The sequence below is a fragment of the Pseudomonas sp. KH_046_1 genome (assembly GCF_057839025.1).
In genome coordinates, this window is record NZ_CM174481.1 from 4,923,299 (window position 1) to 5,153,984 (window position 230,686).

Sequence of the window (230,686 nt, forward strand, 5' to 3'; positions counted from 1 at the left end):
GAAGCGGCGGTTGTTCAGGCGTTCGGTGATTTGGGAGTGGGGTTTTGCATGGGGGGCAGTTCCTTTATTTGAAATGTTCCATTTTGGTCTCCAATGACTTGCGTGTGACTGATGAAGCATCTGTCACCCATAAGGCTCGCGTCAGGCTTGGGATATTGCGTTGTTTTTTGGGAATCGCGGGCAGGCTCGCCCCCACACATATAGACCTCTGCGAGCAGCGAAAAAGGCAATTTGCTACTATAGTAGTCTGATTCTAAGTGGCAGATGCCACATTCGAGGGCAATCGACAACGGCCGAATTTCAGATCCGCTCGGGCTGGTCGAAGACAAAAAATCTTTAAGCAGGGGCTTTTCCCCAGCGTCTTGTGGCGAATTGAGTGGGGGGATATATGAAGCATGTAAATAATCCTCCTGACGCGTCTGCGCTGATGATGTCGGCGCGTAGCTTTGGGAATTACGACCTGTCGAGTGCTCTTGCCGATCTTCTCGACAATAGCATCAAGGCGAGAGCCCACAGCATCGATATCAAATGCATCCGGAAGGATGATGGGCCCGAGGTCAGGATTCTGGACGATGGATCCGGAATGACGGCGGTCGAACTTCATCGGGCGATGAGACCCGCCAGCACCAATCCCAATGAGGAACGGGCTCCTGATGACCTCGGCCGTTTCGGGTGGGGCATGAAGTCGGCATCACTTTCACAATGCAGGCACTTGACCGTCGTCACGAGACAGAATGGCGTTCTGTCCGGGGCGTCTTGGAATCTGGATGATATCGCCGACTGGAAGATGGGGATTTTTGAGCCCGATGAGATCGAAGCTCTGGCCGATCAGCTGCTGCTTGAGCGCGACGGGACGGAGATCATCTGGCGCATGTGCGATCGCCTGTCCGAATATGGTCAAGTTGGCGGCAAGGGCTTCAATGATCTAGTCGCGCATGCCCAAAAGCAGCTGTCACTCATCTTCCATCGCTATCTGGGAGGCGAAGAAGGCCTTCGGAAACTCAGAATCAGTTTCAATGGTAGCGCGCTGAAGCCGACAGATCCTTTCCTGCGCCACCATGATGCGACGCAAGCCCAGCCGAAGGAAACGCTTAACCTCGGCGGCCAGCCTATTGAGGTGCAGGCCTTCATCCTACCGCACTATTCGAAGTTAACGGCGGGCGAGCACGATCAGCTCAGCGGTGAAGAAGGTTTCGTTCGCAATCAAGGCTTCTATGTCTATAGGCAGCACCGGCTCATCATACACGGGACCTGGTTTCGACTGGTGAGGCACGGTGAGTTGTCGCAACTTGTCCGGATCGCCGTCAACATCCCCAACTCCCTCGATGCGATATGGAAGATCACGCTCGACAAGGCAGACGCACAGCTTCCCTCGGGGCTCAAGAGCCGTTTGAAGGACATCGTCGGCGGACTCAAGAGCAGATCGGGAAAGGTATTTCAGTCCCGCGGCGGGCGAATCCGCGAAGGAGCTGGAAAAACGTCGGTCTGGGCGAAATACGTGCGAAACGGTGAGGTTCGCTATTATGTCAACCGCGAGCACCCGCTGATCGCCGGTATGCTAGAGGACGAGGATAGAGACAGAGCCAAAGCCTTTGCAGCAGCGCTCGCAATCATCGAGGACTGCTTCCCAATTGTAAGCATCGGCGAAGATTATTCGTCTCGCCCGGAAATGATGAATCAGGGCGTACTAGACAAGGACAGATTTCTCGACAAGCTCGACACAGCCCTCCCCTCACTGCTGCTTCACTCAGGCGGCGACATGAAAGCGCTGCGTGAACTTCTTGCATCAACCGAACCGTGGGCTAGTCAAGCCGACCTCGTCGTAAAACACCTCAAGGACAAAAGGTGGTAGTAAATGTTTGATAGCGAACTTGCGTATTTCCGCTCGATCATCACCAAGCAATATGGCGAAGACATTTCCCAAGGACAAGGATTGCCCGAAGGTGCGATCACTTCAATCGTTCGCGATGGGCCGTTTAAGAACCTTGATGAACCAGCCATCAATGCGGTTATCCGCGAACTGGAAGCGAGTTTTACGGTTACCCAGAAGCGGGGGGCGGTTATTACAAAGGGCCACCGGCCTTGGCTGGCAACAATACGGCCGGAGCTTGATTTCTATTACTGGAACCGCCTACGCAAATACTATCTCGAGACGGGTATTCTCCCGTCGCCCGTGCTTGCTACCCTCGACTCCGACACGGATGAGATTCTCGACCAATGCGGCAATCCGAAAGACGAACTCTACGGCGCAGTTCGCGGCATGGTCATGGGAAATGTCCAGTCGGGCAAGACTACCAACTACTCTGCTCTGATCTGCAAGGCAGCCGACGCGGGCTACCGTGTCATTATCCTGCTCGCAGGGATCACCAACTCGCTGCGTGCCCAGACGCAGGAACGAATTGACGAGACATTTATTGGCAAGGTCTCGATGTTTGGCGCGGCTGCACAGCAGTCGCTGCCGATCCAGAATTATGCAGCGACGCGACGAATCCCCTCCTACGGCACAACTCGGGTAGCCGATTTCTCGAGCGGTAAGGATGGAATCTATTTCGGCATCTCAGGTCATCAAGAGCCGATGATCTTCATAACCAAAAAAAACAAATCCATCCTTGAACGTCTCGCACACTGGATCGAGAAACAGGGAGAGACAGGCGGCTATGAGCTGCCACTTCTGCTGGTCGACGATGAAGCCGACAATGCGTCTATCAACACGGCCAGTGACCCCAAGCGAACTACCGCCATCAACGGCGTCATCCGACAGATTCTGTCGCGTTTTCCGCGCTCGGCATATATCGGTTATACCGCTACACCGTTTGCCAACATTTTCATCGACCCGGAAACGACGGAGGAAATGGAGACGGATGACCTTTTTCCCGGAAACTTTATCAAGGCGCTTGATCCGCCTACCAATTATGCAGGTTCACATCGAATTTTCCGCGAGGGTGGTGACTTACGCCCGAGCATGGTCAAGGTCATCGATGACTATCGAGCGCTGCTGCCGCTGAAACACAAAAGCGGAGATAATGTTACCGACATACCGGACAGTCTGCGCCACGCGATCCGTGTATTTTGCATAACCAGGGCCATAAGGGTATTCCAAGATAAGGGCAAAACCCACTGTTCGATGATGATCAACGTCAGCCGATTCAATGCCATCCAGGACAAAATTCTCGGACTCGTTTACGAATATCTTACGGAGATCAAGGACGCGGTCTCGGTCCATGCATCGCTGCCGCTTGATCAGATCAACGATGACATCATGGATGATCTCGAAAACAGCTTCACCGTCGAGTTCGATAACACTGAGCTCAACTGGCCCGATCTGCTTAAAGTCCTCAATGAAGGTGTCCAGTCCATCGAAGTCCGTACTGTCAATATGCGGGGTGGCAAGCTCGATTATTCACTGCGTAAATCAGAAGGTCTTCATGTCATCGCCATCGGCGGGCTGGCGCTTTCACGCGGCCTAACGCTCGAAGGTCTCACGGTCTCCTATCTCCTGCGGAACGCTACTGCGAGCGACACCCTTATGCAGATGGCGCGCTGGTTCGGTTACCGACCGGGATATGAGGAATATTGCCGCCTCTATCTGCCGCAGGTGTCCTTCGACCATTACGAATTTGTAGACGAGGCGACCGAAGAATTGAGAAGCGAGATTAAACGCATGCAGGCCGCCCGCCGCACGCCGCGCGATTTCGGCCTCAAAGTCCGGCAGAGCCCGCTCGCCATCCGGGTAACTGCGGCAAACAAGATGCGGACGGCCGAGAAGCTCAAAATCGCTCAGGACTATTCCGCGCGTCACATCGAGGGTTTCGCGCTCCCAAACGATCCTGTCATCGGAAAGGCACATCGCAAGGCGGTCGAACAATTTCTCATCGCGCTCGGAAGCCCCGCTGAAATACAGAAGGGCTACATTCGCTGGGTCGCAGGCGGTCGCGACGTACTCGGTCTCATGCGCGAATTCCAGTTCGTGGATCATCCCGATCTCTCGGTGATTTCCGACACATCCCTTCTAGGGGACTATGTTCAGGACCGCGTCACTGATGAACTCGCAAAATGGGATGTGGTACTTCCCATGCGCCAGTCGGGCGACCCTATTCCATTTGCTGGCCAGAAGGTCAATCTGAGGTCTCGGGATCAAGGAACAATTCAGAAGGGCACCTATCGAGTATATGGCAGCAAGAACCGTGTCGCCGACCCCGGGGATACGCAAATCGGCCTGTCCGACATACAGAAGGCGGCGGCGGATGCAGCCTATCGGGATGAAATTTATAAGAAGGAACGCGCCGCCTGCTCTGTGCGCGAACGGCCAATGATGTTGGTGCATGTCTTCAGCGCGAAGCTGCGCGACGATCGAGACGAGTGCGACGACGATCTCAAACTTGACGATAACATCGTCACGCTGTCCTTCTGCATGCCCGAGACCGGTAAACCGGCCAAGGAGAGAACCTACCAAGTAAATGCGGTCTATCGGCAGCAACTTGAGCACTTTGCCGCAGAAGCAGACGATGACTCCGAGGCGATGATGGAGGCCCAGGATGCTGAGTGAATGGAAGGCGATCGTCGCGCCGACTGACCCAGGTTTCTACAACATTCGACTTGCTGACAGTAGCCATCCGCTCGATTTCAGGATCGGCCGCGACTTTCACGGATGTTTTGTCTTCCAGCTAGATGTCGAGTGCGCGGAGCCAGGGATGCTTGATCTGCCGAAGATGTCGGCAGTGACCTGCGAGGTCCATCCGGTGGCCTCTGGGCGTTCAAGATTAGTGCTGAGCCTGAGTGATGCTTCCAATTTCCAAAACTTCGCCCTTATGTGCAAGAGCCTCATGCTTGCGACCGACAAGCTTGCACCGACACAGTCCGGAAAGGGGCTGCTGCAAGCCATAAAGGAGGTCCACCGTTGGCAGGAGATGCTGCGCCATAGGGCCGACCGCCTACTGTCAAAAGGTGAGCGAGTTGGCCTGGTCGGCGAACTGCTGTTTCTGCGAGATGTTCTTGGTGACCGCATCGGCTGGAGTGCCGCAATCAAATGCTGGAATGGCCCTAGCGGTCATGAGCAGGATTTCGTGGTCGCCGGCACCATCTTTGAGGTCAAGACGCAGGTGGTGACTGCCGACCGGCGAATCCGGATTTCTTCCGAAGATCAACTCGATCCGGTTCAGGGACGCATCCTGCTCTGCAATCAGGGCATCGCCCCACTGCCATCCGCCGCCCCAGGGGCTCGGACTCTAAATACTCTTGTTTCGGAGATTCGAGACGCTTTTGCCGAGGCTGGCACAGGCGCGCTGGAACACTTTGAGATCGCTCTGCTGGAAGCGGGATATCAGGAGCAGCCGGAATATAACGAGGAAAGCTGGGTTCTCGTTGATCGCATTTTCTATGAGGTGTCCAGTGAATTTCCTCGTATCGAGCGCAGTGATCTCCGCCCCGGCGTAGAGATGGTTAACTACAGCATTCGCGTGAGCGACTGCGCTCCCTTCATCATCAGCCATGATGATGCCTTCGAGGGAGTCGAAGTATGAGCGAGTTGCAGCAAACATTCGAAGTCCTACGAGAGGATATTCTTCTAGAAGCAGAGGCACGGGGCATCTTCCAGCAAGAGGCCTTTTTCGAGCTCTATGCTGCAGCGGCGTCAGACAACGGTGACACCATCGACTTGGAATACACCTACAGTCACAAAGAAGGTGGACGGCGGCCATACCGAATCGACGGCTACGGGCTGGATACCGATCGCGGAACGCTTTATCTCGCCGTCTGCGATTTCCGAAACGGAACGGAACTGGAACCTCTACATATTGACCGCCTGACCTCAGCGTTAAAGCAAGCCACTGCCTTCTTCGAGAATGCCTGCTCATCGGTGTTTATCAATTCAATTGAAGAAACAAGCCCAGCGTTTGCCGCGGCCTATCCCATCTACTTAGCACGCGATCTCATCAAAAGAGTTCGCATCATCCTTTTTTCCAACGCCCGACTGGCGACCAAACGGCCGCCGCAACTGGGCGAGCAAGTAGGCGGTGTGCCGATTGTTTATAGCGTCCTTGACGCGATTCGCTATTTCGAAATCCAGAAAAGCTTTCGAATTCCAGAGTCTATCGAAGTCAATATCGCAGGCATTGCCGGAGCGCCTGTTGCCTGTCTCAAGGCCTCGACAAACACCGAGGAACATCAATCCTACCTTCTTGCTATTCCTGGCCCAGTGCTTGCTGAAATCTACGGTCTATACGGGGCGCGACTGCTCGAACAGAACGTCCGGACCTATCTCCAGGCTAAGACGAAGGTGAACAAGGGTATTCTGGAAACGATCAAGAAGACGCCGGAGATGTTCTTTGCTTACAACAACGGCCTAACCGCGACCGCATCGGCGGTTACGCTCGAAACACTCGAAGACGGGCAACTAGGAATTGCAGCTATTCATAACCTTCAGATCGTGAATGGCGGCCAGACGACGGCGTCTATCCTATACGCAAAGGATGTCGCAAATTCACCGCTTGAACGTGTTCACGTGCAAATGAAACTCTCAGTAGTTCCACCTGCCCATATCGAGCAGGTCGTACCAAAAATTTCGCGGTACGCCAACACTCAGAATCGTATATCAGAGGCAGACTTCTTCTCGAGCCATCCGTTCCATCTGCAAATGGAGCGTTACTCCCGGATAATGACCGCACCGCCTCAGAACGGTGCGATGACGGGCGACAAATGGTTTTATGAGCGCGCGCGCGGGCAGTACCGTGACGGCATGGCGTATGCGTCCGTTGCAGGAAAGAGAAAATATCAGCTGGAGTATCCGAGAGATAAACTTATCGAAAAGACCGACCTTGCGAAATATGTCCTGAGTTTTGAAAGAAAACCTTACGTTGTATCCAGAGGGGCGCAAAAAGCGTTCATGGCCTTCGCTGATCAAACCGCGAAGGACTGGAAGTCCGCGCCTACCCAATTTAACGAAGTTTGGTATAGAAATGCTTGCGCGATGGGGCTGATATTCCGCTGGACCGACAAGCATGTTGCTGGCTCCGACTGGTACAAAGATGACCGCGGCTACAAATCCCAGACAGTTGCCTATACACTTTCCTGGATCGCCGAGGAGATCGATCGCCGAGGGAAGGCAAGCCTAAACTGGGGGCAAATCTGGAATACTCAATCCGTCCCGGACGAGCTTCAAGAGCTGATCGCCTCTCTTGCCCCGCAGGTCGTTGCCGCTTTCAGAAATACTTCTGCAAATGTTCGGGACGTCGGCGAGTACTGCAAACTGGAACTTTGCTGGCAAAATATCAAGGCTTCAAAATTCAACGTTCCGGCCGTACCTGAGCATCTGGTGCTCGACGCAAATGAGATGACGCAAGAGAAAAAGGAAGCGAAGTCGTCTGCAAGGATCGATCTTGAAATCGACTTCGACTTGCTCCTTCACATGCTCGTGCCCAAGGCCGAAATTATCCGTCGGACTGCCGAGCAGCGTAGATTTCTGTCGCCAAAGGCCGACAGGGCCCTTCAGAAGCTCGGGTCAGGAAACATCAACTTGACGAGGCCGGATAAGAATGCAGTTAAGCTGCTTGTGAAGCGAATGGCGGAGGAAGGGATGCCAGTTGAAGATATGTAGGACAGTCAAAGCTAAAGTTTCCTGCCGAGCAGGAGGCAGGGCTTCTGCACTCGTTGAACAATGGTCGTATTCACTCCAGCAATGCTTGCTAACGCCCCTCCCGCAAGCTCACTGTTGGGTATGAACGGGTGGAATGAGGGAACACATTGCCTTCCGGCAGCACCGCGCCCGCTTTCAACTTCAAAACTCCTGACAGGTCTTACAATTAATGCACTAATGTACCTATGAGATGAAAGGTCGACCAGCCAGTCTCTCCGTATAACGAGTAGCTACGATGGAGATGTCTGAGTACTAACAGCGAATGCTGTGAGCCTGCATTTCGTTGACAAGTGCTGAATGCAGGCGCCAAGGGCAGAGAATGCTTTAGCCTTTTTCACCCAGACTAGCTCCACCCCCCCTTCCGAGACCTGATCGCAAGCTCACGCCGATGATATTGGGGCACCCCACTCTTTCGGTCGGATGCCCAGTCCCAAAGCGCGTCTGTTGCGAATCGGGATCCCGAACGTAAACTGATCTGACTGCGCCCGACCGGCATGCACTGCTTACGGGTACCTAGAGGCTGAACATGGTATTGCTCAATCGAGGAAAATCTCTGACCCTTTGGAGCAGTGTTACGCTCTAAAGCAGCACCCTGCGGCATGAGTATTCACCGAAAGGATCAAGCGATGCGAGCAGCCCTCAAACTCTCGTCCCGGCACTGGTGTTCCATGCTGCCGTCTAGCAGCTGCGCGATGCCACAAGCGACTGCGTCCGGATCAGCCAGATTCGACAGCAGGGCGAAATCGCTTGCGGTCAGGGGCTTGTAGTTCAGCTTTCCGTCTCCGGTTATGGTGGTATGTCCGGGAGAACTGGCGGTTGCAGATCCTATTATTTGTTCGATTCCGGCCTTATCTACCGTTCGGCCAACAACGATTGCACTCTGCCTGGCGTTGTAGTTGCTTATCAGGTACGAAGAGCCGACATTCATGTCCCAGTATGGCTTCACCACGATGCTGTGGATGACGTTTATCCCGCAGCTGACCAAGTCCCGAATGAGGTAGGCCTCGCCGTTGTTGAGTCCGAACTGCAATCTTCCCGAATGCTCGTAGGGAAACTTGTGCTTTGCTTCCAGCACCCAGAGCGATTCGCCTACCAGCAAGACCCGGTCAATATTCCAGACGGAGCGAAACCATGGCTGTATACCCCAGTTGACCAGCAGCCGCGGAACTGCAACTTTCTCCGCCAAGCGATCGCCGTAGGTCTCGCGAAGATAGCCCCAGAAGGAGGCCAGTTGGCGGTCCTGCTTGCGAATCCGACTGTCAACCGTATAGCCCTTGGCGCTTCTGACCGACAGCGTTCCCAACAGGACTTCCAGTACCGCCCAGTTGCTTGCAGGTCTGCCCTCCCTCACAAGTCTCGCCCTGAACCCCGCCCCGTCTATGTACTCAACCTGATAGGTAGTAAAGACCTTGCCGAGCGCTATCAGATATCGCTTCAGACCAGTCTGCTTCCGTCCCTTCCACGACAGAACGAAGGCGTAGCCCTGCGTGAACGCCCTCGGATTACGCACAACGAATGTATCCACGTCCAGAATGTGCACTTCCTCGCCTCCCACCGCGGCAGGAATGCGCTCGATTATCTGGTCGAACAGACTTTCGACGACCATGCCTTCGGCAACCTGATGCTTGTCGTGGGAGAGAATATCGAAGCAGGTCTTGGGGTCTGTCAGGTCAAGCGACTCCAGCGCTCCAAGCGGCGTCATCATTCAAGGCACTCCACGAAATTTGCGCTGGACAAGTTCAATATAGGAGCAGAGATCCGCAAGCTAGGACCTCTGGGCATTGGTGTATGTATTGTGGAGCTGCGCAGGCACGACCAGCCGAAGCCCACAGGATTCCATCTCGATGGTTTGATGAATGCTGATTGCAGGCTCCAGCGTGAAGAGATACATCCTCCCGCCCGGGTTACCCAAGATCTGCACGAAGGCGTTTGAGCCTATCTCGTGCTGATTGGACCGAGGGGTTGCATCAACTGCCGACAAAGACCTGGCCGCAACGCCTGTAAAGTGCTGGCGAAGGCCCATGCTAATAAACGTCCTATTGCCTGATGAAAGGAGCCGAGAGAATAGCCATAAGCTGTCGGCATAGACAAGTGGCACATTGCCATTTACGCTATGACCTACTTTAAACCGGGATGAGGCAGCAATGGCCACTGTCGACTGGAATCTAATTTTCGACAACTGGGGCATCAAGAGCGTAGCCCCGACCGACAAGAGCAAGCAGGCTTATGTCCTTTCGGCGGAACAGCATGCAGCGATTATGGATGCAGGTATTGCTCCCTCGCTGGAGCGGCCGGCCACGCCCTTCGCAGTGGTGACACCACTGAACCCTTACGAGCAGTCCGTCAAGAGCTCTTTCTACTACGCTAAACGTTCAGCCGAGGCGGACAGGGATCCGGAACCACGAATGGGCCGCGAACTCATCAGAGTTTGGCTACAGCTGAATGAGGAAGTGCTTATCGGCAACATCGGGCAGACTCTCTACGCAATCAAGCTCGACTCCGTCGCAGAAATGACAACCGAGGAAGTCACGCAGGAGATCGCTCGCAGATCACCACGCTCGATGGTCTTGGCGCTAGCCATAAAGGCTACAGCAAGGCCCGCAAGGATGGTCGTTAAAAGAAGTGAGTTTGCACGTAACCCCTACGTTGTTGCGGCAGCCATCCATAGGGCCCAGAACACCTGTGAAATGCCTGGCTGCATCGCAAAGCTGTTCGAGAGAGACGACGGAAGTTCTTATCTTGAAGTGCACCATATTGTCCCTCTGAGCGAAAAAGGCCTGGACGGCCTCGATAACGTTGCAGCTCTTTGCCCCCATTGTCACCGCCAGCAACATCACAGCAAGGATCGTGTCGCATTACGCAGGAAGCTGAAAAAGCATATCAAGTCTATTTGCGTGCCCTGGATCAGGCTGCAAGCTACTAAAACGTGACTTTCATGGCTCGGCCAAAAACGAGTGTTGTCGGCAATACAAATTACCGGTGGTGGGTTTTGGAATCTCGGTGGCCGAACGTAACTACTCGTATTCCGTATCGATAAATAATCCCGTCTGCAGCCTAAGCCTCGAATCCTTCAATGACGTCCTCTTGGGGGTTAGCAAAACCCGCAGACATCCGAATTTTTCCCTTCAATCGTATTCGAAGGTGAAACGGCTGAAGGAGGAGAAATAGCAGCCTATTGCGAGGCTTCATTCCGTCAGCTGGATTTGAGGTTGGCAGAACTGACGCCATCGCGAGCAAGCTCGCTCCCACAGAGGATCTGCGTCGGTTTGGGAAACATCAATTCAGCAAGCACCTCATAGACGGTCCTCAAATCCATCGATTAGATCATCGAGAGTCTTGTCGAAATCCGCAGACATCCGAATGGCCCCCTTCAACCGTCCAGGCCTTCGCGCCCGAGGTGTATCGACATGGGGCAGCAGATCCAGGTAAGGCTTACCGTTTTTGGTAATCACCACTTTGTCACCATTCCATGCACGCTCAGCAAGTTGAGAAAGCTGTGATTTGGCTTCGCGCATGTTTACTTTTACCCGCTCAGTCATTTGGCACCTCCATGGAGTTAGCCAAACTAGCCGAAGCCATAGCTTTTCGATAGGCCAGCCCCCTCACCTCCCCAACCCACTAATCCGCCACGGACACACCGCCGCCCTAACCCCACTCGGCCCAACAATCTCCGGCGTCTGCCCAAGCGACCTCGCACTCAACACACTCCCCACCCGCTCAATCAACTGATCAAACCCCAACGTCGCATCCTCCTGATGCAACTTGCGCAGTTGCTCAACCAAGGCATAAGTGAACGCGCCGTAGCTGTTCGACCCCACCTCATACTCATTGGCCTTTTCGTTTTCCCGCGCGGCGTAGAGCATCAAAGGCATGTAGGGCCCATGGTGGCCGTAGAGTTTGCCTTGACGCAGCAGTTGGGCTTTTTTCTCGGGGCGAAGGCCCGTGGCGGCGCCTTGGGTGGTGCGGGTGCGGGTGAGGCCGCGGGTTTTGTTGTCTTGTTCGCTGAAGTCGCGGCGGTCGGTGTCGACGGCGTAGACACGGCGGTCCCAGTCGCCGGCGTAGGGGTCCCAGCGCAGCATGCGGTGGCGGATGTCGCTGGGTTGGGTGATGCCGCGCACACGGCCGTTGCCGCGGGTCATGCCGCCGGCGTAGCAGCAGTCGAACATGACGGTGAGTTTGGCGCCGTGGCCGTCCGGGTCGAAGGGCAGGTGGCTGTAGAACTGGCGGAAGAGTTTGTCGGTGAAGTGGGTGCTTTCGTCGTCCCAGTCGAAATCGTGGAGCACCAGGGTTTCGTCCATGCAGTCGGCTTCACCGCTGCTGCTGTAGACCGGTAGCTGGGTGCCGTGGCCGGAGTAGAACAGCACTCGCTCGTCCCCGGCGCGGGCACCTTCCACCAGCCATTCGAGGCGCTCGACGAAGTTGGCCCGGGTCGCTCGGGCGTCGTGCAGCAATCGGATGTCGCCGGCGTCGTAGCCGCTTTCCTGGAGCATGCGGCTGATCAGGTAGGTATCGTTGATGCAGCCGTCGAGGCGTGCGCTCGGGTCGAGGTAATCGTTGATGCCGACCACCAGAGCGCGGCGTTTGCGTTGGCCGCTGCGGGACAGGAACGCCGGCACTTCCAGCGCCCGCGCCGCCACCACATCGCGGGCCAATTGTGGCCACAGGCCGGTCTGGCTGTTGGGTGACGACAAGTAGGCCTGGGCGGCGTGATTGAGGTCGAGCAGGTCATCGCGCAATGGCAAGGTGAATTCGGTTTGCAGGTCGACTCGCGCGGAGTCCGGCGAGGTGATTGGCCGGGTCAGCAAGCCGTCGTTGGGGTTATGGAGGTGGAACCAGCGGCGGATGCCTCGGCCGTTTTCGCTCAGGCGCAGGACCCGCCCACCCCACACTTCGCGCATCACCAGCGGCAGTGAGATCGGAGAGCCGAAACTGACGAACACTCGGCCATCGATGCGCTTGAGTGCCGAACCTTTTTTTGCAACCGACCGGCGCAGGGCGTCGTAGCCGATCAGGCTGCCCAAGCCTTGGGCGAAGATGATCTGCGGATTGAATGCGTCGATCTTCGCCAGCAGATGTTGAGTCAACTGCGTGCGCAAATCGGCGTCTTCGATCCATTGCACGAGGGCGCCCACCGTGGTGCGCAACATCTGGTTGACCGGCAGGCCCCAGCTGCCGAAATTCTCATCGGCCTTGCCCCTGGCGTCGGCCCTCAGCATCGCCAGGCCTCGGGTGATCTGGGCGAAGTCAGGCCCCTCCTTGAGCTGGTCATCGAAAGTCAGAAAGTCGATGTCCTGGTCATCGATGAGGCGACCGTTCTGTGCCAATTGAGTGCGGATCAAGGTGCGCCATTGTTCCTGCCAGTTCCCATCGATGCCGCCCTGCCCGCCTGCTGCCCGACTGAATCCCACACCGGGCAGGCACAGGACGCGCAGCCGCGTTGGCGCAACCTCCGCTCCTGGCTCGACCAAGGCTTTGCTGGCCGGCGCCGCCACCGGAGGAGCCGTTTGCCCTTGAGCGGCGACCATCAAATCCTGCAGGCGTCGCAGTTTCGCCTCCAGGCTGTCCGCACTGGGCGCGGCCGGCGTGAGCGCGGCCTGACCGGGATCGGCCAAGGCACGGCTGCGGTTGCCGAGAAAACCGCTGACCCATTGGGCGCTGCTCTTCCAGATCTGCTCGGGATCGAGGCCGTCGAGGTAACCGGTGGCGCTGTCCACCACTTGTCGACTTTGGGTCGCCAGTTCGGACTCGATCAATGGCAACCCGGCGCGACTCGGCACCACGGTGGCCGCCAGTTTTGGCGCAGTCGATACGCTCGGTGCAGCGCGCCAGATGGGTGCATTGCCGAAATGCTGCGCGACGACCACCCGTGGGCCAAGGGCACTGCGGGGCAATTTGAAGTGATCGCAAAGAAAGGCCAGCAAACTGGTGTGATCGTAGTGCTGCGCCTGGACATCCCCCGTCCAGGGGATCAAACCCGGCTTGAGCCACGGTGAAGCCAGGATCGCCGGTACACGCACACCGAGGCGGGTGAAGGGATTTTTCCAGGGCACATCGACCGTTGAACCGGTCGCCACGCAAGTCGGCGGCACCACGTGGTCATGGAAACCGCCATGTTCGTCGTACAGCAGCACGAACAAGGTTTTGTTCCAGACGGCGGTATTGGCCGACAAGGCATTGAACAGTTCACCGACGAACTGATCGCCAAAGCGCAAGTCTTCAGGCGGATGATGGGACACGTTTGGCCCGAGCTTACCGTTGAGCAGGCCATAGCTCGGCTCGATCCACGACAGTTCGGGGAGTTTGTTGCCGGCGACGTCCGACTTGAAATCCTCGATGTTCAGGTGCTGTAAACCACCCTTGACCAGCGCCGCCAGCGGGACGGCGCCGTCGGAATAAATGCGTGCGTCACGGCCGTTGTTGCGCAGCAGTGAAAAAATACTCTCGCCGCCGAACTGCGCGATCAGGCTTTTGATGCCGGCCAGCACCGTGCCGGTGGACGGCATCAGCAGATGACCATTGCAACTGCCAAGCATGGCAAAAAAACGGTTCGGCCAGGTCGGGCCTGGCACCGAGGAAAACCAGCGGTCGCACACGGTGAAGTTACGCGCCAGCCCGTGGATGGCCGGCAGCGTGTCCTTCGCTGGCGTAGCGCCGAACGGGATGTAGTTCATCGCCCGTTGGGCCATGGATTGCGACCAGGTTTTGTAGACTTTCAGGTCGGTGCGGGCCTTGTCGTAGGCGTCTTGGGCAAAACCGTTGAGCGTGGGATTGGTCGGGCTGGCCTTGAAGGAGACGCCCAGTTGTTTCTCTACGTTGACAAACTCGTGACCAAGGTCGAAACCCTCGCTGTTGCTCGGCGGCAGCGCCGGAGGCAGAGGGGGCGGCGGCGCCCACAGGCTGTAGTTCTCCGGGAACTCCGAGGCCTGGGTGATCACCGTCGAATTGCCATTGGCCAGCTTCAGCGGGTTGGTGCTGGGCGCCTTGCGGTTGATACCGTCACACGCGGGATTGATGCTTGTGTAATCCCCCAGCAAATGGTCGAACGAACGGTTTTCCATCATCAACACAACAACGTGCTCAATCCCGGCGGGCCAGTTGTTCGGCATGGTTCGCTCCTTGATGTGAAGTCTCTGTTTCGATCTCGCGGGTTTCACGGCAATCAGTTCCCTTCATCTTCCCGCTCCCTGTCATCCACCTGATAGTTCGCCACATAACTATCCACCGCCGTCCCAATCGTTGGAAAAAACGCCGTCTCCCCCAACCGCGCAAACAACCCGAACCGCTTGAGTTTGTCCTTGACCGGGTCTTTCATCTCGGCAATGCACAACTCGATACCCGCCGCGTGCAGGGTGTCGTCCAGTTCGGCCAACATATCGGCAGACGTCACATCGACACTGGTGACCGGTTCTGCGGCGACCACCAGCCAGCGCACGGGCGTGGGTGATGCCGCCACGGCGTCCAGCACGCGGTCGCTGAACAGTTCGGCGTTGGCGAAAAACAGAGGTGCATCCCAGCGAAACAGGACCAGGCCGGGGATCAGGCGCGCGTCGGGGTAGCGTTTGATGTCGTGGTAGCCCTTGACCCCATCGGCGCGGCCCAATACCGCGGAGTACGGGCGCCAGCCATCCCAAAGGAACTCAATGACGGCAATCACGATGGCCAGGCCGATGCCCTCGATCGCGCCGAACACGGCCACGCCGACGGTACAGACAATCGACAGCCAGCATTCCCAGCGCTGGATGCGATAGATCCGGCGCAGGTCGGTGATCTCTATCAGGCCGATGGCCGAGGCGATCACGACTGCCGCCAGCGCGCTGGACGGTAAATGTTGCAGCAGGTCCGGTGCCACCACCAGCAGCAAGGCAACCGCCAGTGCGCCGACGACGCCGGTCAGTTGGGTTTTGGCTCCGGCGGCCTCGGCCACGGGCGTACGTGACGAGCTGCTGCTGATCGGGAAGCCCTGAAAAAAACCGGCCGCCAGGTTGGCGATGCCGAGGCCCACCATTTCCTGGTTCGGGTTGACATACGTACGGGTCCGCGCCGCGTAGACACGGGATAGCACGCTTGTGTCGGCGAACGAGACGAGTGCGACGGCGCACCCGCCGATCAACACCGGGACGATGTCGGCGCTGGTGATCCAGGGGATGGCGAATCCGGGCAAGCCTTGGGGGAGCGAACCGAGGACCGACACACCGGCGCGTGTCGCAAGGTCGAGTACACCCACGGCGACTGTCGCGCCTACCACGGCGATCAGGATGCCCGGCAATCGCGGCCATCTTTTGAGCAGCAGGATCGCCGCCAGGGTGAGCCCGCCCACCGTGAAAGTGGTCCAGTTGACCTTTCCCTCCATCACCGCCGAGGCGATGGCCCCTATGTTTCTCAATGGGCCCTCGGACTCAATCGAAAAACCGAACAGTTTGGGCAACTGGCTGATCAATACGGTCAGTGCGATGCCGTTCATGTAGCCGTAGCGGATCGGTTTGGACAGCAGCTCGGTGATAAAACCCAGACGCGCCATGCCGGCCAGGATACACACGGCTCCCGAGACGATCGCCATCATCCCCGCCAGGGCGACGGCACGCTGCGGGTCGCCGCCGGAGAGTGGAATGATCACGGCAAGGATGACGGCCACCAGGGAGGAATCCGGCCCCATCACCAGAATTCGGCTGGGGCCGAACAGGGCATAGAACAGCAGCGGAACGATGGTCGCGTAGAGGCCATAGATGCCCGGCACGCCCGAAGCCACCGCATAGGCGATACCGACGGGCACCAGCATCGTGGTCAACACCAGGCCGGCCACAATGTCGTAACGCAACCATGCCGGTTGGTATTCGCGCAGCATGCCCAGCCCCGGTAGCCAGCGGCGCCAACCGGTCTGTTCATCGCGGCGGGCTATCCGGCCCGGCTCCGGGAGAGGGGGCGAAGCATCTGAATGGCTCATGAACCGCCCTCGTTGATGGACTGTGCAGGCTCGGCGATATCGAAGTGATCTGAGTGTAGCTATTGCTTCGAATGCGCCATCACTGGAAGCTGTTCATCTAAAGGACTTGGAACCCGACATGAAATTCGACCTCGCCTACTGCCTAAGCCTCAACGACAAGTTGTCGATCTACGACGTGCGGGATCTGAATTTCGACGAGACGATGGATTTCGACTCCGCCAAGGAGCATTTCCAATGCCCCAACGATGCCTGTCGCCTGGCGTTCGATACGGCCAATGAACTGGGCACGTTCAACGCGAAAAATGTGAACTACGTGCGCACGCCGCACTTCAAGAACTTGCCGAGTACGCGGCATATCGAGGGCTGCCCTTATGTCAGCTTGAAGACGCCGGCGTCAGGTGTGGATGAGGCGGAAACGGATGACAGTCGCGAGGAAAATTTCCCGTCGGAATTGTTACTGACTCGGCGTGAGTATGTGCGTAAGCCGTCCAGCCCGGTGCTGATTGCCGATGTGGTTCGGGATGAGCCATTGACGCCTAAGGCGGTTAGTAATGTCGAACAACCGAGCAGGGAATCGGCCCCGGACAAGACCAGTGTCTTCGCCCATCCGGTGGAATGCTTCGTTTCAAACTTCGACGATAAGGATTTGCTCAAGCGAGTGCCGCTGAAGATTGGCGAGCACACCGCGCCTTACGGGTCGTTTTTCAAGAAGATCGAGTATCTGCAAGACAACAAGGGGCTGATTTACTGGGGCAAGGTCAAAGAGATCAAGGACTACACCCAGAGCTTTCGCATCGATTTCGAGAAGAAGGTCTGGTTCGAGAAGAAGCCTTACTCGGTCAATGTCTACCTGAGCAAAAAACTGATCGACAGCTACCGCAAGCGCAAGGCGTTCCTGGAGGAGATCAAGCACGCTATCGAGAGCGGGCGGGAGTTGTACTGCTTCTTTTATGGGGTAACGCCCGAGCTGAAGCAGGTGCCAAGCAAGAAAAACCCCGAGCAGACGTTCGGGGTGTTCAGCGCCAACATTGAAAACCTGGATCACTTTATTGTGCGCGAAGCGCCGGGGTTGGCGGGCAAATAAGCACAGCGCCGTTCGTCTGGCTGAAAAGACAAATCAAAAAATGCGTTTGATCCGGGCTCAAAACAACTGTACAAAAACACAGTATATTTTGACCAACACTCTCGAGCCCGGAGAACACCATGGCCTCTCAAGCGATGAAAATCACCCTGGAACGTATCGCCCTCTTCCAATTCACCCCGGCCCACTGCGCCCAGGCCCGAGCGATGCTGGGCTGGAGTGTGCAAGAGCTGTCGCGGGAGTCCCGAGTCTCGGTGGATGCCATTCAACGCTTCGAGGCACGCCAGGAGGTGCTGGACGTCACGCGCCTGGCGCTGGCCTATCGGTTCGAATCGGAAGGGTTGGTGTTTTTCCCCGGGTTTGCGCCGGGTCGAGGGATGAATGTGAAGGGTTCGACGCCGAATCCGGTTGGGCGGGCGGATTTTGCGATGGTGGAGTGAGGGATATATGAGGGCCACTTCATGGCAAGTGGCCCTGCCTCAGCAGCTTACGCGTTCTGCACCACCACCCGCTCACTCTCCCCTTCCACCGCCAGCCACCACGCCCCACCACGCTGCGGATGCATCAAGTTGAACGCCTCGCCCATCTGCGGTGTGGTGATCGATACGTTGCGTTCCCAGGCCAGGGCCAGGATGCGGTCGAAGGGTTCGTACCAGGCGTGCATCGACAGGTCGAAGGTGCCGTTGTGGATCGGCAGTAGCCAGCGGCCCTTGAGGTCGAGGTGGGCTTGCAGGGTTTGTTCAGGTTGCATGTGCACGTGCGGCCAGTCGACGTTGTAGGCACCGGTTTCCATCAGGGTCAGGTCGAATGGGCCGTACTGTTCGCCGATGCGTTTGAAACCGTCGAAGTAGCCGCTGTCGCCGCTGAAGAAGAGGCGTGTGTCGCCGTCGATCATCACCCACGAAGCCCAGAGGGTGCTGTTGCTATCGAACAGACCACGGCCGGAAAAGTGCTGCGACGGGGTGGCGATGAACTGGATGCCATCGACTTCCGTGCCTTGCCACCAATCCAGTTGGCGGACTTTGCTGGCGTCGATGCCCCACTTGATCAGGGTGTCGCCTACGCCCAGCGGGGTAAGGAAGTGTTTGGTCTTGTCCGCGAGCTTCAGCACGGCCGCATGATCCAGGTGGTCATAGTGGTCGTGGGACAGGATCACCGCTTCAATCGGTGGCAACTCTTCCAGGCTGATCGGTGGCTGGTGGAAACGCTTGGGGCCGGCCCATTGCACGGGCGAGGCACGCTCGGCGAAGACCGGGTCGGTGATCCAGAATTTGTCGCGCAGCTTGAGCAACACCGTGGAGTGCCCCAGGCGATAGACGCTGTGGTTCGGCGCGGCAATCAGCGCGGCTTGAGTCAGGGCTTGCACCGGGACGGGCGCACTCGGGCGGGTGTTTTGCGGCTTGTGGAACAGCACGTTCCACAGGATGCCCATGGTTTTGCCAAAGCTTAAACGTTGAACCGGCGTGAAGTTTTGATACTGCCCTTGAGCCTGTCGGGACGCTTCAGGAGTGGAGGCGTTGTCCGCCGGGGAGTTTGAATTGGCCATGACTGAATGACTCCAGAAAAACCGCGCATGACGCGATTTTCCGCTTTGGGACGATAAATGGCCAAGGCACGCACGCATCAGCCGGACTTTCTATTTTTGCTGGGCAGGATTAACAAAATATTACACTGCACAGTGTAGTTTCTAGGTTGCATCAAAGTCGATGACAAGTAAACTGCTGAGTGTAATTCCCCCCTTCTCCCTGCCGAAGCGTACTTATGACAGCTCCACAGCGCCTCACCGACCGAAAACGCCAAGCGATCATTCAAGCCGCGATCAACGAATTCCGTGACAACGGTTTCGAGATCACCAGCATGGACAAGATTGCTGCCACTGCCGGTGTGTCGAAGCGCACGGTGTACAACCACTTTCCGAGCAAGGAAGAGTTGTTCGCCGAAATCCTCAATCAATTATGGATCCGGGTAACGGAAGAACAGGAAACGGCTTACCGCCCCGACCTGCCGTTGCGCGATCAATTGCGCGTATTGCTGAAGGCCAAGCTGCAAATGTTGGGCGATGACAATTTTCTCGACCTGGCGCGGGTGGCGATAGCGGCGACGATTCATTCCCCGGAGCGGGCGCAGGATATGGTGGCGCGAATGGGCGAACGCGAAGAAGGGCTGACGGTATGGATTCGCGCCGCTCAGGCCGATGGTCGGTTGAAAGCCACTGCCCCTGATTTTGCCGCACAACAGGTGCAGGGGCTGCTCAAGTCGTTTGCCTTCTGGCCGCAGATTTCCATGGGCAAGCCAGGCTTGTCACCCGAAGAACAACACCAAGTCGCCGAGTCCGCGCTGGACATGTTTCTGGCCTGCTATCAGTTGCAATAAATGACAAGTTCGGACGGAGGGTCGAAGGATTGATGGCTCTGATTTGAATGGCACATGTGTTTCAGAATGAAACCGATACTGAGGCTATAGTGAGCCTCAACCAAGAACTTGAACGGTTTCACGGTAGTTTCAGCGCCCGCCCCAACTCATCGAACAAGGTGACCACCGAGCGCAAGGCACGGCAGTCGGGACGGGTCAGCAGCCACAGCGCGGTGTCGTATCCGTGCAGTGGTTCGCTCAGCGGCTGTAATCCGTCGCCGATCAAGAAGTCCGGTAACGCCGCTACACCCAGCCCCGCCCTGACCAACTCGGTCACCGACAGCATGCTGTTGCAGCGATAGCCTGGTGTTACGCCCGGCAAGGCCTGGCGACGCCAGGTAACGGTCGGGTGATCAGGCAGGAAGTCATCCGGGGCGATCCAGGTCAATGCGGCCAGGTCAGTGGAATTGACCGATTGCAGGTATCGCTCGCTAGCGCACACGCGGTAGGCAATGTCCGCCAGCCGCCGTCCCACCAGATGCTCCGGTGGTGTGCGGGTCAGGCGCAGGGCGATATCGGCATCCCGACGGCTGAGGTTGGCAAAATCATTGGACGTACTGAGTTCGAGGGTCAGCGCCGGATAGTTCGGCATGAACTGCGCCAGCGCCGGCAACAGCAAACCTTGCAGGACCGAATCGGTACAGGTCAGGCGCACGATGCCGCTGATCACTTCACCGCCCTGCTCCACACCGATGCGCGCCGCCTCCAGCGCCTGCTCAGCGCGCTCGGCCTGTTCCGCCAGGGACTGCGCCAGGGTGGTGGGCAGGTAACCGGCGCGGCTTTTTTCGAACAGTTGCTGGCCCAGCGCAGCCTCCAACCGGCGCACCGCTCGAAACACCGTCGAGACATCCACCTTGAGCAGTTGCGCGGCCCGAGCCAGAGAGCCGCCGCGCACCAGCGCGAGGATCAGGGCCAGGTCCGGGTAGTCCAGTCGATAGTGCGTCGCTGCATTGATCACTTGAGAAAACGCCAATATTGAGTGCGTGAACGCCAATCTATAGTGGGCACCAGCAATCAACAAGTGCAGAGGCCCCACATGGAAACCCGCCCGATTCGCATCGCCCTGATCGGCGACCACGACCCGCAAGTCACCGCCCACCAGGCCATTCCCGTCGCCCTCGAAAAAGCCGCTGAACACAGTGGCCTGAACGTGCAATGGCAATGGCTGGCCACCGATGAAATCCACGCCGAGACACCGCTGCACACATTCGACGGGGTCTGGTGTGTGCCGGCCAGCCCGTATCGCAACATGGACGGTGCATTGCTGGCGATTCGCTTTGCCCGCGAACAACAGCGACCTTTTCTCGGCACCTGCGGTGGTTTTCAACACGCGGTGCTGGAATATGCGCGCAATGTGCTGGGCTGGTCGGATGCCGAACACGGCGAGACAAATCCCGATGCCGCACGGGCGCTGTTGACGCCGCTGTCGTGCGCGCTGGTGGAAGCGGTCGATACCATTCATTTACGTGAAGGCTCGTTGATCGCCGAGGCCTACGAAAGCGCCGAGATTCGTGAAGGCTATCGCTGTCGTTATGGGGTGAATCCGCAGTTCCAGGGGGAGTTGCTCAAGCGCGAACTTCAGGCCGTCGGCCACGATTCGGAACACGAACTGCGGGCAGTCGAACTCAGCGGTCATCCGTTCTTTGTCGCGACCTTGTTCCAACCCGAGCGGGCGGCGCTCAAGGGCGTCTTGCCGCCGTTGATTGGCGCCTTTGTCGAAGCCTGTGCGGGGCGCTCGTCATGATCGCCGATACGCCAGCCGCGCCTTATTACGCGGTGATCTTCACCTCACTGCGCACCGAGGGTGACCAGGGTTACGCCGAAGCGGCCGCACGGATGCTGGAACTGGTCCGTGAACAGCCGGGGTTTCTCGGCGTGGAATCGGCGCGGGGTGAGGATGGGCTTGGGATTACGGTGTCGTACTGGGCCAGTGAAGCGGCGATTCTGGCGTGGAAGCATCATCCTGAGCATACGGCCATTCGCGAGCGTGGGCGCTCGACCTGGTATGCGCGGTGTCATACGCGGGTGTGCCGGGTTGAGCGGGCCTACGGGTTCAGCCTGTAATTGATGCGGTGTTATTTAGGCAGCCTTCGCGAGCAGGCTCGCTCCCACAGTGGATTTTCTGTGAACACAAAATTTGTGACCGGCAGTGATCAAATGTGGGAGCGAGCCTGCTCGCGATGGGGCCAGTCAATTCACCGCAAATACTCAACCCCGAACCAGACTGCGAACCGCCGAAATCTCCGGCACTTCCCGCCGGTTCATGTACACCCGCAACGGCTCGGTGATGTTGATCCGGTCATCGATGTTCTGGTCCAGCAGCAACTGAATCAACTCACGCTTGAGCATCATGGTCTGCTCGGGTCCCGCGGCCCAGACGAATTCGCTGGTAGGGATAATGCCGTCGTCCGCCACGTCCATGCCAAACGAGTCTTCGCTGAAGCGCACGATGTAGTGGCCGGTCTTGCGGTTGAGGCCGACGAAGCCTTTGAGTTGGTCGGCAGCCTGGCAGATGAGCTGGGAAGTGATGCGCATGATAAACCCCGCAATGGTGATCGTTGGTATGCACACAGGGCCTGCGTTTCCCTCTGCCGGGGAAATTGCAGGGCGCCAGCGTACTGCAAACGGGCGCACAAAAGCCCTGACGAAAATCAGCTTTAGACAGTTTTATGTCGGTCTGGCGATAGCGCCTGCAACGATGAGTTGTTAAAAGGGACCGCTCACTTATTGCGAAAGGATCTCGACCATGCCCGCAACCTTTACTAAAAGCGCCCTGTTACTGAGCCTGTTGCTCGGCCTCGGCCACGCACAGGCCGCCAGCGAACCTGGCCCCTCGGCACTGGCGACCCGTTTGGGCATTCCGCATCCAGCGGTGATCGCCCACCGCGGCGCGTCGTTCGATGCGCCGGAATCCACCGCCGCCGCCTACAAGACTGCCCGCGACCTGGGCGCCGACTACCTGGAGCTGGATCTGCAGCGCAGCAAGGATGGCGTGCTGTTTGCCCTGCACGACAACAATCTGCAACGCACCACCGACGTCGCCAGCAAATTCCCCGAGCGCAAGGACAGCCCCGCCAATGCGTTCACCATGGCCGAGCTGAAAACCCTGGACGCGGGCAGCTGGTTCAATGCCGCGTACCCGGATCGCGCGCGTCCTGCCTTCGCGGGCCTGAAGATTCTGACCCTCGATGAAATCATCGACATCGCCGAGGGCAACAGCCTGCACAAGCCCGGCCTGTACATCGAGACCAAGGAGCCCAAGCAGTTTCCCGGCATCGAACACGACCTCAAGGAACAACTTCAGGGCCGCGGCTGGCTGAGCCCGACCGCTTCGAAACTGGCAAAAAGCGAGCTGGCGGTCGGCCAGGGTAAAGGCAAGGTGGTCCTGCAGACCTTCGAGAAGAGCAGCCTCGAACTGCTGCAAAAGGAGATGCCGAAGGTGCCGAAGATCCTGCTGTTGTGGGTCGGTGAAGGCAGTATCGAGCCCAAGTCCAAGGTGACATTTGCCGAGTCCGGCGAAAAGGACAAAGCCGCTTACTACGCCAAACAGCAACCGAAGGACAAGGCCGAGTTCCAGCAATGGGTCGACTACGCCAAGGCCCAGGGCGCAATCGGCACCGGCCCGTCCGCCGCACTGACCCAGGGTGGCGACCAGAGTTACTCGGATCTGGTGCAACCCTGGATGAACCAGTACACCCACGACCAGGGCCTGCTGGTGCACGTCTACACCATCGACGATGCAGTGGACTACCAGAAAGTCATGGACGCCGGAGTCGACGGTATCTTCACCAATCGCGCCAGTGAGTTGTTGAAGTTCTATAAACGACCGGCGGCGAGTGTCGATCAAGTGTTGAAGAACAACGGCTATTGAGCCGTGCCTGGCATGACACCGAGGTGCCTGCATCGCGAGCAGGCTCGCTCCTACAGGGATTGATGCAGGACATGTCGAGGGATTTAAGGGTGGATTAAGTTACACAGGCTAACCTGATCTCACTTGAACGGATCACCCAAGGAAAGAAGCCCATGAAGACCCTGACTGCTTTGTTGACCGCTGCAACCCTGACCCTCAGCGCCGGCCTGGCCCAGGCCGATGTGCGGGTCGATCAGATCCCGCAACTGGTCAAGGACGGCAAGATCAAGCCACTGGAAGACCTGAACAAGATCGCCCTGGATCTGCACCCGGGTGCAACGATTACCAAGACCGAGCTGGACAACCACTTCAACGGTTACGAGTACGAAGTCGAACTGCGTGACGCCAAGAACGTCGAGTGGGATGTGGACATCGATGCCTCCAACGGCAAGGTCCTGGAAAACAAACAGGACACGTAATCGCGAAACAGACAAAAGCCGCACGATGGGAACATCGTGCGGCTTTTGCGTTTTCGGGATTCAAGCGCTCAGGCGCGCCGTCACCTCGTTTAACCGCCCCGACAAACCGTGCAGGTTGGTGCTGGCCGCTTCAGTGCGCTGCACGTTGTCCAGGTTGGTGCTGGCGATGCTGGTGATCTCGGTGAGGTTGCGCGAGATGTCTTCGGCCACCGAGGTCTGCTCTTCGGCGGCAGTGGCGATCTGGCGGTTCATGTCGCGGATGGCTTCCACGGCCAGGGTGATGCGTTCGAGCATGGCGCCGGCCTCCGTCACTTGCTGCACGCTTTGTTCGCTGCGTGACTGACCGCTTTCAATCGCCTGGGCCGCTTCGATTGCACCGGTCTGCACGGTCTGGATGATCTGGTTGATCTCGATGATCGACGCCGCCGTGCGCTGGGCCAGGCTGCGCACTTCATCGGCCACCACCGCAAATCCGCGTCCGGCCTCACCGGCGCGGGCCGCCTCGATGGCCGCGTTGAGCGCCAGCAGGTTGGTCTGTTCGGCGATGCCGCGAATCACTTCCAGGACCTTGCCAATGCGCCCGCTGTCGGTTTCCAGTTGGCGGATGACCGTGGCGGTGTTGGCAATTTCACCGCGCATCTGGGTGATCGTATGGATGGTGCCCTGCATGACTTTTTCGCCCTGCTGGGCGGACTGGTCGGCATCGTCGGCGGCCCGCGCCGCTTCGGCGGCATGACGGGCGACTTCCTGTGCCGTAGCGGACATTTCGTTCATCGCCGTGGCCACCTGATCGGTGCGGTTGAACTGCTCGTTGGTACCGCCGGCCATCACGGTGGCGATCGAATTCAACTCACCGCTGGCGCTGTCCAGGTCCGACGCACTGCACTGCAAACGGCTGAAGGTTTCAGCGAGGAAATCGCGCAGGGTGTTGGCGGCCATCGCCAGTTTGCCCAACTCGTCCTGACGGGTGCTGGCCACGCGCTCGGCAATACGCCCCTGGCTGAGTTGCGCCACGTATTCGATCAATTTGCGGATCGGTTCGACCAGGTTGCGGTTGACCAGCCACAGGCTCAGCAGGCCGATCAGCAACCCCGAAACCAACATCACAATGATCCCCAGCATCACCGTGCGATCGGCAGCGGCGCTGATCAGTGTCGATTGCTCGGCGCCCTGCTTGCGCAACTCGCTGACCAGTTCACTCATCTGATCGCTGGCGGCGCGGTCCACACCCTTGACCGCCGCGTCGCCCGCCGCAGGATCACCACCGGCGGCCACGAACGCGTCCCGGCCCTTCTGATAGGCCGCGCCCAACTGGCGATGTTCGTCACGCAAGCGCTCGATGCGGCTCTTGAGTTGCGGTTCGATACCCTTCTGCGCGGCCAGTTCGCCGAGGATGTTTTGCACATCACGCTGACGGTCTTCGAACTGCCCCCAGTACTTGCTCAGGTCCGCCGGTTGCTTGCCGCGCAACAGGACGTTTTTCCACTCCTGCACCTGCACCTTGAATTGCAGGTTGGCTTCATCGATCAATTGCGAGGTATGCAGTGGGCCTTCGATCAGATTGGCGTAGTTCTGCACGCCGCTGGAAAGGAAGTGAAAGCACGCCAGGGCGATCAACAGCATCGCCAGCAGGCTGCCGCTCAGCAGGGCGAGAATTTGTGCTCTCAGGGACTTTTGCAAAAGCATCAGATGGTACTCATGACAGGAATGAGGCACGCCCCGTTAAGGCGTGAAAAGTGTCCGGACTTCCCTGTCTGCGCTCCCGGCCTAGGCCTGCGGCGCGCAACTCAACCCAAGCGTGATCGGCTAGCCAGAGCGATTCTTGAGAATATCCCGACCGCCGGTAGAGCAATCGTTTGCGTTATTTTCCCGTCACCAAAACGTCATCCCCGCTTGCGATGATGCCGCTCAAGTGAACCTGCGAAACCTGCGACAGGCGTCTCCCCTTGCGAGCCCTCATGAACCACAGCATCGATCACAGTCATCGCGACACGGATCTGTTCGGCCTGCTTTACGGTTTCAGCTTTCGCCCCGGTGAGGCCGGTCGGGAAATCAATTCCGCCGAGGCCTTGCAGTACCTGCAACAACCGGAAAGCGACGAGCAATTTCTCTGGCTGCACTTGAACCTCGCCCACGCCGCGTGCGAACGCTGGATGAAAAGTCATCTGGAGTTACCCGAGGAATTTTTCGAGGCGCTGCACGAAGGCTCGCGCTCGACGCGCATCGAACATGTCGACTCCGCGTTGCTGGCAGTGGTCAACGATGTAGTGTTCAACCTCAGCAACATGGTCTCGTCGGATGTCTCGACCCTGTGGGTGTGCGCCCGCAGCCAATTGATCATCAGCGCACGCCTGCAACCGCTGCACTCGGTGGACAAATTACGCTCGTCGGTGAAGGCCCGGGAGTGCTTTCGCTCCCCTCTGGAGCTGCTTGTGCATCTGCTGCGCGACCAGGGTGAAGTGCTGACCCAGATCGTGCGCAAGACCAGCCAGAGCGTGGACCAGATCGAAGACGAATTGCTGTCCTCACGGCTGTCGACCAACCGCGCTGAACTGGGCGCCAATCGCCGGGTGCTGGTGCGCTTGCAACGGCTGCTGGCGCTGGAGCCAGGCTCATTGTTGCGCCTGCTCAACCGGCCGCCGCAATGGCTGCAAAAAGAAGACGTGAAAGAACTGCGCAAATCCACCGAGGAATTCGCGCTGATCATCAACGACCTCACGGCGCTGGGTGAGCGGATCAAGCTGTTGCAGGAAGAGATCGCCGCCAACATCAACGAACAGACCAACCGCACGCTGTTCACCCTGACGGTGGTGACGGTGCTGGCGCTGCCGATCAACATCATCGCCGGTTTCTTCGGCATGAACGTCGGCGGCATTCCGCTGGCCGGTGATCCGGAGGGTTTCTGGGTGCTGGTGGCGCTGGTCGCGACCTTTACCGTGATTGCCGGGCGCTGGGCGTTTCGTAAGCAGCAGGATTATTGACCGCAGCTGGAATCTTGTGGGAGCGGGCTTGCTCGCTCCCACAGGAGTGCAAATCCCAGGGTCGCAGCCTGGGTTCGAAGCACATCATCCCGGCGGGTTTTCCCGTCGGGATTTTTTTCGTCCAGCGGCACGGCATTTGCTCGCATGCTCAAAGGCTTGCGCTTTATTGACGCACCACACGTCCGCCAGCCCTTCAGTTTGTCAGCCTGTTGCCGACTCTTATGAGAGCCAAAGTATTCCTGGGTGAGAACCGTGAACTTATTCATCAATCAGTTGCACAAGCACGCTGATTTCAGAAGTGCGATCTACGCTGGCGACATCTTCCTCAACACCGAACTGAAAGCGGCAAAGGAACTCTGTGCCTTTGCCCAGGAAAGCATCACCGCCGCCTTCGATGGCGAGACCAATCACCAGGCGCTGCACACGCTGATGCCGGTGGAAGAGTTCGTGGTGCTGGTGACCCGCCTCAAGGGCCAGTTCACCAACAGCCTGCGTGCCAAGGAGCTGATCCGCAGCTTCACCGACGAAATCGGTGCCGCTCCCGAGGAGTTCATTTTCGACGTACCGCGCATCCGTGTCGTGCCCAACTACGACTACCTGCACGCCGGCGTCAGTTATGCCTACAAGCCCCATCGCGATACCTGGTATGGCGGTGTCGATTGCCAGATCAATACCTGGATGCCGGTCTACACGATCCAGCCTGAGCAGACCATGATGATCAACCCGGCCTACTTCGACGTCCCGGTGAAAAACACCTCGGCGCAGTGGAGCCTGTCCGACTGGATCGGCGTGCAACGCCAGCGCGCCAAGGACAACGTCAAGGAAGAGGCGCGCCAGCACCCGGTACCCACCGAAGCGATCAACAGCGCCTCTGAACTGCGCATTGCCGGCAACACCGCCGAGATGCTGGTGTTCTCGGGTTCGCACCTGCACGGCACCGTGCCCAATTACACGCAACACACCCGCTTCAGTGTGGACTTTCGCCTGATGCACCTCGACGACCTCAAGCAGCAGCGCGGCGCGATCAACGTCGACAGCGCCTGCCCGGATGTCGGCGCCGGTTTCAAAGACTACTTCCACGTCCACGACTTTTCGAATTTCCGAGGAATCCCGCAATGACCAAGCGTCGCATCACGCCCGCTGAGGCCCAGTACAACGAAACCCGTACCAACGTCCTGAAACGGGTCGATGCCGAATACGTGGCTGACGCGCCGTTCGTCTTCGCCAACCGCATTGGCGTGACCGCCGCATTGTCGCGCATGGAGCTGTTCAAGAAGGTCGCCGAAGTGCCGGGCGCGATCATTGAGTGCGGCGTGTACAAGGGCAACTCGTTGATGCTCTACATGCACTTGTCGATGATTCTCGAGCCGTATGCGATCAACCGCTCGATCGTGGGTTTCGACACCTTCGAAGGCTTCCAGAGCATCGACAAGAAAGAAGACCCGGCCGACGTCAACGAGACCATGTTCGCCGACACCGACCAGTCGCTGATCCAGGACATGATCGACGCCAACGACCTGTTGCGCCCAGTCAACCGCATTCCGCGCTGCGAGCTGGTCAAGGGCGACATCGTCAAGACCGTACCGGAGTGGGTCAAGACCCGTCCGGACCTGGTCGTGGCCATGCTGATCCTCGACACCGACCTGTACGAGTCGACCAAAGTCGCGCTGGAAACCTTCCTGCCGTACATGCCCAAAGGCGCGATCGTGGTGCTCGACGAAGTCGCCTACCGCAACTTCCCGGGCGAAACCAAGGCCCTGCGTGAAGTGCTCGACCTGAACAAGATCGAACTCAAGCGCCTGCCGTTCGATTCGTGCGTGGGTTACTTCCACGTCTGATCCAATGACCTGGAAACGGGCGCAAAACCTGTAGGAGCGAGCCTGCTCGCGAAAGCGGTCTGACATTCAACATTGATATTGACTGTCATGCCGTCATCGCGAGCAGGCTCGCTCCTACAAGGACCGGTTTCAGATTACTGACCCGCCCCCTCGCCACAAAAACACGACTCAGCAAGCCTCGCGAGTCACCAGCATCCGCTCCCGAACCACGTCATACATCCAGTGGTAGACGTAGGTGTACGGCAGGAAGAACAGCAACACACCGATATCCAGCAGGAACGCCTGCCACAGGCTGACATTCAGCCACCAGGCGATCAGCGGTACGCCGAGGGCGACCAGTCCGCCTTCGAACAACAGCGCATGCACCACGCGAACCCAGGCGTTGTGTGCGATGGCGAGACGCTTGAGCAGCCGATCGAACATACCGTTAAAGACCACGTTCCAGGCCAGGGCCAGGCCGGCGATGAGGACGGTGACCATGCCCATTTCCAGCATCGGTTTCTTCATGATCCAGGCCAGCAACGGGGTACAGATCAGAATGGCCAGCAGTTCGAAGCCGATGGCTTGAAAAATACGTTCAGTAATGGATTTGTTGGCGCTCATGGCCGAACTCCCTTGAGTGACTGTGGTTGCCATGATCCGTCACCACGTCGATACTTCATAACCAATAACCATCGATCAAGGCGATAGTTCATGGCCTCTCACGAAGTGTTGCTGGCATTTGTCGAAGCCGCGACCCAAGGCTCGTTTTCCGCCGCGGCACGCAAGTTGGGCCGCAGTCAGTCGACCATCAGCGCGGCGGTGGCCAGCCTGGAAATCGACCTGAACCTGACGCTGTTCGACCGCAGCAGCCGCAAGCCCGGGCTGACCCCGGCCGGGCACGTCATGCTGCAACGGGCCGAAGACATCCTGGCCGCCACCAGTCGCCTGGAAATAGCCGCCAGTCAACTGTCCCAAGGGGTGGAAGCGAAGCTGACGGTGGCGCTGTCCGATACCTATCAGTCGGACCGCTTCGAAGCCGCCCTGAGTGCCTTCGAGCAGCGTTACCCGGACCTGGAGCTCGAGTGCCTGATCGCCGAATGCGATGACCTGATGTCGCTGGTGCAAAGCGGCCGGGCGCAGATTGCCTTCGCCGAAATGCAGGACAGCTACCCACCGGACCTGGTCAGCTCGACAGTGGACGAGCGCACGGAAATCGCCTTGTTCGTGTCCCGGGCACACCCGTTGGCGACGCTGGACTGCGTCGATCGGGACGTACTGCAGCAACACCGCGAACTGCGCTTGGCCACCATCATCAATCCCTATGAAAGTCGGGCGAAGGGCCGCGTCTGGTCGGCGCCGAGTTATCTGATGCTGCTGGAAATGGCCCAGGGCGGATTCGGCTGGGCGCCGTTGCCGCGCTGGCTGGTCGAGCGGTTCGGGCCCGGCACGTTGCAGGAACTGGTGGTGCGCGGCTGGCCGAAAACGGTGTCGGTGGATGCGGTGTGGTCGCGGTTGAATCCGCCGGGGCCGGCGGGGAGCTGGTTGTTGGGCAAGATGCTGGAATAGCGGCGCGGCCATTCGCGAGCAGGCTCGCTCCCACAGGTGACCGAAGTGTTCAGGCGAATGAGGTCTGAATGTGGGAGCGAGCCTGCTCGCGAAGAGGCCAGCAAGGACACTTCAATCCAACGCCTTGAGCCGCTCTTCGATAAACCGCCGCTCCGGCTCTTGCCGGGTCAACGCCAGCGCCCGTTCCCACGCTGCCCGAGCCTCTTGTTTGCGGCCCAGTTGCCGACAGAACTCCGCCCGCGCCGAATGTGCCAGGTGGTAGTCGAGCAGTTCTCCCCGCTCCAGAATCGCGTCGACCAACGTCAGCCCCGCCAGCGGTCCATCGCGTTGCGAAATAGCCGCTGCACGATTCAACTCGATCACCGGTGACGGCACAGCCCGCAGCAGGACGTCATACAGCCCGACAATCTGCGGCCAATCGGTTTCCCCCGCCGTCGGGGCTTCGGCGTGCACCGCCGCGATCGCCGCTTGCAGGCAATAGGGTCCGAATCGTCCCATGGTCAGCGCCCGCTCGACCAGCGTGCAACCTTCGCTGATCAACCCGGCGTCCCACAGTGAACGGTCCTGCTCGTCCAGCACGATCAACTCGCCGCTCGCCGAGGTCCTGGCCGGGCGGCGCGACTCGTGCAGCAGCATCAATGCCAGCAAGCCCATTACCTCTGGCTCCGGCAGCAGTTCCACCAGCAACCGGCCGAGGCGCATCGCTTCGCGGGTCAAATCCTCACGTATCAGTTCGGCCCCGATGGACGCCGAGTAGCCCTCGTTGAACACCAGGTAAATCACCCGCAATACGCTGTCCAGGCGCTCGGGCAACTCAGCGAGCGTCGGCACTTGATAAGGGATTTTCGCATCGCGGATCTTCGCCTTGGCGCGCACGATGCGCTGCGCGATGGTGGCCGGGGCCGAGAGAAAGGCCCGGGCGATTTCTTCCGTGGTCAGGTCGCAGACCTCCCGCAGCGTCAGCGGCACTTGTGCGTCCGCCGCCAGGGCCGGGTGGCAGCAAGTGAAGATCAGCCGCAGGCGATCGTCTTCCACGTCTTCATCACTCCAGTCGGCCTGTTCCAGCGCCTCCAGTTGCGCGATCAGCAAAGGCCGCGACGCGGCAAAACGCGCGCGCCGGCGCAAGGCATCGATGGCCTTGAAGCGCCCGGTGGACACCAGCCAGGCCCGCGGCTTGTCCGGCACGCCATCACGCTGCCAGCGTTCGACCGCGATGAAAAACGCCTCATGCAAGGCCTCTTCGGCGAGGTCGAAATCCCCCAGCAAGCGAATCAGGGTCGCAAGAATGCGCCGCGACTCTTCGCGATAGACCCGCTCGACCTGCGCCTGAACCGGCAGCCCTGGCATCTTAAGGATTCAACTGCCGAACGGGGCGCACTTCGACACTGCCGACCCGGGCCGCCGGAATGTTCCCGGCGACCTGGATGGCTTCGTTGAGGTCCTTGGCATCGATCAGGTAGAAGCCGGCCAGCTGCTCCTTGGTTTCAGCGAACGGGCCGTCGGTGATAGATATCTTGCCGTTGCGCATGCGCACCGTGGTGGCAGTCTGTACCGACTCCAGCGCCTCGGCGGCGACCATCCGGCCACTGCCCTGGATCGACTCGGCATAGACCATGCACTCTTCGTCCTTCGGGCTTTCCGGCAGCGAATGCAGCAGGCGCTCATCGCTGTAGACCAGGCATAAATACTTCATCACGCTCTCCTTATCGAACGATCAACTATGGCCGCTGATTGGCATTCTGGCTCGGCTTCCCGACGATCAGGGTTTGAGATCGAACAGCGTCGCGCCGCTGGTCATGTCGAACGGTGCCGACCAATGTTCGTGGACGATCTGCCACAGCCCGGCTTCTTGCCGATAGCAGGCGGTGACGCGCATCCAGCAAGACTGGGTTTCGCCCTTGTCGTTGGTGCCACCGCAATGGGCCAGCCAGTGAGCGAACGCAATTTCCTGGGACGGCTCGATGGTGATTTCGTGGAATTCGAAGATGTGAGGGCCGGGGCACATTTCCATACAGGCCTGCCAATGCGCGCGATACGCCGGCTTACCTTTGAATTGCAGGGCCTTGACCGCGTCGAAGGAGACGATGTCATCGGCATAAAGAGCCATGACTTTTTCAATGTCCTTGGCCATGACCGCCTGACGATAGTTCTCGATGAGGTTCTGGATTTGGGTTTGCGAGTTCATGGTGGTTCTCCGTGGTTTTTATAGTGAAGACACCCTTAGTCGTCCGGCGATCCGGCAAATCGACAGACGAAATAAAAATAAACCATAAAGCCAAACTCGCTAGAATCCGAGGTTCATTTCCGTTGGAAAAAGGACACTCCAGTGACAGCCCGACTCGTGCCTTATGAAAGCCTGAATGCGCTGCAGCGCCAACAGGTCGAGGCCATTGAAGTACATTCGCAACAGATCAGATTCTCGGGTGACATCCACGGCGCCTTGCACACGTTGTTGTCCAAGCCCGGACCCGGCGTCAAGGGATTTGCCCTGCTGGCCGAGGATGTGCCTGTCGCGTTCCTGCTGCTCAAGCGCCCGCCAGTGTTGCCGGCCTGGGCCGATGAACACAGCGCCACCCTGCATGCGCTACAGGTCGATCAGCACGCCCAGGGCAAGGGCTACGGCAAGGCCTGCCTGCAAGCGCTGCCCGAAGCGGCGCGCCTGGCCTGGCCGGAAATCAGGGGGCTGGAGTTGTCGGTGGATGCCGACAACGAAGCCGCCATCGCCCTGTATGCCAGGTTTGGCTTTGTCGACAGCGGCGAGGCGTACAAGGGCCGGATCGGTTATGAGCGGCGGATGGGGTTGGTGTTCTAGGCACGGCCCCCACCAACACCACAAAACTACTGTGGGAGCGAGCCTGCTCGCGAAAGCGGACTATCAGCCGAAATCTCTGTTGAATGTTGTACCGCAATCGCGAGCAGGCTCGCTCCCACAGGGGATCTCCAACAGTCTTACAGCGTCAAAATCATCTCATGCCACGCCATGCCGCCATGGTCGGACGCCGAGGGTTTGATATAGGCAAAGCCAAAACCGGCATACAACGGAATATGCCGCTCCTTGCACATCAAGTTGATACTGACCTTGCCCATCCCACGCATGCGCTCGATGAACTCGCCCATCAGGCGCTTGGCCAGGCCTTGCCCCTGATAATCCGGGTGCACCACCACCGACATGATCACCACGTGCGGCCCGGCCGGGTCGTGTCCGATCAGTTCCTTGAACGCCTCGTCCGACATTTCCACCTGAAACGCCGCACCGGAATTGATGAAACCGGCAACAACTCCATCCACTTCCGCAACGATAAAACCCTCGGGCCAGGTGGCGATGCGGGTGGCGATCTTCTCGCGGGTCGCGGCTTCGTCACCTTCATAGGCAAGGGTTTCGATGGCAAAGCAGCGGTCCAGATCGGCGGGGGTGACGTTGCGGATGACGGTGTTCATGGCAGCTCGGAATCAGCGTGGGAAAGGCTGGGGATGATAAATCAGCCGCCGTGGGACATCGAGAGACGAATCGGCTGATCCGTCTCTCGATACACGTGTCACGCCTTGATCGGCAGCCAGATTTCCAGTTTGCCGGTGTTGAGCTTGGGGTTGAAGTCTTCGCTGTAGCGTTCGAACTCCGGGGCGTCCAGCGCCTGGTGTCCGGACTGTGGCAGCCAGGTGTCGAAGATGTAGCGAAAGGTCTGCGACAAGGTATCCAGCGCCCCCTTGTGCTCGAACACCGCGTAATACTGCGGCTGCACTTCAACCCAGCGGTAGGTTTCCGGCAAATCGTCGAGCTTGCTGATCTCGACCCCTGCGATGTAATCGAAACCGCCCTTGCCGTCGAAATTGCAGCAGACGCCGTAAGTGACTTCGCCTTTTTGACCCGGAATTTGGCCCAGATGCGGGTTGAACTTCTCCCAGAGTTCGGGAATACCTTGAACGGTTTGTTGGGTAAATGTTCCGCCCAGTCCTGCAATCAGCAGGAAGTGCCCGTGTTCGAAGCGTGGTTGCGTCAGTTCGACGCGTGCTAACTCATCCATGACTCGACTCCTGACGCATAAAAATGGGTTCGGCTGGGAGTATAGAAGCCAAACCCGATTCGCCCAATTACAGTGCGTGCAATTGCTCGACGGCAGCGACGCCAACGAATTCGTTGTAACCCGATAGGATCACGTAGACCGCGAAATAGCAGAAGATCGCTGCCGATGCCATATAGGAATAACGCAGCAATTTGTCGCCCAGCAACTTGCCGCCATGGCTCGCGGCGAAGCACAAGCCTGCCGACCAGAGCAACCCGGCACAGAGGAAGCCGCCGAGAAACAGTGCCGAACTGAGCGGGCCACCGCCACCGGAACGAGCGATCAGGGTGCCGCCCACTGCCGCGAACCAGAGAATCGCACTGGGCGAAGACATGGCGAGAAAGATCCCGCGCAAGAACTCCTTGCGGTGGGAGTTGTTCCCGACCTCCGCCGTTTCGGCCAGCAGCGCCTCGTGGTGAATCGCCGAATAGATCATCTTCGCCGCGAAGTACACCAGCAGCGCCGAGCCACCGATCCACAACACCCAGCGCACGCTTTCGTACTGCAGCAACACGGTCATGCCGGCCAGCGCCAGTACCGCGTAGATCAGGTCGCCGACACAGGTCCCGAGGCCCAGGGCAAAGCCCTGGAAATAGCCGCGTTGCATGGCCAGGGTGATCATCGCGATATTGGCCACGCCGATATCCAGGCACAGCGAGAGGCTCAGCAAGAAGCCGCTGGTAAATTCCATCGAACCCTATCCTTCGGACAAATTTGTTTACATTGAGGCTGGACAGTCTGCCACAGCAGCCCTTACATTCCGCCACAGGTCACCGCTGACCTGCGTCGCTCGGACGGTTCCGGGCGCTTACGTTATCCGAGGCAACAATGGCCGAACAAGGTTCGCCGCGCCGCTTTGCGCGCATAGATCGACTCCCCCCTTACGTTTTCAACATCACCGCCGAGCTGAAGATGGCCGCCCGTCGTCGTGGCGAAGACATCATCGACTTGAGCATGGGCAACCCCGACGGCGCCACGCCGCCGCACATCGTCGAAAAACTTGTGCAGGTCGCTCAGCGTGAAGACACCCACGGCTACTCCACCTCCAAGGGCATTCCACGCCTGCGCCGGGCGATTTCCAACTGGTACAAGGACCGCTACGAGGTCGACATCGACCCGGAAAGCGAAGCCATTGTCACCATCGGCTCCAAGGAAGGCCTGGCGCACTTGATGCTGGCGACCCTGGATCAGGGCGACACCGTACTGGTGCCGAACCCGAGCTACCCGATTCACATCTACGGCGCGGTGATTGCCGGCGCCCAGGTGCGCTCGGTGCCGCTGGTGCCGGGCGTGGATTTCTTCGCTGAACTGGAGCGGGCGATTCGCGGCTCGATCCCCAAGCCGAAGATGATGATCCTCGGTTTCCCGTCCAACCCCACCGCCCAATGTGTGGAGCTGGATTTCTTCGAGCGTGTCATTGCCCTCGCCAAGCAGTACGACGTGCTGGTGGTGCACGACCTGGCCTACGCCGACATCGTCTACGACGGCTGGAAAGCCCCGTCGATCATGCAGGTACCGGGGGCCAAGGACATTGCGGTGGAGTTTTTCACCCTGTCCAAGAGCTACAACATGGCCGGCTGGCGCATTGGCTTCATGGTCGGCAACCCGGAACTGGTCAACGCCCTGGCACGGATCAAGAGCTACCACGACTACGGCACCTTCACCCCGCTGCAAGTGGCGGCCATCGCTGCGCTTGAAGGCGACCAGCAATGCGTGCGCGACATCGCCGAGCAGTATCGGCAGCGACGCAACGTGCTGGTCAAGGGCCTGCATGAACTGGGCTGGATGGTGGAAAACCCGAAAGCCTCGATGTACGTCTGGGCCAAGATTCCCGAGGCTTATGCGCACCTGGGCTCGCTGGAGTTTGCCAAAAAACTGCTGGCAGAGGCCAAGGTGTGTGTCTCGCCGGGCGTCGGGTTTGGCGAGTACGGCGATGATCACGTGCGCTTTGCCCTGATCGAAAACCAGGACCGGATTCGTCAGGCCGTGCGCGGGATTCGCGGGATGTTCCGGGCGGATGGGTTAGTCAACAAATCCAACGCCTGACACCTATCCCCTGTGGGAGCGGGCTTGCTCGCGAATGCGGTGTATCAGTCAATAGAGATGTTGAATGTACCGGCCTCTTCGCGAGCAAGCCCGCTCCCACATTTGTTCTATGTTCAGCCCTGAATTCGATCACCCACAAAAAAACCGCATCGCTGCGGTTTTTTTGTGTCTGTCGAATCGCTTAGACGAACAGCGACAACAACAAGATAAAGCCCAGGCCAACCACGGAGAGGATGGTTTCCATCGCGGTCCAGGTCTTGAAGGTTTCAGCCACGGTCATGTTGAAGTACTGCTTGACCAGCCAGAAACCGGCGTCGTTGACGTGGGACAGGATCAGGGAACCTGCACCGGTGGCCAGCACCAGCAACTCACGGTTCACCCCAGGAATCATCCCCACCACCGGCACCACGATGCCGGCACCAGTGATGGTCGCCACGGTCGCCGAACCGGTCGCGATACGGATCACCGCCGCCACCAGCCAGGCCAGCAGGATCGGCGAGATCTGTGCATTGACCGCCATGTGGCCGATCACGTCACCCACGCCGCTGGTCACCAGCATCTGCTTGAAGCCGCCACCGGCACCGATGATCAGGATGATCGCAGCGGTCGGCGCAAGGCTCGCGTCCAGCCATTTCATCATTTGGCTGGAACCGATGCCCTGCTTGTAGCCGAAGGTATACAGCGACAGCAGCAATGCCAGCAGCAACGCTGAAATCGGGTGACCGATCAAGTCCATGAAAGCGCGGAAGATGTTGCCATCGGGCAGCACCACGTCGGCAAACGTCTTGAGCAGCATCAGGAACACCGGCAGCAGCACGGTCACCAGCGTGATGCCGAAGCTCGGCAGTTCGGCCGAATCCGCTTCGCGGGACAATTGATCCACCAACTCCTGGTTCGGATGACCGGGAATGTGCTTGGCAATGAACGTACCGAAGATCGGGCCAGCGATGATGGCGGTTGGCAACGCTACGATCAGGCCGTACAGAATGGTTTTGCCGATGTCGGCACCGAATACGCCGATGGCCAGCAGTGGACCCGGGTGCGGTGGCACCAGGCCGTGTACCGCGGACAGACCGGCCAGCAGCGGGATACCGATCTTGATGATCGACACGCCGGTGCGGCGGGCCACGATGAACACCAATGGAATCAGCAACACGAAGCCGATTTCGAAGAACAGCGGAATGCCGACCAGGAACGCAGCGAACATCATCGCCCACTGCACCTTGTCCTTGCCGAAGGCGCGGATCAACGTCTGGGCAATCTGATCCGCCCCGCCTGACTCGGCCATCATTTTGCCGAGCATGGTGCCCAGCGCCAAGATGATGCCGACAAAGCCAAGCACGCCACCGAAGCCGTCCTGGAACGCTTTGATGATGGTGCCGATCGGCATGCCGGAGGTCAGCCCGAGGAAGGCTGCGGCGATGATCAGTGCGAGAAATGGGTGCAACTTGAACTTGGTGATCAGGACGATAAGCCCGATCACCGTGACCACTGCATCGAGCAGCAGGAACGTCTCGTGGGACATGCCAAACATTAGGGGTGTCTCCTGGTTGTTGTTGTTATTTAAAGCGGGTTAGTCAGAAGCCGTGAGGACAGCGCTGTCTTTGCAAACACAGTCATACCGCCTGCTTCAGGCCGTTCGCCTGCCACCAGACATGAGCCTGCGCCGCCAGTTGCTCGACGCTATGGGTCGAAGCATCCAGCGCCAGGGTCAACGGCTCGCCGACGGGCGATTCGAGGGTGGCGAACTGGCTGTCGATCAGGGTCGACGGCATGAAGTGGCCTGGCCGATGGGACACACGGTCGGCGGCGACTTCGGGGGTCAATTCAAGGAACACGAAGCCCAGGCCCGGCAAGGCACTGCGCAGACGTTCGCGATAGACGTGCTTGAGCGCCGAACAGGTCAGCACCGGGCGCTGGCCCATGGCGTCGACACGGCGCAGTTCATCGCACAGGCTGTCGAGCCAGCCGGCACGGTCTTCATCGTTCAGGGGAATACCCGCGCTCATCTTTTCGATATTGGCGGCAGGGTGAAAAGAGTCGCCTTCAATGGCCGTGGCGCCGCTCAAATGGCACAGGGCCTCGCTGACGCACGTCTTGCCGCAACCGGCAACGCCCATGATGACCAGGGCGGTGATGGGATGATTCATGTAACACCTCAGCGCGCAGACAGCGCTACCTTTGCCAGTTATGACACTAGATCAAAAGCAGATGTTGCCGACGCCTTTCTTGTCATTTTGTGGGTTGCAGCAGGTTAGGTCTCAACGCCAAAAAGAGAGGATCAGGCGAACCCTCGCTCACGCATTTGCAGCTGCATCGAGACAGCGCTACCTTAGTGCCTTGAATTTTGTTTGGCAAGCCGTCGATGAATCCAACTAAAAACGATAAAAATACCCGCACCACTGGCCGCCCTACCCTGAACGAAGTGGCCCGACTGGCCGGCGTCAGCCCGATCACCGCCTCCCGCGCCTTGCGCGGGGTCAGCACCGTGGCCACCGAGCTGGTGGAAAAGGTGCAAAAAGCGGCGCTGGAACTCAACTATGTGGTCAACCCCGCCGCCCGCGCCCTGGCCTCGGCCCAGAGCCAATCGGTGGTGGTGTTGGTGCCGTCGTTGTCCAACCTTTTGTTCATCGACACCCTGGAAGCCATTCATCAGGTTTTGCGCCCCAAGGGCTTCGAAGTGCTGATCGGCAACTTCCATTATTCGCGCGATGAAGAAGAAAACCTGCTGCGCAACTACATGGCCTATCAGCCGCGCGGCTTGTTGCTGACCGGTTTCGACCGCACCGAAAGTTCGCGGCGGATGATCGAAGCCAGCAACATTCCCTGCGTGTACATGATGGAGCTGGACAGCGCCGCCGGGCTCAATTGCGTCGGCTTCTCGCAACTGGCGGCTGGTGAAACGGCTGCCGAACACTTGCTGTCTCGCGGCCGCAAACGTCTGGCCTACATCGGCGCACAACTGGACCAGCGCACCTTGCTGCGCGGCGAAGGTTTCCGCAAAGCCCTGCAAAAAGCCGGTTTGTATGACCCGGACCTGGAAGTGCTGACGCCCCGCTCGTCTTCGGTCGGCCTGGGCGGCGAATTGTTCTTGCAGATGATCGCCAGCCACCCGGATGTCGATGCGATCTTCTTCGGCAACGACGACCTGGCCCAGGGCGCGCTGCTCGAAGCGATGCGACACGGAATCAAGATCCCCGAGCAAGTGGCGATCCTCGGCTTCAACGACTTGCCCATGTCCGAACACATGGTCCCGCGCCTGAGCAGCATCAACACCCCGCGCGAAGCCATCGGCCGACGCGCAGCGGAGCAGATGCTGACGCTGATGGCCGGCAATACTGTGGCCAAGCCGGTGCAGGACATGGGGTTTGAGTTGAAGGTTCGGGAGAGTACATAAGCGCGACACATACCCATTGTGGCGAGGGAGCTTGCTCCCGTTGGGTTGCGAAGCAGCCCCCAAAACCTGCGCTCCCCGCTGGATCTGGCACACCGAATGTCATGGTTTACGACGGCTACGCCGCCGAACGGGAGCAAGCTCCCTCGCCACAGGTTCCGCGATTAATCCTGCGGATCGAGGTTATCCAGCACCCGGTTCACCGCCAGTTCAGCCAGCATGATGATCTGTGCAATCGCCAGCGCCGTATTGCGCTGGCTACCTTCCAGAAAAGCAGCAAAGTCATTGGTCATGACGCTCGCCGAGGCCAACGATTCACAGGCGTGCGCCAACAGAGTTTCGTTATTGATGCCGGGTGAGATGGAGAACATTGGGCTGGGATTGCGTGGGGGGGGGTCGGCGTGGGTTTGAACATGGTGATGCTCCTAGAGTGATGGAGCTGCCACGATTCGCTGCTAGACGAAAATAAGGTGGCAGCCGTGCGCGGGCTAGCAGACCAGGACTCTAGAACCCGGTAGACCCGAAGATCTTCCCGCGCACAGCCGCCATAACATGAACTGACAGGCATAAAAAACACCTGTTCACGAGTGGTGGACGCTATGCGCCTAAAGTATCCAGGCTGCTAGACCCGATCGCTGATTTTGCAGCGACGCGGAACGATAGAGTCCGGATACCAGGCGCACAAGCCGGCGGATTCTGGCGTAGTTGTAGGCAATGACGCAATAAATCGTAGGCAGCGGAAACCTGCCGAAACGCCTTTCCTACAGACCACTCCTACAATTACACCTACGCCTTTCGCGATGGAGTAGCTCAAATGGAACACACACTGAAGATTCTCGGCAAAGCCTCGTCCATCAACGTCCGAAAAGTCCTGTGGACCTGCGAAGAATTGGGTATTGCCTACGAACGCGAGGACTGGGGCAGTGGCTTTGCGTCCACCCACAGCCCCGAGTTCCTGCGCTTCAATCCCAACGCACAAGTGCCGGTGATCATCGATGAAGCTGGCGTGTTGTGGGAATCCAATACGATCTGCCGCTATCTGGCCGGCAAACACCAACACCACCACGAGCTGCTGCCTGGCGAACCGGCCGCACGCGCCCGGGTGGAACAGTGGATGGACTGGCAAGCCACCGAGCTCAATCCGTCGTGGAGTTATGCGTTCATGGCGCTGGTGCGCAAGGACCCGGAGTTCCAGGACGCGCATCGCCTCGAAGTCGGCATCCGCGGCTGGAACCAGAAGATGGGCATCCTCGAACATCAACTCGCGACCACCAAGGCGTATGTCGCCGGACCACAGTTTACTTTGGCCGACGTTGTCATCGGTTTGTCGGTCAATCGCTGGCTGATGACGCCGATCGACCGTCCTGACTACCCCGCCGTCGATGAATATTTCAAACGCCTGGCGCAACACCCCGGTTTCCTGAAGCATTGTTGCAATGGCTTGCCTTGAATGGCCGCAGGTTGCCGCCTGGATCGCCACACAGCAAGGCAACCTCGGGCTTGCAAGGCCACTAGTCTGCCAGCGTTGAGGACAAAATCGGTTCAGCGGCTTGTCGGGGGTTACCGTCCGTCGAGCATGTCCAGCAGCGCCTGCACCGCCGCCGACGGTGGTTTGTTCGCCGCGACCACCAAGGCAAACTCGCGCTCGATCCGCGGCAACACCGGTACCACGCGCAAACCTTGCCGATTGCCCGGCAGCGTCATCTCCGGCACCAGGCTCACGCCGATGTTTTCCCGCACCAGGGTGAACGCACTGCTCCACTCACGGACCTCGACACGCACATCCTGCAGTTGCAGCCCCGCATCGGCAGCCAGGCTTCGCGCATTGGTCGAACAACCGCCCGTGGCCAGTACAAAAGGTTGCGTCACCAACTCTTCGAGGCAGACGCCTTCTTCATGGGAACGCCGCGCCAGCGGATGGCCCCCGGGCAATACCGCCATCCAGGCATCGCGTCCCAAAGGACTGGCCTTGCGCTCGGCAGACGGATTGAGCACCACGCCGACATCCACCAGTCCCGCGCCGAGCAAAGTTTCCACTTCGTCATCGCTGACCTCCAGGGCGACCACCTCAATGCCGGGGTAAAGCCGGTTGAACTGGCGCAGCAAAGGCGGCAGAACGGTCGCCAGGACCATGGGAAAACTGGCCAGGCGAATCGTCCCGCGTTCAACACCTTTTGCGGCCTCGACAGTGCTGCGAATGGCTTGCAGCGCACCGAGCATGGTCCGTGCCTGCTCGATGACCGGCAGGCCGATGGCTGTCGGCAATGTCTGGCGGTTTTCCCGGGTGAACAATTGAACGCCCAGGGTTTCCTCGATCAAGGCCAGGGCCTGGCTGGCCCCTGACTGGGTCATGCCGACCCGTTCGGCGGCCCGGGTGATGTTGCCGGTATCCGCCACGGCCACCACCATTCGCCAGTGCATCAGGTTCATCATGGCAGTAGCTTTCCTTGTGGCAGTTTTCTGAAAGATTAATTTTACCGTTGGCGCCGCGCACTATGACACTGGCGTAAATCCACAACCAGAGCCCGCCCCATGAAGCTGTATTACGCCCCCGAAGCCTGCTCGCTGGCGCCACACATTGTGTTGCGCGAACTGGAACTGCCTTTCCAATTGATCCGCGTCGACAACATCAGCAAAACCACTGCCGACGGCGACGACTTTCTCGCCATCAACCCCAAAGGCTACGTGGCCGCCTTGCAACTGGATAACGGCGAAGTGCTGACCGAAGGCCCGGCGATCCTGCAATACCTGGCTGATCTACATCCAGACGCGAAACTGGCCGCAGCCCAGGGGACATTTGAGCGGGTGCGATTGCAGGAATACCTGAACTTCATCTCGACGGAGATTCACGGCGGGCTCGGTTGGCTGTTCAACGCTCGATTTTCCGAAGAGGTGAAAGCGCTGATCAAGGAGAAACTGTTCAAGCGTTTTGCCGTGTTGAACCAGACGTTGGAGCGGCAGGATTACTTGATGGCGGGCGGGTTCAGCATTGCTGATGCGTATTTGTTTACGGTGCTGCGTTGGGCTCGGTTGTTCGACATTCAATTGAATGAGTGGCCGGCGTTGGCAAGGTTTCAAGCCAGGGTGGATCAGCGGCCGGCGGTGAAAGCGGCGTTGGCCGCCGAGTTGGCGTAGGACGTTAGATCAATCGCGAGCAGGCTCGCTCCCACAGGGGATCTTTGTTGACCACGGGATGAGTGGGCGCAACAGATCCAATGTGGGAGCGAGCTTGCTCGCGATGGCTACCTTCCAGACACTACAAAACTACAAGTTGGCACTCACCTTGGTAGCCACCTCCCCCGGCACCCAGCCCTTCCACACCTGCGGCTGTTCACGCAAAAACGCTTCGGCGACTTCGCGGGGTTTCTGCCGCTTTTCACTCATCTGGCCCAAGGTCTGGTTCAGCAGATCGATCGGCAAATCGACCTTTTCAAAGAACGTCACCAGGTCCGGGTATTGCGCCTTGAACGGTGCCGATACGCCGATGGCCAGGCTGGCCGGCATCGAGCGCGTGCCTTTGGGGTTCGGGTTGTTGGCGTCGGCCAGGGTTTTCCAGGCCTCGGCGTCGAACGGCGGTTCGTCGAGTTTCACCAGTTTGAAACGCCCCAACAGCGGTGTCGGCGACCAGTAGTAGAACAGCACCGGTTTGCCACGGCGGATCGACGACGCGACTTCTGCGTCCAGAGCTGCGCCGGAACCGGTGCGGAAATTGACGTAGCTGGTGGTCAGGTCATAGGCCTTGAGTTTCTGGCTGTTGACGATTTCCGAGGTCCAGCCAGTCGGGCTGTTGAGGAAGCGTCCGCGGCTCGGGTCCTCGGGGTCGCGGAACACGTCCTTGTATTTCGCCAGATCAGCAACGGATTTCAGCTCCGGGGCCAACGGCTTGATGCCGCGCTCGGGATCGCCCTTGATCACGTACTCCGGCACCCACCAGCCTTCAGTGGCGCCCTTGACCGTATCGCCGAGGCCGAACACCTTGCCCTCCGCCGCCGCCTTGACCCAGGCGGGACTGCGTCCGGCCCACTCTTCACCGATGACCTGGATATCGTTTTTGGCCAGCGCCGCTTCAAGGCTGACGGTGCTGCCCGGCAGCGTGTCGGTCGGATAGCCGTAACCTTTTTCAACGATCAGCCGCAGGATTTCGGTGATGAGGCTGCCGCTTTCCCAAGTGATGTCGCCAAAGTGAATAGGTGCCGTTTTTTCCGTGGCCGATGCCGGGTGGGACAACAGGCTCAGGGCCAGCAGCGAACTGCCGAGCAGAGTTTTGATCGATCTCATGCGGACCTCTTGTTCTGGAGTGGGCTGTTCAGGAATTGATTGGCGCTGTGCCGGTCGCACAGGGCTTGGGAACGGGTCATGTAGTCGCTGACTGAGCGCAGCGAGATGCCCAGCACAGCGGCGATTTGCGGATAGGTCAGGCCGTCGATCCGCGACAGCAGGAAGGTCGAGCGGACTTTGCCGGGCAGCCGCTGAAGACTGCGATCCACACGGGTCAGGGTCTGGGACAACTGAGCCAGTTCCTCCGGCGATTCGGCGTGGATCGGCTCGGCCTGTTGCAGTTGCTGAAGGTACTGGCGCTCCAGGTCACCTCGACGCCAACGCTGATAGAGCAGGCGCTGGGCGATGGTGGTGAGCAAGGCACGGGGTTCGCGGATTGCCGTCAGGCCAGGGGCCTGCAGCAGTTGCACGAAGGTTTCGCAGGCAATGTCTTCGACAGCGGCGGCATCGTTCAGGGACTGACGCAGGCGTGTGCAGAGCCAGTGGTAGTGAGCGCGGAACAGGCCGTCCACGTGTTTGCGATGAAGAATATCGGCGCCGGACATAGGGGCTCCTGGGTTAGGGGTCGCTGAATGTCCGGTGGTCCGGTGAGGCGAATCCTAGCAAGAAGCCTTATTCATTAATAATACTTAAAACTTATTTTTATATTCATTTATGGAATCAAAAAGAACACCTGACAGACCTCTACCGCAAATCCCCATACCCCAGCACCTCGGCACCTCAGCCTCACGCTGATAGTCGAGCACAACCTGATAGTCGCTTTCGTTGGCGGGCAGTACCTCTGGTAAGCCGAGGGTTTCGGCAACCTGCGGCAACTCGCGCAACGCCAGGTTCATCACCCGCAGAAGCTCTTCAGCCTGCTCATCGCTGACTGTCGCGGCGGTAATGAACGGTAAGGCAGGACTGAGCGCGCTGCGGGCAATCACGCGCAAACCGGCCACTTCCTCTGCGGCATGGTGCGCCAGATAGGCAAAGGTCACGCTGTCGATGGCCGCCAGATCGGCAAGGTCTTCGCGTAGCCAGCGCAGGCTTTCACGATGACTGCCGCTGATGCCGACCCGGGCAAAAAACCGCCCGTCACGCTGCAACGGCGCCAACCGGTGGCGCAGCAGGTTCATGCCGCTGTTGGAGTCCAGGCCATTGATTACGCCTCGGCTGCCACGAAAATCCGCCAGGGTTGGCCGTACATCATCAAGGCGTCCCAGAATCAGGCTGCAATGATTGCCGCCGCTGCTGTCCGGTAGCTCATAACGAGGCCGCCCCAGCACCCGGACCTTGCCGCGCAATGCCGTCATCAGCGGATAGCCGCAGGTTTGTGTCAGCAGCAAGTGCGGCGACAACCACATCTGCATCAGTGACAGGTCTTCGGTGTCACGGCGGGTGCCGCCCAGATGCTCGAGGATTCGCGCCAGCCAGCGTTCGTTGGCCTGGTGGATGGGTTCGGGGGCGGTGTACATCAGCAGTTCGGCGATGTGTTGGGTCATCGAAATAGTCCCATGCAACGTAAATCCCCTGTGGGAGCGAGCTTGCTCGCGATGGCGGTGTATCAGTCAGCAGACAAGTTGACTGTCAGACCGCTATCGCGAGCAAGCTCGCTCCCACAGTAGGTCAGTGACGATTCAAAAAATCAGTAAAACGGATGCCTCGGGCTGTCGATGGCCTTCACTCCATGTTCACGCCACAACTGCCCGTATCCCCGCACCAGAAACCCGCCGCTACGCGCCAGCCATTGCTCGCGGCGAGCCCGGTAAGCGCGGGGCAAGTCGTACCAGGGCAACCCCGGCAACTCGTGATGCACCAGATGAAAATTGAGGTTCAGGAACAGCCAGCGCCACGGCCACGCCGCTTCATTGAGCACCGTACGTTGCTCCGGCGCTGCATGAGGTCGATGTTCATAGTAGGAACGAATCATGGCGATCGACAGCGCCGGCACACTGATCAAAAACAGATAATGCCAAACCGGCAACAGGCTGACGTTCGCGATAAATAGCAGCATCAACCCGGCCATCAAACCGTGACTCAACCACATCAGCCAGGCCTGGCGCTCGCCCGCTCTCAGGCGTTGCAGCTCTTCACGGGCCAACGCCAGCAAGGCCAGCGGTGCACCCAGGGCAAAGCGGCCGAGCACGGTTTTGTTCAGCCAGTGCAGGCTACGCAACAACTGTGAACTGCCCCGCCACTGCCAGGCGCTCAGGTAACGGCTTTCCGGATCGCGACCAGGGATGGTCAGGTCTTCGTCGCAGTGATGTAGCAAATGGCTATCGCGGTACAAGGTGTACGGATACCAGACGGCAAACGGCGCGTAGCCAAGGATTTTGTTCAGGGTTGGCCAGCGCGTGGGATGGCCGTGCAGCAGCTCGTGCTGCACGGATAACCACAGCACCAGCAATGGAATCAGCAACAGCGTGCTCCACCACAAACCTAATCGATGGCTGTTCAATACGATGCCAAACCAGCCGCCATACACACCGATCAACAGCAACCAGGTCGGCCATTCGGTGCGCGCGGTGAAGCGCCGGCGCAGGGATTCGATTTCTTCTTGGTGGGCGCTATCAAAGTAATGGGGCATGGCGTAGCTCAGATCGGGGACCAGTCCCCTTCTGTGCATTGGCCTTGGGAAATCTTGCAGATTATTTTCTGGAGGATCGCTCCCATGTTGCATGGGAGCGATCAAGCAACGAGGGATCAGTGACCGAACACGCCGACCTTCTTGGCCTTCTTGTCCGCGCGCTTTTCAATGGCGGTTTTCACCGGTTTCTTTTTCGCCGCCTTCTTTGAATCCAGACCTTTGGACATGATGCGTACTCCACTCATGGGGATGTGAGATCAGGTATACACCTATCCCGGCGAGCGCGTTCTTTTATAATCGCCCGCTTTGCACACCGACAGTCCGAGACCATGCCCGATACCCAATTCACCCTGCTCGACGAGCCGTTATGGCCATTGATGAACAAGTTCTACCGCGCTCACCAATCGTCGATGAAAGCCGTGCGCGACGCGCAGCTGTGGGTGGCCCGACGTGAGCAGATTGTTGCCGTGCTGTGTTTGCGTCCGGTGTCCGGTGGGCATTGGCTGACCGGGTTATTTGTCGATCCGGGGTGTCGCGAGCAGGGGCTTGCCGCCGGGTTGATTGCGGCCGCGGTGAAGGAGTGCGAGCTGCCGGTGTGGTTGTTCTGTCATCCGGATTTGCGAGGGTTTTATGAGCGACGCGGGTTTACGTTCGATCCGCCGATGCCTTACGCGATGGTTGAACGGTTAGGCCGTTATGCGCGCAGCAAGCCGATGATTGCGATGGGGTTGGCGCCAGGCGTTTAACTCAAGCCTATGGAGATCAACTGTGGGAGCGAGCCTGCTCGCGAAGGCGGCGTGTCAGTCACTATTAATGCTGACGGTTAGACCGCTTTCGCGAGCAGGCTCGCTCCCACAGGGTTTTGCGGCGATTTAATCGTCCGCGTTGGGATCCAGGTCCGGGAACATCACCTCGGTGAAGCCAAACTTACTGAAGTCGGTAATGCGCGACGGGTACAGGCGGCCGATCAGGTGATCGCACTCATGCTGCACCACCCGTGCATGAAACCCCGAAGCGATGCGTACGATGGGCTCACCCTTGGGGTCGACACCTTCGTAGCGAATCTGCTGGTAACGCTGCACCGCGCCACGCAGGCCAGGCACGGACAAACAGCCTTCGAAGCCCTCTTCCAGGGTCGGGCTCAGCGGTGTGATCAACGGGTTGATCAGGATCGTCTGCGGCACGGCCTCGGCATCCGGATAACGCTCGCTGTGCTCGAAGCCGAAGATCACCAGTTGCAGGTCGACACCGATCTGCGGAGCGGCCAGGCCAACGCCCCCCACACTTTCCATGGTCTGGAACATGTCATCGATCAGTTGCCACAGCTCGGGGCTGTCGAACATCTCGGCCGGCACTGGCGGGGCAATGCGCAGCAGGCGCTCATCGCCCATTTTCAGAATTTCACGAATCATGATCAGATTTCATCAATGGTCGGTTTGTGTGAGTGATCGCGGCCCAGGCCCGACACGTGATGTTTTTCCTCATGGACGGGACCATGCTCGCCAGCCACTTTTTCGCCAGGGTCCTTGCCCTCTCGCGACATGTGCTCGATCACCGCGTTCATCTCCGCGCCCAGCAGCAGCACCGCGGCGGAAATGTAGAAGTACAGCAACAGCACGATGATCGCACCGATACTGCCATACATGGCGTTGTAGTTGGCGAACTCCTTGACGTACAAACCGAAGCCCAGGGAGGCGATGATCCACACCACCACCGCCAGCACCGAGCCAGGGGTGATGAAGCGAAACTCCTGTTTGACGTCGGGCATGACGTAGTAGATCAACGCCACCGCGACCATCAGCAGAATCACGATCACCGGCCAGCGCGCGATGGTCCAGAGTGTAACGATGAAGTACTCAAGGCCGACCTGCGCAGCGATCCAGCTCATCACCTGCGGCCCGAGCACCATCAGCGCCGCGGCGATCAGCAGCATGCCGGCAATGCCGACGGTGTAGATGATCGACAACGGAAAACGTTTCCACAGCGGGCGCCCTTCAACCACGTCGTAGGCAGCGTTCATCGCGCTCATCATCAGCCGCACGCCGGCGGAGGCGGTATACAGCGCAATCACGATGCCCACTGACAGCAGCCCCCCCTTGGACTGCTGAAGCTGGTCGATCACCGGGTTGACCTGCTCCAGCGCCTGGGGTGGCAATACGAGTTCCGATTGCAGGCGCAGCCAGGAGAAGAAGTCGGGCAGATGCAGGAAGCCGATCAGGGCAATCAGGAACAGGATGAACGGAAACAGCGAAAACAGCATTTGATAGGCCAGCGCCGAGGCATAGGTCGACATCTCGTCGGCGATGAACTCGGTAACCGTGCGCATCATCACACGGTGCAGGGGCAAGCCTCTCATGTCCGGGAAAATCATTCGCGTCTCCATTCGCCGCATACGGATTTGGGGTGAAGTCGTGGCGACTCAGGGGCTGTTTTATTTCATCAAGGTAGCCCAGTTGGCGACTTTGAAACAAATTCAGCGTGCAAGTTCAGGCTGACACAAAAACGGCCATCTGAAGATGGCCGCGTCTTCTTTTCATTAAAGACATTTCAATGCTGGAAAGTCGTTACACAAGGTTGACCGGGGGCTTTTGCAGGGAGTTTCATTTATTTCACCATGACATTTCATCGTTCAGTGCAGGTTGGGCTTTATGTTTGCGGGCCAACCCCTGAGAATGCGCATCACATTCAGGCCTTGGCGCTGAAGATCCAATCCCGTAGGAACGTTATGAAACTCGATAAAAAGCAGGCCATTGCCCGCAGAAACCAGGAACTCGGCGGTGCTGTGCTTGGCGTCAACAACTGCCACTTCGCCGAACTGAACCGTAACCGCAACATCTGGTGGTTCGACCTCCCGGTGACGCGCCTTGCAATCGGTCAGTACGAGTGGATTCACCTGCTGATGCACACGCCGGACACCGACGAGCTGCTGCACCTGAAAGTGCCGACGGTGTTCCTGCGCGAGAAGCTCGAAGGCCTGGTCGTGCGCAATGAAGGCAAGCGCAAGGCAGCATTGAGCCTGGAACTGAGCGCCGACAAGGACTCCTTCCTGCAGGACATGCGCCCGGCGGGCACCAACGTCAACTTTGCGCCGTTTCGCTTGTAGGAGCGAGCTTGCTCGCGATGATCGTTAACGATAACGCGTGTTTATTGGTTAAACGCAGCGCTCTTGAGTCCATCGCGAGCAAGCTCGCTCCTACAGATACATACAAAAAGCCCCGCATCTGCGGGGCTTTTTGTTGATTACGCGGTGGCTTTCTTCGCGTTGATCTTCTTCAGTTCTTCATCGCGCAATTCACGGCGCAGGATCTTGCCGACGTTGGTGGTCGGCAGCGCATCGCGGAACTCCACGGAGCGCGGGACCTTGTAGCCGGTGACGTTGGCGCGCATGTGCTCCATCACCTGTTCCTTGGTCAGGTTCACGCCCGGCTTGGCGACGATGAAAATCTTGATCGCCTCGCCCGACTTCTCGTCCGGTATACCGATGGCCGCGCATTGCAGCACGCCCGGCAGGGTGGCCAGCACGTCTTCGAGTTCGTTCGGGTACACGTTGAAACCGGACACCAGGATCATGTCTTTCTTGCGATCGACAATGCGCATGTAGCCATCGGGCTGGATCAGTGCGATGTCACCGGTCTTCAACCAGCCTTCGCTGTCGAGGATTTCATCCGTGGCTTCCTGGCGCTGCCAGTAACCCTTCATGACTTGCGGGCCCTTCACGCACAGCTCGCCGATTTCGCCCAGCGGCTGCTCGACACCGGCATCGTTGATGATTTTGCACAGGGTCGACGGCACCGGAATGCCGATGGTGCCGACCTGGATGTGCTGGATCGGGTTCACCGTCGCCACCGGGCTGGTTTCGGTCATCCCGTAGCCTTCGCAAATGGCGCAACCGGTCACCGCTTTCCAGCGTTCGGCCGCGGCCAGTTGCAGGGCCATGCCGCCCGACAAGGTAACTTTCAGCGCGGAGAAATCCAGCTTGCGGAAGCCTTCGTTGTTGCACAGGGCCACGAACAGCGTGTTCAGGCCGACGAAGCCGCTGAACTTCCACTTCGACAGTTCCTTGACCATCGCCGGCAGGTCGCGCGGGTTGCTGATCAGGATGTTGTGGTTGCCGATCAGCATCATCGCCATGCAATGAAAGGTGAACGCATAGATGTGGTACAGCGGCAGCGGCGTGATCAGGATCTCGCAACCTTCATTGAGGTTGGAACCCATCAGCGCCTTGCACTGCAGCATGTTCGCCACCAGGTTGCGGTGGGTCAGCATCGCGCCCTTGGCCACGCCGGTGGTGCCGCCGGTGTATTGCAGCACTGCGACATCACCGCTGGCCGGGTTGGCTTCCGCCACTGGCTGGCCCAGGCCTTTGCTCAGCACGTCGTTGAACTTGACGGCCTTGGGCAAGTGGTAGGCCGGCACCATCTTCTTCACGTACTTGATGACGCTGTTGATCAGCAGACGCTTGAGCGGCGGCAGCAGGTCAGCGACTTCGGTGACGATCACGTGCTTGACGCCGGTTTTCGGCACCACGGTTTCCGCCAGGTGCGCCATGTTGGCCAGGCAGACCAGGGCTTTGGCACCGGAGTCGTTGAATTGGTGTTCCATTTCCCGCGCGGTGTAGAGCGGGTTGGTGTTGACCACGATCAGCCCGGCGCGGATGGCACCGAAGACGGCTACCGGGTACTGCAACACGTTGGGCAGTTGCACGGCGATTCGATCGCCAGGCTGCAAATCGGTATGCTGTTGCAGGTAAGCGGCAAACGCACCGGACAATTCGTACAGTTCACCGTAGGTGAGTGTCTTGCCCAGGTTGCTGAATGCCGGCTTGTTGGCGAAGCGTTGGCAGGATTGCTTCAACACTGCCTGAATATTCGGATACTCGTCTGGATTGATGTCGACAGCAATCCCAGCTGGGTACTTATCCTTCCAAAAGTCTTCGATCATGGAAGCCCACTCCTCAGCAACGCGAATTCAGCACCGCATTTGATGCGATTATTATTGGTGTTTGGCCATTGGTAAATCTGGCTGATAGAAGGCCGAGAAGTCACAAAGCGCGCCGAGAGTAGCAGCTTTGCCAAGGGTCGACCAGAGCCAAAAGAGGCCTCTACGGTCACAATTGTGACTCAAGACTTTCAAACGGTCATTTTAGAGCAAAAAACCTATAAAGCCCTGTAACCCACGAAAACCGGGGCTTTAGCGTCCGCCGAAAAGCATCGCAGGCAAGCCCGCTCCCACAGGGTTCGCGTCGTTCACATCCATTGTGTACGACACTGAACCTTGTGGGAGCGGGCTTGCCCGCGATCCGCGCGAAGCGCGGCCATTCACCGATCAGGCGATATCACGCAACTCCCGCCGCAAAATCTTGCCCACCGGCGTCATCGGCAACGACTCACGCAGCACGATGTGCTTCGGTACTTTGTACGCCGTGAAGTTCTCCTTGCAGTAAGCCTTCAGCTCTTCAAGGCTGACCCCTGCCTCACGGGCCACCACGAACAACTTCACCGCCTCCCCCGACCGCTCGTCGGGCACACCGATGACCGCACAGTTGGCGACGTTCGGGTGAGCCATCACGACGTCTTCGATTTCGTTCGGGTACACGTTGAAGCCCGAGACAATGATCATGTCCTTCTTGCGGTCAACGATGCGCACGAAACCGTCCGGGTCGATCACCGCAATGTCACCGGACTTGAACCAGCCCTCGGCATCCAGCACTTCGGCCGTGGCATCGGGTTTCTGCCAGTAACCCTTCATGATCTGCGGGCCTTTGATACACAGTTCGCCACGCTCACCCAGCGGTTGTTCGACGCCGTCATCGCTGATGACTTTCAGCGTGGTGCCCGGCACCGGCATGCCGACCGTGCCGATCCGCGATTGGCTGCCGTAGGGGTTGGTGCAGGCCACCGGCGAAGTTTCGGTCAGGCCGTAACCTTCGGTGATGCGGCAACCGGTCAGTTGTTCCCAACGCTCGGCGGTGGCCTTGACCAGCGCAGTACCGCCGGAATTGGTGAGCTTGAGGCTGGAGAAGTCCAGGGTTTTGAAGTCCGGGTGATCCATCAGCGCGACGAACAGCGTGTTGAGCCCCAGCAACGCCGAGAACCGCCAGTTTTTCAGTTCCTTGATGAAGCCGCCGATGTCCCGCGGATTGGTGATCAGCACGTTGTGGTTGCCGGTCACCATCATGCACATGCAGTTCGCCGTGAAGGCATAGATGTGGTACAGCGGCAGCGGCGCGATCATCACCTCCTGGCCTTCGCGCAGCAGCGGCTGACCGTCGCTGGCCGACTGGCTGAGGCAGGCCCGTGCCTGTTGCATGTTCGCCACCAGGTTGCCGTGAGTCAGCATCGCGCCCTTGGCCAGGCCCGTGGTGCCGCCGGTGTATTGCAGCACGGCGATGTCGTCGAGACCGACCTTCAGCGGCTTGATACCCAAGCCCCGGCCCTTGCGCAGCGCACTCTTGAAAGAAACGGCCTGGGGCAAGGAATAGTCCGGGACCATCTTCTTGACCTTGCTCACCACAGTGTTGACCAGCCACCCCTTCGCGGTGGGCATCAGGTCGCCCATCTTCGCTTCGATCAGGTACTGGATATCGGTGTCGGGGAGGACTTCCTGGACTTTCTGGCCGAACATGTTCAGGTACACCAGCGCCCGGGCACCGGAGTCCTTGAACTGGTGGCGCATTTCCCGCGCGGTGTACAGCGGGTTGGTGTTGACCACGATCAACCCGGCGCGCAAGGCGCCGAACACGGCAATCGGGTAATGCAGGACATTGGGCATCTGCACCGCAATGCGGTCCCCCGGCACCAGGTCGGTGTGGGCTTGCAGGTAGCCGGCGAAGGCGGCGCTCTGGCGTTCCAGTTCGGCGTAGGTCAGGGTCACGCCCATGTTGCTGAACGCAGGGCGGTCAGCAAACTTCTTGCAGGAACGCTCGAACACCTCGATCACCGACTTGTAGGTTCCCAGATCGATGTCCAGGGGTACGCCGGCCGGGCGTTTGTCATTCCAGAAATCAGGTTGCATTGTTGTTGTCCTCTTTACCTGAATCTATCCGGGGCCACTTTTCTGTCACTTTTCAAAAAAAATGCAAAAAGCGGAGCTTCACGGACACTAGCAGTTATGACGTAGCAGGCAAATATGCCCACGGTCGTCATTGACCGTATGAATCTACTCGCCGTGGCGTAGGCTGATCAGACGCCCAGCCAAGGATGCGCTATAAACTGCAACGAGCTGTTTCAGACCAAGCAGCCTCATGCAAAGGAACCGCCATGATCCATGACACTTTCTGGCTGACCACGAGCGACCACAGCCGCCTCTTCGTCAACCAGTGGCTTCCCGACGGTAGCCTCAAGGCAATGATTCTGCTGGCCCACGGCATGGCCGAACACAGCGGTCGCTATGGCCCCCTGGCGGAAAAACTCTGTGAACAGGGCTATGGTGTGTGCGCGCCGGACCTGCGTGGACATGGCAAAACTGCCGAAAACGGGACACTCGGGCATTTCGCCGATGACGATGGCTGGTGCAAGGTCGTGAGCGACCTGGCCTGCCTCAACCAGCACATCGGCCAGCAGTACCCAGGCGTTGCGATCGTTCTGCTCGGTCACAGCATGGGCAGTTACATCGCCCAGGCCTATCTGCTGCACCACAGTGCCAGCCTGCACGGGGCAATCCTCAGCGGCTCGAACTTCCAGCCCGTGGCGCTTTATCGCGCGGCGCGGCAAATCGCCCGTCTCGAACGCCTGCGCCAGGGCCGCAAGGGACGCAGCGCATTGATCGAATGGCTGTCGTTCGGCTCGTTCAACAACAAATTCAAACCGGCACGCACGCCGTTCGACTGGCTCAGCCGTGATCCGGCGCAGGTCGATCTGTACGTCAACGACCCGCTCTGCGGTTTCCGTTGCACCAATCAACTGTGGATCGACTTGCTCGGCGGCTTGCAGCAAATCAGCAAAGCGTCCAATCTCGCCCAGATCGACCCGGGCCTGCCGTTGCTGGTGATTGGCGGCGAATGTGATCCGGTGAGCGAAGGCAAACGTCTCAAGGATCTGGCCGACGCATTGCGGGCGGCCGGCAGCCAGCACCTGCAACTGACCGTTTACCCGCAGGCGCGGCACGAACTGTTCAACGAGAGCAACCGCGATGAAATCATCGCCGATGTACTGAACTGGATCGCACAGGCCTTGAGCGCTCCTCGGCCGCACCGATCCGAATAGTTTTTTTGTGAATTTTTTAATTCGTCACAGGAATTGAGACAGATGACCCAGGTTACCAACACCCCTTACGAAGCCCTCGAAGTCGGCCAGACCGCCAGTTTCAGCAAGACAGTCGAAGAGCGCGACATCCAGTTGTTCGCTGCGATGTCCGGCGATCACAACCCGGTGCACCTGGATGCCGAATACGCCGCCAGCACCATGTTCAAGGAACGCATCGCCCACGGCATGTTCAGCGGCGCGTTGATCAGCGCGGCGGTCGCCTGCGAATTGCCTGGACCGGGGACCATCTACATCGGCCAGCAAATGAGCTTTCAGAAACCGGTGAAGATCGGCGACACCCTGACCGTGCGCCTGGAAATCCTGGAAAAACTGCCAAAGTTTCGCGTGCGCATCGCTACTCGCGTGTTCAACCAGCGCGATGAACTGGTGGTGGATGGCGAGGCGGAAATCCTCGCACCACGCAAGCAACAGAGCGTGACGTTGACGGAGCTGCCGGCAATCAGCATCGGCTGATTGACGGGTCAAAAACAAACAATGTGGGAGCGAGCTTGCTCGCGATAGCGTCAGATCAGTCAACATCACTGTTGAATGTCAGGCCCTCATCGCGAGCAAGCTCGCTCCCACAGTTACTTCAGCCTGGCTTACGAACGTGCACGCGCCTGGTTACGCAGGGCTTTTACCTGATCGTGGTTACGTTGCACACCGTGGTACTGACGCTCAACCAGGTCGCGAATGCCCACCAGATTGTGCTTGTTGATTTTCTCCATGGCGTCGCGGTAAGCCTTCAACGCATGGTCTTCACCGCGCTCGGCTTCATTGAGTACAGCCTCCTCGCCCTTGCCGGTGAACATCGACTTCACGTCGACCCAACGCCGGTGCAGGTCGCCGCTGACACTGGTGGAGGTTTGCGGATCACCCCCCATCGAGCGCACGGCAGACTGCAATTCCGCTGCGGCCGTCCCACAATCGGTCGAACGCTTGATGAACAAGGTTTTGAGTTCAGGATGCTTGATGTCTTCAGCGCAAGTCTTGAACCCGGCCTGACCGTCCTTGCTGGTTTCAATCAGGTCGTTGAGTACAGAAATCGCTTCTTTATTCATGTCGGTCATTTTTCAGTTCCTCGCGGTTGATGAAAGATGCAATGAGTAGTGCACCCTGCATGCCAGCCCGGAACTGCTAACTTATTCCTTATTTTTCAAATAGTTATCAATTATCAGACAATCTGTATCCGTTTTATTTGCATGATCTGTCATTTGGCCTGCATGCAGAATGCCTGTATTTTCCAGACTGACTGAATCAAGACGACCGATTGATGAACCCTGAAAAGCTCGAACTGCTGATCACCCGCGAAATGCCCTTCGGCAAGTACAAGGGTCGAATCATTGCCGACCTGCCCGGCCCTTACCTGAACTGGTTCGCCCGGGAGGGTTTCCCTCACGGCGAGTTGGGCGGCCTGCTGGCCCTGATGCAGGAAATCGATCACAACGGTTTGTCGGACTTGCTCGAACCGCTGCGCGCCAAACACGGCAAACCTGCCCCGCGCCACTGAATCACCTACCGAGTACCCCATGCCCGACAACACCCGCCGCGCCCGTGATGAAGCCTTCTGGCAAACCTTTGCCGACCGCTACGATGTCGAACCTGGCCCGCTCAACCTGGAGAACGGTTACTTCGCACGCATGTCGCGCACGGTGGTCGAGGAATACCAGCGCAACATCGAGCTGATCAACCGCAGCAATTCGGTGTACGTGCGCCAGCGTTACGAACAGGGCGACAGCCTGAAGATCCGCGCGCAACTGGCCAGGCTGATTGGCGTACCCGCCGACAGCATCGCCCTGACCCGCAACGCCTCGGAAGGTTTGCAGTCGCTGATCCGCAACTACAACCGGCTGCAGCCCGGCGATCAGGTACTGGTTTGCGATCTGGAATACGACACGGTCAAAGGCGCCATGCGCTGGCTGGCGCGTAATCGCGGCGTTGAAGTGATCGAGATCGAACACGCACACCCGGCCACCTTCGACAGCCTGCTCAATACCTATCGGGAAGCCTTCGCACGGCATCCGCGGCTGAAGCTGATGGCCCTGACCCACGTCACCCATCGCACGGGGCTGGTGATGCCGGTGCAGGCGATTGCAGCCGCTGCGAAGGAGCATGGCATCGATGTCATCCTCGACGGGGCCCATGCTCTCGGCCAACTCGAATTCGACCTGACCGAACTGGGTATCGCCTTCGCCGGCTACAACCTGCACAAGTGGATCGGCGCACCACTGACGCTCGGCTTTATCTACATCGCTCCCGAACGCCTGGTCGACATCGACCCGGACATGGGCGAGATGCATTTTCCGCCCACTGACATTCGTGCCCGTACCTCGTACAGCACCCCCAACATCCCGGCGCTGCTGACCCTGCCGCTGGTGCTTGAAGAACATTGGGCGATGGGTGGTGCTGCGGCCAAGGGTGCGCGGCTCAATTATCTGCGCAACCGCTGGGTCGGTGCGGCGCGGCGGTTGCCGGGCGTCGAAGTCCTGACTCCGGATGACCCGCGCCTGTATTGCGGCATCACTTCGATGCGTTTTACCCGGCATACCGACCAGCAAACCATGGTTCAGCGCCTGCTCAATGAATACAACCTGTTCACCGTGACCCGCAGTGGCGCGGCATGCGGTCCGTGCATCCGCATTACACCGGGGCTTACCACCACGGCGGCCGACATGGATTTGTTGGCCAGGGCACTGACTGAACTGGGCTGACGTCAGACGGTGTATTTGTCAAAGTCCTCGGGCCTGATCTGTGTCGACACGGCGAACGTGTCGATGCCGATCGTCATCTGCCCGAAGTATCCGTCTTCGGCCGAATCCCGCCCCAGGGTGTGCACGCTCAAGGTCGATTCTTCACCGCCCATGGTTGTATAGAAAAAGTCCTGATCGTTGGTCAGTACCGGCACGGCTCGGCCGCTGTACGGTCGACTGCCGAGTACCGAGCGCGAGGCCACCTCAGGCAGGTAAAGCTGCCCGACCCAGGCGACATGCCGTTCTTGCAGATAGTTGTTACCGGCCGTGATGCGCACGGCGACGTGAATGTGCAAGGCGCGGCCGGCGTAAAAACCCGGATAGATCGTGGTAAAGCGCACGATGCCCGACTTGTCGGTGAACTGCCCGCCGCGCAGGTAGGTATCGTCATCGGTGCGCGGGACGGCGCCGATGTCACCGGTATCGACCTCGACGTCCGGGTTGATCTTGCTCCAGCCCGAATAGGCACCGCGGGCATTGCAGTGCCAGATATCCACCAGCGCATCGGGGACCGGCTCGCCGGTCATGGCATCGACAATGGTCAGCCGCAACACCAACGGAACGCCTTCGGCGCCTTCGCTGATGTTTCTGCGGATCAGTTTGGGGTTGCGGAAGTACGGGCCGGCAATCTGTTCGGGGGACAGCAGGTAAACCGGTGCAGCGGGTGCAACTGAGGTGGTAGCGTCCATGACGTTCTCTCTTCCATAAGATGGACGCAGGCTAGCACTGGCCGATTTTCGTCATGCGGTAACTATGTATCGCATGATGTCCCTGTGGGAGCGAGCCTGCTCGCGAAGGCGGCGTGTCAGGCAACATTAGTATCGACTGACACTCCCTCTTCGCGAGCAGGCTCGCTCCCACAGGGGATAAGCGCCGAGCCGGCAAACTGGGCACGACTCTTTCTTTCAGGCAAAAAAAAACGGTGCACCGACCAAGCGCACCTAAAGCCGTAGAACACACAACGAGGTGTAGGGTGAAGCGATCAGTCCAGCAGCGCCAAAGCCTCGGCGGTGCATTCCTGAATGCGGGCCCAGTCGCCGTTCTTGATCCACTCCGGATCAAGCATCCAGCTACCGCCCACGCACATGACGTTTTTCAATGCCATGTAGCTCTTGATATTGGCAGGTCCCACGCCGCCGGTCGGGCAGAATTTCACTTCGCCGAACGGGCCGCCCAAAGCCTTGATGGCTGCAACGCCGCCGCTGACTTCGGCCGGGAACAGCTTGAAGCGGCGATACCCCAGACCATAGCCTTCCATGATGCCCGAGGCATTGCTGATGCCCGGCAACAGTGGAATCGGGCTGGCGACACTGGCTTCCAGCAGGTCGCGGGTAATACCCGGCGTGACAATGAATTGCGAGCCGGCCGCTTCCGCCGCCGCCAGCATGTGGCGATCCAGCACGGTGCCGGCACCGGTCACCAGTTCCGGACGCTGCTCACGCAGAATCTGGATGGCCTTGAGGCCGAATTGCGAGCGCAGGGTCACTTCCAGGGCCGTCAGGCCACCGGCTGCGAGGGCGTCGGCCAGCGGCAGAACGTCTTGCTCGCGGGCGATGGTGATCACCGGCAGAATCCGCGCTTTCGCGCAGATGCTGTCGATCAGAGCAACTTTGTCCGCCATGGAAACGGTCGGGGATGGGTTTGTCATAGCGGCTGTTCCTTGGCTCATGGGCACCAGTAAATCTCTAACGTGGGTTGCAGAAATGCGCGCACCGGCATTTCGGCGACATCGTCACCGGCCAGCGCGAAACTCAGGGTGGTCAGCTTGGACTGACCGGAAATCGATAGAACCTTATGCTTGGCCGAGGCCAGCAGCGCGCGGCTCATGGTCAGGCGCTGATGCGGCACGGTCGGCGCCAGCATCGGCCAGCAACGACGGACGCCATCGGCCTGCAATGCCTCGGCAAGGTTCGGGCTGTTGGGGAACAGCGACGCGGTGTGGCCGTCATCACCCATGCCGAGAATCAGCACATCGATCACCGGCAGCTCGGACAGCAACCGGTCAGCCTGCTCGGCCGCCTGTTCAAGGTTGGCACTGGCGCTGTACAGGCTCAGGAATTGAGCCTTGGCCGCGGGACCTTGCAACAGATATCGCTTGATCAGACCCGCGTTGCTGTCGGCATGCTCCACCGGCACCCAGCGCTCATCGGCCAAGCTGACCACCACGCTCGACCAGTCCAGCGTCTGCTTGGCCAGGTGCTGGAAAAACGCCACCGGGCTGCGGCCACCGGACACCACCAGGGTCGCAGTGCCCTGGGCGTCGATCGCGTCGCTCAGTTGTTTCGCCACGTTCAGTGCCAGGCTTTCAGCCAGCAGCACCGGGCTCTTGTATGCATGGGCGCTGACGCCCTGCGGCAGTTTCAAATCAGATATCGCCATACCACGACCTCCCGTCCCGCGTAATCAGTGCAATGGAGCTCATCGGCCCCCAGGACCCGGCCGCGTACGGCTTGGGCGCATCACCGGATTTTTTCCACCCGGCGATCAACTGGTCACACCACTTCCACGCGGCTTCGATTTCATCTTTACGGACAAACAGGTTCTGATTGCCGCGCATCACTTCCAGCAACAACCGCTCGTAGGCATCGGGAATCCGTGCGCTGCTCCAGGTGTCGGAAAAATTCAGCTGCAACGGACCGCTGCGCAGCTGCATGCCCTTGTCCAGGCCTTGATCTTTGGTCATGACACGCAAGGAAATGCCTTCGTCCGGTTGCAGGCGGATAATCAGCTTGTTGCTGATTTGCAGGCGCTGCTCGGGAGCGAAGATGTAGTGCGACGGTTCCTTGAAGTGGATGACGATCTGCGACAGCTTCTGCGGCATGCGCTTGCCGGTACGCAGGTAAAACGGCACGCCGGCCCAGCGCCAGTTGCGGATGTCGGCACGCAGGGCGACAAAGGTTTCGGTGTCGCTCTGGGTGTTGGAATTGGGTTCTTCCAGGTACCCCGGTACCGCTTTGCCTTCGCTGTAGCCGGCGATGTACTGGCCGCGCACCACTTGAGTGGTCAGGCCTTCCGGGCTGATCGGCGCCAGGGCCTTGAGCACTTTGACCTTCTCGTCGCGGATGCTGTCGGCGGACAGGTCGGCCGGCGGGTCCATGGCGATCAGGCAGAGCAACTGCAGCAGGTGATTCTGGATCATGTCCCGCAGCTGGCCGGCTTTGTCGAAGTAACCCCAGCGGCCTTCGATACCGACCTTCTCGGCCACGGTGATTTCCACGTGGGAAATGTAGTTCTGGTTCCACTGGGTTTCGAACAGGCTGTTGGCGAAACGCAGGGCGATCAGGTTCTGGACGGTCTCTTTACCCAGATAGTGGTCGATGCGGTAGGTGCGGTTCTCCGGGAAGAACTGCGCTACGGAGTCGTTGACCTTGCGCGAGGATTCCAGGTCCGAACCGATGGGCTTTTCCAGCACCACACGGGTGTTTTGCGCCAGGCCGACTTTGGCCAGGTTCTCGCAAATCGCGCCATACACGGCGGCCGGGGTCGCAAAGTAGGCGATGACCCGCTGCGAACTGCCGGCGGATTCGGCCAGGGCCACATAATCATCGGGGTTGAGGAAGTCGACGTGCAGGTAGCTCAGGCGCGCCAGAAAGCGCTCGACCACGGCTTCGTCCAGCTCTTTGGCACCGACATAGCGGCGCAGCTCGGAGGTGATGAACGCCAGGTGTTCCTGCTCGCTGCCCGGCTCACGGGCCAGCGCGATGATTCGCGTGTCCTCGTGCAACAGGCCGGCGCCGTCGAGTTGATAAAGGGCAGGAAACAGCTTGCGCAAGGCCAGATCGCCAAGGGCGCCGAACAAGGTAAAGGTGCACGGTTCAACCGTAATCGAGAGCATGATGTTTGTTCTTTTATCAAGTTAAGCTACAAATACCTTTTTTTAAGGCATCACTCAAGGGAAAATGTAGTAATAACCACAACATTTTCGCAAAATACAGATTCCGAGTGGTGGTCGGTCGGAGCCATCAGTAGGATAGGCCACCGTTACGGGCCTCACCAAAGGCCCTTTTTGCATTAGCCGCGCGCTTATCGGTGCCGGTGAATCAAGGAAACTTATATGGACCGCGTGCGAAATTTACTGGAGCAAATCCAGAATCGCCTTGAAGAGCTGAACAAGGCCGAACGCAAAGTCGCCGAGGTGATCCTGCTCAACCCGCAGCAGGCCACCCGCTTCAGCATCGCCGCCCTCGCCCAGGCCGCTTCGGTCAGCGAACCGACGGTCAACCGTTTCTGCCGTTCGTTCGGCGTCAGCGGCTACCCCGAGCTCAAACTGCAACTGGCCCAGAGCCTGGCCAGTGGCGCCGCCTATGTCAGCCGTGCGGTGGAGGCCGATGACAATCCGGAGGCCTACACCCAGAAGATCTTCGGCAGCGCCATCGCCTCGCTGGACAGCGCTTGCCAAGCACTGGATCCGAACCTGATCAGCCGCGCCGTCGACCTGCTGATCCAGGCCCGACAGATCCACTTCTTCGGCCTCGGCGCCTCGGCCCCGGTGGCACTGGATGCGCAGCACAAGTTCTTCCGCTTCAACCTCGCCGTCACGGCCCATGCGGATGTGCTGATGCAGCGCATGATTGCCTCGGTGGCCCATACCGGCGAATTGTTCGTGATCATTTCCTACACCGGTCGCACCCGCGAACTGGTGGAAGTGGCGCGCATCGCCCGGGAAAATGGCGCCTCGGTGCTTGGCCTGACCGCCGAGAACTCACCACTGGCCAAGGCCAGCACCCTGAGCCTGAACATCCCGCTGCCGGAGGACACTGACATCTACATGCCGATGACGTCGCGGATCATCCAGCTGACCGTGCTGGATGTGCTCGCCACCGGCATGACCTTGCGCCGGGGCGTGGATTTCCAGCCGCATTTGCGCAAGATCAAGGAGAGCTTGAATGCCAGCCGGTATCCGGTTGGGGATGAGTTCAACTGATCCGAAATCTCCGTTGACCGGTCCGGCCTCATCGCGGGCAAGCCAGCTCCCACAATGTCCGCGTCGAGCACAATACCTGCGACCGCCATTGAACCTGTGGGAGCGAGCTTGCTCGCGATGACGGCAGTCCAGACACAACCGCCCTTGAACTAAACCCCCACCCGCGCCTGCAAACTCAAATGCGCCCGCTCCCCAGGCGCAAGGCACAGGCTATCGGTACCCCCGCTCGCCGCTTCCACACAGACAAATTCGGATATCTCGTTCCAGGTCACGCCGAGCAGCGGACGTGAACCGGGATGCCACACCACCGTGTCGGCCGTATCCCCGGTATCAATGCACAACGCCCGGTCCCAGGCATGGTCATTGAGCTGCAATTCGCCGTCATGCTGGAACACCCGCTGGCATCCGCCGTCCACGCGTAACTCGCCTTCCTGCTGACAAACCTGCCGGCTCAACTGGTCGTAACCCTGCGCGCCCTCGAGCCCAGACAGCGCTATCTCACTGACATCGCCAATACGCCAGTAAGCATGCAAAGCCTGGCTCAACTGGCACGGCATGTCGTCCTGATGCTCGGTGCTCAGGCGCAGTTCCATGCGTTCACCCAGGTGCGCGTGCAGGTCCACCTGCCAGTCACACAATTTCAGTTGCCAGTGCAATCGCACGCCATCGTCGTCACTGTTGCTGTCGAGCAGCTTCCAGTCGAGCAACCGTGCCCAGCCATGGGACGGCCAGGCGTTTTCGCTCGGATGCCGGCCATACCAGGGCCAACACACCGGCACGCCGCCGCGAATGGCGCCGACCTGCGGCCACTTTGCCGCGCACCATAGCCAGGGTTTCTGGCCCTTGGGCTGGAAGTGCAACAGCTGCGCGCCCTGACGGCTGAACACCGCCTGACACAGCGGATGATCGATCACCAGTACATCGCGCGTCTGATAGCGCTCCCACGCGAACACCGGACGTTCGCGCAAGGATTTGAAGAAGCGTTGTAGCGGATGCTCAAGCATGTGCCACGGTCCTGAAAATCAACTGTCACCGGGGTGCGCGGCCCGCAAAAAAAAGCGGACAGCCATGGCTGTCCGCAAATATGCGCACATGGAGAGAAGCTTATCGCAGACGCGTTAGAACACCGACTGAATTTTCAAACCGGCCACCAGCGCGTTGTCGACTTCATCCACACCACCCGGGTGCGTGACGTATTGCAGGTTGGGACGTACGGTCAGCCAGTTGGTGACGTGGAAGCCGTAGTTGATCTCGTAGTTGTATTCGGTTTCACGAATGGGCGAGAACAGCGGATTGTCGTATTCCGAAACACCGTTGGCGACGTTGGTCAGTTCGGCGTTTTTCTTCACGTCATCGTTGACATGGATACGGGCGAAACCAATGCCGACGTCATCCTTCGGACGCGCGTCGAACGGGCCCTTGTACACGAACATCAGCGACTGGTAGTTGTCGATGAAGTTGGTGTCCTTGTCGTGGAACGTGGCATTGGCCGCGATGTTCAGACCACGGGAAGCATCGCCATTGTGGCTTGTGAGTTGCTGCTGCGCGACGAACCAGTAGCCGTGCTTGCTATCGTGGACGCGATAAGGGTTGCCGGTGGTCGCGGCGTTCTGGCCGTTGTCGTCCTCGAGAACGTCGTCGGCATCAGAGGTACTTTTGTAGTAACCGACACGGTATTCACCCGGCAGGTTGTTGACCTTCGGCGACCAGACCAACTCGACCGGCAGGACGGTGCCATTGGTGCCACTGCCGCTGAGCTTGAAGCCGTTACCGTGCTCCAGTTGCGACGTGTTCTGGTTGTACGCGCCGATCTGTGCGTAGAGCTCGTCATTGATGTTGTACTTCACGCGGATCGCCGCCTGGCTGACCGGCCAGTTGTACCAGATATTGGTCGCCCAGTTACCCACCTGGGATCCGCAGAACGCCAGGTTCTGGAATTCGCACGGGAAGGTGTTGAAGTCTTCACCTTCACCGAAGTAACCGGCTTTTACGTCCAGTTTGTTGTCGAAGAACTGGTGCTGAATCCACAGCTGGGTCAGTCGGACCATGTGGCCGCGACCATAGACTTCCTGGGAGGAACTCAAGGTGCCGGCACGCGGATCGCCGATACGGTCATTGGAGATGTTCTCACCGTTACGGTTGGTGAGCTGGATCTTGGCCTGGGTGTTATCCCAGCCGAACAGTTTCTCCAGGTCCAGCGCCGCGCCCAGGCCAAACTGGTCGGCGTAGCGCGCGGTCTTGTCATCGTTGAAGCCGCCGTTGAGGTTGCCACCGACTTCACCGACGTAGTCCATCTTGATGTCGATGCCTTGCTCGATCAGCTTGGTACGCTCGCCCCCCCAGTCGCCCGTCATCCACTTGGAGTCGGAGCTGAACGCTTCATCGGCCATCGCATTGCCGGCCAGAACCAGTGCTGCCGCTGCTGAAACCTGGCAGATCAACCGGGCCTTGTTCTTCATCTTCATCCCTACTTCCTCGTTTTATTGTTATTAACTTTTCTTTTCCAACGCGGTTACATCAGTTGCGATGCGCGACAGGCCGCGCACCACGGATCCCCCTGTGGGAGCGAGCCTGCTCGCGAAAGCGGTGAATCAGGCGACATCTTTTTCGAATGTCAGACCGCATTCGCGAGCAGGCTCGCTCCCACATTTGATCTTCAGCGGCCTTTGAATTGTGCGACGTTGTCAGCGTGTGCTTCGGTTTTCGCTACGCCAGCGACCCCCAGTCGCTCACCCGTTTTCGCATCGAACAGCAGCACTTTCGCCGGATCGAATTGCAGGGTCAGGGTCTCGCCCACCGCCGGCGCCACGTCCGGCGCCAGGCGGCAGCAGACCTTGGTGTCGTTGAGGTTGACGAAGACCAGGGTGTCGGGACCGGTCGGTTCAGTGACCTGGACTTCGGCACGAATGGTCGGCAAACCATTGGCTTCGCCGTTGGCCAGGATGATCTGCTCAGGGCGCATGCCGAGGATCACTTCACGGTCTTCAAGACCGGCGTCCTGCATGCCCAGCGGCAACTCGCAACGGGCCTGGCCGCTGTCGAGCAGCGCCAGCAGACGACCGTCCTTGCGCTGCAGGCGCAGCGGGATGAAGTTCATCGGCGGCGAACCGATGAAGCTCGCCACGAACAGGTTGGCCGGGTTGTTGTAGATGTCTTTCGGCGTGCCGAACTGCTGGATGATCCCGTCCTTCATCACCGCCACTTTGTCGCCCAGGGTCATGGCTTCGATCTGGTCGTGGGTCACGTAGACCGTGGTGGTTTTCAGGCGTTGGTGCATCAGTTTCATTTCGGTGCGCATCTCGACCCGCAGCTTGGCGTCGAGGTTGGACAGCGGTTCGTCGAACAGATAAATCTTCGGCCGCCGCGCCAGGGCACGGCCCATCGCCACGCGCTGTTGCTGGCCGCCGGAAAGCTGGCCGGGCTTGCGGCTGAGCAGGTGTTCGATCTGCAACAGCTTGGACACCCGAGCGACTTCTTCGTCGATTTCGGCGGTCGGCATTTTGCGGATCTTCAGGCCGAACGCGATGTTGTCGCGCACGCTCATGGTCGGGTACAGCGCGTAGGACTGGAACACCATGGCGATGTCGCGATCCTTGGGGCTCATGCCGCTGATGTCGGCGTCATCCACCAGGATCGCGCCGCCGCTGATGGTTTCCAGGCCGGCGATGCAGTTCATCAAGGTCGACTTGCCGCAGCCCGACGGGCCGACCAGGATCAGGAACTCACCGTCATCGATTTTCAGTTCGATGTTTTTCAGGGTATCCGGCAAGCCGGGGCCGTAGGTCTTGTTGACGTTGCGTAATTCGAGAGTTGCCATGTTTCTACCCCTTGACCGCGCCGGACGTCAGCCCACGCAGGAAATACTTGCCAGCGAATATGTAGACCAGCAGTGTCGGCAGCCCGGCGATCATCGCGGCGGCCATATCAACGTTGTATTCCTTGGCCCCGGTGCTGGTGTTGACCAGGTTGTTCAGGGCCACGGTAATTGGCTGGGCGTCGCCACTGGCGAACACCACGCCGAACAGGAAGTCGTTCCAGATCTGGGTGAACTGCCAGATCAGGCAGACCATCACGATCGGGATCGACATCGGCAGCAGGATCTTCAGGAAGATCGTGAAGAAGCCCGCGCCATCGAGCCTTGCAGCCTTGACCAGCGCATCCGGAATGCTCACGTAGTAGTTGCGGAAGAACAGCGTGGTGAACGCCAGGCCGTAGACCACGTGCACCAGCACCAGGCCAGTGGTGGTGTTGGCCAGGCCGAACTTGCCGAGGGTGAACGAGGCCGGCAACAGCACGGTCTGGAACGGCAGGAAGCAGCCGAACAGCAGCAGCCCGAAGAACAGTTGCGAACCACGGAAGCGCCACATCGACAGCACGTAGCCGTTCATCGCACCAATGAACGTGGAAATCAGCACCGCCGGCACGGTGATCTTCACCGAGTTCCAGAAGTAGCCGCCGACCACGTCCCAGGCCTTGATCCAGCCGATGCCGTCGATCACGGTCGGCCAGCTCAACAGGTTGCCGGTACGGATGTCTTCCGGGGATTTGAAACTGGTCAGCAGCATCACCACCAACGGGATCAGGTACACCGCCGCTGCCAGTAGCAGGGTGGCGTAGATCGCGATGCGGCTGAAACTGATGCCAGGTTTGCCGAGTTGATTAGTCATGGCGTTTGCCTCGCAGCTCGGAGTACAGGTACGGCACGAGGATGGTCAGCACGGCGCCGAGCATCAGCATGGCGCTGGCCGAACCGATGCCCATCTGGCCACGGCTGAAGGTGAAGGAATACATGAACATCGCCGGCAGGTCGGAGGAGTAACCCGGACCGCCCGCGGTCATCGCCGCGACCAAGTCGAAGCTCTTGATCGCGATGTGCGCGAGGATCATGAAGGCACTGAAGAACACCGGGCGCAGGCTCGGCAGGACGATCTTCAGGTAGATGGTCGGCAGGCTCGCCCCGTCGACTTGCGCGGCACGGATGATCGATTGATCGACGCCGCGCAGACCGGCGAGGAACATCGCCATGACAAACCCGGAGGCTTGCCACACGGCAGCGATCACCAGGCAGTAGACGACGCGATCCTGATCCACCAACCAGTCGAGACGGAAGCCTTCCCAGCCCCAGTCACGCAGCATCTTGTCCAGGCCCAGGCCTGGGTTGAGCAGCCATTTCCACGCGGTACCGGTGACGATCATGGACAGCGCCATCGGGTACAGGTAGACGGTGCGGATGAAGCCTTCCTTGCGAATGCGCTGGTCCAGCAGCACCGCGAGGAACACACCCAGCACCAGGCTGATGCCGATGAACATGCCACCGAACAGCGCGAGGTTCTTGCTCGCGACCCACCAGCGGTCGTTGTCCATCAGGCGCATGTATTGCTGCAGGCCGACCCACTTGTAGCTCGGCATGAAGCTGGAGTTGGTGAAGGACAGAATGAACGTCCAGATGATGTAACCGTAGAAACCAACCAACACGATCAGCATGCTCGGCGCCAGTACCAACTTGGGTAGCCAGCGTTGCAGCGCATCGAACGGTGAGGCTTTGCTGAAAACCGCCACAGAGCTCATCGGGATAATCCAGGTGAAGAAGTGAAATCCGGACAGAGTTCCACCCTGTGGGAGCGAGCTTGCTCGCGATAGCTGACTGACATTCAACACAAATGTCGCCTGTTACACAGCTATCGCGAGCAAGCTCGCTCCCACAATGGGACGGAGCTCTCTCTGGGGTTTGCCGCAGGACCTGCCTGCGGCCGATCACGAATTACTGGGCAGCTTTGACAGCCGAGGCCAGTTGGGCACTGGCCTTGGCCGGGTCAGCATCCTTGTCGTTCATGAAGTTGGTGACCACATCGAAAATCGCGCCTTGCACCGCCAGGGAGGTGGCCATGTTGTGCGCCATGCTCGGTTGCAGGCCGCCGGTCTTGTCGTCCGCGATGAAGTCCTTGGCCGACTTCTGCGCGCACTCGTCGAAGCCGAGCTTGTCCATTTCGTTCAGCATGTCGTTACGCACCGGGATCGAACCCTTGTTCATGCTGAAGACTTTCTGGAAGTCGGTACCCAATGCGACCTTGGCCAGGTCTTGCTGGGCAGCGATGTCGCCCTTGCGATCGGCTTTGAGCTTGAACACCGCCAGGGAGTCAATGTTGTAGGTGAAGGCTTTTTCAGTGCCCGGGAACGCTACGCACTGGTAGTCCTTGCCCGCGACTTTCTTCGCCGCAGTCCATTCGCTTTTTGCCCAGTCGCCCATCATCTGCATGCCGGCCTTGCCGTTGATGACTTCGGCGGCGGCGATGTTCCAGTCACGACCGGCGCGGTTCGGGTCCATGTAGGTGGTGATCTTTTTCAGCTCGGTGAAGGACTTGGTCATCTCCGGGCCGGACAGGGTTTTCTGGTCCAGGTCGACCAGGGCTTTCTTGTAACCGTCAGCGCCCATGACCGAGAGCACCACGTCTTCGAACACTGTGCTGTCCTGCCAAGGCTGACCGCCGTGGGCGAGCGCGATGAAACCGGCGGCCTTGAGCTTGTCGCCGGCGGCATAGAATTCTTCGAGGGTGGTCGGGGCTTTTTCGATCCCGGCTTTCTTGAACACTTGCGGGTTGATCCACAGCCAGTTGACGCGGTGGATGTTCACCGGCACGGCGACGTAGTCACCTTCGTACTTCACGGTGTCGGAGACTTTCTTCGACAGCAGGCCATCCCAGTTTTCGGACTTGGATACTTCTTTCAACGCGTCGGTGCTGAGCAGGCCGGTGCTGCCCCACTCCTGGATGTCCGGACCCTTGATCTGTGCAACGCCCGGCGGGTTGCCGGCTACGGCGCGACTTTTGAGTACGGTCATGGCCGTGGAACCGCCACCACCGGCGACTGCGCCGTCCTTCCAGGTGAAGCCGTCTTTTTCGACTTGAGCTTTCAGGACATCGACCGCTGCTTTTTCACCACCGGAAGTCCACCAGTGAACGACTTCAACGGAACCTTTGGATTCGGCGGCCAGGACACTGAGAGGGAGTGCAGACAGGGAAGCGAGAGAAATGACAGTAGCGAGGCGAGAAATCGCATTCATCTAGGAGCACCTTTCTTGTTGTTATGCATGCAAGTCTGTTGCTTGCGCTGCATAAGATTCTAAACAGGGGATATCCCCTCGCAGGTAACGAAGGGATGCGCGAGTGTCACCGCATGGTTACATAGAACCGCTCTGGGACAGCTGCGCCAGCGCCGTGGCCATGCTCGGTGCCAGCGCCAGGCGCGGAATCAGCACGGCTTGCCAGGCGTGGTAAAGGTCGGGTTTGCCGGGCCAGATATCGGCACTCGGGCGGTTTTGCGGGTCGAGTTCGTGATGCCAGCTGCCATCGCAGCGGTCGATGAAGTGACTGTCACAGAATTCCCAGAATAATCGGTACCAGTGTTCGTATTGTTCATCCCCGGTGCGCTTGAGCAAGGCACTCGCGGCGGCGCTGGCTTCGCAATGGGTCCAGTGCAGGCGATGGCGGACCACCGCTTTGTTGTCCCAGTCGAGGGTGTAGACGATGCCCGGCGCGCCATCGACATCCCAGCCGTGGAGGCAATTGTGCTCGAACAGTTTTTGCGCGCCGGTGACCAGCCAGCCCGGCGTGAGCATCCCGGCCTTCACCCGCGACGCCTCGAGGTGCAGCAACAGCCGCGCCCACTCGAAACCATGGCCCGGGGTGGTGCCGTAGGGGCGGAAGCCGTCGGCCGGATTGTCGTGGTTGTAGTCCCGCAGCGGCTGCCAGTCGCGATCGAAATGCTCGATCACCAGGTAATCGTTGGCAGCGGCGTGACCATGGATCACCCGCTCGACGATGCGCTGGGCACGGCACAGCCAGCGGTTGTCATCGGTGACATCGGCCAGGGCAAGGAAGGCTTCGGTGGCGTGCATGTTGCTGTTGGCGCCCCGGTACGCCTCCTCTTCGCTCCAGTCGCGGTTGAAGGATTCGCGCATCGCACCGTCTTCTTCGCTCCAGAAATAAGTGTCGATGATATCGATCGCATCATCGAGCAAGGCTTGTGCACCGGGACGCTGCGCGACCACCGCAGAACTGGCGGCCAGCGCGACGAAAGCGTGCAGGTAGGCATTCTTGCCGGTATTACCGTCGCGATGTTCGGCAGCCGCGAACCAGCCACCATGCAGTGCATCACGCAATGGTCCGCGCAGGGCGGCAACCCCGTGATCGACCAGTTCGGCAAAACCCGGCAAGCCCTGAATATGGGCCATGGCGAAGCTGTGGGTCATGCGCGCCGTGTTCATGGTATGGGCTTGCGCATCAGCCGCGAGGCGGCCTTTTTCATCGAGGTTGCCGAAGCCTTCAGGCAGTTTCGAAGCCTTGGCGAAGGCCAGCAGGCGCAAGCCTTCGGCGGCGAGCCATTGCTGATGGGCAGGTGCGTTCAGCCAACTGCTGAAGGCCGGTTGGAAGGTGTCCATGGCGTACCTTTTTTGTTGTTATGACTGTGGGGCAGCATAAACAACGGGGGAAGGCAGGCATGTAACGAAGGGGGTGGGTTATGTCACCGGGCTGTGACATTTGTATGGTGAGTGATGTTTGTGGCGAGGGAGCTTGCTCCCGCTGGGGTGCGAAGCGCCCCCAAAAGAGGGACTGCTGCGCAGTCCCGCGGGAGCAAGCTCCCTCGCCACAGGGTCGGCGTCAATCCACTGAACGAGGCAACTGCAGGGTCACCCGCAATCCGCCCTCACGCAAATTCTGCAAACTCACCTCACCGCCATGGCTATGGGCAATGTTGCGAGCAATCCCCAGCCCCAAGCCATAACCCTGCTGTTGCCCGGCCAGGCGGAAGTGCGGTTCGAACACCTGCTCCAGGCGCTGCTCCGGCACGCCCGGCCCTTCATCATCGACATGCAGGATGAACGCGCTTTCATCGTCATCGATGTGCAAGTGCGCGTTCTGCCCGTACTTCAACGCATTGTCGATCAGGTTGCCGATGCAGCGCTTGAGCGCCAGCGGTTTGCCCGGGTACGCCGCCAGTGCCCGCCCTTGCTGGGTCACGCGGCCGTTGCCATTGGGGGCAAGGTACGGCTCCACCAGACAATCGAGCACATGGTTGAGGTCCACCGGCTCGATGTTCTCGTGGATGTCGGTGTCTTTCACGCATTGCAGCGCGCCTTTGACCAGCAATTCGAGCTCATCCAGATCGCGCCCGAACTTGGCTTGCAACGTTTCGTCTTCAAGTAATTCAACCCGCAGGCGCAAGCGGGTGATCGGCGTGCGCAGGTCGTGGGAAATAGCGCTGAACAACTGGCTGCGCTCGGTGAGGTAACGGCTGATGCGCTCGCGCATGGTGTTGAAGGCGCGCCCGACCTCGACCACTTCGCTGCCGCCGCCCTCGGCCACCGGCTCCACGTCGGCCCCCAGCGACAGGTCCCGCGCCGCCCGCGCCAGGCGCTTGAGCGGCCGACTCTGCCAGTGCACCAGCAGGCCGATGAACAACAGCAAAAAGCTGCTGGTCAGGACGATGAACCACACCTGCTGCGCCGGCAGGCCCTGCTCTTCAAGACTGGTGTAGGGCTCGGGCAACAACGAAGCGATGTACAGCCATTCGCCCGGCGCCATCTGGATCTGCGTGACCAGCACCGGCGGATTCACCGGCTCCAGGGTCAACGCGTAGTGCGCCCAGGAGCGTGGTAACTCATCGAGCTTCAGGCCGCCATTGAAGATGCGCAGGTCTTCCGGGCTGACGAAGGTCACGGAGATGACCGTGTCCTGGCCGAGTGACTGGCGCAGCACTTCGTCCACCGCTTTGAGCACCGCCTCTTTGCGCGGGGTGATGGGCAGCACTTCCATGCCCAGGGGTTTGTCGTTGAGCGTCACCACGAACCGGGTGCCGCCCATGCTGCGCAACTGGTCGAGCACCAAGGGGCGATACGCCACTGGCAACGAACGAAAATAACTGACGCTGGCGGTCATTGAATGGGCCAGGCTGCGGGCGCTGGTGACCAGGCCCTCGAGCTGCGTGGCGCGCAGTTGCGAGACCCAGATCACGCTCGACAACGTCTGGGCGAACAACACCGCCAGCAAGGTCAGCAACAACATCCGCCCAAGCAGTGAACGCGGCATCGGCACCTTGGCGGCGAGTTTGCGCAAAGACTCAGTGGCCATTGCTGGCAACCACGTTGGCTGCCAGTTGGTAGCCGCTGCCGCGCACGGTGCGGATCAGCCGTGGCGGTTTTTCCGTATCGCGCAGGCGCTGGCGCAACCGGCTGACCGCCATGTCGACGATGCGATCCAGGGGCATCAGTTCACGGCCGCGGGTGGCGTTGCCGATGGTGTCGCGGTCGAGGATTTCCTGCGGGTGATCGAGGAACAGCTTCAGCAGCGCGAAGTCGGCCCCCGAGAGAATCACCTCTTCGCCGTCGATGTGGAACAGCCGATGGCTGACCATGTCCAGCCGCCAGTCATCGAAGGCCAGCACCTCGCCGCCACTACGCTCCTGACCGAATTGCGCGCGACGCAGCAACGCCTTGATCCGCGCCTGCAATTCCCGTGGGCTGAACGGTTTGCCGAGGTAATCGTCGGCACCCAGTTCCAGGCCGATGACACGGTCGGCTTCGTCGGAACTGGCAGTGAGCATGATGATCGGCACCTGCGCCTGACGCGGATGCTGGCGAATCCAGCGGCACAGGCTGAAGCCGTCCTCGTCGGGCAACATCACATCAAGGATCACCAGATCACTCGGCGCCTCGTTCAGCGCCTGGCGAAAGCCGGCACCGTCGGGCGTGGTACGCACCTGGAAACCGGCACGGGTCAGGTAGGTATCCAGCAACTCGCGTATCTCTTGATCGTCATCGACCAACAAAATCGACTTGTTGACTGAGCTCACGGGGCGGCGTCCTTGTTGTTTGAATTGGGCGGATTATGCCTTATGCGCTGACTCTACAAACACCACAAAACTACTGTAGGAGCGAGCCTGCTCGCGATGGACTTGAAGGCACCGCGTGCATTCAGAAAGCACGCGTTATCGTTGACGTCCATCGCGAGCAGGCTCGCTCCTACAGGTAATCGGGTTTCAAGCGGGGATTGATTGCTCCAGCGCCACACCCGCCCCCATCAACCCCGAATACGGCGCCGTCACCAGCCACACCGGAATCCCCTTGAAGTAATCGCTCATGCAACCCTTGTCGGCGAAGCACCGGGCGAAGCCGCTTTCGAGGAAGAAATCGGCAAACCGAGGAATCACTCCGCCAACGATGTACACGCCACCGCGTCCACCGGTGGTCAGCACGTTGTTGCCCGCCACGCGACCGAGCCAGCAGCAGAACTGCTCAAGCACTTCCACGGCAATCGGGTCGCCCGCCAGCCCGGCAGCAGTAATCGCTTCCGGCGTGTCGAGCACCGGCGTGTGCCCATCCACAGCACAGATCGCCCGGTAGACGCGGGGCAAGCCGCCACCGCTCAGGGCTGTCTCTGCACTGACATGGCCAATTTCGTTGAAGATGTGCTGCCAGAGTTGGGTTTCACGCGGACTGCTCAATGGCAGATCGACGTGACCGCCCTCCCCTGGCAACGCGGCAAAACGACCCTCGCCCAGATCGAGCAAGGTGCCGACGCCCAGACCCGTGCCCGGGCCAATCACCACCGCCGGGCGCAACGGCTCCGGCGTACCTTCGCAGACCACGCGGAATTCGCCGGGCTGCAAACGGGTCATGCCCAGGGCCATGGCCGAGAAGTCATTGACCAGCAACAGCTGATCCACCTGCAAGGTCTGGCAAAAGCCCTTGCGGCTCAGGCGCCAGTGATTGTTGGTGAACTTGAATTCGTCGCCGCTCACCGGGCCCGCCACCGACAGGCACACCGAACCGATCGAACCCGGCGCCAGCCCCAGGCCATTCAGGTAGAGGCTGATTGCCTCCTCCGGGCTGGGAAAATCTGCTGTCGCCAGCACCTGGACCGATTCCAGTTGCTGGTTTTTCCACAACGCGAAACGTGCGTTGGTCCCACCGATGTCACCGACCAAAGCCAGTTTCAATTAAGCGTCTCCAGGGCAGAAGTAAAGGCGCTGGCGCCCTGCTCCGCCGAGCTGAAGGCCATGCGCATGAAACCGAACAGTTCGCGACCGGTGCCGATGTTGTTACCCAACAGACCTTTGGCCGGCGTGCGAGCTGCAAATTCTTCGGCGTCCACCTTAAGCTCCAGGGTGCCTTTGACGCCATCGACGCGGATGATATCGCCCTCTTGCACCCGCGCCAAAGCGCCGCCTACGTAAGCTTCGGGGCTGACATGAATGGCCGCCGGGATTTTCCCTGATGCGCCGGACATGCGCCCGTCGGTCACCAGCGCGACTTTAAAGCCGCGATCCTGCAACACGCCGAGGAACGGCGTCATCTTGTGCAACTCCGGCATGCCATTGGAGCGCGGGCCCTGGAAGCGCATCACCGCGACAAAATCCTTTTCCAGCAAACCGGCCTTGAATGCATCGGCCAGGTCCTGCTGATCCTGGAACACCATGGCCGGCGCTTCGACGATCTGGTTTTCCACGGCTACGGCGGAGACTTTCATCACGCCACGACCGAGGTTGCCTTCCATCACCCGCAGGCCACCCTCTGCCGAGAACGCGCGGGCGACTGGGCGCAGGATGCTTTCATCGAGGCTGTCGGTCACGCCTTCACGCCAGACCAGCTGGCCATTGTCGAGGAACGGCTCCTGGGTGTAGCGGCTCAAGCCGTGGCCCATCACGGTGTTGACGTTTTCGTGGAGCAACCCGGCTTCCAGCAGTTCGCGAATCAGGAACGACATGCCGCCCGCTGCCTGGAAGTGGTTGATGTCGGCTTTGCCGTTCGGGTAGACGTGGCTCAGGGTCGGCACGACTTCGGAGAGGTCGGCCATGTCCTGCCAGGTCAACTGAATGCCCGCCGCCATGGCGATGGCCGGCATGTGCAGGGTGTGGTTGGTCGAGCCGCCGGTGGCGTGCAGCGCGACAATCGAGTTGACCAGCGAACGCTCGTCGACGATTTCGCCGATCGGGATGTAGTCGCCATTCTGCTTGGTCAGGCGCGTGACCTGGTGCGCGGCTTCGCGGGTCAAGGCATCGCGCAATGGCGTGTTCGGGTTGACGAAGGACGCGCCCGGCAGGTGCAGGCCCATGACTTCCATCAGCAACTGGTTGGTGTTGGCGGTGCCGTAGAAGGTGCAGGTGCCAGGGCTGTGGTAGGACTTCATCTCCGATTCCAGCAGCTCTTCGCGGGTCGCCTTGCCTTCGGCGTACTTCTGGCGCACATCGGCTTTCTGCTTGTTGGAAATACCCGAGACCATCGGCCCGCCCGGCACGAAGATCATCGGCAGATGGCCGAAGCGCAGCGCGCCCATCATCAGGCCCGGCACGATCTTGTCGCAGATGCCGAGCAGCAGCGCGCCGTCGAACATGTTGTGGGACAGCGCCACGGCCGTGGACAACGCGATCACTTCGCGGCTCGGCAGGCTCAGCTCCATGCCCGGCTCGCCCTGGGTCACGCCATCGCACATGGCCGGGGTGCCACCGGCGAACTGGCCGACGGAACCGATCTCGCGCAAGGCTTTCTTGATCAGTTCGGGAAAGACTTCGTACGGCTGGTGCGCCGAGAGCATGTCGTTATATGACGAAACTATCGCGATGTTCGCGGAGTTCATCATCCGCAGGCTGTGCTTGTCGTCGCTGCCGCAACCGGCCACGCCATGGGCGAAGTTGGCGCATTGCAGCTTGCCGCGCATCGGACCGTCGCTGGCCGCACCGCGGATCAATGCAAGGTAGGCCTCACGCGTGGCGCGGCTGCGGGCGATAAGCCGTTCAGTGACCTCAAGGACGCGGGGATGCATGTGTAGAACTCCAGGCTAACGGATGTGGCGACCTGATTGTCTATGCTGATCAAAGGCCGGTGTCGATGGGATGACAGACGGTTTATTTGACCATTCGGACCAGTTGATTCAGGTCACTCGTTGTAGATCGAACAAAATATTGCCATCAAAAAGGCTTGTTTTCTATTTTTTTACGAATAATCTTGTAATTCCAACAACAAAACGACGGTAGCGCCGCACTATGACTCTTCGAATCGCAATCAATGGTTTTGGCCGCATCGGCCGTAATGTCCTGCGCGCACTCTATACCCAGGGCTACCGTCAGGATCTGCAGATCGTCGCCATCAACGACCTGGGCGACAGCGCGATCAATGCTCATCTGCTCAAGTACGACACCGTTCACGGCACGTTCGATGCCGATGTCCAGCACGATCAGGAGAGCCTGACGGTCAACGGCGACCGCATTTCGGTCAGCGCCATCCGCAACCCGGCCGACCTGCCCTGGGCCGCGGAAAAGATTGATGTGGTGTTCGAATGCACCGGTCTGTTCACCGACCGGGCCAAGGCCGCCGCGCATATTACGGCCGGCGCGCGCAAAGTGATCATCTCGGCCCCGGCCAAAGGCGCCGACGCCACCGTCGTTTACGGGGTGAACCACGACATTCTGCGCCAATCGCACCAGATCATTTCCAACGCGTCGTGCACCACCAACTGCCTGGCCCCGGTGGCCCAGGTGCTGCATCGCGAGCTGGGAATCGAAAGCGGCCTGATGACCACCATCCACGCCTACACCAACGATCAGCACCTGACCGACGTCTATCACGTCGATCCGTACCGCGCCCGTTCGGCCACCCAGAACATGATCCCGAGCAAGACCGGTGCTGCTGAAGCGGTGGGCCTGGTGCTGCCGGAACTGGCGGGCAAATTGACCGGCATGTCGGTGCGCGTCCCGGTGATCAATGTGTCGCTGGTGGACCTGACGGTGCATCTGAAAAAAGAAGCCAGCGCAGAGGAAGTCAATGCGCTGATGAAAGAAGCCAGCCAGCACTCGAAGATCCTTGGGTACAACACCCTGCCGCTGGTCTCCAGCGACTTCAACCACAACCCGCTATCGTCGATCTTCGACGCCAACCACACCAAATCCACTGGCAAGCTGCTCAAGGTACTGGCGTGGTACGACAACGAATGGGGCTTCTCCAACCGCATGCTCGATAACTGCCTGGCGCTGTGCAACGCTGAATAAGCCCGGAGCAACCATCGATGATCGGCATCAGCTTTACGCAAAAGACCATGGCGGCGCGCAAGCGTATCGCCCTGGTCGCCCATGACCACTGCAAGGTGTTCTTGCTGGACTGGGCCGAACGGCAAAAAGACAGACTGGCCCAGCATGATCTGGTCGCCACCGGCACCACGGGGTTGTTGTTGCAACAACGCCTCGACCTGCCGGTGCAAAGCATGATCAGCGGGCCACTGGGCGGCGACCAACAGCTCGGTGCGCAAATCGCCGAGCAGCGGGTCGACATGCTGGTGTTTTTCTGGGACCCGTTCGAACCCCAGCCCCACGACCCGGATATCAAGGCGTTGCTGCGGGTCGCGGCGGTGTGGAACATCCCGGTGGCGTGCAACGAATGCAGCGCCGACTATCTGCTCAGCAGCCCGCTGATGGATCAGGCGCACCTCCATCGGATTCCCGATTACGCCACCTATTTGCAGGGTCGCGCGTAAAGCTTCACAAATCAGTACTTGACCATTCGAGTAGATGATAAGCATTATCATCTACTCGAAATGGATCAGGTTCTCCCGTGAGTCAGTCGCGCTTCAACCACGTTTTCCTCGCCCAGCGCACCTCCCTGCTGCGCACGCTGGAACGGATGGTCAACAATCACAGCACTGCTGAAGACCTCCTGCAGGAAACCTACCTGCGGGTGACCCGTGCATTGAGCGAACGGGCCATCGATCATCTTGAGCCCTTTGTCTTCCAGACGGCGCGCAACCTGGCGCTGGACCATTTGCGCGCGCGGCGCATCCATTCGCGCACCATGGTCGAGGACGTGCCGCAGGAGGTGATGCACAGCGTCGCCGCCCCCACCAGCAGCGCCGAAGACGCCGCCCACGCCGAACAATTGCTGGAGCGCCTGAACGTGAGCCTCAGTGAACTCAGCGCCCGCCAACAGCGAATTTTCATCCTCAGCCGCCTGCACGGGCACAGCTACCAGGAAATCGCCGACGAGCTGAACGTGTCCCTCAGCACCGTGCAGAAAGAACTCAAATTGATCATGTCGATCTGCATCGGGGTTGCCGATCGCTTGAACGCCAACTGAGCGCCAAGGCCCTGCGCTTATCTGGACCGACTGCGCTGATCATCGGGCTTTGCTACCCTTGGCCCACTTTTACGCTTCACTAAAAAACAGCCGTGCACAGACACTGCCGAGGAAACACCGTGACGGACAACCACCGCTCCCCTGAGCCTTCATCGGCGCAGGACCCCGCAAGCGCGATGGACCAGGCCCTGGACTGGCTGATCGTGCTTGGCAGTCCCGACGAGGAGCAGAGCCGCCAATTCCATGCATGGCTCGACGCCGATCCGTTGAATGCCCAGGCGTTCGCCAAGGCCCAGGCGATCTGGGACGGCCCGCAAGTGGCGCAATGCGCGCAAAGCCTGGCCGCCCGTCCGGCGAAAGTCACTGTCCTCGCCCGTCTGCGTCCGCACTGGAAACCTCTGGCCACCGCCGCCGTGCTGCTGCTCGGGCTGTTCAGTTTCAGCAGTTTGCCAATGCGCCTGCAGGCCGATCACCTGACCGTGGTCGGCGAGCGTCAGCGCCTGCAACTGGAGGACGGTTCCAGGGTTTTGCTCAATACCAATTCGGCGTTCTCAAGCACCATCAACGACCAGCAACGTGTTGCCCGCCTGTATCAGGGCGAAGCGTTTTTCGAAGTGCAGGCCAATCGCGGCCAACCACTGGAAATCGACGCCGGCCCGGTCACGGCCAGCGTTCGCGATACCGCGTTTGCCGTGCGCTACCTCGACGGTGTGGCGCAGGTGCGGGTGCAACGCGGCGATGTCGACTTGCGCGCCACCCGGGATGATGCGCGGGTGCGCTTGTCCGCCGGGGAAAGCATTCGCATCGGTCCCAACGGCTTCGACCGGCCGGCCAAGCTGGATGCCGCCACCGACCTGGCGTGGGTCCAGGGACGCCTGGTGTTCGAAAACTGCCCGTTGAACCAGGTGCTGGCAGAACTTCGCCGCTACTACCCGGGCTGGATCATCAACAACAATGAACAGTTGGCCGATATCACCGTAACGGGCAACTACCGCCTCGATCAGCCGCTGGACGTGGTTCGCTCCCTGGCACACATCACCTCGGCCCGGCTCCAGGAATTCCCGGCGCTGGTCATTCTGAACTGAATGAGAATTATTTTTACTCGATAGCCAAACCCCGTACGTCTCGTTATAGCCAATGCAATTGATTCGCATCTCACTATGCCAATCAGCACCTATAAAGATTCGTGCGACACGGAGCGCTATCGATGTCCCCTCGCCTTACCCACCAAGCCCCTACACCTTCCCGCGTGCTGTCGCTGCTGACCGCTGCCATCCTGATGGCCGGTACCGCACCGCTCATGGCCGCCAACGCCACCGAGCAATCGACCCGCAAAATGGGCGACTACTCGTTCGCCATTCCCCAGCAATCACTGGTGTCGGCACTCAATGCCTTTACCGCCGTGACGGGCTGGCAGGTCGGCGTGTCGTCGGAGCTGGCGCAAGGTGTGGCCTCGCCGGGAGTACGCGGTTCGCTGTCACCGGAGAAAGCCCTGGAGCGCCTGTTGGTGGGGACCAACCTGGGCTATCGCAAAATGGGCAACAACAGCATCGTGCTGGAAAAGCGCAGTGGTAGCAGCACGCTCAACCTGCAACAGGTGACCATCAGCGCCACCCGTAACGAGCAGGATGTGAACAGCGTACCGAGCACGGTCTCTGTCTACACGCGCGAAGATCTGGACCGCAACAACGTCAATACCATCAAGGAGCTGGTGCGCTACGAACCCGGTGTTTCGGTAGGCGGCGCAGGCCAACGCGCTGGCATCACGGGCTACAACATTCGCGGCATCGATGGCGACCGCGTGCTGACCCAGGTCGACGGGGTGCAGGTGCCCGACGGTTTCTTCAACGGCCCGTATGCCCAGACCAACCGCAACTATGTCGACCCGGAAATCGTCAAGCGTGTGGAAATCCTCCGGGGCCCGGCGTCGGTGCTGTATGGCAGCAGCGCCATTGGCGGTGCGGTCAGCTACTACACGCTGGACCCGGACGACATCATCAAGCCAGGCAAGGATGTCGGCGCACGTCTGAAAACCGGCTACAGCTCCGCCGACGACAGCTGGCTGACTTCCGGCACCGTCGCCGGCCGTACCGGCGAGTTCGATGGCCTGTTGCATCTCAGTCAACGCAACGGTCATGAAACAGAGTCCTTTGGCGAAACTGGCGGCACTGGCCTGAACCGCACTGAAGCCAACCCCCAGGACGTGCGCACCACCAGCGTGCTGGCCAAACTGGGCTGGAATTACGCCGACGACGCACGCCTGGGCCTGACCTACGAGCATTACAAGGCCGACAGCGACACCAATCAATTGAGCGCAGTGGGCGGCCCGTTCAATGCCGGACGCGGTATGGGCTTCTACAAGTCCCGTACCGGTAACGACACGATCACCCGCGAACGCTTTGGCCTGGAACACAGCTTCGGCCTGGACAGCGCACTGGCTGACAACATCAAGTGGACGCTGAACTACCAGATCGCCAAGACCGACCAGAGCACCGAAGAGATCTACGCGCCGTCGCGGACCGTGCTGCGTAACCGCGATACCAACTTCAAGGATCGCCAATGGGTATTCGACGCCCAGGCTGACAAGTCGTTTGCCATTGCCGACACCGAACACCTCGTCACCTATGGCACCACCATCAAGCAGGACAAAGTTACCGGCCTGCGTACCGGTACCGGCACCTGCCTGACCGTAGCTGGCGCCTGCCGTGTCATTGGTGCCCCGAGCGCCAGCGACACGCTGACACCCGCCAGTGACTTCCCGGACCCGACCATCAACAGCTACGCCCTGTTCGCCCAGGATCAGATCAGCTGGGGCAACTGGACCTTCCTGCCCGGTGCACGCTACGACTACACCCAGCTCAAACCACACATCACCGACGAGTTCCTGGCCACCGCCGACCAGAGCCGCAACGGCACGGTGAGCGACGAGACCAAGACCTGGCATCGCCTGTCGCCGAAGTTCGGCACCACCTACAGCTTCAACGATCACTACACCTGGTACGGCCAATACGCCGAAGGCTTCCGCACCCCGACCGCCAAGGCGTTGTACGGTCGTTTCGAAAACATCGCTGGCGGCTATAAGGTCGCGCCTAATCCGGACCTCGAACCGGAAAAGAGCAAAAGCTACGAGACAGGTTTGCGCGGCAACTTCGAGCAAGGCTCGTTTGATGTGGCGGTGTTCTACAACAAATACCGCGACTTCATCAACGAGAACGCCATCACTCCGGGCTACACCGAGACCACGTTCCAGAGCAACAACATCAAGCACGCCACCATCAAGGGTGCCGAGGTCAAGGGCCGCCTGAACCTCGACGCCTTCGGCGCGCCGCAAGGCCTCTACACCCAGGGCTCGGTGGCCTATGCCTACGGTCGCAACGACGACAACGGCGAGCCGCTCAACAGCGTCAATCCGCTGACCGGCGTATTCGGCCTCGGCTACGACCAGGACACCTACGGAGGCTTGCTCAGCTGGACGCTGGTGAAGAAGAAGGACCGCGTCGACAGTACCAGTTTCAAAACCCCGGACGGCACCAGCACCCAGTTCAAGACCCCCGGTTTCGGCATTCTGGACCTGAGTGCGTTCTACAAAGTGACCGACGACGTGACCGTCAGCGGCGGCGTCTACAACCTCACCGACAAGAAGTACTGGCTGTGGGATGACGTGCGCGGCTACGACAGCGTCGGCGAAGCCTCGGTGACCCAACCGGCCAACCTAGACCGCCTGACCCAGCCGGGTCGCAACTTTGCGGTCAACCTGATCTGGGATATCTGATCCGCCCATCTCGCCGGGCGGTTACATCAAGCCGCCCGGTGAGGATTTTTTACTGTCAGGCGCCTTGCTGTTCGTCTCGTTACCAAGCGCCTCTTCTTTCTCCAAGGAATTGCCATGACTACCCAGGCCACCGAACAACGCCCCAACCTGCGTTCGCAACGTTTGAACCAGATCACCAACGAGCCGCACAGCAAGCTCGATGCCCTGGTCAAGGCCCATGCCCCGTTTGAAACCCCGGCCAATTTCGCCCGCTTCGTGGTGGCGCAGTACCTGTTCCAGTCGGAACTGGTGTCGCTGTACAACGATGCCGAACTGACCGCCATCGTCCCGGACCTGCCGGCCCGCTGCCGTGCCGATGCCGCCAGGGCCGACCTCGCGGACCTGGACACCGAGGTGCCAGCACCTGTGGCCGGTGCACTGAAGAACCCGACCAAGGCCGAAGCCCTGGGCTGGATCTTCGTCTCCGAAGGTTCGAAGCTCGGCGCGGCGTTCCTGATCAAGCGCGCCGTGGGCCTTGGCCTGAGCGAAACCTTCGGTGCCCGCCACCTCGGCGAACCGGCCGGTGGCCGCGCTGAAGGCTGGAAGCGCTTCGTCAAGACCCTGGACGGCCTGGCATTCAGCGCCCAGGAAGAAGCCGACGTGGAAAAAGGCGCCGTCGACGCGTTCAACCGCTTCACCGTGTTGCTGGAGCAGGCTTACGCTACCGCGCCAGAAATCGCCTGACACACCACCACCCCTGTGGGAGCGAGCTTGCTCGCGATTGCGGTCTGACATTAAAAACATGTCGACTGACACTCCGCCATCGCGAGCAAGCTCGCTCCCACAGAGGCCCGAGCAAGTCTGCGAGATCCGACGAAATCCCTTGAACCCATGCCCACCTCTTCAAAACTCTCCCGCCTCCTCTTCGGCCTGCTGGCCTATGTCAGCCTGGGCATCGGCCTGATCGCCATCGCCATACCCGGCCTGCCAACCACCGAGTTCATCCTGCTGGCTGCCTGGGCTGCGACCCGCAGTTCGCCACGCCTGAGTGCCTGGCTGGAAAACCACCGGCTGTTCGGCCCCATCCTCCATAACTGGCGCAACGGCAAGATCATTGCGCGCCGGGCAAAAATCAGCGCCACGGTCAGCATGTTGTTGTGTGCCGGTCTGATGCTGGTGATGCTCGATCACGGTTGGCCGATTTACCTGGCGATTGCCGGGATGGGGCTGGGCAATCTGTGGATCTGGTCACGACCGGAATCACTGCCGCAAGTCACCTGAAACCTCTTCAAACTGCCCTGTAACAGCCGGCAACGGCACACTTGAAAGTACCTACTTCCTGTTCGGATTTCTCCTACGTGTTTATCAGGTCATCCATGACCGGGTTTGGCCGTTAAGCACCATGAAACCCCACAACGAGAAGCTGACATGAATGTAAGTGCCGCTGCATATTTTCGATTTTCGTACCCGCAAGCAATGACGCTGAACACGGAAAACGCCCAACCCGAGAAACAAGTCGAAGGCTCGGTAATAAATGAGCAAAGGGTGTGGTCGACCATCGAGAAACTCCGGTCCCCTAGTCAGAGAGATATCACCAGCGAAAACCTTGATGAGCTGGAGGAATTTTTAAGTGTGACCGATCCAGACGAAAGGCTTGGTGGGCTACGTCATGAGATAAAGGGTTTTAGAGCTGTAATCCTTTGGGGTAACGAACTCCGCGCAGGAGATATGCTCCGTGAGATGGAAGGGATTTACTCCGATTTTAAAAAAGATCTGCAGAGTAAATGGTCTGGCCTGGCCAATAAGCCAATGGGCTTCACCGTGACCGAAGACGGTCAACTGAAAGTCACTTCACCGCCCAACACCCTGACTGCCAGAGATGAGGAAATATTGAATGCCCTGTTGAACGAGGCCAAAGGCTTGCAATCCCTGACCCTCAAGCACGCCAAGGCCGTGATCGAACTGGTCAAGCGGGATAAGCCACAGTTCGAGGGCAAGGTGAATCTGGACCTGAGCAACTTCCACAAGATGATTGACTATGGTTTATTGCTGAACAAAGGCGCGCTGGACCTGAGAAGTACAGACTCCTGGCTGGATCAATTGCATAAAAAGGCCGAAAAGGAACCGGGCGAGAAAAAGCAGGGATTGCACATCGAAGCCTGATCGTTTGAAAAAAGCCCGGCAAAGCGACTGTGCATGAGCGCTTTGCCGGAAACATGACAGACCTAGTTATGCAACATGTTTTGATAGCAGATCTGAGCGAATGAAACGTTCGGCACGTTGTAACCTCCCACCCCTGAATCCTCTTTGTCTTGAACCTGAATCAACCAATGCCCCAGGTTGTATTCAACTTCCCACTGATAGCGATACTTGCCACTGCTGGTCCAGAAAGGATCAGACTTCAACTGGCCATAACACCTGCCCAACTCAAGGGCTTGCGCGGCGCTACCAGTGCTGTCCGTTGTAAGGTAGTACTTTTGCTCACCCGCCCCTTTGTTCAATTTCAAAGTAGCGGAAGCGCCTTCGAGCGGCTGCCCGGTCGAATCCCTCAATCGGACCGACCAATTCAAGACTCTGTAGGCCTGCGTAGTCGCCCAGTAGTGCCGCAGATCACCGGTATCGCCCTGGACGCGACTGTCGGCGTAGTAAGGTGCTGAGCCAAACTCGAGCTTGTAGATATCACCCGCCACGAACGGGGCAGATGGATTCTTAGAGATGCGAACCTGAACTTCCTGACTCGGCTGCAAGCCAGAAACCGTTAAGGGTGTACCCCAAGGGATTACGGCCCAGTTTCCATCGCGATTGTATTCCAGCGTCAATGGCCGGTCGTTCAGATCCCTCGCATGGATCCACACATCCTGCCCCCGCACCGCCATGAAGCTGTAATGCTTCACATCCGTTTCGTCAGCCAGACTGTCCTCGAGGGTGTTCAGTTTGTCCGGCAGTACTGTGGCCGCCGAGGGTATTTGAGAGGCGATACCCGAAACAGCTGCCGAGTTCAGAAAAGACATGGCAGGTGCCGCACCTGCCGCCAATAACATCCCCCAAAAAAACAACACCGAGCGCAACCCGGTCCTTTTAAAGCAAGTCATACACATGATGGCTTTCTCATTATTTACTGTCAGATGCCAGAAGCCAAAACTTCCGGAAGCGTTCCACCGAGGTGGCATCTGCATTTAATCGGTCTGCCCTTAATGAGAAGCGGTACATATGTATTTCGTGAATTTCATTTAAAGCGCAAAAAGCACCCTGGACGTCGATGCAAAATTGATTACCGTCCATCCGTGACTTTTCCTCTTTTTACCCCCATTTTCGGCACATTTTTCTGCGCAAACGTTCAACCACTACCGTTCGTCGAGTTGACCCTCATGTAACCTCAACGCCACGCCGATGTGCATTGATCGGCGCTAAATGGATTTAGCGAGTGAGCCGCAATGGCCCACAGCCAACACTTCATCCATTCGCGAGTTCGCCCTATGTTCGACTCACTGTCCATCCGCCTGAAAATCGTCCTGCTGTCCGGTCTGTGCCTGCTGGGCGTCGTCGCCTTGATAGTGGGCATGAACATCTACCAGACCAATCAGAACGATGATCTGGTCAGCGATTCCAGCAGCACAATGCTCACCGCCAGCGTGCAGGACCTGCTCCAGGCCAAAGCCGCCGAGCAAGCGGTGCGGGTGCAGAAGACCTTCGGTGAAACCCTGACGGTGGTGACCGCGCTGGCGGATCAGATCAAGGACATGCGCACCCTGGCCGCCAAGCGCTCGCTTGAGCCCGGCGCCCTGCGTGAAGAGTTGAACCAGAGCCTGAAAACCGCCTTCGAACGCAACAGCAAGGTGCTGGGGATCTGGCTGGCGTTTGAACCCAACGGGCTGGACGGTAAGGACAGCGAATTCGCCAACGACGCGGCCCGCCAGTCCAACGAGATCGGCCGTTTCGCCACCTACTGGAGCCGCGCCGGCGGTGAGTCGCTGAACACCATCATGGTCGAAGAGGACATGACCAAAACCACCCTGAACCTCAGCGGCAATCCGTACAACGTCTGGTACACCTGCCCGCGGGACAGCAAGCGCACCTGCCTGCTCGACCCCTACGCCGATACTGTCGGCGGCAAGGAAGTGTTGATGACCACCATTTCCGTACCGCTGCTGGTGGATGGCAAGTCCATCGGTGTGGTCGGCATCGACATCGCCCTCGACGCCCTGCAAGCGGCGGCGGTCGACTCCCAGCGCGACCTGTTCAACAGTGCCGGGCACATGCTCATCGTTTCCGGCACTGGCGTGCTGGCCGCCTACAGTGTCGATGCCGGTAAAGTCGGCAAGAACATCGGTGACACCCTGGGCGGCGATGGCAAGGACATCCTGCAATTGCTCGGCAATGGCGCGCCGAAGATTCTCCAGCAAGGCGACCTGATCCGTGCGGTGTACCCGGTCAGCCCGATTGCCGATGCCAAGGCCTGGGCCGTGGTGATCGACCTGCCCAAACAAGTGCTGCTGGCCGATTCGGTGAAGCTGCAAGCAGTCCTCGACGATGCCCAGCAAAGCGGCACGCTCAAGGCACTATCGGTGGCGGTGATTGCCGGTCTGCTCGGGCTGTTGTTGATGTGGCTCACCGCGTCTGGCGTGACCCGCCCGATCAACAGCGTGGCCGACATGCTCAAGGCGATTGCCAGTGGCGACGGCGACCTGACCCAGCGCCTGCACTACAGCAAGCAGGACGAGTTGGGCGAACTGGTGAGCTGGTTCAACCGCTTCCTCGACAAGCTGCAACCGACCATCGCGCAGATCAAGCAAAGCATCACCGATGCCCGTGGCACCGCCGACCAGTCGTCGGAAATCGCCCGCCAGACCAGTGAAGGCATGCAGGTGCAGTTCCGCGAAATCGACCAGGTCGCCACCGCGTCCAACGAAATGAGCGCCACCGCCCACGATGTCGCCAACAGCGCCTCGAGCGCGGCCAACGCCGCCAAGGGCGCCGACCAGTCAGCCCGCGACGGCATGTCGATCATCGAGCGCAGTACCCGCGACATCAATCAACTGGCCGAAGAAGTCAGCAAGGCCGTGACCGAAGTCGAAGCCCTCGCGGTCAACAGCGAGCAGATCGGTTCGGTGCTGGAGGTGATTCGCAGCATCGCCGAACAAACCAACCTGCTGGCGCTCAACGCCGCCATCGAAGCCGCCCGTGCCGGTGAAAGTGGTCGTGGCTTCGCGGTGGTCGCCGATGAAGTGCGCAACCTGGCCAAGCGTACCCAGGATTCGGTGGAAGAAATTCGACTGGTGATCGAACGCATCCAGAGCGGCACCCGCGGCGTGGTCGCCACCATGCACTCAAGCCAGACCCAGGCCCACAGCAACGCCGGGCAGATCCAGCAGGCGGTCCAGGCCTTGAGCAAGATCAGTGACGCAGTCACCGTGATCAGCGATATGAACCTGCAAATCGCCAGCGCCGCCGAGCAGCAAAGCGCCGTCGCCGAAGAGGTCAACCGCAACGTCTCGGCGATCCGCACCGTCACCGAAACCCTGACCGGCCAGGCCACCGAATCAGCGCAGATCAGCAGCCAGCTCAATTCCCTGACCACCCAGCAAATGAAGTTGATGGATCAGTTCCGCGTTTAAAAAATCGCCACATCCCCCCTGTGGGAGCGAGCCTGCTCGCGAAGACGGCAGCCCATGCAACATCAATGCGGCTGACACACCGCCTTCGCGAGCAGGCTCGCTCCCACAAGGTTTCACATGATCCGGCCATGTTTTGGACTAAGATCTGGCTCTCACTCCAGAGGGCCCTTCGATGACTGATCTGCTCACGTCCATTCAAGCCGCACTCGGTTTGCCTCACACCCCGATTCCATTCACCTCCAGCGGCGCCCTGCCCTCGGCGTTTGCCGTCACGGACCTGGCCTGCGCCAGCATCGCTGCCGCCGGCCAGGCCGCCAGCGAACTGCTGCACCAGCAAACCGGGCACCTGCCCGGTCTTGAGGTCGACCGACGCCTCGCATCATTCTGGTTCGCAACCTCGATTCGCCCGCTTGGATGGAGCGTTCCGCCGTTGTGGGACCCGATCGCCGGTGACTACGCCACCCGCGATGGCTGGATTCGCCTGCACACCAACGCGCCCCATCACCGCGCCGCTGCCGAAAGCGTGCTGGGTGCCTGTGTCGACCGCGCAGCGATGGCCGGCCAAGTGGCCCGATGGGCGAAAAGCGAGCTGGAGCAGGCGGTGGTCGATGCCGGTGGTTGCGCCGCCGAAATGCGCACTTGGGAACAATGGCAAACCCACCCTCAAGGCCAGGCAGTAAATGTCGAACCCTTGATTCTGTTCGCCAACCACCCAAGCCAGAACAGCAAACCGTGGACAGGTTCAGTGGCTCGACCACTGGCCGGCATCAAGGTGCTGGACTTGACCCGAGTACTGGCAGGCCCCATCGCCAGTCGCTTTCTGGCCGGCCTGGGCGCCGATGTCTTGCGCATCGATCCGCCGACCTGGAACGAGCCGGGGGTGGTGCCGGAAGTCACGTTGGGAAAACGCTGCGCGCGTCTTGATTTGAACGACAAGTCCGACCACGCGGTATTCGAATGCCTGCTCAAGGACGCCGACATCCTGCTCCACGGCTATCGCGCCGATGCGCTGGAGCGACTTGGCCTGGGCATGAATGAGCGCCGGCAACTGAACCCCGGCCTGATCGATGTTTGCCTCAACGCCTATGGCTGGAGCGGGCCCTGGCAAAACCGGCGGGGCTTCGACAGCCTGGTGCAGATGAGCAGTGGCATTGCCGAAGCGGGCATGCGCTGGAAGCAGGCGGACAAGCCGACGCCATTGCCGGTACAGGCCCTCGATCACGCCACCGGGTACTTGATGGCGGCCAGTGCGATCAGGTTGTTGGCGCAGCGGTTGAACGACGGTACGGGGGGCTCGGCGCGATTGTCGTTGGCGCGTACGGCGAGGTTGTTGATCGAGCATGGGCCGGGGACGGATGAGGCTTTACGCACGGAGGATGAGCAGGATCAGGGGTTGATGGTGGAGCAGACTCCGTGGGGGCCGGCGCATCGGTTGCACGCTCCATTGAAGATCATCGGGACGCCGCTACAGTGGGCATTGCCCGCGACTGAACTGGGTTCACATCCCGCGCAGTGGTGGTGACTTTCAGATAGCTATCGCGAGCAGGCTCGCTCCCACAGGTGACCGGGTTTTCCCGGCCAACCGCGATCAAATGTGGGAGCGAGCCTGCTCGCGATGGCGCCAGTGGAGACAACACTAAACTCGCTCCCGCTCAGTCCGCCCGACTCAACGAAGTCCACAGCACCTGCGCCGCATACCCTCGATAAGGCCGCCAGCTTTCAGCTCGCGCCAAAAGCTGCCTGGCTGTCACCGGCCCACCTTCCAGCGCCGCCAACGCGTTGATCAACCCCACGTCGCCATTAGGAAACCCATCCATCTCCCGCAACTGACGCAAGGCAATGTATTGCGCCGTCCAGTCACCAATCCCGTGCAAGGCCAGCAACCGCACTACGCCCCCCTCCCGACCGGCCTCAAACAATCGCGGATCATCGAGCAGTGCCTGAGCCACCCCCGACAAGGTCCGGCCTCGGCTCTTCGGCATGCCCAGCGCTGCCAGATCTGCGTCTGCCAAAACGCTGACCTGGGGAAAAACATGGGTCAATCCCGGCAGTGCTGAACTTAACGGCGTGCCGTACTGCGCAACCAGTTTGCCCGCCAACCGGATCGCCGCCACCACCGTAATCTGCTGCCCCAATACCGCACGGATCGCCAGTTCCAGCCCATCCCACGCCCCCGGTACACGCAACCCGGGGCGCTCGGCAATCAACCGCGCCATCAGCGGATCAACCGCCAGGTGCCGGTGAATCGTGGACAGGTCGGCATCCAGATCGAACATCCGCCGCACTCGCGCAACGATCTCGGGCACGGCAGCAGCATCCGGAAAGTCCAGATTCAGCTCCAGTGCATCGGATGCAGCAGGCTGGATCGAAAACGTACCGTGAACACCATGCAAGTCGATGCTGCGCGAGTAGACACCCTCGACCACCGTTTCCAGGCCAGCAATCGCTCGCGCCGACAAGAACCCCAGCATCGCCGGCCAGTCATAGGGTGGTTGATACGCCAGCAACGCCTTCACAGACTGAGCAAGCCGCTGTACAACCCATAAGCCGCCAGCCCCGCACCACCGATGACACAGGTGAAAATGCCTTTCTCGACCACCGTGAACAGTGGTTTGCCCTGCTCATTGCGAGCCTTGGCGAACAGGATCACACCCGGCGCATACAGCAGCGCCGACAGCAGCAAATACTTCAGGCCGCCGGCATACAGCAGCCACACCGCGTAGCCCAGGGCGATGCCACCGATCAGCAGGTCCTTGATCCGCTCGGCGGGTGCCTGTTGATAGGTTTCACCCCGTGCGCACAACAACACCGCATAGGCCGCCGACCACAGGTACGGCACCAGAATCATCGAGGACGCCAGATAAATCAGGCTGGTGTAGGTGCCGGCGGAAAACAGCGTGATCAGCAAGAACAACTGAATCATCGAGTTGGTCAGCCACATCGCATTGACCGGCACATGGTTGGCGTTTTCCTTGGTCAGGAATGCCGGCATGGTCTTGTCTTTCGCCGTGGCGAACAGGATTTCGGCGCACAGCAACGCCCAGGACAACAAGGCCCCCAGCAGCGAGACCGCCAGGCCGACACTGATCAGCAACGCGCCCCAAGGGCCGACGATATGTTCAAGCACCGCCGCCAGCGAGGGGTTCTGCAGTTTCGCCAGTTCCGGTTGGGTCATGATCCCCAGCGACAGCACATTCACCAGCACCAGCAGCGCCAATACCCCAATGAACCCGATCACCGTCGCCCGGCCCACGTCGGAACGTTTCTCTGCCCGGGCCGAATAGACACTGGCACCCTCGATACCGATGAACACGAACACGGTGACCAGCATCATGTGCCGAACCTGATCCATCACGCTGCCGAACTCCGGGTTGTTGCGCCCCCAGATATCGAGGGTAAAGATGTCCGCCTTGAACGCCACGGCGGCAATCACGATGAACATGATCAGCGGCACGATCTTGGCCACGGTGGTCACCTGGTTGATGAACGCCGCCTCCTTGATCCCGCGCAGCACCACAAAATGCACAGTCCAGAGCAGCACCGAAGCGCAGACGATGGCGATTGGCGTGTTGCCTTCGCCAAAGACCGGAACGAAATAACCGAGCGTGCTGAACAGCAGCACGAAGTAGCCGACGTTGCCCAGCCAGGCGCTGATCCAGTAGCCCCAGGCGGACGAGAAGCCCATGTAGTCGCCAAACCCGGCCTTGGCATAGGCGTACACCCCGGAGTCCAGCTCCGGCTTGCGATTGGCCAGGGTCTGGAACACGAACGCCAGGGTGAGCATGCCGACGGCAGTGATAGCCCAACCGATCAGGATCGCCCCGGCATCGGCCCTGGCCGCCATGTTCTGCGGCAGGGAAAAAATCCCGCCACCGATCATCGAACCCACCACCAACGCTATCAATGCGCTCAGGCGAAGTTTGCTCGGTGATTGCGACATCGCTCCATCTCCATTTTTTGGGGGCGGCAACTGCCGCGAAGTCGTCACATAACGGGCGTCAACTAAACTGATGAAGAGTAATAACGTTTATTGGATAACGCCAACAAGCCTCTTTTTTACTTGCACAAAATGGCTATTTTGACACCGATATAATCATTTGTTTTATACGGATTTTTAATACATCAATTCTGTACAAAAAACGCATGAATAAAACTTGCAGATTCTGAAAACCCAACTAGCGTAATAATTCGAAACAAATACCAAAAGTGCTAAAACAAACTGAAAAAGGCTCTAGAACAGGCATTACAGGCAGCAACACTGTAAATGATGGCACTCCGCCAACAAACTGGGAACGCTCTCATTTAGTGATCTAAGTCAGCTGATTGAGCAGTCAACGGAATTAGTCTGTTGCCTCTCTTCTCCTGCATTGGAGTCATGCAATGTCTGAAGCTCCCGGAAAACTGAAACTCGGCGCGCTCGTTGCGTTAGTCGTGGGTTCGATGATTGGTGGCGGAATATTTTCCCTGCCACAAAACATGGCGGCCAGCGCGGATGTCGGCGCCATTCTGATCGGTTGGGCGATCACCGCCGTCGGCATGCTCACCCTGGCGTTCGTGTTCCAGACCCTGGCCAACCGCAAACCCGATCTCGATGGCGGGGTTTACGCCTACGCCAAGGCCGGTTTCGGCGACTACATGGGTTTCTCGTCCGCCTGGGGCTACTGGATCAGTGCCTGGCTGGGCAACGTTGGCTACTTCGTCTTGCTGTTCAGCACGCTCGGCTACTTCTTTCCGCTATTTGGGGAGGGGAATACCCCTGCCGCCGTGATCGGTGCCTCGGTGCTGCTCTGGGCCGTACATTTCCTCGTACTGCGAGGAATCAAGGAAGCAGCGTTCATCAACCTGGTGACCACCGTCGCCAAGATCGTGCCGCTGCTGCTGTTCATGTTGATCGCGTTGTTCGCCTTCAAGCTGGACATCTTCACCGCCGACATCTGGGGCCTGAAGAACCCGGACCTGGGCAGCGTGATGGACCAGGTGCGCAAAATGATGCTGGTCACCGTGTGGGTGTTCATCGGCATCGAAGGCGCGAGCATCTTTTCGGCCCGGGCGGAAAAACGCAGCGATGTGGGTAAAGCCACCGTGATCGGCTTCGTCACCGTGCTGCTGTTTTTGGTCCTGGTCAACGTGCTGTCGCTGGGGATCATGACCCAGCCGGAACTGGCCAAGTTGCAGAACCCGTCGATGGCCGCCGTGCTGGAGCACGTGGTCGGTCACTGGGGTGCGGTGCTGATCAGTGTCGGTTTGATCATCTCGTTGCTGGGGGCGTTGCTGTCGTGGGTGCTGCTGTGCGCGGAGATCATGTTCGCCGCCGCCAAGGACCACACCATGCCGGCGTTTTTGCGCAAGGAAAACGCCAACCATGTACCGGTCAACGCCCTGTGGCTGACCAACGCCATGGTCCAGGTTTTCTTGATCATCACGCTGTTCTCGGCCAGCACTTACCTGTCGCTGATCTACCTCGCCACCTCGATGATCCTGGTGCCTTACCTGTGGTCGGCGGCCTACGCCTTGCTGTTGGCGGTGCGTGGCGAAAGCTACGAAGGCGCGGCGGGCGAGCGTCGCAAGGATCTGATCATCGGTGCGGTGGCCCTGATCTACGCGATCTGGCTGCTGTACGCCGGCGGCATCAAGTACCTGCTGCTGTCCGCCCTGCTCTACGCCCCCGGCGTGATCCTGTTCGCCAAGGCCAAGCTGGAAATCAACAAACCGGTTTTCACCAACGTCGAGAAGCTGCTCTTCGCTGCGGTGGTCGTCGGCGCCGTGGTGGCGGCCTACGGTCTCTACGACGGTTTCCTGACCCTTTAGCCCCTGTTTCCAGGAGCACTACCCTTTTTTGTCATCTGGAGGATCACTGTAATGACCAAGGAAAAAGTTAAGTTCGGCGTCCATTCCGAAGCCGGCAAACTGCGCAAAGTCATGGTTTGCTCCCCAGGCCTGGCCCATCAGCGGCTGACCCCGAACAACTGCGATGAACTGCTGTTCGATGATGTGCTGTGGGTGGCCCAGGCCAAACGTGACCACTTCGACTTCGTCACCAAGATGCGCGAACGCAACATCGATGTGCTGGAAATGCACAACCTGCTGACCGACATCGTCGCCATCCCCGAAGCCCTGGACTGGATTCTGGAACGCAAGATCACCGCCAATTCGGTGGGCCTGGGCCTGATCAACGAAACGGCCTCGTGGCTGCGCAGCCTGGAGCCGCGCAAGATCGCCGAGTTCCTGATCGGTGGTGTCTCGGGCGATGATTTGCCCACCAGTTTCGGTGGCAAGGCCATCGAGATGTTCCGCGACTTCCTCGGCAACTCCAGCTTCATCCTGCCGCCGCTGCCCAACACCCAGTTCACCCGCGATACCACCTGCTGGATCTACGGTGGCGTCACCCTCAACCCGATGTACTGGCCGGCGCGCCGTCAGGAAACCCTGCTGACCACCGCCATCTACAAGTTCCACCCCGAGTTCACCAACGCCGACTTCCAGATCTGGTACGGCGACCCGGACAAAGAACATGGCAACTCCACCCTTGAGGGCGGTGATGTGATGCCGATCGGCAACGGCGTGGTGTTGATCGGCATGGGCGAACGCTCGTCGCGCCAGGCCATTGCCCAACTGGCGGTGAACCTGTTCAAAAACAAGGCCGTCGAGAAAGTGATCGTCGCCGGCCTGCCGAAATCCCGCGCGGCGATGCACCTGGACACGGTGTTCAGCTTCTGCGATCGCGACCTCGTCACGATCTTCCCGGAAGTGGTGAACCAGATTGTCGCCTTCACCCTGCGTCCCGACGAAAGCAAGGCGGGCGGCATCGACATCCGTCGCGAAGAAACCAACTTCCTCGACACCGTCGCCCAGGCCCTGAACCTCAAAGCGTTGCGCGTGGTGGAAACCGGCGGCAACAGCTTCGCCGCCGAACGCGAGCAATGGGACGACGGCAACAACGTGGTGGCCGTGGAACCGGGCGTGGTCATCGGCTACGACCGCAATACCTACACCAATACCCTGCTGCGCAAGGCCGGCGTGGAAGTGATCACCATCAGCGCCGGCGAACTCGGCCGGGGACGGGGCGGCGGCCATTGCATGACCTGCCCGATCATCCGCGACCCGATTGACTACTAACCTATTGCCTTGGCTCGCGCTGCCCTCTACTCAAGGGCATGCCCAGGCCAAGGGGATAACCGACACCTTAGGAGATCCAAAATGGCGTTCAATATCCATAACCGCAATCTGCTGAGCCTGGAACACCACACCCCTCGCGAATTGCGCTACCTGCTCGACCTGTCCCGCGACCTCAAGCGTGCCAAGTACACCGGCACCGAACAGCAGCATCTCAAGGGCAACAACATCGCGCTGATCTTCGAAAAAACCTCGACCCGCACCCGCTGCGCGTTCGAAGTCGCCGCCTATGACCAGGGCGCCAATGTCACCTACATCGACCCGAACTCTTCGCAGATCGGCCACAAGGAAAGCATGAAGGACACCGCCCGCGTGCTCGGGCGCATGTACGACGCCATCGAGTACCGTGGCTTCAAGCAGGAAATCGTCGAGGAACTGGCCAAATTCGCCGGCGTGCCGGTGTTCAACGGCCTCACTGACGAGTATCACCCGACGCAAATGATCGCCGACGTGCTGACCATGCGTGAACACGCCGACAAGCCGATCCACGAGATCAGCTACGCCTACCTGGGCGACGCGCGCAACAACATGGGTAATTCCCTGTTGCTGATTGGCGCCAAGCTCGGCATGGACGTGCGCATCTGCGCGCCCAAAGCCCTGTGGCCGGCGGACGACCTGGTGGCCCGCTGCAAACAGTACGCAGAAGAAAGCGGCGCGCGCATCACCCTCACCGAAGACCCGAAAGCCGCCGTCAAAGGTGTGGACTTCATCCATACCGATGTGTGGGTGTCGATGGGCGAGCCAGTCGAAGCCTGGGCCGAGCGCATCCAGCAACTGCTGCCGTATCAGGTCAACGCCGAACTGATGAAAGCCACCGGCAACCCGCGCACCAAGTTCATGCACTGCCTGCCGGCGTTCCACAACAGCGACACCAAGATCGGCAAGCAGATTGCCGAGCAGTACCCGCACCTGAAGAACGGCATCGAAGTGACCGATGACGTGTTCGAGTCGCCAGCCTGTATCGCCTTCGAGCAAGCGGAAAACCGCATGCACACCATCAAGGCGATTCTGGTGTCGACGCTGGCGGATCTCTAACGGCTGACTCGCTCCCGCTGACGCAACGCGGTCAATGTGGGAGCGGGCTTGCTCGCGAAAGCGGTGTATCAGACAACAATGATGTCGACTGACACTCCGTCTTCGCGAGCAAGCCCGCTCCCACACTGGCCCGATTCCAACCGGGAGATCGAGTTGTTTGTGACTTCTCTGTTTAGAAGGACTGCACCATGCGTATCGTCGTTGCTCTGGGCGGTAATGCCCTGCTCCGCCGGGGCGAACCCATGACCGCTGACAACCAGCGCGCCAACATCCGGATCGCCACCGAACAGATCGCCAAGATCCATCCCGGCAACCAACTGGTCATCGCCCACGGCAATGGCCCTCAGGTCGGCCTGCTGTCATTGCAAGCGGCGGCCTACACCTCGGTTTCACCCTATCCGCTGGACGTGCTCGGTGCCGAGACCGAAGGCATGATCGGCTACATCATCGAACAGGAACTGGGTAACCTGCTGGACTTCGAAGTGCCCTTCGCGACCCTGCTGACCCAGGTCGAAGTCGATGCCAATGACCCGGCCTTCAAGAACCCCACCAAACCCATCGGCCCGGTCTACAGCAAGGCCGAGGCGGAACAACTCGCCGCCGAGAAAGGCTGGGCCATTGCCCCGGACGGCGACAAATACCGCCGCGTGGTCGCCAGCCCGAAACCGAAGCGCATCTTCGAAATCCGTCCGATCAAATGGCTGCTGGAAAAAAGCAGCATCGTGATCTGCGCCGGCGGTGGCGGCATTCCGACCATGTATACCTCGCCCGGCAAACTCGAGGGCGTCGAAGCGGTCATCGACAAGGACCTGTGTTCGGCGCTGCTGGCCGAACAGCTTGAAGCCGATCTGCTGGTGATCGCCACCGACGTCAACGCCGCCTTCATCGACTTTGGCAAACCCACGCAGAAAGCCATCGCCCAGGCGCACCCCGACGAAATGGAAAAACTCGGTTTCGCCGCCGGCTCCATGGGACCGAAGGTGCAGGCAGCCTGCGAATTCGCACGCCATACTGGAAAAGTCGCAGTGATCGGTTCGCTCGCGGACATCGAAGCGATCGTCCAGGGCAAGGCCGGCACGCGCATCAGTACGGCGACACCGGGCATCAGCTATCAGTAACCGAAACTGCGGGGCAAGCCTGAGGCCTGTCCTGATTCAAGATCTTTTGAAGGAGAGTCAACAATGGCAACGTTCGAGCCGGGTCACCTGCACATCGAGCGACACGCGCTGAACAAGGATGACGTCAGCTACAACATCTACCTCGACTATGAAGTCAGCCAGGATCCCAAGGAAGGCAAAGGGATGCTGTTCAAGATGCACGGCAGCATTCAGAACAAGGACATGAGCGAGTCGTTCTTCCTGCCCAAGGACATGGCCTACAACTTCGCCAGCAACGTCACCAAGATTGCCGAGAAGCATGGCATCCCGAAAACCCATAGCAACATCGGTTCGGTCCACAAGCATTACGACGCGATGTTCGAGGATGTGCGGGTGCAGTTGAACATGAAATCGGGCGACCCGGTCAAACCCGAGCACCTGGAATAACCCCTCCCACAGCCAATTGGTGGCGGGCTCAGATTCTGTGAACACCGCCGATCCCTGTGGGAGCGGGCTTGCTCGCGAAAGCGGTGTATCAGTCGCCAACGATGGTGTCTGACACGACGCTTTCGCGAGCAAGCCCGCTCCCACAGGGGGATCATCGCCCTATAGAAGTCCGCGCAAAATTTCACCATTAGCCCGCCCCAAGGCATACTTGCCACCCTCCGCACTGCAGACCCCAAGACCGCCCCATGCGTATCCACGTCAGCTTCATCGACCGCGTCGGTATCACCCAGGAAGTCCTGGCCCTGCTCGGTGGGCGCAATCTGAACCTGGATGCGGTGGAAATGGTCCCGCCCAATGTCTATATCGACGCCCCGACCCTGAGCCCGCAAGTCCTCGAGGAACTGCGCGATGCGCTGTTCAGCGTGCGTGGCGTGCAAGCGGTGACAGTGGTCGACATCCTGCCCGGCCAGCGCCGGCACTTGCAGCTCGACGCGTTGCTCGCAGCCATGACCGACCCGGTGCTGGCACTGGACAGCGACGGCAAGGTGCTGCTGGCCAACCCGGCCCTGATCGCCCTGTACGGCCGCGAACCGGACGGTGAAAGCGTGGGCGACCTGTTTGCCGACCCGGCCTTGCTCGACGCCCTGCTCGAACACGGCTTTCGCCTGCCGCTGCGGGAAATCACCGTCAACGGCCAGACCCTGTTGCTCGACGCCACACCGATCACCGACGCCGGCGCCCTGCTGACCCTGTATCAACCGAACCGCATCGGCGAACGCCTTTCCGCGCTGCACCACGACCACGCCGAAGGTTTCGATGCCCTGCTCGGCGAGTCCCCGGTGATCCGCACCCTCAAGGCGCGCGCCCAGCGGGTGGCGGCCCTCGATGCACCGCTGCTGATCCAGGGCGAAACCGGCACCGGCAAGGAGCTGGTGGCCCGCGCCTGCCACGCCATCAGCGCCCGGTACAGTTCACCCTTTCTGGCGTTGAACTGCGCGGCATTACCAGAGAACCTCGCCGAAAGTGAGCTGTTCGGCTACGCTCCCGGCGCTTTCACCGGCGCGCAACGAGGCGGTAAGCCAGGGCTGATGGAACTGGCCAACCAGGGCACGGTGTTTCTCGATGAAATCGGCGAGATGTCGCCGTATTTGCAGGCCAAATTGCTGCGATTCCTCAACGACGGCAGTTTTCGCCGGGTCGGCGGCGACCGGGAGGTCAAGGTCAACGTTCGGATCCTCAGCGCCACCCACCGCGACCTGGAAAAAATGGTCAGCGAAGGCCTGTTCCGCGAAGACCTGTTCTATCGCCTCAACGTCCTCAACGTCGAAGTGCCGCCCCTGCGCGAACGCGGCCAGGACATCCTGCTGCTGGCCCGCTATTTCATGCAGCAGGCCTGTGCGCAGATCCAGCGCCCGATCTGTCGCCTGGCGCCAGGCACTTATCCGGCGCTGCTGGGCAACCGCTGGCCTGGCAACGTGCGGCAATTGCAGAACGTGATCTTCCGTGCCGCGGCGATTTGCGAAAGCAGCCTGGTGGACATCGGCGACCTCGACATCGCCGGCACTTCGGTGGCCCGCCAGGGCGACCATGACGTCGACAGCCTGGAACAGGCCATGGACGAATTCGAAAAAACCCTGCTGGAAAAACTCTACGCCAGCTATCCCTCGACCCGGCAACTCGCGACCCGCCTGCAAACCTCCCACACGGCGATTGCCCATCGGTTGCGCAAGTACGGGATACCCAACAAGGCCTGAGGCCTGACACCGAACAACTGTGGGAGCGAGCCTGCTCGCGATGACGGACTGACAGCCACCATCGATGTCGACTGAACAACCGCTATCGCGAGCAGGCTCGCTCCTACAGATTCCTCCGTCATCCGAAAAACCGCGCCAAAAACGACCTCAACCTGTACTGAAAGCGCTACAGCGGAACGATATCGCTACACCCCTCTCCGATCACGGCTGTGCAAGGCTTTGATCCACCTCGGCTTTTATCATTGACATATGCCGTATCGATTTCGCTACAAGGATTGAATTTCAGCCTTTGTCGAAACCACCTAAATCATTGACCAATAACAAGAAAAACAACGTTGGCCGCGTTCTTGCTATGTACTCCTCATAACCCGGGCATCGCCCAAGCATTCAATCGCGTCCACCAGACGAGTCTGGCCCCTTAGGAGTTTCCATGAGCGAGTTGCGTTTTACTGAAGATCACGAATGGCTGCGCACCGAAGCTGACGGCAGCGTCACGGTCGGCATCACCGCTTTCGCACAGAACGCCCTGGGCGACGTGGTTTTCGTTCAACTGCCTGAGCTGCAGTCCTACGACAAAGGCGCCGAAGCCGCCACCGTGGAATCGGTAAAGGCTGCCAGCGGCGTGTACATGCCGCTGGACGGCGAAGTGCTGGAAGTGAACCCGGCGCTGGACAGCAGCCCTGAGCTGGTCAACGAAGATCCGCTGGGCGAAGGCTGGTTCTTCCGCTTCCAGCCAAGCGACGCCTCGGCTGTCGCCCAACTGCTGGATCAGGACGCCTACGACCGCCTGATCAAAGCCCAAGCCGAAGCCTGAGGAGCACTGACATGACCCAGATTAATCTGACCACCGCCAACGAATTCATCGCCCGTCACATCGGCCCGCGCGCCGGTGACGAGCAAGCGATGCTCAACAGCCTCGGTTTCGACTCCCTGGAAGCCCTGAGCGCCAGCGTGATTCCCGACAGCATCAAGGGCACCAGCGTCCTCGGCCTGGAAGACGGCCTGAGCGAAGCCGATGCCCTGGCCTTGATCAAGTCCATCGCGACTAAAAACCAGCTGTTCAAAACTTTCATCGGCCAGGGTTACTACGGCACCCACACGCCGTCGCCGATCCTGCGCAACCTGCTGGAAAACCCGGCCTGGTACACCGCCTACACCCCGTACCAGCCAGAAATTTCCCAGGGTCGTCTCGAAGCGCTGCTGAACTTCCAGACCCTGATCAGCGACCTCACCGGCCTGCCGATCGCCAACGCCTCGCTGCTGGACGAAGCCACCGCCGCTGCCGAAGCCATGACCTTCTGCAAACGACTGAGCAAGAACAAGGGCAGCCACGCCTTCTTCGCCTCCGTGCATTGCCACCCACAGACCCTCGACGTGCTGCGCACCCGTGCCGAGCCTCTGGGCATCGACGTGGTGGTTGGCGACGAGCGCGAGCTGACTGACGTGACGCCATTCTTCGGCGCGCTGCTGCAATACCCGGCGAGCAACGGTGATGTGTTCGATTACCGCGAGCTGACCGAACGCTTCCATGCCACCAACGCCCTTGTTGCCGTGGCTGCCGACCTGCTGGCCCTGACCGTGCTGACCGCGCCGGGCGAATTCGGTGCCGACGTGGCCATCGGCAGCGCACAGCGCTTCGGCGTGCCGCTGGGCTTCGGTGGCCCGCACGCGGCTTACTTCTCCACCAAGGACGCGTTCAAGCGTGACATGCCGGGCCGTCTGGTCGGTGTTTCCGTGGACCGTTTCGGCAATCCGGCCCTGCGCCTGGCCATGCAGACCCGCGAGCAACACATCCGTCGCGAAAAAGCCACCAGCAACATCTGCACCGCGCAAGTACTGCTGGCCAACATCGCCAGCATGTACGCCGTGTACCACGGTCCGAAAGGCCTGACGCAGATCGCCAATCGCGTGCATCACCTGACCGCGATCCTGGCCAAAGGCTTGAGCGCACTGGGCCTGAGCGTCGAGCAAGCGAGCTTCTTCGACACCCTGACCGTGAAGACCGGCGCGCAAACCGCCGCCCTGCACGACAAGGCACACGCCCAGCGCATCAACCTGCGCATGGTCGATGGCGAGCGCCTTGGCCTGTCCCTGGACGAAACCACCACCCAGGCCGACGTTGAAACCCTGTGGAGCCTGCTGTCCGACGGCAAGGCCCTGCCGGACTTCGCCGCCCTCGCTGCCTCGGTGCAGAGCGCCATCCCGGCCACGCTGGTGCGCCAGTCGCCGATCCTCAGCCACCCGGTATTCAACCGCTATCACTCGGAAACCGAGCTGATGCGCTACCTGCGCAAACTGGCCGACAAGGACCTGGCGCTGGACCGCACCATGATCCCGCTGGGTTCGTGCACCATGAAACTCAACGCCGCCAGCGAAATGATCCCGGTGACCTGGGCCGAGTTCGGCGCCCTGCACCCGTTCGCCCCGGCCGAACAAAGCGCTGGCTACCAGCAACTGACCGACGAACTGGAGGCCATGCTTTGCGCCGCTACCGGTTATGACTCGGTTTCGCTGCAACCGAACGCCGGTTCCCAGGGTGAATACGCAGGTCTCCTGGCGATCCGTGCCTACCACCAGAGCCGTGGCGAAGACCGTCGCGACATCTGCCTGATCCCGTCGTCGGCCCACGGCACCAACCCGGCCACCGCACAAATGGCCGGCATGCGCGTGGTCGTCACCGCCTGCGATGCCCGTGGCAACGTTGATATCGAAGACCTGCGCGCCAAGGCCATCGAGCACCGCGAACACCTCGCCGCGCTGATGATCACCTACCCATCGACCCACGGCGTGTTCGAAGAAGGCATCCGCGAAATCTGCGGCATCGTTCATGACAACGGCGGCCAGGTGTACATCGACGGCGCCAACATGAACGCCATGGTCGGCCTCTGCGCGCCGGGCAAGTTCGGCGGCGACGTGTCGCACCTGAACCTGCACAAGACCTTCTGCATCCCCCACGGCGGTGGCGGCCCGGGCGTCGGCCCGATCGGTGTGAAATCGCACCTGGCGCCATTCCTGCCGGGCCACGCACAGATGGAGCGCAAGGAAGGCGCCGTTTGCGCGGCACCGTTCGGCAGCGCGAGCATTCTGCCGATCACCTGGATGTACATTCGTATGATGGGTGGCGCGGGTCTCAAGCGTGCTTCGCAGCTGGCGATCCTCAATGCCAACTACATTTCCCGTCGCCTCGAAGAGCACTATCCAGTGCTGTACACCGGCAGCAACGGCCTGGTGGCGCACGAGTGCATCCTCGACCTGCGTCCACTGAAAGACAGCAGCGGCATCAGCGTCGATGACGTCGCCAAGCGCCTGATCGACTTCGGCTTCCACGCCCCGACCATGTCGTTCCCGGTGGCCGGCACGCTGATGATCGAGCCGACCGAAAGCGAATCCAAGGAAGAACTGGACCGCTTCTGCGACGCCATGATCCGCATCCGCGAAGAAATCCGCGCAGTGGAAAACGGCACCCTGGACAAGGACGACAACCCGCTGAAAAACGCTCCGCACACCGCCAAGGAGCTGGTGGGCGAGTGGTCGCACCCGTACAGCCGTGAGCAAGCGGTGTACCCGGTTGCGTCGCTGATCGAAGGCAAGTACTGGCCACCGGTCGGTCGCGTCGACAACGTGTTTGGCGACCGCAACCTGGTCTGCGCCTGCCCGTCGATCGAAAGCTACGCTTAAAGCAATGAGGGGGCGGTTGATCCCGCCCCCTTTTTGCAAGAACACCACAGTCCTCTGTGGGAGCGAGCTTGCTCGCGATAGCGGTCTTTCAGTCGACATCCATGGTGAATGTCAGACCGTCATCGCGAGCAAGCTCGCTCCCACAGGGAACTGTGCCAAGCCTCAGATCCCGCCATACCTATAACAAGAAACCGGAGAACCACCATGTCGTTAAGCGTGTTCGACCTGTTCAAGATTGGCATCGGCCCCTCCAGCTCCCACACCGTCGGCCCGATGCGCGCCGCTGCGCGTTTCGTCGAAGGCCTGCGCCGTGAAGGGCTGCTGACGGCCACCACCTGCGTCAAGGTCGAGCTGTACGGCTCGCTCGGCGCCACCGGCAAAGGCCACGGCAGTGACAAGGCTGTGCTGCTGGGCCTGGAAGGCGAACACCCGGACACCGTCGATACAGAGACCGTCGCCGCGCGCCTGCAAGAGATTCGCAGCAACGGCCGCTTGAACCTGCTCGGCGAACACAGCATTGCGTTCAACGAGAAAGAACACCTGGCGATGATTCGCAAACCCTTGCCCTATCACCCCAACGGCATGATTTTTCGCGCCTTCGACGCAGCGGGCCTGCAGATCCGCAGCCGCGAGTACTACTCGGTCGGCGGCGGTTTTGTCGTCGATGAGGACGCCGCCGGTGCCGACCGCATCGTCGAAGACGCCACCCCCCTGACCTTTCCGTTCAGGAGTGCCAAGGATCTTCTCAGTCATTGCGTCAAATACGGGCTGTCGATCAGCCAGGTGATGCTGACCAACGAAAGCGCCTGGCGCCCGGAAGCGGAAACCCGCGCCGGCCTGCTGAAAATCTGGCAAGTGATGCAGGACTGCGTCGCCGCCGGATGCCGTAACGAAGGCATCCTGCCCGGCGGGCTGAAGGTCAAACGCCGGGCCGCCGCGCTGCATCGGCAATTGTGCAAGAACCCGGAATCGTCGTTGCGCGACCCGCTGTCGGTGCTCGACTGGGTCAACCTCTACGCGCTGGCGGTCAACGAGGAGAACGCCAACGGCGGGCGCGTCGTGACGGCGCCCACCAATGGGGCGGCGGGGATCATTCCAGCGGTGTTGCACTACTACATGCGTTTTATCCCGGGCTCCAATGACGACGGCGTGGTGCGATTCCTGCTGACTGCCGCGGCCATCGGCATTCTGTACAAGGAAAACGCCTCGATCTCCGGCGCCGAAGTCGGCTGCCAGGGCGAAGTCGGCGTCGCCTGCTCGATGGCCGCCGGTGCCTTGTGCGAAGTGCTTGGCGGCACTGTGCAACAAGTGGAGAACGCCGCGGAAATCGGCATGGAACACAACCTCGGACTGACCTGCGACCCGATTGGCGGGCTGGTCCAAGTGCCTTGCATCGAGCGCAACGCCATGGGCTCAGTCAAGGCCATCAATGCCGTGCGCATGGCCCTGCGCGGCGACGGGCAACACTTCGTCTCCCTCGACAAGGTCATTCGCACCATGCGCCAGACCGGCGCCGATATGAAAAGCAAATACAAGGAAACCGCCCGTGGCGGTTTGGCGGTCAACATTATCGAGTGCTGATGCGCGCTCATCTGCACCCTTCTTCAGGAGCTGAATATGTCCACCGAACAACTGTTGAAAACCCCGTTGCACGCACTGCACATCGAACTCGGCGCGCGCATGGTGCCGTTCGCCGGCTACGACATGCCCGTGCAGTACCCGCTGGGCGTGATGAAAGAACACCAGCACACCCGCGACCAGGCCGGGCTGTTCGATGTCTCGCACATGGGCCAGATCCGTCTGACCGGCGCCAATGCCGCCAAGGCCCTGGAAACCCTGGTGCCGGTGGACATCATCGACCTGCCGGTGGGCATGCAGCGCTACGCGATGTTCACCAATGCGACGGGTGGCATCCTTGACGACCTGATGGTCGCCAACCTGGGTAATGACGAACTGTTCCTGGTGGTCAACGCCGCCTGCAAGGATCAGGACCTGGCGCATCTGCGCAAGCACATTGGCGACCAGTGCACGATCGAGCCGCTGTTCGAAGAGCGCGCCCTGCTTGCCCTGCAAGGTCCGGCTGCGGTGACCGTGCTGGCACGCCTGGCCCCGGAAGTTGCGAAGATGACCTTCATGCAGTTCGCCCGCGTGAAGCTGCTGGGCGTGGACTGTTTTGCCAGCCGTTCGGGTTACACCGGTGAAGACGGTTTCGAAATCTCCGTACCCGCCGCCAACGCCGAAGCCCTGGCTCGCGCGCTGCTGGCTGAAGCCGAAGTGGCCGCCATCGGCCTTGGCGCCCGCGACTCCCTGCGCCTGGAAGCGGGTTTGTGCCTGTACGGCCACGACATGAACACCGACACCACCCCGATCGAAGCAAGCCTGTTGTGGGCGATCTCCAAGCCACGTCGCGCTGATGGCGCACGGGCAGGCGGTTTCCCTGGCGCCGAAACCGTATTCGCCCAGCAACAGGCAGGCGTGGACCGCAAACGTGTAGGTCTGCTGCCACAGGAACGTACACCCGTGCGTGAAGGCGCCGAGATCGTCAACGAAGCCGGCGACATCATCGGTAGCGTCTGCAGTGGCGGTTTCGGGCCAACCCTGGGCGGTCCACTGGCCATGGGTTACGTCGACAGCGGTTACATCGCACTGGACACACCGGTTTGGGCGATCGTTCGTGGGAAAAAGGTGCCTTTGCTTGTAAGCAAAATGCCATTTGTTCCACAACGCTACTATCGCGGCTGATTGAATGTTCCTATAAGTAACGCGGTTGCGTTAACGGTGCACTAATGTGTAACGCAACCGCCATATAACAGTGCATCGTTTGGCTATAAGCTTCGATTATGAACTTTGCTTATAACGATCGAAAACAACTGAACAAGACCAGGGAATAAGCCCCCGCTAGTGGACTGACTTTGCCATCAACCTGAGGAAATACGGGGCCTTCACAGGGCTTGTTTTTTCTCCCGTAGTTGGCGTAGAGTTTGTTCACTGTGTTTGCATGGGTCGCTTGGAATCGTGACCTGGGCAGTAGCCTACAAGTTAGCTACATCCCGTTCGACGTCTTCTTACTCTCCTGCAACCAGCCCCAGTACTCTTTCATGAGAAGGAGACTGTCATTAATTTTTTGCGTCAAAGGAAATAAGAAATGTCCCAACGTCAGAGCGGTACCGTCAAGTGGTTTAACGACGAGAAAGGTTTTGGTTTTATCACTCCTGAAAGCGGTCCGGATCTGTTCGTGCATTTCCGCGCCATCCAGGGCAACGGCTTCAAGAGCCTGAAAGAAGGCCAGAAAGTGACTTTCATCGCCGTGCAGGGCCAGAAAGGCATGCAGGCTGACGAAGTACAAGCAGAAGCCTGATCTTCTGTAACGAAAAAGCCCCTGATGCTGACATCAGGGGCTTTTTTGTGCGCGTAAATCCGTAAAATGGCTTCTTTTTCCGCCGAGAGCCTGCCATGTCGAAACACCTGCTTACTCCCCAGGGCGACTTTCCTGCCGCCGGCCTGGGTCGTCGCCTGGCAGCCATGTTCTATGATTTCCTGCTGTGCACCGCCCTGCTGATCGTCACCAGCGGCATCTACAAGATGATCCAGATGGCGATCATCGGCGAAGAAAGGATGCGTACCCTGACCGAAGCGGGTGCGCTGGACGGCGATCCCCTGCTCTCCACAGTGCTGTTGTTCGTACTGTTCGGTTTCTTCGCCAAATTCTGGACCTGGTCCGGTCAGACACTGGGCATGCAGGTCTGGTGCATCCGCGTGCAGAATGCCGATGGCTCGTCCATCAGCCTGTGGCAGGCGCTGCTGCGCTTTGTGGTGTCGATTGCTTCGCTGCTGTGTGTTGGCCTGGGATTCTTCTGGTCGCTGTTCGACAAGCAGAAACGCAGTTGGCATGACATCTACTCCAATACCGAACTGGTGCGGATTCCAAAGAAGACCAAATAATTTTCCGATGCAGAAACCACTGTGGGAGCGAGCTTGCTCGCGATGGCGGTATTTCAGCTGACATTGATGTCGACTGACACTCCGTCTTCGCGAGCAAGCCCGCTCCCACAGTTAATACGACGAAACTGACAGATCTCAGGCGTTACCGGCCAGCTTCATCCGCGCAGCCTGGGTGAAATCAAGCATGCGCTTGAGCGGTCGAATCGCCTGCGGGATCAGTGCCGGGTCGACAAAGATCTCGTTCGACCCTTCCTTCAACGCCTTGAGCGTGCGCTCAAGGGTGTTCATGGCCATCCACGGGCAATGTGCACAACTGCGGCACGCCGCGCCGTTACCCGCCGTAGGGGCCTCGATGAAGACCTTGTCCGGGCACAGCTGCTGCATCTTGTAGAAAATACCGCGATCAGTCGCAACGATCAGCGTCTTGTTCGGCAGGCTCTGTGCCGCCGCGATCAACTGACTGGTGGAGCCCACGGCGTCCGCCAGTTCGATCACCGAGGTCGGCGACTCCGGGTGCACCAGAATCGCCGCATCCGGGTACAGCGCCTTCATGTCTTCAAGCTGCTTGGACTTGAACTCTTCGTGAACGATGCAGGCACCGTCCCACAGCAGCATGTCGGCACCGGTCTGGCGCTGGATGTAGGTCCCCAGGTGCTTGTCCGGGCCCCAGATGATGGTCTCGCCGTTGTCCATCAGGCTTTCGACGATTTCCAGCGCACAGCTTGAAGTCACCACCCAATCCGCCCGGGCTTTTACCGCAGCCGACGTATTGGCGTACACCACCACCGTGCGCTCCGGGTGTTGATCGCAGAACGCGGAAAATTCGTCCACAGGGCAACCCAGGTCGAGCGAACAGGTCGCTTCGAGCGTCGGCATCAGCACGCGTTTTTCCGGGTTGAGGATCTTGGCGGTCTCACCCATGAACTTCACGCCGGCGACGACCACGGTCTTGGCCGGATGGGCGTTGCCGAAACGGGCCATTTCCAGCGAGTCGGAGACACAGCCGCCCGTCTCTTCGGCCAGCGCCTGAATGACAGGGTCACAATAGAAGTGGGCCACCAGCACCGCGTCCTGAGCCTTGAGCTCGGCAGCGATGGCAGCACGGTAATAAGCCTCTTCATCGGCGGTCAGCGGCTTGGGCTGTTTGGCGTCGAGGTGGGCTTGAACCAGAAGGCGTTCGGAAATTTGCGTCATGTTCGCAAGACCTGCAAGCGCATTCGCGCGAAAGTCGAGTATACACCCGGCTCCGGACCCGTCAGGGTACCGCCGGGAAAGTGAGTATTGATCAGGCACGGACAGCGTTGAAGCTGCGCAAGGCTACAGAATATCCGACGGATGCAAAAGATGATTCTGACCTGCGTCATACGCAGCAGCCCGCAGCGAAGCGGACTTGAATCGCGGGCAAAAAAAAACCCGGAAATCCTCACTTGCGTGGGCCTTCCGGATTTTCTAAACCGCCAAAAATGGTGGGTCGTGTGGGATTCGAACCTACGACCAATTGGTTAAAAGCCAACTGCTCTACCAACTGAGCTAACGACCCGCTGTGTGGTGGCGCGTATAATACTGATTTTTAAGGACTATTCAACACCTATTTTGAAATAAATCAAAAATAAGGGGTTGGATCGCTGATTCCGGCCGCCGCAAAGCCTTCTGCACGCAGTCGGCAGCTGTCGCACTTGCCGCAAGCACGGCCTTCATCGTCGGCCTGATAGCAGGAAACGGTCAGACCATAATCCACGCCAAGCTTCACGCCGGCCTGGACGATCTGCGCCTTGCTGAGGTTTTGCAGCGGTGCCTGGATGCGGAAGCCATTGCCTTCCACGCCGGCTTTGGTTGCCAGGTTGGCCATGCGCTCGAACGACTCGATGAACTCGGGACGGCAGTCCGGGTAACCGGAGTAATCCACCGCATTGACGCCGATGAAGATGTCCCGTGCGCCGAGCACTTCAGCCCAGCCCAGGGCCAGGGACAGGAACACCGTGTTACGCGCAGGCACGTACGTCACCGGAATGCCCTCACCCAACTCTTCCGGAATATCGATGCTGCGGTCAGTCAGCGCCGAGCCACCCATGCCGTTCAGGTTCAGACCGATCACCTTGTGCTCGACCACTCCAAGGTCCCGTGCCACACGCTCGGCGGCGTACAGTTCGGCGTGAGAGCGCTGACCGTAATCAAAGCTCATGGTGTAGCAGCTGTAGCCTTCGGCGCGCGCCATGGCCACGACGGTCGCCGAGTCCAGGCCACCGGACAACAGGATGACCGCACGTTTTTCAGGAGTGTTCAGTTGTTCAGTCATTTCAGCGCCCCGGCTCGTCATTCCATAGATATTTATGCAGCTGCAATTGCAAACGCACTGGCAGGTTATCCGCCACCACCCAGTCCGCCAGATCCCGGGCATTGAGATCATGGTGACTTGGCGAGAACAGGACTTCACCGGCACGCAGGTCAAGACCGTACTGGATCAGCTTGGAAACGGACCAGTCATAGTCCTCCCGCGAGCAGATGACAAACTTCACCTGATCGTTGGGCGTGAGCAGCTCAATGTTTTCGTAGCGATTGCGATGTGCTTCCTTCGAACCCGGGGTTTTCAGGTCGACAACGCGACTGACCCGGGAATCTACTGCCGAGATATCGATAGAGCCACTGGTTTCCAGTGACACTTCGTAACCGGCGTCACACAAGCGCTTGAGCAAGGGAATGGCGTTGGGCTGTGCCAGGGGCTCGCCGCCCGTGACGCAGACATAACGTGGGCGAAAACCGGCAACTTGCTCGAGGATGTCATCGAGGGTGCGGATGGTTCCGCCGGTGAACGCGTAGGCGCTGTCGCAGTATTGGCAACGCAGAGGGCAACCGGTCAGGCGCACAAAAACAGTGGGCAGGCCAGCAGTCCGCGTTTCTCCCTGCAACGAGTAGAAAACTTCGGTAATTCTCAATGTGTCTTGCATAGTCGCCACGGGCGTAACAGCTAAACAGGCTGTCCGCCTCCGTCAGGCACTTCAAGGAACCCCGGCAATGCGCAGATCCCAAAAAGCGTGTTTCAGAAAAAGGGTGTGAATTCTAACGAAAAAACCCGCGACAAGCGCGGGTTTCTTCAAAACGGGTCAAGCAGGCTTACATTTTTTGCAGATCGCGCTGGGCCAACTGAGCAGCGGAAGTGCCCGGATATTGGGACACCACCTGCTGCAGAATGCCTTTGACCCGGTCGGTATGACCCAAGCGACGCTCTACATCAGCGAGCTTGTACAGCGAGTCCGGCACTTTGGCGTGCTTGGGATACAGCTGCGAAACCTTGGAAAATGCCTGACCTGCGCCTTGCAGATCGCCTTTGGCCAGGTTCACTTCGCCCAACCAGTACTGGGCATTGCCCGCATACTGGCTGTTCGGGTATTTGCGCAGGAAAGCGGCAAAAGCCTGGCTGGCCTTGTCGAAATCCTTGGCCTTGATCAGGTCGAAGGCAGCATCGTAATAGAGCTTTTCCTTCGCCGGATCTGCCGGCTCGCTACCCGCGGCAGGTGCTTGAGCGGCGGCTGCGCCAGCTGCCGCACCTGCGGCTGCACCAGCGGCATTCAAATCACCACCGGTGGAAGAATTTTCAGGAGTCGCGGCTGGTGCAACGCCGGTTCCTATGCGCCGATCAAGATCCTGGTATCGCTCCAGGTTTTCCTGCTTCATGCGCGCTACATCATTTTGCAGAACTTCAATCGCACCTTGCTGGCGCTCGATCTGTTGCTGCATTGATTGCAGTTGGTTGAACAGCTCGCCCTGTGCCGAGACAGGGGCCGAAACCCCTCCCCCGGCATAGGCGCCGTTCGTACCGTAACCTGCAGGCGGATAACTGCTCCCGCTATTGTTATAGCCGGAGTCATTATCGACCACAGGAACCGCAGCCCACACCGCCAGCGGCGCGAGGCTGAGAGCCAGAACAGTTACAGCACGACGGCACGTTCGCATGACGAATTACTTACGCAGTTCGACGCGACGGTTTTGAGCCCAGGACTGCTCGTCGTTGCCGGTAGCAACTGGACGCTCTTCGCCGTAGGAAACCAGTTCCAGCTGAGCTGGGGAAACACCTTGCAGTACCAGATAGCGCTGAACGGCTTTCGCACGACGCTCGCCCAGTGCCATGTTGTACTCACGAGTACCACGTTCGTCGGTGTTGCCTTCCAGAACAACGCGAGCGCCGTTTGCTTTCAGGTCTTTGGCGTGAACGTCCAGAGCGCGCATGGCTTCTGGCTTCAGGTCCGAACTGTCGTATTCGAAGTAGAAAGTAGTGATAGCGCGCAGTGCAGCTTCTTCGCTCAGGGAGCCGTCAACTGCGCCAGTGTTTGCGCCATAACCAGCGTTTGGATCTACCGCGCCTTCACCGGCATTGTCGCCGCCTTTGGACGAGCAACCTACAGCTACAGCCATGGCCAGTGCCAGCGCAGCAAATTTACCAAACTTCAGCATTTCCATCGTGAAACTCCTAATGAACCCCAGTGTGTTAAGTACAACGTATAGCGCCGCGTCAGTTCAGGAAAGGGGACCAGGAAGGTTCTCTGACTTCGCCTTGTGCGGTAGGAAGCGGGAGCCTTACGCGTCCATTGATGGACACGAGCATCAAGACTCCCCGGCCCTGCTGGCGGGTGGCGTAGATTACCATGGTGCCGTTGGGCGCGACAGTAGGCGACTCGTCCAGAGTGCTATCAGTGAGGATTTTTACACTACCGCGCTGCAAATCCTGGGCCGCCACCTTGAAATTGGTGAAGCCATCCTGACGGTGAATCATGACAAGCGTCTTTTCATCAGCCGACAGTTTAGGGTTGGCGTTGTAGTTACCGACGAAAGTCACACGTTCGGCACCGCCACCACCGGCACTGGTCTTGTAGATCTGCGGTTTGCCGCCACGGTCGGACGTAAAGTAGATGGTCGAGCCATCCTTGCCCCAGAACGGTTCGGTGTTGATGCCAGGACCGTTGGTGACGCGGCTGATCTGACGCGAGCCCAGGTTCATCACATAGATGTCCGGGTTGCCGTCTTTGGACAGCACGAACGCCAGGCGATTGCCATCCGGCGACCAGGCTGGTGCACCGTTCAGGCCTTCGAAGTTGGTGATCTGCTCACGGCGACCGGTGTCGATGTTCTGCATGAAGATGCGTGGACGCTTCTGCTCGAAGGAGACATAAGCGATGCGCTTGCCATCCGGTGCGAAACGCGGCGACAGGATCGGCTCGCGCGACTGCAGCAGGGTCACGGCGCGAGCACCGTCGTAGTCCGAACGTTGCAGGGTGTAGCGAGTGTTGTTCTCGGAGAAACGCTCGGCCGTTACGTACAGCAGGCGAGTCGAGAAGGCACCCTTGATACCCGTGAGTTTTTCGAATGACTGGTCAGAGATGTAGTGCGCCATGTCGCGCAACTGATCGACGCCGCCCGACACGCTGCCGGTCAGCACTTGCTGCTCGGTGGCAACGTTGAACAGTGCGTATTGCACCTGCAGGCGACCGCCCGCCGGAACAATGCTGCCGACCATGACGTACTGGGCACCCAGCGCCTTGAAGTCACGGAAGATGATTTCGCTGGCCTGGCTCGGCTGGCTGATCATGTTCTGCTTTGGAAGCGGCGAGTAGTAACCCGAGTTGCGCAGGTCGTTACCGATGATTTCCGCCATATCGTCCGGCAGCACGCTACCGCCCTGGAAGCCGAACGGTACTACGGCGATCGGGGTCGCCCGATCGCTGCCACTGGTAACCAGAATGTTTTTCTCATCTGCCATCGCCATCCCTGCCATGCAGCAGATAACGACCAGCATTCCTCGAAGAAGGTTTCTCACAAGGCTAGATCCTCAGGTGTGAATGTCATCTTGAATGAACGATACGGAGCGAAATCACTCGGCTTCATTCCCTGCATTTCTGTCAAACGTCCAATATTCTTCACCGCTGCAACAGCCGAGGCGTCAAACGGACCGTCGCCACTGGACTTGGACACGTTGACCGAAGTCACCGTACCGTCCGGCAACATGCCGATTTGCAATACGACCGTCATGCCTTTGCGTGCCGAAGGTGGACGAGCCCAGCCTTCCGCTGCACGCGCACGAATCAGGTCATCGAAACTGCCGGCGACTTCGTCGCCCTGCTCATCGGCCAAGGCCTGCTGACGCTGCGGCGTGTCGGAAAGCAAATCTGCCAGGGCCTGGGCCTTTTTGTCTTCGGCGGATTTACGTGCCGCGTCCTGCGATTTCTTCTTCGCAGCATCGGCGGCAGCTTTCTTCTTCGCTTCCTCGGCGACTTTCTTCTTCGCCTCTTCAGCTTCAGCTTTCTTCTTGGCGTCTTCCGCGGCTTTCTTCTTCGCGTCTTCGACGATCTTTTTCTTGGCTTCTTCAGCGGCCGCTTTCTTGGCCTCTTCTTCCGCGGCTTTCTTGGCTTCTTCTTCAGATTTCTTCTTGGCTATATCAGCCAATTGTTTCTCTTCTGCCTTCTTGGCTTCCGCGGTTTTCTTCGCATCGTCGGCTTTCTTGGCTTCATCAGCCTTTTTCGCCTCGTCCGCTTTCTTCGCCTCGTCGGCCTTCTTGGCTTCTTCGGCCTTTTGAGCCGCCTCTTCTTTCTTTTGTTCCGCAGCCTTCACGGCTTCCTGCTCGACCTTTTTCTGTTCCATCTGCTCGACTTCGGTCTGACGCGCAGCAGATTTCTGCGCCTCACCGGCAATCTTCTGATTGGTCTGGGTGGTCGCCCGACTTTTCGATTTCAGCTGGTACAAGGTCGCCTGGACAATCGGCTTGGCCGGCGGCAGTTCCGGGGTAAAGGCAAAACTGACGAACAACATGCCGAACACCAGCACGTGCAAGCCAATCGCCCAGACACTAGGCCAGAAGTAGCTTTCCGAGGCGGACGGCTCTCGCTGTTGCTGCATCAGGGCGCCTCGGTAATCAAGCCAACATTACCGACCCCGGCTTTCTGCAACCCGCCCATGGCGCCCATGACGGAGCCGTAATCGACACTCTTGTCGCCGCGAATGAAGACCTGGGTACGCTTGCCGCCTTCGTTGCCGACGCGAATGATCTTGGTCACCGCGTCAGTCATCTGCGGCAGGGTCATGGCCCGATCCTGCTGCTTTTCGGTGTCGACTTCGCTACCAAGGTTCCAGTAGTAGGTCTTGTCGGATTTGATGGAAATGGTCAGGACCTGGGTGTTGTTGTCCTGCGGCAAGGCTTCACTGGAAACCTTGGGCAGATCAACTTTCACGCCCTGATTGAGCATTGGCGCGGTCACCATGAAGATGACCAGCAGCACCAACATCACGTCGATGTAAGGCACCACGTTCATCTCGGCGACCGGCTTGCGCTTTTTGCGAGCTCGAGCGATTAAAGCCATTGGAAATTACCTGCTTATTCTTCGCTGGTGTGCACTTTGCGGTGCAGGATCGCCTGGAACTCGTCGGCGAAGGTGTAGTAACGGCCCAGCAGGGTTTCGCTACGAGCAGCAAAACGGTTGTAAGCGATAACGGCTGGAATGGCAGCGAACAGACCGATCGCGGTGGCAATCAGTGCCTCAGCGATGCCTGGGGCAACAGTGGCCAGGGTCGCTTGCTGGGCACTCGCCAGACCGCGGAAGGAGTTCATGATGCCCCAGACCGTACCGAACAGACCGATGTACGGGCTCACGGAACCGACGGTGGCCAGGAATGGCAGGCTTTGCTCAAGCTTTTCTTCTTCGCGGGAAATGGCAACGCGCATGGCACGTGCCACGCCTTCCATGACCGCTTCAGGATCAACGCCTGACTGCTGACGCAGACGGGAGAACTCCTTGAAGCCGGCGCGGAAGATTTGCTCGACACCCGAATCCGGGTCCGGGTTGCTGCCGGCCTGACGGTAGAGCTTGGACAGGTCTATGCCCGACCAGAAGCGCTCTTCAAAGCTCTCCAGGGCGCGTCGACCGGCGCGCAGCAGGTTGCTGCGCTGAAAGATCATGATCCATGAGGTCACCGATGCGGCTACCAGGATCAGCATTACCAGTTGCACCACGATACTGGCATTGCTGATCAGGCTCCACATGGAGGAATGGTCGACGACGTTAGCTTCCACGCTTTATCTCCTGCTTTGAGTGTGTACCCGCGCCGCTCACGTCGGCAAAGGCCGCTCGTAGAGCTTCGGGAATGGCCCGGGGTTTTAAACTTTCAGTGCGCACACAGGCCACCAGAAACTGCCCTTCACAGAGCAGCGCATTATCCGTAGCCCGCCTTACCTGCTGCTTGAAGCGCAGGCTGGCACGGTTCAATTCGATTACTTCAGCGCTTACCAGCAGCTCGTCGTCCAGCCGCGCCGGCGCGTGGTAGCGCGCTTCGCTGGAATGCACGACGAACAACAGATCCTCCCCGGCAAGCTGCGATTGGGCAAAGCCCAGATCTCGTAGCCGCTCGGTTCGAGCCCGTTCCATAAACTTGAGGTAATTAACGTAATACACGATGCCGCCCGCATCGGTGTCCTCGTAATAAACGCGACAACGATGTGCGAAAGGCTCAAGCCCGTTTTGCGCGCGCATACTCTAGTGCTTACTCCTCAGGTTGCCAATCCGGCATGGCAACTGTTTTTCATTGTTCTGCGGCTTTCTCGTGAAAGTACGGTCCTGGGACCCTACATTGCCCGAAAAAATCAGCACGCAACGTTAATTAATCGTCAGCAGCATCGAGGAACTCGTCTACCACGGGCATTTCGCCCAATCGTGACGGAATGTTTAAACCGAAATGCAGGTAGGCATGCCGCGTCACCACCCGCCCCCGTGGCGTGCGCATGATGTAGCCCTGCTGGATCAGGTAAGGCTCCAGCACGTCTTCAATGGTGTGACGCTCTTCGCTGATGGCAGCGGCCAGGCTGTCGACACCGACCGGCCCGCCGTCGAATTTCTCGATCATGGTCAGCAACAGACGCCGGTCCTGGTGATCGAAGCCACGCTCGTCGACGTCCAGCAGGTTCAGCGCCAGGTCGGCAATCGGCTTGGTGATATGCCCCTTGGCGCGGACCTCGGCGAAGTCGCGCACCCGACGCAGCAAGCGGTTGGCGATCCGTGGAGTGCCACGGGCACGGCGGGCGATTTCGAAGGCGCCTTCCGGGTCCAGCGGCAAACCGAGGATGCTGGCCGAACGACTGACAATCGTCGACAGGTCGGCGGTATTGTAGAACTCAAGACGCTGGACGATGCCGAAACGGTCACGCAACGGATTGGTGAGCATCCCCGCCCGTGTTGTTGCGCCCACCAGGGTGAACGGCGGCAGGTCCAGCTTGATCGAACGCGCGGCCGGCCCCTCACCGATCATGATGTCGAGCTGGAAATCCTCCATGGCCGGGTACAGCACTTCTTCAACGATGGGCGACAGGCGATGGATTTCGTCGATAAACAGCACATCGTGAGGCTCAAGGTTGGTCAACAGCGCCGCCAGGTCACCGGGGCGCTCCAGCACCGGCCCCGAGGTGCTCTTGATCGACACACCCATTTCCTGGGCGATGATGTTGGCGAGGGTGGTCTTGCCCAGCCCCGGCGGCCCGAAGATCAGCGTGTGATCCAGGGACTCGTTACGACCGCGAGCTGCCTGAATGAACAACTCCATCTGCTCGCGAACGGTCGGCTGGCCAATGTATTCAGCCAGGCTGACCGGGCGAATCGCGCGGTCCTGGACTTCTTCGCGTTCACGCGGACTGTGCGTGGCAGCGATCAGACGATCAGCTTCAATCACTTAGATCATTCCCTTCAAGGCGCGGCGGATCATGTCTTCACTGCTCAAATCTTTCTCCTTGATCGCAGACACTGCCTTGCTCGCTTCCTGGGGCTTGTAGCCCAGGGAAATCAAGGCGCTGACGGCGTCAGTCTCGGCAGTGTTCACCGGAGCCGGTCCATCCGGCTGGTTCGGCACCAGGGCGAACATGGCCGGTACGGTTTCCCAGGCCTTGAAGCGATCCTTGAGCTCCACCAACAAGCGTTCGGCGGTTTTCTTGCCGACGCCCGGGACCTTGGTCAACGCCGAAGTGTCCTGGGACTGTACGCAGCGAACCAGTTCATCGACTTCCAGGCTCGACATCAAGGCCAGGGCCAGTTTCGGTCCGACGCCGTTGAGGCGGATCAATTCGCGAAAAAAGTCACGCTCACGTTTGCCGACAAAACCATAGAGTAACTGTGCGTCTTCGCGCACGACCAAATGGGTATGCAAGGTTAGCGGCTCACCGACCGACGGCAAGCGGTAAAGGGTCGTCATGGGCACTTCAAGTTCATAGCCCAGGCCATTTACATCCAGAATCAGATGGGGAGGCTGCTTCTCAGCCAGGGTGCCGCGCAAACGTCCAATCACGTTACAAATCCTTGAGCGTTGGCCAGCTCTTGGCCAGCGACTGATAGAGCGAGGGAATACCGCCGACAACACAGGCGGAATGCCCTCACTCCATGAAAATGATTGCTGATGCTATCAGAGACGCAGGCGCCCGCCACGACTGCGTGCTGCTCCCAGCCCATGGGGCAGCAGGCTGGAACGGGTATGAGCATGGCAGATGGCAATGGCCAGGGCGTCCGAGGCATCGATCTGTGGTTTGCTGGTGAGCTTGAGCATGTGCATGACCATCATTTGCACCTGCTCCTTGTTGGCCGCACCGGTGCCGACGACCGCCTGCTTGACCTGGGTTGCGGTGTATTCGGCAATTTCCAGGCTTTCCTCAGCACCTGCCACGATCGCAGCGCCACGGGCCTGCCCCAGTTTCAGGGCGGAATCGGCGTTACGGGCCATGAACACCTTTTCGATGCCCATGGTCACCGGATGGTACGTCTGAATGATCTCCCGCACCCCGCGATAGACAATCTGCAGTCGCTCATGCAGCTCGCCGGCACCGGTGCGGATACAACCGGAGGCGACGTACTCACAGCCGCGGCCGGTATCACGAACCACACCGTAACCGGTGATGCGCGAACCGGGGTCGATACCAAGAATTAAAGTCATAACGCCTGCGGGTTAAGTAAAAGCACGATATTCAATACAACGAATAACAAATGTGGGAGCGGGCTTGCTCGCGAAAGCGGTTTCATATTCAGCAACAACGTTGCCTGCAAATCCGCGTTCGCGAGCAAGCCCGCTCCCACATGGGACACTGTTGCCCTTTAGCCGAGCTGTGCGGCCACCGACTCCGGAATCTCGGCGTTGGAATAAACGTTCTGCACGTCATCCAGGTCTTCGAGCATGTCGATCAGCTTGAGGACTTTCTCGGCGCCGTCCAGATCGAGCTCGGCGCTGGTGGTCGGCAACATGACGATTTCCGCATCGTCACCTTTGAAGCCCGCCGCTTCCAGTGCGTTACGCACAGAATAGAACCCGGCAAACGAGGTGAAAACGTCGATCGAACCGTCTTCGTTGGTCACCACGTCATCGGCGTCGGCTTCCATGGCGGCTTCCATCAGCGCGTCTTCGTCAACGCCGGCAGCGAAGGAGATCTGCCCCTTGCGCTCGAACAGGTAGGCCACCGAACCGTCAGTCCCCAGGTTGCCGCCGCATTTGCTGAACGCATGGCGAACAGCGGCTGCGGTGCGATTACGGTTGTCGGTCATGCATTCGACCATCACCGCCACGCCGCCCGGGCCGTAACCTTCGTAGGTCAGCTCGACCATGTCGTCGGTATCGGCGGCGCCAGCACCACGGGCAACCGCGCGATCAATGATGTCGCGACTCATGTTCGCGCCAAGGGCCTTGTCCAATGCCAGACGCAGACGCGGGTTGGAGCCTGGATCACCGCCGCCCTGACGGGCAGCGACAGTCAGCTCACGAATCCACTTGGTGAAAATCTTGCCTTTCTTGGCATCCTGACGTTCTTTGCGGTGCTTGATGTTCGCCCACTTGGAATGACCTGCCATAACTCGCTCCGAATTCTCTTTGAAACATTGCCCGCTGCGCTGCATTGCGCCGGCCGGCAAATAAAAATCTTGAACTGCTCTGCCTAAAAAGAAAAGGCGCATCCACAGATGCGCCCTTCAGGTCAGCCTTACTCGGCCTTAGGCGTTTCGCGCAGACGAATGTGCAACTCGCGCAATGCCTTGGCATCCACCTGGCCCGGTGCCTGAGTCATGACATCTGCCGCGCTCTGGGTTTTCGGGAAGGCGATCACTTCACGGATCGACTGGGCGCCGGTCATCAGCATCACCAGACGGTCCAGACCGAAGGCCAGACCACCGTGCGGCGGTGCGCCATACTTCAGGGCGTCGAGCAGGAAGCCGAATTTCTCTTCCTGTTCCGCTTCGTTGATACCCAACAGACGGAATACCGACTGCTGCATTTCTTTACGGTGGATACGGATCGAACCGCCACCCAGCTCGGTACCGTTCAATACCATGTCGTAGGCACGGGACAGAGCGCCAGCCGGGTTGGCTTCCAGCTCTTGCGGGGTGCACTTCGGTGCGGTGAACGGGTGGTGCAAGGCGGTGAAGCTACCGTCGTCGTTTTCTTCGAACATCGGGAAGTCGACGACCCACATTGGCGCCCACTTGCAGGTCAGCAGGTCCAGGTCGTGGCCCAGCTTGATCCGCAGCGCGCCCAGGGCTTCGCTGACGATCTTCGCCTTGTCGGCGCCGAAGAACACGATATCGCCATCGACCGCACCGACGCGATCGAGGATCACGTTGAGGTTGTCTTCGGGGATGTTCTTCACGATTGGCGACTGCAGGCCTTCAACACCCTTGGCGCGCTCGTTGACCTTGATGTACGCCAGGCCCTTGGCACCGTAGATGCCGACGAACTTGGTGTAATCGTCGATCTGCTTGCGCGGCATGCTCGCCCCGCCAGGAACGCGCAAGGCGGCGATACGGCATTTCGGGTCGTTGGCCGGGCCGCTGAACACCTTGAAGTCGACTTCCTTGAGCTGGTCGGCCACGTCCACCAGTTCCAGCGGGTTACGCAGGTCTGGTTTGTCGGAACCGTAGCGGCGCATGGCTTCTTCGAAGGTCATGTGCGGGAAATCGCCGAATTCCAGATCCAGCACTTCCTTGAACAGGTTGCGGATCATTTGCTCGGTCAGGCCCATGATCTCTTTTTCATCGAGGAAGCTGGTCTCGATGTCGATCTGGGTGAATTCCGGCTGACGGTCGGCCCGCAGGTCTTCGTCACGGAAGCACTTGGCGATCTGGTAGTAACGGTCGAAGCCGGCCACCATCAGCAGTTGCTTGAACAGCTGCGGCGATTGCGGCAAGGCGAAGAACGAACCGGCATGAGTACGGCTCGGCACCAGGTAGTCGCGCGCGCCTTCCGGGGTAGCACGGGTCAGGATCGGCGTCTCGACGTCGAGGAAGCCGTTCTCGTCCAGGAAGCGGCGGATGCTGGTGGTCATGCGCGAACGCAGACGCAGCTTCTCGGCCATTTCCGGGCGACGCAGGTCGAGGAAGCGATAGCGCAGACGGGTTTCTTCGCCGACGTCGGAGAACTCGTTCAACGGGAACGGCGGGGTTTCCGATTCGTTCAGCACTTCCAGCTCGTAACCCAGGACTTCGATCATGCCCGACGCCATGTTGGCGTTGGTCGCACCGGCCGGACGCAGGCGAACCTTGCCGGTGATCTTCACGACGTACTCGCTGCGCACGCGATCGGCAGCAGCGAAGGTTTCAGCGCGGTCCGGATCGAACACGACCTGGGCCAGACCATCACGATCACGGATATCGAGGAAAATCACCCCACCGTGGTCACGGCGACGATGGACCCATCCGCAAAGGGTAATTTCCTGGCCGTCCAGGCTTTCGTTCAGTTGGCCGCAATAATGGCTGCGCATCATGGTCGTGGTTTCACTTCTCGTAATTCGAAATTCGGTGGAGATCCTACAGCAGCCCCGCCTTTAAAAAAGTCGCCGGGTGATGCAAGAGCACGCGTGTCGTTCAACTCAGGTTCCAGACCTTAGTCAGCTTTGTCGCCGCCGGCCAGATTCTTCTTGGAGCCGGTCTTGAAATCGGTTTCGTACCAACCCGTGCCGCTGAGGCGGAAGCCCGGCATGGACAGCAACTTTTTAAGCTCTGGCGCCTGACAGGCAGGGCAGTCGACCAGCGGTGCATCGCTGATCTTTTGAATGGCTTCCAACTGATGACCACAGGAAGCACATTGATAATCGTACATCGGCATGGAGGTTGTCTCGGCGATCAGATTGCTACCGCAAACGCAGGGTTTTGCGGCAAAGAGCGGGATTATATCCATTAAATGCGGCCTGTGCAGCCGTAAGACTGCACAGACCGACACTCTGCTGCTTTCGCCGCCCGGGCTAGGCCGTGACGACGCAACCCCCTTCCTTGAGACTGTGCACGACACAGACAACCCGCACCAACCCACTGAAGTTCCTTACCCCGCCGTGACGCAAGTGAACTTCGCGATCCACGTGAGATAACAGGCTACTGACCGAGCAGCCATTGACCCGGGCCATCTCCCCCAAAATATCCCAATAAACCTGTTCAAGCCGCAAACAGGTGGCGAAGCCATTCAATCGTACGGAGCGGGACAAGGGCTGGGCCAGCCCCATATCGAACTCGCGAACAAACGGATCGACCCTTACATCCTTGTGCGAACCGTATCGCCCCTCTTTTTGCCGTTCATAAACCATTACGCTGACACTCCTTTGCCATCCTGGTTTCTTTATGAGCAACTGTGTGTCGACTTATAAAAACGCAGGTGCAAAGGTATATCCAGCTGACTTTATGACCTTCGGCGTAGGATAAGCCAACAATTGTTGGCAGACCCTGGAGAACGTCCTACTCCGGACAATTTCCCACACAGCAAAGTAATGCCCCCTTCAGAAGCACTGCATGGAATGCCGTAGGAAAAAGAGTGCGAACAACACGTCAAGGCGTCATCCGCGCATGCGAGCGTTACTGCTCAGCCGTAGGTACCGCAATACCGCAACCCCGCAGGCAACCTGCGGCAAATCATCCCCAAAGAGCCGCCGGACGCCCTGATTTGAGTAGCCTGCGGCTTTGCTGTTAAATAGACAGTGTGTCGCCAGTGCCTATTTTTTCCGGGCGCGGCGCATAGGCTGATACCGGGTACGTGTCCAACGCCTCTTTATTATCTTGAAGCGAACCGTGCGCCATCAGCTCTTCCTTGTGAGCTGTCTTAACGTGAGTTAATCAAAATGTTGAAAATCGTCCATCTGTTGATAGGCGCAGCGGCCTTGCTGCTGTCCTTCATCCCTAGCCTGCAATCCGAAGCCTTACCTTACCTGCAACAACCCGACGCGCTGTACCTGGCCTTTTTCGGCCTGCTCAACCTCACGCTTGCACCTGTCATCCCTTACTGGAACAAAGGCCCGCGTCATCAACTGCAAAACCTGGTCAGCGCCCTGCTGGTTCTGAGCGTGGTTCTGCAAACCCTGACGCTGATCGCACCGATGCCCGTCATCGCCGGTCAACCCGCCGTTCTGTTCAGCCTGGTCGCAGCCCTGATTGCCGTTGCCCTGCACCTGGGCATCAGCTTCTACAAATCGTCACCAGCCGCCGCCTCGCCAAGCTACGACATGAGCAACCGCGATACCGGCACCGTCAAGTGGTTCAACACGTCCAAAGGCTTCGGCTTCATCTCCCGCGACTCCGGCGACGATATCTTCGTCCACTTCCGGGCCATTCGCGGTGAAGGCCACCGTGTCCTGGTCGAAGGCCAGCGCGTGGAGTTCTCCGTCATGAATCGTGACAAGGGCCTGCAAGCCGAAGATGTGATCGCCGCGCTGCCGCGCCGCTGATTCAAGGCTAAAAAAAACCGCGCACAGCCGAGCTGTCCGCGGTTTTTTCATGCCTGCGATTTATTTAATAGTGGGGCGGCGGCGCTTCTTCTTCGAATGACTCGAACTGGCCGACCATTTCCTCCTGCCGCTTGAGCAGTGCGGCCATTTGCAACTGCAGACGCTCGACCACCCGCTGCTGCGCCACCAGCACATCATTCAATGCCTGGATGGTGTCATCCTGAAAGGCCAGACGGCTTTCAAGCTCGGTAACGCGTTCTTCCAGGCTCATGATTCAGCCCTCCAGAAACGTAAAATCATCGGTCAAAATCAGACGCAACCGTTCGCGAATGGCGACGATCTGCTCCGACTTGTAGGGTTTTGCCGGATGTTTACCCCAAACCGGCGCGGGCCAGGCGGCATCTTCGCGCTTGCGCACAATCACATGCATGTGCAACTGACTGACGACATTACCCAGCGCCGCAACATTCAACTTGTCCGCATCGAACGAGTCCTTGAGCACTTGCGACAGCGCAGTTGTTTCCTGCCAGAGCTGTTGCTGGTCTGCGACATCCAATTGAAATATCTCGCTGATAGCCTCACGACGAGGTACCAGGATGAACCAGGGATAGTTCGAATCGTTGGACAGCAGCAACCGGCAGAGCGGAAAGTCCCCGATAGTTAACGTGTCTTGTTGAAGTCGTGGATCTAAAACGAACACTGCGCGCACTCCCGCCGGGTCATCATTTTTCAGCTTAGCGCCCATCCAGAGGGACAGCGCACCAAGCGACCGGACGGCAGCATACCTGCGAACGGCGCACGCTTCACGACGAACCTTACGCAGAAGTCACGAGCGCCAACGAAAGGCTGACAACCCGCCCTCGGATGAGACACTTTTCGCTGCTGCGCACCATTACAGAACTGACAAGCCGGAAAAAATACCGAAATGACTGATTTACAAGGAGGAGTTCGTTCCAGACAAGCGGTCAACCTGGATGAACTCAGCACGACACAAATTTTTTTGCACCAAAACCGCACAGTGGGTCTACGCTGAACGCTTCGACATCCGCCATTTACTCACTGGCGGGGTGATCCGGTAACATTTTTGGTTGTCATGCAGCGGACCAGAAGGGTGCAACATGATGCCAGACAAGGCGTCAAGCCCAAACTAAATGCGCTTGAACCCCCCGGCTTTATGAGGTTTTTACAGCGTCAGACACTCAACTGGAAAAAAGCTGCAACAAAACCCGATTTTGTGCACACTTGTTGCATTCATACCCAACATGGCCTGAGTGGCACCCGCTGGAAGCGGAGGCCCTCAGGCAAAAAAAAACAGTGGCAAGGTAGCCCGATGGAGATTCAAACGTTTCACCAGGACTCTTTTTACCGACGCCAAGGCTCGGAAAACAGCATAAAAGTTGTCAGCCCGGTTGCGTCGGAGCTGGAAATTTGCGACATCTACCACGCTGTTTGCGACAGGGTCGTAAAGAAGGCGAAAGGTTAGATGCGCAAGTATCGCCAACATTGTCGGCGTGATATAAGTTTGCGCCGACACAAAAAGAAAGAGCCGCCCAGATAATAAAACAGGTGGGACGGCAGTACTCTTCTAAAACCAAAGGAGCAAATCACGATGCGCGTGATGAAGTGGAGCATGATCGCACTGGCAGTTGCAGCAGCAGCCAGTACCCAATTGGCTACGGCCGCCCCTTTCGTAAGTGACCAGGCTGAAGCCAAGGGCATTGTTGAAGACAGTTCCTTGAACTTGCTGGTTCGCAACTACTACTTCAACCGTGATAACAAAGATGGCGCTCGCGACCAGAAAGACTGGACCCAAGGTATCTGGGGCAATTTCAGCTCCGGTTATACCCAGGGCCTGATCGGTGTAGGCGTTGACGCATTCGGTTACCTGGCAGTCAAACTGGATGGCGGCGACGGCACTTCCGGCTCAGGCAACATGAGCCGTAGCGACACCGTTAATGCCAACGGTTCTCGCGACGTTAACGACAGCCAGGGTAAAGCCGGCGGCGCCGTTAAAGTCCGCATCTCCAAAACCGAGCTGAAATTCGGCGAAATGCAGCCAAGCACTGCGCCAGTGTTCGCTGTTGGCGGTTCCCGTATCCTTCCTCAAACTGCTACTGGCTTCCAACTGCAGAGCAGCGAAGTCAAAGACCTTGACCTCGAAGCCGGTCACTTCTACTCGGCGTCCAGCCAGGACAAAAACGCTAGTGACGGCGGCCTGTTTGCAACCTACGCTGGCGTAGAAGCCAACTCCATCGACTACTTCGGTGGCAAATACGGCCTCACCGAAAACCTGTCGGCATCGCTGTACGGCGCCAAGCTGGAAGACATCTGGAACCAGTACTACGCCAACCTGAACTACACCATCCCGTTTGGTGGCGATGAGTCGCTGAACCTGGACGGCAACATCTACAACACCCAAGATACCGGTGACGCCAAAGCGGGCGAGATCAGCAACACCGCTTACTCCCTGGCAGCCGCTTTCTCGTTCATGAAAGCACACACCATCACCCTCGCCTTCCAGAAGGTTAACGGTGACACTCCGTTCGACTACATCGGCGTGGGCAAAAACAACCGCGGCGGCGACTCGATCTTCCTCGCCAACTCCATCCAGTACTCTGACTTCAACGCCCCTGGCGAGAAGTCTGCCCAGGTTCGTTACGACCTGAAAATGGCTGAGTACGGTGTTCCAGGTCTGAGCTTCATGACCCGTTACGTAAAAGGTTGGGACATCGACGGCACCAAAACTCCTGTAGGCAGCCCTTACGCTGGCCTGTATGGCGAAGACGGCAAGCACAACGAAACCAACTTCGAAGCCAAGTACGTTGTTCAGACTGGCCCGGCAAAAGATCTTTCCTTCCGTATTCGTCAAGCATGGCACTTCGCTAACGCTGACGAAGGTGAAGGCGACGTGAAAGAGTTCCGTTTCATCGTCGACTACCCGCTGTCGGTTTTGTAATCGCATCCAGTTAGTTTGCGGTAACAAAACAAAAGGCCCATCTTCGGATGGGCCTTTTTTGTTGGCTGTGCATATTGCTCAATTATTGAACAATCGCAACACATGTCTGACCGAAAAGTCAGACATGTATTGCGTGACCTGTCACTGCACCGCAGATTCCTGAACCACTCGAATAACCCGCTGTGGAAATGGAATATCGATGCCGGCCTCTCTCAGGCGATCACGGGATAGTTCGTTGAACATGAACATCACGTCCCAGTAATCGGCAGTCTTTACCCAGACACGAAGCGAAAGTGTGATCGAACTGTCACCCAGGGTAGAAACAACTGCCTGTGGTTCCGGATCTGCCAATACTCGCGGGTCCCTGGCCAATTCCAGCAAAACTTCACGGGCTTTCTGCAGGTCCGCTTCGTAATCCACACCGACATCAAACACGACCTTGCGGGTCGGCTGACGGTTTGTGTTGGTGATGATGCCATTCGACAGATTGCCGTTAGGCACGATGATGGTTTTGTTATCGCCAGTACGCAGCACGGTATGGAAAATCTGGATGCTGTCGACAGTACCGGCGATACCCTGAGCCTCGATCCAGTCACCGATGCGAAACGGACGGAACAGCAAAATCAGCACGCCACCGGCGAAGTTCGCCAGGCTGCCCTGCAAGGCCAGGCCAATGGCCAGGCCTGCCGCACCAATCGCCGCGACAAACGAAGTGGTTTCCACACCGATCATCGAGGCCACGCTGACGACCAGCAGGATCTTGAGGATGATGTTCGCCAGGCTGCTGATAAAGCCTTGCAGCGCCAGGTCGGCATTACGCAATGCAATCAGGCCACCGAGCTTTTTCGTGACCTTGTTGATCAGCCACCAGCCGATGGCCAGGGTGATGACCGCCAGCAGTACACGGCTGCCGTATTCCATGATCATCGGGATCCAGGTTTGGGATACCTTGACCAGGTTGTCTACCTCAGCATTTAAGTCCATCTGCTCTCTCCTGTTTTCCGGCTGCCCGGCATGCGTAAAAAAGCGGCAGAAAGATTGAACCGCGACGGGCTCAATCGTTTCTGCCGTTGCTTGGGGCTCCGACGTTGCAAACGCCAAGAGGTTCCCGCTTTCAAGATCAGTCGCGGAAGTTGTTGAACTGCAGCGGCATACCGAATTCCTTGGCCCGCAGCACTGCAATGGCTTCCTGCAGGTCATCGCGCTTTTTGCCGGTAATACGAACCTGTTCGCCCTGAATGGCCGCCTGGACCTTGAGTTTGGCGTCTTTGACATGAGCGACGATTTTCTTCGCCAGCTCCTTGTCGATGCCTTCCTTGAGGACGGCTTCCTGCTTCATCAGCTTGCCCGACGCGAACGCGTCCTTGACTTCAAGGCACTGCACGTCGATTTTGCGCTTGACCAGCGCCAGCTTGAGGATCTCAATCATCGCTTCGAGCTGGAAATCCGCTTCGGCGGTCAGGTTGACGGTCAGGTCTTTTTCCTTGAACTCGAAGCTGCCTTTGCCTTTCAGGTCATAACGACGATCGAGTTCCTTGACGGCGTTCTCGACCGCGTTGGTGACTTCGTGTTTGTCCAGTTCGGATACCACGTCGAACGACGGCATGTAATCTCTCCAAATTTAAAGGCGCACTGATGGAGCACGCCTGGCTTGCGGTTAAAATCCGCGCTGATTATAACGGGTCTTTCCCATCATTCACTGCGAGCTGCCGATGCACGCCTTAAACAGAGCAAAAAACTGATGTCCACCACCTGGCATGTACTGGGCGCCGGCAGCCTCGGCACTTTATGGGCGACACGTCTGGCACGGGCTGGAGTGCCGGTCAGGCTGATCCTGCGGGACACCGCGAGACTGCAGGCCTATGAGGCGGCCGGGGGATTGACCCTGGTTGAACACGGCGAGGCGCGACACTATGCCGTGCCCGCCGAGACAGCCGACAGCCCCCAACCGATCAACCGCCTGCTGGTGGCGTGCAAAGCCTACGATACCGAAAGTGCGGTGGCCCGACTGGCGCCACGCCTGGCCCCAGGCGCCGAACTGATCCTGCTGCAAAATGGCCTGGGCAGTCAGGACGCGGTGGCCGCACAAGTTCCTCAGGCACGCTGCATCTATGCGTCGAGCACCGAAGGCGCCTTCCGCGATGGCGATTGGCGCGTGGTGTTTGCCGGGCATGGCTTCACCTGGCTGGGGGATGCGAGCCATCCGGTGGCGCCAATCTGGCTCGATGACCTGAGCGCTGCCGGCATCCCCCACGAGTGGAGCACCGAAATCCTGACCAGGCTGTGGCGCAAACTCGCCCTCAACTGTGCGATCAATCCGCTGACGGTGCTGCACGATTGCCGCAACGGCGGTTTGCAGCAACATCAATGTGAGGTCGCCACCCTGTGCGGTGAACTGGTGGAGTTGCTCGAGCGTTGTGGTCAGCCGGCAGCGGCCGAAAACCTGCAGCAGGAAGTCGAACGGGTGATTCACGCCACCGCAGCCAACTACTCCTCGATGCATCAGGACGTCACGAGCCAGCGCCGCACAGAAATCGGCTACTTGCTGGGTTACGCCTGCAAAGTGGCCGGGCGCCATCAACTGAACCTGCCTCACCTCAATCAGCTTGAGGCAAGGTTGATCGCCCGCCTGCAAAGCCTTGGATTGCCCAGCGACTGAGCAGCGGCTACGCTGGCCACTTGTTCCTTGTCTGCGATGAATCCGATGCCATTGCGCCAGCGCCTTGAAAACCTGCCCGTCGGCCAGAAACTGCTGGCCGCCCTGCTGGTACTGATGGTCACCGTCCTGCTGGTTGCCAACCTGACCTTTATCAGCGCCGCCTACTACATTTCCCAGGAAAGCATGGCGCCCCAGGCTCTGCAGACCATCGGCCGGCTGGTATCCAACCCGAGCCTGGCGTCCGAAGCCCTGGCGTCACCGCAAAGCGCCGAGCGCCTGCTGAATGAACTCAACAGCTATTCGCCGTTGCGCGCGGCGGCCCTGTATGACGCAAAGGGCGAGCGATTGGCGCAATTGCAGCATGGCGACAATCTGGAGCTGCCGAAGCGTTTCCGGCATATCGAAGACTGGCAGATCACCGAGTTTCGCACCAATCAAGTCATCCCCCTGCCCCGCACCGGTGCGGCACCAGGGCACCTACTGTTGGTGGCCTCGAGCGAACTGCCAATGGCGTTCTACACCGGGACCCTGACGGCCAGCCTGGGCATTCTGATCTTCAGCGTCTTGCTGTGGCTGATCATTGCCCGCCAGATCAAGCGCCTGATTACCCGGCCGATCCACCAACTCGAAGAGTTGTCCCGGCAGGTCACCCGTGAAGAAAACTACGCACTGCGTGCTTCGCGAGGAAACCACGATGAAATCGGCAGCCTCGCCGAGGCGTTCAACACCATGCTCTCGCGGATCGAGGCCAGGGAGCAGCAACTCAAGCGGGCCAGGGACGACTCCCAGGCAGCCTACGACCAGGCCCAGGGTCTGGCGGAAGAAACCCGCCATACCAACCGCAAACTGGAGCTCGAAGTGCAGGTGCGCAGCAAGATCGAGAAAAAGCTCACCGGTTTCCAGAATTACCTCAACAGCATCATCGACTCCATGCCGTCGGCGCTGATCGCCCTCGACGAACAGCTCTACGTGACGCAATGGAACCAGGAGGCCAGCGCCCTGTCCGGCACTCGCCTCGATGAAGCCCTGAACCAGCCCATCTTCCTTGCCTTCGAACCGCTCAAGCCGTTTTTGCCGCAACTCAAGGAAACGGTCGAGCAGCATACGGTGGCCAAGATCGAACGAGTCACCTGGCTCAAGGACGACGAACCCCGCCACTACGCCCTGACTTTCTATCCGCTGATGGGCGGTGCCGGGCGTGGCGTGGTGATCCGGATCGACGACATCACCCAGCGCCTGTCCCTGGAAGAGATGATGGTGCAGTCGGAGAAAATGCTTTCGGTGGGTGGTCTCGCCGCCGGCATGGCCCACGAGATCAACAACCCGCTGGGTGCGATCCTGCACAACGTGCAAAACATTCGCCGACGCCTGTCCCCCGATCTACCGAAGAACCTTGAAGTAGCCGAACAGGCCGGCATCGAACTGGCGACGGTCAACCAGTACCTGCAAATCCGCGAAGTGCCGCAATTGCTCGACGGCATCCAGCAGGCCGGTGCCCGGGCGGCGAAAATCGTCACCCACATGCTCAGCTTCAGCCGTCGCAGCACCCGCCAGATGGCCCCGTGCGACCTACCCGCCCTGATCGACCAGGCGGTGGAGATCGCCGGTAACGATTTCGACCTGGCGATCGGTTTCGACTTCAAAGGCCAGGCCATCATTCGCCAGTTCGATCCGGCGCTGGGACCGGTCCCCGGCACCGCCAACGAACTGGAGCAAGTGCTGCTCAATCTGTTGAAAAACGCCGCACAAGCCATCCATCAGCGCGAAGACGACAGCGAGCCGGGGCGGATCATTCTGCGCACAAGGCTGAATCCGCCATGGGCAGAAATTCAGGTCGAGGACAACGGCATTGGCATGAGCGAAAACGTGCGCAAACGCACCTTCGAGCCGTTTTTCACCACCAAGGAAATCGGCCAGGGCACCGGACTTGGGCTGTCGGTGTCGTACTTCATCGTCACCAATAACCATAAGGGGCAGATGGAAGTGCAATCGACCCTGGGCCAAGGCACTTGCTTCACCTTGCGCCTGCCCCTCGCGAGCACGCCGCCTGTGCCGCAAGAACTCAATCTGCTATCGAGGTAACCATGGGCTTTCGTTTGTCGAAGATTTACACCCGCACTGGCGACAAAGGCGAGACCGGGCTGGGCGATGGTCGTCGCGTACCAAAAGATCACCCGCGCATTGAAGCAATCGGCGAGGTCGATACGCTGAACAGCCAGGTTGGGGTGCTTCTGGCCGGGCTGGCGGCAGAAACTGCTCGGTTTCCAGGCTTGAACGAAGTGATCGAGGTATTGGCTCCCTGTCAGCATCGGTTATTTGATCTGGGTGGCGAACTGGCGATGCCGGTGTATCAGGCGTTGAATGCAGCGGAAATCGAACGCCTGGAAGCCGCGATCGATGTGTGGAATGAAGAGTTGGGACCGCTGGAAAATTTCATTTTGCCTGGCGGCTCTATGCTGATTGCCCAGGCTCATGTCTGCCGTAGCCTGGCACGCAGCGCAGAGCGGCGGTGTCAGCAGCTCAATGCGATTGAGCCGTTGGCCGGGGTTGGCCTGGCGTACATCAATCGGTTGTCGGATTTGCTGTTTGTGGTGGCGCGGCTGATTGCCAAGCGTCAGGGAGTGGCGGAGATTCTTTGGCAGCCGGCGGGGAAACCTGAAATTTAATCGGTGTCGTTAGCGCCCCCATCGCGAGCAGGCTCGCTCCTACAATTGACCGAGTTCCAACAGTAGAAATGCGATCCATGTAGGAGCGAGCCTGCTCGCGATGAGGTCATTTGCATCACCGGGAATCAGGCCAAAACGCCCGAATCCCCGCCACACCCTGCGCACCCACAGCCCAGGCCTTCTCGACCTCAGCCGGGCCAACCCCACCCTGCAGGAACACCGGTTTGCTGAAGCCCTCGATCAAGCTCGACGCCTGCTCCCAACCCAACGGCTCGGCGCCAGGGTGAGTCAGGGTCGGCTGCACCGGCGACAGGGTCACGAAATCCACCCCCATCTGTTCGGCCAGCGCCAGCTCTTCAGCGTTATGGCACGATGCCGCCAGCCAGCGCGATGCCGGGAGCGGTCGGCCAGCCGCTGCGTATTTGCGCAGCTGCGCCGAGGTAATGTGCCAACCGGCGGACGGGAAGTCGCCCAGCCATTCGAATGGCCCCTTGATCATCAATTGCGCCTTGCCGGCACACAGACCCACAGCATCCACGGCCAGGTCGCGATACTTCGGATCGTAACCGTTCGGTGCGCGCAGCTGGATCAGCTTGATGCCGCCGGCAATGGCCTTCTGGATGCCACGCAGCAACGTCGGGGTTTCCAGATCTTCCGGGGTAATCAGGTACTGAGCGGGTAATTTCGCGGCCGCGACGATCGGCTGATTGGCCACCGGAAACTCGTAACCCGACAGATCCCGGGGCGACACCCAGGCCAGCGGTTGGCCTTCGGCACCGTGGGGCTCGCCGGTAAACGCCGAGACTTCCCAGACATCCAGCAACACCTGTTTGTCCGGGTAATCGTGCCGGACCCTGATCAGCGGGCGCGCCGCGCCGACCACGATGCCCAGCTCTTCATGGAGTTCACGGGCCAGTGCGGTTTCGACCGACTCGTCGGCCTCGACCTTGCCGCCTGGAAACTCCCACAGGCCACCCTGGTGCTGTGAATCCGCACGACGGGCGATCAGGATTTGGCCGCTGCCATCGCGGATGACGGCGGCGGCGACATGGACTCGTTTCACCTTTGCAACTCCTCCAGTCCAGCCTTCTGCCAGGCCTTGAACGCCGGCCATTGGTAGAGGGTTTCAACATAGGCTTCATCAGCCGCGGACAGTTTCACCCGATAGGTGCGCAGGCGCACGGCGATGGGTGCAAAGAACGCGTCGGCCAACGTAATGCGGCCAAACAGGTACGGACCGCTCTCGGTCGCAGCGGCACGACATTCGGCCCACAACGCTGACATGCGCTCGATGTCCGCCTGGACATCGGCCGGGACCGGCGACAGCGCGGCGTCATGGCTCAGGTCGAAGGGCATGTTGCCGCGCATGGCGAAAAAGCCACTGTGCATCTGCGCGCACGCCGAACGCGCCTGGGCACGGGCGGCGGTGTCTTTGGGCCACAGGTTCGCGTCGGGGAACCGTTCTGCCAGGTATTCGGCAATCGCCAGGGAGTCGGCGATGGTGCCGTGTTCGGTCTTCAACAGCGGGACCTTGCCGGTCGGCGAATGCTTGAGCAGACGCTCGCGGGTGTCCGGCTGGTTCAGCTTGATCAGTTCTTCGGTGTAGGAAGCGCCAGCCAGATCGAGGGCCAGAGCGCCGCGCAGGGACCAGGAGGAATGCAGTTTGTCGCCGATGATCAGGTGCAGGCTCATGTTCGGGGTGCCTTCTCGTCAGGGTAACAAGCCAGAATATCTAGCGTCTGGTCGTCAGCCTTCGCGAGCAAGCCCGCTCCCACAGTTGATCGGGCAGTACGCACATCTTGTGTTCACTGAAGATCTCCTGTGGGAGCGGGCTTGCTCGCGAATGGGACGACTCGGTCTTGAACCGTGTATTAAGTACGGTACTCGGCGTTGATCTTCACGTATTCGTGGGACAGGTCGGTGGTCCAGATGGTTTCGCTGCAATCGCCACGACCCAATTCGATACGGATGGTGATTTCCTCCTGCTGCATCACCGCCGCCCCCTGGGCTTCGGTGTAGGTCGCCGCGCGCGCGCCACGGCTGGCGATGCACACGTCGCCGAGGAATACGTCGATCTTGCTCACATCCAGGTTCGGCACACCGGCACGGCCAACAGCCGCCAGGATACGGCCCCAGTTCGGATCGGAAGCGAACAACGCGGTCTTGATCAGCGGCGAGTGAGCCACGGTGTAACCGACGTCCAGGCACTCCTGGTGATTGCCGCCGCCGTTGACTTCAACGGTGACGAATTTGGTCGCGCCTTCGCCGTCGCGAACGATGGCCTGGGCCACGTCCATGCACACTTCGAACACCGCTTGCTTCAACTTGGCGAACAACTCGCCTTCGGCGCGGGTGATTTCCGGCAGCGAGGCCTGACCGGTAGCGATCAGCATGCAGCAGTCGTTGGTCGACGTATCACCATCGATGGTGATGCGGTTGAACGACTTGTTGGCGCCGTCCAGCATCAGGTTCTGCAGCACGTCGCGGGAAACTTTGGCGTCGGTGGCGATGTAGCCGAGCATGGTCGCCATGTTCGGGCGAATCATGCCGGCGCCTTTGCTGATACCGGTAACGGTGATGGTCACACCATCGTGCTGGAACTGACGGCTGGCACCTTTTGGCAGGGTGTCGGTGGTCATGATGCCGGTGGCGGCAGCTTCCCAGTTGTGGATCGACAGGTCGTCGAGGGCCGCTTGCAGCGCGCCTTCGATTTTCTCGACCGGCAGCGGCTCGCCGATCACACCGGTGGAATACGGCAGCACCTGGCTGGCATCGACACCGGTCAACTCGGCCAGTTTCGCGCAAGTGCGCTCGGCCGCGGCCAGGCCTGGTTCGCCGGTACCGGCATTGGCATTGCCGGTGTTGGTCAGCAGGTAACGCACAGGGCCTTGCACGCGTTGCTTGGCCAGGATCACCGGTGCGGCGCAAAAGGCGTTCAGGGTGAACACGCCGGCAACCGTGGAGCCTTCAACACAGCGCATGACCACAACATCCTTGCGCCCCGGGCGCTTGATGCCGGCCGAGGCGATACCGAGTTCAAAACCGGCAACCGGGTGCAACGTTGGCAAAGGACCAAGACCAACAGCCATGAATGCGCTCCTTTATAAATGATGTCAGCACCGTTTCAGCAGAACGGTGGTTCGAATGGTAAAACGCCGCGACGGCAGAAGCCGGTCGCGGCGCGGGTATTTCAGCGTTTGAAACGGGTTTACTGAATCTGCCCGTGGCAATGCTTGAACTTCTTGCCCGAACCGCAGTAGCACAGCTCGTTGCGACCCAGCTTCTGCTCGTTGCGAACCGGCGCGGCAGCGAGGGCAACATCGACCTCTTCGCCCAACACTTCCGGCTGCTCAAGGCCTGGAGCCTCTTCATGCAGGAACTGCATGCGAGCGGCCAATGCCTCGGCTTCCTGATGCAGGCGCTGCTCTTCTTCGATCGGATCTTCGCGACGAACCTGAACGTGGGACAACACACGGATCGAATCGCGCTTGATCGAATCCAGCAACTCGGAGAACAGGGTGAACGACTCGCGCTTGTATTCCTGCTTCGGGTTCTTCTGGGCATAACCACGCAAGTGGATGCCGTGACGCAGGTGATCCATGGTCGACAGGTGGTCTTTCCACAGGTCGTCCAGTACGCGCAGAACGATTTGTTTCTCGAAGGTGCGCAGCGCTTCGGCGCCCGCCTGGTCTTCTTTTTCGTTGTACGCGGCGATCAGTTCCTGCATCAGCTTTTCGCGCAGGGTTTCTTCGTACAGGTGATCGTCTTCGTCGAGCCATTGCTGGATCGGCAGCGTCACACCGAAATCGCTCTGCAATGCAGCTTCCAGACCGGCCACGTCCCACTGCTCAGGCAGCGATTGCGGAGGAATGTGTGCGCTGACGGTGGCGTCGAGCACGTCCTGACGGAAGTCAGCGATGGTCTCACCGATGTTGTCGGCAGCCAGCAACGTGTTACGCATGTGATAGATCACTTTACGCTGTTCGTTGTTGACGTCGTCGAACTCAAGCAGTTGTTTACGAATGTCGAAGTTACGGCCTTCAACCTTGCGCTGGGCCTTTTCGATGGCGTTGGTCACCATGCGGTGCTCGATCGCTTCGCCAGGCTGCATGCCCAGGGCCTTCATGAAGTTCTTCACCCGGTCAGAGGCGAAGATGCGCATCAGGCTGTCTTCCAGCGACAGGTAGAAACGGCTGGAACCGGCGTCGCCCTGACGACCGGCACGACCACGCAGCTGGTTGTCGATACGGCGCGATTCGTGACGCTCGGAGGCAATCACCTGCAAACCGCCCGATTCGAGCACTTGCTGGTGACGCTTCTGCCAGTCGGCCTTGATCTGGGCAATCTGCTCAGGGGTCGGGTTTTCCAGGGAAGCCACTTCCACTTCCCAGTTACCGCCCAACAGGATGTCGGTACCACGACCGGCCATGTTGGTGGCGATGGTCAGTGCGCCCGGGCGACCGGCCTGGGCAATGATTTCGGCTTCCTTTTCGTGGAACTTGGCGTTCAGTACCTTGTGTTCGATGCCTTCCTTCACGAGCAGGCTGGACATGTGCTCGGAGGTTTCGATGGTGGCAGTACCGACCAGAACCGGACGACCCGCGGCCATGCTTTCCTTGATGTCGGCCACGATTGCCGCGTATTTCTCGTCGGCGGTCAGGAACACCAGGTCGTTGTAGTCCTTACGGGCCAACGGCTTGTTCGGCGGGATCACCATGACCTGCAGGCCATAGATCTGGTGGAACTCGAACGCTTCGGTGTCGGCCGTACCGGTCATGCCGGACAGCTTGTTGTACAGACGGAAGTAGTTCTGGAAGGTGGTCGATGCCAGCGTCTGGCTTTCGGCCTGGATGTTCAGGTTTTCCTTGGCTTCGATGGCCTGGTGCAGGCCTTCGGACAAGCGGCGGCCCGGCATGGTGCGGCCGGTGTGCTCATCGACCAGTACGACCTGACCGTCCTGCACGATGTACTCGACGTTGCGATGGAACAGCTTGTGCGCGCGCAGGCCGGCGTAAACGTGGGTCAGCAGGCTCAGGTTGTGTGCCGAGTACAGGCTCTCGCCCTCAGCCAGCAGGCCGATGCGGGTCAGCGTTTCTTCGACGTACTGGTGACCGGCTTCGTTGAGTTCGACCTGACGGGACTTCTCGTCAATGGTGTAGTGGCCGGCCTTGGTGACTTCGCCTTCCACTTCTTCGACGTGCAACTCAAGCGTCGGGATCAGTTTGTTGACCTCGATGTACAGCTTGGAGCTGTCCTCGGCCTGACCGGAAATGATCAGCGGCGTACGGGCTTCGTCGATGAGGATGGAGTCGACTTCGTCGATCACGGCAAAGTTGAGTTCGCGCTGGAATTTTTCTTCCATGCTGAACGCCATGTTGTCGCGCAGGTAATCGAAACCGAATTCGTTGTTGGTACCGTAGGTGATGTCGGCGGCGTAGGCAGCGCGCTTCTCTTCCGGCGGCTGGAACGGCGTGACAACGCCGACCGTCATGCCGAGGAATTCATACAGCGGGCGCATCCAGTTGGCGTCACGGCGGGCCAGGTAGTCGTTCACCGTCACAACGTGCACACCGTTGCCGGACAGCGCATTGAGGTAAACGCCCAGTGTTGCCACCAGGGTCTTGCCTTCACCGGTACGCATTTCCGCGATCATGCCTTCATGCAAGGTCATGCCGCCGATCAGCTGGACATCGAAGTGGCGCATGCCCATGACACGCTTACCGGCTTCGCGGGCGACCGCAAAGGCTTCGGGCAGCAGTTTGTCGAGGGATTCCCCTTTGGCGATGCGGGCCTTGAACTCGCTTGTCTTGGCACGCAATTGATCGTCCGAAAGGGCCACCATTTGCTCTTCGAAGGCATTGACGAGTTGCACCGTCTTGAGCATGCGTTTGACTTCACGCTCGTTCTTGCTTCCAAAAAGTTTCTTTAACAAAGGCGCAAACATATCGGCAGGATCTTCCACACTAAAGGGATGGAGGGCGGCCCCGTGAGTCGCCCGTGCAGCCCTCATGGCCGCATGCGAACGAGCATTCTACCCGGAAACGATGGAGAGGAAAGTGGCGATATTCCACGATGCTGGCACAGCGCTTTGACGGGGCTCACTTAAAATAAGGGCGTTTTGCTCAACTTCAAGCCGTTCCAGGCAGAAGTTAGTTGTTGATTTAATGGGCAAAGCACCCACAAAAGCAATGGGCGGGTGCATCCGGCGCTTTCTGCTACCATGGCGCCTCTGTTACTTCAGGTGTCTGATCATGGCATTTCGCCCACTTACGGCCAAAGTACCTGCCGTTCTACTACGCGAAGCCAAGCCGCTGAAGGCCATTCTCGGCCACGCTCAACGCCTGGGTCATCTGCAACGTTTGCTCGAAAGCCAATTGCAACCCGCCGCTCGCGAGCATTGCCACGTGGCTTCCTGGCGCGAAGGCAGTTTGTTGCTGATTGTCACCGACGGTCATTGGGCAACCCGCCTGCGCTACCAGCAGAAACGCCTGCAACGACAACTGCAAATGTTCGACGAGTTTGCCAATCTGACCCGGATCCTGTTCAAAGTTCAACCGCCGACCGTTCAGCAAGGTGCGGCCGGGCATACCATGGATTTGTCCAACGACGCGGCAGCGACCATTCAGGCCACGGCCGATGGCATCAGCGACCCGAATTTGCGGGCAGCGCTGGAGCGGTTGGCGGCGCACGCCAAAACCAAATCCTGATACAGAAACCTTGTGGGAGCGGGCTTGCTCGCGAAGGCGGTGTGTCAAACAATATAACGTTGACTGACATGCCCTCTTCGCGAGCAAGCCCGCTCCCACATTGACTGTGTTCGCTCAAGCTACCGGCGTTTTTTGCTGCCCAGCAACGAGCCCATCAAGCCGCGCACCAACTGTCGGCCAATCTGGTTCGCCGCCTGTTGCATCGCCGATTTCAGCGCCTTCCCTGCCGCTGTGCCGAGGAACTCTCCGGCCTGTTCGGTGAAACTCGGTTCCTGCTTGCCCTGCTCCACTTCGGGCTCAGGTGCCAGTCCCTTGCGTCCCATCAGCACTTCATAGGCCGAGTCACGGTCAATCGGCTTGTCATAACGCCCCTGCAACGGCGATCCGGCAATCAACGCCGTGCGCTCGGTTTCGCTCAAAGGCCCGATCCGCGATTGCGGCGGTGCCACCAGCACCCGCTGGACCATTGCCGGCGTGCCCTTTTCCTGCAGGGTGCCGACCAGCGCCTCACCGATCCCGAGTTCGGTCAACACCGACAACGCATCGAACGCAGGATTCGGCCGGAAACCTTCGGCCACCGCACGCAGGGACTTCTGCTCCTTGGCGGTGAACGCACGCAGACCGTGCTGGATGCGCAAGCCCAACTGCGCCAGCACATCGTCCGGCAGGTCACCCGGCGACTGGGTAACGAAATACACACCCACGCCTTTCGAACGAATCAGCCTCACGACCTGCTCCAGACGATCACGCAATGCCTGGGGCGTGCCGTTGAACAACAAGTGGGCCTCGTCGAAGAATAGCGCCAGCAACGGTTTGTCGGCATCGCCACGCTCCGGCAACTGTTCGAACAGCTCAGCCAGCAGCCACAGCAGGAACGTCGCGTAGACTTTTGGCGCTTCATGCACCAGGCGACTGGCATCGAGCAAATGAATGCGCCCACGGCCATCCGCCGTGGGTTGGAGGATGTCTTCGAGTTGTAGCGCCGGCTCGCCGAACAGGGCTTCGGCGCCCTGTTGCTCCAGGGTCGCCAGTCGTCGCAGTAGCGCCTGGCTGGAGCCGGTGGTCATCAATGCCGCATCGTCGCCCAGCAACAGGGGGTTGTCCCGCAGGTGATTGAGCAACGCCTTCAGATCCTTGAGATCGAGCAGCAACAGGCCTTCGCGATCCGCCACCTTGAACGCGGCGTACAGCGCCGACTGCTGACTGTCTGTCAGTTCCAGCAGGCTGCCCAGCAGCAGCGGCCCCATTTCACTCAAGGTTGTGCGTAAAGGATGACCGGACTGACCGTGTATGTCCCACAACGTCACTGGATAAGCCTGAGGCCTGTGATTAAGCCAGGGCATCCCGGCAATCCGCTCGGCGATCTTGCCCTGGGGGTTGCCGGCGGCGCCAAGGCCGCACAGGTCACCCTTGATGTCGGCGGCGAACACCGCCACGCCGGCATCGCTGAAGGCTTCGGCCATTCGTTGCAAAGTGACGGTCTTGCCGGTGCCGGTCGCGCCCGCGATCAAACCGTGGCGGTTCGCCAGGCGCATGGCCTGGGCAATCGGCTGCCCTTCGAGATCGGCGCCGATAACGAGTTGCAATGAGTCAGGCATTTGGTCACCCATGATTAATCTTTGGTCCTACACGGCCGATAGAGATAACGACAAAGCAGTCAGACACGATCTGGTCGGAAATTTCCCTAAGGAGAGTCGGAAAATTCACTTGCTTTCAACCTTGCCCGTTGTGCGCCCCTTTATAAAAGCACGCGCTGGACATTAAGACCTTAGCGGAACCCCAAGCCATGAACAAAAATCTGCGTTTCAGCCATAAAATCCTGCTTGCCGCCGCCCTCATTGTGATTGCCGCCTTCGCCTCATTCACCCTGTACAACGACTATTTGCAGCGCAACGCCATCCGCGATGACCTGAAAAATTATCTGCAGCAAATGGGCGCAGTGACCGCCAACAATATCCAGACCTGGTTGAACGGGCGCAGCCTGCTGATTGAAAACCTGTCACAAACTGTCGCGCTCAACCCCGACGCCGACAACATTTCCAGCCTGCTTGTACAAAAAGCCGTGACCTCGACCTTCATGGGCGCCTACCTCGGCAGCAAGGATGGCTCTTTCATCATTCGCCCGGACAGCAAGATGCCCGATGGCTATGACCCGCGAGCACGCCCCTGGTACAAGAGCGCGCAAGGCAGCAGCGGTTCGGCATTGACCGAGCCTTATATCGATCTGGCCTCCGGCCAACTGGTGATTTCCATTGTCGACAGCGTTATCAAGGACGGCCAGAACATCGGCGTGGTCGGTGGCGACCTGAGTTTGCAGGTGATCGCCGACAGCCTTGGCACGCTGGATTTCAACGGCATCGGTTATGCCTTCCTGGTCAGTTCCGACGGCAAGATCCTGGTGCATCCCGACAAAGCGCTGGCGATGAAGACGTTCAAGGATGTCTACCCGCAAGACACGCCGGCCATCAGCAGCGCAATCAGCGAAATCCAGGTCGACGGCAAAACCCGCATCGTGACCTTCACCCCGATCAAAGGCTTGTCGTCGGTCAACTGGTACATCGGTCTGTCGGTCGACAAGGAAAAAGCCTACTCGATGCTCAGCGAATTCCGCACCTCGGCGGTTGTCGCGACCATCATTGCCGTGGCCATCATCATCGCCCTGCTCGGCATGCTGATTCGCATCCTGATCCAGCCGTTGCACGTCATGACCCGCGCCATGGCCGACATCGCCGACGGCGAAGGCGACCTGACCAAGCGCCTGACCATCCAGAACAATGACGAGTTCGGTACCCTCGGCACCGCGTTCAACCGTTTCGTCGAGCGCATTCACGGCTCGATCCGCGAAGTGTCCTCGGCCACCGGGCAAGTCAACGAAGTGGCATTGCGCGTAGTGGCCGCTTCCAACTCGTCGATGTTCAACTCCGACCAGCAAGCCTCGCGCACCAGCAGCGTGGCGGCCGCCATCAACCAGCTCGGCGCCGCCGCCCAGGAAATTGCCCGTAACGCCGCTCAGGCTTCGAGCCAGGCCAGCGATGCCCGCAGCCTGGCCGAAGACGGCCAGCAAGTGGTGGACCGCAGCATCGTGGCGATGAATCAACTGTCGAGCATGCTCAGTGCATCGAGCTCCAATATCGAATCGCTGAACAGCAAAACGGTGAACATTGGGCAGATTCTCGAAGTGATCACCAGCATTTCCCAGCAAACCAACTTGCTGGCACTCAACGCCGCGATTGAAGCCGCGCGCGCCGGTGAAGCCGGTCGCGGGTTTGCCGTGGTGGCGGACGAGGTGCGCAACCTGGCACACCGCACGCAGGAATCGGCGCAACAGGTGCAAACCATGATCGAGGAGCTGCAGGTCGGCGCCCGGGAATCGGTCAGCACCATGAGCGACAGTCAGCGCCACAGCCAGGACAGCGTGGAAATCGCCAACCTCGCGGGCGAGCGCCTGAACAGCGTGACGCTGCGTATCGGTGAAATCGACGGCATGAACCAGTCGGTAGCCACCGCGACCGAGGAACAGACCGCCGTGGTGGAGTCGATCAACGTCGACATCACCGAGATCAACACGCTGAACCAGGAAGGTGTGGAAAACCTGCAATCGACCTTGCGCGCGTGTTCGGACCTTGAGCAGCAGGCGGCGCGGTTGAAGCAGTTGGTAGGCAGTTTCCGTATCTAGCACCTGAACTGGCCCCATCGTCGGAACGCCGCCCGGAGCCGGCTCGCTCCCACAGGGATCTTTGTCGCACTGGAGATCTACTGTGGGAGCGAGCCTGCTCGCGATAGCGGCCTGCCAAACACTACACCCCCCCCCCCCGCTGACGCCCCCACCCGCACAACCCCCAACCGAACATCTATCCTTCATATAGGTCAACCAAAGGAGTACCAGGACCGGAGGATCGTTCATCGTGCATATCGCTGACATCACCATGTTCTACGCCCCTGCCAGCGGTGGCGTGCGCACTTATCTGGATGCCAAGCACCGTCGCCTGGGCATCAAACCGGGCATTCGCCACAGTTTGTTGATTCCCGGATCTTCTTTTGGCGAGCAGGATGGCATTTACACCGTTCCGGCACCTGCCCTGCCCTTCGGCAAGGGCTATCGCTTCCCTCTGCGTCTCGCGCCCTGGCGCAATGTCCTGCAAGACTTGCAACCCGATCTGATCGAAGTCGGCGACCCCTACCTCACCGCATGGGCGGCGCTGGATGCGCGGCGGCAACTCGACGTACCGGTCATCGGCTTTTATCACTCGGACCTGCCGCTGCTGGTCAGCAACCGCATGGGCCATTGGGTGACCAACAACGTCGAGGCTTATGTGAGCAAGCTCTACGGCAACTTCGACCGGGTTCTGGCGCCCAGCCGGGTCATGGCCGACAAGCTCACCGGGCTTGGGGTCAGGAATGTCTTCGTGCAGCCGCTCGGTGTCGACCTGCAAACCTTCAATCCCGATGCCAGAGACCCCGGGCTGCGGGCCAAACTGGGCCTGGACGAAAACACCCGCCTCTTGATCTTCGCCGGGCGCGGTTCCAAGGAAAAAAACCTGCCGGTGCTGCTCGACTGCATGAAGCGCCTGGGCCGACGCTATCACCTGCTGCTGGTTGGCTCGTCGATGCCCACGGCCGTGCCGTCCAACGTGACGGTGATCGACGAGTTCTGCCCGGCCGTACAAGTTGCCCACCTGATGGCCAGTGCCGATGCACTGTTGCACGCCGGCGATCAGGAAACCTTCGGCCTGGTGTTACTCGAAGCCATGGCCAGCGGTATACCGGTGGTGGCCGTGGCGGCCGGGGCCTTCGAGGAAATCGTCACCGATGACTGCGGCCTGCTCTGTGCGCCGAACAATCCCGCCGCGATGGCCACCGCCGTTCGAGAGCTGTTCGGGTCGGGCAGCGTAGCGCTGGGCCGACAAGCGCGATTGCATGTCGAACGGCATTACGCCTGGGATACGGTGGTCAACAGCCTGTTGCGGCACTATCACGCCGTGCTCGGCAGCCAATGGCCGCTGACAGCCAATGGTTGAGTCCATGAACAGTCCCGCTTTACTGCTGGTACTGCACGACGTGGCGCCACCCACCTGGGCCGATTACCAACCGTTCGTCAAAGCCGTCGACGCCTTGGGTGGCGTGCCGATCACCTGGCTGGTGGTACCGGATTTCCACAAACACAACAATCTGGACGCCCATCCGCAATTTCGCCGCCAGCTCAGTGCCAGGGTTGCCCGGGGCGACGAACTGGCACTGCATGGCTATTTCCATTGCGACGACGGACCGATGACCAGCAATCCCCGCGACTGGTTCATGCGTCGGGTCTACACCCACGAAGGCGAGTTTTACCGTTTGTCGCAGGAAGCCGCCCTCGCCCGCCTGCGTTCGGGCATCGAGATGTTCCACCGGCATGACTGGCCGCTGGAAGGGTTCATCGCCCCGGCCTGGCTGATGAGCCATGGCACTCGCCAGGCATTGCGCCAATTGCCGCTGAGTTACACCAGCGACTCGCAACATTTATACCGGCTACCGGATTTCATCGCGTTCGAGGCACCGGGGCTGGTCTGGAGTGCGCGCAGTGCCTGGCGCCGGGGTGTATCGAAGCTCGTCAGCGACCGGCGTGAACAACGCTGGCAGCACGCCCCGGTGATTCGCCTGGGCCTGCACCCGGTGGACATGCGCCATGAGTTCTCGCGTCGATACTGGCTACAAACCCTCGAACGCCTGCTCGACAACGGACGGGTGCCAATGACCAAGACCCACTGGCTGGCGCTGCAAAACGACCGACTGGGCCGTGCCGCCTGAGTCGCGCTCTTGCTGCAACTGCTCCCACAACTGCGCGGCATCAGGAAACTCCGTACCGGTTTCAGGCCCCATGTCATCCGGATCGTAGCGGCTCAGGCAACCCTCGCCCAGCGTGGCGGGAGCCTTGGATGTAGCTTTGTCCAGTGGATCGGCCATGGTCATGTCCTCGGTGCAGAAACGGCGAAGGGCCTGAAGCGATTGAACGCCCAGGCCCTTCGAATTTCAACTGTGCCGCAGGTCCGTCAGAAGACGACGGTTTTGTTTCCGTGCACCAGCACGCGGTCTTCCAGGTGATAACGCAGGCCACGGGCCAGCACCATCTTCTCGACATCACGGCCGAAACGCACCATGTCTTCGATGCTGTCGCTGTGGCTGACGCGCACCACGTCCTGCTCGATGATCGGGCCGGCATCCAGCTCTTCGGTCACATAGTGACAGGTCGCGCCGATCAGCTTCACGCCACGCAGGGAGGCCTGGTGGTACGGCTTGGCACCGACGAACGACGGCAGGAAGCTGTGGTGAATGTTGATGACCTTGTGCGCGTATTCGCTGCACAACTCGGGCGGAAGGATCTGCATGTAGCGGGCCAGCACCACGACTTCGGCATCGTGCTGTTTGACCAGGCGCGAAACCTCGGCGAAAGCCGGCTGCTTGTCCTGCGGATTGACCGGGACGTGGTAGTACGGGATACCGTGCCACTCCACCATGCTGCGCAAGTCATCATGGTTGGAAATCACACAGGAAATTTCGCAGTCCAGTTCATCGCTGTGCCAGCGGTGCAGCAAGTCGGCCAGGCAGTGCGACTCGCGGCTGGCCATCAGGACCACGCGTTTCTTTTGCTCGGTATCGGTGATGCGCCAGTCCATCGAGAACTCTTCGGCGATCGGGGCAAAGGCTTCACGAAACGCTTCGATACCAAAAGGCAGGGAGTCGGCACGGATTTCGTGACGCATGAAGAACCAGCCACTGAGATTGTCCGAGTGATGGCTCGCTTCAGTGATCCAGCCGTTGTGTGATGCCAGAAAGTTACTGACTTTGGCAACGATGCCAACACGGTCCGGGCAAGAAATCACCAGACGAAAAGTGCGCATGAGGGGGAAACTCCAGAACTTCGCAAAGGCCGCCATTCTAGCGATTGCGCAGCAAAACTGCAGTATTGTTGACGTTTCGCCCTGCCGGAAGGTCGGTGCGGCAGGGCGGACAGCACCAGTGCCTGTTCGCCCGGACGCTCTAGCGGTGCAGGTCAATTGTTAATTTATGTATATCCGACAGACAATAACTGCATTACCAATGTGCGCCAAAACCACAGCAACTAAATTAAATAAAGTTGGCTTAAATGTTTACTTGATGAAACACCGTGACTATTATTGCCGCACTGTCACCTGCCATCCAGCGTACAACATAAGGTAGTCCACATGTCCTTGATCAACGAATACCGTGCCACCGAAGAAGCTATCAAAGAGCTGCAAGCCCGTTTGAAGAACCTGTCCCAAGACGACAAACTGCAAACCGAGCTGGAATTCGAAGGCAAACTGCGCACCCTGATGGGTGAGTACTCCAAGTCCCTGCGTGACATCATCGCGCTGTTGGATCCAGAATCCAAAACCAAGGCACCACGCGGCGGTGCTGTGAAAACTACCGGCACCAAGCGTGCTCGCAAAGTTAAACAATACAAAAACCCGCACAACGGTGAAGTCATCGAAACCAAAGGTGGCAACCACAAGACTCTGAAAGAGTGGAAAGCCAAGTGGGGCGGTGACGTGGTAGAAGGCTGGGCTACCCTGCTGGGCTAAGCCTCAGAGCTTGTCGCAGACGGATCCGTGACAAAAAATAACGCCAGCAAATGCTGGCGTTTTTTTATGCGCGGTGTTTAAGCCCTGGCATGTTCGATTTCAAAGATGCAAACGCTGGCGCAATCCCTGGACATAATCCTGCCACTCACTGAGCACCCCCTGCTGAAACGGAGTAGCACTAACGCTCAATTGGGCCGCGGCTTCTACAAAACATTCAAGGGTATTTGGCGCCCCCCACTCCGGTTCTGACAAACGTTTCTGACAGAATATTCGCCAGCGTTCTTGCTCCTCGGAATTCAGCGTCTCGGGAAAGTTGCGTGCGCGATATCGAAACAGCAATTCAGGCAAACGCTCGTCATCGAAAGGCCACTGCTCTTGTGCCAATTGCATCGGGTCAACGGTTCTGACTTGTTCACACAATCGCCGATCCCGATCACCGATAAATCCATCATATAACTGTTGCTCCGGATCCTGGCTCGGGGAAAAATCTTCGCGGGCATAAATCGCCAGGATTTTATCCAGCCAAACTTTCTGCGCGTCATTTAGCCGCAACACCCGCTGCTGATATAGCGCCATATCCAGGCCCAGGCGTTGCTGGTCTTCTTTGCGAAGTACCGACAACGGTGCCACCACCGGGCACTTGTTGATGTGAATCAGCTTCAACGGCACCGGCAACTCGCCTTCGGCCAGTTCGTCGCGGCGGGTATACAAGCGCTGGCGCAAACTTTCGGCATCCAGGTCGAGCAAGCCCTGGGGATCGAGGTGCAGATCACAGACAATCAGGGCGTTCTTGTTGCGCGGGTGCCAGGCCAGCGGCAACACCACCCCCACATAGTTGCGCGCGGCCGAAAAACGTCCGGAAACATGCACCAGCGGTTGCAGCAGGCGTATCTGGTCCATGACTTTCTGCTTGCTGCGCAGTTGAAACAGCCAGTCGTACAGCTTTGGCTGTTTTTCCCGTATCAGGCGCGCCAGGGCGATCGTCGCGCGAACGTCTGACAGCGCTTCGTGGGCATTGCCATGATCGATGCCGTTGGCAGTGGTCAGGCGTTCGAGCTTGAGCGTGACCCGCCCCTCGTCATCGGTCGGCCAGACCAGGCCATCGGGGCGCAAGGCATAGGCGGCGCGCACCACATCGATCAGGTCCCAGCGGCTGTTGCCGCCCTGCCACTCCCGCGCATACGGGTCGAAAAAGTTTCGGTACAGACTGTAGCGGGTCATCTCGTCATCGAAACGCAAGGTGTTATACCCCGCGCCACAGGTACCGGGCGCCGCGAGCTGGGCATGCACCCGGGTCATGAAATCGGCTTCGCTCAAGCCTTGCGCCTGCAGTTGCCCGGGGGTGATTCCGGTGATCGTGCAGGCAGCCGGATGCGGCAGGATGTCATCACTGGGCTGGCAGTAAAGATTGACCGGCTCGTCGATTTCATTGAGATCGAAGTCCGTGCGCAGGCCGGCCATTTGCAATGGACGGTCGCAACGGGGATTGATGCCAGTGGTTTCGTAGTCGTACCAGAAGATGGAGGTCACGGGCGATTCCTGAACTGAAGATCGGCAAAGTCTAGGCGTTCACCTCCCGCCCCGGCCAGTAATCTTGTCATTCAAGCAGCTTGCCCGGCTCACCATGCAATACATAGTTATGTCGTTCCCCCCCGCCCCCGTCCCTCGAATAGGCTGCTAGCATCGAATGGATACACAATCCCGAATAAGGCCACATCATCAGGTTGCCCATGCTCGAGACCACAGCACTGCCAGGGACTGCGCCGCTGTCACCGCCGCTGGATACGCGGTACCAGGTCGAAACGCCGGAGGGCGTCGACCTGCCACTGCGCCCGGCCGGGTTGATGGTCCGTGCGCTGGCATTCTCCATCGATCTTGGATTGCGCGGCCTGGTCCTGGGCGTACTGTTCATTGCACTGGCGATGCTCGGCAAACTGGGGGCCGGACTCGGCTCGATCCTGCTGTTCGTGGTGAGCTGGTGGTACATGGTGCTGTTCGAGGTGTTGAACCACGGCCGCTCGCCGGGCAAGCAATGGATGGGCTTGCGGGTGGTGCACGACGATGGCACCCCGGTCGGCTGGTCCGCGTCGCTGCTGCGCAACCTGCTGCGCGTTGTCGACCTGCTGCCGTTCGGTTACTTCCTCGGGGCCATCAGTTGCCTGCAACATCCCCACTTCAAGCGCCTCGGCGATATCGCCGCCGGGACTCTGGTGATCTACCGCGAACAATCGCACACCCGTCCCCAGCTTCCCGAAGCCCAGCCGCGTCGCCCGGCCTTTGTCCTGACACTCACCGAGCAACGGGCCATCCTCGGATTTGCCGAGCGCCAGGGTGAACTCTCCGAAGCGCGGGTCAATGAACTGGCTTCGATTCTTGCCCAACCCTTGCAAGTCCAGCCCCCGCAGGCGGTGACCGAGCTCAACGGCATCGCCCGCGGCTTGTTGGGGCCGGCATGAAGCAAAGCCTTTTTGAAAGCCGGCACAAGGCCGAATAGGACCATTTCTCCCACCTGCTCGAGCAGTTGGAACGGGACGGTAAGGCCACCGACGCCGGCAGTTTCCCGAAGGACTACCGGCGCCTCTGCCAACACCTGGCACTGGCCCGGGAGCGTGGCTACAGCAGTTTCCTGATCGACTCCCTGCAGCAACAAGTGCTGCGCGGACACCAACAGCTTTACCGTCATCGCAGCCGTTTGGGCGCCAACGTGCTGGCATTCATCCTGGCCGACTTTCCGCGACTGGTGCGCGAACAGTGGCGTTTCGTCCTCGCCGCCAGCCTGATGTTCTTTGGCAGCCTGGCCGGTTTCGCACTGCTGGTGTACCTGTACCCGGACCTGGTCTACAACCTGATCCCCGCCGAGCAGGTCAGTGAAATGCAAAGCATGTACGACCCCGTTGCCGGCCACCTCGGGCGCACGGTGGAACGAGCCGCCAGTGAGGACTGGGCGATGTTCGGCTACTACATCATGCACAACATCGGCATTGCCTTTCAGACCTTTGCCAGCGGTTTTCTGTTCGGCCTGGGCAGCGTGTTTTTCCTGATCTTCAACGGCCTGATGATCGGTGCAGTGGCCGGGCACCTGACCTATGTCGGCTACGGGCAAACCTTCTGGTCATTCGTGATCGGCCATGGTGCTTTCGAACTCAGCGCCATCGCCCTGGCCGGTGCCGCAGGCTTGAAGCTGGGATGGGCGTTGGTCGCCCCGGGGCGCCTGCCACGCGCCGAGGCCTTGCGATTGGCGGCGCGCAAGAGCGTGCTGCTGATCTGCGGGGTCATGCTGTTTCTGTTGATCGCGGCGTTTATCGAAGCCTATTGGTCGTCAATGACCGGCCCGTCGCACCAGACCAAGTACCTGGTTGGCGCGGCGCTCTGGTTGCTGGTGGTGGTTTATCTCGTGTTTGCCGGACGTCGCCGCCATGCGCCTGAGTGACGCCACGGTGGTGATTCGCCCGCGCTCGACCTGGGAAGCCATGGACCTCGGGGTGCTCCTGAGCCAACGCCACCGACGCCTGTTGGTGACCAGTTGGGCCTTGGTCACCTTGCCGGTTTTCGCGCTGCTCAGCTGGGGATTCTGGGATTCGCCGTCTCTCGCCGTGTTCATTTTCTGGTGGTTGAAGCCGGCGTTCGAACGCCTGCCCTTATACATCCTGTCCCAGGCCATGTTCGGTGAAACGCCCACGCTCAAGCAGGCACTGCACCAATGGCCACGCCTGCTCAAACCGCAATTGCTGGCCAGCCTGACCTGGCGACGTCTGAGTTTGCCCCGCAGCTTCGTGATGCCGGTGGTGCAACTCGAAGGACTGGACGGGCAGCAACGGCAACAGCGTCTACAGGTGCTGTTGCAGCGAAACGCTGGCGCCGCACGCTGGCTGACGATCATCGGCGCGCACCTGGAAGGCGCGTTGTGGATCGGCTTGATGGTGTTGTTCTATCTGCTGCTGCCACAACAGGTCGCGCTCGACTGGAGCTGGCAGTCGCTGATCTCGGCGGTCAACCAGGACTGGCGCTGGCTGGAACACCTGACCAATGCCTTTTATGCACTGGTGCTGGTGGTCTGGGAACCGATCTATGTCGCCTGCGGTTTCAGTCTGTACCTGAACCGACGCACCGTGCTGGAGGCCTGGGATATCGAACTGGTGTTCCGCCGAATGCGCCAGCGTCTGGTCAGTGCAAGCGCTGTCCTGTTGATCGCCGTGATTGTGCTGATGCCGAGCACTCACAGCGCATGGGCCACCGAACCGGCCCTCTCACCCGACAGCCCGCGCCTGCTGGACCAGCCCCTGACCAGCCAGACCTCCAGGGATAGCATCAAGACAATCCTCGAACAGCCGCCCTTCAAGAATCGGGAATCGGTCACGCGCTACCGCTTTGGCGAAGACCAACCGAGTGCCGAAGCTACGGACGACGGCAAGACACCGCAATGGTTGAAGGCGCTGTTGAAGCTGTTCGAGGGGCAACGCTTCGGGGCATTGGCGACGCTGATTGAAGTCGGGCTGTGGGGCATCGTCATTGGCGCCGTCGGCCTGTTGATCTGGCATTATCGCGACTGGTTGCAGGCGTTCGTCAGCCGCCGACCGATCCCCGTCAACAAAGCCACGGGACCGTTACCGCAGCAGGCATTCGGCCTGGACCTCAAGCCCGAGTCCCTGCCCGCCGACATCGCCGCCCACGCCGAAAGCCTCTGGCAGACCCATCCGCGCGAAGCGCTCGGCTTGCTCTATCGCGCCCTGCTCAGCCGCCTGCTGCACGACTTCAACATCGCGCTCAAAGTCGCCGACACCGAAGGCCAGGTGCTTCGGCGTGTCGAACTACTGCAGCAACCGGCCTTGCTGGCCTACAGCCAAAACCTGACCGGGCACTGGCAAAACATGGCCTACGGACATCGCCTGCCACCCGCTCAGGTGCAGCAGGAACTGTGTAACGGCTGGCGCGTTCTGTTCGGCCCGGAGGCTGTCCGTTGAGTCAGCGCTGGGGCTCAATAGCCGGTGCATTGGTTGCCGTGTTGCTGGCTGCGCTGAGCGTTTATCTGTACCTCAAGGCTACCCCCTACCAGACCGAAATCGACCACGGTCCCTCCCCCGAAGCCAATGCCAACCCTTATCTGGCGGCGGAGCTTTTCCTGCGTAAACAAGGCCAGAACGTCGACCATGCCAATGGCCTCGACATCCTGCCCAGCCTCGACCCGCGCCAACGCAGCCTGCTGTTGCTCGGGGACCGCTACAACATGACCCCACGGCAGATCGACCAGCTGATGAATTGGACCCGGGCCGGCGGGCGGCTTCTGTTCGTCGCCGAGTCGCTGTGGAATGAAAAACTCGGCCAAAGCAATGACCTGCTGCTCGATCGGGTGCAACTGCACCAGTCCCTGAGCAAAGACCTCAAGGACCCGCCGCCGAATGTCGGCGAAGATCCGTACCCGCAACTGACCAAGCTCTATCTGGAAAACGAAGATGCCCCGGCCTACGCCGGTTTCGATACCGCGTTCCATCTCGAAGACCCGAAAAACCTCGCCCTGGCCTGGGCCAACAGCGCCAGGGCCACGCACATGATGCAGCTCAAGCACGGGCAGGGTTCGATCATCGTGGTCACCGATGCCGACTTGTGGAAAACCTCGGCCATCGACCGGTACGACAACGCCTGGTTGCTCTGGTACCTCACCGCCGATACCCGCGTGACCCTGATCTTCAACACCGATCACGACAGCCTGCCGACTTTGCTGCTGCGATATTTCCCCCAGGCGCTGGTCGCGTTGTTCGCCTTGATCGGCCTGGGTTTCTGGCACTTTGGCGTGCGTCAGGGTCCGCTGCTGGAACCGGCACCGAAAGCGCGCCGGCAATTGCAGGAGCACCTGTGCGCCAGTGCCGACTTCCTGTTGCGCCGCAACGGTCAGGCCGGCCTGTTGCAAGCCTTGCAGCAAGACATCCTGCGGCGCGTGCGGCGTCGCCATCCCGGCTTTGAACAACTCGGCATTGCCGAACAATGGCTGGTGCTCGCGCGCCTGACCGGCCAACCCACACGTGCTATCAGCCAGGCCATGAGTCCGCGACCGAAGCAACGGCTTTCCAGCGTTGAATTCAGCCGTCAGGTCGCCCACCTGCAATCCTTGAGGAACGCCCTATGAGTCAACCGATCGAGCCCGACGTACCGAGCCACACCGCTCAACAACGTCAGCGTGCCGGCCATCTGGCCCAGGCCGTACGCAAAGAACTGCAAAAAGCAGTGATTGGCCAGGACCGCGTGATCGACGACGTCCTGACCGCGCTGATCGCCGGCGGCCACGTGTTGCTCGAAGGCGTACCGGGTTTGGGCAAGACCCTGTTGGTGCGCGCCCTCGCCCGCTGTTTCGGCGGTGAGTTCGCGCGAATCCAGTTCACCCCGGACCTGATGCCTAGCGACGTCACCGGGCATGCGGTGTATGACTTGCAGACCGAGCAGTTCAAGCTGCGCAAGGGGCCGTTGTTCACCAACCTGCTACTGGCCGACGAGATCAACCGTGCCCCGGCGAAAACCCAGGCCGCACTGCTCGAAGCCATGCAGGAACGACAAGTCACCCTCGAAGGCCAGCCATTGCCGATTGCGCAACCGTTCATGGTGCTCGCCACGCAAAACCCGATCGAACAGGAAGGCACTTACCCCTTGCCGGAAGCTGAACTGGACCGCTTCATGCTCAAAGTGCGCATGGACTACCCCGACGCCGAGCAAGAGCTGAACATGGTGCGTCAGGTCAGCCGCTCGACCCGGGCCGACATGCTCGACGTTCAACCGATGCGCACGTTGTTGCAGGCCAGGGATGTACTGGCCCTGCAACGCATTGCCAGCGACCTGGCGCTGGACGATCAGGTGCTCGATTACGCCGTGCGCCTGGCCCGCTCCACCCGCAGCTGGCCCGGCTTGATTCTCGGCGCCGGCCCACGCGCGTCCATCGCGCTGGTGCGATGTGCCCGGGCCCGCGCACTGTTGCGTGGTGGTGAGTTCGTGATTCCGGATGACATCAAGGGTTGCGCCCTGGCCGTGCTGCGCCATCGTGTGCGCATCGCGCCGGAGCTGGACATCGAGGGCCTGGATGTCGATCAGGTACTCCAGCAGATGCTCGACCAAGTGCCGGCACCGCGCCTGTGAAACCCTCGCGCCTGATGCTCGCCTGGCTGTTGATCCTGCTGGCCTGCGGAATTGTGTCGGGTACTTTGCGGGCATTGGAATTCGCGGTTCCGGCGAATCTCATGGCGATCAACTGGGGATTGCTCCTGGCGCTGCTGGTTCTGGCCATCCTCGATGCCATTCGCCTCAAGCGCTTGCCTTCGCCCCGGCTGAAACGCCAGTTGCCCGGCAGCCTGGCGCTGGGTCGATGGAGCGAGGTGCAACTGACAGTCGAACACGACTTCGCCCAACCACTGAACGTACAAGTCTTCGACCATGTGCCACCTGGCCTGAGCTTCGAAAACCTGCCACTGACGGTCGAGCTGCAACCCGGCCGGCACAGCCTGGTCGGTTATCGCCTGCGCCCGCTCAAGCGCGGCCACTTCAGCTTCAAACGCTGCGAAATCGACCTGCCAAGCCCCTTGGGGCTCTGGTCGGATAGACGCTTGCTCGACCTGCCCGATGCCACCCGCGTCTACCCCGATTTCGCCCGTTTGTATGGAGGGCAGTTGCTGGCGGTGGACAACTGGCTCAGCCAGCTTGGCGTACGTCAGAAACAACGACGGGGCCTGGGCCTGGAATTCCATCAATTGCGCGAATTTCGTGAGGGCGACAGTCTGCGCCAGATCGACTGGAAAGCCACCGCCCGCCAACGTACCCCGATTGCCCGGGAGTATCAGGATGAACGCGATCAGCAGATCATCTTCATGCTCGACTGCGGCCGGCACATGCGCAGCCAGGATGATGAACTGTCGCACTTCGATCACGCCCTCAATGCCTGTCTGTTGCTCAGCTACGTCGCGCTACGTCAGGGCGACGCGGTGGGCCTGAGTACCTTTGCCAGCGAACAACCGCGCGACCTTGCGCCGGTAAAAGGCATCAGCCATCTCAACACACTGCTCAACAGCGTTTATGACTTGAACAGCAGCCAACGCAGCGCCGACTATCAAACCGCGGCAACGCAACTGCTGGCACGGCAAAAACGCCGGGCACTGGTAGTGCTGGTAACCAATCTGCGCGAAGAGGACGACGATGAGTTGCTCTCGGCGGTCAAGCGCCTGAGCCAGCAGCATCAGGTGCTGGTCGCGAGCCTGCGCGAAGACGTGCTCGACACCTTGCGTCAGTCACCGGTACAGACCTTGCCCGAGGCTCTGGCGTATTGCGGGACCGTGGACTACCTCAATGCACGCGCCGAACTCCATGAGCGCTTGAATGCTCATGGAGTGTTGGTGATGGATGCGCGGCCCGGTGAGTTGGGGGCAGAGTTGGTGACTCGGTACCTGGGCTGGAAAAGAACTGGACTCTGAGCCTGAGCAATCACTCACAGCCGGTTTTCCAGTGATCTCAAGCCGAAGCCGGCAACGGCAGAAAACTGAAATACTGCTTCAACGCCTCCACCAGTTGCCCATACTCCGGTGGCGCCCGTTGCAGGCTGAACCCGGTGTCGTAATGTTGGGGGGTCGCGTCTTCGTGACACCACAGGCAACAGGCCTGCAGGTCGATGATCCGCTGGCCACCTTCGCTGGCGGGAATTTTCAGACGCAGGTTGAAGTCCGCGCCGATCATCATCGGCAGCTGGCTGATCAGCATCAGCCCGTCTTCGGAGACATTGCCCAGGTAGCCGATGGGTTTGCCGGTGATGCCGTTGAACACTTTCAGGAAGTACGGCAGTTGATGCCGCTCGATTCGGCGGTCAGTGAACATGTGCAATTTCGCTATGCAAGGCTCTTAAGCAGAGCCGCACTACTGCTTCGGAACGGGTATGCATTTTGTCGTTGCCCGCTCTCCCCGCTTCCGGTGCGCCAGTCCTTGTAGCGCAGAGTCTTGCTTGTGCCGGTCACAGGTGTTGCCCCGGTTCATCAGAGGCAACGCTCTAAAACCGGTTCATTGGACTATAGCTCAGCACCGCCGGTGAGCCAGCGATTGGAGGGTTATCGCCATCAGAACTGCGTCGGTTTAGCGGCCGCTGCACGGCGCGTCGGGTAGTGGCCCAGGCTCTGCAGGGTTTCAATGCGGGCACGGGCGCGGTAGGCATATTCGCTCTGTGGATAAGACGCCATGATGAACTGATAGGTCTGGGCCGCGTCGATAAACATCTTCTGTCGCTCCAGGCACAGGCCGCGCATCATCGACACTTCTGGCCACACGTAAGGCCGCGCGCGGCTGTCGCGTTCGACCTTGGACAGCTCGAGCATCACCTGCTCGCAATTGCCCCGGTCATAGGCGCTGTAGGCATTGTTCAAATGATGGTTCATCGACCAACGGGTGCAGCCCGTGACGCTGAGAGCGCTGATAGCAAGGGCGGCAATGAGCACGAATCGCATGGGGGATCTCCTGTCTTGAACCCTGTATCGACCCGTGGTCGGAAATCTTCAGGCTGCGAGATGCAAAGTTGTCGGGTTCAATCAAGGCACTGCGGACCGTTGTTGTAGGAGCGAGCCTGCTCGCGATGGACGTCAACGATTATGCGTACTTTCTGAGTAACCGCGTCGTCCTTGAGCTCTTCGCGAGCAGGCTCGCTCCTACAGAGGACAGGGCAACATCTGGTTCTTCCTTAAAACCAAGCTCTTCACGAAAAAGTAGTGCAAACGAACAATGACTACACCTTCGGAGCATAGTAGCCTCACTCAGCGCTTGAACTCAGGAGTCTTTGCATGTCCGTCCGTCGTACCAAAATCGTCGCCACCCTTGGCCCGGCCAGTAACTCGCCGGAAGTTCTCGAACAGCTGATTCTGGCTGGCCTGGACGTCGCCCGCCTGAACTTCTCCCACGGCACTCCCGACGAGCACAAGGCTCGCGCGAAGCTGGTCCGTGACCTCGCTGCCAAGCACGGTCGCTTCGTCGCCCTGCTGGGTGACCTGCAAGGCCCGAAAATCCGTATCGCCAAATTCGCCAACAAGAAGATCGAGCTGAAGATCGGTGATCAATTCACCTTCTCCACCAGCCATCCTCTGACCGAAGGCAACCAGCAAGTGGTCGGCATCGACTACCCGGACCTGGTCAAGGACTGTGGCGTGGGCGACGAGCTGCTGCTCGACGACGGTCGCGTGGTGATGCGCGTCGATACCGCCACCGCCACCGAACTGAACTGCACCGTGACCATCGGCGGCCCGCTGTCCGACCATAAAGGCATCAACCGTCGCGGTGGCGGCCTGACCGCTCCGGCCCTGACTGAAAAAGACAAGGCCGACATCAAGCTCGCCGCGGAAATGGAAGTCGACTACCTCGCGGTCTCCTTTCCCCGTGACGCCGCCGACATGGAATACGCCCGTCAACTGCGCGACGAGGCCGGCGGCACTGCCTGGCTGGTGGCGAAGATCGAACGCGCCGAAGCCGTGGCCGACGACGAAACCCTCGACGGCCTGATCAAGGCGTCCGACGCGGTGATGGTTGCCCGTGGTGACCTGGGTGTGGAAATCGGCGACGCCGAGCTGGTGGGCATCCAGAAGAAGATCATTCTGCACGCACGCCGCCACAACAAGGCGGTAATCGTCGCGACCCAGATGATGGAGTCGATGATCCAGAACCCGATGCCAACCCGCGCTGAAGTGTCCGACGTGGCCAACGCCGTGCTCGACTACACCGACGCCGTGATGCTTTCGGCCGAAAGTGCCGCTGGCCTGTACCCGCTGGAAGCCGTTCAGGCCATGGCGCGCATCTGCATCGGTGCCGAAAAGCACCCGACCAGCAAGACCTCCAGCCACCGCATCGGCAAAGAGTTCGAGCGCTGCGACGAAAGCATCGCACTGGCGACCATGTACACCGCCAACCACTTCCCGGGCGTGAAAGCGATCATCGCCCTGACCGAAAGTGGCTACACCCCGCTGATCATGTCGCGCATCCGCTCCTCGGTGCCGATCTACGCGTTCACCCCACACCGCGAAGCCCAGGCTCGCGCGGCGATGTTCCGTGGCGTGTACACCATCCCGTTCGACCCGGCTTCGCTGGCGCCGAACGAAGTCAGCCAGAAGGCGATCGACGAGCTGGTCAAGCGCGGCGTAGTACAGAAAGGCGACTGGGTCATCCTGACCAAGGGCGACAGCTACCACACCACTGGCGGCACCAACGGCATGAAGATCCTGCACGTTGGCGACCCGATGGTCTGAGTGACCGGTTGTTCGAAAAACAAAAGCCCCGCCATGTGAATGGCGGGGCTTTTTGGTTTTTGGCACGTATACACATTTTTCCCGACAGAGATCTACTTCAAAAAACTTCGCACTTCTACAAGACTCAGGATTTGTGTCTTTTTTGCCAGCATTGAAAAAGGATCTTCCATTTGCTTCCCAAGATATCGCCTTTCCGAGTACGTAATCGGCTCGAAAGCCTCGCCAATCGCAGCATTTGTCTTATACAACTTACTTCCCAAGACGGCAGCTTCAAGCTGCGTCCAATCTGATTTTCTTTTCCGAATGTCCTCCAGCCCTACATCTAGAAAGACAATGCTCCCCTTACTCCCTGTTTCCGCGAACCAATCCAGTCCCATTTTTGAAGTCTGGCGCATAAACCAGCCAGCGACTGCAGTGTACGCCGCTGCTGGGTTACCACCTCCTGGTGAAAAAAAACCCTCCGGGTCCGCTTGCAGTCGCCCTGTCATATTGTGAATGTCAATTGAGGACATTGGCACTTTCGAATTTTTTTTCCAAAACTCTTCAGACGACTTTCCTCTCACCTGAAGACGTTCAATTTTTTGGACAATATTCAATGAAGAGATATGCTTTTTGAGATAGTCCGACCAGCTTTGAAGCATAACCTTCGCATCGTTGACAGTACCTTGGTAATAGCGTGATTCGGCTACGAAATCCTTGGCACGGTTGTCCTCCACAACAATCCCATTGCCGATACGCGTCATTACGCCCAGATAATCCATTTCGACGCCAACGCCAAAGATGCCTAATTCATTGTTGAGCATATCGATGGTAATCACGCTCTGATCCGGCTTTGCCTGACCAAAACGAGGAAGTACTCGGCTACGCACTTCATCAAAACCATACATCAAATTAACAGGGGGTGAAAGCCCATTAGTATCGTTCAAGGTAAGCGGATTATTTCTAACAAATCGATAAAAATTCAGCCCATCAATACTTCCCCCTGGGTCCGGATTGATCCAACGCTGTAACCAAGGCGCATAATAGCGAAAACCATAATAGTAAAGTCCACTGGCATCACGCTCCTTGCCTGAATAGCGAACAGTCTTATAACTCGCCTCAGCACTTCCGTTATCCACCCACCAGGCCGTTCCGCCATAAGGCAGAAAACGCTCCTGACTTATCACCTCCGCAGCCTGACTCATTTCCAGCGTACTTGAGCCCAAATGATCTCGCAGGCTGTAACACCAATGCTCCTTCTCCATTCCGGAGGGTGGTTCCGAGTCCCACAGCATGACGCGGGTGTTACATAGCCCACCTTCGGACTGGACGATTTGATAAGCCTTGCCGGTATTGGAGTCCGTATGAAACTCGACGCCTGGGAGATAACGAACCTCCCTAACTACGCTCCCGGACCTGCTTAGGCGAGTAGTGGACTTGCGCAGACGCTGCCCTTGGCTGTCATAGCCATACACTTCGCTATCGTTCTCACCATCTAGTCTTGAGATCGGCGTAACACGGTGCAGTTGATTTCGGCCATCCCACTCCAAGTCCTGTCCACGCAATAACACCCGACTGTTGCCATTGGGGTCAAAACCGGCGGTAATTTCTGGTTCACCGGGGACTTCATTGTCGTAGACAGGGAGGCTGCGATTGCTGTGAATCGCAGTAACCAAGTGCCGGGTGTACTGATTGCCACCGGCATGCACCAATGTATGCAAATTGCCAGCTTCATCATATTGATAGTCCTCACGATAATTGGCGACTTGGGCCGGATCTCTTGCCGCAGATGAAAACGCCAATGGAAAGTCCGGGGTATGGATGGCTTCGAACCCCGTACTCCAAATCAGTTGACTGAGCGAGTCATAACTATACGTACAGTGGCGCTCAACTCGCTGGTTACGAAAGTAGACCGGCCCCGCAGCTTCATCATCGACTTCAACAACATTGCCTACCGGATCGTATTCATAGCGCAAGCTTTGCAAGGGGCGTTGAGCGCTTGCAGTGCAAAGCAGATGAATCAAGCGCCCGTTACTGTCGTCGTATCGAGCCGTGGTAATGACACCATTACCTGACACCTCGCGCTCTATCTGGTCATCCACGTTGTATCCAATGAATTGGGCAACTGGCTTTTCAACAGCCCCATTGATCTGCAAATACGTTTGTTTCAAATTCCCCGCCAGATCATAGAAATTGCGTTGAATATTTTGACGGGCATCTATCTGTTGAAGCCTTTCGCTTAGTGCACTCAATTGCCACCGGGTTTTGAATGCTTGCGGCTCTAGCAGTCTCTCTCGCTCGCTTTCTTCCAGCGGCCAGTCCGGGGGCAACAAAGAATGAGTAAAGCGCCGTGTCTGCACGATGGGTAGTCCCGACAACCCGAAATCAGTCGTCATGACACTGCCGACAGGATCCTCATGACGAATGAGACGTCCGCATTGATTGCGATAGGCAGTCCCGCTATCGGGTAGACCGTAACTCAAGCGCTCGAGCACTACCAATGGTTGCTCCGGCATCTTTTCTGCCAAGGTGACGAGCCTGCTCAGCCTGTCATGGGTTTGCTGGCGAAAATGCCCTCGACTATCCCAGGAGCACATTGATTCACCGGCTTCGTTGAACAGCGTCAAGCGCCACCCGGAGTCAACGCTGGTCGAAAAAAGCGTGGCGGCGGACAAACTAAAACAACTCGTAAGATTATCCGGAACCATCGGATCCAAGTCCGCCAACTGGCCGAGCCGGGCATCCATGGCCGCCCACAACCGACCCTGCAAATCATACTTCTGATGAGAGATTCTGGCTTGAGCAGGCGCAACAGCTTGGTCGCGGTAGTACTGAATGGTTCGCACGGCTAATCCGCGAGAGTCCATTGCAGTCACACTTGGAGTGAATGTATGAGTTGAGGCTCGCGTGGTATTCAGCATCAGCGATTTATCCAGAACCGAGGGCGGAGAAGGATCAACACCAAGCTCGTAATGCTTTAGTGCCCTAAGTGACATGGGACAGCTACTGTCAGAGTTGACAGTTTTGCGGAACCGGCAGGTATGAAAATCCTGCACGTTGGCGATCCGATGGTCTGAGTGACCGGTTGTTCGAAAAACAAAAGCCCCGCCATGTGAATGGCGGGGCTTTTTGCTTTCTGATCCGATAGTTGTGTTGTCCAGGCTGGCCTCATCGCGAGCAGGCTCGCTCCCACAGGGGACTTGCGGTGATCCTATAATTTGCTGAAAACGCCGGCCATTGTGGGAGCGAGCCTGCTCACGATGGGGCCGGCCCAGTCAGCGAAGACTCAGTGTCGTTTGATAAACCCCGTCAACGCCGCCAGCGCCTCCGGCGAACGCACCCGCTGGGTAAACAACACCCCCTCCTCTTCAATCACCTTGCGCAACAACTCCCGGTCCGGGGCCCTCATCAATTGCTTGCTGATGCGCACCGCTTCCGGCGGCAGCGACTCGAAGCGCAGCGCCATCTCCCGCGCCCTGGCCAAGGCTTCTTCGCCACTGCCCAGCGCTTCGGACGCAATGCCCCACGCTGCAGCCTGTTCACCATTGAAACCCTCACCGAGCAGCAACAACTCCGCCGCCTTGGCCTGCCCAAGCAAGCGCGGCAGGATCAGGCTGGAGCCGAACTCCGGGCATAGGCCAAGATTGACGAACGGCATGCGCAAGCGGGCATCGCGGGCCACGTAGACCAGATCGCAATGCAGCAACATCGTCGTGCCAATGCCCACCGCCGCTCCGGCCACGGCGGCGATCACCGGTTTGCGGCATTCGAGCAGGTTGAGCATGAACTGGAATACCGGGCTGTCGAGGCCGCTCGGCGGTTGCTGGATGAAATCGGCGATGTCGTTGCCGGCGGTGAAGCATTCGGCAGAGCCGGTGATCAGCACGGCGTTGATCCCGGGGTCGCTGTCGGTCTGTTTCAACGCCTCGGCCAGGTCGCTGTACATGGCGCGGGTCAGGGCGTTTTTCTTGTTCGGGCGATTCAGGCGCAGGGTCAACAGGCCGCGTTCGCGTTCAATTTGGATGGCATCGGTCATGGCAGGTCTCGCGTCTGAAAAGTCAGCGCTCAACCACGGGGCAGGAACACATCGGCCAGCAGTTGATTGCGCGGCAATCCCGCCAGATACAGGCGCCGGGCAAAGGCGTCGACACTGTCGGGGGCTCCGCAGAGTAAAGCCAGGGTTTGCCGCGAAACAAGCCGCAGTTGCGCCAAAGCCGCTGGCAACTCGGCCGGGGTCCACAGTTCGACACTCAGGTTCGAGCGACTGGCGGCCATGGCTTGCAAAGGTTTGGCCAGATAGTGCTCATCGGCGTCATGGGCCAGGTGAATGACGCGGATGGCCCCTTGGTGATCCTGTCGCAGCGCTTCTCGCAATACACCAAACAAGGGCCCCAACCCGGTGCCGGCCGCCATCAACCACAACGGCCGGGCGTGCCAGTCAGGGTCGTAATGCAAGGCACCGCCGCGCAGTTCACCGAGACGGATCGGATCGCCGATGCGCAATTGCCTGGCGGCATCGCTGAATTCCCCGGGCTTGCGGCAATCGAGATGAAACTCCAGAAAACGGTCTTCTTGCGGCAGGCTGGCGAGAGAATACGGCCGCGCCACGCTGCCCGCCCACAACACCAGGTGCTGACCGGCGCCATAGCGCAACGGTCGCTGGGGGATTACGCGTAGACGCAGGACCGTGGCGCTCAACCAATCGACGGCAGCGACTTCGGCCGGTCGGCCATCGGTTTGCGGGTCGAAGGCGTGCACCTGCAAGTCCTCGACCACCTGGCACTGGCACGCCAGGCGCCAGCCTTGTTCACGCTGCTGTGCACTCAGGGCATCGGGACGGCTGTCGCTCGGCAGGCCCCGTACACACTGCACCAGGCACGCATGGCAACTGCCGGCGCGGCAACTGTAAGGCACTGGCACGCCGTTCTGGTTCAGCGCGTCGAGCAGATTGCTGCCCGCCGCCACCGACCAGTGGCGCTCGCCGACCCGCAGCTCAGGCATTGACGTTCTCCCACGCTGCCGCACAGCGGTTGCGGCCGTCACGTTTGGCGCGATAAAGCGCCTGATCGGCCTGTTGCAGGGCGTCATCGAGGTCGTCGCCCCGTTCCAGCAGGGTCATGCCGGCGGACAGACTAAGGTTGCGCACATTCAGACCAATCAGCTCGACATCGGTGAACGCGATGCGCAGCCGTTCGCAGCACGAAGTCAGGCTGTCGGCATCGCAATCGGGCAGCAGCACCACGAACTCTTCGCCGCCGTAGCGGGCCAGAACATCACCGTCGCGCAGGCACGCGCTGGCAACGCCGGCAAAGGCTTGCAGCACCTGATCGCCAGCGGCATGACCGTGCAGGTCGTTGATGCGCTTGAAATGGTCAAGGTCGATCAGTGCCAGGCCATGCACGACACCGGCGTCCATGGCGTTCAACTCGCGTGATGCCAGGCGCAGAAAATGCCGGCGATTGAACAGCCCCGTGAGCTCGTCAGTGGCCACCTGGTCTTCGAGCTGGCGCATCATCCCGCGCAACGTGTCCTGGTGCGCCTGCAAGGCAAAACGCCGCTGGCGCATACGCTGTCGCGAGGCCTGGACATAGCGGGCATACAGCACCAGCCACACCAGCACGATGAACAGCACGCAGACCTGCAACACCGCCATGGCCGGGTCAGGCAACTGGAAGTGGTAGCCCTCCCACAGCGTGATCGCACTGAAACTGAAAAACACCAGCAGCGCGCATCGTACTAAAGACCGGCGTGACAGATGGAACAGGCCGAACAGCAGGATCAGCACGTAAAACACCAGAAACGCGCCCCGGGCTTCGTCCAGATGGGCGATCAGCCAGGTTTGCCAGCCCAGCCCCAGCAACACTTGCGCCTCGGTCAGGCTGGGGTCGGCGAAACGCAGGTTGTAGCCGCTGTAGAACACCGCGAACAGGGTGGCCTGGCTGACCACCACCAACGAGCTGCCGATGGCGATATTGGAAAGCGGTGCATCATAGTGACCGGTAAAAAACGCCAGCCACAGCAACAGCAATGCCAGGGCATAGGTACCGGCCGCGAGGGCGAAACGTTTGAGCAACAGGCGCTGGATGGCGTTATGGGTCAATCGTTGACTCACCAAATGAAAGGAGACTGACAGAGCGTCCTACTCTACAGACCGTATGTCACTTTAGTGGCGAGACCGATAAATGACCATTCAATTTTCGGGATCGCCCTATGCGACCAACGATTGACTGCCGGCGGGTGTGCCTGTCCGCGAGGCGCGGTATACTGCCGCGCCTTTTTAGCGTCGCGCCAGCTTGCCCGGCGTGCCTTGAAAGGTGCTTGCAACCGACCGATGCACCCAAGCTGCAAGCACCTTATTGAATGTTCCCGTCTTTTAGAGGAGCGCGACTCATGACCGTGATCAAGCAAGACGACCTGATTCAGAGCGTTGCCGACGCCCTGCAGTTCATTTCCTACTACCACCCCGTGGATTTCATCCAGGCGATGCACGAAGCCTACCTGCGCGAAGAATCGCCAGCGGCCCGCGACTCGATGGCACAGATCCTGATCAACTCGCGCATGTGCGCCACCGGCCATCGTCCGATCTGCCAGGACACCGGCATCGTGACCGTGTTTGTCCGCGTGGGCATGGACGTGCGTTGGGATGGCGCCACCATGAGCGTGGACGACATGATCAACGAGGGCGTTCGTCGCGCCTACAACCTGCCGGAAAACGTCCTGCGCGCTTCGATCCTCGCCGACCCGGCGGGCGCCCGCAAGAACACCAAGGACAACACCCCAGCAGTCATCCACTACTCCATCGTTCCGGGTAACACCGTGGAAGTGGACGTGGCGGCCAAGGGCGGCGGTTCCGAGAACAAGTCGAAGATGGCCATGCTCAATCCGTCCGACTCGATCGTCGACTGGGTGCTGAAAACCGTCCCGGAAATGGGCGCCGGCTGGTGCCCACCAGGCATGCTCGGCATCGGCATCGGCGGCACCGCCGAGAAAGCTGCCGTCATGGCCAAGGAAGTGTTGATGGAATCCATCGACATTCACGAACTGAAGGCCCGCGGCCCACAGAACCGCATCGAAGAAATGCGCCTGGAGCTGTTCGAGAAGGTCAACCAACTGGGCATCGGTGCCCAGGGCCTCGGCGGCCTGACCACCGTGCTCGACGTGAAGATCATGGACTACCCGACCCACGCAGCCTCGCTGCCGGTGTGCATGATCCCGAACTGCGCCGCCACCCGTCACACGCACTTCGTGCTCGACGGTTCCGGTCCGGTTGCCCAGGAAGCGCCACCTTTGGACGCCTACCCGGAAATCGTCTGGGAAGCCGGCCCGTCGGCCCGTCGTGTCAACCTCGACACCCTGACCCCAGAAGAAGTGCAGAGCTGGAAGCCGGGCGAGACCGTCCTGCTCAACGGCAAGATGCTCACCGGTCGCGATGCTGCGCACAAGCGCATGGTCGAGATGCTGAACAAGGGCGAAACCCTGCCGGTGGACCTCAAGGGTCGCTTCATCTACTACGTGGGTCCGGTTGATCCGGTACGCGAAGAAGTGGTTGGCCCGGCAGGTCCTACCACCGCGACGCGGATGGACAAGTTCACCCGTCAGATCCTCGAGCAGACTGGCCTGCTGGGCATGATCGGCAAGTCCGAGCGCGGCCCGACCGCGATCGAAGCGATCAAGGACCACAAAGCCGTTTACCTGATGGCAGTCGGCGGCGCGGCTTACCTGGTGGCGCAAGCGATCAAGAAATCCCGCGTGGTAGCTTTCGCCGAACTGGGTATGGAAGCGATCTACGAGTTCGACGTGAAAGACATGCCGGTGACCGTTGCGGTCGACAGCAAGGGTGAGTCGGTACACATCACCGGCCCTGCCATCTGGCAGAAAAAGATCAGTGAAAGCCTGGCGGTGGAAGTGCAGTAAGCACTCACATCGCACAGTAAGAACCGGTCTGCAGGCAATGGCAGACCGGTTTTTTTACGCCTGATAAAAAGTAATCGAAGGCAGGGAAAAACGTACGGTTTGTTCTAAAAATCTCTGGCTGACCTGTCAGATTTGACAGGTTACAGCTAACAGTGTCGCTGATAGCTTGAACGCACTCGATGCATTCTCTGTCACGGCGGACACTTCCATGGCGTATGAACAGCAGGCCCCCCTCGAAATCAACGCTCCCGCGCTGCCCAAAGGCGGCGGCGCCATCCAGAGCATCGGCAAAGGCTGGGGCGGTGTGGGCACCACCGGTGCAGCATCACTGGAGTTGCCGCTGCCGATCAGCAAGGCACCCAACCGCGACCTGGTCCCGGCCCTGAGCCTGGGCTACAGCAGCGATGTCGGCAACAGCCCATTCGGCATCGGCTGGCGCCTGACCACCAATGCGATCACCCTGCGCACCACCAAAGGCGTGCCGAAATACGACGGCAATGATCAAGTGGTCGGCCCTGGCGGTGACGTGTGGATGCCCGAGAAGAGTGACGACGGCAAGCTGATCTCAAAAACGGTGTCCGAATACAACGGCGTTCAGATCGGCATGCACCATGTCGTGCGCTACTGGCCGCGAGTCGAGGGCGCTTTCGATTTGATCGAGCACTGGACCGAAGAGGCCGATGCCGACAATCCGGCAGGCTTCTGGCTGATCCACGGTGCCGACGGCAGCCTGCACTGCTACGGTAAAACCGAGGCTTCACGCCGGGCCGATCCGCAAGACAAAACCCACGTTGGTGTATGGCTGATCGATGAAAGCCTAAACCTGCGCGGTGAACATGTGGTGTACCTGTACCAGGCGGAAGTCGAAGCGCCGGCCGCTCCACAGTTCCGCGACTACCGCAGCCAGCGTTACCTGCGTCGGGTCTTGTACGCAAATGCCCAGGCCAACGCCAACCTGTATGCATGGAAAGCCGATGGCTGGAAAGACGTGGCCTGGCATTTCCACCTGCTGTTCGATTACGGCGAACGTAGAGCCGACCTGACGCAAGTGCCGGTTTACGACCTGCCTGGCATAGAGCGCGGCGAGTGGGGCGCACCGCGCAAGGATCCCTTCTGGAATTACGCCTACGGGTTTGAATTGGGTTCCCGGCGCCTGTGCCGTCAGGTCCTGATGTTTCATCAGTTCGCTGAAGAACTGGGCAACGAACCGGTGCTGATCCAGCGCCTGCTGCTCGAACACCGCCAGAGTCCGCTGGGCTACAACCATCTGACCGCCGCACACATCCAGGCGTATGACAATCAGGGGCAGATGGAAAGTCGCCCACCCATGGAGTTTTTCTACAACCCGTTTGAGCTCGACCCGGAGCGCAAGGGTTACCGCGAGTTTCCGCAGATGCCCGGCCTCGATGACGGCCAGCGCTATCACCTGGTGGACTTGTATGGCGAAAGCATGCCCGGCGTGCTGTTGCGCAGTGACAAGGCCTGGTACTACCGCGAACCACTGCGCGCCGACAGTGGCGGCAACGATGTGAGTTATGGCGACTGGGCGCTCTTGCCCGGCATTCCGGTGGCCGACAGCAGCAAACCGATTCGCCAGTCCCTCAGCGACCTGACCGGCGACGGCAAGCTCGACTGGGTGATCGCCCGCCCCGGCCTGTCCGGATTCTTCACCCTCAATCCTGACCGAACCTGGTCGAACTTCGTGGCCTATGCTGCGTTTCCCACGGAGTTTTTTCATCCCATGGCGCAGTTGGCGGATCTGGTGGGCGACGGTCTGACTGATCTGGCGTTGATCGGCCCGCGTAGCGTGCGGCTGTATTCAAGCCGGCGTGCAGTCGGGTTCAGCCAAGGGGCCAACATCCCTCACGACGACGACTCGCTGCCCCTGTTGAGCAGTACCCAGACCGAACTGGTGGCTTTCAGCGATCCACTGGGCAGCGCGACACAACACTTGATCCGCATCCGCCACAACGAAGTCAAATGCTGGCCGAATCTGGGGCATGGAAAATTCGGCAAAGGTTTCGTCCTGTGCGAGCTGAATTTCAAATATACCGAGTTCGATTCGTCGCGGGTGCGGCTGGCGGACCTGGACGGCTCGGGCGCGGTTGACCTGATCTACCTGGAGTCCGACGGTTTCCGGGTATACATGAACCACGGCGGCGAAGGCTTCGAAGAGGACTATGTGAAAATGCCATGGCCGCAAGGCGTGCGTTACGACCGCTTCTGCCAGGTGAGCATCGCCGACTTGCAAGGGTTGGGCTGCTCCAGCCTGATCCTGACCGTCCCCCACATGCAGCCCCGACACTGGCGCTATGATTTCGTCAGCGCCAAACCGTATCTGGTGAATGCCAGCCACAACAACATGGGCGCCGTGACAGGGGTGAGTTACCGTAGTTCGGCCCAGGAATGGCTGGACGAAAAAGCCGAGCTGATCGCGGCCGGTAAAGCCCCGGTTTCGCACCTGCCGTTCGCCATGCACCTGGTCAGCCAGCAGACCCAACTCGATGAAATCACCGGCAATCGACTGACCCAGGGCTTTACCTATCGCCAGGGTTTTTACGACAGTTTCGAACGTGAGTTCCGGGGCTTCGGCCTGTTGCTGCAAACCGATACCGAAGCTTCGGCGGCGGAGCGTTCGAACCCGGGCTTCACCGCGCCGATTCTCAGCAAGACCTGGTTCCATACGGGTAGATCGCTGCACATGCGGGACCCGGCTTACTACAGCGGTGATAAAAAAGCCCAGCAATTGAATGGTCACTTACTGCAGGAATACCATCTCAGTGACGCGGCCGGTCGCTTGATCGTTCCCGATGAAAATCTCGTCCGCGAGATGGCCCGCACGCTGAGCGGGTCGGTGCTGCGTTCAGAGATTTCCGCCGCCGACGATAATCCGCAAACAGCGGTACCGTACACCGTGCAAGAGAACCGTTTTCTGATCCGCGAGCTCAGGCCAAAAGGCGAACACCATCCGTACGCCGTCCTACAACTTCTGCCCCTGGAAAGCATCGCTTATCAATACGAAAAAGCACTGGCCGACGACCCGCTGGTCCAGCACACGATCAACCTGGAGTGGGACAAATTCGGCAGCCTGACTCACAGTTTTATCGTGCACTACGCTCGGCGTAATACCGACGAGAGTCCGCCGCCGTTTGTCGTCGACGGCCCCGGCGAAGACAGCGACGAGTTCTACGAAAACAGGTGGTGGCTGCATGCACACGACCCGGCACAACAGAATTGGTACCTGACCCAGAGCAAGGCTGAACATCGTCATCTGGAAGACAAACAGGGCTGGCGCCTGGGCCTGCCCTATCGCCAGCGCACAAATGCACTGGTCCTGGAAAAGGGCGAGCTCGCGCCGATGATGATCAACTACGAAAACGTTCTTGAATTCAGCAAGGACGATGGGGAATGGGATCTCAGGTCGATACTCACCGGTCTGGTCCTGCAGCGTTATCAAAACCCGGCCACCGGGGAATTGCTGGACCCGAACCAACTGATCTTCAACGCCCTGCCCGACTATCAGGAAATCGCCGAGCTGGATGCCACCGCCCTGAGTGCCTACGACAAGCTCAAGGACGAAAATGGCAACATGCCGTTCAACCTCAAGGAGAAACTCGAATCACCTGAAGTCGGTTACCGCATCATGAAGCTGTTCCTGCCAGACGCTCCTGCGGGCGAACCCGATGACCCGACCGATGCCAAGAACTACCTGTGGTCCGTGCGCAAAAGCTTCCCCACTTACTACGGCCTGGCAGGTTTCTATAACGTCGAAAAGTTCCAGCAGACCAAGAGCCACGGCATCACCACGGTCGCCTATGACAAGCACTGGTGCCTGAGCACCGCCGTCACCCTGCCGGATGGCTGCACGACACGGATTCTCGATGTCGACTACCGATCGTTCCTGCCCGCAGGCATCATCGACCCCAATCAAAACACCCAGGAGGCTCGCTACAACGCGTTTGGCGAAGTGCGGGTGACCAGCTTCTACGGCACGGAACGGGGCATCGAGGTCGGCTTCGATCCACTCAGCGGTTACCAGCCACCGGAAGATTGCACGCCGGCAGGCGCTATCGCCGACAAGAACAAAGCCATCGGCAACTACGCCACGGCCACCTTCTCTGCGCCCTTCAGCTGGATGGGCAAAATTCCCCCGATAGAACCCACTCAATGGCTGCGCTGGGCCCGCAACGAAGGTTTTGTATTGCCTGACGGCCATATCTGCAGCCGGGCTCGAGTACATCTAGAGGGCTTGCAAGAACTTTCCGGGGACGAGTTGCGACTAAAGCGATACATCGAGAATGCTCAACGCGAACCCGTGCATGTCGTCACCTTGCAGGCCGACCGCTACCCCCGCGACCCGGAGTTGCAAATCCGCGCGGCCATCGCCTGCTGGGACGGCTTCGGCCGCTCCCTGCAAACCAAGCAGGAGGTCGAACCTGGCCTGGCCTGGTGGTTGAATGAAAAAGGCGAACTTACACTCGACAAATACGGCCGTCCCAAGGAAGCACAGGCAGAGCGGCGCTGGCGAGTCAGCGAACGGGTCGAATACAACAACAAAGGCGAGAAGGTGCGCATCTATCGTCCCTACTTCGCCAATGTCTACCGCTACATCAACGACGCCTCGATCCGCGAATCGTGGTACCACGACCAGCAGTTCTACGACGCCGCCGGCCGGCCGACACACACCGTGCTGGCGAAAAAAATGCTGCAGGGCAATCCCCCGGAAGAGAAGCCATTGCGTCGGGAACAACGCTATCGCTGCTGGTACACCATTGCGTTCGATGAGAATGACTTGTTTGATCCGCCGCAAAAACACAAAAAGTCCATATGGACACTTCATTGAACTCAAACCTCCATCGCCATACGCCGGTGCTGGCTGCAATAGACAGTCGTGGCCTGGCGGTACGGCAAGTGGCTTATCTTCGCGCGGCGGTGTCTGACAACCCCGCTGCGCGAATCTCCACCCGGCAACATGATGCTGCCGGGCGGTTGGTGGCTGAGCGCGATCCACGGTTTTGTTCCGCAACAACCCGGCCGAACCAGATTGCGCTTTACAGCCTGTCGGGCGCGGCACTGATGACGGACAGCGTCGATGCGGGATGGCGCCTGGCCCTGACGGGGGAAACCGGACAAGTACTCGAACACTGGGATGGGCGAGGCAGCCATTGGCAGAACGAATACGACGAACTGCGCCGGCCAATCGCTCTCCATGAGTACGCCTTGGACATGGACTTACGCACCGTCGAGCGCCTGACGTATGCCGACAATTCGCCTGAATTCGCCGAGCGTAACCAGTGCGGCAGTTTGATCCGTCATGACGATTCGGCTGGTACGCTGTGGCTCAAACAAGTCGCCCTGAATGGAGGATTGATCCGCCAGACCCGGCGTTTCCTGCCCGATCAGGCGAACCAGTCAGCCAACTGGCCGCCGACCGAGGCTGATCGCGACCCGTTGCTGCAACCCGGCGAAGGCTACACCAGCGAAAATCGACTCGGTCCTTCAGGTGAAGTGCTGGAACAGATCGATGCCGGAGGCCATTTACGACAATTCAGCTTCGACCGCGCCGGGCAACTGCAACGCATCGACCTGACGCTCAAAGGCCAGGCATCACAGCCGTTGCTCAAGGCTGCCGACTACGATGCCGCAGGACAATTGCTCACTCAAATTGCCGGCAACAACGTCACCAGCGTTGCCAGCTACCAACCTGCAAACGGCCGACTGGAACGCCTGACTGCGACCAAGTCGACACACCAACGATTGCAGGAGATGAGTTACGAGTACGACCCGGTCGGCAACATCCTCCGGCTCATGGATCACACACAAGCGGACAGCTATTTCGACAATCAGCGCGTAGCTGCCGAGAGTACCTATACCTACGACAGCCTCTACCAACTGACCAGCGCCAAGGGTCGTGAAACAGCGGGTGCGGGCCAAACCCCGGGATTACCGGAACTGAACATCCCCAGCCCCATCGACCCCGCCCGTTTGCTCAACTACACCGAACATTACGAATACGACGCTGGCGGCAATCGGACCTTGTTGCGCCATGAAAGTGATAAAAATCCGTTCAGTCGCCAGATGTACGTCGACCCACAAAGCAACCGCGCCTTGCCATGGAACGAGGGTGAAGATGTTCCTGACTTCAGCCGTCACTTCGATGCAAACGGCAACTTGCAATACCTGGTGGCAGGCGCCCAACCGATGACCTGGGATCCGCGCAATCAGTTGCAAAGTGTCATCAATGTCCAGCGCTCCAACGGGGTCAATGACGGGGAATGGTATCGCTATAGCGCTGCCGGAGAGCGGGTCGTCAAGTTCAGCAGCCGTCAGGCCCGCGCTGTGACCCATCAAGATGTTGTCCACTATCTCCCAGGTCTGGAAGTACGCACCACTGGCGACGGCAAAGTATTGCAGGTCATTGACGTCCAACTGGCCCGCGGCAGCGTGCGGTGCCTGCATTGGGTCAAGGGCCCGCCGGACGATATCAATAACGATCAAGTGCGCTACAGCATTGATGATCACCTGGGTTCCAGTTGCCTGGAGCTGGATCAACTGGCCGCCGTCATCAGTCACGAGGGTTACTACCCCTATGGTGGCACGGCCTGGTGGGCTGCTCGCTCGAAGGTCGATGCCGACTACAAAACCATTCGGTATTCGGGGAAGGAGCGGGATGCCAGTGGGCTTTATTACTATGGCGCCCGGTATTACGCGGGATGGCTGGGGCGGTGGATAAATCCGGATCCGATTGGCTCGATTAACGGTCTGAACCTGTATCGGTTCTGTGGAAACAACCCAATCTGCAGAATCGATCCTGATGGGCGTATGTGGCAGCCATACGATGATGAGGTTCTGGAGGATTTTTTGATGATCGAATCTGACGTGAGAGCAACGTATGGCCTGCCACCGATTGACTTACAGCCCTCAGAGCAAGACGGTGATGAATCAATGGACTATCAAGACTCGCCCGAAAGCAATCGCTCACAGAGTGAGTCTGGTTCAGACGATGAAAACAGCCCTGCCAGTCCACCTGCGCCAACCGATGATCAGAATACGCTCCTCGAAATCCTGAATGCAGACCCCTATCAACCCGCCCATTTCTGGAACGGTGCGAACCTGCTCGAAAGAACCGATTTTGGTGGCAAGGTCTACCGTGCGGACCTACGTAGCCCTGAAGAGGTAATACGGGATGGCTTCAACGCTTCAAAGGAGTTCACTGCGGTTAACAAAATGGTCAGTGGGGATGCCTTGATTGTCGCAGAGACACTCGATGGGGCAATGTTTTATGCAGTCCAAGCGGGCCGTCCATACTATTTTTATGAGATCGATGCCACTGACGTGGGTGGCGTTTCCCTACTTGAAAACCTGGTACTGAATAATCCGAGAATGCTCGAACATCTCAATGCAGATCCTGGTGACAGCCCGTCTGAACAGACCCGGCTGGCCAACAGAATGCATGAAGCACACTTGAACAACGATGATCTGAACAACTCCAAGAACTCGGTAGTTTCGTTGGGGAATCTGACAAATGAACTGAAACGAATAAGACAATACATGATTGGTTGAAAGTTCAGGGTATTCACCAGGGCGCAGCGAGATGAGATCTGGCGCAAGATAGTCCGCATGCTATCTTGCCCCTCCTATCTTTTGTCCGACTTCCGTTCGATGCTCCCGACCTCCAGATCCCTGCGCCTGGCGCTCTACACCTTATTGATCATCGCCGGCGCCGCCCTCGCGGCCACCCTGGCCATGCGCCACACCGTGCGTCAGTCAATGGTCGAAGACGCTGGCCGCGCCAATCAGCAACTGGCGCTGTATGCCACGTCCCTGCATACCCTGATCGAACGTTACCGCGCCCTGCCCGCGGTGCTGGCGCTGGACCCGGAGCTGCGCTCGGCGCTCAAGGGGGCGGTGAGCCCCGAGCAGCAGGATGCGCTGAATCGCAAACTGGAAAAAATCAATGGCGCCGCCGAATCCTCGACCCTGGAACTGCTCGATCGCACCGGCCTCGCCGTAGCGGCGAGCAATTGGCGTTTGCCCAGCAGTTATGTCGGCCACAACTACGGTTTCCGTCCCTATTTCAACCAGACCCGCACCCAGGGCACGGGGCGCTTTTATGCCGTGGGGGTGACCAGCGGGATTCCCGGTTACTTCCTCTCCAGCGCGGTCAGCGATGACGACGGCCAGTTCCTCGGTGCCATGGTGGTGAAACTGGAATTTCCCGAACTGGAACGCGAGTGGCGTCAGGGCAGCGACACGCTGCTGGTCAGCGATGCGCGCGGGATCATCTTCATCGCCAACCAGCCGGGTTGGCGCTATCGCCTGCTCAAGCCGCTGAGCGACAGCGATCATGCCGAACTCAAGACCACTCGCCAGTACGACAAGCAGCCGCTGACGCCGCTTGAGTTTCAATCGTTGCGGCGCTTCGACGACAACAGTGACCTGACTCGGGTCGATGGCCCCGACGGCAAGGCCGATTACCTGTGGGAATCCCTGCCGCTGAGTACCGAGGGCTGGACCCTGCACCTGCTGCGGCGCCCGCAAGTCGCCTTCGAAGACAGCCGCAACGCCGCGCTTGCCGCGGCCGGGCTATGGCTGACCCTGGTGTTCCTGCTGCTGTTCCTCAATCAGCGCTGGCGCCTGGCCAAACTGCGTCAGCGCAGTCGCGAAGAACTCGAACGACTGGTAGAAGAACGCACCCGCGACCTGCGCACCGCCCAGGAAGGCCTGGTGCAGTCGGCCAAACTCGCGGCGCTGGGGCAGATGTCCGCCGCCCTGGCCCATGAGATCAACCAGCCGCTCACCGCCCAGCGCATGCAGCTTGCTACTCTGAGGCTGCTGCTCGACCACGGTCGCGTCGACGACGCCTATAAGGCGCTCAAACCGGTGGATGAAATGCTCACCCGCATGGCGGCCCTCACCGGCCATCTGAAAACCTTCGCTCGCAAAAGCCCCAGCGGTTTGCGCGAACGCCTGGACCTGGCGGCGGTGGTGGACCAGTCGCTGCAACTGCTCGATACCCGGTTGCGCGACGAACAGGTCAGCACGGTGCTGCACCTGACCCGCCCGGCCTGGGTGCGTGGCGATGCGATTCGCCTGGAACAGGTACTGATCAACCTGCTGCGCAATGCTCTTGATGCGATGCAGGATAAACCCTGCAAACGCCTGGAGATTCGCCTCGAGGCCGACGAACAATTGTGGCGCCTGAGCGTGATCGACAACGGTGGCGGTATCGCCGAAGAGAACCTGTCCAAGGTCTTCGATCCGTTCTTCACCACCAAACCGGTAGGCGAAGGCCTGGGCATCGGGCTGGCCGTGTCCTTTGCCATCGTTCATGAATCCGGCGGGCGCTTGAGTGCCGAAAATCATGACAAAGGGGCCGTGTTTACCGTGACCTTGCCCATCGACCTGGAGGTGCATGAACCATGCTGAACTCAGTGATCGTGGTCGACGACGAAAGCAGCATTCGCAGTGCCGTCGAGCAATGGTTGAGCCTGTCGGGTTTCGAGGTGCAACTGTTCAGCCGCGCCGATGAGTGCCTGGCGCAATTGCCCAGGCATTTTGCCGGGGTGATTCTCAGCGATGTGCGCATGCCCGGCATGACCGGCCTGGAACTGCTGGCCGAGGTGCAACGCCGGGATGCCGATTTGCCGGTGATCCTGCTGACCGGCCACGGCGACGTGCCGATGGCCGTCGAGGCCATGCGCGACGGCGCCTACGATTTCCTCGAAAAACCCTTCAGCCCGGAAACCCTGCTCGGCAGCCTGCGCCGCGCCCTCGACAAGCGCCGGCTGGTTCTGGAGAACCGCGCACTGCACGAGCAGGCGGACAACCGCGCCAAGCTGGATGCCACGCTGCTGGGCGTGTCCCGGGGCTTGCAGACCTTGCGCCGGCAGGTGCTGGACCTGGCAGCACTGCCGGTCAACGTGCTGATTCGCGGCGAAACCGGTAGCGGCAAGGAACTGGTCGCGCGTTGCCTGCACGACTTCGGGCCGCGGGCCGATAAGCCCTTTGTCGCACTCAACTGCGCGGCCATCCCCGAGCAATTGTTCGAGGCCGAGCTGTTCGGTCACGAGAGCGGCGCGTTCACCGGGGCGTCCGGCAAGCGCATCGGCAAGCTGGAGTACGCCGACGGCGGCACGCTGTTTCTCGATGAAATCGAAAGCATGCCGCTGGCCCAGCAAGTGAAGTTGCTGCGGGTGTTGCAGGAGCAAAAGCTTGAACGACTGGGCTCGAACCAGAGCATCCGCGTGGATTTGCGCATCATTGCCGCGACCAAACCGGACCTGCTCGACGAAGCGCGGGCCGGACGTTTTCGCGAAGACCTGGCCTATCGTTTGAACGTCGCTGAACTACGCCTGCCGCCCTTGCGCGAACGCCGTGAAGACATACCCTTGCTGTTCGAATCCTTTGCCCAAAACGCCGCCGAACGCCTGGGACGTAAATTTCCACCGTTGAGCGGCGCGCAGTTGAGTCACCTGCTGAGCCACGACTGGCCGGGCAACGTGCGCGAACTGGCGAACGTCGCCGAGCGTCAGGTATTGGGGCTCGGTGAACCGGAGCCCTTGGGCATCGAACCCGGCCAGTCACTGGCGGCGCAGCAGGAAGCGTTCGAAGCGCAATGCCTGCGTGCGGCATTGACCCGGCACAACGGCGATGTGAAAGCGGTGCTCGAAGAACTGCAACTGCCGCGCCGGACTTTCAATGAAAAAATGCAGCGGCATGGGTTGAGCAGAGAGATGTTTCTGTAGCGTCTGGACTGGCCTCTTCGCGGGCAAGCCCGCTCCCACAGTGGATCTGTGTACGCCGAACATTGTGGGAGCGAGCTTGCTCGCGATGGGGCCGGCAAAGGCAATACAAATACACCTCCCGACAAGCAATTTTCCGCTCACCACCAAACTTTTATAGGCGGATTTCCGCTCACCGAAACACCCTCCCCCCTCTAAACCGGCCCTCTCCCCGTTGGCACAGCTCCTGCTATAGCCCCTGCAGGCTGCGTTTAATCGCACTCCACAAAAACAATTAAATGAAGGATCCTTCAATGGATAACTCCAACGCCCTGCCCCTTGGGTCGGCTGCCGTACCGGCCAAAGAAAGAACCACTTCCAGCCGCATCAAATCGATCTTCAGCGGTTCCGTTGGCAACATGGTCGAGTGGTACGACTGGTACGTCTACGCCGCCTTCTCCCTGTACTTCGCCAAGACCTTCTTCCCCAAAGGCGACACCACCGCCCAACTGCTCAACACCGCCGCGATCTTCGCCGTGGGCTTCCTGATGCGTCCGATCGGTGGCTGGCTGATGGGTCTGTATGCCGACAAGGTCGGGCGCAAAAAGGCCCTGATGGCCTCGGTGTACCTGATGTGCTTCGGCTCGCTGCTGATCGCCCTGAGCCCGAGTTATGAAGTCATCGGCATCGGCGCGCCGATCCTGCTGGTGTTCGCGCGCTTGCTGCAAGGCCTGTCGGTGGGTGGCGAATACGGCACCTCCGCCACTTACCTCAGCGAGATGGCGACCAAGGAGCGTCGCGGCTTCTACTCCAGCTTCCAGTACGTGACGCTGATCTCCGGCCAGCTCATCGCTTTGGCGGTGCTGATTGTCCTGCAGAACTTCCTCACCACCGAGGAGCTCTACGCCTGGGGCTGGCGCATCCCGTTCGCCATCGGCGCGCTGTGTGCCGTGGTGGCGCTGTACCTGCGTCGCGGCATGGAAGAGACCGAGTCGTTCACCAAGAAAGAAAAAGCCAAGGAAAGCGCGATGCGCACCTTGATGCGTCACCCCAAGGAACTGATGACCGTGGTCGGCCTGACCATGGGCGGTACCCTGGCGTTCTACACCTACACCACCTATATGCAGAAATACCTGGTGAACACCGTCGGCATGAGCATTTCCGACTCCACCACCATTTCCGCTGCCACGTTGTTCCTGTTCATGTGCCTGCAACCGATCATCGGCGGGCTGTCAGATAAAATCGGTCGTCGGCCGATCCTGATTGCCTTCGGCATTCTGGGCACGCTGTTCACCGTACCGATCCTGACCACCCTGCACACCATTACGACCTGGTGGGGTGCGTTCTTCCTGATCATGGCAGCGCTGATCATCGTCAGCGGCTACACCTCGATCAACGCCGTGGTGAAAGCCGAACTGTTCCCGACCGAAATCCGCGCCTTGGGCGTGGGCCTGCCGTACGCACTGACCGTCTCGATCTTCGGCGGTACCGCTGAATACATCGCGCTGTGGTTCAAGAGCATCGGCATGGAGACGGGTTACTACTGGTACGTTACCGCGTGCATTGCCGTGTCGTTGCTGGTGTACGTCACCATGAAAGACACCCGCAAGCATTCGCGGATCGTCACTGACTGATCGCCAATCGACGCTCACTGCAACGGTGAGCGCCAAGGCCCTTCGTGAACGAGCTCGCGAAGGGCACCATTCGTCTCACCCTTGAGCAAGATAATCATCGGTTAATGCACCGGCAGCAGCCTGCAGCTGAGTGCATCCATATCAACAGGACGCACGTATATCCAGTACAGGCCTCGAAGGAGTGTCTGAACTTACCCATAGCGAACGTACCTGGAGTACCTGTCATGAAAACCCGATTGATCCTTGCCCTCGCCCTTTCCGTGCTGGCTGCCAATACCTTTGCAGCCGATGGCTACGACAAAACCGGCTCGGCCTCCTTCGGTTCCGGTGCCAGCGCCGCGATCGAACGCAGCCATTCGGGCGCCTATGCCTCTGACGGTTTTAATAAAACCGGCACAGCAGGCGCTATCGCTGCCGACGGCTTCGACAAAACCGGTAGCGCTGAAGCTATCGGCTGATCGTGGAGGGAAATTCACAGCCCGGCTTCGGCCGGGCTTAGTCGTTTTTGGGGGAATGTAAAAATGCCCGAATCGACCACTGTACCTGTGTGCGAGCTTGCTCGCGAAGGCGTCAGTCCTGACACCACCGTCCAGGCTGACTGTCACACTTTGTCTCATCTTAAGTTATGCTCGCCGTTCGTCGTGAACGCCGGAGCCCTTGAGCCTATGTCCCCCATTCGCCTGCTTGTCCCCCTCGCCCTCGCCTTGCTGGCCGGATGCGCCATGCAACCTGCACACAACGTGACCGTGGAAAGACAAAGCGAATGTCCGGTGCAGCTCAGCAACGGGCAAAACCTGATCCTGACCCTGCCGAGCAATCCGACCACGGGCTATCGCTGGGCGATCCAGGATTCCGCCGGCGGTGTGTTGCACGCCCTGGGGCCAGAGGTTTATCGAAACCCGGAAGATGCCGGCATCGTCGGCGCCGCCGGGGTCTCGACCTGGCGCTTTCAGGCTTTTGCTACTGGCACCGGGCGTTTGCGCCTGACCTCGCAACAGCCATGGGCGCCGGAAGTGCTGCCGGTGGATTCGTTCGACTGCGCGATCTCGGTCAACTGACCGTGGGCTGGCTGATTCTGGCGCTGATGGGCGCGGTGACCTTTCTTTATGGCCTGAGCGTGCATGCGTCCCTGCTGTGCCTGCTGGTCAAGCCGCTACCGGTGCTGGCCCTGCTCGGCTGGCTGCACGATGCGCCACCCGGCGAATATCGGCGCTGGATCAGCCTGGGGTTGATTTTCTCCCTGGTCGGCGACGTGTTGCTGGCATGGCCGGGGGATTTGTTCGTTTTTGGCCTTGGCGCGTTTCTGGTCGCGCACCTGGCTTATCTCAAGGCTTATCTGAGCGATTGCCGGCGCCTGGCCGTACTGCCGCTGGTGCTGGCCCTCGGTGTCGGCGCCGTCCTGCTGGGGATTCTGATTTCCAACGGCCTCGGCCCATTGCTGGTGCCAGTGATTGTCTATGGCACGGCGATCAGCGCCATGCTCTGGCGCGCCCTGGCCCGACTCGGGACCGACGTGCCCAAACGCTCGGCGCTGCTGGCGGCGGCAGGGGCGGTGGCGTTCGTGTTCTCCGACAGCGTGATTGGCATCAGCCGGTTTGTGGTGCCGTTCGATGCGGCGTCTTATGTGATCATCCTCAGCTATTGGTTGGGGCAATGGGGGATCACTGCCTCGGCGTTCAGCCAAAGACCGCGTTGAATTCTTCGCGAGCAGGCTCGCTCCCACATTTGATCGACTGTGAACACATGATTTGTGTTCGACAGGTCCATTGTGGGAGCGAGCCTGCTCGCGATAGCTATCTCACTGACAATGAAGAATCCAGGCGTGCCCCGCCGCTTTATCAGACAACCCGCGCATCCCCGCGCCAACTTGGCTAAAATGCCGGCCTTTTCCACCTAGACCGCTGGAACCGCCGTGAGCAAAGAACCCGATCGCCTTTTCGCCCAGCCTTTGGCCCAGGTGCCTGACTTCGCCTTCAACGAAGACGTAGTGCGGGTGTTCCCGGACATGATCAAGCGCTCGGTGCCGGGTTATCCGACCATCGTCGAAAACCTCGGCGTGCTCGCCGCGCAGTTCGCCCAGCCCCACAGCGTGCTCTACGACCTTGGCTCGTCGCTGGGTGCCGTGACCCAGGCCCTGCGCCGTCATGTGCGCACCGACGGTTGCCGGGTGATCGCTGTGGATAACTCCGCGGCCATGGTCGAACGCTGCCGCGAGTACCTCAACGGTCAGGATTCGATGTTCCAGGAGTTGCTGCCGGTCGAGGTGATCGAAGGCGACATCCTCGCGCTGGAGTTCCAGCCGGCCTCGGTGGTCGCGCTGAACTTCACCCTGCAATTCATCGCCCCGGACCAGCGCACGGCGTTGCTGTCGCGCATCCGTCAGTCGCTGTTGCCTGGTGGTGCCCTGATCCTCTCGGAAAAACTGCGCTTCGAAGACGAGCAGGAGCACGCGTTGCTCACTGACCTGCACATCGCCTTCAAACGCGCCAATGGCTACAGCGAGCTGGAAATCGCCCAGAAGCGCAGCGCCATCGAAAACGTCATGAAGCCCGACAGCCTCGAAGAACACCGCGAACGCCTGTTGGCCGCCGGGTTCTCGAAAGTCGTGCCGTGGTTCCAGTGTCTTAACTTTGCCTCGTTGATTGCCTTGCCATGATTGATCTGTCCCCCCTCGCCCGCCGTCTGGCCGGCACCCCATTGGCCGACTGGGCCAACACCCTGCAAGCGCAACTCGACAAGAAAATGGAAAAGGGCCATGGCGACCTGGAACGCTGGCAAAGCGCGCTGGACGCCCTGCCGAAGATCCAGCCGAGCGAAGTCGATTTGCTCAATGGCCTGAAGCTGGATACTGATTGCAGCGACGAGACCCGCGCGCAAATGCGCACTGCGCTGATGGGACTGTCGCCATGGCGCAAGGGGCCGTTCGACCTGTTCGGCGTGCACGTCGACACCGAATGGCGCTCGGACTGGAAGTGGTCGCGGGTCGCTCCGCACCTGGACCTGAAAGGCAAGCGCATCCTCGATGTCGGCTGCGGCAACGGTTATTACATGTGGCGCATGCTCGGCGCCGGCGCCGACAGCGTGATCGGTGTCGACCCCAACTGGCTGTTCTTCTGCCAGTTCCAGGCGGTGCAACGTTACCTGTCCGAGCCGAATGCCTGGCACCTGCCCTTCCCGTTCGAAGACCTGCCGCCGAACCTCGAAGGGTTCGACACGGTGTTTTCCATGGGCGTGTTCTACCACCGCCGTTCGCCCATCGAGCATTTGCTGGCGCTGAAGGATTGCCTGGTCAAGGGCGGTGAACTGGTGCTGGAAACGCTGGTAGTTGAAGGTGACAAACATCAGGTGCTGGTGCCGGAAGACCGCTACGCGCAGATGCGTAATGTGTGGTTCCTGCCGTCGGTGCCGGCGCTGGAGCTGTGGTTGCGACGTGCCGGGTTCACCGATGTGAAGTGCGTGGATGTGAGCACCACCACGGTCGAGGAACAGCGCGGGACGGAGTGGATGAAGTATCAGTCGCTCAGTGATTTCCTCGATCCCGAGGATCACAGCAAGACCGTTGAAGGGCTGCCGGCGCCGATGCGGGCAGTGATTGTGGCTCGTAAGTAAAACGATTTTTCAAACGCTGCAAAAACCTGTGGGAGCGAGCTTGCTCGCTCCCACATTTGGTTTTGTGTTTAGTCTGAAGGCTTTGCGCGGCGGGCCTTGAAGAACTCGCTGAGCACCGCCCCGCACTCCTCCGCCAACACCCCGCCTTCATACAACACCCGGTGATTCAAAAAGCCCTGGGTAAAGAACTGCCCCTGGCTCTGCACAATCCCCGCCTTCGGCTCCAGCGCGCCGTACACCACCCGCGCAATCCGCGAGTGCACGATCAGGCCTGCGCACATGCTGCACGGTTCCAGCGTCACATACAGCGTGCTACCCGGCAGACGATAGTTGCTCACCGCTTGAGCGGCGGCGCGGATCGCGACCATTTCCGCGTGGGCGCTGGGATCGCTGGCACTGATCGGGCAGTTGAAGCCGCGACCAATGATTTCCCCGTCCTGCACCAGCACCGCGCCCACCGGCACTTCGCCGAGGGCTGCACCTTGGGCCGCCAGTGCCAAGGCCTCACGCATGAATTCGCGATCACGGCTGCGGTCGATGATGGCGGCGGGACGAATCTGACGCATCACGCCACCTCGATAGCGGCCATCAGGCCGGTTTCCATGTGGTCGATCACATGGCAGTGGAACATCCATACACCCGGGTTATCCGCCACCAGCGCTACCTGCGCGCGCTCGTTCTTGCCCAGCAGGTAGGTGTCGGTGAAATACGGAATGACCTTGTGCCGGTTCGAGGCGATGACCTTGAAACTCATGCCGTGCAGGTGAATCGGGTGCTGGTACTGAGTCATGTTCTTCAATTCGAAAATGTAGCTCTTGCCCTTCTCGAGCCTGGCAATCGGGCGGTCGGCGCAGGTCTTGTCGGTGATGTCCCAGGCTTTGCCGTTGATCTGCCACAGGCTCGGCGGCTTGCCGTTATCAACGTTGACCGATACCGAGCCGACCCATTCGAAATTGAAGTTGAGTTTCTCGGCATTGGCCAGGTCCGGCTCGGCGATCGGGTTGGCCGGCAGTGCCGGCGGCCACTCGGTCGGCGCATCGGCATTGGCCACCGAACGGAACGTACCCAGGCGTACCGGGCCGTTGCGCAGCGACAACTCCTCACCGGCCGGCGGGGCCTTGATCGCCAGGCAAATACGCATGCCCGGACCGAGCCAGTACTCCTTGCCAAGCGGTCGTGGCTCGACCGGGTTGCCGTCCAGCGCATAGATCTGCGCCTCGACTCCGGGAATGTTCAGGCGATAAGTCAGGGTGTTATCGAGGTTGAGCAGACGCACACGGGTAATCTGCCCGGCCGGCAGGTCGATCACCGCTTGCGGCACGCCATTGATGGTCGCCAGGCGCCCCGCCGTACCACCACGGGCCGCTTCACGGGGAATGCTGAACTCGACGAAATTACCGACGTCGTCGACATGCCAGCTCTTGAGGCTCAAGGTCTTTTCATACTTGAAACCGGTCGGCTCGCGTTCGTCGATGATCAACGGGCCGACCAGACCGCGACCGAGCTCTTCACTGCTGTTCACATGCGGGTGATACCAGTAGCTGCCGGCATCCGGCACGCGAAATTTGTAATCGAAGTACTCACCCGGCAACACCGGCAATTGCGACACGTAAGGTACGCCGTCCATTTCCAGCGGCAGGCGGATGCCGTGCCAGTGAATGGTGGTGGCGACCGGCAGGTGGTTGATGAACCGCACCCGCAGCCATTCACCCTGGCGCACCCGCAATTCGGTGCCCGGCGCCGACGGGCCGAAGGCCCAGGCCTGGGTCTTGTGCCCGGCTACCAGTTCCACGTCCAGCGGCGCTGCGATCAGCTCGTAATCGTGACCCGCCTCGGCGTCAGCCATCTTGCCCAGCCAGTAGCGCGACGCGCCCCCCGCACCGACGCCAACGACAACAAGACCGGCCAGGCCACCGAGGATTTGGCGACGGGTAAACGACATGAACTCAACTACCTCACGTATCAGCAACAGGCCCGTGGCCCGCAAAAGGCGAATACGATACACCCGCAGTTGTGAAAGAAACAGCAAAGCGGGCGTGACGACGGGCCGCAGCCGGGCGGCCTCTGACAACAAAGATCTATTAATCCCTGACAACGTGCGCCGCTTTCCCTACAGATCCGGCTGTAGTCCGCAGCGCATAGTGCCGACCTTAAACCCATCCATTTCTCAAGGAGAGAGAGATGAATTCTTCAGATACAAGTACTCAATTCCCACTCCCGGACCCCGACGATGTGCAGGCCCTCAAGGACCTGGTGCTTCCGTTCGTGGAAGCCTGTCCCGACATGCACGACATGGCCCATATCGAGGCTCAGGCAATTCTGGACAAATACGGTATCCAGCACATCGACCCGGACCAGGTCTGGTGGCACCGTTTCGACAACACGTCGGTCACCAGCACCAAAGCCTTCCTGTTCTGGGAACACTATCCCAAGCCCATTGAGTCGCTGACCTTGCCGCAACTGGTGGTCCAGCGCTTTCAAGCCCACGACCAGGACAATGCCGACCTGCTGGATAGTGATGGCGGGTTCTACAACGAGGGAGCGAACGCCCGGATCTACAACGAAACCAACGAAGTGAAGATGCACCCCAGCGTGGTCATCAAGGACCTGTGGCGCATCAATTTTCACGACCGCTATTGGGAGAAGATGGGCGCTTTCTGGCGCAATCATTCGGATAATTTTCGAACCCTGGCCAAGCTCAATTTCATTTCCAAGGCGTTGGAGGAACACGACGGCTCACGCCTGAGCAACGAAAACCTCAAAACTGTGCTCAAGGCGGTGGCCGGCCATCTCACCTGGCCCGTTACCCTGGACATGCTCAGGGCCCACGAACCGCCTGTCGAAGGCCTGCGAGTCACACCGCTGTGCATCGGCAACTACATGTCCAGTGACATACTGCGCATCATCGACCGAGACGGACGGCAGATTCTCTATACCCCGGGGGAAACGGATGCCTTCCATGTATTAGAAACCCCCCACGACCTGCACTGGTGGTTGCTGTGCCAGAACAACCATCCGGACAACCGCGCCCGGTTCATGGCGCACTTCCCCTTATCGGCTCAGCAGCAGGATGAGGACAACGTTGGCCTGAACCACACCATCGACTTGCTGTATGTGACGTGGGGCAAATACGACCATAGCCTGTTCGAGCCAGACATACCGGATATCGATGTTGACACCTTCACCTGGCTCCGAGACTCGGTCAGGGAGCGCATGTTCGACGACGCGGATATGTCCTTACGCTCCAATGCCGACCTGCGGGAAAAAATGTGGATCGGCTATCTGAGTACGTTCACCCGACTCTTTGGCGCCATGTCCTGCGCCGGCTGGCCCGTGGCCCTGGCCGCCGTCGGTGCCGGCATCGCCAACATCGGCCTGAACATCGACCAGGCCGTCAACGGCATGAACGCCCAGGAACGCAAGGCCGGCGTACTCGGCGCCATCTTCAGTAGCATCGACACCCTCTTCAATGCGCTGGCGCTCGGCGGCTCGGCCGAGTTGGCGGAAGTCGGCGAAGCCAAAGACGAGTTCACCCCACAGGAGAACCTTGGCGGCGAAAACGAACACCCCGAAGGCGCCCCGCCGAAAATCACCGTCGCCGCTCCTGGCCGAACGTATGTCATGGAAGGTGAAAACCCGCTGACTCCTTTCGAGACCAACGAAGTACTCGATGGCCTGGAGGTAGCGGCCGAGGAAGGCAAATACCAAAACATTTATCAGCCGGCGACAGGTGGCAACTACATCAGGATCAATGACGACTACTACCTGGTGCGTTACGTCAACGAGCTGAAGACCTGGGTCATCATCGACCCCGCCAACCCGTTCTCGTTTCACCGCAGCCTGCCGGTTCGTTTGAACGACGAGGGTGAATGGATTCTCCTGACACGCCCGGGGCTTTATGGTGGCGGGAGGATTTTCGGCAAGCTGCCTTGGGGGCGCTCCCCAGCACGGCTGCCCGATATGAACAGCGCCCCGACCCCCTACGATGTGCCAGTTGAGTTGCGCCAGGAGCTCAAGCCAGTGGCTTGGGGGCACGCGAATGAAAGGGCACTGGACGATCAATTCGTCAATATCGAAAACCCGGATGGCCCTATCGCTCGGTTCAAGGTATTTCGCAAAAGATTGCACGATGATGCAGAGGCTTTCTTTGCCAGCCAGACTGTCCCTGCGCGCCCTTCTATTCCAGCCTTCAGCTCTGCCAGCTCACCAAAAAACATCGTCCAGACACTTTACAAGGAGTCCCCTTGCCTGGTGATCGGCGAAAATCACGCAAGTATCGGCAGTAAACAGTTTTTGATCGAAAACATGGAGCTACTCGGCAAACAGAAAGTCAAAACGCTGTACATGGAACACCTGCTCACCGACTTCCACCAGGCAGATCTGGACATTTTCAATCGAGGCGGCGAACTTTCGGAAGATCTCGAGAGCTACCTCAAAGATCTCGACGCGGGCCATCACACCGACCCTTCGGGTGAATTCACCTTTCTGAACGTGGTAAGGACCGCACAAAAAAATCATATCCGCATACAAGCCATAGACTGCACCGCCAGCTATCGGTCCACGGGGATTCTTGGCGCTTCTGATACCTTCCGGCAAAAGATGATGAACTACTTCGCCAAATGGGTGATCGACGCCGATCAGGCACTGAGGGGCCCACATCGCTGGATAGCGCTGGTCGGTGATAGCCACGCCAATACCTGGCACGAAGTCACGGGACTCAGTGAGCTGGAAGGGGGCATTGGTTTGCGCATCGAAAGTGCAGAACCCGACCAGCCCGGCGGCATCGAGCCCGATCCAGGAAGGACCGCCACCACCCCAGGTGGGCTGACGCCGGATTTCGTCAAGAATGACTTGCGCCTGCAGATCGCACTGCCCCCCAAAAGGGTCAGGAGGATATTGCTGGAGGCCGCTCTGAGTGAGCCTGGAATGGTCACTATTGATAAGTTTGGCTCCAGCTACGTGCTGGTTCACCGCAGTCGCGACCTGACGCTCGTGGTCACACCCATTGAGCACGATGCTCGTGGCCTCTACATCAACCGCCCGCAGTGGGGCAGCATCAGTAACAAACGCTTTGCAAATCTGGCCGAGCTTGGCGAAGCACTCGATCGCCTCGGCCTGAAACGCGTACACGCCTCTTGAAACGAAAAAAGCCCCGGGTCTCTCGACCCGGGGCTTCGCTTGCCATTATCGATTTGAACCTGGCTTCACAGGTTCAATTCGATCATTCCCACTCAATGGTCGCTGGCGGCTTGCTCGACACGTCGTAGGTGACGCGGGAGATGCCTTCGATTTCATTGATGATGCGGCCGCTGACGGTTTCCAGCAGTTCGTAAGGCAGGTGTGCCCAACGCGCGGTCATGAAGTCGATGGTCTCTACGGCACGCAGGGCCACGACCCAGGCGTAACGACGGCCATCGCCGACCACGCCAACCGATTTCACCGGCTGGAACACCACGAATGCCTGGCTGACCTTGTGGTACCAGTCGGCCTTGCGCAGTTCTTCGATGAAGATGTGGTCGGCGCGACGCAGCAGGTCGGCGTATTCCTTCTTCACTTCACCGAGGATGCGCACACCCAGGCCCGGGCCCGGGAACGGATGACGGTAGACCATGTCGTACGGCAGGCCCAGTTCCAGGCCCAGACGACGGACTTCGTCCTTGAACAGTTCGCGCAGTGGCTCGACCAGTTTCAAGTTCATCTCTTCCGGCAGGCCGCCCACGTTGTGGTGCGACTTGATCACGTGGGCCTTGCCGCTTTTCGCGCCAGCCGACTCGATCACGTCCGGGTAGATGGTGCCCTGGGCCAGGTACTTGATGTTGTCCAGTTTGTTGGACTGGGCATCGAACACGTCGATGAAGGTGCGGCCGATGATCTTGCGCTTCTTCTCCGGGTCGGCTTCGCCGGCCAGGTTGTTCAGGAACTGCTCTTCGGCGTTGGCGCGGATCACCTTGACGCCCATGTTCTCGGCGAACATGGCCATCACTTGCTCGCCTTCGTGCAGGCGCAGCAGGCCGTTGTCGACGAACACGCAGGTCAACTGATCGCCAATGGCTTTGTGCAGCAGTGCGGCAACCACGGACGAGTCCACGCCGCCGGACAGGCCGAGCAGGACGTTGTCGGTGCCGACCTGGGCGCGAACCTGGGCGATGGCGTCTTCAGCAATCTTCGATGGCGTCCACAGGGCTTCGCAGCCGCAGATGTCGAGGATGAAGCGCGACAGGATGCGACCGCCTTGCTTGGTGTGGGTCACTTCCGGGTGGAACTGCACGCCGTAGTAGCCGCGAGCATCGTTGAACATACCGGCGATCGGGCAGCTCGGGGTGCTGGCCAGGATGTGGAAGTCTTCCGGCATGCGGGTAACTTTGTCACCGTGGCTCATCCACACGTCGAGGCCGAACAGGCCGTCGGCGTCGATGTGGTCTTCGATACCGTCGAGCAGGCGGCTCTTGCCGACCACGTCTACGCGGGCATAACCGAACTCACGCAGCTCGGAACCTTCAACCTTGCCGCCCAGTTGCTCGGCCATGGTCTGCATGCCGTAGCAGATACCGAAGACCGGCACGCCCAGGTCGAACACCGCTTGCGGGCAGCGCGGGCTGTTGGCTTCGTGAACCGACTCCGGGCCACCGGCGAGGATGACGCCTTTAGGAGCGAATTCGCGGATCGCATCTTCGTCCATGTCGAACGGGTGCAGTTCGCAGTACACGCCGATTTCACGCACGCGGCGGGCGATCAGCTGGGTGTACTGGGAACCGAAGTCGAGGATCAGGATGCGGTGAGCGTGAATGTCGAGGGCCATGATTCAGTCTCGTCTAAAAAATTCGGAAACAGTCGTGATTCAGAAACAACTCGGGGCTGAATAAAACAGCCCCGGTTGCTTAGCTTGTTGCTTGAAGGCTCAACCTACGCGGTAGTTTGGCGCTTCCTTGGTGATCTGCACGTCGTGAACGTGGGATTCGGCCATGCCGGCGCCGGTGATCCGCACGAACTCAGGCTTGGTGCGCATCTCTTCGATGTCGGCACTGCCGGTGTAGCCCATCGAGGAACGCAGGCCGCCCATCAACTGGTGAATGATCGCGCTCAGGGTGCCCTTGTACGGAACACGCCCTTCGATACCTTCCGGAACCAGCTTCTCGGCGCCTGCCGAGGAGTCCTGGAAGTAACGGTCGGAGGAACCTTGAGCCTGGGACATGGCGCCCAGCGAACCCATGCCGCGATAAGCCTTGTACGAACGGCCCTGGAACAGTTCGATCTCGCCCGGCGCTTCTTCAGTACCGGCGAACATCGAGCCCATCATCACGCAGGAGGCACCGGCTACGATGGCCTTGGACAGGTCACCGGAGAAACGGATGCCGCCGTCGGCGATCAACGGTACGCCAGTGCCTTCGAGGGCAGCGGCGACGTTGGCGATGGCACTGATTTGCGGCACGCCGACACCGGCGACGATACGGGTGGTGCAGATCGAGCCAGGGCCGATACCGACCTTGACTGCGTCAGCGCCAGCTTCGGCCAGGGCCTTGGCGGCAGCGCCGGTGGCGATGTTACCGCCGATCACCTGCACTTCAGGGAAGTTCTGCTTGACCCAGCGAACGCGGTCGATCACGCCCTTGGAGTGACCGTGAGCGGTGTCGACCACCACCACGTCAACGCCGGCAGCGACCAGCGCGGCAACGCGGTCACCGGTGTCTTTACCGGTGCCGACTGCAGCGCCAACGCGCAGACGACCTTGATCGTCCTTGCTGGCCAGCGGGTAAGCCTTGGCTTTTTCGATGTCGTTGACGGTCATCATGCCTTTGAGGGCGAATTTGTCGTCGACGATCAGCACGCGCTCGATGCGGTGCTTGTGCAGCAGTTCACGCACATCGTTCTTGTCGGCGCCTTCCTTGACCGTGACCAGACGCTCTTTAGGCGTCATCACTTCACGGACAGTGGCTTCCAGACGGTTCTCGAAACGCACGTCACGGGAGGTGACAATGCCGACCAGGTCGCCATTGTGCAGCACCGGAACGCCGGAGATGTTGTGCATGCGGGTCAGTTCGAACAACTCGCGCACGGTGGCGTCGGCGACGATGGTGATCGGGTCTTTGACCACACCAGCTTCGTAACGCTTGACCTTGCGGACTTCGGCAGCTTGCTGCTCGATGGTCATGTTCTTGTGGATGATACCGATACCACCTTCCTGAGCCATGGCGATTGCCAGACGGGCTTCAGTGACGGTGTCCATGGCAGCGGAAACCAGTGGAATATTCAGCTCGATGCCACGGGTAAGGCGGGTCTTGAGACTGACTTCGTTAGGAAGCACCTCGGAATAACCGGGCACTAGGAGAATGTCGTCGAATGTCAGAGCTTCTTGGCTGATACGCAGCATCGCGGGGGCTCCCGAGCGGGAAAATGGAAGCGCGCCATTATAGTCAGACACCCTCTCGGGTTCAATGTAAAACTCTGTCTATTATTGGCATTACTGACATACGGAGATTGGCGCCGCCTACAACTCGACTTTCACCCAACTGACCGGCTGATCGAGCCAATCGGCGAATTCATCGATAAAGCTCTGCTTGAACCCGGCTTCGGCCCAGTTATTGAAGATGAAACCGAGGTTGGAGAAGCCGCATTCCTGCAGGAACAGAAAGCCGTTGATATCGTCTTCATGCCCGCATTCGGGGCAGGTGAAGTTGTCGGTACGCCCCGGCATCCAGTCTTCCAGGCTTTCGAACAGGGCTTCACCCACTTCCTTGCGGCACTCGGCGCAGCCCGCCTCTTCAAGGAATCCCTTGGCTGGCGTATAGATGCAGCGCTTGGTGATGATCTCCAGGCCATTGATCGGATCGCCGAACGGCAGGGCTTCGGGGTGCAGGACCACTGCGCGGGCACCGTCGGCGATGGCGTGGGCCATGCGATTGCCGGTGCGGCCGCAAGTGGTCAGTTCTTCCTGGATGATGTTCTTGCGCACCAGCCAGCGCACGACGGCCCGGGCCCGGGGTTCGTGTACCGGCAGGGTGGAGATTTTCGGGACGATGATGCTTTGGGAGTTCATGAGGTACAGGCCTGGAACATTGATGAATGACCTGTAGGAGCGAGCCTGCTCGCGATGGACTCAAGAGCACCGCGGGGAACCAGACTCCCCGCGTTATCGTTAACGACCATCGCGAGCAGGCTCGCTCCTACAGGTAAAGCATTGGCGCGATGCCCATAGAAGGTATAGGCCCGCCGGAGAATTTTTTACAGTTCCACGACTACCGCTTGCGAAGCACGGGTCGCCTTGGCGCGGGCCGCTTCGATCGATTCGTCGCGCGCCAGGGCCACGCCCATGCGGCGCTGGCCGTTGACCTCAGGCTTGCCGAACAGGCGCAGCGCGGTGTCCGGTTCGCTCAGGGCAGCGCCCAGGTTGGCGAAAGCGGTCTGGGTCGACTGCCCTTCCACCAGGATCACCGCCGAGGCCGAAGGCCCGAACTGACGGATCAACGGGATCGGAAGACCGAGAATGGCCCGTGCATGCAGGGCGAACTGCGACAGGTCCTGGGAAATCAGCGTGACCAGGCCGGTGTCATGCGGGCGCGGCGAGACTTCGCTGAACCACACCTGATCACCCTTGATGAATAGCTCGACGCCGAACAGACCACGGCCACCCAGGGCTTCGGTCACGGCCTTGGCAACACGTTCGGATTCAGCCAGAGCAATCGGGCTCATGGCTTGCGGCTGCCAGGATTCCTGATAGTCGCCCTTCTCCTGACGGTGGCCGACCGGCGCGCAGAAGGTAGTGCCGCCGACGTGGCGCACGGTCAGCAGGGTGATTTCGTAGTCGAAATCGATGAAGCCTTCGATGATCACCCGACCTTTACCGGCACGGCCACCTTCCTGGGCGTAGTCCCAGGCTTTCTGCACGTCATCAACGCTGCGCAGCAGGCTCTGGCCCTTGCCCGACGAGCTCATGACCGGCTTGACCACACACGGAAAACCGAGGTCTTCAACGGCTTTGCTGTAGTCCTCGAAGGTGTCGGCGAAGTGGTACGGCGAGGTTGGCAGGTCCAGCTCTTCAGCGGCCAGGCGACGGATGCCTTCGCGGTTCATGGTCAATTGCGCAGCGCGGGCGGTCGGGATCACGGTGAAGCCTTCGGCCTCCAGTTCCACCAGGGTCGCGGTGGCGATGGCTTCGATTTCCGGGACGATGAAGTGCGGCTTCTCGGCTTCGATCACGGCGCGCAGCGCAGCACCATCGAGCATGTTGATCACGTGGCTGCGGTGCGCCACCTGCATGGCCGGCGCGTTGGCGTAGCGGTCCACGGCAATCACTTCAACGCCCAGGCGTTGCAGCTCGATCACCACTTCCTTGCCCAACTCGCCACAGCCACACATCAATACGCGGGTCGCGGTCGGCGACAATGGGGTTCCGATACGGGTCATCTGAAGGTCCTCAAGGAGCGGATCATCGAGGGACGCGTCGCCATGCGCGCTTCCCATGGGGAGAAAGCGCGGCATTTTACATGAACTTCAGCCGACGACAGCCTGTTTGCGCAGGCGCCAGGCCATGATCAGCCACACGGCGGTGACCCCGGCGAATTTCGAACCCAGGGCGGTGAGGATCACCCCCGGCGTTAGGGCGTCGATCATGCCGAAAAAGATAAAGGTATCGAGGGGAATGCTCAGGGCCGAACTTATCCACAGGCGATCATGCAGCGGGCGTTTGGTGATGCTGAACACCAGCCAGTCGATGCACTCGGAAACCGCGAACGCCGTGGCGCTGGCCAGGGCGATGGACGGATCGGAGGTGACATAGGACAACACCAGCGCCACCAGCATCGCCGCGAGGGCGCCATGCCCGAACCGGGCTTGCACCATGTCGCGCAACACAAACACCAGCCCGCCCCAGGCCGACCAGATGATGTCCAGGTGCGGCGCGGTGGAAAAGGCGTAGTTGATCAGCACGACGCTGCTGATGTAGGCGATCAGGAAGAGCATGGCGTGTACAAGTACCTGTCAATTTTGTGCACAGGGTACTTCAGAGGGGGAGGCGAGCCAATAGAGGTCGGGTGCCTGGGATGGCCTCATCGCGAGCAAGCTCGCTCCCACAATTGATTCATGTCGACCCCCACTTTTGTGATCGACACCAAACCAATGTGGGAGCGAGCTTGCTCGCGATAAAGTGCGAAGCACTTTCCGGGGCCAATTCAGTTATCGGATTTGGAAGGCAACATCCAGATCAACCCACTGGCCTTGGCCCGCTCATGACACAACCCCAGCACCTTGCGCCGCTCGTCGTTGTCCATGCGGCTCCAGCGGGTGATTTCTTCCACCGTGCGTTGGCAACCGGTGCAGATGTCATCGTCATCCAGCGCACAAATGTTCACGCAGGGCGATGCAACCGGGCGTTCAGTGGTGGTCATTCTTCCTGCTCGGCCAGGTCGCGGGCATAACGCTGCGAGTTGTGTACATAGTGAGCAGCGCTGGCCTCCAGCATCTTGATTTGCGGCTCGGTCAATTCGCGCACCACTTTGCCGGGCGAGCCCATGACCAGCGATCCGTCCGGAATCTCCTTGCCTTCGCCGATCAGCGAGTTGGCGCCGATGATGCAGTTCTTGCCGATCTTCGCACCATTGAGAATCACCGCGTTGATGCCGATCAGGCTGTAGTCGCCAACGGTGCAGCCGTGGAGCATGGCGTTGTGGCCGATGGTCACGCCGGTGCCGATGGTCAGCGGGTAGCCCATGTCGGTGTGCATCACGGTGCCGTCCTGGACGTTGCTGTTCTTGCCGATCAGGATCAACTCGTTGTCGCCGCGCAATACGGCGTTGAACCAGACGTTGGCGCCCTCTTCCAGCTTGACCTTGCCCACCAGCACGGCATTGGGTGCGACCCAGCTCTGTGGATGGGTTTCGACGCGGGCGTCGCCCAGGCGGTATTTCATTGTTGGATTCCTCAAGGCTCAGGCAGGCTTTTTTTCAGCAAAACCAGGATTCAGGCCATTCGAACGATGGCTTCAGATATTGATAAAGCTTTTGGGAGGCTGATGCAGGCTGATTTTGGCGTCATACAGCAGGTTGATCAACTCGACGATCATGATCGCCGTCAGGCCCCAGATCTTGTATTCGCCAAAGCGATAGCTCGGCACGTACCAGCTGCGGCCCTGATAATCGATGCGATGGGTATGTTCGCGGGGGTCTTTGCGGAAGAACTCCAGGGGCACGCTGAACACCGCGGCGATCTCGGCATCGTTGGCCTGGTATTGGACAAAATCCGGGATCACCCCGACATAGGGCGTGACCTTGATGCCATGCAGGCTGATCAGCGGGCTGAGCGGGCCGATCACCTCGACCAGCCCCGGCGGCAGGCCGATCTCTTCTTCGGCTTCACGCAGGGCGGTGAAAATCAGGTCGGGGTCTTCGGGGTCACGGCGCCCGCCGGGGAAGGCGACTTCGCCGCCATGGGTCGACAGGCCGCTGGCACGCAGGGTCAACACCAGCTCGGGCTCGTCACTGCGGGTGATGGGCACCAGCACCGCGGCCTCGGGAAAACGACGGTCGGTCTCCAGTGTGCGTGGTGTGTGGTTACTAACCCGATGCAGTAGCTCATCCAGCATGAGTGTTCTCGATCTGTGCCTTACCCGGCATCATGCACCAATCGCTGCGGCCGCCCAACCCCCGCAACCGCCCCATGTCGCGAAACGACAACTTGCCGACCGGCACTGCCGCACGCCAAGATAGGCGCAGCATTCAGGAACCCCAGCATGAAATTTTGCAGCCAGTGCGGTAACCCGGTGACCCAGCGCATTCCCGAAGGCGATTCGCGCCTGCGTTTTGTTTGCGACAGCTGTCAGGCCATTCACTACCAGAACCCCAACATCGTCGCCGGCTGCGTGGCGACCTGGGGCACCAAGGTGTTGCTGTGCCGGCGGGCTATCGAGCCACGTCGCGGCTACTGGACCCTGCCCGCCGGTTTCATGGAGAACGGCGAGACCATCGAACAGGCCGCCATTCGCGAAACCGCCGAGGAAGCTTGCGCCCGAGTGCGCAACCTGAGCATCTATACCCTGATCGACGTACCGCACATCAGCCAGGTGCATGTGTTCTTCCGTGCCGAACTGGCGGACCTGGATTTTTCCGCCGGCCCCGAGAGCCTGGAAGTGCAACTATTCGACGAAGCGGACATTCCATGGGATGAGCTGGCTTTCCGCACAGTGGGCCGTACCTTAGAATGCTTCTTCGCTGACCGGCGGACCGAGGTCTACCCCGTTCGGTCTGAATCGATCCCGCCACTTGCTCAGCCTGCCATTATCTGATGTCATCTCGGCATCACTCAACGGCGCCGAAAGATCGCCCGAACGCGGCACGAGCCTGCGGCAGCTCCTGCAAAAACTTCTATACATAAATAGTCGCGACACCTCCTGGGGAATCGTTTCAATGCGCTGGTTGCTTGCCCTGTTCTGTTTGTCGTTTGTCACGGTGTCCCAGGCTTCTGCCGTGGAACCCCTGGACGGCAAGGTCATCGAGAAGATCCTGATTCTCAAGTCTTCCCATCAATTGCAATTGATCAATGACGGCAAGCCGCTCAAGACCTATCGCATTTCCCTGGGCAAGCGTCCCAAGGGGCCCAAGCTGATGGAAGGCGACAAGCGCACCCCGGAAGGCTTCTACTGGGTCGACTGGCGCAAGATCAGCGACCGCTTCAACCTGGCGATGCACATTTCCTACCCGAACATCAGCGATTCTGCCCGCGCCCGTCGTGAAGGCGTCGAGCCCGGCGGCATGATCATGATCCACGGCACCCCGGACAGCGAAGACACCCCGGAAAACCTGTTCCACACCCTGGACTGGACCGACGGCTGCATTGCCATGCGCAACATGGACATGCGCGAAGTCTGGAACCTGGTGCCGGACGGCACGATGATCGAAATTCGTCCGTAATTCCCCACGACCATTGGTCGCCCTCGAAAAATAAATTCAAAAGATCGCAGCCTGCGGCAGCTCCTACAGGGTGAATACCATTTCGCTCTGTAGGAGCTGCCGCAGGCTGCGATCTTTGTCGCTTTAAAGCCCACCGCTAATACCACTTCAAACCAACCCCCATTCCAACCAGCCGACAAGGCAGGTTTCCCTACACAAACAGCAAAGCTCTGGCGTTGACATGGTATTCAAGTGGTATTAGTTTTCGCCCATTCACGGGCAAAAACATTCCAATATCCGCCCCGGACACCCGCCATGAACGATCTCCAGGCCCTGCGCCCCGACGACACCCAACCCACGCCGTTGTACCTGCAACTGGCACGCAATCTGGAAGCGGCGATCCACGCCGGCCAGTGGAAAGCCGAGCAGGCGATGCCATCGGAACGCAATCTGAGCGAGACGCTGGGCATCTCTCGCGTTACCGCCCGCAAGGCATTGGAAGTGTTGTTCGAACAAGGCTTGATCCGCCGCAACCAGGGCTCTGGCACCTTCATCACGCCGCGCCTCGAACAACCGCTGTCGCGACTTTCCGGCTTCAGTGAAATGCTCCGCCTCAAGGGGTTCGTGCCCGGCTCGCAATGGCTGGAGCGGGAAATCACCCTGCCGACCCACGAAGAGCTGATCCGCCTCGGCCTGTCGCCCAACGACAAGGTTGCGCGCCTAAAACGCCTGCGCAAGGCCGACGACACGGTGATGGCCATCGAGATGAGCACCCTGCCCGCCTCGATCATTCCCAAGCCGCAGGCGGTGGGCGATTCCCTCTACGAGTTCCTCGACGGCATCGGCAAACCGGTGGTCCGCGCCCTGCAGCATATCCAGGCGATCAACGCCTCGGACGAGTTCGCCGCACTGGTGGGCATCGCCCCCGGCACCGCCATGTTGCTGATGACCCGGGTCGGCTACCTCGAAGACAACACGCCCATCGAAGTCACCGACACCTATTGCCGTAACGACTACTACGACTTTGTCGCAGAGCTTCGTAGATAAAAAACCGAGATCCCGACATGTCCGAAGACAACATCCTCACCGCCCACGGCTGGGTTCGCGGCCGACTGGTGCACGAACACGGCAAAGTCGTGTCGATCGAAGGCCAGTCCTGCGATCCGGCGGACAATGATCTGCCGTACCTGCTGCCGGGTTTCATCGACCTGCACGTTCACGGCGGCGGCGGCAAGGACATCATGGAAGGCGCGCCGGCCTTCGAAACCATCACCCGTACCCACGTGCGCTTCGGCACCACGTCGTTGCTGGCCACCACCATGACCGCACCGAGCGACGAGATATCCAGCGTGCTCAAGGCCGTCGGCGAATTCTGTGAGCAGCGGCCCCAAGGCTGCGCCCGGGTACTCGGCGTGCACCTCGAAGGCCCCTACATCAACCCCGGCAAACTCGGCGCGCAACCCAACTTCGCCCACACCGCGCTGATGGCCGAAGTTGAAGAATATCTGGCGCTCGCGCCGATCCGGGTGATCACCATTGCCCCGGAAATCGCCGGTCACGACGCCTTGATCCGCGATCTCAGCAGCCGCGGCGTGCGCATGCAGATCGGCCACACCCTGGGCAGCTACGAGGAAGGCGTCGCCGCGCTGGAGGCCGGCGCCAGCAGTTTCACTCACCTCTACAACGCCATGAGCCCACTGCATCACCGCGAACCGGGGATCGTCGGCGCCGCGTTGGCCCACGCCAAATACGCCGAACTGATTCCCGACTTGCTGCACGTGCACCCCGGTGCCATCCGCGTGGCCCTGCGTTCGATTCCGTGCCTGTATTGCGTCACCGACTCGACTGCGGCCGCCGGCATGCCCGATGGCGAGTACAAGCTTGGTAGCCACACCGTGACCAAATGTCTGGGTGGTGTGCGCCTGCCCGACGGCACCCTGGCCGGCAGCACGCTGACCATGGATCAGGCCCTGCGCAACCTGGTGAAGATCGGCCTGCCCATCGCCGAAGCCTCGCAGCGCCTGTCGCAATTCCCCGCCGACTACCTCGGCATCACCGAACGCGGGCGCCTGCGACCGGGGGCCTGGGCCGACTGCGTGCGGCTGGATCGCTCACTGAAACTGACCGCTGTCATGGTCGAAGGAGAAGACATTGACTTCAAAAATGCTTGAAGAGGCGCTGTCCTCGTTCGAGGCCGTGCAGGCCCAGTTGCAAACACTCGACCCGCAGATGATCGAGATCGCCGGGCGCCTGCGCCGCCAGCCGCCGCAAGTGGCCATGACCGTGGCGCGGGGCAGCTCCGATCACGCCGCCAGCTACTTCGCCTACCTGACCATGCAACTGCTGGGCATCCCGGTGGCTTCACTGCCGATGTCGGTGGTGACCATGCAACAGGCACCGTTGAAGGTCAGCGGCCAGGTGGCGTTCGCCTTTTCGCAATCGGGGCAAAGCCCGGACCTGGTCAACAGCCTGCGCCTGCTGCGCAAGCGCGGTGCATTGAGCATTTCGCTGGTCAATGTCGAAGACTCGCCGCTGGAAGCCGCCTGCGAATTCAGCCTGCCGCTGTGTGCCGGCACCGAAAGCAGCGTCGCCGCGACCAAGAGCTTCATCGCCACCCTCAGCGCCAGCGCCCGGTTGATTGGCCACTGGAAAGAAGACACCGAACTGCTCGAGGCCGGTAATGCCTTGCCCCATGGCCTGCGCGACGCCGCGCAACAGGACTGGAGCCCGGCCATCGACGCCTTGCGCGATTGTCAGCGGCTGATGGTGATCGGCCGTGGTGCCGGTTTCGCCATCGCCCAGGAAGCAGCGCTCAAGTTCAAGGAAACCTCGGCGATCCAGGCCGAAGCCTTCAGCAGCGCCGAAGTCCGTCACGGCCCGATGGCCTTGATCGGCGACAACTACCCGCTGCTGGTGTTTGCCCCACGAGGCGCCGAACAGGCTGGTTTGTTGAGCCTGGCCGCCGACATGCGCCAACGCGGCGCCCGGGTCCTGCTGGCCGCGCCGGATGACGTGCTTGAACGCGACCTGACCCTGACCCGCGCCGAACACCCGGCCCTCGACCCGATTCTCGCGATCCAGAGTTTCTACGTGATGGCCGCCGGCCTGGCCGTGGCCCGTGGCATGGACCCGGACCAGCCGCGACACCTGAGCAAAGTGACCCGAACACACTAAATCGAATGGCGATTGATTGACCTGTAGGAGCGAGCCTGCTCGCGATGGACATGAACAATGACGCGTCCTTCCTGAATGAACGTGTTGCTCTCAAGTTCTTCGCGAGCAGGCTCGCTCCTACAGGGAGTGGATTGATCTGAACTATTTTTTGATGAGACCGAGCCATGCATAACAACAATAAAGAGCTGACCTTAAGCGCCCCGCTCAGCGGCCCGGTGCTCACGCTCGCCAAAGTCCCGGACCCGGTGTTCGCCAGCGGCGCCATGGGTGACGGCATTGCCATCGATCCGCTCAACGACACGCTCCACGCCCCCTGCGCCGGCGTGGTGGTGCATGTCGCCCGCACCGGTCACGCGGTGACCTTGCGTGCCGACAACGGCGCGGAATTGCTCCTGCACCTGGGCCTCGACACGGTCGAGTTGCAGGGCCAGGGCTTCTCGATGCTGGTCAAGGAAGGCGCACGCGTCGCCAACGGCCAACCGCTGCTGCGCTACGACCTGGACAAGGTCGCGCAACAGTGCAAGAGCCTGGTCAGCCTGCTGATCCTCACCAACAGCCAGGACTTTCAGGCACGGCCCATCACGCTCAAGTCGGTAAAGGTCGGCGAGCCGTTGCTGCACATCATTCGTCGACAGACGTCGAGCGCACAGGTCGATGCCGAATTTGCTGGCGCAGAGATTGTCGGTCACGTGCGCATTGCTCACCGTGGCGGCCTGCACGCGCGGCCAGCCGCACTGATCCGTCAGACCGCGCAAGGCTTCAAAAGCAAATCGCAGCTGCATTTCGCCGGCAAGTCGGCCACCTGCGACAGCCTGATCAGCCTGATGGGGCTGGCCATCGGCGAGCAGGCGGAGGTCCAGGTCAGTTGCCAGGGCCCGGATGCCGAAGCCGCACTGCAAGCCTTGTTGACCGCGTTATCCACAGCCCTGGCTGAAGACCACCACGCCGCCGCGCCAGCCACGATTGCCCAACGCAATCGCCCCGCCGAAGCCGGCGTGTTGCACGGCGTCTGCGCGGCGCCCGGCCTGGTCGGCGGGCCGCTGTTTCGCCTGAATGCGATCAGCCTGCCAGTGGATGCCGGCCACCATGATCCGCAGCAACAACAGCAAGTGCTGGACGCGGCACGGAGCCAGGTGCGCAGCGAAATCGAGCACACGCTGACCCTGGCGAAAAAACACAAGGACACCGCTGAAGAGGCGATTTTCGCCGCACACCTGGCGCTGCTCGAAGACCCGGCCCTGCTGGACGCCGCCAGTCAAACCGTCGCCCAGGGCACGGCCGCGACCCACGCCTGGAGCCAGGCCATCGACGCGCAATGCGAAGTCCTCCAGCAAACAGGCAGCACGCTGCTGGCCGAACGCGCCAACGACCTGCGCGATCTCAAGCAACGGGTGCTGCGCGCATTGCTCGGCGATACCTGGCATTACGACGTGCCAGCCGGCGCCATCGTCGCGGCGCATGAACTGACGCCCTCCGATTTACTGCAACTGAGCCAGCAAGGCGTCGCCGGGCTGTGCATGGCCGAAGGTGGCGCGACCTCCCACGTAGCGATTCTGGCCCGGGGCAAAGGCCTGCCGTGCATGGTCGCACTGGGCTCGACGCTGCTCGATCAGCAACAGGGACAACCGGTGGTGCTGGACGCCGACGGCGGCCGCCTCGAACTGACACCCAGCACACAGCGCCTGGCCGACGTGCGCCAGCTGCAACAGCAACAGCAACAACGCCGGGCCGAACAACAGGCCCAGGCCCACACACCCGCGCTGACCACCGATGGCCTGCGCATCGAAGTCGCCGCCAACGTGGCGTCCAGCGCGGAAGCGGCAGACGCACTGGCCAATGGCGCCGACGGCGTCGGCTTGCTGCGCACCGAGTTTCTCTTCGTCGACCGCCACACCGCCCCGGACGAACAGGAACAACACCAGGCCTACCAAGCGGTGCTCAATGCCATGGGCGACAAGTCGGTGATCATTCGCACCATCGACGTCGGCGGCGACAAGCAACTGGACTACCTGCCACTGCCCGCCGAGGCCAATCCGGTGCTCGGCCTGCGCGGCATTCGCCTGGCCCAGGTTCGCCCTGAACTGCTCGACCAGCAACTGCGTGCGCTGCTGCACCTGCGCCCGTTGTCACGCTGCCGGATCCTGCTGCCGATGGTCACTGAAGTCGATGAACTGCTGCACATCCGCCAGCGCCTCGACGCCTTGTGCGGTGAACTCGGCCTGGCGCAACGCCCGGAGCTGGGGGTGATGATCGAAGTTCCAGCCGCCGCGCTGCTGGCCGAGCAACTGGCCGAACACGCGGACTTCCTGTCCATCGGCACCAACGACCTGTCGCAATACACCCTGGCCATGGACCGCGACCACGCCGGGCTCGCCGCCCGCGTCGATGCGCTGCACCCGGCACTGCTGCGGCTGATCGCCCAGACCTGCGCCGGTGCTGCGTTGCACAACCGTTGGGTGGGCGTGTGCGGTGCACTGGCGTCCGATCCGTTGGCCACGCCGGTGTTGATCGGCCTGGGGGTCAGTGAGTTGTCGGTGAGCCCGGTACAGGTCGGCGAAATCAAGGACCGCGTGCGTCATCTCGATGCCAGCGAATGCCGGCGCATCAGCCAGGACCTGCTCAAGCTGAGCAGCGCCAGCGCGGTGCGTCACGCTTGTCACCAGCATTGGCCGCTGGGCTAAAGAACAACAAGAATCCACGGAGAACCGCCATGTACCAACTTTTCATCGAAGGCCTGCAACGCCTCGGCCGCGCGCTGATGCTGCCGATCGCGATCCTGCCGATTGCCGGCCTGCTGCTGCGCCTGGGCGATACCGACCTGCTGAACATCGCGATCATCCACGACGCCGGCCAGGTGATCTTCGCCAACCTGGCGATGATCTTCGCCATCGGCATCGCGGTCGGTTTCGCCAAGGACAACAACGGTACGGCGGGGCTCGCCGGGGTGATCGGCTACCTGGTGATGATCTCCACCCTCAAGGTGCTCGACCCGAGCATCAACATGGGCATGCTCGCCGGGATCGTCAGCGGCCTGATGGCCGGCGCGCTGTACAACCGCTTCAAGGACATCAAGCTGCCGGAGTACCTGGCGTTCTTCGGTGGCCGGCGTTTTGTGCCGATTGCCACCGGGTTCGCCGCCGTGGGGCTGGGCGTGGTGTTCGGCTATATCTGGCCGCCGATCCAGCACGGCATCAACAGCTTCGGCACGCTGATGATGGAAAGCGGCAGCTTCGGCGCGTTCGTCTTCGGTGTGTTCAACCGCCTGCTGATCGTCACCGGCCTGCACCACATCCTCAACAACATGGCGTGGTTCGTGTTCGGCAACTTCACCGACCCCACCACCGGCGCGCTGGTGACTGGCGACCTGTCGCGCTACTTCGCCGGCGATCCGAAAGGTGGCCAGTTCATGACCGGCATGTTCCCGATGATGATCTTCGGCCTGCCCGCCGCCTGCCTGGCGATGTACCGCAACGCCCTGCCGGAACGGCGCAAGGTGATGGGCGGGATCTTCCTCTCGATGGCGTTGACTGCGTTCCTGACCGGCGTCACCGAGCCGATCGAATTTGCCTTCATGTTCCTCGCGCCGTTGCTGTTTCTGCTGCATGCGTTGCTGACCGGCCTGTCGATGGCCATCACCAATGCCCTGAACATCCACTTGGGGTTCACCTTCTCCGGCGGTTTCATCGACATGATCCTTGGCTGGGGCAAGTCCACCAACGGCTGGATGGTGTTCCCGGTGGGCCTGGCGTATGCGGTGATCTATTACGTGGTGTTCGATTTCTGTATTCGCCGCTTCGACCTGAAAACCCCGGGCCGCGAAACCAGCGCTGCCGCCCCGCAGGTTGCAGTGGCCGACAATGAACGCGCCGGGGCTTACATCAAGGCCCTGGGCGGTGCCGAGAACCTGATCACCGTCGGTGCTTGCACCACGCGTTTGCGCCTGGACATGGTGGATCGTAACAAAGCCTCGGACGCCGATCTGAAAGCGCTCGGCGCCATGGCCGTGGTGCGTCCGGGCAAGGGCGGAAGTTTGCAGGTGGTAGTCGGGCCGATGGCCGACGCGATTGCGGATGAGATTCGCCTGGCGATGCCGGCGCTGGGTCGCGCCATCGTGTCGTCGCCGGCAGCAGAAATCGACGCACCGAAACCTGCCGCCGTGGCGACACCCGAGGCACAGCAATGGCTCAATGCGCTGGGCGGTGGCGACAATGTGCTGCAACTCGATTGCGTCGCCATGACCCGCATTCGCCTGCAACTGGCCAATGGCAAGGCGTTATCGGAGTGTGATTTGAAAGCACTGGGCTGTCAGGGCGTCAGCCAGTTGGAAGGTGGCATCTGGCATCTGCTGATTGGCGACAAGGCGTCGAGCTTGAGTGATGCGCTGGAAGTGTTGGTCAATCGCAGTGAGGTGAGTGCCAAGGTTTAAATCTTCAGCGCCCGACAGTCAGTCTTCGCGAGCAGGCTCGCTCCCACAAGGGTCCGGTGTACGTCCATCCACTGTGGGAGCGAGCCTGCTCGCGAAGAGGCCATAAGCAGCACCACAAAAACCCGATCAACAAAAAACCCGCTGAAATCTCTTTCAGCGGGATTTTCACTTCAGCGGCAGAGGATCAGAAATCCTCCAACCGCCACACTTCATAAGCCGGTGTCTCGTAGGGATGGCTCTGTTTCAGAGCCGCCACCACCGAGCGAATCAACTCATCGGCCACCACCAGCTCAACCTTCCATTCCTCGACCTGCTCGACCTGCCCTGCCTCGCCAATGAATGGCTGACTGCCATCCAGTGGACGAAACTGGCCAAGGCCCAACACCTGCCACGCACAGTGGTCGTAAGCACCGATTCGACCGCCACCGGCGGCGAATACGGCACTTTTGACCACTTCGACATGACTGTCGGGAACAAAAAAACTGAGCTTGTACACGGCGCTTAGTTCACCCACACGCGAGCATTACGGAACATGCGCATCAGCGGTGCATCTTCGTTCCAGTCATCGGAGCGCCACGAGTTCTGCACGGCGCGGAACACACGCTCCGGGTGCGGCATCATGATGGTCACGCGACCGTCGCGGCTGGTCAAACCGGTGATCCCGCGCGGCGAGCCGTTCGGGTTGGCCGGGTAGCTTTCGGTGACCTTGCCGTGGTTGTCGACGAAACGCATCGCCACGCAACCGGACAGATCGGCTTCCAGCAGTGCTTCTTCGCTGGAGAACTCGGCATGACCTTCGCCGTGAGCAATGGCGATCGGCATACGCGAACCGGCCATGCCTTGCAGGAAGATCGAGTTCGACTCCTGGATCTGCACCATGGCAACACGGGCTTCGAACTGCTCGGAACGGTTGCGCACGAAGTGCGGCCAGAACTCGCTGCCCGGGATCAGCTCGTGCAGGTTGGACATCATCTGGCAACCGTTGCACACGCCGAGGGTGAAGCTGTCGTTACGCTCGAAGAAGCCCTGGAACGCATCGCGGGCACGGCTGTTGAACAGCGCGGATTTCGCCCAGCCTTCACCGGCACCCAGTACGTCGCCGTAGGAGAAACCACCGCAAGCGACCATGCCCTTGAACTCGTTCAGGTCGACACGGCCGGCCAGAATGTCGCTCATGTGCACGTCGATCGCGTTGAAACCGGCGCGGTCGAACGCGGCCGCCATTTCCACCTGACCGTTGACGCCCTGCTCACGCAGTACGGCAACCTGTGGGCGAATGCCTTTCTTGATGTAAGGCGCGGCGATGTCCTGGTTGACGTCGTAGCTCAGCTTGACGCTCAGGCCCGGGTTGTCCTCTTCCAGCAGCACGTCGAATTCTTGCTCGGCGCAGTCGGCGTTGTCACGCAGACGCTGGATCTGGTAGCTGGTCTCGGCCCACTGGCGCTGCAGCAGACGACGCTGGCCTTCGAACACGGTGTCACCGTTGAACGTGATGCCGATCTCGCCATTGTTGATTGGCTGACCGATCACCGACACGCAGTCACCCAGGCCGGCAGCGCTGAACTGCGCGAGGATGTCCGGGGTAGCGTCCTGGCGAACCTGGATCACGGCACCCAGTTCTTCGTTGAACAGGATCGCGGCGATGTCGGCGGAGGTTTCTGCCAGACCGTCGAGGTTCAGGCTCAGGCCGCAGTGACCGGCGAAAGCCATCTCGACAACGCTGGTCAACAGACCACCGTCGGAACGGTCGTGGTAAGCCAGCAGGTGGCCGTCGGCGTTGAGGCCCTGGATCACGGCGAAGAAGGCTTTCAGGTCTTCGGCGTCATCGACGTCCGGAGCCTGCTTGCCGAGCTTGCCGTGAACCTGCGCGAGGATCGAGGCGCCCATGCGGTTCTGGCCGCGGCCCAGGTCGATCAGAATCAGGTCGGTGGTGCCCTTGTCCATGCGCAGTTGTGGGGTCAGGGTCTGACGGATGTCAGTCACTGGCGCGAAACCGGTCACGATCAGGGACATTGGCGAAGTGACGGACTTGTCCACGCCTTCATCGTTCCAGCGAGTGGCCATGGACATCGAGTCCTTGCCCACCGGAATGGTGATGCCCAGCTCAGGGCACAGTTCCATGCCAACCGCTTTCACGGTGTCGTACAGGCGTGCATCTTCACCCGGGTGACCGGCTGCGGACATCCAGTTCGCCGACAACTTGATGTCGGAGATCTTGCCAATGCGCGAAGCGGCGATGTTGGTCAGGGTTTCGCCGATGGCCATGCGACCCGACGCCGGAGCGTCCAGCAGTGCCAGCGGAGTACGCTCGCCCATGGCCATGGCTTCACCGGTGTAGACGTCGAAGCTGGTGGCGGTGACGGCAACGTCGGCCACCGGAACCTGCCACGGGCCGACCATCTGGTCACGGGCCACGAGGCCGGTGATGGTGCGGTCGCCGATGGTGATCAGGAAACTCTTGCTGGCCACGGCCGGGTGATGCAGGACGCGCTCGACGCAGTTGGCGATGTCGAGGGTCGACGGATCGAAATCGTCGCCCAGTTCGTTTTCACGAACCACCGAACGGTGCATGCGTGGAGCCTTGCCCAGCAACACTTCCAGTGGCATGTCCACCGGGCTGTTGCCGAAGTGGCTGTCGGTGACGGTCAGCTGCGGTTCGGCAGTGGCTTCGCCGACTACGGCAAACGGGCAACGCTCACGTTCGCAGATCGCCTTGAAGCGCTCGAAGTCAGCCGGGCCGACCGCCAGGACGTAACGCTCCTGGGATTCGTTGGACCAGATTTCGTGCGGGGCCATGCCCGGCTCGTCGTTTGGAATGTTGCGCAGTTCGAAACGGCCACCACGGTCGCCGTCGTTGACCAGTTCCGGGAAGGCGTTGGACAGACCGCCCGCACCCACGTCGTGGATGAAGCTGATCGGGTTCTTGTCACCCAGTTGCCAGCAACGGTCGATGACTTCCTGGCAGCGACGTTCCATCTCAGGGTTTTCACGCTGTACCGAAGCGAAGTCCAGGTCCGCCGAGCTGGTGCCGGTGGCCATGGAGGAAGCCGCACCGCCACCCAGGCCGATCAGCATCGCCGGGCCGCCGAGCACGATCAGCTTGGAGCCGACCAGGATCTCGCCTTTCTTGACGTGTTCTTCACGGATGTTGCCCATGCCGCCAGCCAGCATGATCGGCTTGTGGTAACCGCGAACTTCGTCACCGTGCGGGGTGGTGATCGACTGTTCGAAGGTACGGAAGTAGCCGGTCAGTGCCGGACGACCGAATTCGTTGTTGAATGCAGCGCCGCCCAGCGGGCCTTCGATCATGATGTCCAGCGCGGTAACGATGCGCTCAGGCTTGCCGTACGGCACTTCCCACGGCTGTTCGAAGCCCGGGATCTGCAGGTTCGACACGGTGAAACCGGTCAGGCCAGCCTTCGGCTTGGCACCGCGACCGGTTGCGCCTTCGTCGCGGATTTCGCCACCGGAACCGGTGGATGCGCCCGGGAACGGGGCAATCGCGGTCGGGTGGTTGTGCGTCTCGACTTTCATCAGGATGTGCACCGGCTCCTGCACCGCGCCGTACTGGCGGGTCTCAGGGTCCGGGAAGAAACGACCGGCCACGGAGCCGACGATCACCGAAGCGTTGTCCTTATAAGCCGACAGAACGCCTTCGCTGTGCATCACGTAGGTGTTCTTGATCATGCCGAACAGGCTTTTTTCCTGGCTCTGGCCGTCGATGTCCCAACTGGCGTTGAAGATCTTGTGACGGCAGTGCTCGGAGTTCGCCTGGGCGAACATCATCAGTTCGATGTCGTGCGGGTTGCGCGAAAGGCCCACGAAGGCGTTGACCAGATAGTCGATTTCGTCTTCGGCCAGGGCCAGGCCCAGCTCGGTGTTGGCTTTTTCCAGCGCGGCGCGGCCGCCACCCAACACGTCGATGGCGGTCAGGGGCTTCGGCTCGGCGTGGCTGAACAGGCCGGCAGCCTGTTCGAGGTTGCCCAGGACGATCTGGGTCATGCGGTCGTGCAGACCGTCGGCGATCAGCTGGGCTTCAGCGTCGCTGAACTGGCCGGCCACGTAGAACGCGATGCCGCGCTCCAGGCGCTGGATTTTCGCCAGGCCACAGTTGCGGGCGATGTCGCTGGCCTTGCTAGACCACGGCGAGATGGTGCCGAAACGCGGCAGCACCAGAAACAGACGACCGGTCGGTTCCTGTACCGGAACGCTTGGACCGTACTTCAGAAGGCGCGCAAGCACCTGCTGTTCGTCGCCGGTCAGGACGCCGGTAACTTCGGCGAAGTGAGCGAATTCAGCATACAGGCCACTGACAGCCGGAACCTTCTGGCTCAGTTGCTCAAGGAGTTTGCTGTGGCGAAAGGCAGAAAGGGCAGGAGCGCCGCGCAGGATCAACATCTTCGGGACAGCCTCGGGAAGGGGTGTGCTTTGAGGCCGTGCATTCTAGCCTAAACAGCCCGCGACAGCACCCGAAACGCTACGCACGGTTGCACTCGGGTGTCGATCTGTGTTTCTGCCTCGAAAGTCAGGTTAACCGGGCGTGTGACGACAGCTTATTTTTACTGTAACAAAATGCAGACAAAGCCCATTCCTGCGGGGTTCCGGCCGGTTTTGTGATCTCTAGCAGACTAGCCCCTCACTGTCGAGATATGGCGCCCGTGGTCCTTTGCGTATACTGCGCAAATGTTTTTCCCAACGGCTTTGCGTCCGCGGTACGCCAAATGGCTCATCGCAACCGGACTCTTCCTGATGCTCGGTGGCTGTGTTGATAAACCCAACACGCTCGAGCGCGTAAAGGAGGATGGTGTGCTGCGGGTGGTTACCCGAAACAGCCCCGCCACCTACTTTCAGGATCGCAACGGTGAAACCGGCTTCGAATACGAGCTGGTGAAGCGCTTCGCCGACGATCTGGGGGTCGAGCTCAAGATCGAGACCGCCGACAACCTCGATGACCTGTTCAACCAGGTCGGCAAACCCAACGGCCCGGTGCTGGCGGCGGCCGGCCTGGTCAGCAGCGAAGAGCGCAAAAAGCAGGTGCGCTTCTCCCACTCCTATCTCGAAGTCACCCCGCAGATCATCTACCGCAACGGCCAGTCACGGCCGACCGATGCAAAGGATCTGGTGGGCAAGAAGATCATGGTGCTCAAGGGCAGCACCCACGCCGAACAACTCGCGCAGCTGAAACAGAAATTTCCCGGCATCGAATACGAAGAGTCTGACGCAGTCGAGGTCGTCGATCTCCTGCGCATGGTCGACGAAGGTCAGATCGACCTGACACTGGTCGACTCCAACGAAGTGGCGATGAACCAGGTGTACTTCACCAACATCCGGGTCGCCTTCGACCTCGGTGACGCCAGCAACCAGAGCTGGGCTGTCGCCCCGGGCGACGACAACAGCCTGCTCAACGAAATCAACGACTATCTCGACAAGGTCAAGAAGAACGGCACCCTGCAACGCCTCAAGGACCGCTACTACGGACATGTCGACGTCCTCGGCTACATGGGCGCCACCACGTTTGCCCAACACTTGCAGCAACGCCTGCCCAAGTACGAACAGCACTTCAAGTCATACGCCAAGAAAGAGAAAGTCGACTGGCGCCTGCTAGCGGCCATCGGGTACCAGGAGTCGTTGTGGCAACCGGCGGTCACCTCCAAGACCGGCGTGCGCGGCCTGATGATGCTGACCCAGAACACCGCGCAGGCCATGGGCGTGTCCAATCGCCTGGACCCCAGGCAGAGCATCATGGGCGGCGCCAAGTACCTGGCCTACATGAAAGACCAGCTCGACGATTCGATTCAGGAGCCGGACCGGACCTGGTTTGCCCTGGCGGCCTACAACGTCGGCAGCGGCCACCTGGATGACGCACGCAAACTGGCGGCCAAGGAAGGCTTGAACCCGGACAAATGGCTGGATGTGAAGAAGATCCTGCCGCGCCTGTCGGAAAAGAAGTGGTACAGCAAAACCCGTTACGGCTACGCCCGTGGCGGCGAACCGGTGCATTTCGTGGCGAACATCCGTCGCTACTACGACATCCTGACCTGGGTCACGCAGCCGCAGCTTGAGGGCGATCAGGTCGCCGAGGGCAAACTGCTTGTTCCGGGGATCGACAAGAGCAAGCCTGCTCAAGAGCCAGCGCCGCTCTGACAGCCCCCCCAAAATCAATGTGGGAGCGAGCCTGCTCGCGAAGGCGGTTTAGCAGTCAACATCTCTGCTGGCTGACACTACGCTATCGCGAGCAGGCTCGCTCCCACAGGGTTTTGTGTTGGCTTTTAGGCCTTGGCAGCCGCCGCCAGAATCAGCGCCTTCATCTCCGAAACAGCCGACTTGAAGCCAACGAACAGCGCATGGGCCACCAGTGCATGGCCGATGTTCAGCTCGTTGATGCCCTTGATCGCCGCCACGGCTTCAACGTTGTGATAGTGCAGGCCATGGCCGGCATTGACGATCAGTCCCTGGGCCAGGCCGAAGGCCACGCCATCGGCCACACGCTTGAGTTCTTCGGCGACTTCAGTCGGCGTCTCGGCATCGGCATAACGCCCGGTGTGCAGTTCGATGGCCGGTGCACCAACACGACGCGAAGCTGCGATCTGGCGCTCATCGGCATCGATGAACAGCGACACTTCGGAGCCGATCTTCGACAGGCGCTCGACCGCGGCCTTGATCCGCGCTTCCTGACCCGCCACGTCCAGGCCACCTTCGGTGGTCAGCTCCTGACGGGTTTCCGGTACCAGGCAAATGTGCGCCGGGCGGATGCGTTCGGCGAACTGCATCATTTCCTCGGTGACGCCCATTTCGAAGTTCATGCGGGTTTGCAGCACGTCCTTGAGCAGCAGAACGTCGCGCTCCTGAATGTGTCGACGGTCTTCGCGCAGGTGCACGGTGATGCCATCGGCGCCCGCCTCTTCCGCGTCCAGTGCTGCCTTGACCGGGTCCGGGTAACGGGTGCCCCGGGCCTGACGCAGGGTGGCAACGTGGTCGATGTTCACGCCAAGAAGAATGCGGGTGCTGGTGGTCACGGAAAGCGCTCCAGAAGAAGAGAAAGTTCGGTGCACAGCATACGGTGTGATCAGGGCTTGCGAAACAGCTCGCGACTGACAAGTGGACGGCCGCCCAGGTGAACGGCCAACGCCTGTCGCATCAAGCGCTTGGCGGCAGACAGGGCGCCGGGGGCTGACCAGTCGGCTTCGGCCATGGCCAGCAGTTCGGTGCCGTTGAACAGACCCGGTTGCAGCAGATAGACACGTTCAAGCCCCGCATCCACTTGCAAACGGTAGAGACCGTCCGGTGCGATGGGTTGATCATGAATATCAGCAGTCAGGGAAAAACCGTAGCCGAGGTCATCGAGCAAGCGCCACTCGAAGGAGCGCAGCAACGGCTCCAGCGGCCGACCTTCGGCCAGCGCCAGCAAAGTCGCGGCGTAGTGATCGAACACCGAGGGAAGCGGATCTTCAGCGGGCAACAGGCGAATCAGCAGCTCATTGAGGTAAAGACCGCTGAACAGCGCCTCGCCGCTTAGCCAAGTGGAAACCCCGGCACTTTCCATGCGCCCGACGTTCTTCAGCTCGCCCTTGCCCCGGAACTCGACTTCCAATGGCACGAATGGCCGCGCCAGCGTCCCGGCCTTGCCCCGCGCACTGCGCAACACCGCCCGCAGCCGACCTTGCGGCGTGAGGAAGTCCACCAGCGCACTGTTTTCACGGTAGGCGCGGGAGTGCAGGACGTAGGCGGGTTGGGCGATGGGTTGGGACATGGAAATCGCAGATCTCAATGAGTGAGCACGGTATTACTGACAACCCCAAAACCACTGTGGGAGCGAGCCTGCTCGCGATGGGGGACTAACATTCAACAGAGTTGTTGACTGACAGACCGCTATCGCGAGCAGGCTCGCTCCCACAGGGGATCCTCGTACATCCAGATCAGGTATTACAAATCGCCATAACCCAACGAACGCAATGCACGCTCGTCATCGGACCAGCCACCCTTAACCTTGACCCACAGGTTGAGCATGATCTTGGAGTCGAACAGTAGCTCCATGTCCTTGCGCGCTTCGGTGCCGATACGCTTGATGCGCTCGCCCTTGTCGCCAATGATGATTTTCTTCTGGCCATCGCGCTCGACGAGGATCAAGGCATGGATGTGCAGGGTCTTGCCCTGCTGCTTGAACTCTTCGATTTCAACGGTGATCTGGTACGGCAGCTCGGCACCCATCTGGCGCATGATTTTTTCGCGCACCAGTTCGGCGGCGAGGAAACGGCTGCTGCGGTCGGTGATCTGGTCTTCCGGGAAGAAGTGATCGTTTTCCGGCAGGTGATCGGCGATCACGCGCTCCAGTGCATCGAGGTTGTGCCCGTGCTGTGCGGAAATAGGGATGATCTGTGCATTCGGCAACTGCTCCTGCAACCAGCTCAGGTGCGGCATCAGCTCGGCTTTGTCTTCGATGCGATCGGTCTTGTTCAACGCCACGATCAGTGGGCCGGTCACGTACTGGACGCGCTCGAGAACCATCTGGTCTTCTTCGGTCCACTTGGTGCGGTCGACCACGAAGATCACCACGTCGACGTCTTTCAACGCCGCCGAAGCGGTCTTGTTCATGTAGCGGTTCAGGGCCTTCTCGCCACCCTTGTGCATACCGGGGGTGTCGACATAGATAGCCTGCACATCGCCCTCGGTCTTGATACCGAGCATGTTGTGACGGGTGGTTTGCGGTTTGCGCGAGGTGATCGCCAGCTTCTGACCGAGGATGTGGTTCAGCAGCGTGGACTTGCCCACGTTCGGACGGCCGACGATGGCAACATAGCCACAGCGAGTTGCGTTTGTATCAGTCATTGCCATTCTCCACACCCAGGGCAATCAGTGCTGCGGCGGCCGCTACCTGTTCGGCAATACGACGACTCACACCCTGACCTCGGCTTTTTTCATTCAGTAAGATGATTTCGCATTCGACGAAGAACGTCCGGCAATGCGGCTCACCCTGGATATCCACCACTTCGTACCGCGGCAGTTCACAACCACGGGACTGCAGGAATTCCTGCAGGCGGGTCTTTGGATCTTTGTTGGTGTCGACCAGTGTCAGGCCTTCGAACTCGCCAGCCAGCCAGGCGAGCACACGCTCGCGGGCCATTTCCATGCCGGCATCGAGGTAGATCGCACCGATCAGCGCTTCGAGGGCATCGGCCAGAATCGACTCGCGACGGAAGCCGCCGCTTTTCAGCTCGCCCGAGCCCAGGCGCAGGTATTCGCCCAGATCGAAACCACGGGCCAGTACGGCCAGGGTCTCACCTTTGACCAGACGCGCGCGCAAACGCGACAACTGGCCTTCGCGGGCCAGCGGGAAGCGCTCGAACAGCGCCTCGCCGGCGACGAAGTTGAGAATGGCGTCACCGAGGAATTCCAGGCGTTCGTTGTTACGCCCGGCAAAGCTGCGGTGAGTCAGGGCCAGGACCATCAGTTCCTGATCCTTGAAGGTGTAGCCGAGCTGACGCTCTAGACGGCTTAAGGAGACGCTCACGGTTTACCCACGCTGAGTTCGTGGCTGGATTCCACCGCCATCGCCGCGAGGCGGCGCAGGCTTGGGACAATTAACGCTGTGTTCAAAAATAACGTCCTGAATATCATTGGCTTCATGCTTTTTCTGTCACCTTCTTCAGGTTCCAGAAATGCATTCGGCGCTGTGTTCAACAGCGCCGTGTTTGATTACTTGATCAGGCCAACCCGCGAGAAATTCGGCAGGTGACTGAGTTTGGGTTCCGGCCAGCTCATCCAGACCGCAAAGGCCTTGCCGACGATATTCTTGTCGGGAACCATGCCCAGCAGATCCTTGGGAATGCTCGGATCATCCCAGTAGCGACTGTCGTTCGAGTTGTCGCGGTTGTCGCCCATCATGAAGTAGTGCCCGGCCGGCACGGTCCACGAATGGTCCGGCATTGCGCGGTAGCGACTCATTTCCTTGCGGATCATGTGCTCGGCCGCACCGAGTTTTTCCTTGTAGAGCTCAGCGCTGCCTAGCGTGCCCGGCTCGGAGCCGATCAATTGTTCGGCAATCGATTGACCGTTGACGAACAGACGCTTGTCGGCGGTGTAACGAACCGTGTCACCCGGCAAACCAACCACACGCTTGATGTAGTTGACGTTCGGATCGCTTGGGTAACGGAACACCATGACATCGCCGCGCTGCGGATCACCGACTTCGATGACTTTCTTGTCGATCACCGGCAAGCGGATCCCGTAGGAAAACTTGCTCACCAGAATGAAGTCGCCGACATCCAGGGTTGGCTTCATCGAACCGGAAGGAATCTGGAACGGTTCCACCAGGAACGAACGCAGCACCAGCACGATGAACAACACCGGGAAGAATGACTTGCCGTACTCAACCAGCAGCGGCTCTTTGTTCAGCTTCTCGACCACGACCATGTCAGGCTGGCTGACGCTGCCCTGATAGGAAGCGATGGCGGCACGCCGACGCGGGGCCAGGATCAACAGATCGAGCAACGCCAACAGGCCGCAGACGAACACGGCGATGACCAGCAACAGCGGGAAATTTAGTGACATAGGACCTAACTATCCAACCTGAGCACTGCAAGGAAGGCTTCCTGTGGAATTTCCACGTTGCCGACCTGCTTCATGCGTTTTTTACCGGCCTTTTGCTTTTCCAGCAGCTTTTTCTTACGGCTGACGTCACCACCGTAGCATTTGGCCAATACGTTCTTTCTGAGCGCCTTGACGGTTGTCCGCGCCACAATCTGCCCGCCAATGGCGGCCTGGATTGCCACATCGAACATCTGCCGTGGAATCAGTTCTTTCATCTTCTCGGTCAACTGGCGACCTTTGTAGTGCGAGTTGTCACGGTGCACGATCAGCGCCAGGGCATCGACCTTGTCACCGTTGATCAGCACGTCCAGTTTCACCAGACTGGCCGATTGATAACGATCGAAATGGTAGTCCAGCGAAGCATAGCCGCGGCTGGTGGATTTCAGGCGGTCGAAGAAGTCCAGCACCACTTCGTTCATCGGCAGGTCGTAGGTCACCTGTACCTGCGAACCGAGGAACAGCATGTCGACCTGTACACCACGTTTTTCGATGCACAGGGTAATGACGTTGCCCAGGTGCTCTTGCGGCACAAGAATATTGGCGCGCACGATCGGCTCGCGCATGTCTTCGATGGAAGACAGATCCGGCAGCTTCGACGGGTTATCGACGTAGATCGTCTCGCCGGTCTTGAGCAACAGCTCGAAGATTACCGTCGGAGCCGTGGTGATCAGGTCCAGGTTGTACTCGCGCTCCAGGCGCTCCTGGATGATTTCCATGTGCAGCATGCCGAGGAAGCCGCAACGGAAGCCGAAGCCCAGTGCGTCGGAGCTTTCCGGCGTGTATTGCAGCGACGAATCGTTCAGGGTGAGCTTTTGCAGCGCCTCGCGGAAGTCTTCGAAGTCGTCGGAGCTGACCGGGAACAGACCGGCATAGACCTGCGGCTGGATGCGCTTGAACCCCGGCAGCACGTCAACGTCCGGCGTCGTGCTCAAGGTCAGGGTATCGCCCACTGGCGCACCGTGAATGTCCTTGATGCTGGCGATGATGAAGCCCACTTCACCGGCCTTGAGGTCAGCGGTAGGGGTGTGCTTCGGGTTGAATACACCGACGCTGTCTACCAGGTGGATCTTGCCGGTGGACTTGACCAGGATCTTGTCGCCCTTCTTCACACGGCCGTGGCGCACGCGTACCAAGGAAACAACGCCCAGGTAGTTGTCGAACCAGGAGTCGATGATCAACGCTTGCAGCGGATCTTCGTAGTTGCCGGTCGGTGCAGGAATGGTGGCGACCAGGCGCTCGAGCACTTCGTCGACGCCCAGACCGGTCTTGGCCGAGCACTCGACCGCATCGGTGGCATCGATGCCGATGATTTTTTCGATTTCTTCTTTAACACGGTCCGGATCGGCCTGTGGCAGGTCGATCTTGTTCAGCACCGGCATCACTTCCAGGCCCTGCTCGATCGCCGTGTAGCAGTTGGCAACCGACTGAGCTTCAACGCCTTGACCGGCATCGACCACCAGCAGCGCGCCTTCACAGGCGGCCAGCGAACGGCTCACCTCATAGGTGAAGTCAACGTGGCCGGGGGTGTCAATGAAGTTGAGTTGGTAGTTGATACCATCGCGAGCTTTGTAATACAGGGTGACGCTGTGCGCCTTGATGGTGATCCCGCGCTCACGCTCAAGGTCCATGGAGTCCAGGACCTGGGCTTCCATTTCGCGCTCGGCGAGGCCGCCACACATCTGGATGAAGCGATCGGCCAGCGTCGACTTGCCATGGTCAATGTGGGCGATGATGGAGAAATTGCGGATATGACTCAAATCACTCACGGATCAACACTCAAAAAGGCTGCAGGCATAGCCCGCCGAAAAATAGCCGGGAATTGTACCTGATCCGCGGCGCAAGCGTCACGTTCGCAGGTCAGACGGCACCTACAAAAACGCCCCGGTCTTGCGACAAGGGCGTTTTTTATCGTCAATGCGGTCGGAAAATGCCCGCCATCAGCCTGCTCGACGCAACAACCAGAGCCCCGCCACGGTACAAACACCTGCCGGCACCAGCACCGAAAGCAACGGCGGGAAGCCGAACACCTGGCTCGAAGGCCCCAGCAGATCCTGAACGATGCGGAAGGTGAAGCCCACCAGCACGCCGGTGAACACCCGTTGACCCAGGGTCACCGAACGCAGCGGACCAAAGATGAAGGAAATCGCCATCAACACCAGAGCGGCAGTCACCAGCGGCTGCAACACCTTGACCCAAAATGCCAGCCAATAGCGGCTGTTGTTCAACCCCTGGTCCGCCAGATAGTGGATATAACCCCACAACCCGCTTATCGACAACGACTCTGGCACCATGACCACAGTGCTCAGCAATTGCGGACTCAAGGCCACGTTCCAACGCTCGACCGGAGTCGACACCACTTCAGTGCTGCGCTCGTGGAACAGCGTGGTCGTGACATCCGTCAACTGCCAGTGATCGGTGTCGAACTCGGCACGCTTGGCGAAGCTCGCCGACAACATGTGCCGTTCGCTGTCGATACGATAGCGGGTCACGCCATACAGGATGCCGTTGGGTTGCACCGAGTTGACGTGAATGAATTCATCGCCCTGGCGGTGCCACAAGCCGTGCTTGGCGCTTTGTGCATCGCCGCTGCCCTGGGCCAGCGAGCGATTGGCCTGCGCAGCGGTTTCAGCAGGCGGGGCGACGTACTCGCCGACCAGCACACCGGCGAGCATCAATACCAGCATCGGCTTCATGACCGCCCAGACGATCCGGCCGGTCGACACACCGGCGGCGCGCATGATCGTCAGCTCACTATTGCTGGCCAGACTGCCCAGACCGATCAGGCAACCGATCAGCGCGGCCATCGGCAGCATTTCGTACATCCGGCGCGGAGCGGTCAACAACACATAACTCAGCACATCGACCAGGGTGTAGGTATCGCTGACTTCACCCATCTCGTCGATGAAGGCAAACAGTGTCGCCAGACCAAGAATGATCCCGAGCACCGCCAGAATCGCCATGAACACGCTGCTACCAATGTAGCGATCCAGCTTAACCACGGGCCACCTCCAGCGCGCTGCGGCGACTCGCCATCTTCAAGCGCAAGGGTTCCCAATAGAGCAGGCCCAGGCCAATGGACAGGAAAATCCCGTGCACCCACCACAAACCAAACACCGCGGGGATCTTGCCCTTGTCGAGGGCACCACGGGCGGCAATCAGAATGGTCAGGTAAGCCATATAAAGAAGAATCGCCGGCAGTAATTTGAGGAATCGGCCCTGACGCGGATTGACCCGCGACAGCGGCACCGCCATCAAGGTCACGATGAACACCAGCAATGGCAGCGACAGGCGCCATTGCAACTCGGCGCGCATGCGAATGTCTTCACTGCCGATCAACGTACTGGTCGGCATCGCGTCACGGTCGGTGACTTCGTCGCTGACGTCCGGCTTTGGCAGCAATACGCCGTACTCGTCGTACTTGATCGCCCGGTAGTCGGCCTGCCCCGGACTACCGTCATAGCGATAGCCGTTATCAAGGATCAGGTAGCGGTTGCCGTCCGGACGAATTTCCTGACGCCCCGTTTCCGCCACCAGCACAGAAATCCCGCGATCCTTGTTATTGGAACTGATGTTTTTCTGCGAGATGAACACACCACCCAGATTGACGCGGTCATCCGACATGCGCTCGGTGTAGGTAACCCGGGTGCCGTCACGCAGGGCCTGGAAGCGCCCTGGCTCCAGGGTATCGAATTCGGTCAGGGCATCCTGCTTGTTCAGCAGCAACTGAAACTGATTGGCCCCCTGTGGCGCCAGGCTCAGGCTCAACCACGCCACCAGGAGCGCAACCAGGGTGGCCGGGAACAGCGTCATGCAAAACAGCCGCTGCTGGCTCATGCCGGTGGCCGAGAGCACGGTCATTTCGCTTTCGAGGTACAGGCGCCCGTAGGACAACAGGATCCCGAGAAACAGCCCCAGCGGCAGGATCAGCTGGAGAAACCCTGGCAGGCGAAAGCCCATGATCAGGAACAGCGAGCCCGGATCCAGCAGGCCCGAGGCCGCCTGGGCGAGGTACTTGATGAAGCGGCCGCTCATGATGATGACCAGCAGCACGGCGCTGACGGCGCTCAAGGTCAACAGGACTTCGCGGGATAGATAACGGAAGACGATCAAACCAGACACTCCAGGGTTGTCAGGCTAAGGCGGCCAAACAAGCAAACGTATCGGACAGCCCGCAAGGCAGAGCCGCCGAAAAAAGATGGCGCATTATCCTGTGATTGGGTGCGCCTGTCACTGCGCAAGCTCAAGCAGCCTGTCAAAGCGTTGAAGATCGTACAACCGAGGGTTGTCAGCCGCCGGTAGCGAGGTTCAAACTGCGGCCTTTGTCGCCGGTCGATCCTGGCGCCTTTCTATTTATAAGCAATCGACGCACATAAGGTGTCGGGCGCATGCGTGATAACCATCAATTCAGGGACCCGGACATGGAACTGGTTGTAAAAAGCGTCAACCCCGAAACGTTGAAGACCGCCACTCTCGTGGTCTCCGTCGGCGAAGGCCGCAAGCTCGGCGCGGTTGCCAGACAACTCGACGAATTGAGCGGCGGCGCGATCAGCGCAGTGCTCAAGCGCGGCGACCTGGCCGGCAAGGTTGGCCAGAGCCTGTTACTGCACAGCCTGCCGAACCTCAAGGCCGAGCGCGTGCTGCTGGTTGGCGTGGGCAAGGACGACGAGCTGGGTGACCGCCCGTTCCGCAAAATCATCGCCGGCATCCTCAATTCCCTCAAAGGCCTGGGCGGCAGCGATGCAGTGCTCGCGCTGGATGAAGTGGTCGTCAAAGGCCGCGACAGCTATGGCAAGACCCGCCTGCTGGCCGAAACCCTGGTGGACGGCGAGTACAGCTTCGACCAGTTCAAGAGCCAGAAAGCCGAACCCCGCGCCCTGAAGAAAATCACCCTGCTGACCATCAAGGCCGCCCAGGCTGAAGTGCAGCGCGCAGTGACCCACGCCACCGCCATCGCCAACGGCATGGCCTTCACCCGCAACCTGGGTAACCTGCCGCCGAACATCTGCCACCCGACCTTCCTCGGTGAACAGGCGAAAGACCTGGGCAAGGAATTCAAGGACCTGAAAGTCGAAGTCCTCGACGAGAAGAAGATCAAGGCCCTGGGCATGGGCTCGTTCTACGCGGTCGGTCAGGGCAGCGCCCAGCCTCCGCGCCTGATCGTCATGCAATACAACGGCGGCAAGAAATCCGAGAAGCCGTACGCACTGGTCGGCAAGGGCATCACCTTCGACACCGGCGGCATCAGCCTCAAGCCGGGCGCCGGCATGGATGAAATGAAGTACGACATGGGTGGCGCCGCCAGCGTGTTCGGCACCCTGCGTGCCGTGCTCGAACTGAAGCTGCCGATCAACCTGGTGTGCATCCTGGCCTGCGCCGAGAACATGCCGAGCGGCAACGCTTCGCGCCCGGGCGACATCGTCACCACCATGAGCGGCCAGACCGTGGAAATCCTCAACACCGACGCCGAAGGCCGTCTGGTGCTGTGCGACGCCCTGACCTACTCCGAGCGCTTCAAGCCGCAAGCGGTCATCGACATCGCGACCCTGACCGGCGCCTGCGTGGTTGCACTGGGTTCCCATACTTCGGGCCTGCTGGGCAACAACGACGAACTGATCGGCCAACTGCTGAGCGCCGGCAAGGCTGCCGACGACCGCGCCTGGCAACTGCCGCTGTTCGATGAGTATCAGGAACAGCTGGACAGCCCGTTCGCCGACATCGCCAACATTGGCGGCCCGAAAGCCGGCACCATCACCGCGGCCTGCTTCCTGTCGCGCTTCACCAAGAACCTGAACTGGGCGCACCTGGACATCGCCGGCACGGCCTGGACCAGCGGCGGCAAGGACAAGGGCGCCACTGGCCGTCCGGTTCCCCTGCTGACCCAATACCTGCTGGACCGCGCCAAAGCCTGAAACCGTTGATGGGCGGCGGCGTCACTTCCCGGTGACGCCGCTTGCCGCTCTGGAACCGCAATGACCAAAGTCGATTTCTATATCCTGCCCAGCGCCGATCCCTCGGCACGCCTGGACTTTGCCTGCAAGCTCACCGAGAAAGCCTGGCGCATGGGCCACCGCATCTACCTGCATTGCAGCGACGCGGCCCAGCGTGATGATCTCGATGCGCGGCTGTGGGCGTTCAAGGGCGAAAGCTTCGTGCCCCACGGCCCTGCCGACAGCGAACCTGACGGTTTGATTGTCCTGGGGTTGGGCGATGACTGCGGTCAGCATCAGGATTTGCTGGTCAATCTCGACCTGAAAGTCCCGGCCTTCGCCAACAGGTTCGCCCGGGTGGCGGAAGTGGTGGTGGAGGATCCGACGATCAGAGCGGCCGCGCGGGAGAGTTTCCGTTTCTACCGCGAACAGGGCTATCCTCTGCAAGATCACCGTTTACAGCGACTCTGAGCCTTCCAATGGACACTCCAAAACCGCTGCAACAGTCCGCGCACCTGCTGGACGACCTTGAGTCGATCCGCCAGTTGCTCGGCGATGACGACCTGCAACCGCCCCTGCTGACCGACACGGTCGAGGACGGCGACCAGGAACAGATTCCGATGTTGTTCGACGCCGTGAGCGAGCCTTCGCCACCCGTCGTACCGACAACCTCTGCCCCCATCGTTGAACCCGCCACCGCTGCAGCGTCGACGCCTGCCGCCAGCAAGAACCCGGATGACTTGCTGCACCTGGACAACGAATTGCGCGCCGCCGCGCAGTTGATCATGCAAGACGTGATCGACGATTTCGCCCCGCACATCGAGACCGAAATCAAACGTCGCCTCAGTGCGCGGCTTGAGCGGTTGTTGAGCCAGTACAACGACTGAACAGCTTGCGGTGGCGGCTCTTCTGTGGGAGCGAGCTTGCTCGCGATGACGGCATCACATTCAACATCGATGTGACCATTCGACCGCTATCGCGAGCAAGCTCGCTCCCACAAAAAGCCCCCGCCACAGGTTGAATCTTCAGGCGCTGAGATAACGCCCGACCAACGCAATCCCGCTGGCCAGCACCAGCCACGTCACCAGCCGCACGAACGCCTCGCGGGACAACCTCATGGTCAGCCGTCGACCGAACCACAGCCCCAGCGCCATCGCCGGCAACAGACAAACCGCCAGCACCAGCAACGGCAAATCGGCATACACGCCGGCGATTGCAAACAGGCTCAAACGCACCACCGTACTGCAACTGATCAGCGCACTCTGGGTAGCCCGGGCCGCCTCCTTGGGCAACCGGCTGTTCAAATAGATCGCATAGAGAAAGCCGCCGCTGCCAAACAACGCACCAAACATTCCGCCCACCGTCCCCATCGGCAGCGCCCACGCGGCGGACAACTGCGCCGGACGGACCTTTATCCACAGGCTGTAAATGGCATAGGCGCTGATAAACAGCCCCATCAGCAGCAGCAACAGATCGGACTTGAGGTTCAGCAGGAATATCACGCCGAGGGTGCAGCCCACCGCCATGCACGGCAGCAAGCGCAGCAGTTCCGGCTTCGCCACATCACGCCGCGAGGGCAACAAGTTGCCGAACGCCGCAACAAAATCCAGCAGCACAAGCAGCGGGACGATTTTCGACAACGGCATGAACAGAATCAGAATCGGTCCCGCCACCAGAGCGGTGCCAAAACCGGCGACGCCGAACACGATGTAGGCCAGGGCGATGCCTGCGCCGATTACCATCCAGTCCAGTGGGCCGAAGGGCCATTGGTTTAACAATTCAACCAGCATTTCACTCAATCCCTGTAGAAGCTGCCGAAGGCTGCGATCTTTTGATTTTGATTTTCAAGATCAAAAGATCGCAGCCTTCGGCAGCTCCTACAAGGGATCGTGCATTCAGTTGGAAAATGCCTTTAAACTGCGCCCCATGATTAAAGATCCCTTTGCAAGACTCGGCCTGGACCGCGAAGTCCTGACCGTCAGCCAGCTCAACGGCCGCGCGCGGGTGTTGCTTGAAGACGTGTTCAGCAACATCTGGGTCGAAGGCGAAATCTCCAACCTCGCCCGCCCGGCGTCCGGCCACGTGTATTTCACCCTCAAGGACAGCGGCGCCCAGGTGCGTTGCGCGTTGTTCCGGCAGAACGCCGCTCGAGTTCGCCAGGCCTTGAAGGACGGCCTGGCGGTCAAGGTGCGCGGCAAGGTCTCGCTGTTCGAAGGACGCGGTGATTATCAGCTGATCCTCGACACCGTGGAGCCGGCCGGCGACGGCGCGTTGCGCCTGGCTTTCGATGCGCTCAAGGAAAAGCTCAGCGCCGAAGGCCTGTTCAGTGCCGAACGCAAGGTGCCGCTGCCGGCTCATCCGCAACGCATCGGCATCATCAGTTCGCCCACCGGAGCGGTGATCCGCGACATCATCAGCGTGTTCCGCCGTCGCGCACCGCAGGTGCAATTGACCCTGATCCCTACCGCCGTACAGGGCCGCGAAGCCACGGCGCAGATTGTCCGCGCCCTGAAACTGGCGGATGCCCGCGGTTTCGACGCACTGATCCTGGCCCGGGGCGGCGGTTCGCTGGAAGACCTCTGGTGCTTCAACGAAGAAGCCGTGGCCCGCGCCGTAGACGCTTGCGTGACGCCGATTGTCAGCGCGGTCGGCCATGAAACCGACGTGTCGATCAGCGACTTCGTGGCCGACGTTCGCGCGCCCACCCCTTCCGCTGCCGCCGAATTGCTGGCTCCGGACTCCAGCGATCTGGTGCGTCGGGTCGAAAGCCTGCACCGGCGGTTGGTGATGCGCATGCGTGATCGCTTGATGCGCGATCGCCTGCGCCTGGAAGGCATTTCCCGGCGCCTGCGTCATCCCGGCGAGCGCCTGCGCCAGCAAGCGCAACGCCTGGATGACCTGGACATGCGCATGCGCCGTGCGTTCGAGCGCAGCCTCAACACCCGTCGCGAACGCTTGATCCGCCTGGAAACCCGCCTGGCCGCACAACATCCTGGCCGGCAACTGGCAATGCTGCGCCAGCGCCTCGACGGCCTGGCCGAACGCCTGCCGCGCGCGATCCGCGAAGGGCTGAAGAACCGTCGCCTGCAACTGCACAGCCAGATGCAGACATTGCATGTAGTCAGCCCGCTGGCGACCCTCGGTCGTGGCTACAGCATCTTGCTGGACGAGCGCGGCAACGCGATTCGCAACGCCGCGCAAACCCATACCGGCCAGCGCCTCAAGGCCAAACTGGGCGAAGGTGAACTGCAAGTGCGGGTCGAAGACAATCACCTGACGCCTGTCACCCTTTCTTTACTGGATTGATCCATGCCGCGTTTCTTAGCTCCGTTGCTGTTGCTGCTCCTGACCTTCAACGCCCACGCCGACAGCTACATCACCCGCCAGTTGAACAAACCGGTGCCGGGCGGCGTGGCAGTGGTGGACCTGGGCACGTCCGCCCAGGCGCCAAAAGCCACTTATCAAGGCAAACCGGTGCTGGTGGTCAAGGAACAGAACAACTGGCTGGCGATTGTCGGCGTGCCGCTCACGGTCAAGCCGGGGACTCAATCGGTCAGCAGCGGCGGTCGTAATCTGAACTTTACGGTTGGCAACAAGAAATACCCGGAACAGCGCATCACCCTGAAGAACACCCAACAGGTCAATCCGGACCCGGAAAATCTCAAGCGCATCGAGCGTGAACTGGCCGAGCAGATTACTGCCTACCGCACGTTCAGCCCCAACACCCCGAGTAACCTGCTGTTGGACAAACCAGTGAACGGGCCGCTGTCGAGCAAGTTCGGCGTGCGGCGCTTTTTCAACGGTGAAGAGCGCAACCCCCACTCTGGCCTGGACTTCGCCGTACCCGGCGGTACGCCAATCAAGACCCCGGCTGCCGGCAAGGTGATCCTGATCGGCAACTACTTCTTCAATGGCAACACGGTGTTCGTCGACCATGGACAGGGCTTTATCAGCATGTTCTGCCACATGTCGAAAATCGACGTGAAGGTGGGGCAGCCACTGGCCCGTGGTGACGTGGTCGGCAAGGTCGGGGCGACTGGCCGAGCGACCGGACCGCACATGCACTGGAATATCAGCCTGAACGATGCGCGGGTCGATCCGGCTATCTTCATCGGCGCATTTCAGCCCTGAATCTTCGCCGAGGCTGATGGCCTCTTCGCGGGCAAGCCCGCTCCCACAGGTACAGCGCAATCCATGTGGGAGCGAGCTTGCTCGCGATGGCAATTTCACAGGCACCGAAAGTCGTCCAGTCGCGCCCCTCACCAATTGCGCACCACTCAAACCTCGCGCAAACAACAAAACAATCACTGCCAATCACAGCAATAAAATCTCGATAAATACCCGCTCACGAGTATTCCTCTCAATTTTTTTCGACTGCTTGCCATCTTTCCCCCCCAAGGTTAGGGTTGAAGGCATGAAAACCTCTCACACCCTCATTCAGCTCCGCCAACACAGCAGCCTGTGCCTCGTCAGTGCACGACTGCCGGGCTGAATCGTGGTGCCTCGTCCCAAGCGTTAGTCCAAGAACTTTTGATCCACCGGCAGGCCGCCTTTTTTCGGCCAACACAATAAGGATTTCCTGATGAGCATGCTCAAAGACCCGTCTTCGAAATACCGCGCGTTCCCGACCATCGACATTCCGGACCGCACCTGGCCGTCGAAAACCATCACCGCCGCGCCGATCTGGTGCAGTTCCGACCTGCGTGACGGTAACCAGTCGCTGATCGAACCGATGGACGCCGTCAAGAAGCTGCGCTTCTGGAAAACCCTGGTGCAGGTCGGCGTGAAGGAAATCGAAGCGTCGTTCCCGGCCGCCTCGCAAACCGACTTCGACTTCGTTCGTACCCTGATCGAAGGCAACCACATCCCGGACGACACCACCATCCAGGTGCTGACCCAGGGCCGTGAAGACCTGATCGAGCGCACCTTCGAATCCCTGCACGGCGCGAAGAAAGCCATCGTTCACCTGTACAACGCGACCTCCCCTTCTTTCCGCCGCATCGTCTTCAACCAGGACAAGGACGGGGTCAAGGCCATCGCCGTGAACGCCGCCAAGCTGTTCGTCAAATACGCGGCCATGCAGCCGGACACCGAGTGGACCTTCGAATACTCGCCGGAAACCTTCAGCGCAACCGAAATGGAGTTCGCCAAGGAAGTCTGCGACGCGGTGATCGAAGTCTGGAACCCGACGCCTGAGCACAAGATGATCCTCAACCTGCCGGCCACGGTGGAGTGCGCGACCCCGAACATCTATGCCGACCAGATCGAATGGTTCGGCCGTCACATCAACCGTCGTGACAGCGTGATCATCAGCCTGCACACCCACAACGACCGTGGCACCGGCGTTGCCGCCACCGAACTGGGACTGATGGCCGGCGCCGACCGTGTCGAAGGCTGCCTGTTCGGCAACGGCGAGCGTACCGGTAACGTCGACCTCGTGACCGTGGCCCTGAACCTCTACACCCAGGGCGTGAACCCTGAGCTGGACTTCTCCGACATCGACGGCGTGCGCAAAGTCGTCGAAGAGTGCAACCAGATCCAGGTGCACCCGCGTCACCCGTACGTCGGCGACCTGGTGCATACCGCATTCTCCGGCTCGCACCAGGATGCGATCCGCAAGGGCTTTGCCCAGCAGAAGCCAAACGAATTGTGGGAAGTACCGTACCTGCCGATCGACCCGGCCGACATCGGCCGCAGCTACGAGGCGGTCATCCGCGTCAACAGCCAGTCGGGCAAGGGCGGCATCGCCTACCTCCTGGAGCAGGAATACGGCATCAGCCTGCCGCGTCGCATGCAGATCGAGTTCAGCCAGGTCGTGCAGCGTGAAACCGACCGCCTCGGCCTGGAAATGACCGCCCAGCAGATCCACGCATTGCTGCACAGCGAATACTTGCAGGCCAACACCCCGTACGCGCTGGTCAGCCATCGCCTGCAGGAAGAAAACGGTCACAGCGCCGTTGAAGTGGAAGTGGCCAGCCAAGGCCAGGGCGAGACCAACCTGCACTGGCGCGGCAAGGGCAACGGCGCCCTGGAAGCGCTGGTGGCCGGCCTGCCGGTACCGGTGGAAATCATGGACTACAACGAGCACGCCATCGGCGCGGGCACCAATGCCAAGGCTGCGGCCTACATTGAACTGCGAGTGAACGGAGAACGTGCGGTGCATGGCGTCGGCATCGACGAAAACATCACCACCGCCAGCTTCAAGGCCCTGTTCAGCGCACTGAACCGCTCGCTGAGCCAGCCGGAAGCGAAAGCGGCGTAAGCGTCGCTGAAATGCAAAAGGCCTCAAGGTGCGAACCTTGGGGCCTTTTTGTTTGCCTGCCTGTTTTTGTATTGATTGTCCCGGCCCCATCGCGAGCAAGCTCGCTCCCACAGTGACCGCGTTCACACCGACCCACTGTGGGAGCGAGCTTGCTCGCGATGGGGCCCTGTCAGACAGTAAAGATTTCAGGTGAACTCGAAGGTATCGGCATCCAGATTCGCCGGAAACCGCGTGCGATACGCCGCCAGTTCTGCCGCATCCAGCACCACCTTGAACACCCCGTCAGCCTCTCCGGCACTGAGCAGCGTCTCACCCTGGAAATCCAGCACCTGGCTGTCACCGGTATAGGCAAAGCCCTTGCCATCAGTCCCGATGCGATTGACCGCCGCCACATAGCACAGGTTCTCGATCGCCCGCGCCGGCAGCAAGCGGTTCCAGTGCTGGCGCCGCGCACCGGGCCAGTTGGCGGTGTACAGCAGCAGGTCGGTGTCCTGGGCGTCACGGCTCCACACCGGGAAGCGCAGGTCGTAGCAGATCAGCGGTCGCACTCGCCAGCCCTTGAGCTCGAACTGCACCTGACGTTCGCCGGGGGTGTAGTGGTTATGCTCACCGGCCATGCGGAACAGGTGACGCTTGTCATAATGCAGCACCTCGCCATCCGGGCGCGCCCACAGCAGGCGATTGCGATGACTGCCGTCAGCGGCCTGGACGATCACGCTGCCAGTGATCACTGCATCAAGCTTTGCCGCCTGAACCCGCAGCCACTTGCTGGTGGGGCCGTTTTCCGCTTCGGCGAGGGTCTCGGACTCCATGGAAAAACCGGTGGTGAACATCTCCGGCAGAATGATCAGGTCGGCGCCGCGAGCCTGTTCCAGCAACGGCTCGAAATGCTCGAGGTTGGCCTGGCGGTCGTGCCAGGCCAGGGAAGTCTGGATCAGCGCAACGGTCAGCTTCGGCAATGCACTCAGATCACGCATAGTTTTTCCGCTGCTTCACGCAGGGTCTCCTCACGCTTGGCAAAGCACAGCCGCACCAGACGCTGGCCGACCGGTGGCGTCTGGTAGAACACCGAGATCGGGATACTCGCCACGCCGTGCTCGCGGGTCATCCACAGGGCCATCTCGACGTCATTGAGGTCCGGACGGATCTGCGAGTAATCGACCAACTGGAAATAGGTGCCGGTCACCCGGGTGAAGGTGAAACGCGACGGCACCAGCAGATCGCAGAACAAATCACGCTTGGCCTGATAGAAATCCGGCAGCTCCTCGACGTGCTCGGGATGCTCGGCCATGTAATCGGCCAGGGCGTATTGCAGCGGAGTCACGCCGCAGAAACTCACGTATTGGTGCACCTTGCGCAATTCCGCCGTCAGGGCCGGTGGCGCGACCACGTAGCCGGTTTTCCAGCCGGTGACGTGGTAGGTCTTGCCGAACGAGCTGACCACGAAGGCACGCTGATACAGTTCCTCATGGGCCAGCACGCTGACGTGGGGCACACCGTCATACACCAGGTGCTCGTAGACTTCGTCGCTGATCACATAGATGTCGCGATCGCGGATCAAGGCTGCCAACTGGTCGAGTTCGGCACGGCTGATCAAGGCGCCACTGGGGTTGTGCGGGGTGTTGAGGATGATCATCCGCGTGCGCGGGCTGAGTGCCTGGGCAAGCTTCTCGAAGTCGATACTGAAGTCGTTCAGGCCCAGTTGCACATGTACACAACGACCGCCGGCCAGCTCTACCGAAGGTTCGTAACTGTCGTACGCCGGGTCAAACACGATGACTTCGTCACCGCTGTGGATAACCGCCTGAATGGCACAGAAAATCGCCTGGGTCGCGCCGGGGGTGACCGTCACTTCGCTATCGGCATCCACCTGCACGCCGTAACTACGGGTGATCTTTGCCGCAATCTGCTGACGCAAGGCGGGCAGCCCGGTCATTGGCGAATATTGGTTATGGCCACTGGCGATATGCCGACCGACCGCATCGCACAGGGCCTGCGGGGCATCGAAATCGGGAAAGCCCTGGGACAAATTGAGCGCGCCGGTCTGAGCCGCGAGCTGTGACATCTGAGTGAAGATAGTGATGCCGACATTCGGCAGCTTGCTGGTGATCATCGGTGGTTCCCTGCTCTACACCCGGCTCTACGGCGGCGCGGGGGAGTCCGAGGATAGCCCAAACGGCAGGCATGAAAAAGGGCGCCATTGGCGCCCTTTCCATCCCACGGGAAAAACCTCAATCAGCGCTTGTCGCGACGCTTCTTGTCGGCCTTCTTGTGGTGCGACATCAAACGACGCTTCTTGTTGACCTGACGGTCGGTGAGCGTGTTCTTGTTGCCTTCGTACGGGTTCTCGCCACCCTTGAACTCGATGCGGATCGGCGTACCGACCAGCTTCAGCACACGGCGATACGTGTTTTCCAGGTAACGCACGTAGGACTTCGGCACCTTCTCGATCTGGTTACCGTGGATCACGATGATCGGCGGGTTCGCGCCACCGAGGTGGGCATAGCGCAGCTTGATCCGGCGGTTGTTGACCATCGGTGGCGCGTGCTCGCCAACCGCATCTTCCAGAATCTGGGTCAGGCGGTTGGTTGGCCAGCGGGTAACCGCAGACTTGAACGAGTTCTGCACGGAAGCGTAGAGGTTGCCCACGCCGGTGCCGTGCAGTGCCGAGATAAAGTGAATATCGGCAAACTCGACGAAGAACAGACGACGCTGCAACTCGATCTTGACGAAGTCGCGCTCGCTCGGCGTCATGCCGTCCCACTTGTTGATCGCGATGACCAATGCGCGACCGGCCTCAAGGGCAAAGCCCAGCAGGTTGAGGTCGTGGTCCACCACGCCTTCGCGGGCGTCCATCACGAAGATCACCACGTTGGCGTCTTTGATCGCTTGCAGGGTTTTGACCACGGAGAACTTTTCGACTTCTTCGTGGATCTTGCCGCGCTTGCGCACACCGGCGGTGTCGATCAGCGTGTACTTCTCGTCGTTACGCTCGAACGGGATGTAGATACTGTCGCGGGTGGTGCCGGGTTGGTCGTAGACGATTACCCGGTCTTCCCCGAGCATGCGGTTGACCAGGGTCGACTTGCCGACGTTCGGCCGGCCGATGATCGCGATCTTGATCCCGTCTTTTTCGCTTGGGCCGGGAATGCGCTTGGCTTCCTCGCCTTCGGCGACGTCTTCTTCCTCGCCTTCTTCCAGCTCGTCGTCGTCTTTCGGGAAGTCACTCAGGGCGATTTCCAGCATCTGGGTGATGCCACGGCCGTGGGCACCGGCGATCGGGATCGCGTGGCCCATGCCCAACGGAGCGAATTCGGCGCGGGCCATTTCAGGGTCGATGTTGTCGACCTTGTTGGCAACCACGTAGGAACGCTTGTTACGTTTGCGCAAATGCTCGGCGATCATCTGGTCGGCGGCGGTGAAGCCGGCCTTGGCATCTACCAGGAACAGAACGACATCCGCTTCTTCAATGGCCAGCAGAGACTGCTCGGCCATTTTTTCGTCCATACCGTGCTCGTCACCGGAGATACCGCCGGTGTCGATCAGAATGTAGGAACGCCCTTGCCACTTGGCCTCACCGTACTGGCGATCACGGGTCAGACCAGACAAGTCGCCGACGATGGCGTCACGAGTCCTGGTCAGGCGGTTGAACAAGGTGGACTTGCCGACGTTTGGTCGGCCCACCAGGGCGATTACGGGAACCATGCGGCTCTCCACTTCGTTATTTCAGAAAATACAAAAGCCGCTGCGAGGCAGCGGCTGGTGCTCGGGGCAATCACTGTAGGAGCGAGCTTGCTCGCGAAAAACGCAAAAACACCGCGTTTATTCAGACAGCAAACGTAATCGTTGACGTCCATCGCGAGCAAGCTCGCTCCTACAAGTGAAGCAGCCTGGGGGGTTAACCCCAAGCATAGTCAAACCTTTACTTGATGGTCAGGGCTTCCAGTTTGCCGCTGTTGCCATACACATAAATCGTGTCACCCACCACCAGCGGACGGGCACGCAGGCCGTCGCTGTCGATGCGCTCGCGGCCGACGAAACGACCGTCCACCTGACTCAGCAGGTGCAGGTAACCTTCCAGGTCACCGACTGCAACATAGCTGGAGAACACTTCCGGAGCCGACAGTTGACGGCGGGCCAGCGAGTCGTTGCTCCACAAGGCTGTGGTGGAACGCTCGTCGATGCCTTCAACGGTGCCCGAAGACAGGCTCACATAAGCGGTACCGAAACCCTGGGCGACACCGGAATAGCTGGAAGCATCACGCTGCCAGAGCTGACGGCCGCTTTGCAAGTCCAGAGCGGCAACGCGCCCCTGATAGCTGGCGACATACAGCGTCTCGCCCGACAGCAGCAAGCCACCGTCGATGTCGACCACGCGTTCCAGCTCCGAACGACCTTGCGGGATCGCTACGCGCTGTTCCCACACCGGTACGCCGTTGGAGATGTCCACGGCAACCACTTTACCGGTCGACAGGCCAGCCACCGCGAGGCGGTTGGTCACGATCGGCGCACTGGTACCACGCAGGGTCAGTACCGCAGGCGTGCTGTCATAGATCCAGCGACGGTTACCGGTGGAGGCATCCAGGCCGATCAGACGATCGTCCTGGGTCTGAACCACCACGACGTCACCGTTGTTGGCTGGCGGTGCCAGTACTTCGCTGGACACGCGAGCGCGCCACTTTTCTTCACCGTTGATCGCGTCCAGGGCAACGATTTCACCCTTGATCGTACCAATGGTGACCAGACCGTAAGCTACGCCAACGGCGCCGGAGACAGGCAGTTCGAGGTCTTTCTTCCATTTGACGTCGCCGGTGTTGCGGTCCATCGCCATCAACACGCCAGTGACGTCGGCGGCATAGATGGTATCGCCATCGATGGCCGGAACCAGCATGTTGTAGGATTCGCCCTGACCGTCACCGATCGAACGACTCCACTGCTTCTGCAGAACCACTTCTTCCTTGAAGTCGACCAGTTCGGCCGGAGGCAGTTCTTTTTTGCTGTTGCTGCTGCAACCCGCGGCCAACAAGGCCAGAGCCAGCAATGCTGCATGTTTCCAACGAATCACGTCACGCATCCCCTTTGGCAAGGTCGTCCAGCTTGATTTGCAGGCCACCGACCGCCGCTTCATCCGACAGTGCCGCCTTGGCTTTTTGATACGCCGCGCTCGCCTCATCGGTACGACCCAACTGCACCAGCAGGTCGCCCTTGAGCTCTTCGCGAGTGGCCAGGAATGCCTTGTCGGCATCGCCTTCGAGCAGCTTCAGTGCTTCGTCGGCCTTGTTCTGCGCGCCGAGTACCTGGGCCAGACGCTGACGGGCGATTTCGCCCAGCGCCGGGTTGGCCGGTTTGGCGACAATGGCTTTGAGCTCGGTGGCTGCGTCGTCCAGCTTGCCGCTGTCGACCGCAACCTTGGCCACGAACAGGC

General features: G+C 59.9%; 199 protein-coding genes, 1 tRNA gene and 5 pseudogenes (2 of these 205 cut by a window edge). 95 read left to right on the top strand and 110 right to left on the bottom strand.

Features of this window, described 5'->3' with window-relative positions; translation table 11 throughout:
* Window positions 1-75, bottom strand: a pseudogene (locus tag AC3IT9_RS22525) (avidin-fold protein) (it extends 314 nt beyond the left edge of the window).
* Between the two features lie 313 nt (window positions 76-388).
* On the opposite strand from AC3IT9_RS22525, the gene AC3IT9_RS22530 reads away from it, so the two are divergent.
* From AC3IT9_RS22530 to AC3IT9_RS22545, 4 genes are read left to right on the top strand one after another with little or no spacing between them, the layout of a single operon-like run.
* Window positions 389-1,852 (top strand): ATP-binding protein, encoded by a 1,464-nt coding sequence (locus AC3IT9_RS22530; protein WP_489271064.1) that lies wholly within the window; start codon window positions 389-391, stop codon window positions 1,850-1,852.
* A 3-nt stretch (window positions 1,853-1,855) separates the two neighbouring features.
* A complete protein-coding gene (locus AC3IT9_RS22535) occupies window positions 1,856-4,546 on the top strand; it encodes a Z1 domain-containing protein (RefSeq protein WP_489271065.1) in 2,691 nt (896 codons plus the stop codon).
* Complete coding sequence (locus AC3IT9_RS22540) at window positions 4,536-5,519, top strand: PD-(D/E)XK motif protein (RefSeq protein ID WP_489271067.1); 984 nt, start codon at window positions 4,536-4,538, stop codon at window positions 5,517-5,519. Before AC3IT9_RS22535 ends, AC3IT9_RS22540 begins: the two co-directional genes overlap by 11 nt.
* Complete coding sequence (locus AC3IT9_RS22545) at window positions 5,516-7,591, top strand: AIPR family protein (protein WP_489271068.1); 2,076 nt, start codon at window positions 5,516-5,518, stop codon at window positions 7,589-7,591. Before AC3IT9_RS22540 ends, AC3IT9_RS22545 begins: the two co-directional genes overlap by 4 nt.
* Before the next feature lie 658 nt (window positions 7,592-8,249).
* On the opposite strand, the gene AC3IT9_RS22550 is transcribed toward AC3IT9_RS22545, so the two are convergent.
* Window positions 8,250-9,335 carry a hypothetical protein gene (locus AC3IT9_RS22550; protein WP_489271069.1) on the bottom strand — a complete coding sequence of 362 codons (1,086 nt, stop codon included), beginning with the start codon at window positions 9,333-9,335 and terminating at the stop codon, window positions 8,250-8,252.
* A 60-nt stretch (window positions 9,336-9,395) separates the two neighbouring features.
* Window positions 9,396-9,818 carry a type II restriction endonuclease gene (locus AC3IT9_RS22555; RefSeq protein WP_489271070.1) on the bottom strand — a complete coding sequence of 141 codons (423 nt, stop codon included), beginning with the start codon at window positions 9,816-9,818 and terminating at the stop codon, window positions 9,396-9,398.
* Here AC3IT9_RS22555 and AC3IT9_RS22560 point away from each other — a divergent pair.
* Window positions 9,775-10,560 (top strand): HNH endonuclease, encoded by a 786-nt coding sequence (locus tag AC3IT9_RS22560; RefSeq protein ID WP_489271071.1) that lies wholly within the window; start codon window positions 9,775-9,777, stop codon window positions 10,558-10,560. The genes AC3IT9_RS22555 and AC3IT9_RS22560 overlap by 44 nt on opposite strands.
* Window positions 10,561-10,923: 363 nt before the next feature.
* Here the strand turns inward: AC3IT9_RS22560 and AC3IT9_RS22565 are convergent, their stop codons facing one another.
* From AC3IT9_RS22565 to AC3IT9_RS22575, 3 genes are all read right to left on the bottom strand, one after another.
* On the bottom strand, window positions 10,924-11,169 hold the full coding sequence (locus AC3IT9_RS22565; protein ID WP_489271072.1) for a type II toxin-antitoxin system Phd/YefM family antitoxin: 246 nt from the start codon (window positions 11,167-11,169) through the stop codon (window positions 10,924-10,926).
* A gap of 63 nt (window positions 11,170-11,232) precedes the next feature.
* Window positions 11,233-14,736, bottom strand: coding sequence for an alkaline phosphatase family protein (locus tag AC3IT9_RS22570; RefSeq protein ID WP_489271073.1), 3,504 nt, complete (start codon window positions 14,734-14,736; stop codon window positions 11,233-11,235).
* A 53-nt stretch (window positions 14,737-14,789) separates the two neighbouring features.
* Window positions 14,790-16,571, bottom strand: coding sequence for a SulP family inorganic anion transporter (locus AC3IT9_RS22575; protein ID WP_489271074.1), 1,782 nt, complete (start codon window positions 16,569-16,571; stop codon window positions 14,790-14,792).
* Window positions 16,572-16,689: 118 nt separating this feature from the next.
* Between AC3IT9_RS22575 and AC3IT9_RS22580 the strand changes: the two genes are divergently transcribed.
* The gene (locus tag AC3IT9_RS22580) at window positions 16,690-17,655 is read left to right on the top strand and encodes a hypothetical protein (protein ID WP_489271075.1); all 966 of its coding nucleotides are present in this window, start codon (window positions 16,690-16,692) and stop codon (window positions 17,653-17,655) included.
* A 119-nt stretch (window positions 17,656-17,774) separates the two neighbouring features.
* Window positions 17,775-18,092 (top strand): helix-turn-helix domain-containing protein, encoded by a 318-nt coding sequence (locus AC3IT9_RS22585; RefSeq protein WP_046042301.1) that lies wholly within the window; start codon window positions 17,775-17,777, stop codon window positions 18,090-18,092.
* A gap of 47 nt (window positions 18,093-18,139) precedes the next feature.
* On the opposite strand, the gene AC3IT9_RS22590 is transcribed toward AC3IT9_RS22585, so the two are convergent.
* Complete coding sequence (locus tag AC3IT9_RS22590; RefSeq protein ID WP_489271076.1) at window positions 18,140-19,198, bottom strand: MBL fold metallo-hydrolase; 1,059 nt, start codon at window positions 19,196-19,198, stop codon at window positions 18,140-18,142.
* 215 nt (window positions 19,199-19,413) lie between these two features.
* Here AC3IT9_RS22590 and AC3IT9_RS22595 point away from each other — a divergent pair, with 215 nt between their 5' ends.
* Window positions 19,414-20,025 (top strand): TetR/AcrR family transcriptional regulator, encoded by a 612-nt coding sequence (locus tag AC3IT9_RS22595; RefSeq protein WP_150756307.1) that lies wholly within the window; start codon window positions 19,414-19,416, stop codon window positions 20,023-20,025.
* Window positions 20,026-20,143: 118 nt separating this feature from the next.
* Here the strand turns inward: AC3IT9_RS22595 and AC3IT9_RS22600 are convergent, their stop codons facing one another.
* The gene (locus AC3IT9_RS22600; RefSeq protein WP_489271077.1) at window positions 20,144-21,085 is read right to left on the bottom strand and encodes a LysR family transcriptional regulator; all 942 of its coding nucleotides are present in this window, start codon (window positions 21,083-21,085) and stop codon (window positions 20,144-20,146) included.
* Between the two features lie 15 nt (window positions 21,086-21,100).
* On the opposite strand from AC3IT9_RS22600, the gene AC3IT9_RS22605 reads away from it, so the two are divergent.
* Complete coding sequence (locus AC3IT9_RS22605) at window positions 21,101-21,808, top strand: CTP synthase C-terminal region-related (seleno)protein (protein WP_151213950.1); 708 nt, start codon at window positions 21,101-21,103, stop codon at window positions 21,806-21,808.
* Window positions 21,805-22,128 (top strand): antibiotic biosynthesis monooxygenase family protein, encoded by a 324-nt coding sequence (locus tag AC3IT9_RS22610; protein ID WP_489271078.1) that lies wholly within the window; start codon window positions 21,805-21,807, stop codon window positions 22,126-22,128. The genes AC3IT9_RS22605 and AC3IT9_RS22610 overlap by 4 nt, the downstream gene beginning before the upstream one ends.
* A gap of 144 nt (window positions 22,129-22,272) precedes the next feature.
* Here the strand turns inward: AC3IT9_RS22610 and AC3IT9_RS22615 are convergent, their stop codons facing one another.
* Entirely contained in the window at window positions 22,273-22,599 is a 327-nt protein-coding gene (locus AC3IT9_RS22615; protein WP_046042374.1) for a DUF2025 family protein, read from the bottom strand.
* Between the two features lie 211 nt (window positions 22,600-22,810).
* On the opposite strand from AC3IT9_RS22615, the gene AC3IT9_RS22620 reads away from it, so the two are divergent.
* A complete protein-coding gene (locus tag AC3IT9_RS22620; RefSeq protein ID WP_489271079.1) occupies window positions 22,811-23,935 on the top strand; it encodes a glycerophosphodiester phosphodiesterase in 1,125 nt (374 codons plus the stop codon).
* 152 nt (window positions 23,936-24,087) lie between these two features.
* Window positions 24,088-24,393 carry a PepSY domain-containing protein gene (locus AC3IT9_RS22625; RefSeq protein ID WP_150756302.1) on the top strand — a complete coding sequence of 102 codons (306 nt, stop codon included), beginning with the start codon at window positions 24,088-24,090 and terminating at the stop codon, window positions 24,391-24,393.
* Between the two features lie 60 nt (window positions 24,394-24,453).
* Here AC3IT9_RS22625 and AC3IT9_RS22630 read toward each other — a convergent pair whose 3' ends face one another.
* Window positions 24,454-26,079: a methyl-accepting chemotaxis protein gene (locus AC3IT9_RS22630; protein ID WP_489271080.1), complete on the bottom strand. Its 1,626-nt coding sequence runs from the start codon at window positions 26,077-26,079 to the stop codon at window positions 24,454-24,456.
* A gap of 272 nt (window positions 26,080-26,351) precedes the next feature.
* On the opposite strand from AC3IT9_RS22630, the gene AC3IT9_RS22635 reads away from it, so the two are divergent.
* The 3 genes from AC3IT9_RS22635 (at window position 26,352) to AC3IT9_RS22645 (ending at window position 29,212) form a co-directional block, all read left to right on the top strand.
* Window positions 26,352-27,374 carry a transporter gene (locus AC3IT9_RS22635; RefSeq protein WP_489271081.1) on the top strand — a complete coding sequence of 341 codons (1,023 nt, stop codon included), beginning with the start codon at window positions 26,352-26,354 and terminating at the stop codon, window positions 27,372-27,374.
* A 252-nt stretch (window positions 27,375-27,626) separates the two neighbouring features.
* On the top strand, window positions 27,627-28,493 hold the full coding sequence (locus AC3IT9_RS22640; protein ID WP_489271082.1) for a hypothetical protein: 867 nt from the start codon (window positions 27,627-27,629) through the stop codon (window positions 28,491-28,493).
* Entirely contained in the window at window positions 28,490-29,212 is a 723-nt protein-coding gene (locus AC3IT9_RS22645) for a TylF/MycF/NovP-related O-methyltransferase (RefSeq protein ID WP_056725897.1), read from the top strand. The genes AC3IT9_RS22640 and AC3IT9_RS22645 overlap by 4 nt, the downstream gene beginning before the upstream one ends.
* A gap of 168 nt (window positions 29,213-29,380) precedes the next feature.
* Here AC3IT9_RS22645 and AC3IT9_RS22650 read toward each other — a convergent pair whose 3' ends face one another.
* Window positions 29,381-29,815 (bottom strand): multidrug/biocide efflux PACE transporter, encoded by a 435-nt coding sequence (locus AC3IT9_RS22650; protein WP_489271083.1) that lies wholly within the window; start codon window positions 29,813-29,815, stop codon window positions 29,381-29,383.
* A 90-nt stretch (window positions 29,816-29,905) separates the two neighbouring features.
* Here AC3IT9_RS22650 and AC3IT9_RS22655 point away from each other — a divergent pair, with 90 nt between their 5' ends.
* Window positions 29,906-30,760, top strand: coding sequence for a LysR family transcriptional regulator (locus AC3IT9_RS22655; protein ID WP_353741482.1), 855 nt, complete (start codon window positions 29,906-29,908; stop codon window positions 30,758-30,760).
* A 111-nt stretch (window positions 30,761-30,871) separates the two neighbouring features.
* Here the strand turns inward: AC3IT9_RS22655 and AC3IT9_RS22660 are convergent, their stop codons facing one another.
* From AC3IT9_RS22660 to AC3IT9_RS22670, 3 genes are all read right to left on the bottom strand, one after another.
* Window positions 30,872-32,107 (bottom strand): RNA polymerase sigma factor, encoded by a 1,236-nt coding sequence (locus tag AC3IT9_RS22660; RefSeq protein WP_489271084.1) that lies wholly within the window; start codon window positions 32,105-32,107, stop codon window positions 30,872-30,874.
* 1 nt (window position 32,108) lies between these two features.
* Window positions 32,109-32,453 (bottom strand): YciI family protein, encoded by a 345-nt coding sequence (locus tag AC3IT9_RS22665; RefSeq protein ID WP_489271085.1) that lies wholly within the window; start codon window positions 32,451-32,453, stop codon window positions 32,109-32,111.
* 66 nt (window positions 32,454-32,519) lie between these two features.
* The gene (locus AC3IT9_RS22670; protein ID WP_111279936.1) at window positions 32,520-32,945 is read right to left on the bottom strand and encodes a YybH family protein; all 426 of its coding nucleotides are present in this window, start codon (window positions 32,943-32,945) and stop codon (window positions 32,520-32,522) included.
* 141 nt (window positions 32,946-33,086) lie between these two features.
* Between AC3IT9_RS22670 and AC3IT9_RS22675 the strand changes: the two genes are divergently transcribed.
* Entirely contained in the window at window positions 33,087-33,572 is a 486-nt protein-coding gene (locus AC3IT9_RS22675) for a GNAT family N-acetyltransferase (protein WP_353741483.1), read from the top strand.
* A gap of 137 nt (window positions 33,573-33,709) precedes the next feature.
* On the opposite strand, the gene AC3IT9_RS22680 is transcribed toward AC3IT9_RS22675, so the two are convergent.
* From AC3IT9_RS22680 to AC3IT9_RS22690, 3 genes are all read right to left on the bottom strand, one after another.
* Complete coding sequence (locus tag AC3IT9_RS22680; RefSeq protein WP_489271086.1) at window positions 33,710-34,198, bottom strand: GNAT family N-acetyltransferase; 489 nt, start codon at window positions 34,196-34,198, stop codon at window positions 33,710-33,712.
* Window positions 34,199-34,296: 98 nt separating this feature from the next.
* Window positions 34,297-34,782: a GyrI-like domain-containing protein gene (locus AC3IT9_RS22685; RefSeq protein ID WP_150756291.1), complete on the bottom strand. Its 486-nt coding sequence runs from the start codon at window positions 34,780-34,782 to the stop codon at window positions 34,297-34,299.
* 67 nt (window positions 34,783-34,849) lie between these two features.
* Window positions 34,850-35,512, bottom strand: coding sequence for a LysE family translocator (locus AC3IT9_RS22690; protein ID WP_150726656.1), 663 nt, complete (start codon window positions 35,510-35,512; stop codon window positions 34,850-34,852).
* Window positions 35,513-35,649: 137 nt separating this feature from the next.
* Here AC3IT9_RS22690 and alaC point away from each other — a divergent pair, with 137 nt between their 5' ends.
* Window positions 35,650-36,867 (top strand): alanine transaminase, encoded by a 1,218-nt coding sequence (gene alaC, locus AC3IT9_RS22695; protein WP_489271087.1) that lies wholly within the window; start codon window positions 35,650-35,652, stop codon window positions 36,865-36,867.
* A 181-nt stretch (window positions 36,868-37,048) separates the two neighbouring features.
* On the opposite strand, the gene AC3IT9_RS22700 is transcribed toward alaC, so the two are convergent.
* Complete coding sequence (locus AC3IT9_RS22700) at window positions 37,049-38,401, bottom strand: GntP family permease (protein WP_489271088.1); 1,353 nt, start codon at window positions 38,399-38,401, stop codon at window positions 37,049-37,051.
* Window positions 38,402-38,483: 82 nt separating this feature from the next.
* Window positions 38,484-39,017: a gluconokinase gene (locus tag AC3IT9_RS22705; RefSeq protein ID WP_150757878.1), complete on the bottom strand. Its 534-nt coding sequence runs from the start codon at window positions 39,015-39,017 to the stop codon at window positions 38,484-38,486.
* Between the two features lie 215 nt (window positions 39,018-39,232).
* On the opposite strand from AC3IT9_RS22705, the gene gntR reads away from it, so the two are divergent.
* Complete coding sequence (gene gntR / locus AC3IT9_RS22710) at window positions 39,233-40,264, top strand: HTH-type transcriptional regulator GntR (RefSeq protein WP_489271089.1); 1,032 nt, start codon at window positions 39,233-39,235, stop codon at window positions 40,262-40,264.
* Between the two features lie 161 nt (window positions 40,265-40,425).
* Here gntR and AC3IT9_RS22715 read toward each other — a convergent pair.
* Window positions 40,426-40,650 (bottom strand): annotated as a pseudogene (locus tag AC3IT9_RS22715) (DUF6124 family protein); the annotation flags it as partial.
* 425 nt (window positions 40,651-41,075) lie between these two features.
* On the opposite strand from AC3IT9_RS22715, the gene AC3IT9_RS22720 reads away from it, so the two are divergent.
* Complete coding sequence (locus tag AC3IT9_RS22720; RefSeq protein WP_151213944.1) at window positions 41,076-41,711, top strand: glutathione S-transferase family protein; 636 nt, start codon at window positions 41,076-41,078, stop codon at window positions 41,709-41,711.
* Window positions 41,712-41,821: 110 nt separating this feature from the next.
* Here the strand turns inward: AC3IT9_RS22720 and AC3IT9_RS22725 are convergent, their stop codons facing one another.
* Window positions 41,822-42,694, bottom strand: coding sequence for a LysR family transcriptional regulator (locus tag AC3IT9_RS22725; protein WP_489271090.1), 873 nt, complete (start codon window positions 42,692-42,694; stop codon window positions 41,822-41,824).
* 99 nt (window positions 42,695-42,793) lie between these two features.
* Between AC3IT9_RS22725 and gstA the strand changes: the two genes are divergently transcribed.
* Entirely contained in the window at window positions 42,794-43,396 is a 603-nt protein-coding gene (gene gstA / locus AC3IT9_RS22730; RefSeq protein ID WP_489271091.1) for a glutathione transferase GstA, read from the top strand.
* A 129-nt stretch (window positions 43,397-43,525) separates the two neighbouring features.
* Here the strand turns inward: gstA and AC3IT9_RS22735 are convergent, their stop codons facing one another.
* The 4 genes and pseudogenes from AC3IT9_RS22735 to AC3IT9_RS22750 form a co-directional block, all read right to left on the bottom strand.
* A complete protein-coding gene (locus tag AC3IT9_RS22735; protein ID WP_150757889.1) occupies window positions 43,526-44,539 on the bottom strand; it encodes an ABC transporter substrate-binding protein in 1,014 nt (337 codons plus the stop codon).
* Complete coding sequence (locus AC3IT9_RS22740) at window positions 44,536-45,084, bottom strand: sigma-70 family RNA polymerase sigma factor (RefSeq protein ID WP_150726665.1); 549 nt, start codon at window positions 45,082-45,084, stop codon at window positions 44,536-44,538. Before AC3IT9_RS22740 ends, AC3IT9_RS22735 begins: the two co-directional genes overlap by 4 nt.
* A gap of 139 nt (window positions 45,085-45,223) precedes the next feature.
* A pseudogene (locus tag AC3IT9_RS22745) lies at window positions 45,224-46,023 on the bottom strand (phosphate/phosphite/phosphonate ABC transporter substrate-binding protein).
* 143 nt (window positions 46,024-46,166) lie between these two features.
* Window positions 46,167-47,108: a fatty acid desaturase gene (locus AC3IT9_RS22750; RefSeq protein ID WP_489271092.1), complete on the bottom strand. Its 942-nt coding sequence runs from the start codon at window positions 47,106-47,108 to the stop codon at window positions 46,167-46,169.
* A gap of 329 nt (window positions 47,109-47,437) precedes the next feature.
* On the opposite strand from AC3IT9_RS22750, the gene AC3IT9_RS22755 reads away from it, so the two are divergent.
* Window positions 47,438-47,854 carry a GNAT family N-acetyltransferase gene (locus AC3IT9_RS22755; RefSeq protein ID WP_489271093.1) on the top strand — a complete coding sequence of 139 codons (417 nt, stop codon included), beginning with the start codon at window positions 47,438-47,440 and terminating at the stop codon, window positions 47,852-47,854.
* A 126-nt stretch (window positions 47,855-47,980) separates the two neighbouring features.
* Here the strand turns inward: AC3IT9_RS22755 and def are convergent, their stop codons facing one another.
* Both def and AC3IT9_RS22765 read right to left on the bottom strand, forming a co-directional pair.
* Complete coding sequence (gene def, locus AC3IT9_RS22760; RefSeq protein ID WP_103397564.1) at window positions 47,981-48,520, bottom strand: peptide deformylase; 540 nt, start codon at window positions 48,518-48,520, stop codon at window positions 47,981-47,983.
* 2 nt (window positions 48,521-48,522) lie between these two features.
* Window positions 48,523-49,479 (bottom strand): YihY/virulence factor BrkB family protein, encoded by a 957-nt coding sequence (locus AC3IT9_RS22765; protein ID WP_150756280.1) that lies wholly within the window; start codon window positions 49,477-49,479, stop codon window positions 48,523-48,525.
* Between the two features lie 354 nt (window positions 49,480-49,833).
* On the opposite strand from AC3IT9_RS22765, the gene AC3IT9_RS22770 reads away from it, so the two are divergent.
* A complete protein-coding gene (locus AC3IT9_RS22770; protein ID WP_046042266.1) occupies window positions 49,834-50,211 on the top strand; it encodes a hypothetical protein in 378 nt (125 codons plus the stop codon).
* A 137-nt stretch (window positions 50,212-50,348) separates the two neighbouring features.
* Here AC3IT9_RS22770 and fadD1 read toward each other — a convergent pair whose 3' ends face one another.
* Together fadD1 and fadD2 are read right to left on the bottom strand one after the other, a co-directional pair.
* Complete coding sequence (fadD1, locus tag AC3IT9_RS22775; protein WP_353741497.1) at window positions 50,349-52,049, bottom strand: long-chain-fatty-acid--CoA ligase FadD1; 1,701 nt, start codon at window positions 52,047-52,049, stop codon at window positions 50,349-50,351.
* A 384-nt stretch (window positions 52,050-52,433) separates the two neighbouring features.
* On the bottom strand, window positions 52,434-54,122 hold the full coding sequence (gene fadD2, locus AC3IT9_RS22780; protein ID WP_150726672.1) for a long-chain-fatty-acid--CoA ligase FadD2: 1,689 nt from the start codon (window positions 54,120-54,122) through the stop codon (window positions 52,434-52,436).
* 245 nt (window positions 54,123-54,367) lie between these two features.
* Between fadD2 and AC3IT9_RS22785 the strand changes: the two genes are divergently transcribed.
* Both AC3IT9_RS22785 and AC3IT9_RS22790 read left to right on the top strand, forming a co-directional pair.
* Entirely contained in the window at window positions 54,368-55,312 is a 945-nt protein-coding gene (locus AC3IT9_RS22785) for an alpha/beta hydrolase (RefSeq protein ID WP_489271094.1), read from the top strand.
* Between the two features lie 42 nt (window positions 55,313-55,354).
* Window positions 55,355-55,825 (top strand): MaoC family dehydratase, encoded by a 471-nt coding sequence (locus AC3IT9_RS22790; RefSeq protein ID WP_007974451.1) that lies wholly within the window; start codon window positions 55,355-55,357, stop codon window positions 55,823-55,825.
* A gap of 128 nt (window positions 55,826-55,953) precedes the next feature.
* On the opposite strand, the gene AC3IT9_RS22795 is transcribed toward AC3IT9_RS22790, so the two are convergent.
* Window positions 55,954-56,421, bottom strand: coding sequence for a ferritin-like domain-containing protein (locus AC3IT9_RS22795; RefSeq protein ID WP_150726674.1), 468 nt, complete (start codon window positions 56,419-56,421; stop codon window positions 55,954-55,956).
* 203 nt (window positions 56,422-56,624) lie between these two features.
* On the opposite strand from AC3IT9_RS22795, the gene AC3IT9_RS22800 reads away from it, so the two are divergent.
* Together AC3IT9_RS22800 and AC3IT9_RS22805 are read left to right on the top strand one after the other, a co-directional pair.
* Complete coding sequence (locus AC3IT9_RS22800; protein WP_003227425.1) at window positions 56,625-56,861, top strand: DUF3820 family protein; 237 nt, start codon at window positions 56,625-56,627, stop codon at window positions 56,859-56,861.
* Window positions 56,862-56,880: 19 nt separating this feature from the next.
* Entirely contained in the window at window positions 56,881-58,062 is a 1,182-nt protein-coding gene (locus AC3IT9_RS22805) for an aminotransferase class V-fold PLP-dependent enzyme (RefSeq protein ID WP_150756277.1), read from the top strand.
* 2 nt (window positions 58,063-58,064) lie between these two features.
* Here the strand turns inward: AC3IT9_RS22805 and AC3IT9_RS22810 are convergent, their stop codons facing one another.
* From AC3IT9_RS22810 to zwf, 4 genes are all read right to left on the bottom strand, one after another.
* Window positions 58,065-58,790 carry an intradiol ring-cleavage dioxygenase gene (locus AC3IT9_RS22810; RefSeq protein ID WP_489271095.1) on the bottom strand — a complete coding sequence of 242 codons (726 nt, stop codon included), beginning with the start codon at window positions 58,788-58,790 and terminating at the stop codon, window positions 58,065-58,067.
* Between the two features lie 293 nt (window positions 58,791-59,083).
* Entirely contained in the window at window positions 59,084-59,749 is a 666-nt protein-coding gene (locus tag AC3IT9_RS22815; RefSeq protein ID WP_008050561.1) for a bifunctional 4-hydroxy-2-oxoglutarate aldolase/2-dehydro-3-deoxy-phosphogluconate aldolase, read from the bottom strand.
* A gap of 17 nt (window positions 59,750-59,766) precedes the next feature.
* A complete protein-coding gene (gene pgl / locus AC3IT9_RS22820) occupies window positions 59,767-60,480 on the bottom strand; it encodes a 6-phosphogluconolactonase (RefSeq protein ID WP_150756275.1) in 714 nt (237 codons plus the stop codon).
* Window positions 60,467-61,936 (bottom strand): glucose-6-phosphate dehydrogenase, encoded by a 1,470-nt coding sequence (gene zwf, locus AC3IT9_RS22825; protein WP_150726678.1) that lies wholly within the window; start codon window positions 61,934-61,936, stop codon window positions 60,467-60,469. The genes pgl and zwf overlap by 14 nt, the downstream gene beginning before the upstream one ends.
* A 228-nt stretch (window positions 61,937-62,164) precedes the next feature.
* Here zwf and AC3IT9_RS22830 point away from each other — a divergent pair, with 228 nt between their 5' ends.
* Window positions 62,165-63,025 carry a MurR/RpiR family transcriptional regulator gene (locus tag AC3IT9_RS22830; protein WP_170948639.1) on the top strand — a complete coding sequence of 287 codons (861 nt, stop codon included), beginning with the start codon at window positions 62,165-62,167 and terminating at the stop codon, window positions 63,023-63,025.
* Window positions 63,026-63,174: 149 nt separating this feature from the next.
* Here the strand turns inward: AC3IT9_RS22830 and AC3IT9_RS22835 are convergent, their stop codons facing one another.
* From AC3IT9_RS22835 to edd, 11 genes are all read right to left on the bottom strand, one after another.
* Window positions 63,175-64,029: a D-hexose-6-phosphate mutarotase gene (locus AC3IT9_RS22835; RefSeq protein WP_489271096.1), complete on the bottom strand. Its 855-nt coding sequence runs from the start codon at window positions 64,027-64,029 to the stop codon at window positions 63,175-63,177.
* Between the two features lie 114 nt (window positions 64,030-64,143).
* Complete coding sequence (locus AC3IT9_RS22840) at window positions 64,144-65,490, bottom strand: carbohydrate porin (protein ID WP_150726680.1); 1,347 nt, start codon at window positions 65,488-65,490, stop codon at window positions 64,144-64,146.
* A 191-nt stretch (window positions 65,491-65,681) separates the two neighbouring features.
* Window positions 65,682-66,842: an ABC transporter ATP-binding protein gene (locus AC3IT9_RS22845; RefSeq protein ID WP_150726681.1), complete on the bottom strand. Its 1,161-nt coding sequence runs from the start codon at window positions 66,840-66,842 to the stop codon at window positions 65,682-65,684.
* Between the two features lie 4 nt (window positions 66,843-66,846).
* Complete coding sequence (locus tag AC3IT9_RS22850; RefSeq protein ID WP_095942743.1) at window positions 66,847-67,692, bottom strand: carbohydrate ABC transporter permease; 846 nt, start codon at window positions 67,690-67,692, stop codon at window positions 66,847-66,849.
* Complete coding sequence (locus AC3IT9_RS22855) at window positions 67,685-68,593, bottom strand: carbohydrate ABC transporter permease (protein ID WP_008032969.1); 909 nt, start codon at window positions 68,591-68,593, stop codon at window positions 67,685-67,687. The genes AC3IT9_RS22850 and AC3IT9_RS22855 overlap by 8 nt, the downstream gene beginning before the upstream one ends.
* Before the next feature lie 193 nt (window positions 68,594-68,786).
* Window positions 68,787-70,085, bottom strand: a complete 1,299-nt coding sequence (locus AC3IT9_RS22860) for an ABC transporter substrate-binding protein (RefSeq protein ID WP_489271097.1) — start codon at window positions 70,083-70,085, stop codon at window positions 68,787-68,789.
* 117 nt (window positions 70,086-70,202) lie between these two features.
* Entirely contained in the window at window positions 70,203-71,462 is a 1,260-nt protein-coding gene (locus tag AC3IT9_RS22865) for a D-mannose isomerase (RefSeq protein WP_489271098.1), read from the bottom strand.
* A 220-nt stretch (window positions 71,463-71,682) separates the two neighbouring features.
* Window positions 71,683-73,110, bottom strand: coding sequence for an ATP-binding protein (locus AC3IT9_RS22870; RefSeq protein ID WP_219098057.1), 1,428 nt, complete (start codon window positions 73,108-73,110; stop codon window positions 71,683-71,685).
* Between the two features lie 31 nt (window positions 73,111-73,141).
* Window positions 73,142-73,873 carry a response regulator gene (locus AC3IT9_RS22875; protein ID WP_008050538.1) on the bottom strand — a complete coding sequence of 244 codons (732 nt, stop codon included), beginning with the start codon at window positions 73,871-73,873 and terminating at the stop codon, window positions 73,142-73,144.
* 186 nt (window positions 73,874-74,059) lie between these two features.
* Complete coding sequence (locus AC3IT9_RS22880; protein WP_150754431.1) at window positions 74,060-75,019, bottom strand: glucokinase; 960 nt, start codon at window positions 75,017-75,019, stop codon at window positions 74,060-74,062.
* A complete protein-coding gene (gene edd, locus AC3IT9_RS22885; RefSeq protein WP_150757904.1) occupies window positions 75,016-76,842 on the bottom strand; it encodes a phosphogluconate dehydratase in 1,827 nt (608 codons plus the stop codon). Before edd ends, AC3IT9_RS22880 begins: the two co-directional genes overlap by 4 nt.
* A 220-nt stretch (window positions 76,843-77,062) precedes the next feature.
* Here edd and gap point away from each other — a divergent pair, with 220 nt between their 5' ends.
* The 8 genes from gap to AC3IT9_RS22925 all read left to right on the top strand — a co-directional run bounded on the left by gap (window position 77,063) and on the right by AC3IT9_RS22925 (window position 85,056).
* The gene (gene gap / locus AC3IT9_RS22890) at window positions 77,063-78,064 is read left to right on the top strand and encodes a type I glyceraldehyde-3-phosphate dehydrogenase (protein WP_150726688.1); all 1,002 of its coding nucleotides are present in this window, start codon (window positions 77,063-77,065) and stop codon (window positions 78,062-78,064) included.
* Window positions 78,065-78,081: 17 nt separating this feature from the next.
* A complete protein-coding gene (locus AC3IT9_RS22895; protein ID WP_057713543.1) occupies window positions 78,082-78,546 on the top strand; it encodes a methylglyoxal synthase in 465 nt (154 codons plus the stop codon).
* A gap of 77 nt (window positions 78,547-78,623) precedes the next feature.
* A complete protein-coding gene (locus AC3IT9_RS22900) occupies window positions 78,624-79,142 on the top strand; it encodes an RNA polymerase sigma factor (protein WP_150754433.1) in 519 nt (172 codons plus the stop codon).
* A 119-nt stretch (window positions 79,143-79,261) separates the two neighbouring features.
* Complete coding sequence (locus AC3IT9_RS22905) at window positions 79,262-80,227, top strand: FecR family protein (protein ID WP_150754434.1); 966 nt, start codon at window positions 79,262-79,264, stop codon at window positions 80,225-80,227.
* A gap of 122 nt (window positions 80,228-80,349) precedes the next feature.
* Window positions 80,350-82,914, top strand: coding sequence for a TonB-dependent receptor (locus tag AC3IT9_RS22910; protein WP_489271099.1), 2,565 nt, complete (start codon window positions 80,350-80,352; stop codon window positions 82,912-82,914).
* Window positions 82,915-83,028: 114 nt separating this feature from the next.
* Complete coding sequence (locus tag AC3IT9_RS22915) at window positions 83,029-83,637, top strand: biliverdin-producing heme oxygenase (RefSeq protein WP_489271100.1); 609 nt, start codon at window positions 83,029-83,031, stop codon at window positions 83,635-83,637.
* A gap of 147 nt (window positions 83,638-83,784) precedes the next feature.
* Window positions 83,785-84,174 carry a YbaN family protein gene (locus AC3IT9_RS22920; RefSeq protein WP_489271101.1) on the top strand — a complete coding sequence of 130 codons (390 nt, stop codon included), beginning with the start codon at window positions 83,785-83,787 and terminating at the stop codon, window positions 84,172-84,174.
* A 147-nt stretch (window positions 84,175-84,321) separates the two neighbouring features.
* Window positions 84,322-85,056, top strand: a complete 735-nt coding sequence (locus tag AC3IT9_RS22925) for a hypothetical protein (RefSeq protein ID WP_150726694.1) — start codon at window positions 84,322-84,324, stop codon at window positions 85,054-85,056.
* A 62-nt stretch (window positions 85,057-85,118) separates the two neighbouring features.
* Here AC3IT9_RS22925 and AC3IT9_RS22930 read toward each other — a convergent pair whose 3' ends face one another.
* The gene (locus AC3IT9_RS22930; RefSeq protein ID WP_151213926.1) at window positions 85,119-86,069 is read right to left on the bottom strand and encodes a hypothetical protein; all 951 of its coding nucleotides are present in this window, start codon (window positions 86,067-86,069) and stop codon (window positions 85,119-85,121) included.
* A gap of 564 nt (window positions 86,070-86,633) precedes the next feature.
* Here AC3IT9_RS22930 and AC3IT9_RS22935 point away from each other — a divergent pair.
* From AC3IT9_RS22935 to AC3IT9_RS22945, 3 genes and pseudogenes are all read left to right on the top strand, one after another.
* Window positions 86,634-87,650 (top strand): annotated as a pseudogene (locus AC3IT9_RS22935) (methyl-accepting chemotaxis protein); the annotation flags it as partial.
* Window positions 87,651-87,752: 102 nt separating this feature from the next.
* Window positions 87,753-88,508, top strand: a complete 756-nt coding sequence (locus tag AC3IT9_RS22940) for a methyl-accepting chemotaxis protein (protein ID WP_412070957.1) — start codon at window positions 87,753-87,755, stop codon at window positions 88,506-88,508.
* Window positions 88,509-88,680: 172 nt separating this feature from the next.
* Window positions 88,681-90,030, top strand: a complete 1,350-nt coding sequence (locus AC3IT9_RS22945) for a CoA transferase (protein WP_489271102.1) — start codon at window positions 88,681-88,683, stop codon at window positions 90,028-90,030.
* Between the two features lie 130 nt (window positions 90,031-90,160).
* Here the strand turns inward: AC3IT9_RS22945 and AC3IT9_RS22950 are convergent, their stop codons facing one another.
* A complete protein-coding gene (locus AC3IT9_RS22950; RefSeq protein ID WP_150754441.1) occupies window positions 90,161-91,024 on the bottom strand; it encodes a DNA-3-methyladenine glycosylase family protein in 864 nt (287 codons plus the stop codon).
* Window positions 91,021-92,448, bottom strand: a complete 1,428-nt coding sequence (gene arcD, locus AC3IT9_RS22955) for an arginine-ornithine antiporter (protein WP_150754442.1) — start codon at window positions 92,446-92,448, stop codon at window positions 91,021-91,023. Before arcD (AC3IT9_RS22955) ends, AC3IT9_RS22950 begins: the two co-directional genes overlap by 4 nt.
* Before the next feature lie 440 nt (window positions 92,449-92,888).
* Between arcD (AC3IT9_RS22955) and arcD (AC3IT9_RS22960) the strand changes: the two genes are divergently transcribed.
* The 12 genes from arcD (AC3IT9_RS22960) (at window position 92,889) to AC3IT9_RS23015 (ending at window position 107,634) form a co-directional block, all read left to right on the top strand.
* Window positions 92,889-94,316 (top strand): arginine-ornithine antiporter, encoded by a 1,428-nt coding sequence (gene arcD, locus AC3IT9_RS22960; protein ID WP_150754443.1) that lies wholly within the window; start codon window positions 92,889-92,891, stop codon window positions 94,314-94,316.
* 51 nt (window positions 94,317-94,367) lie between these two features.
* Window positions 94,368-95,624 (top strand): arginine deiminase, encoded by a 1,257-nt coding sequence (arcA, locus tag AC3IT9_RS22965; RefSeq protein WP_150757911.1) that lies wholly within the window; start codon window positions 94,368-94,370, stop codon window positions 95,622-95,624.
* An 81-nt stretch (window positions 95,625-95,705) separates the two neighbouring features.
* Window positions 95,706-96,716: an ornithine carbamoyltransferase gene (locus AC3IT9_RS22970; RefSeq protein ID WP_046042231.1), complete on the top strand. Its 1,011-nt coding sequence runs from the start codon at window positions 95,706-95,708 to the stop codon at window positions 96,714-96,716.
* 188 nt (window positions 96,717-96,904) lie between these two features.
* Window positions 96,905-97,834 (top strand): carbamate kinase, encoded by a 930-nt coding sequence (gene arcC, locus AC3IT9_RS22975; protein ID WP_150726702.1) that lies wholly within the window; start codon window positions 96,905-96,907, stop codon window positions 97,832-97,834.
* Window positions 97,835-97,897: 63 nt separating this feature from the next.
* Window positions 97,898-98,260 (top strand): DUF5064 family protein, encoded by a 363-nt coding sequence (locus tag AC3IT9_RS22980; RefSeq protein ID WP_150757912.1) that lies wholly within the window; start codon window positions 97,898-97,900, stop codon window positions 98,258-98,260.
* A gap of 245 nt (window positions 98,261-98,505) precedes the next feature.
* Window positions 98,506-100,014, top strand: a complete 1,509-nt coding sequence (locus AC3IT9_RS22985) for a sigma-54-dependent transcriptional regulator (protein ID WP_423502242.1) — start codon at window positions 98,506-98,508, stop codon at window positions 100,012-100,014.
* Window positions 100,015-100,444: 430 nt separating this feature from the next.
* Entirely contained in the window at window positions 100,445-100,828 is a 384-nt protein-coding gene (gene gcvH, locus AC3IT9_RS22990) for a glycine cleavage system protein GcvH (protein ID WP_008047373.1), read from the top strand.
* 11 nt (window positions 100,829-100,839) lie between these two features.
* Entirely contained in the window at window positions 100,840-103,692 is a 2,853-nt protein-coding gene (gene gcvP / locus AC3IT9_RS22995; RefSeq protein ID WP_489271103.1) for an aminomethyl-transferring glycine dehydrogenase, read from the top strand.
* A gap of 204 nt (window positions 103,693-103,896) precedes the next feature.
* Window positions 103,897-105,273, top strand: a complete 1,377-nt coding sequence (locus AC3IT9_RS23000) for an L-serine ammonia-lyase (RefSeq protein ID WP_489271104.1) — start codon at window positions 103,897-103,899, stop codon at window positions 105,271-105,273.
* 36 nt (window positions 105,274-105,309) lie between these two features.
* Entirely contained in the window at window positions 105,310-106,434 is a 1,125-nt protein-coding gene (gcvT, locus tag AC3IT9_RS23005; RefSeq protein WP_150726707.1) for a glycine cleavage system aminomethyltransferase GcvT, read from the top strand.
* Window positions 106,435-106,837: 403 nt separating this feature from the next.
* Window positions 106,838-107,050 (top strand): cold-shock protein, encoded by a 213-nt coding sequence (locus AC3IT9_RS23010; protein ID WP_007977299.1) that lies wholly within the window; start codon window positions 106,838-106,840, stop codon window positions 107,048-107,050.
* 95 nt (window positions 107,051-107,145) lie between these two features.
* On the top strand, window positions 107,146-107,634 hold the full coding sequence (locus tag AC3IT9_RS23015) for an RDD family protein (protein WP_057713522.1): 489 nt from the start codon (window positions 107,146-107,148) through the stop codon (window positions 107,632-107,634).
* A gap of 135 nt (window positions 107,635-107,769) precedes the next feature.
* On the opposite strand, the gene nadA is transcribed toward AC3IT9_RS23015, so the two are convergent.
* The 18 genes from nadA to AC3IT9_RS23105 form a co-directional block, all read right to left on the bottom strand.
* Complete coding sequence (gene nadA / locus AC3IT9_RS23020) at window positions 107,770-108,828, bottom strand: quinolinate synthase NadA (protein WP_095942772.1); 1,059 nt, start codon at window positions 108,826-108,828, stop codon at window positions 107,770-107,772.
* 270 nt (window positions 108,829-109,098) lie between these two features.
* Window positions 109,099-109,174: transfer RNA gene (locus AC3IT9_RS23025), tRNA-Lys, on the bottom strand.
* Window positions 109,175-109,237: 63 nt separating this feature from the next.
* Window positions 109,238-109,930, bottom strand: a complete 693-nt coding sequence (gene queC / locus AC3IT9_RS23030; RefSeq protein ID WP_150754450.1) for a 7-cyano-7-deazaguanine synthase QueC — start codon at window positions 109,928-109,930, stop codon at window positions 109,238-109,240.
* A 1-nt stretch (window position 109,931) separates the two neighbouring features.
* On the bottom strand, window positions 109,932-110,579 hold the full coding sequence (gene queE / locus AC3IT9_RS23035) for a 7-carboxy-7-deazaguanine synthase QueE (protein WP_008047363.1): 648 nt from the start codon (window positions 110,577-110,579) through the stop codon (window positions 109,932-109,934).
* Between the two features lie 166 nt (window positions 110,580-110,745).
* Window positions 110,746-111,585, bottom strand: coding sequence for a tol-pal system protein YbgF (ybgF, locus tag AC3IT9_RS23040; RefSeq protein WP_489271105.1), 840 nt, complete (start codon window positions 111,583-111,585; stop codon window positions 110,746-110,748).
* A gap of 6 nt (window positions 111,586-111,591) precedes the next feature.
* The gene (gene pal, locus AC3IT9_RS23045; RefSeq protein ID WP_003178634.1) at window positions 111,592-112,089 is read right to left on the bottom strand and encodes a peptidoglycan-associated lipoprotein Pal; all 498 of its coding nucleotides are present in this window, start codon (window positions 112,087-112,089) and stop codon (window positions 111,592-111,594) included.
* Window positions 112,090-112,141: 52 nt separating this feature from the next.
* Window positions 112,142-113,422: a Tol-Pal system beta propeller repeat protein TolB gene (tolB, locus tag AC3IT9_RS23050; RefSeq protein ID WP_191624928.1), complete on the bottom strand. Its 1,281-nt coding sequence runs from the start codon at window positions 113,420-113,422 to the stop codon at window positions 112,142-112,144.
* A 17-nt stretch (window positions 113,423-113,439) separates the two neighbouring features.
* Window positions 113,440-114,519 (bottom strand): cell envelope integrity protein TolA, encoded by a 1,080-nt coding sequence (tolA, locus tag AC3IT9_RS23055; protein WP_489271106.1) that lies wholly within the window; start codon window positions 114,517-114,519, stop codon window positions 113,440-113,442.
* Window positions 114,519-114,971, bottom strand: a complete 453-nt coding sequence (gene tolR / locus AC3IT9_RS23060; RefSeq protein WP_162135951.1) for a protein TolR — start codon at window positions 114,969-114,971, stop codon at window positions 114,519-114,521. The genes tolA and tolR overlap by 1 nt, the downstream gene beginning before the upstream one ends.
* Window positions 114,972-114,994: 23 nt before the next feature.
* On the bottom strand, window positions 114,995-115,690 hold the full coding sequence (gene tolQ / locus AC3IT9_RS23065; protein ID WP_150726712.1) for a protein TolQ: 696 nt from the start codon (window positions 115,688-115,690) through the stop codon (window positions 114,995-114,997).
* Complete coding sequence (gene ybgC, locus AC3IT9_RS23070) at window positions 115,680-116,147, bottom strand: tol-pal system-associated acyl-CoA thioesterase (RefSeq protein WP_057713518.1); 468 nt, start codon at window positions 116,145-116,147, stop codon at window positions 115,680-115,682. Before ybgC ends, tolQ begins: the two co-directional genes overlap by 11 nt.
* A gap of 127 nt (window positions 116,148-116,274) precedes the next feature.
* Window positions 116,275-117,336, bottom strand: coding sequence for a Holliday junction branch migration DNA helicase RuvB (gene ruvB, locus AC3IT9_RS23075; protein ID WP_046042209.1), 1,062 nt, complete (start codon window positions 117,334-117,336; stop codon window positions 116,275-116,277).
* Window positions 117,337-117,945, bottom strand: coding sequence for a Holliday junction branch migration protein RuvA (gene ruvA / locus AC3IT9_RS23080; protein ID WP_008052450.1), 609 nt, complete (start codon window positions 117,943-117,945; stop codon window positions 117,337-117,339). It abuts the gene before it with no gap.
* Window positions 117,946-118,059: 114 nt separating this feature from the next.
* On the bottom strand, window positions 118,060-118,584 hold the full coding sequence (gene ruvC / locus AC3IT9_RS23085) for a crossover junction endodeoxyribonuclease RuvC (protein WP_008015799.1): 525 nt from the start codon (window positions 118,582-118,584) through the stop codon (window positions 118,060-118,062).
* 158 nt (window positions 118,585-118,742) lie between these two features.
* Window positions 118,743-119,489: a YebC/PmpR family DNA-binding transcriptional regulator gene (locus tag AC3IT9_RS23090; protein ID WP_151213917.1), complete on the bottom strand. Its 747-nt coding sequence runs from the start codon at window positions 119,487-119,489 to the stop codon at window positions 118,743-118,745.
* 128 nt (window positions 119,490-119,617) lie between these two features.
* Window positions 119,618-121,393, bottom strand: a complete 1,776-nt coding sequence (gene aspS / locus AC3IT9_RS23095) for an aspartate--tRNA ligase (RefSeq protein ID WP_489271107.1) — start codon at window positions 121,391-121,393, stop codon at window positions 119,618-119,620.
* Between the two features lie 119 nt (window positions 121,394-121,512).
* On the bottom strand, window positions 121,513-121,734 hold the full coding sequence (locus tag AC3IT9_RS23100; protein WP_032829812.1) for an FmdB family zinc ribbon protein: 222 nt from the start codon (window positions 121,732-121,734) through the stop codon (window positions 121,513-121,515).
* Between the two features lie 136 nt (window positions 121,735-121,870).
* Entirely contained in the window at window positions 121,871-122,206 is a 336-nt protein-coding gene (locus AC3IT9_RS23105) for a ribbon-helix-helix domain-containing protein (protein ID WP_489271108.1), read from the bottom strand.
* Between the two features lie 528 nt (window positions 122,207-122,734).
* Here AC3IT9_RS23105 and AC3IT9_RS23110 point away from each other — a divergent pair.
* The gene (locus AC3IT9_RS23110) at window positions 122,735-123,337 is read left to right on the top strand and encodes a cold-shock protein (RefSeq protein WP_008052457.1); all 603 of its coding nucleotides are present in this window, start codon (window positions 122,735-122,737) and stop codon (window positions 123,335-123,337) included.
* Window positions 123,338-123,401: 64 nt separating this feature from the next.
* Here the strand turns inward: AC3IT9_RS23110 and AC3IT9_RS23115 are convergent, their stop codons facing one another.
* Window positions 123,402-123,608, bottom strand: coding sequence for a SlyX family protein (locus tag AC3IT9_RS23115; protein ID WP_008052459.1), 207 nt, complete (start codon window positions 123,606-123,608; stop codon window positions 123,402-123,404).
* A gap of 3 nt (window positions 123,609-123,611) precedes the next feature.
* Window positions 123,612-124,037, bottom strand: a complete 426-nt coding sequence (locus tag AC3IT9_RS23120) for an HIT domain-containing protein (protein ID WP_489273536.1) — start codon at window positions 124,035-124,037, stop codon at window positions 123,612-123,614.
* Window positions 124,038-124,946: 909 nt separating this feature from the next.
* On the opposite strand from AC3IT9_RS23120, the gene AC3IT9_RS23125 reads away from it, so the two are divergent.
* A complete protein-coding gene (locus tag AC3IT9_RS23125; protein WP_489271109.1) occupies window positions 124,947-126,293 on the top strand; it encodes an OprD family porin in 1,347 nt (448 codons plus the stop codon).
* Between the two features lie 141 nt (window positions 126,294-126,434).
* Here AC3IT9_RS23125 and AC3IT9_RS23130 read toward each other — a convergent pair whose 3' ends face one another.
* A complete protein-coding gene (locus AC3IT9_RS23130) occupies window positions 126,435-127,277 on the bottom strand; it encodes a mechanosensitive ion channel family protein (protein ID WP_150754453.1) in 843 nt (280 codons plus the stop codon).
* Between the two features lie 136 nt (window positions 127,278-127,413).
* A complete protein-coding gene (locus AC3IT9_RS23135; protein WP_007977344.1) occupies window positions 127,414-127,899 on the bottom strand; it encodes a YajQ family cyclic di-GMP-binding protein in 486 nt (161 codons plus the stop codon).
* A 135-nt stretch (window positions 127,900-128,034) separates the two neighbouring features.
* On the opposite strand from AC3IT9_RS23135, the gene AC3IT9_RS23140 reads away from it, so the two are divergent.
* Genes AC3IT9_RS23140 through AC3IT9_RS23150 form a run of 3 tightly spaced genes read left to right on the top strand, consistent with a single transcriptional unit; the run spans window position 128,035 to window position 131,618 of the window.
* The gene (locus tag AC3IT9_RS23140; RefSeq protein WP_150754454.1) at window positions 128,035-128,952 is read left to right on the top strand and encodes a putative 2-dehydropantoate 2-reductase; all 918 of its coding nucleotides are present in this window, start codon (window positions 128,035-128,037) and stop codon (window positions 128,950-128,952) included.
* Between the two features lie 45 nt (window positions 128,953-128,997).
* The gene (locus AC3IT9_RS23145; protein WP_150754558.1) at window positions 128,998-131,034 is read left to right on the top strand and encodes a sensor histidine kinase; all 2,037 of its coding nucleotides are present in this window, start codon (window positions 128,998-129,000) and stop codon (window positions 131,032-131,034) included.
* 2 nt (window positions 131,035-131,036) lie between these two features.
* Window positions 131,037-131,618, top strand: coding sequence for a cob(I)yrinic acid a,c-diamide adenosyltransferase (locus tag AC3IT9_RS23150; RefSeq protein WP_150757917.1), 582 nt, complete (start codon window positions 131,037-131,039; stop codon window positions 131,616-131,618).
* Window positions 131,619-131,733: 115 nt separating this feature from the next.
* Here AC3IT9_RS23150 and AC3IT9_RS23155 read toward each other — a convergent pair whose 3' ends face one another.
* From AC3IT9_RS23155 to secA, 4 genes are all read right to left on the bottom strand, one after another.
* Window positions 131,734-132,681 carry a Nudix family hydrolase gene (locus AC3IT9_RS23155; protein ID WP_489271110.1) on the bottom strand — a complete coding sequence of 316 codons (948 nt, stop codon included), beginning with the start codon at window positions 132,679-132,681 and terminating at the stop codon, window positions 131,734-131,736.
* Window positions 132,678-133,310, bottom strand: coding sequence for a glutathione S-transferase family protein (locus AC3IT9_RS23160; RefSeq protein ID WP_489271111.1), 633 nt, complete (start codon window positions 133,308-133,310; stop codon window positions 132,678-132,680). Before AC3IT9_RS23160 ends, AC3IT9_RS23155 begins: the two co-directional genes overlap by 4 nt.
* A 179-nt stretch (window positions 133,311-133,489) precedes the next feature.
* Window positions 133,490-134,707 (bottom strand): bifunctional glutamate N-acetyltransferase/amino-acid acetyltransferase ArgJ, encoded by a 1,218-nt coding sequence (gene argJ / locus AC3IT9_RS23165; RefSeq protein WP_489271112.1) that lies wholly within the window; start codon window positions 134,705-134,707, stop codon window positions 133,490-133,492.
* Between the two features lie 119 nt (window positions 134,708-134,826).
* Entirely contained in the window at window positions 134,827-137,562 is a 2,736-nt protein-coding gene (secA, locus tag AC3IT9_RS23170) for a preprotein translocase subunit SecA (RefSeq protein WP_489271113.1), read from the bottom strand.
* Window positions 137,563-137,869: 307 nt separating this feature from the next.
* On the opposite strand from secA, the gene AC3IT9_RS23175 reads away from it, so the two are divergent.
* Window positions 137,870-138,325: a DUF721 domain-containing protein gene (locus AC3IT9_RS23175; protein ID WP_057713506.1), complete on the top strand. Its 456-nt coding sequence runs from the start codon at window positions 137,870-137,872 to the stop codon at window positions 138,323-138,325.
* A 119-nt stretch (window positions 138,326-138,444) separates the two neighbouring features.
* Here AC3IT9_RS23175 and AC3IT9_RS23180 read toward each other — a convergent pair whose 3' ends face one another.
* Window positions 138,445-139,923, bottom strand: a complete 1,479-nt coding sequence (locus AC3IT9_RS23180; protein ID WP_489271114.1) for a helicase HerA-like domain-containing protein — start codon at window positions 139,921-139,923, stop codon at window positions 138,445-138,447.
* A gap of 188 nt (window positions 139,924-140,111) precedes the next feature.
* On the opposite strand from AC3IT9_RS23180, the pseudogene AC3IT9_RS23185 reads away from it, so the two are divergent.
* From AC3IT9_RS23185 to gpgD, 4 genes and pseudogenes are all read left to right on the top strand, one after another.
* Window positions 140,112-141,143, top strand: a pseudogene (locus AC3IT9_RS23185) (HAMP domain-containing protein); the annotation flags it as partial.
* A gap of 93 nt (window positions 141,144-141,236) precedes the next feature.
* Window positions 141,237-142,001 (top strand): methyl-accepting chemotaxis protein, encoded by a 765-nt coding sequence (locus AC3IT9_RS23190; protein ID WP_412072454.1) that lies wholly within the window; start codon window positions 141,237-141,239, stop codon window positions 141,999-142,001.
* 229 nt (window positions 142,002-142,230) lie between these two features.
* Window positions 142,231-143,343 (top strand): N-acetylglucosaminyl phosphatidylglycerol synthase, encoded by a 1,113-nt coding sequence (gene gpgS, locus AC3IT9_RS23195; RefSeq protein WP_489271115.1) that lies wholly within the window; start codon window positions 142,231-142,233, stop codon window positions 143,341-143,343.
* A complete protein-coding gene (gene gpgD / locus AC3IT9_RS23200; protein WP_150754462.1) occupies window positions 143,336-144,112 on the top strand; it encodes an N-acetylglucosaminyl phosphatidylglycerol deacetylase in 777 nt (258 codons plus the stop codon). Before gpgS ends, gpgD begins: the two co-directional genes overlap by 8 nt.
* Before the next feature lie 242 nt (window positions 144,113-144,354).
* Here gpgD and purU read toward each other — a convergent pair whose 3' ends face one another.
* A complete protein-coding gene (gene purU, locus AC3IT9_RS23205) occupies window positions 144,355-145,203 on the bottom strand; it encodes a formyltetrahydrofolate deformylase (protein WP_007993692.1) in 849 nt (282 codons plus the stop codon).
* Window positions 145,204-145,527: 324 nt separating this feature from the next.
* On the opposite strand from purU, the gene mvaT reads away from it, so the two are divergent.
* Window positions 145,528-145,905: a histone-like nucleoid-structuring protein MvaT gene (gene mvaT / locus AC3IT9_RS23210; protein WP_007933316.1), complete on the top strand. Its 378-nt coding sequence runs from the start codon at window positions 145,528-145,530 to the stop codon at window positions 145,903-145,905.
* 99 nt (window positions 145,906-146,004) lie between these two features.
* Here the strand turns inward: mvaT and sbcB are convergent, their stop codons facing one another.
* Complete coding sequence (gene sbcB / locus AC3IT9_RS23215) at window positions 146,005-147,435, bottom strand: exodeoxyribonuclease I (RefSeq protein WP_489271116.1); 1,431 nt, start codon at window positions 147,433-147,435, stop codon at window positions 146,005-146,007.
* Window positions 147,436-147,635: 200 nt separating this feature from the next.
* Between sbcB and AC3IT9_RS23220 the strand changes: the two genes are divergently transcribed.
* From AC3IT9_RS23220 to AC3IT9_RS23245, 6 genes are read left to right on the top strand one after another with little or no spacing between them, the layout of a single operon-like run.
* Window positions 147,636-148,361 carry an RDD family protein gene (locus tag AC3IT9_RS23220; RefSeq protein ID WP_150726729.1) on the top strand — a complete coding sequence of 242 codons (726 nt, stop codon included), beginning with the start codon at window positions 147,636-147,638 and terminating at the stop codon, window positions 148,359-148,361.
* Between the two features lie 53 nt (window positions 148,362-148,414).
* A complete protein-coding gene (locus AC3IT9_RS23225; RefSeq protein ID WP_489273537.1) occupies window positions 148,415-149,335 on the top strand; it encodes a stage II sporulation protein M in 921 nt (306 codons plus the stop codon).
* Window positions 149,322-150,866 carry a DUF4129 domain-containing protein gene (locus tag AC3IT9_RS23230; RefSeq protein WP_489271117.1) on the top strand — a complete coding sequence of 515 codons (1,545 nt, stop codon included), beginning with the start codon at window positions 149,322-149,324 and terminating at the stop codon, window positions 150,864-150,866. Before AC3IT9_RS23225 ends, AC3IT9_RS23230 begins: the two co-directional genes overlap by 14 nt.
* The gene (locus tag AC3IT9_RS23235) at window positions 150,863-152,026 is read left to right on the top strand and encodes a DUF4350 domain-containing protein (RefSeq protein ID WP_489271118.1); all 1,164 of its coding nucleotides are present in this window, start codon (window positions 150,863-150,865) and stop codon (window positions 152,024-152,026) included. Before AC3IT9_RS23230 ends, AC3IT9_RS23235 begins: the two co-directional genes overlap by 4 nt.
* A complete protein-coding gene (locus AC3IT9_RS23240; RefSeq protein ID WP_150726733.1) occupies window positions 152,023-153,024 on the top strand; it encodes an AAA family ATPase in 1,002 nt (333 codons plus the stop codon). Before AC3IT9_RS23235 ends, AC3IT9_RS23240 begins: the two co-directional genes overlap by 4 nt.
* Complete coding sequence (locus AC3IT9_RS23245; protein WP_489271120.1) at window positions 153,021-154,349, top strand: DUF58 domain-containing protein; 1,329 nt, start codon at window positions 153,021-153,023, stop codon at window positions 154,347-154,349. The genes AC3IT9_RS23240 and AC3IT9_RS23245 overlap by 4 nt, the downstream gene beginning before the upstream one ends.
* A gap of 37 nt (window positions 154,350-154,386) precedes the next feature.
* Here the strand turns inward: AC3IT9_RS23245 and AC3IT9_RS23250 are convergent, their stop codons facing one another.
* Both AC3IT9_RS23250 and AC3IT9_RS23255 read right to left on the bottom strand, forming a co-directional pair.
* Window positions 154,387-154,746, bottom strand: coding sequence for a PilZ domain-containing protein (locus AC3IT9_RS23250; protein WP_423502255.1), 360 nt, complete (start codon window positions 154,744-154,746; stop codon window positions 154,387-154,389).
* 236 nt (window positions 154,747-154,982) lie between these two features.
* Window positions 154,983-155,366 carry a tetratricopeptide repeat protein gene (locus AC3IT9_RS23255; protein ID WP_150754469.1) on the bottom strand — a complete coding sequence of 128 codons (384 nt, stop codon included), beginning with the start codon at window positions 155,364-155,366 and terminating at the stop codon, window positions 154,983-154,985.
* 330 nt (window positions 155,367-155,696) lie between these two features.
* Between AC3IT9_RS23255 and pyk the strand changes: the two genes are divergently transcribed.
* Window positions 155,697-157,148, top strand: coding sequence for a pyruvate kinase (gene pyk / locus AC3IT9_RS23260; protein ID WP_150726740.1), 1,452 nt, complete (start codon window positions 155,697-155,699; stop codon window positions 157,146-157,148).
* Window positions 157,149-157,240: 92 nt separating this feature from the next.
* Here pyk and AC3IT9_RS23265 read toward each other — a convergent pair whose 3' ends face one another.
* The 4 genes from AC3IT9_RS23265 to AC3IT9_RS23280 all read right to left on the bottom strand — a co-directional run bounded on the left by AC3IT9_RS23265 (window position 157,241) and on the right by AC3IT9_RS23280 (window position 163,227).
* Window positions 157,241-160,048, bottom strand: a complete 2,808-nt coding sequence (locus AC3IT9_RS23265) for an RHS repeat domain-containing protein (protein ID WP_489271121.1) — start codon at window positions 160,046-160,048, stop codon at window positions 157,241-157,243.
* A gap of 365 nt (window positions 160,049-160,413) precedes the next feature.
* On the bottom strand, window positions 160,414-161,163 hold the full coding sequence (locus tag AC3IT9_RS23270) for an enoyl-CoA hydratase-related protein (RefSeq protein ID WP_489271122.1): 750 nt from the start codon (window positions 161,161-161,163) through the stop codon (window positions 160,414-160,416).
* Window positions 161,164-161,192: 29 nt separating this feature from the next.
* Window positions 161,193-162,128: an iron-sulfur-binding ferredoxin reductase gene (locus tag AC3IT9_RS23275; RefSeq protein WP_353741519.1), complete on the bottom strand. Its 936-nt coding sequence runs from the start codon at window positions 162,126-162,128 to the stop codon at window positions 161,193-161,195.
* Complete coding sequence (locus tag AC3IT9_RS23280; protein WP_150754472.1) at window positions 162,121-163,227, bottom strand: GGDEF domain-containing protein; 1,107 nt, start codon at window positions 163,225-163,227, stop codon at window positions 162,121-162,123. Before AC3IT9_RS23280 ends, AC3IT9_RS23275 begins: the two co-directional genes overlap by 8 nt.
* Window positions 163,228-163,517: 290 nt before the next feature.
* Between AC3IT9_RS23280 and AC3IT9_RS23285 the strand changes: the two genes are divergently transcribed.
* From AC3IT9_RS23285 to cmoB, 11 genes are all read left to right on the top strand, one after another.
* Window positions 163,518-165,041 carry a fumarate hydratase gene (locus tag AC3IT9_RS23285; protein ID WP_046042171.1) on the top strand — a complete coding sequence of 508 codons (1,524 nt, stop codon included), beginning with the start codon at window positions 163,518-163,520 and terminating at the stop codon, window positions 165,039-165,041.
* Between the two features lie 208 nt (window positions 165,042-165,249).
* The gene (locus AC3IT9_RS23290; protein ID WP_489271123.1) at window positions 165,250-169,884 is read left to right on the top strand and encodes a SpvB/TcaC N-terminal domain-containing protein; all 4,635 of its coding nucleotides are present in this window, start codon (window positions 165,250-165,252) and stop codon (window positions 169,882-169,884) included.
* A complete protein-coding gene (locus tag AC3IT9_RS23295; RefSeq protein ID WP_489271124.1) occupies window positions 169,869-172,604 on the top strand; it encodes an RHS repeat domain-containing protein in 2,736 nt (911 codons plus the stop codon). Before AC3IT9_RS23290 ends, AC3IT9_RS23295 begins: the two co-directional genes overlap by 16 nt.
* 99 nt (window positions 172,605-172,703) lie before the next feature.
* Window positions 172,704-174,470 (top strand): sensor histidine kinase, encoded by a 1,767-nt coding sequence (locus tag AC3IT9_RS23300; RefSeq protein WP_150757959.1) that lies wholly within the window; start codon window positions 172,704-172,706, stop codon window positions 174,468-174,470.
* On the top strand, window positions 174,464-175,789 hold the full coding sequence (locus AC3IT9_RS23305; protein WP_489271125.1) for a sigma-54-dependent transcriptional regulator: 1,326 nt from the start codon (window positions 174,464-174,466) through the stop codon (window positions 175,787-175,789). The genes AC3IT9_RS23300 and AC3IT9_RS23305 overlap by 7 nt, the downstream gene beginning before the upstream one ends.
* A gap of 290 nt (window positions 175,790-176,079) precedes the next feature.
* Entirely contained in the window at window positions 176,080-177,399 is a 1,320-nt protein-coding gene (locus AC3IT9_RS23310) for an MFS transporter (protein ID WP_150757933.1), read from the top strand.
* A 224-nt stretch (window positions 177,400-177,623) separates the two neighbouring features.
* On the top strand, window positions 177,624-177,857 hold the full coding sequence (locus AC3IT9_RS23315) for a hypothetical protein (RefSeq protein WP_150754477.1): 234 nt from the start codon (window positions 177,624-177,626) through the stop codon (window positions 177,855-177,857).
* A gap of 207 nt (window positions 177,858-178,064) precedes the next feature.
* The gene (locus AC3IT9_RS23320; protein ID WP_489271126.1) at window positions 178,065-178,457 is read left to right on the top strand and encodes a protease inhibitor I42 family protein; all 393 of its coding nucleotides are present in this window, start codon (window positions 178,065-178,067) and stop codon (window positions 178,455-178,457) included.
* A 2-nt stretch (window positions 178,458-178,459) separates the two neighbouring features.
* Window positions 178,460-179,095 (top strand): lysoplasmalogenase, encoded by a 636-nt coding sequence (locus AC3IT9_RS23325; RefSeq protein WP_150757960.1) that lies wholly within the window; start codon window positions 178,460-178,462, stop codon window positions 179,093-179,095.
* A 216-nt stretch (window positions 179,096-179,311) separates the two neighbouring features.
* Window positions 179,312-180,055 carry a carboxy-S-adenosyl-L-methionine synthase CmoA gene (gene cmoA, locus AC3IT9_RS23330; RefSeq protein WP_150754479.1) on the top strand — a complete coding sequence of 248 codons (744 nt, stop codon included), beginning with the start codon at window positions 179,312-179,314 and terminating at the stop codon, window positions 180,053-180,055.
* Window positions 180,052-181,008: a tRNA 5-methoxyuridine(34)/uridine 5-oxyacetic acid(34) synthase CmoB gene (gene cmoB / locus AC3IT9_RS23335; RefSeq protein ID WP_150726749.1), complete on the top strand. Its 957-nt coding sequence runs from the start codon at window positions 180,052-180,054 to the stop codon at window positions 181,006-181,008. The genes cmoA and cmoB overlap by 4 nt, the downstream gene beginning before the upstream one ends.
* A gap of 68 nt (window positions 181,009-181,076) precedes the next feature.
* Here cmoB and tadA read toward each other — a convergent pair whose 3' ends face one another.
* Together tadA and AC3IT9_RS23345 are read right to left on the bottom strand one after the other, a co-directional pair.
* A complete protein-coding gene (gene tadA / locus AC3IT9_RS23340) occupies window positions 181,077-181,574 on the bottom strand; it encodes a tRNA adenosine(34) deaminase TadA (RefSeq protein WP_223460321.1) in 498 nt (165 codons plus the stop codon).
* Window positions 181,574-182,950 (bottom strand): multicopper oxidase family protein, encoded by a 1,377-nt coding sequence (locus AC3IT9_RS23345; protein WP_489271127.1) that lies wholly within the window; start codon window positions 182,948-182,950, stop codon window positions 181,574-181,576. Before AC3IT9_RS23345 ends, tadA begins: the two co-directional genes overlap by 1 nt.
* A 239-nt stretch (window positions 182,951-183,189) precedes the next feature.
* Here AC3IT9_RS23345 and AC3IT9_RS23350 point away from each other — a divergent pair, with 239 nt between their 5' ends.
* Window positions 183,190-186,147, top strand: a complete 2,958-nt coding sequence (locus tag AC3IT9_RS23350) for a membrane-targeted effector domain-containing toxin (protein WP_489271128.1) — start codon at window positions 183,190-183,192, stop codon at window positions 186,145-186,147.
* Between the two features lie 82 nt (window positions 186,148-186,229).
* Here the strand turns inward: AC3IT9_RS23350 and guaA are convergent, their stop codons facing one another.
* The 9 genes from guaA to AC3IT9_RS23395 all read right to left on the bottom strand — a co-directional run bounded on the left by guaA (window position 186,230) and on the right by AC3IT9_RS23395 (window position 193,715).
* The gene (gene guaA, locus AC3IT9_RS23355; protein ID WP_150726753.1) at window positions 186,230-187,807 is read right to left on the bottom strand and encodes a glutamine-hydrolyzing GMP synthase; all 1,578 of its coding nucleotides are present in this window, start codon (window positions 187,805-187,807) and stop codon (window positions 186,230-186,232) included.
* Window positions 187,808-187,906: 99 nt separating this feature from the next.
* Window positions 187,907-189,376: an IMP dehydrogenase gene (guaB, locus tag AC3IT9_RS23360; RefSeq protein ID WP_008053208.1), complete on the bottom strand. Its 1,470-nt coding sequence runs from the start codon at window positions 189,374-189,376 to the stop codon at window positions 187,907-187,909.
* 117 nt (window positions 189,377-189,493) lie between these two features.
* Entirely contained in the window at window positions 189,494-190,042 is a 549-nt protein-coding gene (locus AC3IT9_RS23365) for a sugar ABC transporter ATPase (RefSeq protein ID WP_150726754.1), read from the bottom strand.
* 185 nt (window positions 190,043-190,227) lie between these two features.
* Window positions 190,228-191,409 (bottom strand): formate-dependent phosphoribosylglycinamide formyltransferase, encoded by a 1,182-nt coding sequence (purT, locus tag AC3IT9_RS23370; RefSeq protein ID WP_007982831.1) that lies wholly within the window; start codon window positions 191,407-191,409, stop codon window positions 190,228-190,230.
* A gap of 87 nt (window positions 191,410-191,496) precedes the next feature.
* Window positions 191,497-191,964 (bottom strand): VUT family protein, encoded by a 468-nt coding sequence (locus tag AC3IT9_RS23375; protein ID WP_150672984.1) that lies wholly within the window; start codon window positions 191,962-191,964, stop codon window positions 191,497-191,499.
* A gap of 209 nt (window positions 191,965-192,173) precedes the next feature.
* Window positions 192,174-192,389: a DUF1289 domain-containing protein gene (locus AC3IT9_RS23380; protein WP_150726757.1), complete on the bottom strand. Its 216-nt coding sequence runs from the start codon at window positions 192,387-192,389 to the stop codon at window positions 192,174-192,176.
* A complete protein-coding gene (locus tag AC3IT9_RS23385; RefSeq protein ID WP_150754487.1) occupies window positions 192,386-192,910 on the bottom strand; it encodes a gamma carbonic anhydrase family protein in 525 nt (174 codons plus the stop codon). Before AC3IT9_RS23385 ends, AC3IT9_RS23380 begins: the two co-directional genes overlap by 4 nt.
* Window positions 192,911-192,982: 72 nt before the next feature.
* Window positions 192,983-193,582: a CoA pyrophosphatase gene (locus AC3IT9_RS23390; protein ID WP_150754488.1), complete on the bottom strand. Its 600-nt coding sequence runs from the start codon at window positions 193,580-193,582 to the stop codon at window positions 192,983-192,985.
* A complete protein-coding gene (locus AC3IT9_RS23395) occupies window positions 193,572-193,715 on the bottom strand; it encodes a hypothetical protein (protein WP_172435319.1) in 144 nt (47 codons plus the stop codon). Before AC3IT9_RS23395 ends, AC3IT9_RS23390 begins: the two co-directional genes overlap by 11 nt.
* A 14-nt stretch (window positions 193,716-193,729) precedes the next feature.
* On the opposite strand from AC3IT9_RS23395, the gene AC3IT9_RS23400 reads away from it, so the two are divergent.
* The 7 genes from AC3IT9_RS23400 (at window position 193,730) to nagE (ending at window position 202,485) form a co-directional block, all read left to right on the top strand.
* The gene (locus AC3IT9_RS23400) at window positions 193,730-194,281 is read left to right on the top strand and encodes an NUDIX hydrolase (RefSeq protein WP_008016748.1); all 552 of its coding nucleotides are present in this window, start codon (window positions 193,730-193,732) and stop codon (window positions 194,279-194,281) included.
* Between the two features lie 121 nt (window positions 194,282-194,402).
* A complete protein-coding gene (locus AC3IT9_RS23405) occupies window positions 194,403-194,906 on the top strand; it encodes a L,D-transpeptidase family protein (RefSeq protein WP_150726760.1) in 504 nt (167 codons plus the stop codon).
* A gap of 294 nt (window positions 194,907-195,200) precedes the next feature.
* On the top strand, window positions 195,201-195,932 hold the full coding sequence (locus tag AC3IT9_RS23410) for a GntR family transcriptional regulator (RefSeq protein WP_046040977.1): 732 nt from the start codon (window positions 195,201-195,203) through the stop codon (window positions 195,930-195,932).
* A 17-nt stretch (window positions 195,933-195,949) separates the two neighbouring features.
* Window positions 195,950-197,056 carry an N-acetylglucosamine-6-phosphate deacetylase gene (gene nagA / locus AC3IT9_RS23415; RefSeq protein WP_489271129.1) on the top strand — a complete coding sequence of 369 codons (1,107 nt, stop codon included), beginning with the start codon at window positions 195,950-195,952 and terminating at the stop codon, window positions 197,054-197,056.
* Entirely contained in the window at window positions 197,037-198,059 is a 1,023-nt protein-coding gene (locus AC3IT9_RS23420) for an SIS domain-containing protein (protein ID WP_489271130.1), read from the top strand. The genes nagA and AC3IT9_RS23420 overlap by 20 nt, the downstream gene beginning before the upstream one ends.
* Before the next feature lie 164 nt (window positions 198,060-198,223).
* Window positions 198,224-200,740: a phosphoenolpyruvate--protein phosphotransferase gene (gene ptsP, locus AC3IT9_RS23425; protein WP_489271131.1), complete on the top strand. Its 2,517-nt coding sequence runs from the start codon at window positions 198,224-198,226 to the stop codon at window positions 200,738-200,740.
* A gap of 29 nt (window positions 200,741-200,769) precedes the next feature.
* Window positions 200,770-202,485 carry an N-acetylglucosamine-specific PTS transporter subunit IIBC gene (nagE, locus tag AC3IT9_RS23430; RefSeq protein ID WP_489271132.1) on the top strand — a complete coding sequence of 572 codons (1,716 nt, stop codon included), beginning with the start codon at window positions 200,770-200,772 and terminating at the stop codon, window positions 202,483-202,485.
* Window positions 202,486-202,669: 184 nt separating this feature from the next.
* On the opposite strand, the gene AC3IT9_RS23435 is transcribed toward nagE, so the two are convergent.
* Both AC3IT9_RS23435 and purL read right to left on the bottom strand, forming a co-directional pair.
* Entirely contained in the window at window positions 202,670-202,981 is a 312-nt protein-coding gene (locus tag AC3IT9_RS23435) for a YqfO family protein (RefSeq protein WP_008053216.1), read from the bottom strand.
* A 5-nt stretch (window positions 202,982-202,986) separates the two neighbouring features.
* Window positions 202,987-206,883 carry a phosphoribosylformylglycinamidine synthase gene (gene purL, locus AC3IT9_RS23440; protein ID WP_151213892.1) on the bottom strand — a complete coding sequence of 1,299 codons (3,897 nt, stop codon included), beginning with the start codon at window positions 206,881-206,883 and terminating at the stop codon, window positions 202,987-202,989.
* Between the two features lie 285 nt (window positions 206,884-207,168).
* Between purL and mltF the strand changes: the two genes are divergently transcribed.
* Window positions 207,169-208,629, top strand: coding sequence for a membrane-bound lytic murein transglycosylase MltF (mltF, locus tag AC3IT9_RS23445; RefSeq protein WP_032829871.1), 1,461 nt, complete (start codon window positions 207,169-207,171; stop codon window positions 208,627-208,629).
* 125 nt (window positions 208,630-208,754) lie between these two features.
* On the opposite strand, the gene pdxJ is transcribed toward mltF, so the two are convergent.
* The 8 genes from pdxJ to lptF form a co-directional block, all read right to left on the bottom strand.
* Window positions 208,755-209,501: a pyridoxine 5'-phosphate synthase gene (pdxJ, locus tag AC3IT9_RS23450; RefSeq protein WP_150757945.1), complete on the bottom strand. Its 747-nt coding sequence runs from the start codon at window positions 209,499-209,501 to the stop codon at window positions 208,755-208,757.
* Between the two features lie 50 nt (window positions 209,502-209,551).
* Window positions 209,552-210,235, bottom strand: a complete 684-nt coding sequence (recO, locus tag AC3IT9_RS23455; protein WP_150726770.1) for a DNA repair protein RecO — start codon at window positions 210,233-210,235, stop codon at window positions 209,552-209,554.
* A gap of 173 nt (window positions 210,236-210,408) precedes the next feature.
* The gene (era, locus tag AC3IT9_RS23460; RefSeq protein ID WP_053162286.1) at window positions 210,409-211,311 is read right to left on the bottom strand and encodes a GTPase Era; all 903 of its coding nucleotides are present in this window, start codon (window positions 211,309-211,311) and stop codon (window positions 210,409-210,411) included.
* Window positions 211,304-211,993 (bottom strand): ribonuclease III, encoded by a 690-nt coding sequence (rnc, locus tag AC3IT9_RS23465; RefSeq protein WP_008053221.1) that lies wholly within the window; start codon window positions 211,991-211,993, stop codon window positions 211,304-211,306. Before rnc ends, era begins: the two co-directional genes overlap by 8 nt.
* 185 nt (window positions 211,994-212,178) lie before the next feature.
* A complete protein-coding gene (gene lepB, locus AC3IT9_RS23470) occupies window positions 212,179-213,033 on the bottom strand; it encodes a signal peptidase I (protein ID WP_489271133.1) in 855 nt (284 codons plus the stop codon).
* Window positions 213,034-213,038: 5 nt separating this feature from the next.
* Window positions 213,039-214,838: a translation elongation factor 4 gene (lepA, locus tag AC3IT9_RS23475; protein ID WP_150754497.1), complete on the bottom strand. Its 1,800-nt coding sequence runs from the start codon at window positions 214,836-214,838 to the stop codon at window positions 213,039-213,041.
* A 171-nt stretch (window positions 214,839-215,009) separates the two neighbouring features.
* Window positions 215,010-216,071 carry an LPS export ABC transporter permease LptG gene (lptG, locus tag AC3IT9_RS23480; protein WP_150726773.1) on the bottom strand — a complete coding sequence of 354 codons (1,062 nt, stop codon included), beginning with the start codon at window positions 216,069-216,071 and terminating at the stop codon, window positions 215,010-215,012.
* On the bottom strand, window positions 216,064-217,182 hold the full coding sequence (lptF, locus tag AC3IT9_RS23485; RefSeq protein ID WP_150726774.1) for an LPS export ABC transporter permease LptF: 1,119 nt from the start codon (window positions 217,180-217,182) through the stop codon (window positions 216,064-216,066). The genes lptG and lptF overlap by 8 nt, the downstream gene beginning before the upstream one ends.
* A 308-nt stretch (window positions 217,183-217,490) precedes the next feature.
* On the opposite strand from lptF, the gene AC3IT9_RS23490 reads away from it, so the two are divergent.
* Genes AC3IT9_RS23490 through AC3IT9_RS23500 form a run of 3 tightly spaced genes read left to right on the top strand, consistent with a single transcriptional unit; the run spans window position 217,491 to window position 219,886 of the window.
* Entirely contained in the window at window positions 217,491-218,981 is a 1,491-nt protein-coding gene (locus AC3IT9_RS23490; RefSeq protein WP_489273538.1) for a leucyl aminopeptidase, read from the top strand.
* 60 nt (window positions 218,982-219,041) lie between these two features.
* Window positions 219,042-219,470, top strand: coding sequence for a DNA polymerase III subunit chi (locus AC3IT9_RS23495; protein WP_458370717.1), 429 nt, complete (start codon window positions 219,042-219,044; stop codon window positions 219,468-219,470).
* An 8-nt stretch (window positions 219,471-219,478) separates the two neighbouring features.
* The gene (locus AC3IT9_RS23500; RefSeq protein WP_489271134.1) at window positions 219,479-219,886 is read left to right on the top strand and encodes a DNA polymerase III subunit chi; all 408 of its coding nucleotides are present in this window, start codon (window positions 219,479-219,481) and stop codon (window positions 219,884-219,886) included.
* Between the two features lie 138 nt (window positions 219,887-220,024).
* Here AC3IT9_RS23500 and AC3IT9_RS23505 read toward each other — a convergent pair whose 3' ends face one another.
* Window positions 220,025-220,789, bottom strand: coding sequence for a sulfite exporter TauE/SafE family protein (locus tag AC3IT9_RS23505; protein ID WP_489271135.1), 765 nt, complete (start codon window positions 220,787-220,789; stop codon window positions 220,025-220,027).
* A 136-nt stretch (window positions 220,790-220,925) separates the two neighbouring features.
* Between AC3IT9_RS23505 and xseA the strand changes: the two genes are divergently transcribed.
* The 3 genes from xseA to leuA all read left to right on the top strand — a co-directional run bounded on the left by xseA (window position 220,926) and on the right by leuA (window position 225,261).
* Window positions 220,926-222,305, top strand: a complete 1,380-nt coding sequence (gene xseA, locus AC3IT9_RS23510; RefSeq protein ID WP_150757947.1) for an exodeoxyribonuclease VII large subunit — start codon at window positions 220,926-220,928, stop codon at window positions 222,303-222,305.
* Between the two features lie 3 nt (window positions 222,306-222,308).
* The gene (locus AC3IT9_RS23515) at window positions 222,309-223,130 is read left to right on the top strand and encodes a peptidoglycan DD-metalloendopeptidase family protein (protein ID WP_489271136.1); all 822 of its coding nucleotides are present in this window, start codon (window positions 222,309-222,311) and stop codon (window positions 223,128-223,130) included.
* 451 nt (window positions 223,131-223,581) lie between these two features.
* Window positions 223,582-225,261 carry a 2-isopropylmalate synthase gene (gene leuA / locus AC3IT9_RS23520; protein WP_489271137.1) on the top strand — a complete coding sequence of 560 codons (1,680 nt, stop codon included), beginning with the start codon at window positions 223,582-223,584 and terminating at the stop codon, window positions 225,259-225,261.
* Between the two features lie 185 nt (window positions 225,262-225,446).
* Here the strand turns inward: leuA and AC3IT9_RS23525 are convergent, their stop codons facing one another.
* The 5 genes from AC3IT9_RS23525 to AC3IT9_RS23545 form a co-directional block, all read right to left on the bottom strand.
* Window positions 225,447-226,238, bottom strand: a complete 792-nt coding sequence (locus AC3IT9_RS23525) for an amidohydrolase (protein ID WP_150726780.1) — start codon at window positions 226,236-226,238, stop codon at window positions 225,447-225,449.
* Window positions 226,226-227,374, bottom strand: coding sequence for a pyridoxal phosphate-dependent aminotransferase (locus AC3IT9_RS23530; protein WP_489271138.1), 1,149 nt, complete (start codon window positions 227,372-227,374; stop codon window positions 226,226-226,228). Before AC3IT9_RS23530 ends, AC3IT9_RS23525 begins: the two co-directional genes overlap by 13 nt.
* A gap of 122 nt (window positions 227,375-227,496) precedes the next feature.
* Complete coding sequence (gene der / locus AC3IT9_RS23535) at window positions 227,497-228,966, bottom strand: ribosome biogenesis GTPase Der (RefSeq protein ID WP_150754505.1); 1,470 nt, start codon at window positions 228,964-228,966, stop codon at window positions 227,497-227,499.
* 217 nt (window positions 228,967-229,183) lie between these two features.
* Complete coding sequence (gene bamB / locus AC3IT9_RS23540) at window positions 229,184-230,335, bottom strand: outer membrane protein assembly factor BamB (protein ID WP_150726782.1); 1,152 nt, start codon at window positions 230,333-230,335, stop codon at window positions 229,184-229,186.
* A protein-coding gene (locus tag AC3IT9_RS23545; protein ID WP_150726783.1) for a tetratricopeptide repeat protein crosses the window boundary here: on the bottom strand, window positions 230,328-230,686 show its 3' portion. 283 nt of this gene lie beyond the right edge of the window; only the last 359 of its 642 coding nucleotides appear in the window; its start codon lies off the right edge, out of view; the stop codon is at window positions 230,328-230,330. The genes bamB and AC3IT9_RS23545 overlap by 8 nt, the downstream gene beginning before the upstream one ends.

Excerpts from the sequence above, each read along its gene's own strand:
- AC3IT9_RS22530 (WP_489271064.1), top strand. The coding sequence starts at position 389 with ATGAAGCATGTAAATAATCCTCCTGACGCGTCTGCGCTGATGATGTCG.
- AC3IT9_RS22535 (WP_489271065.1), top strand. The coding sequence starts at position 1,856 with ATGTTTGATAGCGAACTTGCGTATTTCCGCTCGATCATCACCAAGCAA.
- AC3IT9_RS22540 (WP_489271067.1), top strand. The coding sequence starts at position 4,536 with ATGCTGAGTGAATGGAAGGCGATCGTCGCGCCGACTGACCCAGGTTTC.
- AC3IT9_RS22545 (WP_489271068.1), top strand. The coding sequence starts at position 5,516 with ATGAGCGAGTTGCAGCAAACATTCGAAGTCCTACGAGAGGATATTCTT.
- AC3IT9_RS22550 (WP_489271069.1), bottom strand. The coding sequence starts at position 9,335 with ATGATGACGCCGCTTGGAGCGCTGGAGTCGCTTGACCTGACAGACCCC.
- AC3IT9_RS22560 (WP_489271071.1), top strand. The coding sequence starts at position 9,775 with ATGGCCACTGTCGACTGGAATCTAATTTTCGACAACTGGGGCATCAAG.
- AC3IT9_RS22555 (WP_489271070.1), bottom strand. The coding sequence starts at position 9,818 with ATGCCCCAGTTGTCGAAAATTAGATTCCAGTCGACAGTGGCCATTGCT.
- AC3IT9_RS22565 (WP_489271072.1), bottom strand. The coding sequence starts at position 11,169 with ATGACTGAGCGGGTAAAAGTAAACATGCGCGAAGCCAAATCACAGCTT.
- AC3IT9_RS22570 (WP_489271073.1), bottom strand. The coding sequence starts at position 14,736 with ATGCCGAACAACTGGCCCGCCGGGATTGAGCACGTTGTTGTGTTGATG.
- AC3IT9_RS22575 (WP_489271074.1), bottom strand. The coding sequence starts at position 16,571 with ATGAGCCATTCAGATGCTTCGCCCCCTCTCCCGGAGCCGGGCCGGATA.
- AC3IT9_RS22580 (WP_489271075.1), top strand. The coding sequence starts at position 16,690 with ATGAAATTCGACCTCGCCTACTGCCTAAGCCTCAACGACAAGTTGTCG.
- AC3IT9_RS22585 (WP_046042301.1), top strand. The coding sequence starts at position 17,775 with ATGGCCTCTCAAGCGATGAAAATCACCCTGGAACGTATCGCCCTCTTC.
- AC3IT9_RS22590 (WP_489271076.1), bottom strand. The coding sequence starts at position 19,198 with ATGGCCAATTCAAACTCCCCGGCGGACAACGCCTCCACTCCTGAAGCG.
- AC3IT9_RS22595 (WP_150756307.1), top strand. The coding sequence starts at position 19,414 with ATGACAGCTCCACAGCGCCTCACCGACCGAAAACGCCAAGCGATCATT.
- AC3IT9_RS22605 (WP_151213950.1), top strand. The coding sequence starts at position 21,101 with ATGGAAACCCGCCCGATTCGCATCGCCCTGATCGGCGACCACGACCCG.
- AC3IT9_RS22610 (WP_489271078.1), top strand. The coding sequence starts at position 21,805 with ATGATCGCCGATACGCCAGCCGCGCCTTATTACGCGGTGATCTTCACC.
- AC3IT9_RS22615 (WP_046042374.1), bottom strand. The coding sequence starts at position 22,599 with ATGCGCATCACTTCCCAGCTCATCTGCCAGGCTGCCGACCAACTCAAA.
- AC3IT9_RS22620 (WP_489271079.1), top strand. The coding sequence starts at position 22,811 with ATGCCCGCAACCTTTACTAAAAGCGCCCTGTTACTGAGCCTGTTGCTC.
- AC3IT9_RS22625 (WP_150756302.1), top strand. The coding sequence starts at position 24,088 with ATGAAGACCCTGACTGCTTTGTTGACCGCTGCAACCCTGACCCTCAGC.
- AC3IT9_RS22630 (WP_489271080.1), bottom strand. The coding sequence starts at position 26,079 with ATGCTTTTGCAAAAGTCCCTGAGAGCACAAATTCTCGCCCTGCTGAGC.
- AC3IT9_RS22635 (WP_489271081.1), top strand. The coding sequence starts at position 26,352 with ATGAACCACAGCATCGATCACAGTCATCGCGACACGGATCTGTTCGGC.
- AC3IT9_RS22645 (WP_056725897.1), top strand. The coding sequence starts at position 28,490 with ATGACCAAGCGTCGCATCACGCCCGCTGAGGCCCAGTACAACGAAACC.
- AC3IT9_RS22650 (WP_489271083.1), bottom strand. The coding sequence starts at position 29,815 with ATGAGCGCCAACAAATCCATTACTGAACGTATTTTTCAAGCCATCGGC.
- AC3IT9_RS22655 (WP_353741482.1), top strand. The coding sequence starts at position 29,906 with ATGGCCTCTCACGAAGTGTTGCTGGCATTTGTCGAAGCCGCGACCCAA.
- AC3IT9_RS22660 (WP_489271084.1), bottom strand. The coding sequence starts at position 32,107 with ATGCCAGGGCTGCCGGTTCAGGCGCAGGTCGAGCGGGTCTATCGCGAA.
- AC3IT9_RS22665 (WP_489271085.1), bottom strand. The coding sequence starts at position 32,453 with ATGAAGTATTTATGCCTGGTCTACAGCGATGAGCGCCTGCTGCATTCG.
- AC3IT9_RS22670 (WP_111279936.1), bottom strand. The coding sequence starts at position 32,945 with ATGAACTCGCAAACCCAAATCCAGAACCTCATCGAGAACTATCGTCAG.
- AC3IT9_RS22680 (WP_489271086.1), bottom strand. The coding sequence starts at position 34,198 with ATGAACACCGTCATCCGCAACGTCACCCCCGCCGATCTGGACCGCTGC.
- AC3IT9_RS22685 (WP_150756291.1), bottom strand. The coding sequence starts at position 34,782 with ATGGATGAGTTAGCACGCGTCGAACTGACGCAACCACGCTTCGAACAC.
- AC3IT9_RS22690 (WP_150726656.1), bottom strand. The coding sequence starts at position 35,512 with ATGGAATTTACCAGCGGCTTCTTGCTGAGCCTCTCGCTGTGCCTGGAT.
- alaC (WP_489271087.1), top strand. The coding sequence starts at position 35,650 with ATGGCCGAACAAGGTTCGCCGCGCCGCTTTGCGCGCATAGATCGACTC.
- AC3IT9_RS22700 (WP_489271088.1), bottom strand. The coding sequence starts at position 38,401 with ATGTTTGGCATGTCCCACGAGACGTTCCTGCTGCTCGATGCAGTGGTC.
- AC3IT9_RS22705 (WP_150757878.1), bottom strand. The coding sequence starts at position 39,017 with ATGAATCATCCCATCACCGCCCTGGTCATCATGGGCGTTGCCGGTTGC.
- gntR (WP_489271089.1), top strand. The coding sequence starts at position 39,233 with ATGAATCCAACTAAAAACGATAAAAATACCCGCACCACTGGCCGCCCT.
- AC3IT9_RS22720 (WP_151213944.1), top strand. The coding sequence starts at position 41,076 with ATGGAACACACACTGAAGATTCTCGGCAAAGCCTCGTCCATCAACGTC.
- AC3IT9_RS22725 (WP_489271090.1), bottom strand. The coding sequence starts at position 42,694 with ATGATGAACCTGATGCACTGGCGAATGGTGGTGGCCGTGGCGGATACC.
- gstA (WP_489271091.1), top strand. The coding sequence starts at position 42,794 with ATGAAGCTGTATTACGCCCCCGAAGCCTGCTCGCTGGCGCCACACATT.
- AC3IT9_RS22735 (WP_150757889.1), bottom strand. The coding sequence starts at position 44,539 with ATGAGATCGATCAAAACTCTGCTCGGCAGTTCGCTGCTGGCCCTGAGC.
- AC3IT9_RS22740 (WP_150726665.1), bottom strand. The coding sequence starts at position 45,084 with ATGTCCGGCGCCGATATTCTTCATCGCAAACACGTGGACGGCCTGTTC.
- AC3IT9_RS22750 (WP_489271092.1), bottom strand. The coding sequence starts at position 47,108 with ATGCCCCATTACTTTGATAGCGCCCACCAAGAAGAAATCGAATCCCTG.
- AC3IT9_RS22755 (WP_489271093.1), top strand. The coding sequence starts at position 47,438 with ATGCCCGATACCCAATTCACCCTGCTCGACGAGCCGTTATGGCCATTG.
- def (WP_103397564.1), bottom strand. The coding sequence starts at position 48,520 with ATGATTCGTGAAATTCTGAAAATGGGCGATGAGCGCCTGCTGCGCATT.
- AC3IT9_RS22765 (WP_150756280.1), bottom strand. The coding sequence starts at position 49,479 with ATGATTTTCCCGGACATGAGAGGCTTGCCCCTGCACCGTGTGATGATG.
- AC3IT9_RS22770 (WP_046042266.1), top strand. The coding sequence starts at position 49,834 with ATGAAACTCGATAAAAAGCAGGCCATTGCCCGCAGAAACCAGGAACTC.
- fadD1 (WP_353741497.1), bottom strand. The coding sequence starts at position 52,049 with ATGATCGAAGACTTTTGGAAGGATAAGTACCCAGCTGGGATTGCTGTC.
- fadD2 (WP_150726672.1), bottom strand. The coding sequence starts at position 54,122 with ATGCAACCTGATTTCTGGAATGACAAACGCCCGGCCGGCGTACCCCTG.
- AC3IT9_RS22785 (WP_489271094.1), top strand. The coding sequence starts at position 54,368 with ATGATCCATGACACTTTCTGGCTGACCACGAGCGACCACAGCCGCCTC.
- AC3IT9_RS22790 (WP_007974451.1), top strand. The coding sequence starts at position 55,355 with ATGACCCAGGTTACCAACACCCCTTACGAAGCCCTCGAAGTCGGCCAG.
- AC3IT9_RS22795 (WP_150726674.1), bottom strand. The coding sequence starts at position 56,421 with ATGACCGACATGAATAAAGAAGCGATTTCTGTACTCAACGACCTGATT.
- AC3IT9_RS22800 (WP_003227425.1), top strand. The coding sequence starts at position 56,625 with ATGAACCCTGAAAAGCTCGAACTGCTGATCACCCGCGAAATGCCCTTC.
- AC3IT9_RS22805 (WP_150756277.1), top strand. The coding sequence starts at position 56,881 with ATGCCCGACAACACCCGCCGCGCCCGTGATGAAGCCTTCTGGCAAACC.
- AC3IT9_RS22810 (WP_489271095.1), bottom strand. The coding sequence starts at position 58,790 with ATGGACGCTACCACCTCAGTTGCACCCGCTGCACCGGTTTACCTGCTG.
- AC3IT9_RS22815 (WP_008050561.1), bottom strand. The coding sequence starts at position 59,749 with ATGACAAACCCATCCCCGACCGTTTCCATGGCGGACAAAGTTGCTCTG.
- pgl (WP_150756275.1), bottom strand. The coding sequence starts at position 60,480 with ATGGCGATATCTGATTTGAAACTGCCGCAGGGCGTCAGCGCCCATGCA.
- zwf (WP_150726678.1), bottom strand. The coding sequence starts at position 61,936 with ATGCTCTCGATTACGGTTGAACCGTGCACCTTTACCTTGTTCGGCGCC.
- AC3IT9_RS22835 (WP_489271096.1), bottom strand. The coding sequence starts at position 64,029 with ATGCTTGAGCATCCGCTACAACGCTTCTTCAAATCCTTGCGCGAACGT.
- AC3IT9_RS22840 (WP_150726680.1), bottom strand. The coding sequence starts at position 65,490 with ATGAAGATGAAGAACAAGGCCCGGTTGATCTGCCAGGTTTCAGCAGCG.
- AC3IT9_RS22845 (WP_150726681.1), bottom strand. The coding sequence starts at position 66,842 with ATGGCAACTCTCGAATTACGCAACGTCAACAAGACCTACGGCCCCGGC.
- AC3IT9_RS22850 (WP_095942743.1), bottom strand. The coding sequence starts at position 67,692 with ATGACTAATCAACTCGGCAAACCTGGCATCAGTTTCAGCCGCATCGCG.
- AC3IT9_RS22855 (WP_008032969.1), bottom strand. The coding sequence starts at position 68,593 with ATGAGCTCTGTGGCGGTTTTCAGCAAAGCCTCACCGTTCGATGCGCTG.
- AC3IT9_RS22860 (WP_489271097.1), bottom strand. The coding sequence starts at position 70,085 with ATGAATGCGATTTCTCGCCTCGCTACTGTCATTTCTCTCGCTTCCCTG.
- AC3IT9_RS22865 (WP_489271098.1), bottom strand. The coding sequence starts at position 71,462 with ATGGACACCTTCCAACCGGCCTTCAGCAGTTGGCTGAACGCACCTGCC.
- AC3IT9_RS22870 (WP_219098057.1), bottom strand. The coding sequence starts at position 73,110 with ATGCCGCGTTCACTGCTTGGGCGGATGTTGTTGCTGACCTTGCTGGCG.
- edd (WP_150757904.1), bottom strand. The coding sequence starts at position 76,842 with ATGCATCCCCGCGTCCTTGAGGTCACTGAACGGCTTATCGCCCGCAGC.
- gap (WP_150726688.1), top strand. The coding sequence starts at position 77,063 with ATGACTCTTCGAATCGCAATCAATGGTTTTGGCCGCATCGGCCGTAAT.
- AC3IT9_RS22895 (WP_057713543.1), top strand. The coding sequence starts at position 78,082 with ATGATCGGCATCAGCTTTACGCAAAAGACCATGGCGGCGCGCAAGCGT.
- AC3IT9_RS22910 (WP_489271099.1), top strand. The coding sequence starts at position 80,350 with ATGTCCCCTCGCCTTACCCACCAAGCCCCTACACCTTCCCGCGTGCTG.
- AC3IT9_RS22915 (WP_489271100.1), top strand. The coding sequence starts at position 83,029 with ATGACTACCCAGGCCACCGAACAACGCCCCAACCTGCGTTCGCAACGT.
- AC3IT9_RS22920 (WP_489271101.1), top strand. The coding sequence starts at position 83,785 with ATGCCCACCTCTTCAAAACTCTCCCGCCTCCTCTTCGGCCTGCTGGCC.
- AC3IT9_RS22925 (WP_150726694.1), top strand. The coding sequence starts at position 84,322 with ATGAATGTAAGTGCCGCTGCATATTTTCGATTTTCGTACCCGCAAGCA.
- AC3IT9_RS22930 (WP_151213926.1), bottom strand. The coding sequence starts at position 86,069 with ATGCAGATGCCACCTCGGTGGAACGCTTCCGGAAGTTTTGGCTTCTGG.
- AC3IT9_RS22940 (WP_412070957.1), top strand. The coding sequence starts at position 87,753 with ATGCAGGTGCAGTTCCGCGAAATCGACCAGGTCGCCACCGCGTCCAAC.
- AC3IT9_RS22945 (WP_489271102.1), top strand. The coding sequence starts at position 88,681 with ATGACTGATCTGCTCACGTCCATTCAAGCCGCACTCGGTTTGCCTCAC.
- arcD (WP_150754442.1), bottom strand. The coding sequence starts at position 92,448 with ATGTCGCAATCACCGAGCAAACTTCGCCTGAGCGCATTGATAGCGTTG.
- arcD (WP_150754443.1), top strand. The coding sequence starts at position 92,889 with ATGTCTGAAGCTCCCGGAAAACTGAAACTCGGCGCGCTCGTTGCGTTA.
- arcA (WP_150757911.1), top strand. The coding sequence starts at position 94,368 with ATGACCAAGGAAAAAGTTAAGTTCGGCGTCCATTCCGAAGCCGGCAAA.
- AC3IT9_RS22970 (WP_046042231.1), top strand. The coding sequence starts at position 95,706 with ATGGCGTTCAATATCCATAACCGCAATCTGCTGAGCCTGGAACACCAC.
- arcC (WP_150726702.1), top strand. The coding sequence starts at position 96,905 with ATGCGTATCGTCGTTGCTCTGGGCGGTAATGCCCTGCTCCGCCGGGGC.
- AC3IT9_RS22980 (WP_150757912.1), top strand. The coding sequence starts at position 97,898 with ATGGCAACGTTCGAGCCGGGTCACCTGCACATCGAGCGACACGCGCTG.
- AC3IT9_RS22985 (WP_423502242.1), top strand. The coding sequence starts at position 98,506 with ATGCGTATCCACGTCAGCTTCATCGACCGCGTCGGTATCACCCAGGAA.
- gcvH (WP_008047373.1), top strand. The coding sequence starts at position 100,445 with ATGAGCGAGTTGCGTTTTACTGAAGATCACGAATGGCTGCGCACCGAA.
- gcvP (WP_489271103.1), top strand. The coding sequence starts at position 100,840 with ATGACCCAGATTAATCTGACCACCGCCAACGAATTCATCGCCCGTCAC.
- AC3IT9_RS23000 (WP_489271104.1), top strand. The coding sequence starts at position 103,897 with ATGTCGTTAAGCGTGTTCGACCTGTTCAAGATTGGCATCGGCCCCTCC.
- gcvT (WP_150726707.1), top strand. The coding sequence starts at position 105,310 with ATGTCCACCGAACAACTGTTGAAAACCCCGTTGCACGCACTGCACATC.
- AC3IT9_RS23010 (WP_007977299.1), top strand. The coding sequence starts at position 106,838 with ATGTCCCAACGTCAGAGCGGTACCGTCAAGTGGTTTAACGACGAGAAA.
- AC3IT9_RS23015 (WP_057713522.1), top strand. The coding sequence starts at position 107,146 with ATGTCGAAACACCTGCTTACTCCCCAGGGCGACTTTCCTGCCGCCGGC.
- nadA (WP_095942772.1), bottom strand. The coding sequence starts at position 108,828 with ATGACGCAAATTTCCGAACGCCTTCTGGTTCAAGCCCACCTCGACGCC.
- queC (WP_150754450.1), bottom strand. The coding sequence starts at position 109,930 with ATGACTGAACAACTGAACACTCCTGAAAAACGTGCGGTCATCCTGTTG.
- queE (WP_008047363.1), bottom strand. The coding sequence starts at position 110,579 with ATGCAAGACACATTGAGAATTACCGAAGTTTTCTACTCGTTGCAGGGA.
- ybgF (WP_489271105.1), bottom strand. The coding sequence starts at position 111,585 with ATGCGAACGTGCCGTCGTGCTGTAACTGTTCTGGCTCTCAGCCTCGCG.
- pal (WP_003178634.1), bottom strand. The coding sequence starts at position 112,089 with ATGGAAATGCTGAAGTTTGGTAAATTTGCTGCGCTGGCACTGGCCATG.
- tolB (WP_191624928.1), bottom strand. The coding sequence starts at position 113,422 with ATGCTGGTCGTTATCTGCTGCATGGCAGGGATGGCGATGGCAGATGAG.
- tolA (WP_489271106.1), bottom strand. The coding sequence starts at position 114,519 with ATGCAGCAACAGCGAGAGCCGTCCGCCTCGGAAAGCTACTTCTGGCCT.
- ybgC (WP_057713518.1), bottom strand. The coding sequence starts at position 116,147 with ATGCGCGCGCAAAACGGGCTTGAGCCTTTCGCACATCGTTGTCGCGTT.
- ruvC (WP_008015799.1), bottom strand. The coding sequence starts at position 118,584 with ATGACTTTAATTCTTGGTATCGACCCCGGTTCGCGCATCACCGGTTAC.
- AC3IT9_RS23090 (WP_151213917.1), bottom strand. The coding sequence starts at position 119,489 with ATGGCAGGTCATTCCAAGTGGGCGAACATCAAGCACCGCAAAGAACGT.
- aspS (WP_489271107.1), bottom strand. The coding sequence starts at position 121,393 with ATGATGCGCAGCCATTATTGCGGCCAACTGAACGAAAGCCTGGACGGC.
- AC3IT9_RS23100 (WP_032829812.1), bottom strand. The coding sequence starts at position 121,734 with ATGCCGATGTACGATTATCAATGTGCTTCCTGTGGTCATCAGTTGGAA.
- AC3IT9_RS23105 (WP_489271108.1), bottom strand. The coding sequence starts at position 122,206 with ATGGTTTATGAACGGCAAAAAGAGGGGCGATACGGTTCGCACAAGGAT.
- AC3IT9_RS23110 (WP_008052457.1), top strand. The coding sequence starts at position 122,735 with ATGTTGAAAATCGTCCATCTGTTGATAGGCGCAGCGGCCTTGCTGCTG.
- AC3IT9_RS23115 (WP_008052459.1), bottom strand. The coding sequence starts at position 123,608 with ATGAGCCTGGAAGAACGCGTTACCGAGCTTGAAAGCCGTCTGGCCTTT.
- AC3IT9_RS23125 (WP_489271109.1), top strand. The coding sequence starts at position 124,947 with ATGCGCGTGATGAAGTGGAGCATGATCGCACTGGCAGTTGCAGCAGCA.
- AC3IT9_RS23130 (WP_150754453.1), bottom strand. The coding sequence starts at position 127,277 with ATGGACTTAAATGCTGAGGTAGACAACCTGGTCAAGGTATCCCAAACC.
- AC3IT9_RS23135 (WP_007977344.1), bottom strand. The coding sequence starts at position 127,899 with ATGCCGTCGTTCGACGTGGTATCCGAACTGGACAAACACGAAGTCACC.
- AC3IT9_RS23140 (WP_150754454.1), top strand. The coding sequence starts at position 128,035 with ATGTCCACCACCTGGCATGTACTGGGCGCCGGCAGCCTCGGCACTTTA.
- AC3IT9_RS23145 (WP_150754558.1), top strand. The coding sequence starts at position 128,998 with ATGCCATTGCGCCAGCGCCTTGAAAACCTGCCCGTCGGCCAGAAACTG.
- AC3IT9_RS23150 (WP_150757917.1), top strand. The coding sequence starts at position 131,037 with ATGGGCTTTCGTTTGTCGAAGATTTACACCCGCACTGGCGACAAAGGC.
- AC3IT9_RS23160 (WP_489271111.1), bottom strand. The coding sequence starts at position 133,310 with ATGAGCCTGCACCTGATCATCGGCGACAAACTGCATTCCTCCTGGTCC.
- argJ (WP_489271112.1), bottom strand. The coding sequence starts at position 134,707 with ATGGCTGTTGGTCTTGGTCCTTTGCCAACGTTGCACCCGGTTGCCGGT.
- secA (WP_489271113.1), bottom strand. The coding sequence starts at position 137,562 with ATGTTTGCGCCTTTGTTAAAGAAACTTTTTGGAAGCAAGAACGAGCGT.
- AC3IT9_RS23175 (WP_057713506.1), top strand. The coding sequence starts at position 137,870 with ATGGCATTTCGCCCACTTACGGCCAAAGTACCTGCCGTTCTACTACGC.
- AC3IT9_RS23180 (WP_489271114.1), bottom strand. The coding sequence starts at position 139,923 with ATGCCTGACTCATTGCAACTCGTTATCGGCGCCGATCTCGAAGGGCAG.
- AC3IT9_RS23190 (WP_412072454.1), top strand. The coding sequence starts at position 141,237 with ATGTTCAACTCCGACCAGCAAGCCTCGCGCACCAGCAGCGTGGCGGCC.
- gpgD (WP_150754462.1), top strand. The coding sequence starts at position 143,336 with ATGGTTGAGTCCATGAACAGTCCCGCTTTACTGCTGGTACTGCACGAC.
- purU (WP_007993692.1), bottom strand. The coding sequence starts at position 145,203 with ATGCGCACTTTTCGTCTGGTGATTTCTTGCCCGGACCGTGTTGGCATC.
- mvaT (WP_007933316.1), top strand. The coding sequence starts at position 145,528 with ATGTCCTTGATCAACGAATACCGTGCCACCGAAGAAGCTATCAAAGAG.
- AC3IT9_RS23220 (WP_150726729.1), top strand. The coding sequence starts at position 147,636 with ATGCTCGAGACCACAGCACTGCCAGGGACTGCGCCGCTGTCACCGCCG.
- AC3IT9_RS23230 (WP_489271117.1), top strand. The coding sequence starts at position 149,322 with ATGCGCCTGAGTGACGCCACGGTGGTGATTCGCCCGCGCTCGACCTGG.
- AC3IT9_RS23240 (WP_150726733.1), top strand. The coding sequence starts at position 152,023 with ATGAGTCAACCGATCGAGCCCGACGTACCGAGCCACACCGCTCAACAA.
- AC3IT9_RS23250 (WP_423502255.1), bottom strand. The coding sequence starts at position 154,746 with ATGTTCACTGACCGCCGAATCGAGCGGCATCAACTGCCGTACTTCCTG.
- AC3IT9_RS23255 (WP_150754469.1), bottom strand. The coding sequence starts at position 155,366 with ATGCGATTCGTGCTCATTGCCGCCCTTGCTATCAGCGCTCTCAGCGTC.
- pyk (WP_150726740.1), top strand. The coding sequence starts at position 155,697 with ATGTCCGTCCGTCGTACCAAAATCGTCGCCACCCTTGGCCCGGCCAGT.
- AC3IT9_RS23265 (WP_489271121.1), bottom strand. The coding sequence starts at position 160,048 with ATGCTGAATACCACGCGAGCCTCAACTCATACATTCACTCCAAGTGTG.
- AC3IT9_RS23270 (WP_489271122.1), bottom strand. The coding sequence starts at position 161,163 with ATGACCGATGCCATCCAAATTGAACGCGAACGCGGCCTGTTGACCCTG.
- AC3IT9_RS23275 (WP_353741519.1), bottom strand. The coding sequence starts at position 162,128 with ATGCCTGAGCTGCGGGTCGGCGAGCGCCACTGGTCGGTGGCGGCGGGC.
- AC3IT9_RS23285 (WP_046042171.1), top strand. The coding sequence starts at position 163,518 with ATGACCGTGATCAAGCAAGACGACCTGATTCAGAGCGTTGCCGACGCC.
- AC3IT9_RS23290 (WP_489271123.1), top strand. The coding sequence starts at position 165,250 with ATGGCGTATGAACAGCAGGCCCCCCTCGAAATCAACGCTCCCGCGCTG.
- AC3IT9_RS23295 (WP_489271124.1), top strand. The coding sequence starts at position 169,869 with ATGGACACTTCATTGAACTCAAACCTCCATCGCCATACGCCGGTGCTG.
- AC3IT9_RS23300 (WP_150757959.1), top strand. The coding sequence starts at position 172,704 with ATGCTCCCGACCTCCAGATCCCTGCGCCTGGCGCTCTACACCTTATTG.
- AC3IT9_RS23305 (WP_489271125.1), top strand. The coding sequence starts at position 174,464 with ATGCTGAACTCAGTGATCGTGGTCGACGACGAAAGCAGCATTCGCAGT.
- AC3IT9_RS23310 (WP_150757933.1), top strand. The coding sequence starts at position 176,080 with ATGGATAACTCCAACGCCCTGCCCCTTGGGTCGGCTGCCGTACCGGCC.
- AC3IT9_RS23315 (WP_150754477.1), top strand. The coding sequence starts at position 177,624 with ATGAAAACCCGATTGATCCTTGCCCTCGCCCTTTCCGTGCTGGCTGCC.
- AC3IT9_RS23320 (WP_489271126.1), top strand. The coding sequence starts at position 178,065 with ATGTCCCCCATTCGCCTGCTTGTCCCCCTCGCCCTCGCCTTGCTGGCC.
- cmoB (WP_150726749.1), top strand. The coding sequence starts at position 180,052 with ATGATTGATCTGTCCCCCCTCGCCCGCCGTCTGGCCGGCACCCCATTG.
- tadA (WP_223460321.1), bottom strand. The coding sequence starts at position 181,574 with ATGCGTCAGATTCGTCCCGCCGCCATCATCGACCGCAGCCGTGATCGC.
- AC3IT9_RS23345 (WP_489271127.1), bottom strand. The coding sequence starts at position 182,950 with ATGTCGTTTACCCGTCGCCAAATCCTCGGTGGCCTGGCCGGTCTTGTT.
- AC3IT9_RS23350 (WP_489271128.1), top strand. The coding sequence starts at position 183,190 with ATGAATTCTTCAGATACAAGTACTCAATTCCCACTCCCGGACCCCGAC.
- guaA (WP_150726753.1), bottom strand. The coding sequence starts at position 187,807 with ATGGCCCTCGACATTCACGCTCACCGCATCCTGATCCTCGACTTCGGT.
- guaB (WP_008053208.1), bottom strand. The coding sequence starts at position 189,376 with ATGCTGCGTATCAGCCAAGAAGCTCTGACATTCGACGACATTCTCCTA.
- AC3IT9_RS23365 (WP_150726754.1), bottom strand. The coding sequence starts at position 190,042 with ATGAACTCCCAAAGCATCATCGTCCCGAAAATCTCCACCCTGCCGGTA.
- purT (WP_007982831.1), bottom strand. The coding sequence starts at position 191,409 with ATGACCCGTATCGGAACCCCATTGTCGCCGACCGCGACCCGCGTATTG.
- AC3IT9_RS23375 (WP_150672984.1), bottom strand. The coding sequence starts at position 191,964 with ATGCTCTTCCTGATCGCCTACATCAGCAGCGTCGTGCTGATCAACTAC.
- AC3IT9_RS23380 (WP_150726757.1), bottom strand. The coding sequence starts at position 192,389 with ATGACCACCACTGAACGCCCGGTTGCATCGCCCTGCGTGAACATTTGT.
- AC3IT9_RS23385 (WP_150754487.1), bottom strand. The coding sequence starts at position 192,910 with ATGAAATACCGCCTGGGCGACGCCCGCGTCGAAACCCATCCACAGAGC.
- AC3IT9_RS23390 (WP_150754488.1), bottom strand. The coding sequence starts at position 193,582 with ATGCTGGATGAGCTACTGCATCGGGTTAGTAACCACACACCACGCACA.
- AC3IT9_RS23395 (WP_172435319.1), bottom strand. The coding sequence starts at position 193,715 with ATGCTGCGCCTATCTTGGCGTGCGGCAGTGCCGGTCGGCAAGTTGTCG.
- AC3IT9_RS23400 (WP_008016748.1), top strand. The coding sequence starts at position 193,730 with ATGAAATTTTGCAGCCAGTGCGGTAACCCGGTGACCCAGCGCATTCCC.
- AC3IT9_RS23405 (WP_150726760.1), top strand. The coding sequence starts at position 194,403 with ATGCGCTGGTTGCTTGCCCTGTTCTGTTTGTCGTTTGTCACGGTGTCC.
- AC3IT9_RS23410 (WP_046040977.1), top strand. The coding sequence starts at position 195,201 with ATGAACGATCTCCAGGCCCTGCGCCCCGACGACACCCAACCCACGCCG.
- nagA (WP_489271129.1), top strand. The coding sequence starts at position 195,950 with ATGTCCGAAGACAACATCCTCACCGCCCACGGCTGGGTTCGCGGCCGA.
- ptsP (WP_489271131.1), top strand. The coding sequence starts at position 198,224 with ATGCATAACAACAATAAAGAGCTGACCTTAAGCGCCCCGCTCAGCGGC.
- nagE (WP_489271132.1), top strand. The coding sequence starts at position 200,770 with ATGTACCAACTTTTCATCGAAGGCCTGCAACGCCTCGGCCGCGCGCTG.
- purL (WP_151213892.1), bottom strand. The coding sequence starts at position 206,883 with ATGTTGATCCTGCGCGGCGCTCCTGCCCTTTCTGCCTTTCGCCACAGC.
- mltF (WP_032829871.1), top strand. The coding sequence starts at position 207,169 with ATGTTTTTCCCAACGGCTTTGCGTCCGCGGTACGCCAAATGGCTCATC.
- recO (WP_150726770.1), bottom strand. The coding sequence starts at position 210,235 with ATGTCCCAACCCATCGCCCAACCCGCCTACGTCCTGCACTCCCGCGCC.
- era (WP_053162286.1), bottom strand. The coding sequence starts at position 211,311 with ATGACTGATACAAACGCAACTCGCTGTGGCTATGTTGCCATCGTCGGC.
- lepB (WP_489271133.1), bottom strand. The coding sequence starts at position 213,033 with ATGTCACTAAATTTCCCGCTGTTGCTGGTCATCGCCGTGTTCGTCTGC.
- AC3IT9_RS23490 (WP_489273538.1), top strand. The coding sequence starts at position 217,491 with ATGGAACTGGTTGTAAAAAGCGTCAACCCCGAAACGTTGAAGACCGCC.
- AC3IT9_RS23495 (WP_458370717.1), top strand. The coding sequence starts at position 219,042 with ATGACCAAAGTCGATTTCTATATCCTGCCCAGCGCCGATCCCTCGGCA.
- AC3IT9_RS23500 (WP_489271134.1), top strand. The coding sequence starts at position 219,479 with ATGGACACTCCAAAACCGCTGCAACAGTCCGCGCACCTGCTGGACGAC.
- AC3IT9_RS23505 (WP_489271135.1), bottom strand. The coding sequence starts at position 220,789 with ATGCTGGTTGAATTGTTAAACCAATGGCCCTTCGGCCCACTGGACTGG.
- xseA (WP_150757947.1), top strand. The coding sequence starts at position 220,926 with ATGATTAAAGATCCCTTTGCAAGACTCGGCCTGGACCGCGAAGTCCTG.
- AC3IT9_RS23515 (WP_489271136.1), top strand. The coding sequence starts at position 222,309 with ATGCCGCGTTTCTTAGCTCCGTTGCTGTTGCTGCTCCTGACCTTCAAC.
- leuA (WP_489271137.1), top strand. The coding sequence starts at position 223,582 with ATGAGCATGCTCAAAGACCCGTCTTCGAAATACCGCGCGTTCCCGACC.
- AC3IT9_RS23525 (WP_150726780.1), bottom strand. The coding sequence starts at position 226,238 with ATGCGTGATCTGAGTGCATTGCCGAAGCTGACCGTTGCGCTGATCCAG.
- AC3IT9_RS23530 (WP_489271138.1), bottom strand. The coding sequence starts at position 227,374 with ATGATCACCAGCAAGCTGCCGAATGTCGGCATCACTATCTTCACTCAG.
- der (WP_150754505.1), bottom strand. The coding sequence starts at position 228,966 with ATGGTTCCCGTAATCGCCCTGGTGGGCCGACCAAACGTCGGCAAGTCC.
- bamB (WP_150726782.1), bottom strand. The coding sequence starts at position 230,335 with ATGCGTGACGTGATTCGTTGGAAACATGCAGCATTGCTGGCTCTGGCC.